Annotated in this window: 240 protein-coding genes, 4 tRNA genes, 1 other RNA gene and 1 riboswitch (1 of these 246 running past the window's edge); of the genes, 95 read left to right on the forward strand and 150 right to left on the reverse strand. The window is 47.4% G+C overall.

The window, feature by feature from the left end; genetic code table 11:
• The first annotated feature begins 61 nt into the window (after window positions 1–61).
• Window positions 62–1384, forward strand: coding sequence for a chromosomal replication initiator protein DnaA (gene dnaA / locus TRQ7_RS00005; RefSeq protein WP_038067925.1), 1323 nt, complete (start codon window positions 62–64; stop codon window positions 1382–1384).
• On the opposite strand, the gene trmB is transcribed toward dnaA, so the two are convergent.
• From trmB to TRQ7_RS00050, 9 genes are read right to left on the reverse strand one after another with little or no spacing between them, the layout of a single operon-like run.
• Window positions 1373–2302 (reverse strand): tRNA (guanosine(46)-N7)-methyltransferase TrmB, encoded by a 930-nt coding sequence (gene trmB, locus TRQ7_RS00010; RefSeq protein WP_038067928.1) that lies wholly within the window; start codon window positions 2300–2302, stop codon window positions 1373–1375. The two genes, dnaA and trmB, sit on opposite strands and share 12 nt — an antisense overlap.
• Entirely contained in the window at window positions 2293–3153 is an 861-nt protein-coding gene (locus TRQ7_RS00015) for a radical SAM protein (protein WP_015920065.1), read from the reverse strand. Before TRQ7_RS00015 ends, trmB begins: the two co-directional genes overlap by 10 nt.
• The gene (locus TRQ7_RS00020; protein WP_015920066.1) at window positions 3150–4289 is read right to left on the reverse strand and encodes a tetratricopeptide repeat protein; all 1140 of its coding nucleotides are present in this window, start codon (window positions 4287–4289) and stop codon (window positions 3150–3152) included. Before TRQ7_RS00020 ends, TRQ7_RS00015 begins: the two co-directional genes overlap by 4 nt.
• Window positions 4286–5758 (reverse strand): NAD(P)H-hydrate dehydratase, encoded by a 1473-nt coding sequence (locus TRQ7_RS00025; protein ID WP_144399141.1) that lies wholly within the window; start codon window positions 5756–5758, stop codon window positions 4286–4288. The genes TRQ7_RS00020 and TRQ7_RS00025 overlap by 4 nt, the downstream gene beginning before the upstream one ends.
• Window positions 5759–5788: 30 nt before the next feature.
• Window positions 5789–6253 (reverse strand): lytic transglycosylase domain-containing protein, encoded by a 465-nt coding sequence (locus TRQ7_RS00030; RefSeq protein ID WP_015920068.1) that lies wholly within the window; start codon window positions 6251–6253, stop codon window positions 5789–5791.
• On the reverse strand, window positions 6250–7329 hold the full coding sequence (locus TRQ7_RS00035; protein ID WP_041843716.1) for an iron-containing alcohol dehydrogenase family protein: 1080 nt from the start codon (window positions 7327–7329) through the stop codon (window positions 6250–6252). The genes TRQ7_RS00030 and TRQ7_RS00035 overlap by 4 nt, the downstream gene beginning before the upstream one ends.
• Before the next feature lie 10 nt (window positions 7330–7339).
• The gene (locus TRQ7_RS00040; RefSeq protein WP_015920070.1) at window positions 7340–7756 is read right to left on the reverse strand and encodes an OsmC family protein; all 417 of its coding nucleotides are present in this window, start codon (window positions 7754–7756) and stop codon (window positions 7340–7342) included.
• Between the two features lie 9 nt (window positions 7757–7765).
• Entirely contained in the window at window positions 7766–9751 is a 1986-nt protein-coding gene (locus tag TRQ7_RS00045) for a methyl-accepting chemotaxis protein (RefSeq protein ID WP_041843717.1), read from the reverse strand.
• A 33-nt stretch (window positions 9752–9784) separates the two neighbouring features.
• Window positions 9785–10717, reverse strand: coding sequence for an inorganic phosphate transporter (locus TRQ7_RS00050; RefSeq protein ID WP_041843718.1), 933 nt, complete (start codon window positions 10715–10717; stop codon window positions 9785–9787).
• Window positions 10718–11032: 315 nt separating this feature from the next.
• Here TRQ7_RS00050 and TRQ7_RS00055 point away from each other — a divergent pair, with 315 nt between their 5' ends.
• Genes TRQ7_RS00055 through TRQ7_RS00140 form a run of 18 tightly spaced genes read left to right on the forward strand, consistent with a single transcriptional unit; the run spans window position 11033 to window position 25616 of the window.
• Window positions 11033–11887 (forward strand): ATP-dependent Clp protease proteolytic subunit, encoded by an 855-nt coding sequence (locus tag TRQ7_RS00055; RefSeq protein WP_041843719.1) that lies wholly within the window; start codon window positions 11033–11035, stop codon window positions 11885–11887.
• Window positions 11874–12608, forward strand: coding sequence for a ribonuclease HII (locus TRQ7_RS00060; protein WP_041844522.1), 735 nt, complete (start codon window positions 11874–11876; stop codon window positions 12606–12608). Before TRQ7_RS00055 ends, TRQ7_RS00060 begins: the two co-directional genes overlap by 14 nt.
• A complete protein-coding gene (locus tag TRQ7_RS00065; protein WP_015920075.1) occupies window positions 12595–13182 on the forward strand; it encodes a TIGR00153 family protein in 588 nt (195 codons plus the stop codon). Before TRQ7_RS00060 ends, TRQ7_RS00065 begins: the two co-directional genes overlap by 14 nt.
• A 1-nt stretch (window position 13183) precedes the next feature.
• Window positions 13184–13951, forward strand: coding sequence for a nucleoside triphosphate pyrophosphohydrolase (mazG, locus tag TRQ7_RS00070; protein ID WP_041843720.1), 768 nt, complete (start codon window positions 13184–13186; stop codon window positions 13949–13951).
• On the forward strand, window positions 13948–14937 hold the full coding sequence (locus tag TRQ7_RS00075) for a peptidyl-prolyl cis-trans isomerase (protein WP_015920077.1): 990 nt from the start codon (window positions 13948–13950) through the stop codon (window positions 14935–14937). The genes mazG and TRQ7_RS00075 overlap by 4 nt, the downstream gene beginning before the upstream one ends.
• The gene (gene mtnA / locus TRQ7_RS00080) at window positions 14934–15965 is read left to right on the forward strand and encodes an S-methyl-5-thioribose-1-phosphate isomerase (protein ID WP_015920078.1); all 1032 of its coding nucleotides are present in this window, start codon (window positions 14934–14936) and stop codon (window positions 15963–15965) included. The genes TRQ7_RS00075 and mtnA overlap by 4 nt, the downstream gene beginning before the upstream one ends.
• Window positions 15966–15967: 2 nt before the next feature.
• Entirely contained in the window at window positions 15968–16738 is a 771-nt protein-coding gene (gene fliR, locus TRQ7_RS00085) for a flagellar biosynthetic protein FliR (protein ID WP_015920079.1), read from the forward strand.
• A complete protein-coding gene (gene flhB / locus TRQ7_RS00090) occupies window positions 16669–17790 on the forward strand; it encodes a flagellar biosynthesis protein FlhB (protein WP_038067995.1) in 1122 nt (373 codons plus the stop codon). Before fliR ends, flhB begins: the two co-directional genes overlap by 70 nt.
• Window positions 17787–19823: a flagellar biosynthesis protein FlhA gene (gene flhA, locus TRQ7_RS00095; protein ID WP_015920081.1), complete on the forward strand. Its 2037-nt coding sequence runs from the start codon at window positions 17787–17789 to the stop codon at window positions 19821–19823. Before flhB ends, flhA begins: the two co-directional genes overlap by 4 nt.
• Window positions 19820–20965 carry a flagellar biosynthesis protein FlhF gene (gene flhF / locus TRQ7_RS00100; protein WP_041843721.1) on the forward strand — a complete coding sequence of 382 codons (1146 nt, stop codon included), beginning with the start codon at window positions 19820–19822 and terminating at the stop codon, window positions 20963–20965. The genes flhA and flhF overlap by 4 nt, the downstream gene beginning before the upstream one ends.
• Window positions 20931–21758, forward strand: coding sequence for a MinD/ParA family protein (locus TRQ7_RS00105; RefSeq protein ID WP_038067997.1), 828 nt, complete (start codon window positions 20931–20933; stop codon window positions 21756–21758). Before flhF ends, TRQ7_RS00105 begins: the two co-directional genes overlap by 35 nt.
• A gap of 4 nt (window positions 21759–21762) precedes the next feature.
• Entirely contained in the window at window positions 21763–22452 is a 690-nt protein-coding gene (locus TRQ7_RS00110) for a flagellar brake domain-containing protein (protein ID WP_015920084.1), read from the forward strand.
• Window positions 22449–23063, forward strand: coding sequence for a CheY-P phosphatase CheC (gene cheC, locus TRQ7_RS00115; RefSeq protein ID WP_041843722.1), 615 nt, complete (start codon window positions 22449–22451; stop codon window positions 23061–23063). The genes TRQ7_RS00110 and cheC overlap by 4 nt, the downstream gene beginning before the upstream one ends.
• Window positions 23060–23533, forward strand: a complete 474-nt coding sequence (gene cheD / locus TRQ7_RS00120) for a chemoreceptor glutamine deamidase/glutamate methylesterase CheD (protein ID WP_041843723.1) — start codon at window positions 23060–23062, stop codon at window positions 23531–23533. Before cheC ends, cheD begins: the two co-directional genes overlap by 4 nt.
• Window positions 23533–24195 (forward strand): FliA/WhiG family RNA polymerase sigma factor, encoded by a 663-nt coding sequence (locus TRQ7_RS00125; RefSeq protein WP_015920087.1) that lies wholly within the window; start codon window positions 23533–23535, stop codon window positions 24193–24195. Before cheD ends, TRQ7_RS00125 begins: the two co-directional genes overlap by 1 nt.
• The gene (locus tag TRQ7_RS00130) at window positions 24179–24487 is read left to right on the forward strand and encodes a hypothetical protein (RefSeq protein ID WP_041843724.1); all 309 of its coding nucleotides are present in this window, start codon (window positions 24179–24181) and stop codon (window positions 24485–24487) included. The genes TRQ7_RS00125 and TRQ7_RS00130 overlap by 17 nt, the downstream gene beginning before the upstream one ends.
• Complete coding sequence (locus TRQ7_RS00135; RefSeq protein WP_041843725.1) at window positions 24484–24966, forward strand: hypothetical protein; 483 nt, start codon at window positions 24484–24486, stop codon at window positions 24964–24966. The genes TRQ7_RS00130 and TRQ7_RS00135 overlap by 4 nt, the downstream gene beginning before the upstream one ends.
• On the forward strand, window positions 24951–25616 hold the full coding sequence (locus tag TRQ7_RS00140) for a hypothetical protein (protein ID WP_041843726.1): 666 nt from the start codon (window positions 24951–24953) through the stop codon (window positions 25614–25616). Before TRQ7_RS00135 ends, TRQ7_RS00140 begins: the two co-directional genes overlap by 16 nt.
• On the opposite strand, the gene TRQ7_RS00145 is transcribed toward TRQ7_RS00140, so the two are convergent.
• The 11 genes from TRQ7_RS00145 to TRQ7_RS00195 form a co-directional block, all read right to left on the reverse strand.
• The gene (locus TRQ7_RS00145; RefSeq protein WP_041843727.1) at window positions 25600–25830 is read right to left on the reverse strand and encodes a hypothetical protein; all 231 of its coding nucleotides are present in this window, start codon (window positions 25828–25830) and stop codon (window positions 25600–25602) included. The two genes, TRQ7_RS00140 and TRQ7_RS00145, sit on opposite strands and share 17 nt — an antisense overlap.
• Entirely contained in the window at window positions 25827–26105 is a 279-nt protein-coding gene (locus TRQ7_RS00150; protein ID WP_015920092.1) for a stage V sporulation protein S, read from the reverse strand. The genes TRQ7_RS00145 and TRQ7_RS00150 overlap by 4 nt, the downstream gene beginning before the upstream one ends.
• A 70-nt stretch (window positions 26106–26175) precedes the next feature.
• Window positions 26176–27180: a galactose-1-phosphate uridylyltransferase gene (gene galT, locus TRQ7_RS00155; RefSeq protein ID WP_015920093.1), complete on the reverse strand. Its 1005-nt coding sequence runs from the start codon at window positions 27178–27180 to the stop codon at window positions 26176–26178.
• A gap of 12 nt (window positions 27181–27192) precedes the next feature.
• Window positions 27193–28653, reverse strand: a complete 1461-nt coding sequence (locus TRQ7_RS00160) for a glycogen/starch synthase (protein WP_041843728.1) — start codon at window positions 28651–28653, stop codon at window positions 27193–27195.
• A complete protein-coding gene (locus TRQ7_RS00165) occupies window positions 28650–29279 on the reverse strand; it encodes an MBL fold metallo-hydrolase (protein WP_041843729.1) in 630 nt (209 codons plus the stop codon). The genes TRQ7_RS00160 and TRQ7_RS00165 overlap by 4 nt, the downstream gene beginning before the upstream one ends.
• 5 nt (window positions 29280–29284) lie before the next feature.
• Window positions 29285–29995, reverse strand: coding sequence for an undecaprenyl-diphosphate phosphatase (locus TRQ7_RS00170; protein WP_041843730.1), 711 nt, complete (start codon window positions 29993–29995; stop codon window positions 29285–29287).
• Window positions 29996–29997: 2 nt separating this feature from the next.
• Entirely contained in the window at window positions 29998–30603 is a 606-nt protein-coding gene (locus TRQ7_RS00175) for a CBS domain-containing protein (protein WP_041843731.1), read from the reverse strand.
• Window positions 30604–31635: a flavodoxin-dependent (E)-4-hydroxy-3-methylbut-2-enyl-diphosphate synthase gene (ispG, locus tag TRQ7_RS00180; protein WP_015920099.1), complete on the reverse strand. Its 1032-nt coding sequence runs from the start codon at window positions 31633–31635 to the stop codon at window positions 30604–30606.
• A complete protein-coding gene (locus TRQ7_RS00185) occupies window positions 31632–33113 on the reverse strand; it encodes a site-2 protease family protein (RefSeq protein ID WP_041843732.1) in 1482 nt (493 codons plus the stop codon). The genes ispG and TRQ7_RS00185 overlap by 4 nt, the downstream gene beginning before the upstream one ends.
• Complete coding sequence (gene dxr, locus TRQ7_RS00190; RefSeq protein ID WP_041843733.1) at window positions 33089–34216, reverse strand: 1-deoxy-D-xylulose-5-phosphate reductoisomerase; 1128 nt, start codon at window positions 34214–34216, stop codon at window positions 33089–33091. Before dxr ends, TRQ7_RS00185 begins: the two co-directional genes overlap by 25 nt.
• The gene (locus TRQ7_RS00195) at window positions 34195–34803 is read right to left on the reverse strand and encodes a thiamine diphosphokinase (RefSeq protein ID WP_015920103.1); all 609 of its coding nucleotides are present in this window, start codon (window positions 34801–34803) and stop codon (window positions 34195–34197) included. The genes dxr and TRQ7_RS00195 overlap by 22 nt, the downstream gene beginning before the upstream one ends.
• Before the next feature lie 59 nt (window positions 34804–34862).
• Here TRQ7_RS00195 and TRQ7_RS00200 point away from each other — a divergent pair, with 59 nt between their 5' ends.
• The 3 genes from TRQ7_RS00200 to TRQ7_RS00210 are packed head-to-tail and all read left to right on the forward strand — an operon-like array spanning window position 34863 to window position 37762.
• Window positions 34863–35276, forward strand: a complete 414-nt coding sequence (locus TRQ7_RS00200) for a methylated-DNA--[protein]-cysteine S-methyltransferase (protein WP_038068001.1) — start codon at window positions 34863–34865, stop codon at window positions 35274–35276.
• The gene (locus TRQ7_RS00205) at window positions 35273–37204 is read left to right on the forward strand and encodes a transglycosylase domain-containing protein (protein WP_015920104.1); all 1932 of its coding nucleotides are present in this window, start codon (window positions 35273–35275) and stop codon (window positions 37202–37204) included. The genes TRQ7_RS00200 and TRQ7_RS00205 overlap by 4 nt, the downstream gene beginning before the upstream one ends.
• A gap of 3 nt (window positions 37205–37207) precedes the next feature.
• A complete protein-coding gene (locus tag TRQ7_RS00210) occupies window positions 37208–37762 on the forward strand; it encodes a pyruvate kinase alpha/beta domain-containing protein (protein WP_015920105.1) in 555 nt (184 codons plus the stop codon).
• On the opposite strand, the gene TRQ7_RS00215 is transcribed toward TRQ7_RS00210, so the two are convergent.
• A complete protein-coding gene (locus TRQ7_RS00215; protein WP_015920106.1) occupies window positions 37707–39077 on the reverse strand; it encodes a radical SAM protein in 1371 nt (456 codons plus the stop codon). The genes TRQ7_RS00210 and TRQ7_RS00215 overlap by 56 nt on opposite strands.
• Window positions 39074–39814, reverse strand: coding sequence for a type III pantothenate kinase (locus TRQ7_RS00220; RefSeq protein ID WP_038068003.1), 741 nt, complete (start codon window positions 39812–39814; stop codon window positions 39074–39076). Before TRQ7_RS00220 ends, TRQ7_RS00215 begins: the two co-directional genes overlap by 4 nt.
• Before the next feature lie 137 nt (window positions 39815–39951).
• Here TRQ7_RS00220 and TRQ7_RS00225 point away from each other — a divergent pair, with 137 nt between their 5' ends.
• The 9 genes from TRQ7_RS00225 to tsaB all read left to right on the forward strand — a co-directional run bounded on the left by TRQ7_RS00225 (window position 39952) and on the right by tsaB (window position 48129).
• On the forward strand, window positions 39952–41244 hold the full coding sequence (locus tag TRQ7_RS00225) for an O-acetyl-L-homoserine sulfhydrylase (protein WP_041843734.1): 1293 nt from the start codon (window positions 39952–39954) through the stop codon (window positions 41242–41244).
• A 3-nt stretch (window positions 41245–41247) separates the two neighbouring features.
• Complete coding sequence (gene metA / locus TRQ7_RS00230) at window positions 41248–42162, forward strand: homoserine O-succinyltransferase (RefSeq protein ID WP_041843735.1); 915 nt, start codon at window positions 41248–41250, stop codon at window positions 42160–42162.
• Window positions 42163–42230: 68 nt separating this feature from the next.
• On the forward strand, window positions 42231–43355 hold the full coding sequence (locus TRQ7_RS00235) for a sodium ion-translocating decarboxylase subunit beta (protein WP_041843736.1): 1125 nt from the start codon (window positions 42231–42233) through the stop codon (window positions 43353–43355).
• 12 nt (window positions 43356–43367) lie between these two features.
• Window positions 43368–43574 carry a 4Fe-4S binding protein gene (locus tag TRQ7_RS00240; protein ID WP_038068008.1) on the forward strand — a complete coding sequence of 69 codons (207 nt, stop codon included), beginning with the start codon at window positions 43368–43370 and terminating at the stop codon, window positions 43572–43574.
• Window positions 43562–44716 carry a 2-oxoacid:acceptor oxidoreductase subunit alpha gene (locus TRQ7_RS00245; RefSeq protein ID WP_015920111.1) on the forward strand — a complete coding sequence of 385 codons (1155 nt, stop codon included), beginning with the start codon at window positions 43562–43564 and terminating at the stop codon, window positions 44714–44716. Before TRQ7_RS00240 ends, TRQ7_RS00245 begins: the two co-directional genes overlap by 13 nt.
• Before the next feature lie 52 nt (window positions 44717–44768).
• Window positions 44769–46058, forward strand: coding sequence for a phosphopyruvate hydratase (eno, locus tag TRQ7_RS00250; protein ID WP_038068011.1), 1290 nt, complete (start codon window positions 44769–44771; stop codon window positions 46056–46058).
• A 46-nt stretch (window positions 46059–46104) separates the two neighbouring features.
• Window positions 46105–47019, forward strand: coding sequence for a cation diffusion facilitator family transporter (locus TRQ7_RS00255; protein ID WP_015920113.1), 915 nt, complete (start codon window positions 46105–46107; stop codon window positions 47017–47019).
• A gap of 12 nt (window positions 47020–47031) precedes the next feature.
• Window positions 47032–47496, forward strand: a complete 465-nt coding sequence (locus tag TRQ7_RS00260; protein ID WP_231556105.1) for a DUF3855 domain-containing protein — start codon at window positions 47032–47034, stop codon at window positions 47494–47496.
• 9 nt (window positions 47497–47505) lie between these two features.
• The gene (gene tsaB / locus TRQ7_RS00265) at window positions 47506–48129 is read left to right on the forward strand and encodes a tRNA (adenosine(37)-N6)-threonylcarbamoyltransferase complex dimerization subunit type 1 TsaB (RefSeq protein ID WP_015920115.1); all 624 of its coding nucleotides are present in this window, start codon (window positions 47506–47508) and stop codon (window positions 48127–48129) included.
• 6 nt (window positions 48130–48135) lie between these two features.
• Here tsaB and TRQ7_RS00270 read toward each other — a convergent pair whose 3' ends face one another.
• The gene (locus TRQ7_RS00270) at window positions 48136–50514 is read right to left on the reverse strand and encodes an AAA family ATPase (RefSeq protein ID WP_041437802.1); all 2379 of its coding nucleotides are present in this window, start codon (window positions 50512–50514) and stop codon (window positions 48136–48138) included.
• 262 nt (window positions 50515–50776) lie between these two features.
• Between TRQ7_RS00270 and rsmH the strand changes: the two genes are divergently transcribed.
• From rsmH to TRQ7_RS00285, 3 genes are read left to right on the forward strand one after another with little or no spacing between them, the layout of a single operon-like run.
• Window positions 50777–51679: a 16S rRNA (cytosine(1402)-N(4))-methyltransferase RsmH gene (gene rsmH, locus TRQ7_RS00275; RefSeq protein WP_015920117.1), complete on the forward strand. Its 903-nt coding sequence runs from the start codon at window positions 50777–50779 to the stop codon at window positions 51677–51679.
• On the forward strand, window positions 51657–51935 hold the full coding sequence (locus tag TRQ7_RS00280) for a hypothetical protein (protein WP_015920118.1): 279 nt from the start codon (window positions 51657–51659) through the stop codon (window positions 51933–51935). Before rsmH ends, TRQ7_RS00280 begins: the two co-directional genes overlap by 23 nt.
• Window positions 51936–51944: 9 nt before the next feature.
• The gene (locus tag TRQ7_RS00285) at window positions 51945–53696 is read left to right on the forward strand and encodes a penicillin-binding transpeptidase domain-containing protein (protein WP_041843737.1); all 1752 of its coding nucleotides are present in this window, start codon (window positions 51945–51947) and stop codon (window positions 53694–53696) included.
• On the opposite strand, the gene trxB is transcribed toward TRQ7_RS00285, so the two are convergent.
• Genes trxB through rplI form a run of 7 tightly spaced genes read right to left on the reverse strand, consistent with a single transcriptional unit; the run spans window position 53687 to window position 58477 of the window.
• Window positions 53687–54640 carry a thioredoxin-disulfide reductase gene (gene trxB, locus TRQ7_RS00290; RefSeq protein ID WP_041843738.1) on the reverse strand — a complete coding sequence of 318 codons (954 nt, stop codon included), beginning with the start codon at window positions 54638–54640 and terminating at the stop codon, window positions 53687–53689. The genes TRQ7_RS00285 and trxB overlap by 10 nt on opposite strands.
• Before the next feature lie 6 nt (window positions 54641–54646).
• Window positions 54647–55312, reverse strand: coding sequence for a thioredoxin family protein (locus TRQ7_RS00295; RefSeq protein WP_015920121.1), 666 nt, complete (start codon window positions 55310–55312; stop codon window positions 54647–54649).
• 29 nt (window positions 55313–55341) lie between these two features.
• Window positions 55342–55824 (reverse strand): hypothetical protein, encoded by a 483-nt coding sequence (locus TRQ7_RS00300; protein ID WP_015920122.1) that lies wholly within the window; start codon window positions 55822–55824, stop codon window positions 55342–55344.
• On the reverse strand, window positions 55821–56741 hold the full coding sequence (locus TRQ7_RS00305) for an SPFH domain-containing protein (protein WP_038068014.1): 921 nt from the start codon (window positions 56739–56741) through the stop codon (window positions 55821–55823). Before TRQ7_RS00305 ends, TRQ7_RS00300 begins: the two co-directional genes overlap by 4 nt.
• Window positions 56742–56754: 13 nt before the next feature.
• A complete protein-coding gene (locus TRQ7_RS00310; protein ID WP_038068016.1) occupies window positions 56755–57177 on the reverse strand; it encodes an NfeD family protein in 423 nt (140 codons plus the stop codon).
• A gap of 11 nt (window positions 57178–57188) precedes the next feature.
• A complete protein-coding gene (rnz, locus tag TRQ7_RS00315; protein ID WP_015920125.1) occupies window positions 57189–58031 on the reverse strand; it encodes a ribonuclease Z in 843 nt (280 codons plus the stop codon).
• A complete protein-coding gene (gene rplI / locus TRQ7_RS00320) occupies window positions 58028–58477 on the reverse strand; it encodes a 50S ribosomal protein L9 (RefSeq protein WP_015920126.1) in 450 nt (149 codons plus the stop codon). Before rplI ends, rnz begins: the two co-directional genes overlap by 4 nt.
• 81 nt (window positions 58478–58558) lie before the next feature.
• On the opposite strand from rplI, the gene TRQ7_RS00325 reads away from it, so the two are divergent.
• On the forward strand, window positions 58559–59623 hold the full coding sequence (locus tag TRQ7_RS00325) for a glucose-1-phosphate thymidylyltransferase (protein ID WP_038068019.1): 1065 nt from the start codon (window positions 58559–58561) through the stop codon (window positions 59621–59623).
• A 20-nt stretch (window positions 59624–59643) separates the two neighbouring features.
• Here TRQ7_RS00325 and secF read toward each other — a convergent pair whose 3' ends face one another.
• The 11 genes from secF to TRQ7_RS00380 form a co-directional block, all read right to left on the reverse strand.
• Entirely contained in the window at window positions 59644–60522 is an 879-nt protein-coding gene (gene secF / locus TRQ7_RS00330; protein WP_015920128.1) for a protein translocase subunit SecF, read from the reverse strand.
• A complete protein-coding gene (gene secD / locus TRQ7_RS00335) occupies window positions 60519–61916 on the reverse strand; it encodes a protein translocase subunit SecD (protein ID WP_041843739.1) in 1398 nt (465 codons plus the stop codon). Before secD ends, secF begins: the two co-directional genes overlap by 4 nt.
• 3 nt (window positions 61917–61919) lie before the next feature.
• Window positions 61920–62261: a preprotein translocase subunit YajC gene (yajC, locus tag TRQ7_RS00340; RefSeq protein ID WP_041437806.1), complete on the reverse strand. Its 342-nt coding sequence runs from the start codon at window positions 62259–62261 to the stop codon at window positions 61920–61922.
• Window positions 62254–62757: an ECF transporter S component gene (locus TRQ7_RS00345; RefSeq protein ID WP_038068022.1), complete on the reverse strand. Its 504-nt coding sequence runs from the start codon at window positions 62755–62757 to the stop codon at window positions 62254–62256. Before TRQ7_RS00345 ends, yajC begins: the two co-directional genes overlap by 8 nt.
• The gene (gene ribF, locus TRQ7_RS00350; protein WP_015920132.1) at window positions 62754–63644 is read right to left on the reverse strand and encodes a riboflavin biosynthesis protein RibF; all 891 of its coding nucleotides are present in this window, start codon (window positions 63642–63644) and stop codon (window positions 62754–62756) included. The genes TRQ7_RS00345 and ribF overlap by 4 nt, the downstream gene beginning before the upstream one ends.
• 4 nt (window positions 63645–63648) lie before the next feature.
• On the reverse strand, window positions 63649–64578 hold the full coding sequence (truB, locus tag TRQ7_RS00355) for a tRNA pseudouridine(55) synthase TruB (protein WP_015920133.1): 930 nt from the start codon (window positions 64576–64578) through the stop codon (window positions 63649–63651).
• Entirely contained in the window at window positions 64575–64964 is a 390-nt protein-coding gene (gene rbfA, locus TRQ7_RS00360; protein ID WP_041437808.1) for a 30S ribosome-binding factor RbfA, read from the reverse strand. Before rbfA ends, truB begins: the two co-directional genes overlap by 4 nt.
• 12 nt (window positions 64965–64976) lie before the next feature.
• On the reverse strand, window positions 64977–65834 hold the full coding sequence (locus TRQ7_RS00365) for an HDOD domain-containing protein (RefSeq protein ID WP_015920135.1): 858 nt from the start codon (window positions 65832–65834) through the stop codon (window positions 64977–64979).
• Complete coding sequence (locus tag TRQ7_RS00370; protein WP_236681722.1) at window positions 65812–67239, reverse strand: GAF domain-containing sensor histidine kinase; 1428 nt, start codon at window positions 67237–67239, stop codon at window positions 65812–65814. Before TRQ7_RS00370 ends, TRQ7_RS00365 begins: the two co-directional genes overlap by 23 nt.
• 39 nt (window positions 67240–67278) lie before the next feature.
• Window positions 67279–68286 carry an L-threonylcarbamoyladenylate synthase gene (locus tag TRQ7_RS00375; protein ID WP_041843741.1) on the reverse strand — a complete coding sequence of 336 codons (1008 nt, stop codon included), beginning with the start codon at window positions 68284–68286 and terminating at the stop codon, window positions 67279–67281.
• Between the two features lie 48 nt (window positions 68287–68334).
• Window positions 68335–68421, reverse strand: a tRNA-Leu gene (locus TRQ7_RS00380).
• A gap of 124 nt (window positions 68422–68545) precedes the next feature.
• Between TRQ7_RS00380 and hrcA the strand changes: the two genes are divergently transcribed.
• The 3 genes from hrcA to dnaJ are packed head-to-tail and all read left to right on the forward strand — an operon-like array spanning window position 68546 to window position 71195.
• Window positions 68546–69565, forward strand: coding sequence for a heat-inducible transcriptional repressor HrcA (hrcA, locus tag TRQ7_RS00385; protein ID WP_041843742.1), 1020 nt, complete (start codon window positions 68546–68548; stop codon window positions 69563–69565).
• Between the two features lie 4 nt (window positions 69566–69569).
• Entirely contained in the window at window positions 69570–70076 is a 507-nt protein-coding gene (locus tag TRQ7_RS00390) for a nucleotide exchange factor GrpE (RefSeq protein ID WP_041843743.1), read from the forward strand.
• A 6-nt stretch (window positions 70077–70082) separates the two neighbouring features.
• On the forward strand, window positions 70083–71195 hold the full coding sequence (dnaJ, locus tag TRQ7_RS00395) for a molecular chaperone DnaJ (protein ID WP_015920140.1): 1113 nt from the start codon (window positions 70083–70085) through the stop codon (window positions 71193–71195).
• Here the strand turns inward: dnaJ and yqeH are convergent.
• The 23 genes from yqeH to TRQ7_RS09700 all read right to left on the reverse strand — a co-directional run bounded on the left by yqeH (window position 71192) and on the right by TRQ7_RS09700 (window position 92600).
• Complete coding sequence (gene yqeH / locus TRQ7_RS00400; RefSeq protein ID WP_041843744.1) at window positions 71192–72283, reverse strand: ribosome biogenesis GTPase YqeH; 1092 nt, start codon at window positions 72281–72283, stop codon at window positions 71192–71194. The genes dnaJ and yqeH overlap by 4 nt on opposite strands.
• A gap of 11 nt (window positions 72284–72294) precedes the next feature.
• A complete protein-coding gene (gene era / locus TRQ7_RS00405) occupies window positions 72295–73191 on the reverse strand; it encodes a GTPase Era (protein ID WP_174872581.1) in 897 nt (298 codons plus the stop codon).
• Entirely contained in the window at window positions 73187–73582 is a 396-nt protein-coding gene (cdd, locus tag TRQ7_RS00410; RefSeq protein WP_038068041.1) for a cytidine deaminase, read from the reverse strand. The genes era and cdd overlap by 5 nt, the downstream gene beginning before the upstream one ends.
• The gene (locus TRQ7_RS00415; protein ID WP_038068043.1) at window positions 73524–74885 is read right to left on the reverse strand and encodes a hemolysin family protein; all 1362 of its coding nucleotides are present in this window, start codon (window positions 74883–74885) and stop codon (window positions 73524–73526) included. Before TRQ7_RS00415 ends, cdd begins: the two co-directional genes overlap by 59 nt.
• Before the next feature lie 16 nt (window positions 74886–74901).
• Complete coding sequence (locus TRQ7_RS00420) at window positions 74902–75357, reverse strand: 23S rRNA (pseudouridine(1915)-N(3))-methyltransferase RlmH (RefSeq protein WP_015920145.1); 456 nt, start codon at window positions 75355–75357, stop codon at window positions 74902–74904.
• Complete coding sequence (ftcD, locus tag TRQ7_RS00425; RefSeq protein WP_041843745.1) at window positions 75354–76268, reverse strand: glutamate formimidoyltransferase; 915 nt, start codon at window positions 76266–76268, stop codon at window positions 75354–75356. Before ftcD ends, TRQ7_RS00420 begins: the two co-directional genes overlap by 4 nt.
• 1 nt (window position 76269) lies before the next feature.
• Window positions 76270–77031 carry a response regulator gene (locus TRQ7_RS00430; RefSeq protein ID WP_015920147.1) on the reverse strand — a complete coding sequence of 254 codons (762 nt, stop codon included), beginning with the start codon at window positions 77029–77031 and terminating at the stop codon, window positions 76270–76272.
• A 34-nt stretch (window positions 77032–77065) separates the two neighbouring features.
• A complete protein-coding gene (locus TRQ7_RS00435) occupies window positions 77066–78436 on the reverse strand; it encodes a PEGA domain-containing protein (protein ID WP_041843746.1) in 1371 nt (456 codons plus the stop codon).
• 70 nt (window positions 78437–78506) lie between these two features.
• Window positions 78507–79124, reverse strand: coding sequence for a hypothetical protein (locus TRQ7_RS00440; RefSeq protein ID WP_236681723.1), 618 nt, complete (start codon window positions 79122–79124; stop codon window positions 78507–78509).
• Window positions 79125–79174: 50 nt separating this feature from the next.
• Complete coding sequence (locus TRQ7_RS00445) at window positions 79175–80242, reverse strand: FtsW/RodA/SpoVE family cell cycle protein (RefSeq protein ID WP_331279459.1); 1068 nt, start codon at window positions 80240–80242, stop codon at window positions 79175–79177.
• A gap of 10 nt (window positions 80243–80252) precedes the next feature.
• A complete protein-coding gene (locus TRQ7_RS00450; RefSeq protein WP_015920152.1) occupies window positions 80253–81461 on the reverse strand; it encodes a hypothetical protein in 1209 nt (402 codons plus the stop codon).
• On the reverse strand, window positions 81458–83161 hold the full coding sequence (locus TRQ7_RS00455; protein WP_041843747.1) for a GspE/PulE family protein: 1704 nt from the start codon (window positions 83159–83161) through the stop codon (window positions 81458–81460). Before TRQ7_RS00455 ends, TRQ7_RS00450 begins: the two co-directional genes overlap by 4 nt.
• The gene (gene ftsZ, locus TRQ7_RS00460) at window positions 83161–84216 is read right to left on the reverse strand and encodes a cell division protein FtsZ (protein ID WP_015920154.1); all 1056 of its coding nucleotides are present in this window, start codon (window positions 84214–84216) and stop codon (window positions 83161–83163) included. Before ftsZ ends, TRQ7_RS00455 begins: the two co-directional genes overlap by 1 nt.
• A gap of 16 nt (window positions 84217–84232) precedes the next feature.
• Window positions 84233–85492: a cell division protein FtsA gene (locus TRQ7_RS00465; protein ID WP_015920155.1), complete on the reverse strand. Its 1260-nt coding sequence runs from the start codon at window positions 85490–85492 to the stop codon at window positions 84233–84235.
• Window positions 85485–86036, reverse strand: coding sequence for a DUF4894 domain-containing protein (locus TRQ7_RS00470; RefSeq protein WP_015920156.1), 552 nt, complete (start codon window positions 86034–86036; stop codon window positions 85485–85487). The genes TRQ7_RS00465 and TRQ7_RS00470 overlap by 8 nt, the downstream gene beginning before the upstream one ends.
• Window positions 86037–86040: 4 nt before the next feature.
• Window positions 86041–87951 carry a DNA topoisomerase (ATP-hydrolyzing) subunit B gene (gene gyrB, locus TRQ7_RS00475; protein WP_015920157.1) on the reverse strand — a complete coding sequence of 637 codons (1911 nt, stop codon included), beginning with the start codon at window positions 87949–87951 and terminating at the stop codon, window positions 86041–86043.
• Complete coding sequence (locus tag TRQ7_RS00480; RefSeq protein ID WP_041843748.1) at window positions 87932–88237, reverse strand: DUF721 domain-containing protein; 306 nt, start codon at window positions 88235–88237, stop codon at window positions 87932–87934. The genes gyrB and TRQ7_RS00480 overlap by 20 nt, the downstream gene beginning before the upstream one ends.
• Window positions 88234–89055 (reverse strand): aminotransferase class IV, encoded by an 822-nt coding sequence (locus TRQ7_RS00485; RefSeq protein WP_041843749.1) that lies wholly within the window; start codon window positions 89053–89055, stop codon window positions 88234–88236. The genes TRQ7_RS00480 and TRQ7_RS00485 overlap by 4 nt, the downstream gene beginning before the upstream one ends.
• Entirely contained in the window at window positions 89015–90319 is a 1305-nt protein-coding gene (gene mtaB / locus TRQ7_RS00490; RefSeq protein WP_015920160.1) for a tRNA (N(6)-L-threonylcarbamoyladenosine(37)-C(2))-methylthiotransferase MtaB, read from the reverse strand. The genes TRQ7_RS00485 and mtaB overlap by 41 nt, the downstream gene beginning before the upstream one ends.
• Window positions 90316–90768, reverse strand: coding sequence for a CBS domain-containing protein (locus TRQ7_RS00495; protein WP_015920161.1), 453 nt, complete (start codon window positions 90766–90768; stop codon window positions 90316–90318). Before TRQ7_RS00495 ends, mtaB begins: the two co-directional genes overlap by 4 nt.
• A complete protein-coding gene (locus TRQ7_RS00500) occupies window positions 90769–91728 on the reverse strand; it encodes a 1-phosphofructokinase family hexose kinase (protein WP_015920162.1) in 960 nt (319 codons plus the stop codon).
• 28 nt (window positions 91729–91756) lie between these two features.
• Window positions 91757–92440, reverse strand: a complete 684-nt coding sequence (locus tag TRQ7_RS00505; protein WP_342279239.1) for an ABC transporter ATP-binding protein — start codon at window positions 92438–92440, stop codon at window positions 91757–91759.
• Entirely contained in the window at window positions 92430–92600 is a 171-nt protein-coding gene (locus tag TRQ7_RS09700; protein ID WP_015920164.1) for a hypothetical protein, read from the reverse strand. The genes TRQ7_RS00505 and TRQ7_RS09700 overlap by 11 nt, the downstream gene beginning before the upstream one ends.
• Before the next feature lie 124 nt (window positions 92601–92724).
• On the opposite strand from TRQ7_RS09700, the gene TRQ7_RS00510 reads away from it, so the two are divergent.
• The 3 genes from TRQ7_RS00510 to TRQ7_RS00520 all read left to right on the forward strand — a co-directional run bounded on the left by TRQ7_RS00510 (window position 92725) and on the right by TRQ7_RS00520 (window position 95816).
• Entirely contained in the window at window positions 92725–93696 is a 972-nt protein-coding gene (locus TRQ7_RS00510) for a radical SAM protein (protein WP_015920165.1), read from the forward strand.
• 80 nt (window positions 93697–93776) lie between these two features.
• Entirely contained in the window at window positions 93777–95225 is a 1449-nt protein-coding gene (locus TRQ7_RS00515) for a radical SAM protein (RefSeq protein WP_015920166.1), read from the forward strand.
• Window positions 95226–95240: 15 nt separating this feature from the next.
• Window positions 95241–95816, forward strand: coding sequence for a TetR/AcrR family transcriptional regulator (locus TRQ7_RS00520; protein ID WP_015920167.1), 576 nt, complete (start codon window positions 95241–95243; stop codon window positions 95814–95816).
• Between the two features lie 16 nt (window positions 95817–95832).
• On the opposite strand, the gene pheT is transcribed toward TRQ7_RS00520, so the two are convergent.
• The 9 genes from pheT to TRQ7_RS00565 all read right to left on the reverse strand — a co-directional run bounded on the left by pheT (window position 95833) and on the right by TRQ7_RS00565 (window position 105190).
• Window positions 95833–98199: a phenylalanine--tRNA ligase subunit beta gene (gene pheT, locus TRQ7_RS00525; RefSeq protein WP_041843750.1), complete on the reverse strand. Its 2367-nt coding sequence runs from the start codon at window positions 98197–98199 to the stop codon at window positions 95833–95835.
• 14 nt (window positions 98200–98213) lie between these two features.
• Window positions 98214–99191, reverse strand: a complete 978-nt coding sequence (gene pheS / locus TRQ7_RS00530) for a phenylalanine--tRNA ligase subunit alpha (RefSeq protein ID WP_041843751.1) — start codon at window positions 99189–99191, stop codon at window positions 98214–98216.
• Window positions 99192–99225: 34 nt separating this feature from the next.
• Window positions 99226–99314 (reverse strand) — tRNA-Ser (locus tag TRQ7_RS00535).
• A gap of 34 nt (window positions 99315–99348) precedes the next feature.
• Window positions 99349–100536 (reverse strand): iron-containing alcohol dehydrogenase, encoded by a 1188-nt coding sequence (locus tag TRQ7_RS00540; protein ID WP_038068062.1) that lies wholly within the window; start codon window positions 100534–100536, stop codon window positions 99349–99351.
• 39 nt (window positions 100537–100575) lie between these two features.
• Window positions 100576–101775: a solute carrier family 23 protein gene (locus TRQ7_RS00545; RefSeq protein WP_041843752.1), complete on the reverse strand. Its 1200-nt coding sequence runs from the start codon at window positions 101773–101775 to the stop codon at window positions 100576–100578.
• A gap of 32 nt (window positions 101776–101807) precedes the next feature.
• On the reverse strand, window positions 101808–102551 hold the full coding sequence (locus tag TRQ7_RS00550) for a WecB/TagA/CpsF family glycosyltransferase (RefSeq protein WP_041844523.1): 744 nt from the start codon (window positions 102549–102551) through the stop codon (window positions 101808–101810).
• A gap of 47 nt (window positions 102552–102598) precedes the next feature.
• Window positions 102599–102685: transfer RNA gene (locus TRQ7_RS00555), tRNA-Leu, on the reverse strand.
• 43 nt (window positions 102686–102728) lie between these two features.
• Window positions 102729–104759: an MMPL family transporter gene (locus TRQ7_RS00560; protein WP_041843753.1), complete on the reverse strand. Its 2031-nt coding sequence runs from the start codon at window positions 104757–104759 to the stop codon at window positions 102729–102731.
• The gene (locus tag TRQ7_RS00565) at window positions 104756–105190 is read right to left on the reverse strand and encodes a MarR family transcriptional regulator (protein ID WP_038068066.1); all 435 of its coding nucleotides are present in this window, start codon (window positions 105188–105190) and stop codon (window positions 104756–104758) included. Before TRQ7_RS00565 ends, TRQ7_RS00560 begins: the two co-directional genes overlap by 4 nt.
• Before the next feature lie 108 nt (window positions 105191–105298).
• Here TRQ7_RS00565 and TRQ7_RS00570 point away from each other — a divergent pair, with 108 nt between their 5' ends.
• Window positions 105299–106693 carry an MATE family efflux transporter gene (locus TRQ7_RS00570; RefSeq protein WP_041437815.1) on the forward strand — a complete coding sequence of 465 codons (1395 nt, stop codon included), beginning with the start codon at window positions 105299–105301 and terminating at the stop codon, window positions 106691–106693.
• On the opposite strand, the gene nagA is transcribed toward TRQ7_RS00570, so the two are convergent.
• The 12 genes from nagA to TRQ7_RS00630 all read right to left on the reverse strand — a co-directional run bounded on the left by nagA (window position 106685) and on the right by TRQ7_RS00630 (window position 121698).
• On the reverse strand, window positions 106685–107776 hold the full coding sequence (gene nagA, locus TRQ7_RS00575; protein WP_041843754.1) for an N-acetylglucosamine-6-phosphate deacetylase: 1092 nt from the start codon (window positions 107774–107776) through the stop codon (window positions 106685–106687). The two genes, TRQ7_RS00570 and nagA, sit on opposite strands and share 9 nt — an antisense overlap.
• 10 nt (window positions 107777–107786) lie before the next feature.
• Window positions 107787–108776 carry an SIS domain-containing protein gene (locus TRQ7_RS00580; protein ID WP_041843755.1) on the reverse strand — a complete coding sequence of 330 codons (990 nt, stop codon included), beginning with the start codon at window positions 108774–108776 and terminating at the stop codon, window positions 107787–107789.
• A 16-nt stretch (window positions 108777–108792) separates the two neighbouring features.
• Window positions 108793–109608: a carbohydrate ABC transporter permease gene (locus tag TRQ7_RS00585; RefSeq protein ID WP_015920179.1), complete on the reverse strand. Its 816-nt coding sequence runs from the start codon at window positions 109606–109608 to the stop codon at window positions 108793–108795.
• The gene (locus TRQ7_RS00590; RefSeq protein ID WP_038068084.1) at window positions 109601–110506 is read right to left on the reverse strand and encodes a sugar ABC transporter permease; all 906 of its coding nucleotides are present in this window, start codon (window positions 110504–110506) and stop codon (window positions 109601–109603) included. The genes TRQ7_RS00585 and TRQ7_RS00590 overlap by 8 nt, the downstream gene beginning before the upstream one ends.
• A 52-nt stretch (window positions 110507–110558) precedes the next feature.
• On the reverse strand, window positions 110559–111818 hold the full coding sequence (locus TRQ7_RS00595) for a sugar ABC transporter substrate-binding protein (protein WP_041437817.1): 1260 nt from the start codon (window positions 111816–111818) through the stop codon (window positions 110559–110561).
• Entirely contained in the window at window positions 111815–113215 is a 1401-nt protein-coding gene (locus tag TRQ7_RS00600) for a glycoside hydrolase family 3 N-terminal domain-containing protein (RefSeq protein ID WP_041843756.1), read from the reverse strand. The genes TRQ7_RS00595 and TRQ7_RS00600 overlap by 4 nt, the downstream gene beginning before the upstream one ends.
• Before the next feature lie 16 nt (window positions 113216–113231).
• Window positions 113232–114281 (reverse strand): ROK family transcriptional regulator, encoded by a 1050-nt coding sequence (locus tag TRQ7_RS00605; RefSeq protein ID WP_015920184.1) that lies wholly within the window; start codon window positions 114279–114281, stop codon window positions 113232–113234.
• Window positions 114282–114446: 165 nt separating this feature from the next.
• The gene (locus tag TRQ7_RS00610) at window positions 114447–115097 is read right to left on the reverse strand and encodes a peroxiredoxin (protein ID WP_038068072.1); all 651 of its coding nucleotides are present in this window, start codon (window positions 115095–115097) and stop codon (window positions 114447–114449) included.
• Window positions 115098–115283: 186 nt separating this feature from the next.
• A complete protein-coding gene (locus TRQ7_RS00615; protein ID WP_041843757.1) occupies window positions 115284–118481 on the reverse strand; it encodes an O-antigen ligase family protein in 3198 nt (1065 codons plus the stop codon).
• A gap of 16 nt (window positions 118482–118497) precedes the next feature.
• Window positions 118498–119421 (reverse strand): MraY family glycosyltransferase, encoded by a 924-nt coding sequence (locus TRQ7_RS00620; protein ID WP_015920187.1) that lies wholly within the window; start codon window positions 119419–119421, stop codon window positions 118498–118500.
• A gap of 4 nt (window positions 119422–119425) precedes the next feature.
• Window positions 119426–120127, reverse strand: a complete 702-nt coding sequence (locus tag TRQ7_RS00625; protein WP_015920188.1) for a PHP domain-containing protein — start codon at window positions 120125–120127, stop codon at window positions 119426–119428.
• Window positions 120124–121698: a CTP synthase gene (locus TRQ7_RS00630; protein ID WP_015920189.1), complete on the reverse strand. Its 1575-nt coding sequence runs from the start codon at window positions 121696–121698 to the stop codon at window positions 120124–120126. The genes TRQ7_RS00625 and TRQ7_RS00630 overlap by 4 nt, the downstream gene beginning before the upstream one ends.
• 139 nt (window positions 121699–121837) lie before the next feature.
• Here TRQ7_RS00630 and fabF point away from each other — a divergent pair, with 139 nt between their 5' ends.
• Genes fabF through fabD form a run of 5 tightly spaced genes read left to right on the forward strand, consistent with a single transcriptional unit; the run spans window position 121838 to window position 125811 of the window.
• On the forward strand, window positions 121838–123076 hold the full coding sequence (gene fabF, locus TRQ7_RS00635; protein ID WP_038068074.1) for a beta-ketoacyl-ACP synthase II: 1239 nt from the start codon (window positions 121838–121840) through the stop codon (window positions 123074–123076).
• Window positions 123073–123486, forward strand: a complete 414-nt coding sequence (gene fabZ / locus TRQ7_RS00640; protein WP_015920191.1) for a 3-hydroxyacyl-ACP dehydratase FabZ — start codon at window positions 123073–123075, stop codon at window positions 123484–123486. The genes fabF and fabZ overlap by 4 nt, the downstream gene beginning before the upstream one ends.
• Window positions 123483–124427, forward strand: coding sequence for an enoyl-[acyl-carrier-protein] reductase FabK (fabK, locus tag TRQ7_RS00645; RefSeq protein WP_041843758.1), 945 nt, complete (start codon window positions 123483–123485; stop codon window positions 124425–124427). Before fabZ ends, fabK begins: the two co-directional genes overlap by 4 nt.
• The gene (locus TRQ7_RS00650) at window positions 124424–124933 is read left to right on the forward strand and encodes a biotin transporter BioY (protein WP_041843759.1); all 510 of its coding nucleotides are present in this window, start codon (window positions 124424–124426) and stop codon (window positions 124931–124933) included. Before fabK ends, TRQ7_RS00650 begins: the two co-directional genes overlap by 4 nt.
• Window positions 124930–125811, forward strand: coding sequence for an ACP S-malonyltransferase (gene fabD / locus TRQ7_RS00655; RefSeq protein ID WP_041843760.1), 882 nt, complete (start codon window positions 124930–124932; stop codon window positions 125809–125811). Before TRQ7_RS00650 ends, fabD begins: the two co-directional genes overlap by 4 nt.
• On the opposite strand, the gene TRQ7_RS00660 is transcribed toward fabD, so the two are convergent.
• Together TRQ7_RS00660 and TRQ7_RS00665 are read right to left on the reverse strand one after the other, a co-directional pair.
• Window positions 125789–126472, reverse strand: coding sequence for a 2-phosphosulfolactate phosphatase family protein (locus TRQ7_RS00660; protein WP_015920195.1), 684 nt, complete (start codon window positions 126470–126472; stop codon window positions 125789–125791). The genes fabD and TRQ7_RS00660 overlap by 23 nt on opposite strands.
• Entirely contained in the window at window positions 126466–127482 is a 1017-nt protein-coding gene (locus tag TRQ7_RS00665) for a DUF1611 domain-containing protein (RefSeq protein WP_041843761.1), read from the reverse strand. The genes TRQ7_RS00660 and TRQ7_RS00665 overlap by 7 nt, the downstream gene beginning before the upstream one ends.
• Window positions 127483–127529: 47 nt before the next feature.
• Between TRQ7_RS00665 and TRQ7_RS00670 the strand changes: the two genes are divergently transcribed.
• Window positions 127530–128345, forward strand: a complete 816-nt coding sequence (locus TRQ7_RS00670; protein WP_041843762.1) for a PfkB family carbohydrate kinase — start codon at window positions 127530–127532, stop codon at window positions 128343–128345.
• On the opposite strand, the gene TRQ7_RS00675 is transcribed toward TRQ7_RS00670, so the two are convergent.
• Genes TRQ7_RS00675 through TRQ7_RS00710 form a run of 8 tightly spaced genes read right to left on the reverse strand, consistent with a single transcriptional unit; the run spans window position 128259 to window position 135434 of the window.
• Window positions 128259–129668 (reverse strand): hypothetical protein, encoded by a 1410-nt coding sequence (locus TRQ7_RS00675; protein WP_041843763.1) that lies wholly within the window; start codon window positions 129666–129668, stop codon window positions 128259–128261. The genes TRQ7_RS00670 and TRQ7_RS00675 overlap by 87 nt on opposite strands.
• A gap of 3 nt (window positions 129669–129671) precedes the next feature.
• A complete protein-coding gene (locus tag TRQ7_RS00680; protein ID WP_038068085.1) occupies window positions 129672–130424 on the reverse strand; it encodes an ABC transporter ATP-binding protein in 753 nt (250 codons plus the stop codon).
• A 5-nt stretch (window positions 130425–130429) separates the two neighbouring features.
• On the reverse strand, window positions 130430–131068 hold the full coding sequence (locus TRQ7_RS00685; RefSeq protein WP_041843764.1) for a queuosine precursor transporter: 639 nt from the start codon (window positions 131066–131068) through the stop codon (window positions 130430–130432).
• On the reverse strand, window positions 131052–131465 hold the full coding sequence (queF, locus tag TRQ7_RS00690; protein WP_015920201.1) for a preQ(1) synthase: 414 nt from the start codon (window positions 131463–131465) through the stop codon (window positions 131052–131054). The genes TRQ7_RS00685 and queF overlap by 17 nt, the downstream gene beginning before the upstream one ends.
• Before the next feature lie 4 nt (window positions 131466–131469).
• A complete protein-coding gene (locus TRQ7_RS00695; RefSeq protein WP_041843765.1) occupies window positions 131470–132666 on the reverse strand; it encodes a thiamine-phosphate synthase family protein in 1197 nt (398 codons plus the stop codon).
• The gene (locus TRQ7_RS00700; RefSeq protein WP_015920203.1) at window positions 132666–133412 is read right to left on the reverse strand and encodes a sugar phosphate isomerase/epimerase; all 747 of its coding nucleotides are present in this window, start codon (window positions 133410–133412) and stop codon (window positions 132666–132668) included. Before TRQ7_RS00700 ends, TRQ7_RS00695 begins: the two co-directional genes overlap by 1 nt.
• Window positions 133409–134683, reverse strand: a complete 1275-nt coding sequence (gene thiC, locus TRQ7_RS00705) for a phosphomethylpyrimidine synthase ThiC (protein ID WP_015920204.1) — start codon at window positions 134681–134683, stop codon at window positions 133409–133411. The genes TRQ7_RS00700 and thiC overlap by 4 nt, the downstream gene beginning before the upstream one ends.
• Before the next feature lie 4 nt (window positions 134684–134687).
• Complete coding sequence (locus tag TRQ7_RS00710; protein WP_015920205.1) at window positions 134688–135434, reverse strand: sulfide-dependent adenosine diphosphate thiazole synthase; 747 nt, start codon at window positions 135432–135434, stop codon at window positions 134688–134690.
• 51 nt (window positions 135435–135485) lie between these two features.
• Window positions 135486–135596, reverse strand: a riboswitch (TPP riboswitch).
• Window positions 135597–135696: 100 nt separating this feature from the next.
• On the opposite strand from TRQ7_RS00710, the gene TRQ7_RS00715 reads away from it, so the two are divergent.
• The 4 genes from TRQ7_RS00715 to TRQ7_RS00725 are packed head-to-tail and all read left to right on the forward strand — an operon-like array spanning window position 135697 to window position 138193.
• On the forward strand, window positions 135697–136041 hold the full coding sequence (locus TRQ7_RS00715) for a ferritin-like domain-containing protein (protein ID WP_041843766.1): 345 nt from the start codon (window positions 135697–135699) through the stop codon (window positions 136039–136041).
• Between the two features lie 14 nt (window positions 136042–136055).
• The gene (locus tag TRQ7_RS00720) at window positions 136056–136853 is read left to right on the forward strand and encodes a family 1 encapsulin nanocompartment shell protein (RefSeq protein ID WP_041843767.1); all 798 of its coding nucleotides are present in this window, start codon (window positions 136056–136058) and stop codon (window positions 136851–136853) included.
• A 21-nt stretch (window positions 136854–136874) separates the two neighbouring features.
• Window positions 136875–137258 (forward strand): hypothetical protein, encoded by a 384-nt coding sequence (locus tag TRQ7_RS09705; protein ID WP_052472213.1) that lies wholly within the window; start codon window positions 136875–136877, stop codon window positions 137256–137258.
• The gene (locus TRQ7_RS00725; protein ID WP_015920209.1) at window positions 137216–138193 is read left to right on the forward strand and encodes a radical SAM protein; all 978 of its coding nucleotides are present in this window, start codon (window positions 137216–137218) and stop codon (window positions 138191–138193) included. Before TRQ7_RS09705 ends, TRQ7_RS00725 begins: the two co-directional genes overlap by 43 nt.
• On the opposite strand, the gene TRQ7_RS00730 is transcribed toward TRQ7_RS00725, so the two are convergent.
• The 4 genes from TRQ7_RS00730 to TRQ7_RS00745 all read right to left on the reverse strand — a co-directional run bounded on the left by TRQ7_RS00730 (window position 138190) and on the right by TRQ7_RS00745 (window position 140685).
• Window positions 138190–138699 (reverse strand): hypothetical protein, encoded by a 510-nt coding sequence (locus tag TRQ7_RS00730; protein WP_015920210.1) that lies wholly within the window; start codon window positions 138697–138699, stop codon window positions 138190–138192. The genes TRQ7_RS00725 and TRQ7_RS00730 overlap by 4 nt on opposite strands.
• Before the next feature lie 214 nt (window positions 138700–138913).
• Entirely contained in the window at window positions 138914–139918 is a 1005-nt protein-coding gene (locus TRQ7_RS00735) for a glycosidase (RefSeq protein ID WP_041843768.1), read from the reverse strand.
• A 38-nt stretch (window positions 139919–139956) separates the two neighbouring features.
• Window positions 139957–140166, reverse strand: coding sequence for a hypothetical protein (locus TRQ7_RS00740; RefSeq protein WP_041843769.1), 210 nt, complete (start codon window positions 140164–140166; stop codon window positions 139957–139959).
• Between the two features lie 45 nt (window positions 140167–140211).
• Entirely contained in the window at window positions 140212–140685 is a 474-nt protein-coding gene (locus TRQ7_RS00745) for a peroxiredoxin (protein ID WP_041843770.1), read from the reverse strand.
• Between the two features lie 62 nt (window positions 140686–140747).
• On the opposite strand from TRQ7_RS00745, the gene TRQ7_RS00750 reads away from it, so the two are divergent.
• Together TRQ7_RS00750 and TRQ7_RS00755 are read left to right on the forward strand one after the other, a co-directional pair.
• Window positions 140748–141485, forward strand: a complete 738-nt coding sequence (locus TRQ7_RS00750) for a Mut7-C RNAse domain-containing protein (RefSeq protein WP_041843771.1) — start codon at window positions 140748–140750, stop codon at window positions 141483–141485.
• Between the two features lie 78 nt (window positions 141486–141563).
• Window positions 141564–142259, forward strand: a complete 696-nt coding sequence (locus tag TRQ7_RS00755; protein ID WP_015920215.1) for a family 16 glycoside hydrolase — start codon at window positions 141564–141566, stop codon at window positions 142257–142259.
• Window positions 142260–142280: 21 nt separating this feature from the next.
• Here TRQ7_RS00755 and infB read toward each other — a convergent pair whose 3' ends face one another.
• Genes infB through TRQ7_RS00780 form a run of 5 tightly spaced genes read right to left on the reverse strand, consistent with a single transcriptional unit; the run spans window position 142281 to window position 146657 of the window.
• Window positions 142281–144350: a translation initiation factor IF-2 gene (gene infB, locus TRQ7_RS00760; RefSeq protein ID WP_041843772.1), complete on the reverse strand. Its 2070-nt coding sequence runs from the start codon at window positions 144348–144350 to the stop codon at window positions 142281–142283.
• 19 nt (window positions 144351–144369) lie between these two features.
• Window positions 144370–144684, reverse strand: a complete 315-nt coding sequence (locus TRQ7_RS00765) for a 50S ribosomal protein L7ae family protein (protein WP_012310349.1) — start codon at window positions 144682–144684, stop codon at window positions 144370–144372.
• A 4-nt stretch (window positions 144685–144688) separates the two neighbouring features.
• Window positions 144689–144910, reverse strand: coding sequence for a DUF2905 domain-containing protein (locus TRQ7_RS00770; protein WP_041843773.1), 222 nt, complete (start codon window positions 144908–144910; stop codon window positions 144689–144691).
• 2 nt (window positions 144911–144912) lie between these two features.
• Window positions 144913–145728, reverse strand: coding sequence for a stage 0 sporulation family protein (locus TRQ7_RS00775; protein ID WP_041843774.1), 816 nt, complete (start codon window positions 145726–145728; stop codon window positions 144913–144915).
• Window positions 145719–146657: a DNA polymerase III subunit delta' gene (locus TRQ7_RS00780; protein WP_041843775.1), complete on the reverse strand. Its 939-nt coding sequence runs from the start codon at window positions 146655–146657 to the stop codon at window positions 145719–145721. Before TRQ7_RS00780 ends, TRQ7_RS00775 begins: the two co-directional genes overlap by 10 nt.
• Window positions 146658–146712: 55 nt before the next feature.
• Between TRQ7_RS00780 and TRQ7_RS00785 the strand changes: the two genes are divergently transcribed.
• Genes TRQ7_RS00785 through ylqF form a run of 3 tightly spaced genes read left to right on the forward strand, consistent with a single transcriptional unit; the run spans window position 146713 to window position 150706 of the window.
• Window positions 146713–148509 (forward strand): TIGR03960 family B12-binding radical SAM protein, encoded by a 1797-nt coding sequence (locus tag TRQ7_RS00785; RefSeq protein WP_041843776.1) that lies wholly within the window; start codon window positions 146713–146715, stop codon window positions 148507–148509.
• Complete coding sequence (locus tag TRQ7_RS00790) at window positions 148506–149921, forward strand: phospho-sugar mutase (RefSeq protein WP_041843777.1); 1416 nt, start codon at window positions 148506–148508, stop codon at window positions 149919–149921. Before TRQ7_RS00785 ends, TRQ7_RS00790 begins: the two co-directional genes overlap by 4 nt.
• On the forward strand, window positions 149918–150706 hold the full coding sequence (gene ylqF, locus TRQ7_RS00795) for a ribosome biogenesis GTPase YlqF (protein WP_015920222.1): 789 nt from the start codon (window positions 149918–149920) through the stop codon (window positions 150704–150706). The genes TRQ7_RS00790 and ylqF overlap by 4 nt, the downstream gene beginning before the upstream one ends.
• Here ylqF and TRQ7_RS00800 read toward each other — a convergent pair.
• Window positions 150669–152585 (reverse strand): DUF1923 family maltosyltransferase, encoded by a 1917-nt coding sequence (locus TRQ7_RS00800; RefSeq protein WP_038068102.1) that lies wholly within the window; start codon window positions 152583–152585, stop codon window positions 150669–150671. The two genes, ylqF and TRQ7_RS00800, sit on opposite strands and share 38 nt — an antisense overlap.
• Before the next feature lie 122 nt (window positions 152586–152707).
• On the opposite strand from TRQ7_RS00800, the gene TRQ7_RS00805 reads away from it, so the two are divergent.
• Genes TRQ7_RS00805 through TRQ7_RS00820 form a run of 4 tightly spaced genes read left to right on the forward strand, consistent with a single transcriptional unit; the run spans window position 152708 to window position 154934 of the window.
• Window positions 152708–153073, forward strand: coding sequence for a GntR family transcriptional regulator (locus TRQ7_RS00805; RefSeq protein ID WP_038068104.1), 366 nt, complete (start codon window positions 152708–152710; stop codon window positions 153071–153073).
• Window positions 153070–153864 carry an ABC transporter ATP-binding protein gene (locus TRQ7_RS00810; RefSeq protein WP_236681725.1) on the forward strand — a complete coding sequence of 265 codons (795 nt, stop codon included), beginning with the start codon at window positions 153070–153072 and terminating at the stop codon, window positions 153862–153864. Before TRQ7_RS00805 ends, TRQ7_RS00810 begins: the two co-directional genes overlap by 4 nt.
• Window positions 153854–154600: an ABC transporter permease subunit gene (locus TRQ7_RS00815; protein ID WP_041843779.1), complete on the forward strand. Its 747-nt coding sequence runs from the start codon at window positions 153854–153856 to the stop codon at window positions 154598–154600. Before TRQ7_RS00810 ends, TRQ7_RS00815 begins: the two co-directional genes overlap by 11 nt.
• 13 nt (window positions 154601–154613) lie before the next feature.
• Window positions 154614–154934: a YbjQ family protein gene (locus TRQ7_RS00820; RefSeq protein ID WP_038068108.1), complete on the forward strand. Its 321-nt coding sequence runs from the start codon at window positions 154614–154616 to the stop codon at window positions 154932–154934.
• Window positions 154935–154953: 19 nt separating this feature from the next.
• On the opposite strand, the gene rpsB is transcribed toward TRQ7_RS00820, so the two are convergent.
• The 3 genes from rpsB to TRQ7_RS00835 form a co-directional block, all read right to left on the reverse strand.
• Window positions 154954–155736, reverse strand: coding sequence for a 30S ribosomal protein S2 (gene rpsB, locus TRQ7_RS00825; RefSeq protein WP_038068110.1), 783 nt, complete (start codon window positions 155734–155736; stop codon window positions 154954–154956).
• Between the two features lie 139 nt (window positions 155737–155875).
• Window positions 155876–157123: an MFS transporter gene (locus TRQ7_RS00830; protein ID WP_041843780.1), complete on the reverse strand. Its 1248-nt coding sequence runs from the start codon at window positions 157121–157123 to the stop codon at window positions 155876–155878.
• A 41-nt stretch (window positions 157124–157164) separates the two neighbouring features.
• Window positions 157165–158379 (reverse strand): glycosyltransferase family 4 protein, encoded by a 1215-nt coding sequence (locus TRQ7_RS00835; RefSeq protein WP_041843781.1) that lies wholly within the window; start codon window positions 158377–158379, stop codon window positions 157165–157167.
• Between the two features lie 93 nt (window positions 158380–158472).
• Here TRQ7_RS00835 and TRQ7_RS00840 point away from each other — a divergent pair, with 93 nt between their 5' ends.
• The 10 genes from TRQ7_RS00840 to aglA all read left to right on the forward strand — a co-directional run bounded on the left by TRQ7_RS00840 (window position 158473) and on the right by aglA (window position 170518).
• A complete protein-coding gene (locus TRQ7_RS00840) occupies window positions 158473–159450 on the forward strand; it encodes an ATP-grasp domain-containing protein (RefSeq protein ID WP_052472214.1) in 978 nt (325 codons plus the stop codon).
• The gene (locus TRQ7_RS00845; protein ID WP_041843782.1) at window positions 159437–160066 is read left to right on the forward strand and encodes an HAD hydrolase-like protein; all 630 of its coding nucleotides are present in this window, start codon (window positions 159437–159439) and stop codon (window positions 160064–160066) included. Before TRQ7_RS00840 ends, TRQ7_RS00845 begins: the two co-directional genes overlap by 14 nt.
• A gap of 113 nt (window positions 160067–160179) precedes the next feature.
• Window positions 160180–161343, forward strand: coding sequence for a flagellin (locus TRQ7_RS00850; RefSeq protein ID WP_041843783.1), 1164 nt, complete (start codon window positions 160180–160182; stop codon window positions 161341–161343).
• A gap of 105 nt (window positions 161344–161448) precedes the next feature.
• The gene (locus tag TRQ7_RS00855) at window positions 161449–164031 is read left to right on the forward strand and encodes a TPR domain-containing glycosyltransferase (protein WP_041843784.1); all 2583 of its coding nucleotides are present in this window, start codon (window positions 161449–161451) and stop codon (window positions 164029–164031) included.
• A 2-nt stretch (window positions 164032–164033) separates the two neighbouring features.
• Entirely contained in the window at window positions 164034–165398 is a 1365-nt protein-coding gene (locus TRQ7_RS00860) for a glycosyltransferase (protein ID WP_041843785.1), read from the forward strand.
• 3 nt (window positions 165399–165401) lie between these two features.
• The gene (locus TRQ7_RS00865) at window positions 165402–166109 is read left to right on the forward strand and encodes a class I SAM-dependent methyltransferase (protein WP_012310363.1); all 708 of its coding nucleotides are present in this window, start codon (window positions 165402–165404) and stop codon (window positions 166107–166109) included.
• A gap of 12 nt (window positions 166110–166121) precedes the next feature.
• Complete coding sequence (locus tag TRQ7_RS00870) at window positions 166122–167318, forward strand: FprA family A-type flavoprotein (protein ID WP_041843786.1); 1197 nt, start codon at window positions 166122–166124, stop codon at window positions 167316–167318.
• A gap of 5 nt (window positions 167319–167323) precedes the next feature.
• A complete protein-coding gene (locus tag TRQ7_RS00875) occupies window positions 167324–168400 on the forward strand; it encodes an FAD-dependent oxidoreductase (protein ID WP_041844525.1) in 1077 nt (358 codons plus the stop codon).
• On the forward strand, window positions 168397–169068 hold the full coding sequence (ubiE, locus tag TRQ7_RS00880) for a bifunctional demethylmenaquinone methyltransferase/2-methoxy-6-polyprenyl-1,4-benzoquinol methylase UbiE (RefSeq protein ID WP_041843787.1): 672 nt from the start codon (window positions 168397–168399) through the stop codon (window positions 169066–169068). Before TRQ7_RS00875 ends, ubiE begins: the two co-directional genes overlap by 4 nt.
• Window positions 169069–169108: 40 nt before the next feature.
• Window positions 169109–170518 (forward strand): alpha-glucosidase AglA, encoded by a 1410-nt coding sequence (gene aglA / locus TRQ7_RS00885; protein ID WP_041843788.1) that lies wholly within the window; start codon window positions 169109–169111, stop codon window positions 170516–170518.
• A gap of 38 nt (window positions 170519–170556) precedes the next feature.
• Here aglA and TRQ7_RS00890 read toward each other — a convergent pair.
• A tRNA-Gln gene (locus TRQ7_RS00890) sits at window positions 170557–170630 on the reverse strand.
• 60 nt (window positions 170631–170690) lie between these two features.
• Between TRQ7_RS00890 and TRQ7_RS00895 the strand changes: the two genes are divergently transcribed.
• The 13 genes from TRQ7_RS00895 to TRQ7_RS00955 are packed head-to-tail and all read left to right on the forward strand — an operon-like array spanning window position 170691 to window position 182220.
• The gene (locus TRQ7_RS00895; protein ID WP_041843789.1) at window positions 170691–172358 is read left to right on the forward strand and encodes a nucleoside kinase; all 1668 of its coding nucleotides are present in this window, start codon (window positions 170691–170693) and stop codon (window positions 172356–172358) included.
• On the forward strand, window positions 172358–173236 hold the full coding sequence (locus TRQ7_RS00900) for a DUF4941 domain-containing protein (protein ID WP_041843790.1): 879 nt from the start codon (window positions 172358–172360) through the stop codon (window positions 173234–173236). Before TRQ7_RS00895 ends, TRQ7_RS00900 begins: the two co-directional genes overlap by 1 nt.
• Complete coding sequence (locus TRQ7_RS00905) at window positions 173233–173679, forward strand: GerMN domain-containing protein (RefSeq protein WP_038068112.1); 447 nt, start codon at window positions 173233–173235, stop codon at window positions 173677–173679. The genes TRQ7_RS00900 and TRQ7_RS00905 overlap by 4 nt, the downstream gene beginning before the upstream one ends.
• The gene (locus tag TRQ7_RS00910) at window positions 173664–174449 is read left to right on the forward strand and encodes a tRNA (adenine-N1)-methyltransferase (RefSeq protein ID WP_041843791.1); all 786 of its coding nucleotides are present in this window, start codon (window positions 173664–173666) and stop codon (window positions 174447–174449) included. The genes TRQ7_RS00905 and TRQ7_RS00910 overlap by 16 nt, the downstream gene beginning before the upstream one ends.
• On the forward strand, window positions 174449–175657 hold the full coding sequence (locus TRQ7_RS00915; protein ID WP_038068116.1) for a S41 family peptidase: 1209 nt from the start codon (window positions 174449–174451) through the stop codon (window positions 175655–175657). Before TRQ7_RS00910 ends, TRQ7_RS00915 begins: the two co-directional genes overlap by 1 nt.
• Window positions 175654–176040: a hypothetical protein gene (locus TRQ7_RS00920; protein ID WP_041843792.1), complete on the forward strand. Its 387-nt coding sequence runs from the start codon at window positions 175654–175656 to the stop codon at window positions 176038–176040. Before TRQ7_RS00915 ends, TRQ7_RS00920 begins: the two co-directional genes overlap by 4 nt.
• Window positions 176040–176456, forward strand: coding sequence for a hypothetical protein (locus TRQ7_RS00925; protein ID WP_231556119.1), 417 nt, complete (start codon window positions 176040–176042; stop codon window positions 176454–176456). The genes TRQ7_RS00920 and TRQ7_RS00925 overlap by 1 nt, the downstream gene beginning before the upstream one ends.
• Window positions 176457–176463: 7 nt before the next feature.
• The gene (locus TRQ7_RS00930) at window positions 176464–177684 is read left to right on the forward strand and encodes a glycosyltransferase family 4 protein (RefSeq protein WP_015920252.1); all 1221 of its coding nucleotides are present in this window, start codon (window positions 176464–176466) and stop codon (window positions 177682–177684) included.
• Between the two features lie 5 nt (window positions 177685–177689).
• Window positions 177690–178334 carry a hypothetical protein gene (locus TRQ7_RS00935; protein ID WP_038068118.1) on the forward strand — a complete coding sequence of 215 codons (645 nt, stop codon included), beginning with the start codon at window positions 177690–177692 and terminating at the stop codon, window positions 178332–178334.
• Entirely contained in the window at window positions 178334–178963 is a 630-nt protein-coding gene (locus TRQ7_RS00940; protein ID WP_015920254.1) for a metallophosphoesterase family protein, read from the forward strand. Before TRQ7_RS00935 ends, TRQ7_RS00940 begins: the two co-directional genes overlap by 1 nt.
• 1 nt (window position 178964) lies before the next feature.
• Window positions 178965–179450, forward strand: a complete 486-nt coding sequence (coaD, locus tag TRQ7_RS00945) for a pantetheine-phosphate adenylyltransferase (RefSeq protein WP_015920255.1) — start codon at window positions 178965–178967, stop codon at window positions 179448–179450.
• Complete coding sequence (gene thrS / locus TRQ7_RS00950) at window positions 179447–181369, forward strand: threonine--tRNA ligase (RefSeq protein ID WP_041843793.1); 1923 nt, start codon at window positions 179447–179449, stop codon at window positions 181367–181369. Before coaD ends, thrS begins: the two co-directional genes overlap by 4 nt.
• Window positions 181370–181371: 2 nt before the next feature.
• Window positions 181372–182220 carry an HD-GYP domain-containing protein gene (locus tag TRQ7_RS00955; protein WP_038068120.1) on the forward strand — a complete coding sequence of 283 codons (849 nt, stop codon included), beginning with the start codon at window positions 181372–181374 and terminating at the stop codon, window positions 182218–182220.
• Here the strand turns inward: TRQ7_RS00955 and TRQ7_RS00960 are convergent.
• The 14 genes from TRQ7_RS00960 to TRQ7_RS01020 form a co-directional block, all read right to left on the reverse strand.
• A complete protein-coding gene (locus TRQ7_RS00960) occupies window positions 182200–182673 on the reverse strand; it encodes a hypothetical protein (protein WP_041843794.1) in 474 nt (157 codons plus the stop codon). The genes TRQ7_RS00955 and TRQ7_RS00960 overlap by 21 nt on opposite strands.
• 10 nt (window positions 182674–182683) lie before the next feature.
• The gene (locus TRQ7_RS00965) at window positions 182684–183865 is read right to left on the reverse strand and encodes a metallophosphoesterase (RefSeq protein WP_038068123.1); all 1182 of its coding nucleotides are present in this window, start codon (window positions 183863–183865) and stop codon (window positions 182684–182686) included.
• The gene (locus TRQ7_RS00970; RefSeq protein WP_015920260.1) at window positions 183862–184698 is read right to left on the reverse strand and encodes a type I phosphomannose isomerase catalytic subunit; all 837 of its coding nucleotides are present in this window, start codon (window positions 184696–184698) and stop codon (window positions 183862–183864) included. The genes TRQ7_RS00965 and TRQ7_RS00970 overlap by 4 nt, the downstream gene beginning before the upstream one ends.
• Window positions 184695–186062, reverse strand: a complete 1368-nt coding sequence (locus TRQ7_RS00975) for a FapA family protein (protein ID WP_015920261.1) — start codon at window positions 186060–186062, stop codon at window positions 184695–184697. The genes TRQ7_RS00970 and TRQ7_RS00975 overlap by 4 nt, the downstream gene beginning before the upstream one ends.
• Before the next feature lie 15 nt (window positions 186063–186077).
• The gene (gene trmFO, locus TRQ7_RS00980; RefSeq protein ID WP_015920262.1) at window positions 186078–187385 is read right to left on the reverse strand and encodes a methylenetetrahydrofolate--tRNA-(uracil(54)-C(5))-methyltransferase (FADH(2)-oxidizing) TrmFO; all 1308 of its coding nucleotides are present in this window, start codon (window positions 187383–187385) and stop codon (window positions 186078–186080) included.
• Between the two features lie 4 nt (window positions 187386–187389).
• Complete coding sequence (locus TRQ7_RS00985) at window positions 187390–187800, reverse strand: anti-sigma regulatory factor (RefSeq protein ID WP_015920263.1); 411 nt, start codon at window positions 187798–187800, stop codon at window positions 187390–187392.
• 2 nt (window positions 187801–187802) lie between these two features.
• Entirely contained in the window at window positions 187803–188576 is a 774-nt protein-coding gene (locus TRQ7_RS00990; protein ID WP_038068125.1) for a DUF4940 domain-containing protein, read from the reverse strand.
• Entirely contained in the window at window positions 188542–189117 is a 576-nt protein-coding gene (locus TRQ7_RS00995) for an epoxyqueuosine reductase QueH (RefSeq protein WP_041843795.1), read from the reverse strand. Before TRQ7_RS00995 ends, TRQ7_RS00990 begins: the two co-directional genes overlap by 35 nt.
• A gap of 9 nt (window positions 189118–189126) precedes the next feature.
• The gene (gene dtd / locus TRQ7_RS01000; RefSeq protein ID WP_015920266.1) at window positions 189127–189576 is read right to left on the reverse strand and encodes a D-aminoacyl-tRNA deacylase; all 450 of its coding nucleotides are present in this window, start codon (window positions 189574–189576) and stop codon (window positions 189127–189129) included.
• On the reverse strand, window positions 189573–191717 hold the full coding sequence (locus TRQ7_RS01005; RefSeq protein WP_041843796.1) for a bifunctional (p)ppGpp synthetase/guanosine-3',5'-bis(diphosphate) 3'-pyrophosphohydrolase: 2145 nt from the start codon (window positions 191715–191717) through the stop codon (window positions 189573–189575). Before TRQ7_RS01005 ends, dtd begins: the two co-directional genes overlap by 4 nt.
• A gap of 39 nt (window positions 191718–191756) precedes the next feature.
• Window positions 191757–192094, reverse strand: an RNA gene (gene rnpB, locus TRQ7_RS09475) — RNase P RNA component class A.
• A gap of 4 nt (window positions 192095–192098) precedes the next feature.
• Complete coding sequence (locus TRQ7_RS01010) at window positions 192099–192926, reverse strand: DMT family transporter (RefSeq protein ID WP_038068127.1); 828 nt, start codon at window positions 192924–192926, stop codon at window positions 192099–192101.
• Window positions 192910–194214 carry a TldD/PmbA family protein gene (locus TRQ7_RS01015; protein ID WP_041843797.1) on the reverse strand — a complete coding sequence of 435 codons (1305 nt, stop codon included), beginning with the start codon at window positions 194212–194214 and terminating at the stop codon, window positions 192910–192912. Before TRQ7_RS01015 ends, TRQ7_RS01010 begins: the two co-directional genes overlap by 17 nt.
• Window positions 194211–195599: a TldD/PmbA family protein gene (locus TRQ7_RS01020; protein ID WP_038068129.1), complete on the reverse strand. Its 1389-nt coding sequence runs from the start codon at window positions 195597–195599 to the stop codon at window positions 194211–194213. The genes TRQ7_RS01015 and TRQ7_RS01020 overlap by 4 nt, the downstream gene beginning before the upstream one ends.
• 106 nt (window positions 195600–195705) lie before the next feature.
• On the opposite strand from TRQ7_RS01020, the gene TRQ7_RS01025 reads away from it, so the two are divergent.
• Window positions 195706–196560 carry a FlgD immunoglobulin-like domain containing protein gene (locus TRQ7_RS01025; protein WP_038068131.1) on the forward strand — a complete coding sequence of 285 codons (855 nt, stop codon included), beginning with the start codon at window positions 195706–195708 and terminating at the stop codon, window positions 196558–196560.
• Here the strand turns inward: TRQ7_RS01025 and TRQ7_RS01030 are convergent.
• Genes TRQ7_RS01030 through rsmG form a run of 19 tightly spaced genes read right to left on the reverse strand, consistent with a single transcriptional unit; the run spans window position 196557 to window position 214583 of the window.
• Window positions 196557–197489, reverse strand: a complete 933-nt coding sequence (locus tag TRQ7_RS01030) for a calcium/sodium antiporter (RefSeq protein ID WP_041843798.1) — start codon at window positions 197487–197489, stop codon at window positions 196557–196559. The genes TRQ7_RS01025 and TRQ7_RS01030 overlap by 4 nt on opposite strands.
• Window positions 197490–197496: 7 nt before the next feature.
• A complete protein-coding gene (locus TRQ7_RS01035; RefSeq protein WP_015920273.1) occupies window positions 197497–197916 on the reverse strand; it encodes a secondary thiamine-phosphate synthase enzyme YjbQ in 420 nt (139 codons plus the stop codon).
• Complete coding sequence (gene rnr / locus TRQ7_RS01040) at window positions 197913–200045, reverse strand: ribonuclease R (RefSeq protein WP_041843799.1); 2133 nt, start codon at window positions 200043–200045, stop codon at window positions 197913–197915. Before rnr ends, TRQ7_RS01035 begins: the two co-directional genes overlap by 4 nt.
• A 16-nt stretch (window positions 200046–200061) precedes the next feature.
• Complete coding sequence (gene upp / locus TRQ7_RS01045; RefSeq protein ID WP_015920275.1) at window positions 200062–200691, reverse strand: uracil phosphoribosyltransferase; 630 nt, start codon at window positions 200689–200691, stop codon at window positions 200062–200064.
• Window positions 200688–201971, reverse strand: a complete 1284-nt coding sequence (gene glyA, locus TRQ7_RS01050; RefSeq protein ID WP_015920276.1) for a serine hydroxymethyltransferase — start codon at window positions 201969–201971, stop codon at window positions 200688–200690. The genes upp and glyA overlap by 4 nt, the downstream gene beginning before the upstream one ends.
• A gap of 11 nt (window positions 201972–201982) precedes the next feature.
• Complete coding sequence (cysS, locus tag TRQ7_RS01055) at window positions 201983–203365, reverse strand: cysteine--tRNA ligase (RefSeq protein ID WP_015920277.1); 1383 nt, start codon at window positions 203363–203365, stop codon at window positions 201983–201985.
• 17 nt (window positions 203366–203382) lie between these two features.
• Window positions 203383–203835, reverse strand: a complete 453-nt coding sequence (locus TRQ7_RS01060) for a chemotaxis protein CheW (RefSeq protein WP_015920278.1) — start codon at window positions 203833–203835, stop codon at window positions 203383–203385.
• Window positions 203836–203848: 13 nt separating this feature from the next.
• Window positions 203849–204262 (reverse strand): biotin/lipoyl-containing protein, encoded by a 414-nt coding sequence (locus tag TRQ7_RS01065; RefSeq protein WP_015920279.1) that lies wholly within the window; start codon window positions 204260–204262, stop codon window positions 203849–203851.
• Window positions 204235–204534, reverse strand: a complete 300-nt coding sequence (locus tag TRQ7_RS01070; RefSeq protein ID WP_015920280.1) for a hypothetical protein — start codon at window positions 204532–204534, stop codon at window positions 204235–204237. The genes TRQ7_RS01065 and TRQ7_RS01070 overlap by 28 nt, the downstream gene beginning before the upstream one ends.
• A gap of 9 nt (window positions 204535–204543) precedes the next feature.
• Window positions 204544–206091 carry a carboxyl transferase domain-containing protein gene (locus TRQ7_RS01075; RefSeq protein ID WP_015920281.1) on the reverse strand — a complete coding sequence of 516 codons (1548 nt, stop codon included), beginning with the start codon at window positions 206089–206091 and terminating at the stop codon, window positions 204544–204546.
• Window position 206092: 1 nt separating this feature from the next.
• On the reverse strand, window positions 206093–208684 hold the full coding sequence (locus tag TRQ7_RS01080; protein WP_041843800.1) for a CBS domain-containing protein: 2592 nt from the start codon (window positions 208682–208684) through the stop codon (window positions 206093–206095).
• On the reverse strand, window positions 208684–209301 hold the full coding sequence (locus TRQ7_RS01085; protein WP_038068135.1) for a hypothetical protein: 618 nt from the start codon (window positions 209299–209301) through the stop codon (window positions 208684–208686). Before TRQ7_RS01085 ends, TRQ7_RS01080 begins: the two co-directional genes overlap by 1 nt.
• 4 nt (window positions 209302–209305) lie before the next feature.
• On the reverse strand, window positions 209306–210055 hold the full coding sequence (locus TRQ7_RS01090; RefSeq protein ID WP_015920284.1) for a hypothetical protein: 750 nt from the start codon (window positions 210053–210055) through the stop codon (window positions 209306–209308).
• Window positions 210043–210801: a patatin-like phospholipase family protein gene (locus tag TRQ7_RS01095; RefSeq protein ID WP_041843801.1), complete on the reverse strand. Its 759-nt coding sequence runs from the start codon at window positions 210799–210801 to the stop codon at window positions 210043–210045. The genes TRQ7_RS01090 and TRQ7_RS01095 overlap by 13 nt, the downstream gene beginning before the upstream one ends.
• Window positions 210802–210805: 4 nt before the next feature.
• Window positions 210806–212023 carry an S-layer homology domain-containing protein gene (locus TRQ7_RS01100; RefSeq protein WP_231556120.1) on the reverse strand — a complete coding sequence of 406 codons (1218 nt, stop codon included), beginning with the start codon at window positions 212021–212023 and terminating at the stop codon, window positions 210806–210808.
• A gap of 57 nt (window positions 212024–212080) precedes the next feature.
• Window positions 212081–212512 (reverse strand): MarR family transcriptional regulator, encoded by a 432-nt coding sequence (locus tag TRQ7_RS01105; RefSeq protein WP_015920287.1) that lies wholly within the window; start codon window positions 212510–212512, stop codon window positions 212081–212083.
• 4 nt (window positions 212513–212516) lie between these two features.
• The gene (gene rsmI, locus TRQ7_RS01110) at window positions 212517–213185 is read right to left on the reverse strand and encodes a 16S rRNA (cytidine(1402)-2'-O)-methyltransferase (RefSeq protein ID WP_015920288.1); all 669 of its coding nucleotides are present in this window, start codon (window positions 213183–213185) and stop codon (window positions 212517–212519) included.
• A gap of 1 nt (window position 213186) precedes the next feature.
• Window positions 213187–213897 carry a biotin/lipoate A/B protein ligase family protein gene (locus TRQ7_RS01115; protein ID WP_041843802.1) on the reverse strand — a complete coding sequence of 237 codons (711 nt, stop codon included), beginning with the start codon at window positions 213895–213897 and terminating at the stop codon, window positions 213187–213189.
• On the reverse strand, window positions 213894–214583 hold the full coding sequence (gene rsmG, locus TRQ7_RS01120; RefSeq protein WP_015920290.1) for a 16S rRNA (guanine(527)-N(7))-methyltransferase RsmG: 690 nt from the start codon (window positions 214581–214583) through the stop codon (window positions 213894–213896). The genes TRQ7_RS01115 and rsmG overlap by 4 nt, the downstream gene beginning before the upstream one ends.
• 51 nt (window positions 214584–214634) lie before the next feature.
• Here rsmG and TRQ7_RS01125 point away from each other — a divergent pair, with 51 nt between their 5' ends.
• Complete coding sequence (locus tag TRQ7_RS01125; RefSeq protein WP_041437840.1) at window positions 214635–217190, forward strand: ABC transporter permease; 2556 nt, start codon at window positions 214635–214637, stop codon at window positions 217188–217190.
• Between the two features lie 6 nt (window positions 217191–217196).
• Entirely contained in the window at window positions 217197–217874 is a 678-nt protein-coding gene (locus TRQ7_RS01130; RefSeq protein WP_015920292.1) for an ABC transporter ATP-binding protein, read from the forward strand.
• On the opposite strand, the gene TRQ7_RS01135 is transcribed toward TRQ7_RS01130, so the two are convergent.
• Complete coding sequence (locus TRQ7_RS01135) at window positions 217838–218791, reverse strand: protein-L-isoaspartate O-methyltransferase (protein WP_038068138.1); 954 nt, start codon at window positions 218789–218791, stop codon at window positions 217838–217840. The genes TRQ7_RS01130 and TRQ7_RS01135 overlap by 37 nt on opposite strands.
• 41 nt (window positions 218792–218832) lie before the next feature.
• Here TRQ7_RS01135 and TRQ7_RS01140 point away from each other — a divergent pair, with 41 nt between their 5' ends.
• The 8 genes from TRQ7_RS01140 to TRQ7_RS01175 are packed head-to-tail and all read left to right on the forward strand — an operon-like array spanning window position 218833 to window position 224883.
• A complete protein-coding gene (locus TRQ7_RS01140) occupies window positions 218833–220059 on the forward strand; it encodes a competence/damage-inducible protein A (RefSeq protein ID WP_015920294.1) in 1227 nt (408 codons plus the stop codon).
• Complete coding sequence (gene cheA, locus TRQ7_RS01145) at window positions 220056–222071, forward strand: chemotaxis protein CheA (RefSeq protein ID WP_041843803.1); 2016 nt, start codon at window positions 220056–220058, stop codon at window positions 222069–222071. Before TRQ7_RS01140 ends, cheA begins: the two co-directional genes overlap by 4 nt.
• A gap of 5 nt (window positions 222072–222076) precedes the next feature.
• Window positions 222077–222529 (forward strand): chemotaxis protein CheW, encoded by a 453-nt coding sequence (gene cheW / locus TRQ7_RS01150; RefSeq protein ID WP_144399147.1) that lies wholly within the window; start codon window positions 222077–222079, stop codon window positions 222527–222529.
• 3 nt (window positions 222530–222532) lie between these two features.
• Window positions 222533–222895: a chemotaxis protein CheY gene (cheY, locus tag TRQ7_RS01155; RefSeq protein ID WP_015920297.1), complete on the forward strand. Its 363-nt coding sequence runs from the start codon at window positions 222533–222535 to the stop codon at window positions 222893–222895.
• Window positions 222896–222901: 6 nt separating this feature from the next.
• Window positions 222902–223198, forward strand: a complete 297-nt coding sequence (fliO, locus tag TRQ7_RS01160) for a flagellar biosynthetic protein FliO (RefSeq protein ID WP_015920298.1) — start codon at window positions 222902–222904, stop codon at window positions 223196–223198.
• The gene (gene fliP, locus TRQ7_RS01165) at window positions 223195–223944 is read left to right on the forward strand and encodes a flagellar type III secretion system pore protein FliP (RefSeq protein ID WP_015920299.1); all 750 of its coding nucleotides are present in this window, start codon (window positions 223195–223197) and stop codon (window positions 223942–223944) included. Before fliO ends, fliP begins: the two co-directional genes overlap by 4 nt.
• A gap of 5 nt (window positions 223945–223949) precedes the next feature.
• Window positions 223950–224216, forward strand: a complete 267-nt coding sequence (gene fliQ / locus TRQ7_RS01170) for a flagellar biosynthesis protein FliQ (RefSeq protein ID WP_038068142.1) — start codon at window positions 223950–223952, stop codon at window positions 224214–224216.
• Window positions 224217–224229: 13 nt separating this feature from the next.
• On the forward strand, window positions 224230–224883 hold the full coding sequence (locus tag TRQ7_RS01175) for a YSC84-related protein (RefSeq protein WP_015920301.1): 654 nt from the start codon (window positions 224230–224232) through the stop codon (window positions 224881–224883).
• A 19-nt stretch (window positions 224884–224902) separates the two neighbouring features.
• Here the strand turns inward: TRQ7_RS01175 and clpP are convergent, their stop codons facing one another.
• The 7 genes in view from clpP to tpiA are tightly spaced (at most 46 nt apart) and all read right to left on the reverse strand, a layout consistent with a single transcriptional unit that may run on beyond the window.
• Window positions 224903–225511 carry an ATP-dependent Clp endopeptidase proteolytic subunit ClpP gene (gene clpP, locus TRQ7_RS01180; protein ID WP_038068144.1) on the reverse strand — a complete coding sequence of 203 codons (609 nt, stop codon included), beginning with the start codon at window positions 225509–225511 and terminating at the stop codon, window positions 224903–224905.
• A complete protein-coding gene (gene tig / locus TRQ7_RS01185; RefSeq protein WP_015920303.1) occupies window positions 225483–226760 on the reverse strand; it encodes a trigger factor in 1278 nt (425 codons plus the stop codon). The genes clpP and tig overlap by 29 nt, the downstream gene beginning before the upstream one ends.
• 27 nt (window positions 226761–226787) lie before the next feature.
• Window positions 226788–227060, reverse strand: a complete 273-nt coding sequence (locus tag TRQ7_RS01190) for a flagellar protein FliT (protein ID WP_038068146.1) — start codon at window positions 227058–227060, stop codon at window positions 226788–226790.
• Window positions 227047–227577 (reverse strand): holo-[acyl-carrier-protein] synthase, encoded by a 531-nt coding sequence (locus TRQ7_RS01195; RefSeq protein WP_041843804.1) that lies wholly within the window; start codon window positions 227575–227577, stop codon window positions 227047–227049. The genes TRQ7_RS01190 and TRQ7_RS01195 overlap by 14 nt, the downstream gene beginning before the upstream one ends.
• Entirely contained in the window at window positions 227574–228224 is a 651-nt protein-coding gene (locus TRQ7_RS01200; protein WP_015920306.1) for a methyltransferase domain-containing protein, read from the reverse strand. Before TRQ7_RS01200 ends, TRQ7_RS01195 begins: the two co-directional genes overlap by 4 nt.
• The gene (locus TRQ7_RS01205; RefSeq protein WP_038068148.1) at window positions 228221–228670 is read right to left on the reverse strand and encodes a GatB/YqeY domain-containing protein; all 450 of its coding nucleotides are present in this window, start codon (window positions 228668–228670) and stop codon (window positions 228221–228223) included. Before TRQ7_RS01205 ends, TRQ7_RS01200 begins: the two co-directional genes overlap by 4 nt.
• Window positions 228671–228716: 46 nt before the next feature.
• Window positions 228717–228860, reverse strand: the 3' portion of a protein-coding gene (tpiA, locus tag TRQ7_RS01210; protein WP_041844526.1) for a triose-phosphate isomerase. It continues 588 nt past the right edge of the window; only the last 144 of its 732 coding nucleotides appear in the window; its start codon lies off the right edge, out of view; the stop codon is at window positions 228717–228719.

A 228860-nucleotide genomic window follows, 5' to 3' on the forward strand; every position in this document is an offset into this window, starting at 1 on the left:
CCCGACAAACCTGTTCGTTGGATAATTATTCTTGGCACACCTTGTGCGGGGGTTTCCCAGAATGAAAGAGCGAATACTCCAGGAAATAAAGACCAGAGTGAACAGAAAAAGTTGGGAACTCTGGTTCAACTCTTTCGAAGTGAAAACGATAGAGGGAAACAAGGTGATCTTCTCCGTGGGGAATCTCTTCATAAAAGAATGGCTGGAGAAGAAGTATCATTCGGTGCTCTCAAGAGCGGTGAAGACGGTTCTTGGACACGACGCTACCTATGAACTGACCTACGAATCGTTTGACTCACACACATCCTACAGTGAGCCTCTTGTGAAGAAAAAGGCGGTTCTTCTCACACCACTGAACCCTGCCTACACTTTCGAGAATTTCGTTGTTGGACCGGGAAATTCCTTTGCCTACCATGCTTCACTGGAGGTTGCCAAGAATCCAGGAAAGTACAACCCGCTTTTCATATACGGAGGAGTGGGACTTGGAAAGACGCATCTTCTTCAGTCGATAGGTAACTACATAGTTCAGAGAGAGCCCGATCTGAGGGTGATGTACATCACCAGCGAGAAATTTCTGAACGATCTTGTTGACAGTATGAAAGAGGGGAAACTTGCTGAGTTCAGAGAAAAGTATAGAAAGAAAGTGGATGTCCTTCTGATAGATGATATTCAGTTTCTCATAGGAAAAACGGGTGTTCAAACAGAACTCTTCCACACCTTCAACGAACTTCACGACTCGGGAAAACAGATAGTCATCTGCTCTGACAGAGAGCCACACATGTTGAAGGAGTTTCAGGACAGGTTGATCTCCAGGTTTCAGATGGGACTCGTTGCAAAGCTGGAGCCACCTGACAGGGAAACAAGGAAGAGCATCGCAAGAAAAATGCTTGAAGTTGAAGAGGGAGAACTTCCGGAAGAGGTTCTGGATTTCGTTGCAGAGAACGTGGATGACAACCTGAGAAGACTCAAAGGTGCGATAATAAAACTTCTCGTTTACAAAGAAACCACGGGAAGAGAGGTCGATCTGAAAGAGGCAATCGCACTTTTGAAAGATTTCATAAAACCCGAAAGAAAGCCGATTCTCGATCCCATCGATGAGTTGATAGAGATCGTCTCGAGGGTGATGGACGTACCGAAGGAAGAAATTCTATCGAGCAGCCGGAACGCAAAGGCACTCATGGCCAGAAGAATAGGAATGTACATTGCGAAGACTTATCTGAAGAGTTCCCTGAGGACGATTGCGGAGAAGTTCAACAGGTCCCATCCTGTGGTCGCCGATAGTGTGAAAAAAGTTAAAAATTCCCTGCTCAAGGGAAACAGGCAGTTGAAGATGTACATCGATGAAATCGTCGGGGAGATATCCCATAGGGCTTCAAGTGGTTAACTCCTCAGCGATCTTTCTGAGAGACCACTTCATGGCAGGAGTTCTGTAAGGATCGGAACCATCGTCCAGTTTCAAGATCCATCTTCCGTTTTTCCCCGAAAGATCCAGATAGTAAATTTGACGAAAATCTCCCTCGTCCGTTGAGATCACCTTCAAAAGGTAGCCGCTGTCTCTGTAGACTCTTTTCACGACAAACACTTTGTTTTTGTTTTTGAACACCTTTCCTTCCAGACTCTTCAGTTTTTCCCAGGAAACCGTACCTTCAAAGGTGACGTGCGCCACGGTGTTTTCCCCCTCCAGCAATCTTTTCACCGCTCCGTGTCTTATTTTGCGTGCAATAATCAGGAAGGTTCTTTTACCCTGAGATTTCCACTTTCTCTCGTAGCGTGTTTCCACTTCCCTTTGAAAGTTTTCCACAAAAGAATCCACCACGAAATATTCGGAGGTATCAAAGGCCTCGCGCACCTCTTTAGCGTACCATTCCTCATCAGTTGCAAACTCAAGAGTACCGTCCATTTCCAGAACAGTGGACAGGGTCTGCATGAAATCGTGGCTGGTGATTCTTCTGTTTTCGTGCCTTTTCTTTGGCCAGGGGCATGGAAAATTCACATAGACCTTTTCTACGCTGTTGTCGGGAAAGAGTTCTCTCAGACCGAATCTGCCGTCCACTTTCACAAGTTTCACGTTCGTCAGACCGTATTTTTTGAATTTCTTCTGCGCCTTGACGAAAGAGGTTATGGAAACCTCAAAACCCACGAAGTCCTTTTCGGGGTGCTTTCTTGCCATCTCCGCAAGGAACTCGCCGTTTCCAAAGCCTATCTCCACGACGATTTTCGACTTTCTACCAAAGATCTGTGACCAGTCAAGAGGAAAGAACGGAAAACTCTGAGGTTTTATTTCGTAATCTACTACAACCACCTGAGCCACCTCTCAGTTTCTATGAGATTCAGGTTCTTTTTTTGCGCGTACTCAATGACCTTCAGGTATTCCTCCCGGGTTATGCCTCTGCTCAGGCCATACTTTCTCGCCAGATATTCCGGGCGAAACTGTGCCATTATGTTCACAAGAGGCTTTGGTTCTATCTTTGAAAGCAGATCGATAACGCCCAGACTGTTCTCGATGTATCCTGGAAGAATCAGGTGTCTTACAAGAACACCCTTCTTCATGATACCATCCTTCAACACAGGTTCTCCAGTTTGTTTCACCATGACTTTCAGGGCTTCGAAGGCAATCTGAGGATAGTCCGCGACCCCTGAAAGTTTCATACCAAGTTCCGGATCACTGTACTTGAAATCGGGCATGTAGATGTCCACAAATCCTGCCAGTTGCTCAATCGTCTCAACGGACTCGTATCCACCACAGTTGTAGACAACGGGTATTTTCCTTTCTATTCTTTCAAGGGCATCAACGATGAAGGGAACCTGATGGGTTGGAGTCACCAGATTGAGGTTTTCCACACCCATGTTCTGAAGTTCCACAAATATCTCTGCCAGCCTTTCGATGGTGATTTCTCTTCCCACACCAAGTTGACTGATTTCGTAATTCTGACAGTAAACACATTTCAAATTACAGAAGGTGAAAAAGACCGTGCCGCTTCCTCTACTCCCGACAAGGATTCTTTCCTCACCGAAATGAGGGCCCCATGAGGAAACGATGGGGCGGTTAGAAACACCGCAGACTCCCTTTTCACCTTTCAGACGATTCACACCACAGGTTCTGGGACAGATATCACACCTTTCCAGCTTTCTGTAGAAAACAGCGCTTTTCATATCCTCTTCAGGAAGTACTCGGCATCGTCCGTGTATTCACTGTCTGGGAACTTCTCTATGAAGTCTTCAAATAGTCTCCTTGCAGTGGAGAGATCTCCTTTGAAATAGTAACTCAGCGCCCTGTAGTAATATACATCGTCTTTGAAGTAAACGTTTTCTTCTCCTATCTCTTCTATGGCAAGATCGAATCTCCTTATAGCTTCATCGTACTCCCTTCTCAGGTAGAACATGTAGCCGAGAAACCAGAGAGATTTTGCCCTCTCTATGCGACTCTCTTTCGATGGAACGTAGACCACAGAAGGAGTGGACTCTCTGGTTGAAATCGTACTCAACGCCGATTCTATTTGAGAAAGTTTCCTGTTGAGGTTTGCCAGGAGATCCTTCAGGCTTTCGAGATCTTCAGAGACAGTTTTCACGTCGCTCTGCACTTCAGTGAACCTTCCCTCAACAAGATCGTTCAGTTTTCCCATGCTTTCACTGAGAACTGCTATGTTTGACAGCACATCTTCAACACGCTGCTCCAGTGGCTTTATATCGACCGTCTGTTCGATCACCGGTGTTTCAGATTCTTTCTTTACACTCGAAGGAACAATGTAGAGAGCAAAAAGGGAAACAAGAAAGATGGCCACAAGGAGAGAAATGGTCAGGATCTCAAAGAGACCTGTCTTTCGGCTGGAAAGACCATTTTCGAGAAGCACAGGATGTGTTCTATCGAGTTCCATTAGAAGCTTTCTATACTTCTCCATAGCCTTTCTGTCGTTACGCTGTCTGGCGAGTTTGTACCTCAACGCAATGACTTCGACCAGCTCAGGATAATCTTTCACGATGGACTCAACGATGGAGATGGCTCCCTGGACGTTTTTTCTTTCGAGTTCTTTCAGGGCTTCCTCTGCCTCTCTCGAATAGTCTATGCTGTACTGACTTGTTGCATGTTCGTAGTGTTCTGCGTACTTTTCTTTCAACTCTTCGGGTAGAGACTCGTAGATTCTCTTTACCGCCTTCCAGTTTCGAGCGGCGTACTCTACCTCCAGTTCAAGGTGAGGAAACTCTCCGGGAAAGAGAGAGAGAAGATTGCGGGCTTCGGTTATCCTTTTTTCGCTCAGAAGGTCCCTGACGATTTTTTCCACAGCGTTCATTCTTTCAGCCCCCTTATGGCTTTCGGGATAAGCCTCAAAAGCTCTGAGGTAGTGAGCCCTCTTTCATCGTCTTCGAAAAGATCCGCCGCCATTCCATGCAGATACACCGCAAGAAAACTTGCCTCAAGAGGAGATAGTTTCTGAGCCATGAAACCTGAGATCATCCCGGTCAGAACGTCCCCACTGCCCCCTTTCGACAGCCCCGTGTTGCCTGTTGTGTTGAAGAACGTATTCTCTCCATCTGTGACGATGGTGGTGGCTGATTTCAAAACAAGAACGCACCGGTGTTTTCTGGCGAACTCTTCCGCGAAAATGTAGTTGTACTTCACCTCATCTATCGTTTTGCCGGAGAGCCTTGCCATTTCCCCAGGATGCGGTGTTATCACCGTTGGTTGATTTCTCTCCGAAAGTACCGACACATCGAGAACGTTCAAACCGTCGGCGTCCAGAACAACAGGTTTTTCCAGTTTTTTCAAAAATTCGTTGACGAATCTTCTCGTGTCATCGTTGTTTCCAAGTCCAGGACCGACAGCCACCACATCGACCTTCTCCGCCATCCTCAAACACTCTTCTACATTTTCAGCGCTGAAGTATCCATTTTTCGTTTCAACGGGAACGGAGATGAGTTCAGGAAAGCTGGATGTTGCAACCAGATTCTGTGGAAAGGGCACCACAAGAGTCACAAGCCCCGCTCCCACCTTCAAGGCTCCCATACCAGTCAGAACAGGTGCTCCAGAGTACAGCTTTGAACCTGCTACAACCAACACCTTTCCGTATGTCCCTTTGTGAGAATCTTTTGGTCTTTCTGGCAGCAGCGAAACTGCCATCTCTCTGGTTATCACATGCCTTTTGAGTGGCTCCAGAAGAGATCGAGGGTGTCCAATGTTTGCGACCTTCAGTCTTCCTGCGTATTCCCTTCCTGGAAAAATGAGGTGTCCCACCTTTGGCGCTCCGAAAGTCACCGTGAGGTTTGCTTTCACGGCGGTTCCAAGAACCTTCCCCGTGTCTGCATCCACACCAGATGGGATATCAACCGATACAACGTAGGTGTTCGCGTTGTTCACAGAATCTATCACTTTTGCGTATTCACCTGTGACTTCTCCCTTCAATCCTGTTCCAAAGATTGCATCCACAACCACATCGTACTCTTTCAGGAGAGAAGCGTCAAAATGCTCGAGGACTTTCCCTCCAAATCTGAGGTAGAGGTTGTAGTTGTAATCACAGTCAGGTGTTCTGCTCTTTCCAAGGAAAACAACGAGAACATCCCTGGCCACATTCAGAAGGTTTCGTGCAACAACGAATCCATCGCCCCCGTTGTTTCCCCCTCCACAGAGAACGAGAAATCTTTGTCCAGAAAGGTTTCCCAGTTCCTCTTCCAAAGCAAGAAGAACCGAGATACCCGCTCGCTCCATAAGGACCTTCGAATCCATACCGTATTCGTTTATTGTGATCTCATCGATTTCTTTCATCTCTCGACCGGTTGTCACTTTCACTTTGTATCACCTCTCGCCATAGAGAAAACGATAGATGAAATATATCCTCTTCACCTTCTTCAGATATCTTTGTGCACTCTCGATGTATCTTCCATCGTTCAAAGCGCTGGGTCCAACGTTGTAAGCCATGATCGCCCTGTCGAGATCACCGTAGATGTCCCTCAAAAAGCGAAGATAGACGATCCCGTAGAGTATGTTTCCCTCCGGGTTTTGATAGTCCTGAGCGAGAGCAAATTTCTCTTTCAACCACATCGCCGTCGATGGCATGATCTGCATCAATCCAAACGCACCCGCTGAGGACACAGCGGTTCTGTCGAAGTTACTTTCTACCCAGATTATACTCTGGATGAGCCTGGGATCTATATCACCGGAATAACTTGAAATGTAATCATAATAGTCGTCTGGAAACAACCTGTACAGGTTCGCAAAGAACAGCAGGGCGAAAAGAAAACACAGAAAAAGGACTCTCACACACTCAGGGCCTCCCTGTAGATCATCAGGATTTTTTCTTTTGTGAAAGTCCCCGGTGTGTTCGACACGTGTTTTGCCCTTGATGCTTTCTCAGACCACCTTTCCAGCTCTTCCTGAGAGACCTCAACCCTTTGATAGAGACCCAGATCTTTCAGAAAATTCAGCAGACTTTTTCCGAATATCCTGTTCACTTCATCGACACGATCGGGAATTTCCTCTCTCATGACGTTCATAACGAACGGCAGGACCATACCAGTTGCCCTTCCGTGTTTTATTCCCTTTTCCGTGGTGAGGGGATACCCCATGGCGTGGGCAAGGGTTGTACTCGTCTGGGCGATCACCATCCCGGCAAGGCAGGAGGCTATCAGCATCTTTCTTCTGGCCTTTTCATCACCACCCATGGCTTTGGAAAGATATTTGTGAATGATTTTCATGGCCTCGAGGGCAAGGGCATCCGATGGAGGAGTCGCCCTTCTGGAAAGGAAACCTTCCACGGCATGGGAGAGGGCATCAACACCCGTTGACAGGACCAGATCCTCCGGCATGGAATAAGTGTACCTGGGATCCAGGAAGGCGTAGACGGGAAACATCAACCTACATCCTCTTTTGTTTCCTTCCTGATCCGTGAGAACAGAATATGGTGTCACCTCGCTGCCGGTTCCCGCTGTTGTTGGGATCTCCACAACTGGAAGCCATCTTCTGATCTTCTCACTGTCATAGAGATCTTCAACATTGAGATCTTTCTCCTTCAAAAGAACCGAAATCGCCTTGGCGAAATCCATGGGGCTTCCACCACCAAGCCCCACCACGAAATCAAAATCTTCGTCTCTGAACCTTTCGGCTGCCCCTTCAACGCTCACAAAGGAAGGATTCTCTTCGACCTCATCGAAGACGACATAGGAAATGTCGAGCTTTTCCAGAAGATCTGTTAGATCATCGAGTGAGCCGTTCTTCTTCGAAGATGTTCTGCCCGTAACGATGAGAGCCCTTTTTCCCAGTATCTTCATCACGGGACCTCTTTTGGAAAGGATATGATCTCCAAAGAACACGTCCGTGGGCATGTAGAACTCCCACATGTTTTCCACCTCAACTTTCGTAGACGATCTCGTAAGTCACCTTCGAGGAGCATTTCAGGATGGCAGAGACGCTGCAATACTTTTCCTGAGAAAGTTGAACAGCTTTTTCGACTTTGTCCTTTGGGGGCTCACCATCGAACTTGAAGATGTACTTCAGGTGAACCCTGGTGAAGATTCTGGGATGATCTTCTGCTCGCTCGTACTCGATCTCTATCCTGAAATCCTTCATCCGGTCGACCACTTTCATTTTCCTCAGGATGGACACCACGTCCATTCCCGTGCACCCCATGAGGCCAGAAAGAACAAGTTCAAGAGGCCGGGGGGCGGCATCCTTTCCCCCGACCTCTTCTTTGGCATCCATTATGACATCGTGATTGGAATCTGTCCTGACATGAAACATCATGTTTCCGATCCAGCGTGCCTGCATTCTTTCACCTCACACTTTGAACTTTTTAACGAGCGAGGAGAGGTGTTCGGAGAGTTCAGAAAGTCTCTCTGCCGCCTCACTCACCCTAGCAGAGGAGGTGGTCTGGTTTTCTATGAGGGACTCCATTCTTGAGAGACTCTCCACGACACCTTCCACCACCTTGGTGACGTTGTCCATCGCACTTGCCATCTCCTCTGCAGCAGCCCCCTGCTCCTGAGCTGTTGCTGCCGTGTTCTCTATCATGCTGTTGATCTCTTCTATCCTTCCAAGGATCTCTTTGAACCTCTTTGTGATCTCTTCCCCCTTCACCGCTATCTCGTCCACACTCTCAAAGACCTCTTTCGACCCTTCTTCCACGTGCCCTATCGTACCCCTCAGACTGCTCAGCATCTTCGCTATGTCTTCTGTTGCTTTCTGACTCTCTTCTGCAAGTTTTCTGATCTCATCCGCAACCACCGCAAAGCCCCTTCCTGCCTCTCCTGCCCTTGCCGCCTCTATCGCTGCGTTCAGTGCAAGTAGATTCGTCTGCTCTGCTATCGAGCTGATCGTGTTCACTATCTCCCCTATGGTCTTGGCTGACTCCACAAGTTCCTTCAGGTAGTTTCTCTGTTTCTCTGTTGACCCTTTCAGTTTCTCTATGACACGGCTTACCCCTTCTACGCTCTCTGTTCCTTCTCTTGCAGCTTTCGTCACCGCTTCTGACCTTTCCGTCAGATCCTGGGTGATCTTCGAGATGTTCTGTGCACTCGCCGCTACTTCTTCTACTCCACTTGTCACTTCTGTGAGTGCACTGCTCATGTTGTTCGCCTCATCCAGTATTCTTTTTGCCTCTTCGTGGAGGTTCTCTGCCGATCTGTGGCTCTCCTCTGAGAGGGCCTTTATCTCTTCTGATGCTTTGCTCAGCTCGTTTGATGCCTCTATGATGTTTTTGATCATCTCTTTCAGTGAGGATACCGCTTCTTTCAGGCTCTGTTCTACCTGTGTCAGCTCGTCTTTTCCTTTCGCCTCAAATTCTACCGTCAGGTCCCCTTCTCCAAATCTCTTCACTCTTTCTACCTGCTCTTTCATCCTTCTCACTACAGGCATCATCGAGAAGAACAACACCCCAAAGATCACGCCTCCAAATACCACGTATGTTACGATCGTCCCAAAGGTCGCTTTCCTTCCTTCTGAAAGTAGTTCGTTGAGGTATCCTGTCGAGAAGATGTAGAAGTCGTATCCTGGCACTTTCGCCCATACGGTGTATTTCTTTTCTCCGTTGTACTCGTACTCTACGTATCTTTCTCCTCCACTCTTTGCTTCACTGAAAGCTTTCTCAAATCCCCCAAGTTCTTTCACGTCTTTCATGAAGTTTTTCATGTCTTTGTGTATCAGTACCTTCCCATCACCGGATACCAGTATGCCGTAGCCGCTTTCTCCAAGTTTTCCGCCGTTGACCACTGTATTCCAGAAATTTTTTCCTTCGGAAAGATCTATCACATAGCCAACACCACCGAGTGTGCCGGCACCGAAGGCACCGAGTGGAGCAAGAACGACAAGTGAGGGTTTATTTTTGAAGGTATCCGCCAGCACAACGTATGGGTCCTTTGAACTCTTCACAAGATTCATGTACTTCTGATAGATGGTTGAAGAGGAATCTATCTGTTCCAGACCGTTTGCGGTGGCGATATAACCAGAACCGGTCATCTCCTCGAAGGTGAGGCCTGCAAGAATCGTACTGGAGGCTTCTTTCACCAGTTTGACCATGTTGGAAGCCATGGAGTAGGTGTCGAGAAGCTGGGCTTCCATCGATTGTGTTAAAGCGCGTGCCCTCTCTACGTACTTGTTCATCTTTTCGGCGAAGTAATTGGAGAGAACATCGATCTGAACCTGCGCGTTCTTTTTGACCGCATCTACAACAGCACCTGAAACACTCTGGTATATGAGGTAAAAACTAACAACAAGCCCCGCCAGAACGACCAGTATGATCACAAAAACCTTCATACGCAATGTCATAGGATCTACCTCCCGGATGTGATTTATCGCCTGTTATTTTATCAGAAATTCGCTCAGAAAAAAAGAAAAAATACCGGAGACAGCGGGAGTGAGAAACCACCCGCTCAGTATCCGGATTAAAACTTTCTTGTTTCCTAACCTCATTCCCCTCGCGTACCCTGCTCCCAGAACGGCTCCCACAATGGCCTGAGAAGAAGAGACAGGAATGCCCACCAGACTGAAAAACCAGACGGTCACGGCCTGAGAAAGAACCGCCACAAGAGATGTAAAGTGATCTAACTCTATTAATTTCTTCCCGACGGTCATCATCACGTTTTTGCTGTAGGTGAGGATACCAAAGGCGATGCTGATCCCACCAAGAAAGGCTGCCTGCTCAACGGTGAGGAGTTTTTCCACGAACACCCCCGTTACATTTGCGACGTTGTTCGCACCAAGTGAGAACGCCCCGTACGCTCCGAAGACCCATGCGAAAACCTTTATGACTCTGTCCTGCATCTGAACGCTTGGGATCTTTCGAAAGATGTACGAAAAAGCCGGATAGAAGACCAGACTCAAAACCAGTGCTCCCGTTGGTGTCAGAAACCACACGATGAATATCTTCGTCAAAGCGGGAAGGTCGAGCCCCTGAATTCCCATCGTGGAGAGGTTTGCTCCCACTATTCCTCCAACCACCGCCTGGGATGTGGAAACCGGTATTCCAAACTTCGTCATGATCGTCACGGTAAGGGCACCGCAGAGGACAGAGATGCTGGAAGCGACAAGGTCAGAGGTGCTGAGCGAACCTATGTTCTGAAGGCCTCTTGCTCCACCCATCACCGCTCCGAGCACAACGAAAACGGATGCCACGATCGTGGCTCTTCTGTAGGGAGTGAGACCAGATCCAACGAAAGGACCGAAAACGTTCGCCGCGTCGTTCGCACCAAGGAACCATCCGAGGAAAAGCGAGGGTAAAAGATAAACCAGCATGGTATCCCTCCACATTGCTTACGATTTTCTATTGTATCATTTTGAACCTCTCTTACGGTACAGCAGTCATACAAACAGAACGTAGAAAGTTCCTGACAGAACTTCACAATATTTTAAAAATACGGTACCCGTTTAGGAAAGAAATTAGAATGTTCTCTTAACCTGTTACATTTACAATGAAGACTGGAAGATGAAAGTTGACCCCCCTATCCCCCTTGAGATACACCCCCCACGGCTTTGGCGGGCTCGAAAGAGCCCGCATTTTTTTATATGTGATAGAATTGTACACGATAAATCTCAGGAGGAGGTGTCACCGTGCTCGACATCGGTACGCTGATTTTCCAGATATTCTGGATGATCTTCATTTTCTCTCTCATCACACCTTTCTTGAAAAACTCTGCTCTCAAATCGGCAAGAGAGGCCATTATAAGGTCCCTCGAGAAGAAAAGAAACAGTCGTGTGATCACACTCATTCACAGAACAGAATCCATCAGTTTCCTTGGTTTTCCGGTGAGGCGCTACATAGATATAGAAGACTCTGAAGAAATTTTGAGAGCGATAAAGTTGACCCCGGAGGATATGCCGATAGATCTGATAATCCACACACCTGGAGGACTGGTCCTGGCAGCAGAACAGATAGCAAGGGCGCTGAAAAAGCACAAGGGAAAGGTCACCGTCTTTGTTCCGCACTACGCTATGTCTGGAGGAACTCTGATAGCGCTTGCAGCGGACGAAGTTGTCATGGATGAAAACGCCGTCCTTGGACCCCTCGATCCCCAGATTGGAAACATGCCGGCACCCTCCATTCTCGCCGCCGTCAAAAAGAAGGACGTGAACGAAGTTGATGATCAGACGCTGATACTGGCCGATATAGCCGAGAAAGCGATAAGGCAGATAAAGGAATTCGTCACAGAAATTCTGAAGGATAAGATGCCAGAGGAGAAAGCAAAGGAAATAGCAGAGAAACTCTGTGAAGGGAACTGGACACACGATTATCCTCTGACCGTTGACAAATTGAGAGAACTCGGTTTGCAGGTGAGCACCGATATGCCACAGGAAGTGTACGATCTGATGGATCTTTACAAACAGTCCGAACCGAAAAGACCCTCTGTCAGTTACGTTCCGGCTCCTTATTACAGGGGAAGGGAAACACGTGGTGAAGGTAGATGATTTCTACAGAAAAGAGTACGGTGTGGTCGCGGGGATAGACGAAGCCGGCAGAGGTTGTCTGGCGGGGCCAGTCGTGGCTGCTGCCGTCATTCTGGAGTACGATATAGAGGAAGTGTGCGACTCCAAACTCCTCACATCGAAAACGAGGGAAAAGCTGTTCGATGAGATAATGGAAAAGGCAGCCGTTGGAATCGGTATGGCCACACCGGAGGAGATAGACCTTCAGAACATATTCAACGCTACAAAGATGGCTATGAACCGAGCGTTGGAGAATCTCCCTGTGAAACCCTCTTTCGTGATCATAGACGGAAAAGGATTAGATTTGGGCGTTCCCGGTACCTGTCTGGTCGGTGGTGACAGGAAAAGCAAACTCATAGGAGCAGCATCCATCATCGCCAAGGTGGTCAGAGACAGATTGATGGAGAAACTACACGATCTGTATCCTGAGTTTTCTTTCCACAAACACAAGGGTTATGCCACGAAGGATCATTTGAACGAAATCCGTCTTCACGGAGTTCTTCCCGTCCACAGAATGAGTTTCAGACCGGTTCTGGAGAATCTTTCCAGAGAAAGGCTTGAGGATTTTCTTGAAAAGAAACTCATCTCAAGGGAGCGTTTTGACAGGATACTGGGTCTTCTGGAGGCGAGAGAAGGTGTGGCTTTCGGGAAAGAAAGAGTCGGACATAATCTCGCTCTTTTTCAAACACGTGGACAAGGTTGAGGAAACACTGGTCTGTGTGTTCGATCTGCTGAAAAATTTCCTGGAAGGATCGGATGAGATCGACATTCTCTATCAGCGTGCCCAAAGACTGGAGAGTGAAGCGGACAGACTCAGAAGAAAGACCGAACTGGAGATGTACAGTGGTGCCTTCCTGCCGAATTTCCGTGGAGACCTCCTCGGCTTGATAGAATCTTTGGACAAGGTTGCAAACAAGGCTGAATACGTGGCGGATATTCTCGCTCTTCAAAAGCCTGAGATTCCTCCAGAGATAAAGGATCTCGTCCTGAAACAGATGGATTACTCTCTGAAGGCTTTTAGATCGTTGAAGATGGCGCTGAAATACCTCTTCGAAGAGATGGACAGAGTAGGAGATTATGTTCTGGAGGTTGAAAGGTACGAGCACGAAGAAGATCTGGTGGAAAGGAACGCACTGAGAAAGCTCTTTGAAATGGAAACCGACAAATGCACAAAACTCGAAGCGAAAGAGCTCATCAGAAGCATAGGAGACATTGCAGACAGAACGGAAGATGTCTCTGATAGAGTAGAAATCGTGCTTTTGAAGAGGAGGTTCTAAAATGGGAAAAACGGGAAAACTCTTCGAAGAACTCGTGTCCATCATGGAGAAGCTTCGCTCCCCGGAGGGTTGCGAGTGGGACAGAAAACAAACTCATGAGAGTTTGAAACCCTATCTCATCGAAGAGTGTTACGAACTGATCGAAGCGATCGATAAAAAAGATGACGAAACGATGAAAGAAGAACTCGGAGATGTTTTGCTCCAGGTGGTGTTCCACTCTCAGATAGCAAAAGAGAGAAATGCCTTCTCCATAGACGACGTGGTTGAACACCTGAATTCCAAGCTCATCAGACGTCATCCCCACGTCTTTGGAGACAGTTCCGGTTATTCCTACAAACAATGGGAGGATATAAAGGCTCAGGAGAAAGGAAAGAAGAAATCATCGAGGGTAGGAGAGATAAACCCTCTCGTTCCTGCCCTCTCCATGGCAAGAAGAATTCAGGAAAACGCTGCACAGGTGGGATTCGACTGGGACAACATCGAGGGGGTGTACGAGAAGATAGAAGAGGAACTTGAAGAACTCAGAAAGGCCAGAAGCACGGATGAAGCAGAGGAAGAACTCGGCGATCTTCTGTTCTCCATAGTCAATCTGTCCAGGTTTCTCGGAATCGATCCCGAATCCGCCCTCAGAAAGGCCACCAGAAAGTTCGTGGAGAGGTTCAGGAGGATGGAGGAGATGATAGAAAGGGATGGACTGGTGCTGGAGGAACTGTCTTTGAGAGAACTGGACGAATACTGGAACAGGGCGAAAGGAGGAGATGAGGAATGAAAAAGGTTTTCCTCGTAATTCTTCTGGTGACAACGGCCACTTTCTTTTCGCAGGCAACGACCACATCGAGCACGGTGGTTGCCATCGTCAACGGCCAGCCGATCACTTCGGATCTTCTCGAACTCGAAGCGGATATAAACGGTATTCTCAAAAGCATCGCACAGATCGATATGAGATTCTTCAACGTTCTCACAGGAACCGAGGAGGGATTGAGACTCCTTTTGAAATACAAAATGGAAGTTTTGAATTCACTGATAGACGATCTCCTCATACAGCAGCTTGCAGAAAAAGAGGGGGTCGGTGTAACAGATGAAGAGGTGAATGCAGAAGTCGAAAAAAGACTGAAAGAAACGGTGGAGTCGATGGGGATAACCCTTGAAGATCTGGATAAGTTCCTTCAGAGTGCAGGTTACGGTGATCTTGAAACGTTCAAAAAGCGCCTCAAATGGCACCTGAAAACCCAGCTTTCGCTTCAGAGACTTCAGGAAAAGATCACCCAGGATGCAACGGTGACGGTTGAGGAAGCCCAGAATTACTACAACCAGAACAAAGAGGCGTACAGAGTGCCGGCTGCCGTTCATCTCTACAGGATCTCCGCCGAAGAAAAAGGAAAAATCGATGAGGCCCTCTCAAGGATCAGAAAGGGAGAGGATTTCCTTGAGGTCGCAACAAAGGTGGCAACAGGAGGAGACCTGGGCTGGATCGAAGAAGGAGAACTTGAAAAGGATTTGGAGAGTGTCATCTTTGAAGCGCCGGAGGGTGCCATACTCGGTCCGTTCGAATCGAAGGGTGGTTTTATGCTCTACAAAGTTGTAGAAAAGAGGGCTTCCTCTTACAAAAAGTTCGAAGAGGTGAAAGAGGAAATCATCAACAAACTGCTCTCGGAGAAAAAAGCACAGATCTGGAACGACTGGTTCAACAAAACGTTCGAAGAGTTCAAGAAGAACAGTCATATAGAAATAAAACTTGGAGGGAGCGGGGAATGAAGTTAAAGACAAAGACGATGGAATGGACAGGAAACTCCTTGAGGCTGCTGGACCAGAGGAAACTTCCCTTCATCGAGGAGTACGTAGAATGCAAAACACACGAAGAGGTCGCACACGCGATAAAGGAGATGATCGTCAGAGGAGCACCTGCCATAGGTGTCACGGCTGCCTTCGGATACGTTCTGGGTTTCAGAGAGTACCGTTCAGGAGATCTGAAGGAATGGATGAAACAGGTCAAGGAAGTTTTATCTCGAACCAGGCCCACGGCCGTGAACCTGTTCTGGGCCCTGAACAGGATGGAAAAAGTCTTTCTTGAAAACCTGAAAAACGAAAACCTTGGTGAAATCCTCGAAGAAGAAGCCATGAAAATGGCACAGGAGGACATAGAGACGAACAGGGCGATCGGCAGAAACGGAGCAGAACTCATAGAGGATGGTTCGACAATTCTCACTCACTGTAACGCAGGTGCGCTTGCGACGGTGGATTACGGCACGGCCCTCGGGGTGATAAGAGCCGCCGTGGAGGCGGGAAAACGTGTGAGGGTGTTCGCCGACGAGACGCGTCCCTACCTTCAGGGGGCAAGGCTCACCGCCTGGGAGCTCATGAAAGACGGTATAGAGGTCTACGTCATAACGGACAACATGGCAGGATGGCTTATGAAAAGAGGAATGATAGACGCTGTGGTCGTGGGAGCCGACAGAATCGCTCTGAACGGAGACACCGCAAACAAGATAGGAACTTACTCCCTTGCCGTTCTGGCGAAAAGAAACAACGTTCCCTTCTACGTGGCGGCTCCGATATCTACGATAGACCCTACGATAAAAAGCGGTGACGAAATACCAATAGAGGAGAGGAGGGCAGAAGAGGTAACCCACTGTGGAGGAAACAGGATCGCTCCTGAAGGGGTGAAGGTTCTGAATCCGGCCTTCGATGTCACAGAAAACTCTCTGATAACAGCGATCATAACGGAAAAGGGTGTCATCAAACCACCTTTTGAGGAGAACATAAAGAAGATCCTCGGGGTGTAACCTTGGATCAGATTTTTGCCTTTTTGGAGGAAAAGTTCCTTGCGTGGATGTGCTTGTTCACAAGATTTACAGGCTTTTTTGTGATCGCCCCTTTCTTTTCTGAAAGGGCATTTCCGGTTGTCGTGAAGGTTTTCCTTGCGCTCTTTACGAGCTGGTTGACCCTTTACTCGTCGAACATGAGTTTGCCACTCGATACGCCCGTTCTCACCTTAACACTGAACCTGTTGTTTAACTTTCTCGTGGGATTCAGCCTTGGGTTCATCGTGTATCTTTTCCTTCAGGCATTCAACGGAGCAGGTTACATCTTTGGTTTTCAGATGGGATTTGGTATGGAGGAAGTGCTCGCGTTCGGAGAAGAGCAGACGAACCCTACAGGGGAATTGATATACCTTCTGGGTCTGACAGTTTTTGTGCTCATAAAAGGACCTCTTCTGATCTTCGAGGGTCTGAAGGATTCTTTAGAAGTGTTTCCCGTGAACCTTGTTAATTTAAAAGAAGATTTTTTCTCCTACATCGTGCAAAGGTCTGATGAATTCTTCGTGATGATCCTGAAGATCGGAATTCCCATCATCGCGTTTATGTTCATCGTCAGCATCGTACTGGGAATCGTCTCCAGACTCATTCCACAGATGAACGTTTTCATGGTTGGACTGCCGTTGAAGGTGATGATAGGTTTCGTTCTGATAGCGGGGATGTTGCCGATATGGGCGGACATGGCTCAGAGTATCTCAAATCTTGTCTGGAACGCTATTCAAGAGCTTCTTGGGAAATAGTTCCTCTACTGTTCGCTGAAGCCGAACGAACAGAGCGCGCCACTCCAAGGAAGAGAAGGAGAGTAAGAGAGGAAGGTCGAGTTCCCGTCTCAAGAGAACTCAACATGGCTATCACCTTCCTCATATTCGCCGTTGTCTTGAAGATATTCGGACCACAGGGGATCGCAAGCATCGCCCGGGATGTCAGTGCCTTTCTTTCCCTCGAAGAAACAGAAGATCTTCTGAGCGCTCTTGGATATTTTAAAGATATTCTTTTGATGATCGGAGCCCTTATGCTCTTCACCATGGCCGCTGGAATTCTGGTGGGGGCGATTCAGACGAGGTTTCTTCTTGCGTTCAAAACCCTCAGACCCGATCTGAACAGGATAAATCCGGTGGAAGGGTTCAAAAGACTGTTTTCTCTGAGATCAGTGGTCGAACTTTTGAAGGCCGTTATGAAAGTGGTGGTCATCGGTGTTGTCGTTTATCAGGTACTGAAAGATCGCTGGTACGAGATGGTTCTTTTGAGTGACATGGAACTGGAAGATGCCTTTCTGAACCTCTGGGATGTGGCATCTGAAGTTTCTCTGAAGAGTGGCATAGCCCTTCTTGCACTGGCCGTGTTCGATTATGCCTATCAGAGATGGGATTACGAAAAAAGCATTCGAATGACAAAACAGGAAGTGAAGGACGAGTTCAAGGAAGTCGAAGGAAACCCTGAGGTGAAGCGAAGGCAAAGGCAGATGATGTATGATATCCTACGAAGGAGAATGATGGAGGAGGTCCCCAAGGCCGACGTTGTGATCACCAACCCAACGCATTTTGCCGTAGCCCTGAAGTACGATCCCGACACGATGAACGCACCAACCGTGGTGGCGAAGGGTGTGGACCATCTGGCCCTGAAGATCATCGAGATCGCAAGGGAAAACGGTGTTGCAATCGTGAGAAACCCTTCTCTTGCCCGAACGCTGTATTACAGGGTGGAGATAGGTGAGGAGATACCGGTGGAATTCTACAGGATAGTGGCAGAAGTACTCGTTTACGTTTACACGAGAAAAGGGGTGAGAATTTGAAAAACGTCGATATCGTGGTCTCTCTGATGATAGTGGCCATCGTGCTTCTGATGGTACTTCCAATTCCAGATAGAATGCTGGATTTCTTTCAGATTCTCAACTTAACCCTCTCGATGATAATACTTTTTTCCACGATGTACATAAGAAGCGCACTGGAACTTTCTTCATTCCCGACTTTGCTTCTTGTGGTAACACTCTTCAGGCTGGGACTCAACGTGGCTTCAACGAGGCTCATCCTTCTGGAAGGTCCACAGTTTCAGGGAAGGGTCATAAGAACCTTTGGGGATTTTGTGGTCAGGGGAGATTACGTTGTGGGATTGATAGTGTTCTTGATACTGGTCATCATCCAGTTTGTGGTCATCACAAGGGGTGCCGAGAGGATAGCGGAAGTAGCGGCAAGGTTTACCCTCGATGCCATGCCAGGAAAACAGATGAGTGTGGACGCGGATCTGAACAGCGGCCTGATCACAGAAGAGGAAGCAAGGAAAAGGCGAGAGGAGATAAGAAGAGAAGCGGATTTCTACGGTGCTATGGATGGTGCCAGTAAGTTCGTGAGAGGGGATGCCATAGCGAGTATCATAATCGTTTTCATCAACATAGTTGGTGGGCTTCTCATCGGTGTTTTGAGGCACGGTATGAGTCTTGGGGAAGCGGCACAGGAATACGTGATCCTCACGGTGGGAGACGGACTTTCCGCCCAGATACCCGCTTTGCTGGTTTCCACTGCAACCGGTATCATCGTGTCCAGGGCAGCATCGAAGGAGAATCTCGGAAAAGACCTGGTGTCGGAACTTTCTCGCGAAACGAAGGTCATCATCCTCACAGGCGGTGTTTTGATCTTTCTGGGACTTTTCACTCCCATTCCGTTTTTCAGTGCTCTTCTGGGAGGGGCTTTGATCCTGCTTGCGGTCTATGCCTCAAGGGCCGTTCCTCAGGAAGAACTCGCAGGTCCATCGCCCGCGGAAAGACCGAGTGGTCCTGTACTGTCAACCCCTGAAGAGGTGGCTGAGGTGATACAGAGCGACACCGTTGAGGTGGAGATCGGATACGGTCTGATTCCCCTCGCCGATCCATCCCAGGGCGGTGACCTCCTCGACAGGATCACATCCATAAGAAAACAGCTTGCCTTCGAATTGGGTCTTGTGGTATCTCCCATCCGGGTGAGAGACAGTGTCCTTCTGAAACCAAACGAGTATTCCATAAAGATAAGGGGAAGTGAGGTTGCTCGTTATGAGCTGATTCCAAACAGGCTCCTCGCAATAAATCCTGGAACCGCTGAGGAGAAAATACCCGGCATACCAACCAGGGAACCCGCCTTCAACCTTGAGGCGTACTGGATAGAAGAGTGGAGAAAAGAAGAAGCCCAGCAGAAGGGTTACACCGTGGTGGATCCTCCCACCGTCTTCGCCACACACCTTTCTGAAGTGCTGAGAAGACACGCCGATGAACTGCTCGGAGTCAAGGAGTTCGAACTCCTTGTTGAAGGTCTGAAAGAGAAGTTCCCGAAACTGGTTGAAGATCTCATACCGGACGTTATGAAACCAGCTGAGGTGAAAAAGGTTTTGCAGAGACTCCTGAAGGAAGGTGTTTCCATCCGGAACCTTCCGACCATTTTCGAAACACTTTTGGAAAGCGCAGAAAAGAGCAAGGACATAGATTTCCTGGTGGAAAGTGTGAGAAAGGCTCTGAAAAGGCAGATCGCTTCTCAGGTGCGCTCCGATGACGGTAAAATACACGCGGTAGTCCTCGAAAGGGAACTGGAGCAGAAACTCGCCGAATCGATAAAGGAAGTGGGGGAAGAAAGAGAACTCCTTCTGAATCCAGAAGTGTCACGAGAACTCATGAACAGGATATCTGCTGCCCTGAGTGATCTGATGAAAAAGGGGTATCAGCCGGTTGTAGTCTGTTCTTCCAGCATCAGGTCGTACCTTTCCAGATACATAGCAAGGAGTGTCCCAGGTGTTTTTGTGATCTCCTACGATGAAATACCGGACGATTACACCCTCCAGATTGAAGGCGTGGTGAAACTGTGAAAATAAAAAAATACCTCGCCGAGAGCATCAGAGAAGCGATGATGATGATAAAAAGAGAACTTGGGGATAACGCCGTTATCCTGAGCTCTCGTAGGATAAAAAAAGGTGGATTCTTCGGAATAGGAGGAAAGACGTACTTCGAGATAACCGCCGCCGTGGAAGAAAAAGAAGAGGAAAAGAAGGTAGAAAACGCTTCTACTTACAGACTTCAGGAGATCCTGATAAAGAACAGACGAAGCCTGGACGATAATATTAAGGACGAGTTCGACGAGATAAAGAGAACCATAAGTGAAATCAAACAAATCCTTGTGAAAGAGAAGAGCCAGACCCTTCCAGAAGGGCTGTCGAAGATCTCCTACGGTATGGAAAAACAGGAGATAATACCGGAAATCAGATACAAAATAGTGGAGTTTTTGAAGATGAAGTACGGTGATCTGGATCCCGGCTCAAAAGAAGCCTTCAAAATTCTCTCTGAGCAGTTTTCCAACATCATAAGAACGAAAGTACCGGACTTTGAGAATGTAAAGGTTCTCTTTGTTGGAACAACTGGAGTTGGTAAGACAACAACACTTGCAAAGCTTGCTGCAAGGTTCAAGATAGAAGAGAAAAAGCGTGTGGCGATACTCACACTGGACACCTACAGAATAGCCGCAGCCGAACAGTTGAAGACGTACGCGGAGATAATGGATATTCCCATGAAGATCGCATACACACCAAAGGAAGCAGAATACGAAATGATGGCACTGAAGGATTACGACGTTCTTCTCATCGACACCGCGGGAAGGAGCCATCAGAACGATCTTCAAATGAGCGAGGTCAAAGCTCTGGCAGAGGCTGTGAAACCAAACATCACGTTTCTGGTCGTCGCCATGAACTACAAACTGGACGACATGAAGAAAATTCTGGAGAAATTCTCTGTGGTGAGACCCACACATCTCATCCTCACGAAGATGGACGAAACATCCGTTTATGGTACTTTTGTGAACATCTCAGAAATCACAGACATTCCAATCGCCTTTGTAACAAACGGCCAGAGAGTGCCAGACGACATCTTCGAAGCAAATTCCGTGGAACTTGCAAGGATCGTGACCAGTGAGGTGTTAAGCTGTGCCGGATCAGGCGGAACATCTCAGGAAAAGTGAACCGAAGATAGTGAGTGTTCTCAGCGGAAAAGGCGGTGTGGGGAAATCCGTAATAGCGGTCAACCTTGCCCTGGCGCTGAAAGAAACAGGAGCGAATGTGCTTTTGCTGGACGCAGATGTGGGATTTGGAAGCGTTGAAATTCTTCTTGGTTTCATGGCGCCCAAGACACTGAAAGATTTTTTCAAATCCGATATGAAGATCGAGGACATCGTTTTCAGCACAAAATACGGTGTGGATGTTCTCAGTTTTGGAATCGACATGGAGGACCTTCTCCTTTTCAATCTGAGCGATCGGAGGCGTTTCTTCGATTGCTTCTCCAGACTTCTCAAAAAATACGATTATCTGATAGTAGATTTTCCACCGGGGTACAACGAGAACCTGGACAGTTTCTACCTTCAGTCTGACTTCCTCATCCTTGTGACAACACCGGAGCCAACTTCCATCATAAACACTTACACACTGATGAAAATTCTGTCCGTCAAGGGAGTCTCTCCAGAAGAAGTTTTCCTTGTCATGAACATGGCAAAGAACATGAGAGAAGGAAGAATCGCTGTGGACAGACTGAAAAGGGTGATCGAAAGATTCGTTGGCTTCACGATAAAACACTCCTTTGTGGTGAAAGAAGATCCCGTGGTTCACAAGAGTGTGGTCTCGCAGGAACCGTTCGTTCAGCGTCACCGGAAGTCCCAGCCGTCTTTTGCGATATATGGGCTCAGAGAAAAGATCCTGAGAGAGCCTGTTCGGAAAGAGGGTTTCCTGACCAAAATAAGACAGATGCTTGGGATAGGGTGATACGATGCAGTATTACACCGAACTTGTGAAGGCTTCTGATGTGATAAGGCCCGGACAGAGTGTCATTGTGGAAGTTTCCTATCCGGAGGATCTCGAAGGTGAGTACAAAAGTAGCGTTCACGACGTTGATTTCGAAAGAAACCTTCTGGTACTCTCCATGCCGAGTTTCAAGGGAAGACTGGTTCCTCTTCCGCGAGGAACGCGATGTACAGTGAAGATCGTGGACAGTTCTGCGATATACACGTTCAGAACGGCTGTACTGGAAAGTGGTAGGGACGAAGATGGTTTTCCCATCACCAAAGTGTTGTTTCCAAACAGGTTGAGAAAGGTACAGAGAAGAAGATTCAAAAGGATAAAGATCTTTCTAGAGGGATTCTACAGGGTCTCCTCCAAAGATGAACCACTGAAGAGGTTTGTGACGAGAGATTTCAGCGCAGGTGGTATGCTGATGGTGGTGAACGACATCTTAACGGTGGGACAGATCATATACGTTACGATGGATCTGGATGAAAACCTGAAACTGGTGGATCAGCCTGCCCGGATCGTAAGAGAAGCAGGAATTCTTGAAACGGGTGAGAGAATGTACGGAGTGGAATTTTTGAACGTTTCTCCCTCTCTGGAAAAGAAACTGGTGACTTTCGTTTTCAGAAAGGAAATTGAAATGAGAAACAAGGAAAGGGGAGATATCGAGTGAACATCTCCGAAAGACAAAAGGACCTTCTGAAAGAAATCGGAAACATAGGAGCCGGAAACGCTGCAACGGCGATATCTTACATGGTGAACAAGAAGGTGGAGATTTCCGTTCCAACGGTGGAGATAATCCCCCTCAGCGACGTGATATTCGTGGCGAAAGATCCAGAAGAAATCGTTGCGGGTGTGAAGATGCCCGTGACAGGAGAGATAGAAGGTAACGTCCTCCTCATAATGGGAACGCAGGTGGTGAAAAAGATCCTGGAGATACTCATAGGACACGCACCTGAAAATTTACTACAGCTCGATGAGTTTGCTGCTTCGGCGCTTCAGGAAGTGGGAAACATCATGTGTGGTACCTACGTTTCGGCTCTTGCAGACTTTTTGGGATTCAAGATAGACACGCTTCCACCTCAACTTGTGGTGGACATGATTTCTGCGATATTTGCAGAAGTTTCGATCGAGGAGCTAGGAGAGAGCGTCGATGATCAGGTGGTGTTCGTCGAGACATCTCTCACCGTGGAGGGAGAGGAACCGCTGACCTCATATCTGATGCTGGTGCCGAAGCCAGGATACCTGAAAAAGATCTTCGAAAGGATGGGTGTTCAGGAATGAAAAAGGTAATAGGTATTGGAGAATACGCCGTTATGAAAAACCCGGGGGTGATCGTGACCCTGGGACTGGGATCGTGTGTTGCCGTGTGCATGAGAGATCCCGTTGCAGGTGTTGGTGGTATGGCCCATGTAATGCTTCCGGACAGCGGAGGAAAGACCGACAAACCCGGAAAGTACGCAGACACGGCAATTGAAACGCTGGTGAAAGAGCTTGAGGCACTTGGGGCAAAGAGAGAAAGAATGGAGGCAAAAATTGCCGGTGGAGCCAGCATGTTCGAATCCAAAGGAATGAACATAGGTCAGCGAAACGTAGAAGCGGTGAAAAGACACCTGAAAGAACACGGAATAAAACTTGTGGCAGAAGACACCGGTGGTAACAGGGCAAGGAGTGTCGAGTACAACATAGCCACTGGAAAGCTTCTTGTGAGGAAGGTGGGTGGTGGTGAACGATTAGAAATAAAGGAAATCTAGTGTGGGATAAAGAAAGGGCAATAAAGAGTTTGCTTCCTGTTATAAAACGAATAGCCGAAGATCTGGTGCAGACCCTTCCACCGAACGTGGAGGTAGAAGACCTCATTCAGGAAGGAATCCTTGCAGCACTCTCTGCTTTTGAAAGGTACGATCCGTCCAAAGCGAGTTTTACAACATTCGTAATAAAAAGAGTGAAGGGGGCAATGTATGACTACCTGAGAAGGATAGACTGGATGCCAAGAAATCTGAGAAAAAATGTGAAACTTGTGGAGAAAGCGATACACGAGAGTGAAGAGTTCCCTTCGGACGAGGAACTGGCCAGGAAAACCGGGTTGGAACTGAAAGAAGTGATTCGCGCCAAAAACGAGATGATGAGAAGACAGATTCTCATGATAGATGCCTTCGATGAAGAGTTAGCGTTGAAAACAGAAGGACCAGATGAAACAGCGTACCGGGAGATCTTAAAAGAGAAAATAAAAAAAGCGATTGAGAAGTTGTCCGAGAAAGAAAAACTCGTCCTCTCACTGAGGTTTGAAAAAGAGCTTTCCCTGAAAGAAATAGCACGCGTTCTGGGTGTTTCCGAGTCCAGGGTTTCTCAGATCGTGAGCCTTGCCCTCTTGAAAATAAAAAGGGAAGTGATGGGCGATGATCAGACCAGTTGACTTCCAGGGTTTTGTTGTCAAAGGTGTAGAGTCCACCCAGAGCATCTCTCAGACTTTGAATCAGCAGGCACTGACACAACAAATAGCTGGACAGCATCTGGTGCAGCAGTTCAACAGAGAACAAAGCATGGTGAAAAGAAGTGTTTTCGCAGAAGGTGTCGAAGTGAGAACTTCGACGGAGGGAAAAGGAAGGAATGAAAATCGTTCTTCTTACAATCTCAGGATCCAGAGAAAAAAACAGGTCAGTCTAAGAGAAGAAAACAAGGGACTGTTCATGGATGTGAGAACATGACGACCGCTTATCTGGATTCAAAGAAACTGGGTGGAAAATTCGTGGGAGGGCTCCTTGTTGTCGACGAACGGGGTATTCCACAGGAGTTCAAGTACACCGAACCTGTGGTTCCAAACGAACTCCAAAGGATACTGTACGGTGGCTCTCTCGAGGTCTATTTGAAGACAGAACTCATAGCCAGAACATTGCTGAAAAAGATGGAGAAAAATCCAGATTTCATATTCGTTCGCGATCCCGAACTTCTGGAGGCGGATGAGAGACTGGTGCTCCTTGTTGAGAGAAACGAAAGAGTGGAAGAGCCAGTTCGAGCTTCTGAGGAGGAGGCGATTCTTCCATTCAAAGGGAAGGCACTCAAAGTCATAGGGAAACTCTCGGACGATCGTCTGGAAAAACTGCTGAAACTTTTGGAAGCTTTCGATGTTCTTGAACCATTTCAAAGACTGGACAGGGCGCTGGAGTACGTATGTTCAGGCGAGTGATCTACTTTTTCAAAAGATGGCTGGAAGGGTTCATTCTAGAACTGAAAGGTCCAAAGGTGAGCGGTATAGAGGTGGATCTTTTTCCTCCTTCTGTGATCGAAGAAATCTTCCAGAGTCAAGTGAACGTTTTTTCGCTGAAAAGAGAACCACAGGTTCACGAGGAAAAGCTTGAAAACGAGATGATACGGGTCGAAAACTGTTTCCCAACTGCTGAGATCTCTCTTCGATCTGGAAACTTGGAAATTTCAACCATTGGTGCACAGCTTTTCGATGAAATATCACTGAAAACCTCAGTTCACTCAGAAAGCCTCTCTTTCCATGCCCGGGTTCATTCGGTTTCTTCTAACACACCGCCTGTTTTCTCAAAGCCAGACCTGTCTGTTCTGAGGAGAATGACATTAAAGAGAGAAACACGTGTTGACAGGAAAAAAATAGAAGGAGCACTGAAAGTGCTCCTGATGGAATTGAAAGGAAAGCAATTCAAACGCATCGGTTTTGTTGGATACTACAGGAACGTTCCGTCTGGGAAATTGTTCGTCGTGAACAGAGAACTTTTCGTCGACGTAGAAGAAGGTTCTTCGAAAGATCTCATGGTGTTCGAAGTTGAAACAGAAAGATCGAAACGCTACATATTCATTCCTGTTCAATAGCTTCAGAAAGTTCTTCGATGTTTTCCAGAACTACTTTGAAGAACTTAAAGGCTTCGATATCGACTTCCGAGTTTTTGTTCATGAAGTAGTAAGTGACCTTTTTCCTGAAGCTTTCTCTTTCTTCAGAAGACATTCTGATGATTTGAAGAACGATGGCTTTGATCCTTGGATCATCCTTCATGGCATTCAGAATTTGCTGGACCTCGGGTTTCATCCCTCATTCTTGCTGTTCTCTAAAAAGACCTTGAAAGATATACCCGTTCTCACATCGTCCCCTATCTTGATTTCGATGAACCCCGGCACGACGAAGAGGTCCTTACCAGACTCCTCCAGGAACCTTCTGGCAACTGCCAGTGCCTTCACTGCCTGGTTCACAGCCCCCGCGCCAATCGCCTGAATCTCAACCCTGTCGCTCTTGGAAAGAGAACCAGCGATCGCACCAGCCACTTTGTTCGGATTCGAGTTTGAACTGACTTTCAAAACTTCCATTCTACCATTCCTCCTTACTCACGGGTTCTCTAACTTGCATTTTATCACAAAGGTTCCGAACATTTCAAACTTACTCTATTGTTACTTCTCTCAGATATTTTGCGGCATCTTCCGGTGGAACGGTGTTTATGTAGAAACCTGTTCCCCATTCGAATCCTGCCACTTTCGTCAGCCTTGGAAATATCTCGATGTGCCAGTGGTAATAGTCCTTTCCCTCCAGGTTCGTTGGAGCCGTGTGTATGAGGAGATTGTACGGAGGATTGTCCAAAGCCGAGTAGATTCGATACAGGACGTTTTTCAGAATCTTTGAAAGAGAGGTTACTTCCTCTTCCGATATCATGTGGAAGCTGTTCATGTGTCGTTTGGGAAGGATCCATGTTTCAAACGGAAACCTTGAAGCGAACGGTTCTATAGCTATGAAGTGGTCATTCTCCTCAACGATCCTTTCTCTTTCCTTTTTCTCCTCATCGATGATGTCACAGAAAGGACACCTTTCCTTGTACTCGAAGTACTCTTTGGATCCTTCAAGTTCTTCCTGAACCCTCTTTGGCATGATGGGAAGGGCAATTATCTGACTGTGGGGATGGCTGAGAGAGGCTCCTGCATCTTTTCCGTGGTTTTTGAAGATCAGAATGTATCTTATCCTCTCGTCCTTCATGAGCTGTTCGTATCTTATCTTGTAGGCCCAGATCACTTCCTCCACGTTCTTGTACTCCATGACGGCCAGGTGAGAGTTGTGATCGGGTGTTTCCACAACAACATCGTGGTATCCAAAACCCATAGCGGCGTCGTACATGCCTCTTCCATACTTTCTCAGGGGGGTGTTTGGGTCCACTGCCGGAAACTTGTTTGGAACGACCCGAACCCACCATCCGGGCGTGTTCGGTTCTGTGTCGGCCGGTCTGAAAGCGAAGATCTCGGGAGGCGTGGTGTGCTCGTTTCCATAGTCGAACGGACAGAATCCTTCCTGAACCTCTTCAACCTTTGTTCTCACAAAATCGTTGGGCCTTTTTGCCCTCTCGGTGGCTATTATGACCCATCTCTTTATTATGGGATCCTTTCTGAACTCAGCCATCTCTTCTCCCCCTCACTTTCCAACTTTGGCAAGGGCTTTTTTGTAAAGTTCCACGTACTCCTTTGCTGATCTGTCCCATGAGAGATCTGTGTTCATAGCGTTCGTCATGATCCTCTTCCAGTGTTCTTTCTCTCTGTAGTAAAAATGCAGCGCTCGAGAGATGGCCTTCAAAAAATATGAAGAATCAAAGGGTTTGAAACCAAACCCGGTTCCTTCCATGGTTTGAGGATCGTATTCCTTCACCGTATCCGCAAGCCCACCGGTGTACCTTACAACGGGAACTGTTCCGTATCTCATGCTGAACATCTGTCCAAGGCCACACGGTTCGTACTTGCTGGGCATGAGGAATATATCAGAGCCGGCGTATATCTTCTGTGCCAAATCCACGTCGAACTTTATGTTCACTGAAACCTTATCTGGATACTTTTCCTGGAACTTTCTCAGAGCGCTTTCGTAGTATTCATCACCCGTTCCCAGAACAACGATCTGAAGATCAAAGAGCGTGAGATAGTCCATGATGTCGAGCAGAAGGTCGAGCCCCTTCTGTGGGACGAGTCTGCTGATGAGACCTGCCACGGCAGTTTCTTTTTTCACAGGAAGTTTCAGTTCTTCCTGAAGTTTCACCTTGTTTTCCCATTTGAGTTCCAGGTGATTCACATCGTAGTTGACGTAGATTCGCCTATCTGTTGCGGGATTGTAGAGTTCGTAATCTATCCCGTTCAGGATTCCATATAGATCTTTTGATCGCATCCTCAGAACTCCATCCAGTTTTTCACCGTACTCTTCCGTTTGAATCTCCTCAGCGTAGGTTGGGCTCACCGTGTTTATCACATCGCTGAATACAATCCCGCCCTTCAGGAAGTTCAGCTGACCATAAAACTCAAGACCATCGATGGAAAATACGTAATCTGGGAGACCAGAGAAAGAAAGGTACTTTGGATCGAATACACCCTGATAACCAAGGTTGTGTATGGTGAGAACTGTTGCGGTTTTGGAGAAGTACGGATCGTCCCTGTAAAGGGTCTTCAGGTAAACGGGGATGAGCGCTGTCTGCCAGTCGTTCACGTGGATGACATCGGGCTTGAGGTCGAGGTGTTTCACCAGATCCAGCGTGGCAGCAGAGAAGAATATCGACTGCTCTCCGAGATCAGGACCAGCGTAAACATCGTCGGCCGAAAAGTAGTACTCGTTCGCCACGAAGTAGGTCTTCACGTTGCTTCCAGGAAGTGTGGACTCATATATATCGAATTTTTCGCTTGTTTTCACATAGGAGGCGGAAATATCACTGGCCACCTTTTTGAGATCGTAGTCGAATTTTTCCGCGTTCTTTTCAACCAATCTGTGCTTTGGCATCACTATAAAAACCTCTACTCCCTGCTTTTCCAGGTACTTTGGGAGCGTTCCGGCAACGTCTGCCAGACCTCCCACCTTTGCAAACGGAAACACCTCGTATGAAACAAAGACCACTCTCATCTTTTCACCTCCGGTTTCAGTGGTGCATCGTGTGGAAACACCAGAAGATCAACGTCTCCCACATCGGAGAGGAACCTCTTCGCATGACCTTCTTCGTACCCTTTGATTATATCATAGTAACTAAGCCTGTTAGGTATCACATCTCCCGTCACAAGTACCCTCCCCATGTTTTCCGTGTAAAGAAGGAAAGAGAGGTGTTCTCTGGCGTGCCAGGGAGTGTGAAAAACCTTCATCTTTCCATCCATGAGAACTTCGCTCCCTTTCAACGGAACGATCCTCTTCCAGGAAGATATCACCTGAGAGTAAAGTCTTCCAAGAAGAGGACCAAAGGATCGATAATTCTTTGTTGCGTAGCTTTCGTGTACATAGAAAGTCGCGTTTTCGAAAAAGATGGAGTTGAAAATGTGATCCAGGTGCAAATGAGTGAAAAAAATGTCTGTAATTTCTTCGGGTGAAACACCGATTTCTGAAAACCTCTTTTCCAGTTCATCTATCGAAGGAAGGTTTCCCGGATCTATCAGGATCTTTCTGCTTTCGTGTTCCAGATAGACTACGGTGGAGAAATGAGCGTTCAGTCTCTCCGGCACAAAGACACTACCGCCTGTGAGAAGGATTTCCATCTTCATTCACATCACCCCACAAAATAGCTCACGATCGCCACAAAAAGACAGTAGTAAGCGAACTGCCACATCTTACCGGACCTGACACTTCTTGAGAGTATGTAGAGCGCTAAAATTCCAGATAAGAAAGCAAAAAAAGGTGCTGTCAGTGAGATGTTTTCTTTCTCCATTCCCAGGATACCCGCCCCCAGGACAACCGGTATGGACATCAAAAAAGAGTACTGGAGGGCATCTTCTCTTCTGTACTTCAAAAAGAGGAGCGTCGCTATGGTGATTCCACTCCTCGAGACACCGGGAAAAAGAGCCAGTACCTGTGCCAGGCCCACCAGCGTGGCATCCAGTATGGTCATCTCTTCCATCCTCTTCTCACCGGAGAACGATCTGGTGAACAAAAGTACGAGCGCCGTGAAGGAAAAGAAGAGTGGAAGAACAGCAGGGGAAGAAAATGCTTCGTCAACACGACTTTCGAAAAGAACACCGAAGACACCGGCCGGTATCGTGGAGATCACAAGGTTGAGAATCACCCTCCAGTTTCTCAAACTCCTTCTTATACCTTCAAGGGCGAAAACGACAACGGCAGCGAGCGTTCCAAGATGCAATATCGCTGTTTGATAAGCGTTGAGATCCATCTTGAAAACGTGGGAAAAGAGAACCAAATGGCCCGAACTCGAAACTGGTAAAAATTCGGTCAGTCCCTGAACGATTCCAAGTAGCATCTCCATTCTCAGAATCCCTCTTCTTTCTCCATGCTTTCCACTTCTATTCCGACCATTCTCAGAAGATCACGAAGCAGTTTTTCATCCTCCGTATCTACTTTCACAACGACCTCTCTTTTTCCGTCGAGCTCTCTGGCTGTGAGAATCGACAGGATGTTTATTTTACCGCTTGAGAGTGCGTCTACGAGTTTTTTCAACTCACCGGGTCTGTCCTCCAGAGTCACAGAAAAACGGATTCCGGGCACATCCATGGCGAGCGCTTCCACCAGTGCTTCGAGAAAATCGTGAAGACTCACCGCTCCCACAACCCTGAGCTCCTCATCGACCACAGGAAGATATGGCTCCTGATGTTCCAGAAACAGAAGAAGGGCGTGGGTGATGCTATCGTTCTCGTGGATGAAGAACTCCGGAAGAGAGATCCTATCAGAAATGGGAGAGTCCATTTCCAGATCTATCAAATCTTCTCTGTTCACAACTCCCTTGAGATGTCCTTCACTGTCTTTTACCACACACTCGTTCGTCTGGTACTGTCTCATCTTGCGAAGACACTCACCGACGGTTGCCGTCTCTTCCACAACGGGAAAGTCGTGTGTGATCCATTTTTTGATGTTCATTCAATCCACCTCCTTCAAGAGTTCATCTATGTAAAACCTCAGGCGATCGATGACCCTCTCCTTCGGAACTTTTTCCATTATCTTCCCTTTCACGAATATCACCGCACCATCCTTCAAACCCGCCACACCCAGATCGGCATCCTTTCCCTCACCGATACCGTTCACAACACATCCCATAACCGCCACCTTCAGGTTCCTGTTGATGTGAAAAAGGCTGCTTTCAACTTTTTGTGCCAGTTCTTCAACGTCTATCTCGGCCCTTCCACATGTGGGACACGCTATCACTTCCAGGCCCTCTCTCAGTCCGAGGGATATCAGGATTTTCTTCCCCACGATCACCTCTCGGACGGGATCTCCGGCTATCGATACCCTTATCGTGTCTCCGATTCCCTTCAGCAGAAGATAACCAATGGCAATCGAAGACTTCACAACAGCGGTTTCCGCAACCCCCGCTTCCGTCACACCGAGGTGTATGGGATAATCCACTCTTTCGGCAATATACTCGTTTGCTCTTATCGTCTCAAGAACGTTCGAACTCTTCACGGACACGACGATATCGTAGAAACCTTCCATTTCGAGGGCCCTCACTTCTTCGAGAGCAGACTCTGCCAGGTCCTTCCATCTTTCTGATGTCCTGTGTTTCAGTGACCCAACGTTCGCCCCAACGCGGATGGGTACACCGTACTCCTTCGCTACACTGACCACATCCCTCAAACGTTCTTTGCTCATGTTCCCCGGATTTATTCTTATTTTGTCCGCACCGTTTTTCACGGAAAGGATCGCAAGCTTGTAATCAAACTGTATATCCGCCACCACGGGAATGGAAACTTTCTCTTTTATTTTCCTGATCGCCTTTGCATCCTCTTCATCCTGGACGGCCACGCGCACGATTTCGCATCCCGCTTCTTCGAGTCGCTTTATCTGAAGCACGGTTCTTTCCACATCCGATGTCTTCGTTGTGGTCATCGACTGTACACTCACCGGGGCTCCTCCACCTATCGTCACCCTTCCAACCCTGACGGACCTTCTCATATTCCCATCAACCTTCCTATGTCGAGGAACGTGATGTAAAGGAAAAGAACCATGAGGAGTATGAAACCAATAAAGTGAATGATGTTTTCAATCTGTGGATCCAGTCTCTTTCTGGTCACCATCTCCACGAGTGAGAAAACGATCCTGCCACCATCGAGTGCGGGAAGCGGAAGAAGATTCAGAACTCCCAGGCTGATCGTTATGATGGCTACAACGGTGAGTATGGCCTCCATACCGCTCTTAGAAGCCTGTCCGATCACTCCCGCAAGCCCCACCACACCGACTATCTGACCCGTCTGAACGTTTCGGAAAAAGTTCTTCAAAGAAGAGGCCGTTGCCCAGAGTACGTAGTTACATGCTTTCACCGAAAGGCTCACAGTTTCCACAAAATTTTCAGGTCTGTAGCGCGGCACCTCGTTTTCTAGAACACCGGGGGTTTCCAAAACCGTCTTCAAAGAACTAGTGTCGATCTGCACTTTGATCAACTTTCCTGCCCTTTCCACCGTCACATCTACCGTACCTGAAAGCCCTCTCCACCACTCAACATTTTCTCCCTGAACACTCAGCATCAAAACCCTATCACCAAGGGTCAACCTCTGATAGAGTACTATCAAATCCTGCCAGTTGTCTATCTTTTGGCCCTCGACCTCAACGATTCTGTCTCCCCGCTGGAAAACAGAGAAATCTTCCTTGAAGATGGGAGCAAGACCCGCAAAGGAGATACCGATCATGTATCGCTTTGGTATCTCGTTGAACTGTTTCAGGATGCCTTTGACCGTGCCACCTTCGAACCCCAAAGTGACGTACTCGTTCACGTAGTCCTTCAGGATGGAGATGTCCGGATTTCCGTTGACTGAAACGAGTTTCCCTTCTGGTCTTCCCTCGGCACTTTCCAGAACGATTTCGTAGGTTTCAGGGTACATCCTGGGCACGATTCGAATCGGCACTTTCTTTCCGTCTCTGACGACCACCAGTTCCACGGGAAGTCCTTTCTGGATCTCCTCGGATATGATAGCGGTATCGAAGGCGATCCTTCCGTTCACAGAGTATATGATATCTCCTCCCAAGAGCCCTGCCTCTTCTGCGGGGCTGTTCGGAAGGACCTCTCCCACACCCGGTAGGGCAATTCCCCAGTGGAGCGTTATGGGAAGAAAAAGAACATATCCTGCAACGATGGAAAAAAGAGGACCTGCCAGGGTTATCAGAAGTCTCTGCCACGCTGGTTTGGCGTAGAAACTCTTTTCTCTTTCTTCCACTACCTCCTCTCCTTCTTCGCCCAGCATCCTCACGTATCCACCTATCGGGAAGACGTTGAACCTGAAGGTGGTTTCCTTTCCTTTCACAGAGAAAACTCTGGGTCCAAATCCCAGAGCAAACTCCAGGACCTTCACTTTGAAAATTCTTGCAAAAAGGTAGTGTCCAAGTTCGTGAACCATGATCACACCGGTGAGTATCAGGATGAAATAGATGACAACCATTCTGTCACCCTTTCTGCGATTTTTCGCGCTTCATCGTGGATCTGTTCCACTTCTTCCAGGTTCTCCGGCTCCGGATATCCGTCGATCCTCTCAAGAGTTCTTTCTATGACCCTGTGTATTCCTCCAAACTTTATTTTACCCTTCAAGAACGCGTCAACTGCCACTTCGTCTGCTGCATTGAAGGCCGTTCTGAGGGCGTAGGAGTCTTTTATCTGATTCAGTAAAAAGAAAGCCGGGTATCTTTCCGGGTTTACTGGATCGAAAGAGATTTTCATCGTCTCGAGGGAAAAAGATCCAAGGGCAGCACGCTCTGGATAGAGAAGAGAATAACTTATGGGAATCCTCATGTCAGGCGGAAAGATCACCATCTTCACATTCCCATCGGGCAGTATAACGACTCCATGAACCAGTCCCTCTCTGTGTATTTTCACATCTATCTTCTCGAAGGGAAGATCGAAGAGTTCCATCGCTTCCAGAACTTCAAAAGCCTTGTTCACCATAGTGGCGGAATCCACCGTGATGCGTGCCCCCATGCTCCAGACGGGATGTTTCAGCACGTCGTTTGGTGTTGCAGTCTCTATCTTTTCCAGATCCCAATCCCTGAGCGCACCACCCGATGCCGTCAGAACGATTTTCTGAACATCCGGTTCGATTACCTGGAATATCGCACTATGTTCGCTATCCACGGGAATCAGTTCGACACCTTTTTCCTTCAACTTCCTCTTCACAAGGAACCCCCCACATACGAGAGATTCCTTGTTCGCAAGACAGACCCTTCTTGAGTGCTCCAGAGCGGCCAGAACGGCCCTCAACCCGCTGAAACCAGAAACCGCCACCATCGTGATATCTGGCTTCAGCGCTTCCATCATATCCTCCAGCGCATGAGGCCCCTTCCAGACCTTCGCACTGCACTCAAAAGAAACATCACCGGTAACTACCACGTTTTCCACTTGAAATTCTTTCACAATCTTTTTTGCCAGTTCCACGTTCGTGTGAAAGGAGATCCCCACGAGTCGAATGCCCTCTATCTTTCTCAAAACATCAAGCGTCTGTGTTCCTATGGAGCCCGTTACTCCCAGTATCACAAGGGTTCTCTCTTCCATCTGAAGAAGATCACACCTCCTTTTTTAACCTCTATCTCAACCTCACTGGACACCGCTTCGTTGCTCACGCCGTACGGCTTTACAACAGGCATTTTTGCATCTTCCAGGGTATATTTGAATCCCCTGAGACTCACCCCTTCCGCATCAGCACCGAGTGGGAGTATGGACCACTTTTCTCCTGGCCTGGCGAAAAGAACCTTTTTTCCCTCCACGTAGCCAATCGTTAGATTTTCCGACTCAAGCACGGTGTTTTTGAAACGTTTCAGCAAATAGAAGAGGGCAAGGATCATATCCAGGCGGTCACCCTGCCATCCGAAGACAATCTTTTCTTCACTTTCAAACTGTTGAAGTGCAAGTTCCAGGTCTATTTCGTCCTTTTCTTCTGGAAACAGTTTCATCATCACACCGTGTTTTTTCAGCCACTCCATCGTTTCTTCTGATACCGAATCGGCATCCCCGACGAAAACGTCGGGAACGATGTTTTTCGATCTCAAAAAGTTCGCCCCACCATCCACGGCTACAATCCTGTCACATTTCGAGAGATCGATTCTTTCATCGTAGCGACCGTTCGCAAATATACACACCATTCATGGAGTCCTCCTCGAACGAGCCTGTTATAATTCTATCAGGAGGTGGTGATTTTTTCATGAAAGATCTTCCCGGAAACATCTCCGTTCGTGTTGAGAACGGAAAGGTGGTCGAAATAAAACTGGGAAGCGATGAATCAAACTGCCCACCGAAAGTGAAGAAAGAACTGGAAGAGTACTTTTCTGGCAAAAGAAAAGAGTTTTCTTTCCCGGTTGAAATCAGGGGAACTTCCTTTCAAAAGAAGGTTTGGGAAGAAGTGAGAAAGATTCCATACGGTGAGACACGAACCTACAGAGAGATCGCAGAAAAACTCAACACCTCTCCACGAGCCGTTGGACAGGCCCTTGCGAAAAATCCTCTTCCCCTCTACATACCGTGTCACCGGGTAGTTTCAAAACGAGGGTTAGGAGGGTTCAGTGCCGGTCTTGAATGGAAGAGATTTCTGATCGATCTGGAGCGAGGTAGTCGATGAGGAAGTTCTTTGTGTCTTTTTTGATCTCTGCCGCTTTTGTCTTCTCAACACTCTGGGGGCTTTACTTCCTTTTCACGAAAGATCTACCACCGCCTGAAAGCAGGCTTGTTCCGACTTTCAGGGTATTCTACAGTGACGGAACACCACTTTTCATTTCCAGAAACGTCTGGATAGATCTTTCGAACGTGCCGGAGAGTTTCGTAAACCTTCTTTTGACTTCTGAGGACGAAGATTTCTACAGGCATCCCGGGTTCGATTTGAAGGGTTTCATAAGGGCAATTCTGGTGGATATAAAGACCCTGAGTTTTTCACAGGGAGGAAGCACTCTCACCCAGCAACTTGCAAGGACTCTTTATCTTTCCACGGACAAATCCATCGTCAGAAAACTGAAGGAGATTTTCATCTCGTTCTGGCTCGAACGAACGAGAACAAAAGATGAAATCCTGGAGATGTACATAAACTCTGTTTACATGGGAAACGGAATCTACGGATTTCAAACAGCAGCACTCTATTACTTCGGGAAGAACCTGTGGGAACTCTCCGAACCAGAAATGGCCGTCCTTGTTGCTCTGATCAAGTCTCCTGAAAACTTCAACCCCGAAAAGAACCCAGAAGTTTCCAAAAAAAGAGCAAAGATCGTACTTGAAAGGATGCTTTCGGAGGGAAAGATCGATCAACAAACGTACCAGAGATATGTCGAAGAGCTCTCAGAACTGAAATTCCAGGTGCACTGGCTCACAGTGGATGAGGAGCTTTTCTGGAGGATCGTGAGGGAAGCCCAGAGGGCAGGTTTTGATCTGAACGAACTGAGGCACGGCTACAAGGTGTTTCTCACGCTGGACAGAGATTTGCAGGAACGGGTCTTCAACATCATCCAGGACGAAAAGACAGCCTTCGTTGCCGTGAAGACGAAGACGGGCGAGATAGTGGCCTATCGGGGAATCGGTATCGAATATGGAACGGGCTGGAGACAGGTGGGATCCGCCATAAAACCACTGTATTACTACTACGCCCTCCTGAAAGGAATGAATCCTTCGAATCTTTTGATCGACCTTCCTGTCAGGGTGGGAAACTGGGAACCGGAGAATTTCGATGAAAAATACAGGGGGATGGTCAGTCTCGAGGAGGCCATCGTGGAGTCCAGAAACATCCCTTCCGTGCTGCTGTACTCTCATATTCAACCGGAGAACGCGAAAACTTTCATCACAGAAACGTTGAAACTGAGATCCAGATATCCGGACGACCTCACCGCCGCCCTGGGAACCGTTGAAACGTCCCCAGAAGAACTGGTGAAAGCGTATTCGGCAGTGTTCAACGGAGGTGTTGTCCTTCAGCCCTACATCATAGATAGAGTAGTGGACCGAAACGGGAGAGTCGTTTACAGGGGGTATCCAAAGGTCGTATCGATCGTACCATCTTTCGTGAGAACACCACAGGAAGCGAGCGAGATCATGAAGTGGATCATGAAAGAAGTCGTGGAAAGAGGGACGGGTGTTCGAGCAAGAATCCCGGGAAAGACAGTGGCAGGAAAGACGGGAACGGCAGAAAACAACGCCTGGTTCATAGGAGGAGATGATGAGTACGTAGCTGCCCTGGTGAAGGATGGAAAGGATCTTCTTGGCGGAAGAGACAGTGCCCCCGTCTGGAAAGAGATCGTGTCAGACTGGAAGAACTTCAAAGGCCTTCTCACGTACAGAGAAGTGCACGGTGAAAAGAAACTTGTGATCGACGATCAAATCGTAAGTTACATCAATTACAACAGGCTTGTTGAACTTTTGAACGAAGGAAGTGTTGGACTGGAAAGGATCGTGGAAATCCTCAAATTTATGGACTACAATCATCAAATAGAGTTTCTTTCAAAAGTAAACGCAGTAGATCCGGTTCTATCCCTCGAAATCTGGAAGAAATTTCTGAAGGAAGGGGGATGAAACATGATACTGTTCAGAGAACCAGGAAGGACAAACACGAAGAAGACCCTGGAGATAGCAATCGAAAAGGCTCGAAGTCTTCCTTCCAGAAAGCTTCTGATAGCTTCTGCCACGGGGTACAGTGCGAAGATGGCACTGGAAATGGCGAAGGATTTGAAACTCATCGTGGTGACACATCACACCGGTTTCGAAGAGCCGGACACACAGGAGTTCGATGAAAACACAAGAAGACTTTTGAAAGAAAAAGGACATGAAGTTCTCACCGCCACCCACGCCCTCTCCGCTGGAGAGAGGTGTCTCAGAAAAAAGTTCGGAGGCATCTATCCTCTGGAAATCATAGCGAACACCCTGAGGATGTTCAGCGAAGGTGTGAAGGTGGCTGTGGAGATATCTCTGATGGCGGCCGATGCAGGACTTGTGAGAACAACGGAACTCGTCGTGGCCTGCGGGGGAACTGAAAGTGGCCTCGACTCTGCCGTCGTTATAAAACCGGCGAACTCTTCTAATCTTTTCGATCTGAGGATCGTCGAGATCCTGTGTATGCCTTCGAATATCTGATCTTCAGATCCTGAACGAGCTGTTTTATCTCCTGTATCTCTTCCGGGCTCATTCCGTACTTCCACCAGAATGGAAGAACGGTGTTGTTCAAAAGAACAGGATCAACGTCTGGATCCAGTTTTTTCTCTCTGACAAGTTTTTTCCAGTCCTCTGTGCCTGGGATAGGGGTGTACTCGTTCACCGACACACCGATCCCTTCGTTCAAACAAACCCTTACGGCCTCCAGCACATCCTCTTTTGTCTGACCGGGCATGTTCACCATAATGTACGCTGAGACTTCCTCCTCTGTGAAACCAACTTTTCTTAGAATCCGAGCGGCGCGCACAAGATCTTCATCGTACACCTTTCCTCCCGTTTCTTTCTGGAGCTTCCCGGCGGTTTCGTATCCCAGTTTTATGGTTTTGAAGTTCGCTTCTTTCATCAAAAGAGCGGTTTCTTCATCGAGGAGTCTTGCGTGTATTCCGTTTGGAAGATGAAAGCGCACCTTCCAGTTCTTTTCGACGATGAGTTTCAATACTTCTTTGAATCGTCCAGATGCCAGTATCGCATCGTCGAAGAAAACAACGTCCTCAACCTGAAACATGTCCAGGTACTTCTCGACAGTCTCTACCACTCTCTCCGGGCTTCTCACTCTGAGGCCTTTCCATAGTCTGTGAACTGCGCAATAGGAACAGTGAAAGGGACAACCAAGCGTTGTGGTGAAAACAAGATACCCTACCCTCTCGTAGAGTTCGTACATTGGATCAAAAATTTCGAACCAGTTCTCCGGTATCTCCTTCGAGGGGAATCCGAGTTTTTCCAGAAAAGATGGAAGGAAAACAAGATCACCGAAAGGAAACACCAGTGCTCCACTTCTGGACGCATGTTCTGGAAAGAGTCTTGGGTATATTCCCCCCAGAACGATCGGAACATCGTAGCGTTTTTTCAGAAAACGGATTGTCTCCCAGACACCGGGATACCAGTAACTCAGGGTAGAGGTGACCATCACAAGTTCTACCTCTCCTATCTCCCTGAGTCTCCACTCCAGAAATTCCGGGGGTGCTCCGTATCTTTTGTATTTTCTTGGAACAAAGCGAAGGATCTCTGGTTTCTCTATCACTCTGCTCGGGAACTTTCCGGTAGCGTACTTTTTGTCTTTTGGGACTTTCACAAAGCGTGGAAGATAGGGATCGTGTCTGTTGAGAAGATCCACAAGGTGAACCTCGTATCCCATCCATTCCATTGCGCGGGCAACGTAAAGAAGACCAAGGGGTTTCAACCAGAAGTCGTACGCTGCAAAGTCGTGGATCCACGGATTCACAAGGAGCACTCTCATCTTCCGAAGCAGAAATGGAACACCCCCTTTATGGTCAGGTCTTCGTCGAAGATCTCGTGTTCGAAAATCTCCTTCACGATCTTCGACTGTCCACCCGTCAGGACTACCGGCAGATTACCGTACACTCCTTTTATTCGCTTCACTATTCCTTCGAGGGCATAGACCGTTCCATTCACAACGCCGAGTTGTATGTTCTCTTCCGTATCCTTGCCCACCACGAAATCCGCCGGTTTCACCTCAACGAGTGGGAGTTTCGCTGTCCCTCGAAAGAGCGAGTGAACCATCATGAAGAGCCCAGGAAGTATGGCTCCACCTTCGTAAGAACCCTCCACCACAAGATCCACCGTGGTGGCGGTTCCCATATCAATGATGATACCGCTGCTACCGTACTCTTTCACAAAAGCCACGACGTTCGCTACCCTGTCTGCTCCGATCTCCCCCGGGTTTTTTACGTTCCATTTCACACAGCCGTTCTTCGCTTTCACCCAGATGGGATCCATGTTGAAATACTTTCTTGAGAATCGTTCTATAACGATGTTCTGTGTAGGAACAACGGAAGCCACTCCGATACCTTCTATCTTATGCATAGCGTCACCCAGAAGGGGATACAGATGCGAAAAGAGTTCGTCCTCTGTCTGGAAAATTCCTGTGGACAAGCGCCATCTTTTAAAAACTTTGCCATCTTCCGTTGTGGAGAAAACGGAGTGGGTGTTTCCAACATCGATCAGAAGGTACACAGGTACCACCTCCGGTTTTAAGATGGTGTAAAATACATTTTACGTTCAATACCCACAATTTGACACGAAGATTCAGTAAGGTAGTACTAAATTCTTGATAGAGCACACCAGAAATTCTATCATGGGAGGTGAATACATTGGACTGGAGGAAGTACGGATTCAACACGAGGGCACTCCACGCGGGCTATGAACCTCCTGAACCGACAACAGGTTCTAGAGCCGTTCCCATTTACCAGACGACCTCTTATGTCTTCAAAGATTCCGATCACGCAGCAAGACTGTTTGCCCTGGAGGAGCCCGGGTTCATCTACACGAGGATCGGAAATCCAACGGTGAGTGTTCTTGAAGAGAGAATAGCGGCACTGGAAGGTGGTGTTGGTGCCCTCGCTGTTTCCAGCGGACAGGCAGCCATCACGTACGCCATCCTGAACATAGCAGGGCCCGGTGATGAGATCGTCAGTGGAAGCGCCCTGTACGGTGGAACTTACAATCTCTTCAAACACACGCTGTACAGGAAGTCCGGTATTGTGGTGAAGTTTGTGGATGAGACAGATCCAAAGAACGTAGAAGAAGCTATCACGGAGAAAACAAAAGCAGTGTACCTTGAAACCATTGGGAATCCGGGTCTTACGGTACCGGATTTTGAGGCAATAGCAGAAATCGCTCACAGGCATGGAATACCTCTCATCGTGGACAACACAGTGGCACCGTACATCTTCAGGCCATTTGAACACGGAGCAGACATCATCGTGTACTCTGCTACGAAGTTCATAGGAGGGCACGGCACATCGATCGGTGGACTGATAGTGGACAGTGGAAAGTTCGACTGGAAGAACGGGAAATTTCCAGAACTCGTGGAGCCGGATCCCAGTTATCACGGTGTGAGTTACGTGGAAACGTTCAAAGAAGCCGCTTACATAGTGAAATGCAGAACGCAGCTTCTGAGAGACCTTGGAAGTTGTATGAGTCCGTTTAACGCGTTCCTGTTCATTCTGGGGCTTGAAACCCTAAGTCTGAGAATGAAAAAGCACTGTGAGAATGCACTCAAAGTCGTTGAATTCTTGAAGACACACCCTGCGGTGAGCTGGGTCAACTATCCGATCGTTGAAAGCAACAAAACCAGAGAAAATGCTCTGAAATATCTTAAAGAGGGATACGGTGCCATAGTGACCTTCGGTATAAAAGGAGGAAAAGAGGCTGGAAAGAAGTTCATCGACAGTCTCACACTCATCTCCCACCTTGCCAACATCGGAGATGCAAGAACACTGGCCATCCATCCTGCTTCCACCACCCACCAGCAACTCACCGAAGAGGAACAGTTGAAAACAGGAGTCACTCCAGATATGATAAGATTGTCTGTTGGAATAGAGGACGTGGAGGACATAATAGAAGATCTCGATCAGGCTCTCAGAAGATCTCAGGAGGGATGAAGATTGCCAATAAACGTTCCAAGTGGTCTTCCTGCTGTCAAGATTCTGGCAAAAGAAGGAATCTTTGTGATGACGGAAAAGAGGGCGATACACCAGGATATCCGCCCTCTCGAAATACTCATATTGAACCTGATGCCAGACAAGATAAAGACGGAGATACAGCTTCTCAGACTCCTTGGAAACACTCCTCTTCAGGTGAACGTGACATTGCTCTATACGGAATCGCACACACCGAAACACACTCCCATCGAGCACATCCTGAGGTTCTACACTACGTTTTCTGCTGTGAAGGACAGAAAGTTCGACGGATTCATCATCACAGGAGCCCCTGTGGAACTTTTGCCTTTTGAAGAAGTGGATTACTGGGATGAACTCACGGAGATCATGGAGTGGAGTCGTCACAACGTGTATTCGACCATGTTCATCTGCTGGGCGGCTCAGGCGGGGCTGTACTACTTCTACGGTGTACCGAAGTACGAACTACCCCAGAAGCTCTCCGGTGTTTACAGGCACAGAGTTACGAAGGAAACGGTCCTCTTCAGGGGGCACGATGACTTCTTTTGGGCACCGCACTCCAGATACACGGAGGTCAGAAAAGAAGACATAGAGAAAATCCCAGAACTGGAAATCCTCGCAGAATCGGACGAGGCCGGGGTTTATGTGGTTGCAAACAAAAGCGAAAGGCAGATATTCGTGACAGGACATCCAGAGTACGACAGATACACCCTGAGAGATGAATACTACAGGGATATAAACCGAAATTTGAAGGTACCCATTCCGGCTAACTATTTCCCAGACAACGATCCGACGAAAACACCTGTTCTCACCTGGTGGAGCCATGCCCATCTTTTCTTCAGCAACTGGCTGAACTACTGTATCTATCAGAAAACACCTTACAGACTGGAAGACATTCACTGAGAAGAACCCCGCAGGGGGTTCTTCTTTTGTGCTAGAATATCTCTGGCTGCACAAAGGGAGGGAAAGAGTTGTCCGTCTTATCAACACTGGAGAACTTCTTCAATCAAACCGCCTTTCCTCATCTCACAATTGGAAACGTTATCATGTTTGCAGTAGCGATCTCCCTGCTCTACGTGGCGATAGTGAAACACTCAGAACCCCTTCTGCTGATACCGATCGCCTTCGGCATCATCCTCGCGAACATTCCACCTGAGGCTTCAGGAATTCTGAACGAAGGAGGTTTTCTCTATTACATAAAGAAGGGTCTCGACCTGGGAATCTATCCCCCTCTCATCTTTCTTGGAATCGGTGCTCTCACAGATTTCTCTTTCATGCTCTCTTACCCGATAACCATTTTCCTCGGTGCCGCTGCCCAGATGGGGATATTCTTCACACTCTTTGTTGCAAAAATGATCGGTTTTTCATTGAAACAGGCAGCATCGATCGCTATCATCGGTGGGGCAGATGGACCCACCGCCATCTACATCACCAACACGCTGTCTCCTGAACTCATCGCTCCCATTGCCATCTCTGCGTACTCTTACATCGCCCTCATACCGATATTACAGCCTGTTGTTTCAAAAATGCTGACCAGTAGGGAAGAAAGGAAAATACGCATGAAACCTCCCAGAAAGGTGAGCAGGTTCGAAAGACTCTCGTTTCCCCTCATCATAACCATCGCCACCGCCCTTCTGATACCAAAGTCACTGCCACTCGTTGGTTCACTCATGCTTGGAAACCTCCTCAGGGAGGCCGGGGTGGTAAAGAGACTGGTGGAAGCAGCTAGCAGATACATTCTCGACACGGTGACCATACTTCTCATGCTTTCCGTTGGAGCGTCTGCAAGGGCGGACGTATTCTTACAACCTCAAAGCCTGAAAATATTCTTCCTGGGAGCCACCGCTTTCATCGTGTCTATGAGTTCGGGTATTCTGTTTGCAAAACTCATGAACCTCCTCTTGAAAGACAAGATAAATCCTCTCATAGGTGCCGCTGGTGTTTCCGCCGTTCCAGACTCTGCCAGAGTCGCTCAGAAACTTGCTCAGGAAGAAGATCCGAGCAATCACATACTCATGCACGCAATGGGACCGAATGTGGCGGGTGTGATCGGATCCGCAACGGTAGCCGGTGTGTTTTTAATGTTCCTCAGCTGAGAAGGTGAGGTTATGGGATATAGAATCGAGGTAAACTACGATTGGTGCAAGGCCTGCAAACTGTGTTCCTGGATCTGTCCCACAAAAGCCATCACAAGCGATGAACTGGGAAGACCCGTGATACGCGAAGAAAAATGCGTCGGGTGTCTGAGATGCGAGAAAATTTGTCCTGAGATGGCAATAGAGGTACTGGGAAGTGAAGAAAGATGCCAGAGATGATGTTTTTGCAGGGAAACGAAGCGTGTGCCCTGGGAGCCATAAGAGCGGGATGCAGGTTCTTCGCTGGCTATCCCATCACACCTTCCACAGAGATAGCCGAAGTCATGGCAAGGGAGTTACCAAAGGTCGGAGGCGTGTTCATCCAGATGGAAGACGAAATAGCCAGTGCTGCAGCCGTCGTTGGGGCCTCTCTTGCCGGTGTGAAGGCCATGACCGCAACGAGTGGCCCCGGATTCAGCCTCATGCAGGAAGTGATCGGATACGCGATAATGACAGAGACTCCGTGCGTTTTTGTCAACGTCATGAGGCTGGGACCGTCCACGGGTCTTCCCACAAAACCGGCTCAGGGAGACATAATGCAGGCAAGATGGGGAACACATGGTGATCACGCCATAATTGCCCTCTACCCTTCCACGGTGGAAGAAGTGTATCGTCACATAATCACCGCTTTCAACATGGCAGAAGAATACAGAACACCGGTTATCTTTCTGATGGATGAGACCCTGGGGCACATGAGGGAAAGCTTCTATCCTCCAAAAGACGAAGATCTTTTCGTCATAGAACGACTGAAAGACACATCTTTCGGTGAAGAAGAGTTGTTCGTTCCGTTTTCCGAGAGCGAGTACGCAGAACCCACACCGCTACCAATGGCAGAGATGGGAAGGACCAAGTTCCACGTTTCCGGTCTTGTACACGATGAATCTGGTTTTCCTCTCAGCTCTCCTAATGTGGCGGAGAAACTGATAAGACGGCTCACCAACAAGATAAGGCTTCACTCGGACGAACTCGCCCTGTACGAAGAGTACGAAGTGGAAGATGCAGAGATTTTGGTGGTGGCGTACGGTATTGTCGCAAGAAGTGCTCTGAAGGCTGTGAAAATAGCAAGACGCGACCGGATCAAAGTGGGACTGTTCAAACCCATTACGATCTGGCCAGCTCCCATTTCGAGATTCAGAAAGCTGGTGGAGAAGGTGAACACAATTATCATCGCCGAGATGAATCTGGGGCAGTACGCAAAGGAACTGATCAGTGCCATCGACAGAAAGTCGAAGGTCATAAGAACGATAAACAAAGTGAACGGAGAACTCATAAAACCGGAAGAGATACTCGATGTTATAACCGAAACTCAAATAGAGATTTAATCAGGATGGGGTACAATATTGATGGAATCAAAAAAGCGAGGAGGTGGAGATTGTGTACGTGGAAATCGTTGATGTGAGGGCAAGAGAAGTTCTCGATTCTCGAGGAAATCCCACCGTTGAAGCCGAAGTCGTTCTGGAAGATGGTACTGTGGGAAGGGCGATCGTTCCCTCTGGAGCATCCACCGGAAAGTTCGAAGCTCTGGAGATAAGGGACAAAGACAAGAAAAGGTACCACGGAAAAGGCGTACTGAAAGCCGTAGAAAACGTCAACGAGACAATCGCACCTGCTCTGATCGGCATGAACGCCTTCGATCAGCCCCTTGTGGACAAAACCCTGATCGAACTCGACGGCACAGAAAACAAATCGAAACTCGGTGCCAACGCTATTCTCGCTGTTTCCATGGCAGTGGCAAGAGCGGCAGCGAATTACCTTGGACTTCCGATGTACAAATATCTCGGTGGAGTCAACGCGAAGGTACTTCCCGTTCCTCTTATGAACGTAATAAACGGTGGTCAGCACGCAGATAACAACCTCGACCTCCAGGAATTCATGATCGTTCCGGCAGGATTTGACAGTTTCAAGGAAGCCCTGAGAGCAGGAGCAGAGATCTTCCACACCCTCAAGAAGATTCTTCACGATTCTGGGCATGTGACGGCGGTCGGTGACGAAGGTGGATTCGCACCGAACCTCTCATCCAACGAAGAGGCGATAAAGATACTGATTGAAGCCATAGAGGAAGCTGGTTACAAACCCAGCGAACAGGTGTTCATCGCCCTCGACTGTGCCGCATCCTCTTTCTACGACGAAGAAAAAGGAGTCTACTTCGTTGATGGCGAGGAAAAGTCCAGCGAGGTGCTCATGGGATACTACGAGGAACTGATAGCAAAGTATCCAATCATATCCATCGAAGATCCGTTCGCGGAAGAAGATTGGGATGCGTTCGTTGAATTCACCAAGAGGGTAGGAAACAAGGTTCAGATCGTGGGAGACGACCTCTACGTGACCAACGTTAAGAGACTCTCCAAGGGAATCGAACTCAAAGCGACGAACTCCATTCTCATAAAGCTCAACCAGATAGGAACCGTCACGGAAACACTCGATGCCGTAGAACTCGCTCAGAAGAACAACATGACGGCCATCATCTCCCACAGATCCGGAGAGAGCGAAGATACCTTCATAGCAGATCTTGCTGTGGCCACCAACGCCGGATTCATCAAGACGGGATCCCTGTCCAGGAGTGAAAGAATCGCCAAGTACAATCAGCTTCTGAGAATTGAGGAAGAACTTGGAAAAGTGGCAGAGTTCAGAGGGCTTTCTTCCTTCTATTCCATAAAGAGATGAAAAAGGCCCACCCCCGGTGGGCCTTTACCCATTGAGGTGAGGTTCGTTGGAAAGACACGATGAGATAAAAAAAGGTGCATGGGTTGGAATCGTTGGAAACACCATCCTTGCGTTGTTGAAGGTGATCACAGGACTCTTCACAGGAAGTTATGCGATACTTGCGGATGGAATAGATACGTCAACTGACATATTCACATCTTTTGTCATCCTCCTGTCGGCGCGCATCTCAGGAAAACCCCCCGACAGAACACATCCTTATGGTCACGGAAGGGCGGAAACTGTGGCTTCAAAGATCATCTCGTTCATCATGTTCTATGCAGGAGCTTCCCTGTTGATAGAGTCCGTAAAAAGACTGATCACCGGCGAGATCTCTCTGGAGCTGTCTTTTCCTGCCTTCTTCGTGGTTGGAGCTTCCGCTGCAGGAAAGACTTTCCTCTTCCTGTACAAACTGTCGCTTGGAAGACGTCTCAACAGTCTCGCTACGATCAGTGACGCTCTGAACATGAGAAACGACATCATGATCTCCGGCACCGTGCTGGCTGGAATGATAGCGATGAAGACGCTTGGCTGGTGGTGGTTGGACAGTGCTCTTGCGATATTCGTTTCGATAATGATCCTCAGAACTTCTTTCCAGATCTTCTACGAGGCTGCCTTCGAGTTGATGGATGGAATGAAAGAATCGGAATTAGATATATACACGGACATTTTCAGGGTTTTAGAAAAGTTTCCAGATGTACACAACCCCCATAGGGTCAGGGTGAGAAAAGTAGGAACAAAATATTACATAGAGATGGATATAGAAGTTGATGGATCGATGACCGTGGAAGACGCCCACGACCTGACCGTGAAAATAAGAGAAGAGATAATGAGCAAAAGAGACGATATAGAAGACTTGACGATACACGTGGAACCTCTTGGTAATGTGGAGAAAGAGGGTTTTGGCGTGAGGAAAGGGGTGTAGGCGTTGAAACTGATGGACAGTCTGGAGATCTTCTACCGGAGAAAGGACAAAGATACCAGAGACCTCGAGAGGAAAATCAGGGAGATCTTGCGAGAAACTGGTATCACTCTAGATGTTGTGAACTCGGAGTCGGCAGGAAGGATATTTCTCAGGATCAACGTTCTGGAAGATCAGGAACAAATTCCGAGTTTTATTTTGAAGGCCTTAATCCCGGAAACCGATGCCACCAGGCTTCCCCTCGGAGAGTGGGCAACCCTGAACGTCTTTGTGGAAGAAGCCTCTTATCTGGAAGATTACGATTATATGAAGATACACTCAGATGGTAACAGATACACACTCTACGTACCGTACTCCGCTGTGAAAAGCAAAAACAGAGATGAAGTGGTGGCAGACTTCATGAAGTACTTTTTTGAAACAAAAGGCTGGGATCCAGGAAACTATGAGTTCTTCGTTCAGGAAGTGGACAGCATAATATGAGGTGAAAAAATGATCGTGCTGGCGCTGGATACCTCTCAAAGAATAAGGGTTGGTCTGAAAAGAGATGAAGATGTAATCGAAGTCTCCTACACAGGGCAGAGAAAACACGCAGAGGTGCTGCCTGTTCTGATAGAGAGACTTTTGAGTGAAAATGGTATCTCTGTAAAAGATCTGAGCGCTGTGGGAGTGGGTATCGGTCCTGGAACACTGACCGGACTCAGGGTTGGAATCGCAACCATTATAGGGATGGCGGCTCCTTTCGATATTCCCGTTGTTCCTTTGAACTCTTTCGAAATGGCCGTGAAGAGTCTTCCTATCGATGGCACGGTCCTTGTTTCCAAAAGGGCACGTAAGGGCTATCGTTACCTTGCAGTCTACTCGAAACAGAAAGACCTCTTGAACACCATCAAAGAACCTGCTGTTCTCTCAGACGAGGAGGTTCAGAAGATCCTGCGTGAGACAAAACCCTCCACCGTTCTGGAAGAAGAAATCTTCATATCACCGAAAGTGCTCGTTGAGGAAACAGAAAAGGCGTTTAAAGAAGGAAAATTTGTGCATTACTACGAAATAGAACCCCTCTACCTCCAAAAGTCCATAGCGGAGTTGAACTGGGAAAGAAAAAGAGGGGGATAGTCCCCCTCAATTTACTTTCTCAACTTCTCTTGCAACCTCGAGTATCAGTTTTTCACCGTCGAAGTCCACCCTTACCGTCTGACCTTCTTTGACCTCGCCTGCTATGATCATCCTGGCCAGAGGTGTCTCTATCTCCCTTTCAATGAGCCTTCTCAGCGGTCTTGCTCCGAACGTTGGATCGTACCCTTTCTCTGCGAGGTACTCTTTTGCTGCATCGGTGATGGTCAGTCTTATGTTTCTGTCCTTCAAACGACCTTCGAGTCTCTTCAACATGATCTCCACTATCTGTTTCATGTGTTCCTTGGTGAGTGGTTTGAACACGACCACGTGGTCTATCCTGTTTATGAACTCCGGTCTGAAGTAGTGTTTCAACTCCTCCCTCACTTTTTCCTCGATCTCCTCAAAGCTTTTACCTTCTCTGACGAAGTTCAGGATGAGATCGCTTGCTATGTTGCTCGTCATTATTATGATCGTGTTTTTGAAATCCACGACGTTTCCTTTGGCATCGGTCAGTCTGCCATCATCCATGATCTGAAGCAGTATGTTGAACACGTCCGGATGAGCCTTTTCTATTTCGTCAAGCAGGATCACACTGTACGGCCTTCTTCTCACAGCCTCTGTGAGCTGACCACCTTCTTCGTATCCTACGTAACCCGGTGGTGCTCCAATCAGTTTGGAAACGGCATGCTTTTCCATGTATTCACTCATGTCGATTCGAATGAGGGCGTTTTCACTTCCAAAGAGCACCTCAGCGAGTGTTTTTGCGAGTTCTGTTTTTCCAACCCCTGTTGGTCCCAAAAAGAGGAACGTTCCAACAGGCCTGTTTGGATCTTTTATCCCCGCGCGTGCTTTCCTTATGGCATCTGCCACAACCCTGACGGCCTCTTCCTGATCCACCAGTCTCTGATGTATGATCTCTTCAAGTTTGAGCAACTTCTCCTTCTCCGACTCCACTATCCTGGACACGGGCACACCAGACCAGGATTCCACAACTTCCGCTATTTTCTCCGCTGTGACGACCGGTCTTCCACTCTTCAAGGACTCGTATTCGCTCTTCAGTCTGAAAAGTTCTTTCTTGAGATCCGCAGCTTCTTTGTACTGGGACCTCACGGTGAGCTCGTCGATTCTGTTCTCGAGCTCTTTTATCTTTCTTTCGAGTTCCTGAAGCCTTGCCTCATCCTTTTCCTGTTTTGAGAAGCCCAGTTTCACCCTCGCAGCCGCTTCATCCAGCAGGTCGATCGCCTTGTCCGGGAGGAATCTGTCTGTTATGTATCTTGCAGAAAGCTTTGCAGCGGCCTCTATTGCTTCGTCTTCTATTTTGACCTTGTGATGTTCTTCATAAACCCTCTTGAGACCTTTCAGGATCTCTATTGTTTCTTCCACACTGGGTTCTTTCACCAGAACCGGCTGAAATCTTCTTGCGAGCGCTTTGTCCTTTTCTATGTGTTTTCTGTATTCATCCAGCGTGGTCGCTCCTATGACCCTGATCTCACCTCGGGCAAGGGCAGGTTTCAACATGTTGGCAGCATCCATTGCCCCTTCAGCTGCTCCCGCTCCAACTATGGTATGGATTTCGTCGATGAACAGAATGGTTTTTTCTTTCTGTTTCATCACTTCGTCGAGGAAGGATTTCAGCCTTTCTTCGAACTCACCTCTGTACTTGGTACCAGCTATCATCCTGCCAAGGTCGACCATCAACACACGCACATCTTTCAAAGGATCGGGCACTTTTCCTTCCACGATCCTCTGCGCAAGTCCCTCCACGATGGCTGTCTTTCCAACTCCAGGATCTCCGATGAGTATCGGGTTGTTTTTCGTTCGCCTCATCAAAATCTCGATCACGCGCTCGATCTCTTTTTCCCTTCCTATAATGGGACCAATCTTTCCTTCCCTGGCAAGCTTCGTCAGATCTGTGGCAAACGCCGTGATCGGTGATTGCTTATCCATAAACTCATCTTCGTGCTCTTTCACTTTCTGAAGCACCCTTTCGTAGTCCACTCCGTACTTTTTGAGAACGCGCGCTGCATGCGTTGAACCGTCCCTCAGGAGTCCCAGAAGGAAGTGAAGAGGCCCCACGTCTTTCTGCTTGAAGAGCCTGGCTTCCTTTCTTGCCAGTTCCAGGATGTACGAAAGTTCCCTGGAAACGTACACCTGATCGGAGAATCCATAGAATATTCCGTACTGGGAATCGATGTAGCTCTCCAGTTCGTCGGCGATCTCTTCCGTGTTCACATTGAGTTCTTCCAGTATCTTTGTGACCTCGTTTTCGTCGTACAGGAGCTGAAGGAGAATGTGCTCAGGTCTGAGTAAATTCTGGTTCCTGTCCTTAAGATCCTCTACACTCTTTTCAAAGATATCCTTCATCTTGTCGTTCAGGTTTCTCATACGTCTCACCTCCGGTGAAATATATTAGCACTTAATTATTAAGAATGATAAACAAAAAAGTAACAATAAGCAACGACGCCGTCTTCTTCCTCCAACACAACAGGTATACACCTGTGTATCAAACTATTCATACCGATAATTCCCACCAGAAGACCGTTTTGGATACTTCGAATTATGTTCGTCATTTTTTGACTTTTATGTAAAAACACGTTATAATTTCCTGCAAGCGAAGTCCAATCCCACCATCCAGAGGTGTAAGAAGATGAGAAAATACACCCACTACCATATTCCAGTAATGGTTCGAGAAGTGATCGAATATCTGAAACCTGAGGATGAAAAGATCATTCTGGATTGTACGGTGGGAGAAGGAGGACACGCACGGGCGATTCTGGAACACTGTCCTGGTTGCAAACTTATCGGGATAGACGTTGATTCAGAGGTTCTTCAAATCGCTGAGAAGAAGCTAAAGGATTTTTCCGATCGAGTGAGTCTTTTCAAAGCCTCTTACAGAGATGCAGATTTCTTACTCAAAACTCTTGAAATTGAAAAAGTGGACGGAATACTGCTGGATCTTGGTGTTTCAACCTATCAATTGAAGGGAGAGAACAGAGGTTTCACCTTCGAAAGAGAAGAGCCACTCGACATGCGTATGGATCTGGAAAGCGAGATAACAGCCCAGAAGGTACTGAATGAACTGAGCGAAGAGGAACTGGCCCGTATCATCTTCGAGTATGGAGAAGAGAAAAGATACGCAAGGAGAATAGCAAGAAAGATCGTAGAAAACAGGCCCCTCAATACCACTCTCGATCTTGTAAAAGCTGTAAGCGAAGCTCTTCCCTCCCATGAGATAAGGCGTCGAAAGAGACATTTCGCCACCAGAACGTTCCAGGCAATAAGGATATACGTCAACAGAGAACTTGAGAATTTGAGGGAATTCCTCCTGAACAAGGCAGAGAAGCTTTTGAGGGTCGGTGGCAGGATAGTGGTGATCTCTTTTCATTCTCTGGAAGACAGGATAGTAAAGGAGGCTTTCAGAAATTCCAGAAAACTCCGTATTCTGACGGAAAAACCAGTGCGTCCTTCTGAAGAAGAAGTGAGAGAGAATCCTCGTTCCAGAAGTGCTCGTTTGCGTGCAGCGGAGCTTGTGGAGGAAGGAGGAGATTGAACTGCCAGCGAAGGTAAACCAGAAGTCAAGGGTTCTTGTATTCTCTCATCAACTCGTCTTTACGATCATCATGGTCGTCATGTTGATATTCATGGGAATAACAGCGTTGAGAATGGGGGTTCTGACGTTTCAACTGACACAGGCCAACAGACAGCTGGAGATCAAGATAGAAGAGATGAAAACAACGTATCAAACTCTGAGAGAAGAATTCAACCACATTTCCTCCTATTTCGATGTTGTGCATCCTGCGGAGTGAAAGAATTAGATGGAGAAAAGGCTGACTCTGCTTCTGGCAGTGTTTGCGTTGTTTCTGGCGGTCTCGTTCATAAACCTTTTCTTCTTTCCCCCTGCAGGACAGAAGTCCCACTGGTATGTTTCAATCCCTCCAAAGCGCGGTAGTATTCTGGACGCGAAAGGAAGAAAGATCGCTTACGATTCCCCGGTGTACGTTGCATATCTGGATGTTGAATTCTTCAAAAGACAACATGGTAGCAAAAGTGCTCTTGAAAGGACTCTGAAGGCCTGTGGTATCGAAAAAGATCCGGAAGAAGTCCTGAAGTACAGATTCTACAGACTAACAGAGGCAGAGGATAAAGAAAGCGTCCTGAAAAGGCTTGATCCCGACATCCTACCTTTTGTCAGCCTGGAAGTGGAGTACAGAAGAAAAAAGTTTCAAGACTACAGCACAGGTGTGTTGATAGGTGCGGTTTTGAACGGTCAAGGAAAAGGTGGCGTTGAAGGTTTCTTCGACGACGCTTTAAAAGGCAAGAGAAAGGGCACCTTGGAGTTTCTCTACAAAGGTGCAAGGCTCTCTCCAGTGCTCACCGATTACGTCCTTCCAGAGGATGGCCAGGATGTCCATCTATCCATAGACCTGGATCTTCAAAGGCATGTCTACAGAATAATTTCCGATGCGGTGAAAGAATTCTCCGCGGAAGCAGGACACGCCATTGTCATGGAATCTAAGACAGGAAAGATTCTATCGATGGTGACCACAAGAGACTGGAACGACCTAATCGGCGGTTACATCGAACCCGGCTCCACCATAAAACCTGTGGTTTATGCCATCGCTCTTGAGACAAAGTCTGCTTCGCCGTCCTTCTCCGTAGAATGTGAAGGGATGATAAAACCGGTTGAGAACCTGAACATCATCATAAGAGACATAGAAGAACATGGAAAAGTGGACTTTCTCACGGGAATCGTAAAGTCCTGTAACGTTATGAGTGTGAGGGTGGGAGATCTGATCGTAAGGCACATAGGAGTTGAAGGATTCTACGAGTGGCTGAAAAAAGCAGGTTTTGGTGAAAAAACAGGAATGGAAATGGAAGGGGAAATCGATGGGGTACTGAGAAATCCAAAAGAGTGGTCACTCATAGATCCAGCGGAGATCTCCATAGGCCAGGGAATCGGGGTCACACCCGTTCAACTTGTGGCTTCCCTCAACGTGTTTGCCAACGGTGGATACTGGATAAAACCATCCATTTTGAAAGAAAGCCCCGTTCAGAAGAGGAAAGTCTTTTCTGAAACAACAGCAGAGACGATCAAGAAAGCCATGATAGAAGTCGTTGAAGAAGGCACGGGAAAACTCGCACAGGTCAGAGGATTGGAAATCGCTGGCAAAACCGGAACGGCCCAGAAAGCCGTTGGAGGAAAATACCAGAATCTCTACCACTCACTCTTTGTAGGTTTCTTCCCTGCAGATGATCCCAAATACACAATAATGGTGCATCTGGACAGTCCCTCCGAAGCGTTCTATGGGGGTGATGTTGCCGCTCCTGTGTTTAGAAAGATAGTGGAACTTCTAACGGAAAAAGAGAAGAAAAAAATAACCCTCATAAGAGGTCTAATGCCCGATCTAGTGGGCCTGCCGGTGAGAGATGCCCTCCTTGTGCTGGAAGAGCTCGGTATCGAGGATGTAGAACTGAAAGGTAAAGGGTGGATGGTGTCCGATCAGACACCCCCACCCGATCATCCACTGGAAGGAAAGGTTGTTTTGATCCTGGGTAATCAGAAGTAATGCTTTGCGGCATGTTCCACCGCTATGGCCCCGTCTGCAACGGCTGTTACGATCTGTCTGAGGTTTTTCTTCCTCACGTCCCCAACAGCGTACAGACCTTTGATACTTGTTTCCATGTTTTCGTCCGTTATGACGTAACCGTAAGGATCCAGTTCCACGAGTCCTTCGAGCAGTTTGGAGTTGGGATCCAGTCCTATGAATATGAACACCCCATCTGCTTTCAGCACCTTCGTTTCGCCGGTTTTCACGTTCTCTATGACGACCTCTTCAACCTTGTCCTTTCCCCGGATCTCCTTCACCGTGGAATTGTAAATCACCTCTATCTTCGGATTGCTCAACACCCTTTCCTGGAGAACCTTCGCCGCAGTGAGGGTCTCCAGAAGCTGGACCATGGTGATCTTGTTTACAATATTGGAGAGAAAGATCGATTCATCGCACGCGCTGTCTCCTCCTCCAACAACCACAATGTCCTTTCCTGCAAACAGATACCCATCACACGTTGCACAGTAAGAGACTCCCCTTCCGAAAAACTCCTTTTCTCCGGGAACGTTCAGCCTCTTTGGATTGGCACCCGTTGCAACGATCACCACAGGTGCCTCTATCCTCTTACCGTCATCCAGTTCGACCACTTTTTTATCCTCTTTGACTTCCAGTTTTACAACTTCTGCGTTGTAAATTTCTGCCCCAAAGCTTTCCGCGTGTTCCTTGAACTTCGATGCGAGTTCCTCACCGGATATCTTTGGAAAGCCCGGGTAGTTTTCAACCAGGTGGGTGAGATTCACGTACCCACCCTCAATTGCTTTTTCAACAACAAGAACAGACAGTCCCGCCCTTCTTGCATATATGGCAGAAGCAAGACCTGCTGGTCCGGCACCGACAACCACTATGTCGTATTTATCCTTGATCTCTTTTTTCTTCACAGAACCCGTGTCAAAGAAGACCACATTTCATCACCCCTTTGCAAGCCTCAAAACCTCATTTATGAACTCCTTCTCAGGATAGGCTCCTACGAAGAACTTTGAAGGATCTCTGTTCACCACGATGTGCGGGACAGAGGAAACACCGAATTTCTCACTCAATTCCCAGTATTCGTTCGCCTCGATCATCTCTCCAATGATCTTGTCGCTTGCCATAGCCATGTTGTGGGCCATCAGAACCGCCCTTGGACAGTAAGGACACGTCGGGGTGACGAACACGCTTATCCTTATCGGCTCTTCAAGATTCTGGAGTTTCTGGATGCTTTCCTCAGAAAGCTGTGGTTTTCCCTTTGAAACGGTGATGATATCCTGTATGAGCGTGCCAAATTCATGGCCCGAAGGAACACCGTAGAACCTTATGCCGTAGTCTTTTTCCTCTTCGGAGAGCAGAATTGTGGCAGGGACCAGTTCCACCTGGTACTTCTCGACAACTTCTTTTTCGGTGTCAAAATCGTGAACTTCGAGTTCAATCCTTGGATCGATGGAAACCAGCTCGTTGAGCACCTGTTCCGTGATTTCACAGTACTGACAGCGTGCTTTGTCATCGGTTTTGAAGAACAGCACCTTCACCTTTTTCTCCAGTTCTTTGTTGAAAAGATCCTTGAGATACGCCACGTCCTTTTCAGACAGAATACCCATTTTTTCACCTCCATTATTATTCTACCAAATTAGTCGAATTTATTTATTCCGTTCAGTAAACCGATTGTTACACCAAGGAGCAATATCGCTGGAACTATCAGAGGACTCTTCAGATCAACGTTCGAGAAGACGGCGTACAAACCAAAGAATTTCAGGGCAGGTTTCACGAAAGATCTGAACAGTCTCTTTCTGATCTGGTACAGGCTGAATTCCCTGTCGTTGTATTCGAAGGACAGAAACATGATGCGATACTGCTTGTCTATACCCATCAAAAAATGAGCGGATTCTCCAAGAAAAAAGAGTACAGCAAGAACGGCAACCAGAAATCGAAAAACCATGGAGTTGAAGACCCAGGAAAACAGGAAGATGAGTCCCAGAACAGTGAACTCGTTGAAAATCCTGAAAGCACTTAAGTCCAGTTTTTCCCTCTCTTTGAGGTAAAAGTAAGAGAAGAGAATGGAAGTGGCAAGTCCCACTCCACAGAACAGAAGTCCTTCAAAAAACCACGTCATTTCTCATCCCTCTTGTCCTCGCCCTTTTCTTTGAACATCTCCGAGATGACCCCCAGACTTGCAAGTATGGAACTTGCTTCGAACGGAAGGAATATTTTTGTCGCCTGGCCGTTCGCCATCTCTTTGAGGGTCTCCAGATACCTGACGGTGAGAAGATCCTTTGTTGGTCTGCCTTCGTGTATGGCACCAAAGACGAGTTTTATTGCCTCGGCCTGCCCACGCGCCTCGAGTATGAGTTTTTGCATGTTCGCTTCAGCAACTCGTTTTATCGCTTCGGCTTCTCCTTCTGCCCTCAGTATTGCTGCGTTCTTTTCACCTTCTGCCCTCAGGATCTGAGCCTGTTTGTAACCTTCAGCCTCTAGTATAGCCGCCCTTTTTGTTCTTTCAGCTTTCATCTGCTTACTCATGGCGTCTGTGATATCCTGAGGAGGATCTATCTTTTTGATCTCAACACGGGTGATCCTTACACCCCACTTGTCGGTAGCCTCATCGAGGACCGTTCTGAGCTTCATGTTTATCCTCTCTCTGGAAGTGAGTGTCTGATCCAGTTCCAGCTCTCCTATAACGTTTCTTAGATTGGTCTGAGCGAGTTTTATGGTGGCCATTTCAAAGTTACTCACGTTGTACACCACCTTGTAGGCATCCGTGATCTCGTAGTAGATGACAGCGTCGACGGTTACAACCACGTTGTCCCTCGTTATCACTTCCTGTGGTGGAACATCGATCACTTTCTCCCTCATATCGACTTTTATCATGCGTTCGAAGAACGGAATGATGAAGTGTATACCCGCTCCAACTTCCCTTTTGAACTTTCCAAGCCTTTCCACCAGACCACGTTCGTAAGGTCTCACTATTCTCAGAGAACTGGCGGCAACGATCACCAGAAACAGAACGATAACAACAAGGGCTATCAACATACCCCTCACCTCCTCAAACTTTTTTCACAACAACGTGGGCTCCTTCCACCTTCAGTATTTTCACGTGTTCGCCCTTTTCGATGACTTCCTCATCGTCTTCTGCAAATGCCCTCCACACGTCTCCGTTGATCTTCACAAGACCGGTTCCCTCTTTGTTGTTTATCGTTTCGATAACGAGCGCCACCTTACCAACGATCTCTTCAACGTGGATCTTCCTGGGAGATTCCCAGCTCTGAACCAGTCTCCTGGTAAAAAGAACCAGAACTATTGAAACAACGGCAAAGACGATTATCTGAATGTAAACACCCAGGTACAGGGATACCAGTGAAGCTGCGAGTGCTCCCACCCCGAACCAGAAAATGAAAAAGGTGGGTGTGAGGATCTCCGCTACCATGAGTATGACACCAAGAACAAGCCAGAATACCCACGCCTCCATATTATCCCCCCTCACATTTCGAACACTCTCCTCGGATCCATATAGGTGATTTCCACGTCAGGCAACATCTCCCTGTACTTTTTTATGACACTCCTGATACTTCTTATGTAGCGTGTTGAAATGTGGTAAAGGATCACCCTTTTCACACCCGCTTTCTTCACCGTTTCCATGACCTCGTCGATCGAAGCGTGGTTCTTGTACCTCCGGTCACGGGGATCGAGAAAGGTGCACTCGTGGATCAGAAGCTCTGTTCCCTCTACCTCTTCTGGATCGAGCGCCAGAGAATCACCGCTGATGGTGAGGATTTTCTTGTGATACTCCCTGGTTACAAAGTCCCGCCCCTTCTCCTTCACCAGTCTGGCGATCACTTTGCTGTCCAGTCCCTGAAATTCCTCCTTCAGTTTCCTTCTAACCTCGAAGATGTGATACCCGAAACTCACCTCGGTCGCCACATGTTTTGTTCTGAAAGGCTGAACGTACCGTTTGAAACCACCTGCATCCCGGAGAAACACCCTATCTCCTTCCTCCAGGGGATGAACGTTGAAGGAGAATCGAAGTTCGGGGTTTGCCTTTTTTATGAAACTGGTGTACTCCTCAACTGCTCTGTTTCCTTTGGGGTAAAAAACATCGAGCGGTTTTTCCCTGTCACCCATCCCGTTGTTTCTTATGTTCACAACACCCCACAATCCTGCTATGTGATCCACGTGACCGTGTGTGAGAAAGACGTACTTGAAGGCGTAAACCTTACTTCCAAGAGTGGTGGAAACTCCCTCTCCCGCATCGAAGAGAATCCGCTCCGGAGAGTAATAGATCCAGGTGGAAAAAAGAGCCTTTGAAAACCCTATTATGTTCATTCCTCTCTCTCCACCCTGATCTCTATTGTGTCCCTGACACCACCAGGCAGAATTACTTCCACCGAGTACTTTCCGATTTCTTTTATGGGTTTGTCCAGTTTGAACCATTTTTTGTCGAGGCTCAGACCGGTGAGTTTTGAAATCTCTTCCGCAAGAGTCGCTGCCGTAACGGCCCCGAAGATTTTCCCGGCTTCACCTGCCTTTGCTTTGATGACATGAGTCCTCTTTTTGAGCTCTTTCAGTATTCTTTCGCTTTCTTCCTTCTCACGCTCTTTCTTTCTTCTTTCCATCTCCTTTTCATGTTCTATTGCCTTTTCAAGACCTTTGGTGTACTCTCTGGCAAGGCCACGGGGAATGAGGTAGTTCCTCGCGTACCCATCGGAAACCTCCTTGATCTCACCCTTTTTCCCGATCTTTGGAACATCTTTCAGGAGTATCACTTTCAAGTTCGTTCACCTCCCAATAGTTTTTCCTTACTTATTCTATCATGGTCGATTGATATAATTTTTGAGAAAGGAGGTGTAATGGTGAAAAAAGCGATTGTGCTCTGTGCGGGAAAAGGTACCAGACTCAGGCCCCTGACGTTCACCACCGCAAAACATCTCATACCCATCGCAAACAGGCCCATCCTTTTCTACAGTCTGGAAAACATTGCACGGGCTGGAATCGAAGAAGTAGGAATCGTCGTGAGTCCTTACAACGCGGAGGAATTCAGAAAGGTTGTGGGGGACAACCCCTTCGGTCTGAAAATCACCTACATCGTTCAGGAAGAACCAAAAGGACTTGCCCACGCCGTCTGGGTCTCCAGGGACTTCCTCGGTGATGAAGACTTCATGATGTACCTTGGAGACAACCTTATCCTCGAAGATCTCAGAAAGTTCGTTGAAGATTTCGAGAGGTCAGACTATGCTGCCTCCATCCTGCTCTCACCGGTTAAAGACCCAACCCGTTTCGGTGTAGCCGTGATGGAAGGAGACAGGGTCGTAAAGGTCGTTGAAAAACCAAAGGTTCCTCCAAGTAACCTCGCCATCGTGGGGCTGTACCTTTTCAGAAACAGGATCTTCGAGGGTATAGAGAACATAAAACCCTCCTGGAGGGGTGAACTTGAGATAACCGACGCCATAGAGTATCTCATAGAAAAAGGTGAGAAGGTAAAAGGATACATCATCTACGGCTGGTGGAAGGATACGGGAAAACCCGATGATCTGCTGGAGGCCAACAGAAAAATCCTCATGGGAACAAACGAGGAGATCCTCGGTGAGGTGGACGACAAAACCACCATTCAGGGAGCAGTGATGATCGGAAAAAATTCCAGGGTTGTTAACTCACTGATCAGAGGCCCCGTGGTCATAGGTGAAAACTGCCTCATAAAGGATACTTACGTGGGACCTTACACATCCATCGGAAACAACGTGATCCTGGAAAGCTGTGAGATCGAAAACAGCATAGTGATGGACAGTTGCTCTATAGTGGGCATAGAAAAAAGGATAGACTCCTCCATTCTGGGAAAGGGAGTTTCGGTCAGAAGTTCTGCAAGAAGACCTGCAACTTTGAGTCTCATTCTGGGAGACATGAGCAGGGTGGAATTTTAAAAGAGGGGCTTTCGCCCCTCTCACTTTGACCATTTCACAACGATGGGGGAGACCACGTACAGAGAAGAGTAGGTTCCTATCACCGTCCCTATCGTCATTCCAAAGGCGAAAGGTTTTACGGCGTTTCCCGCAAACAGCAGCAAGACGAAGACGACGAAGAACGTGGTAAGAGAGGTGTTGATCGTTCTGGCAAGTACCTGGTTTATGCTCATGTTCACGATGTTAGCCATATTCCTTCCACGGTATCTCCTCATGTTCTCTCTGATCCTGTCCGAAAGAACGATGGTGTCGTTCAACGAATAGCCAAGCAGCGTCAGAAAGGCTGCAACGGCAGCCACGTTGATCTCGTACCCGAAGAGCGAGAAAAAGCCCATTGTGATGAGAACATCGTGAACGAGAGCAACGATCGCTGCCACACCGAACACGAATCTGAACCGTATGGTGATGTAGATGAGGAGAACCACCAGCGCCACCAAAATGGCTGTCCATGTACCCCTCCTGATCTCCTCTGCTGCTGTCCCACTGATTTCGTTGAAAGAAACAACCTTCCCCGGAAGAAGACTTTCGAGTTCTTTTTGAATTCTCTCCTTTTCATCTGGTTCGTAGGTTTTGGGAACGACTATCGAATACTTCAGAACGCTTGCAGGATCTCCCGCGGAGCGCACCTGAACGATCCTGGCCGTTGCGAATTCATCGGAGATCCGAGAGATCGCGTTTCTTATATCGGACTCTGTGATCTCCACGTTTTCAAAGCGCACGATGATTTCGGAGCCACCTGTGAACTCCACTCCGAAGTTGAAGCCTTTTGTGAATATCGAGACGAGAGAAACCACTATCAGTATCAGTGAAACCGTTATGAAGAACTTCGATTTTCCCATGAAATCGATCTCTCTTCTCATTGTTTGCTCCCTCCCTGAGCTTCTTCAACCCGGGGCGGTTTTATGAGAGGAGCGAGGCTGTCGAGGAGAAGTCTGCTGAACACGAGGTTCACAAAGATACTGCCGAGAACACCGATTATCAACGTGATGGCAAACCCCTTGATGGTTCCCGTTCCGAAATAGTAGAGTATGAGTCCGGTGAGGATGGTTGTGATGTTCGCATCCAGAATCGTCGAAAGCGATCTGTCGAAACCTGCCGCTATGGATGTCTTAACGGGTTTTCCTGATCTCATTTCTTCCTTTATTCTTTCGTATATGATCACATTCCCGTCCACCGTCGTTCCGATGGTGAGGATGATACCCGCTATACCGGGAAGGGTGAGTATGAACTTACCGGCTGCCATCACACCAAGAAGAAGTATCGTGTTGTAGATGAGGGCAAGGTCTGCAACAAGCCCCATCGTTCTGTAATAAACCAGCATGTACACAAGGACAAGGATAAGTCCCATTATTCCTGCTTTCAGAGAAGCATCGATCACGTCACGACCAAGAAGCGGCGCCACCCATCCAGAGGAGGTCTTCACAAGTCTTGCAGGTAAAGCACCACTTCTCAAAATGGCGGCAAGCTGTTTTGCCTCTTCGAGGGAGAAGTTTCCTGTTATCTCGGCCTTTCCATCCGGTATGATGGCAACAACCTGCCCTGCAAACTGCACAACGTCATCCAGAACGATCGCAAGCCTTTTCTTTGGATCGTAAGTACCTTCGGGAACGTAAAGGGCCTGTGTGATCTTTTTGAATTCGTCCACGTATTCTTTGGCAAGTTCAAACGAAACTTTGTAACCGTATCTTCCCGCTCTCGTTTCTACCTCTGGCCTGGCGTAGACGATCCGTGGTGCTTCAAGAACCAGGTCTTTCCTTCCCATTATCTCCTTCTTCACAAGGTACCATTTTCCGTCTCTTCCTTTGAGCCAGGTCGCCTTTTCTCTTTTAGCTTCAAGAGAGAGCTCTGGTACCTTGTAAGGATCTTCACCGTCGTATTCGTCCAGCACCTGGGCAAAATAGAGCACACCCGTTGAACCTATGAGTTTTTCTGCCTGAACGGTATCGGTTGCACCGGGTATTTCCACGACTATGTAGGATCTGTTCTCGCGGAACACTTTCTTCACGGACGCTTCAGTGTAGCCGGCCGCATCGAGCCTGTTTCTCAGAACCGTCCACACGTCGTCGACCACATCGGAAGGGGTCTCCGTTCCCTCTTCCACTTCAACGAGATACTCTATCCTCGCACCACCTTTTATATCCAGTCCAAGGCGAATGTTGGATGTCCATCCTCCCTTACTGGGCCAGAAGAGGGCCAGTAGAGCACCGACCAGTACGATCAGCACTACCACAAGCCTTACCCTGTCTCCCCTCATCGGTTATCCCTCCTGATTCTTCTCCTTTATGACGGTGGATATGGCCCTTTTTGTGATTTCAAGTTCTGTGGCGTTGGCAGTTTTGATCTTTACGGTGTCTTTCTTGATATCGATGACCTTTCCAACGATACCACCTATCGTGACAACTGTGTCTCCCCGTTTCAGCTGACTCAGCATCTGCTGAAACTGCTTTTCTCTTCTTCTCTGTGGAAGGATGATCAGAAAGTAGAAGATCGCTATGAAGAAGATCAGCATGAAGAGGAGACTTCCCCAGCCACTGCTTGCCGGGGCTGTGGCACTGCCGTTTGAAGCACCTGGAGCTGCTGCGTAGATGATCTCAGGCATTCTCCTTTCCTCCCTTCTCAAGTATCAATTGAAGTCTTCTATAGACGAGTGGAACAAGAACAAATTGAAGCACAATACCGGGAATCCCCGTGGTGAAGCTCAGAAGAATCGAGGTGAGCGGCTGAAGTTTTATTCCAATGAGTGCTCCTAAAGCGTAATAAGATACCGAGTAAACCAGTCTGCCAAGAAGAACCGCAACGGCGAGTCTGAGGAATATATTTTTCTTCTCCATCACCCCCAGAATGAAACCGTACACGAAGACTTCAGGAATCATGAACAGAAACATCGGAAAGGGTGGCATACCCATGGTCAGAAAAGACAGAACCGGAAGAAGCCCTCCAACAATCCCTCCCACAAAAGCACCGGAAACCGCTCCGGCGAGCATGGCGACCAGATGAAGCGGCAGAAACATCCTGCCAAGGTTCACCAGATGCAGAAGGTAGGCGAGGGCAACTCCAACGGCCAGCCACATGGCTGTGTAGGTCAACTTTTTCATTCACCATCACCCCTTCTGGATAACTTCGAATTGATTATATCATCCATCAATCGTTTTGCAGTCTCGACGTCCTGAGTGATCGTATTTTTCAACTCCTCAATTGAGTTGAACTTCTTTTCTGGTCTTATGAACTTCAGAACCTCCACCTTCAGGTGGGCACCGTACAGATCTCCCTCGAAATCCAGTATGTAGACCTCGTACTTCACGTGCGTGGAATCGCTCACGGTGGGTCTGAACCCCACGTTCATGACACCGAATTTCTCTTCCTGATTCGGCAAATTCACTTTCACAAGATATACTCCGTTTTTCAAATTCACGAGTTTTTCTCTTCCCCTGTCGATGTTGGCCGTTGGAAACCCAAGTTTTCTTCCGAACTGCCTGTCTCTGTAGACAATCCCTGATATCTCATAGTACCTGCCAAGATAGGGTGGTATCTCTTCCACCCTTCCCTCCTGGACGAGTTTTCTGATCAGAGAACTGCTCACTTTCTTTCCGTTAACGATTGTGTCGGGCACTTCGTACACTTCCAGTCCGTTTTTTCTCAAAAAAGAAGTATCCCCTTCGGCGTTCTTTCCGAACCTGAAGTCCCTTCCAACGACCACTCCGAAGACACCTGGCAAATACTTTTCGACAAATTCTTTCGGCGACAGGTCTTTGATCTGAAAAAAATCCAGTACGACCACTTCCGAAAATCTTGAAAGAATCGCCACTCTCTCTTCTACAGACAACAAAAGTCCTGGAAAATCGGGTGAGAGATATTCAGGGGGATGAGAAATGGTGAACACAAGAGCGGGCATCTTCTTTGAAGAGGCCACTTCCCTGAGTTTCTCAAGAACCCTGCGATGCCCGATGTGTACTCCGTCGAAAACACCGATGCTGACAACCATTCTTTCACCTCATGTTGAAAACCTTCTTCAATTTCAAAACACGTTCGTTCCTGCCCTGTCTTTTCAATGTACGAAGAAAAGAAGCGTTTCTTTCTGCCTCCGCAAGTGCAAGAAGGTTTCCTTCTTCATCGAAAACTCTCACCGTGTCTTCCTTCCTGAACTCATCCCATTCTTTCAGCATCTCCAGAAACACCTGAGATCCGTTGAGGATCCTTTCGGAAAAATCCTGAAATATCACCACGCGCGGGAGCCACTCCAGGCACCTCTCCATCGGTATCACTCTGTTTTCTATTTCCTCCGGCGATGCTTCGAAGACGTTGAGACTTTCTTCGAGGGTGTGCGGCCCCACGCTCTCTCTCACAAGCTCCACAGCGGTCGCTCCACAACCCAGCCTGTATCCGATGTCCATGCAGAGAGACCTCACATAGGTTCCGGGTGAGACTTCCACCCTGAAAGAGACGGTCTTTCCCTCTATCACTACATCCCAGATTTTGAAGATCTTCACCCTCTTTGGAGGAAGTCTTATGATTTTACCCTCTCTTGCCAGTTTGTAGAGCCGCTCACCCCTGTATTTCTTTGCAGAGTAAGCCGGCGGCACCTGATCGTACTCTCCAACGAAAGAAAAGATGGCCTCTTTTATCTCCTCTTCCGTGACGTTGCATTCTCTTTCCTCAACGACTTCTCCAGTTATGTCGAAGGTCTCTGTAATCAATCCGAGTTTCATCTTCACCCAGTAGACCTTGTTCAGGTTCTTGTAGAACTCAAGAAGACGCGTTCCCTGGTTCACCCCTAGAATGAGCACACCGCAGGCAAAAGGATCCAGGGTTCCACCGTGTCCCACTTTACGTGTTTTCAGTTTCTTCCGTACCTCATCCACCACATCGTGTGAGGTTGGACCTTTTGGTTTGTACGCTACAAGGATTCCGTGTTTCATTCTTTGTCTTCACCTTCCTCTTCTTCGCGTTTAAACGGATCGAATCCCAGTTGATTCAGCAGCTGATGTACCCTGACGCTCGCTTCTATTCCCTTGTCTTCGTAGAAGCGAATCTCTGGAGCAACGTAGAGTTTCAGATTCTTTGCCACATAGGTTCTGAAGAATCCCTTTGCCCTGTTCAGTATCTCCACTGCTTCCCTTCGCTCCTCAGGGCTTCCCAGAAAACTCACATAGACGTCAGCGTATCTCTTGTCTTTTGAAAGTTCGACGCGAGAGAAGGTCACAAATTCTTTCTTCAAACGCGGGTCCCTCAACTGTTGAAGTGCCTCGGTCAGAAGTTTTTGTATCTCCGATTCCAGCATCGCCTTTCTATAGAGAGGATGCATTCTTTTCACCTCCTAATCCAGGCTCAGAAACTCCTTTGCCTTCTCGTATTTTTCTCTGGTTCTCTCAAAAACTCTTAAAACAACACGTGGCTTCAGCCTGAGAGTGTTCAGAGCAAAAGGAGAAAGAACAGGATCGCCCCACGAGAGGGACGCACCTTTCATCATGAGATTCGCCAGGACATCTCCAACATGGACCATCGACACCTGATTGATGAACAGTTCGTTCGGATTTGCTTCAACTCGATGATGATAGTCCGCGGTGAAAACGAGAAGATCCGGAAAATTCCAGTTTTTCAGAAGTTTTGCTCCAACTTCGGTGTGAGGGGGCACCTCCAGTTCCTCTTCGACTTCGATCAGGTTCTTCTTCAACTTCTGAGCGATTTTTACCTCCATTTCCAGAACGTCGGAGAGAAGAAAGTCGTAAACCACTTTTCCTATGTCGTGAAGCAGGCCCGCTATGAAGATCTCTTCCTTCAGCGGATAACCAACTGTTTCTGCAATGGTCTCCGAGGCAACAGCCGTTGCTATGAAATGCGCCCAGAGTTTTTCTCTGTCGATGCTGGAAGATCCGTTCTTGAAGATCATATCGTAGGTGAAAACGCTCAAAGCGAGGTTCCTGACGGTCTTGAATCCCAGTATCATGACTGCTTCACTCAGGGTTGTTATTTTCCGGGGAATCCCGTAATAAGCAGAATTTGCAAGCTTCAAGACCCTGGCACTGAGACTCGCATCCATCATGAGGGTGCTGGCAACTTCCGAGGAAGAAGCATCTGGTTTTGAACACACTGCCACTATCCTTTGAACAACAATGTTTGGAGATGGAAGTTTGTCGATACCCTCGAGTATCTTATCGATTATCTTCAGTGCCATGATCATACGGGATCCACACGAAAAACCTGGATCCCTTCCCCTCCTCACTCTCAACCCATATTCTTCCGCCGTGGAGTTCCACGATCTCCTTTGTGATGGCAAGTCCCAGACCCGTTCCAGAAACTTCGTAAGTTAAGGAAGAGTCGACTCTGTAGAACTGTTCGAAGATCTTTTCTCTGGCGTGTTCCGGTATCCCTATACCGTTGTCTTCCACAACGATGAGGATTCCATTTTCATCTTTGTCCAGAACCACCTTCACGTATTTTTCTGGTTCATCCTTCTTCGAGTACTTCACGCCGTTGCTCAGAAGGTTCAAAAGAACCTGTTTCATCCTCGTTGGATCGACTTCCGCCTCGAAACAGGGAACCTTCTTTTCCAGAAAGACTTTTACACCCTGAGAAGCTGCGAACTCCTTGATGGCACCGACGGCACTTTCCAACAACTCACAAATGTTGGTTTTTTCCTTTTTTATCTGCAGTGCTTTTCTTTCGAGTCTGGAGAAATCTAGCAGTTCGTTGAGGAGATTTTCAAGGTGATTACTCTGATCGAGTACAACTTCCAAGAATTCCTTCAGGGTATCCGTGTCGAGTTCCTCCAGACTGTTATACATGGTCTCCGTGTAGGCTTTTATGGCAGTTAAAGGAGTTCTGAGCTCATGGGATATGTTCGCAACGAACTCTGTCTTCATCCTGTCTATGCGTTTTAGCCTTTCCAGTTCCTTCGATGCCGTGATGTTTTCCACGATCGTCAGAGCCTGTGTTTCACCGTTGTAGAGCAAAGGAATGGAAGTGATGGAAAAGAACTTATCCTCAGATTCGATCTCTCCAGTTCTCTGAACCCCAAGCGAGATCGCCTCTTCTGAAATTTCCATCGCCTTCTTCATAACTTCTTCCGGGAAATTTTCCCTTGCGAATCTCTCGTTCTGAAAACGTATTTCTCCGTTTGAATAAACGAAGATACCTTCCGGAAGGTTGTTGAGGATGGTGTTCACGTAATCATAAGTTTCTTCAAGTTCTCTGTAGAGCCTGACGTTTTCCAGTACGATGGAAGAAAGAAACGAAAAAATTCTGAAGATCTCCGTCTCTTCCATCGAAGGCTGATGATCCATGAAGACAATCAGACTCCCGAAGGACCTTCCGAGTTTGACCAGGGGTATGATTCCGACGTATCCTCCTGCTTCTTCCACAAAAGCCGGGGATGCCTGTTTCGTAGCCCATTCTATGAACTCCTCGAATCTTGAAACATCGAGTTCTCTTCCCAGCACAACCCGCTTGTTTTCGTCGATCAGAACCAGATCGTTCACATCGACGACCTTCTTCACAAGGTTCAACAAACTGAGAAGGACATCCCTCTCTTCCTTTACGTTGGAAAACTCCATTATCAAAATAGAAAGAAGCAAGAGCAACTTATCGGTTCGTTCCTGGGTTTTATCCATCTAGATCGTTCACCTCACGATCCTGGAGGCAGCCTTTCTCAATCGATTCATCACCGCAAAGAGTATGCCCCTTTCCTCCAGCCCCTCAACAATTATATACTCTTTTTCTCTCTTTTCCGCTTCTCTGAGTGCTGCAAACAGATTTTGTGCTATGCTGTAGGGATTTTTCAAAGAACCTATGACGATTCTGTCTCTGTACAACTCCTTCCTTTCTTCGACACATATCACAACGTGATTGGGAAACTCTCTCAAAACGTCCTTCATCTTCTCGAGGTTTTCCACGAGTATCAACGGCTTTGAGGGAGCGTAGTGACGGTATTTCATGCCCGGTGCCAGCGGTTTTCCTCTGAACTCACCCTTTTTGACGAAATCAGGTACAACAAGATCGGGGAAGAACTCTTTCAATTTTTCAACCTCTACAGGGCCTGGCCTCAAAAGGACAGGCTTTTCCCTTGACAGGTCTATTATGGTGGATTCCAGACCAAACGGTGTGTTCCCTGCGTCCAGTATCAGGCTCACCCGTCCCATGAAGTCCTCCACAACGTGTTCCACGCTCGTCGCGCTGGGTCTTCCAGACAGGTTCGCACTCGGAGCGGCTATGGGATCTTCCAGCATTTCTATCAGTTTCAGGGCCACCGGGTGAGCCGGCATTCTCACAGCCACCGTGGGAAGTCCCGCAGTGACCACATCGGAAATTCGCTGGGATTTCTTTGGGAGTATGACCGTTAAAGGACCAGGCCAGAATCTCTCCAGAAAGTCCCTGAAAGACTCATACCCATCTGCCACCTCTTCGAGTTGAGAAAACGAACATATGTGGACTATCAGGGGGTTGTCTGCGGGTCTTCCTTTGATTTCGAATATCTTTCTGCACGCTTCCTCGTTGTAAGCATCCGCACCTATTCCGTAGACCGTCTCTGTCGGAAAGACAACAACCTCTCCTTTTTTCAGAAGATCGGCAGCTTCTCTCAGGGATCTTTCATCGGGAAAAAGAGGATCCACTTTTACGACCCTGGTCATCGATCAGCCTCCTTCATTAAAAACAAATGGGGCTCCCAGAGCCCCTCCTGGTGCCGAGGGCGGGACTTGAACCCGCACGGGGTCATCCCCCAGCTGATTTTGAGTCAGCCGCGTCTGCCATTCCGCCACCTCGGCCCCTGTATAATATGGTAGCAATTTTCCATTCGTAAATCAAGTCCTTCGTTTCCTCTTCTGACCTTGAATTCTTTCAAGATGTATGCTAAACTATTATTAGCACTCAAAAGAAAGGAGTGCTAAAATGAGAAGGCTCTCAAATAAGGGTGAACACCAGAGAAACCTGAACGATCGCCAGAGAAAGGTACTTTACTGCATTGTGAAAGAGTACATAGAAAACAAAAAACCCGTCAGCTCACAGAGGGTTCTCGAAGTGAGCAATATAAATTTTAGCAGTGCCACCATAAGAAACGATATGAAGAAACTGGAATACCTTGGTTACATATACCAGCCCCATACCTCGGCTGGCCGGGTCCCAACGGACAAGGGACTCAGATTCTACTACGAAGAAATGGTAAAGCTCTCCAAAGAAACCGAAGAACTGAACCTGGAGGTGGACACCTTCAGGTCCATTCCGCTCGCAGATCCAGAAAAGGTCCTGCTTCTGGCTGGAAATCTTCTTGCCCGGCTGGCTGAAGGGTACGTCCTCATAGAAAGACCAAATCCCAGAGATTTGAAAATACTCAGGGTGATGCTCATACCGGTATCCGAGGATTACCTGATTTTCTCAATACTGACAGAATTCGGCATTTCGAAGATCACTCCCATCAGAATCCATGAGGATTTGAATTGGGAGGAAATAGAAAGACAGCTGAACTTCCTTTTGAGGGGAAGAACAGTTGAAGACGTGCTAACAGGAAAGGTGGAAACTCTTAGAGGAAGCGGTATTCTCAAACTTATAGAATCCGTGATGAACGAAAAACTGGAAAGGTACATAGACGTTGGTTTTGAAAATCTCCTGAAGGATGACACACTCTCTCTGGAAGATATAAAGCACCTTCTGGAAGAGATAAGGGACCATCGTTTCCTGGAGAGTCTCATAGAAAACGACAAAGACGTCACAGTGAAGATCGGAAAAGAGATCGGGAGTAAAAAACTGGAAAGATTCGCCGTTTTTTCCGGTAGATACTACAAAGGATCATCGCCGATTGGAAGTGTTCATCTTTTCACCTCAAAAATCACCAGGTACGACAGAAACCACAGGGTTTTCAACTACGTACTCAACAGACTTTCGGAGTACTTCACATCGGCCGCCAGGAGGTGATAGAATGTCTGAAAAAGAAAAGAAGGATCTCTCTCAGGAATGTGAGGAATTGAAGGAAAAATACAGGGAACTCGAAGAATACGCCAAAAGACTCAAGGCCGAATACGAAAATTACCGTGAGGAGGTCGCCAGGGAAAAAAGAGAACTCATAAAGAACGCAAACGAATACCTCATCTCAAGACTGATTCCCATACTCGACGATTTCGAAAGGGCCTTGAACCAGAAGGATCATGAGGAATCCTTTTACAAGGGTGTGAAGTTGATATACAAAAAGCTTCTAAACACACTGGAAAAGGAAGGTCTCTCTAAGATCCAGGTGGGAGAGACTTTTGATCCGTTCGAACATGAGGCGGTTGAGAGAGTCGAAACGGACGACGTGGAGGAATACACTGTACTCGAAGTACTGGAAAGTGGCTACAAATTCCACGGGAAAGTACTGAAGCCAGCGAAGGTGAAGGTGGCCGTGAGACCAAGAAAGAAAGATGAGGAATCTCCCGATAAAAAGGAGTGATTCTCCATGAAAAGAGAAAAAAAGGATTACTACGAAATCCTCGGTGTTCCGAGAAATGCCACGCAGGAAGAGATAAGAAAAGCGTACAAAAGGCTGGTAAAGGAATGGCATCCAGATAGACATCCAGAAAACAGAAAAGAAGCCGAGCAGCGCTTCAAAGAGATTCAGGAAGCCTATGAGGTCCTCAGCGATCCTCAGAAGAGGGCCATGTACGATCGTTTTGGATACGTTGGGGAACAACCCGTCTATCAAGAAGCAGAAACCGGTGGCAGTTTTTTCGAAGACGTTTTCAGAGAGTTCGAAAACATCTTCAACAGGGATATATTCGACGTGTTCTTCGGTGAAGAGTCTGGACGAAGGGAGAGAAGGGAATACGCTCGAAGGGGAGAGGACATACGCTACACCATAGAAGTGAACCTTTCTGACCTGATCAACGGTACGGAGATTCCCATCGAATACGAAAGGTACGAAACGTGTCCAAGATGCGGAGGAACCGGTGTGGAACCAGATTCGGGATACATCAGTTGTCCACGCTGTGGTGGAACGGGAAGGATCAGAGAGGAAAAAAGGTCGTTCTTTGGATACTTCGTCAGTGAAAGAACCTGTGACGAATGCGGCGGAACAGGAAGAGTTCCTCAAGAGTTGTGTCACGAGTGCGGAGGAAGTGGAAGAGTTCTCAGAAGAGTGCGAAGAACGATAAAAATACCTCCAAACATCGAAGACGGAGGGCATTTGAGAATACCCGGCGGCGGTAACGCGGGTTATTACGGTGGACCCTACGGTGATCTGATAATCACCGTTCGAGTGAGATCGGATAGCAGGTTCAAGAGATCTGGAAAAGATCTGATATACGATATCACGATAGATTACCTCCAGGCGATACTGGGAACAACCGTCGAGATCCCTCTTCCAGAAGGTGGCACAACCATGCTGAAGATACCACCTGGCACACAGCCCGAGACGGTCTTCCGTCTGAAAGGGAAAGGACTGCCGGGTGAGTACGGTAGAAGGGGCGATCTCCTCGTCAACGTACACGTTGAAATTCCAAAGAACCTTTCGAGAGAAGAAAGAAAAGTACTGGAGGATCTGGCAAAGAAAAGAGGCATTCCCGTTGCCTAACGGTTGGGGTTCACCAGGGCTTCTCTCACAACGAGTTTCACATTTTCCGGGACGGTAACTTCGACCGTCAATGGTCCTCTTCTGACGCTCATCCATCCCAGTCCTGCCACCGCCAGTTCTTCTCCTTCGTTCAGAACGAACTTTTCCTTTTTCCACGTGAAATCTTCGTACCTCGCTTTCGAACAGGGTGGTTTTAGAAGATCTCCCAGTCTGTTTTTCATCAACTCGTCTGCTCTTTCTCTCCTTGTCTCATGAAAGGTAACCTCTCTGGAGGAAAAGAGTAAGAATATGGGGCTTTTCTCCGTTTCGTAATCTACGTCGAAACGGCACAATCCTCCCATGAAGATCGTTCTGTTCCTCTCTGGTTTGAAGGTTTTTCTGGAGAGCTCTTCTTTCGGAAGGATCGTCTTCTGACATTCCGGATCCAGAAGATCAAGGATTCTGTCTTTCGTCATAATACCGGGAGTGTCGTAAAGGTAGAGATTTTCACCTTTTACCTTCCTCCTCAGTATTCCAAGGGTCGTTCCTGGAAACGAACTGATGGTATTTTCGTGAGTGCATATCCTGTTTAAAAGGGAGGATTTTCCAACGTTTGTCACCCCTATCACCAGTGCTTTATCGGTCAATCGTGCAAGCAGTTTTACCAGGGACTTCAGACCGTAATTCTTCTCGGCACTCACTATTCTTATTCTTTCGGGGTCTTTCGCCTTTATTCTCTTTTTCACCCATTCTTTCACTTCCTTGACGGTAACTGCCCTGGGAAGAAGGTCGAGCTTGTTGATCACATACACAACGTCCTTTCCTTCCAGCAGGTTTGCTATGTCTTCTCTGTACGTGCCCTCAAAATCGAAGATGTCGATCACCCACAGAACCACCTCGAAACCACCAAGATAAGATTTCAACTGATTCCTGAAATCCCAATCGTACTCTATAGGTTCCAGTTTTCCATAGTGCTTTATTCGAAAACATCTCTGGCACAGAACTTCTTTCCCTTCCTCCAGCCTTTTTTCAAAAGCTTCTCTTGGAATGTATCCCGGTTTCTTTGGATCTTCGAACTGTATGTTGGCACCGCATCCTGGACACTTCACCGAACATCACCTCATTCTATATCGTGTTTCAGGCCGATCTCCTGAAGGATTATGAAGTCTTTTTCCCTCCACTTTTCTTTCACCTTGACATTGAGATCGAGAAACACTTTCCTTCCAACAAGGAATTCTATCTCTTCACGTGCAAGGGTTCCTATTTTCTTTATCATGCTTCCGTTTTTCCCTATCAATATCCCCTTCTGTGAATCACGTTCTACGTATATGTTGGCCCGTATGTAAAGGACGCCGTTCGGTCGGTCTTTTATCTCCTCGATGACAACGGCGGTGGAATGCGGTACCTCTTGACGAGTCAGGTGGAAGATCTTCTCCCTTATGATTTCAGCCGCCATGAAAGAGAGTGGGCGATCCGTGATCATGTCCTCAGGATAGTACTGCGGACCTTCTGGAAGTTCTTCCTTTATCCTGTCAAGCAACTCGAAAACACCGATTCCTTTCAGGGCAGATATGTAATGAACAGAAACAGCGTTTTCAACCATACTTTTCGCGAGTTCTCCTACCGACTTTGCTTTTTCTTCTCCTGCTACATCTATCTTGTTCACGGCGATGATGGTTTTTGTTCTGGATTCGTTCACGATCTTTGCGACCTGTTCATCTGTTTTGGTGAAACCATCGGCGGCATCCAGCATGAAGAGGACAATATCAACTCCCTTCAGAGCCTGAACGGCAGCCCTCACCATGTATTCTCCCAGACGATGAAGTGGTTTGTGTATGCCCGGGGTGTCCACGAATACGATCTGTGCGTCTTTGTCGGTGTAGATACAGTTTATCCTGTTTCTGGTGGTCTGGGGTTTATCGGAGACGATCACAACCTTTCTACCCAGAACAGTGTTTATGAAAGTGGACTTTCCAACGTTCGGCTTCCCAGCCAGCGCAACAAAACCCGACTTAATGTTCATCACCTCCCAGTCTGAAACCTCTTGGTAGAAGATCTTTCAACCTCGCCACCTCGTAATCTCCGTCTCTGTTTGCCATGATCACATCCATGTCCTCAGAGAATTCGTAGAGCACCTGCCTGCAGGCACCACAGGGAACAGTTTTTTCAGGGGAATCCGAAGCTATTGCGATCGCAACAAATTCTCTTTCTCCTTCAGAAACCGCTTTGAACACGGCCACCCTTTCTGCACACACGGTGAGGCCGTAGGAAGCGTTCTCCACGTTCACTCCCGTGAACACCTTTCCGCTCTTTGTGAGAAGAGCAGCCCCTACTCTGAATCCAGAGTATCTAGCGTAAGCCTTTTCCCGAACCTCCAGAGCCATTTCCACCAGTTTCTCCGGTTTCATCTCTTCCCCCCTCCAGGACTTTTATCATGATCTTCTCTATCCTGTTTTTACCGACTGCCAGCACTTTGAAGTACAGGTTACCGATGACAGCCTCCTCACCAACGTTCGGTATCCTCTTGAAGTGTTCCAGAAGGTATCCTGCTATCGTTTCGTACTCTGTCTGCGGAAACTGGATTCTCAACTCTATCTCCAGATCGTTTATGGGAGTACTACCATCGACAATGTAAGTCTTCTCCCCGATTTTCTTTATACCGGACACTTCGTCGTAGTCGTATTCGTCCATGATATCACCGAAGAGTTCCTCTATTATGTCTTCGAGGGTCACAATCCCGGCCGTTCCACCGTACTCGTCCACAACTATAGCTATATGGATCTTTTTCGACTTGAGGATTTTCAGGAGTTCATCTATGTTCATGGTCTCCGGCACGTAGAGGGCGTCTCTCATTATGTCCTTCACCTTCATGTTCTTTACCTCTTCACAATCCTTCTCCGCCAGAATTGAAAGGACGTCTTTGGCGTAACAGACCCCCACGATGTTGTCTATGGTCTCCCTGTAGACAGGAATCCTGGAATAGCCTTCATCTTCTATCAGTTCAATGAGATCCCTCACCGTCTGGTTCTCCTCTATCGCTACGATGTCAACGCGGGGCGTCATTATCTCCTTGACGGCTATCTGTTTCATTTCGAAGGCACGTTTCACTATTCTTTCCTCTTCCTGCTCTATGACTCCCATTTCGCCTCCAACCTGAACGATGGAGACGATGTCTTCCTCGGTGATGAACAGATCTTCGGATATTTTCTTTCCATGCCTCAAAGCGATGATACCGTCGGAGATCTTCACCAGAAGTCTTCCGACAGGATCGAAAACCCTGGTGAGAAACCTGACCACACCTATCGATCTCTGGAAGATACGGTCTGGCTCGGCCCTTGCCATAACTTTTGGGGTGATTTCTCCGAATATGAGAAGAACGGCGGTAATGAAGAGGGTGGAAACCACTGCCACAAGTTCTTCGCTCACTCCTCTGAGAAGATTCAGGAAGATCAGAGTGGAGATGGATGAGGCAAATAAATTGACGAGGTTGTTGCTTATCAGGATCGTCGTGAGGTACTTGTTGAAGAGATGGATGTAACTTTCCCTTTCTGATTCTTCCTCTTTCTTTTCCAGAAATTCCTTGATCTTCACCTTGCTCATCAGGGTCAGGGCGGTTTCTGAAGAGGAAAAGAAGTTAGAAAGATAGATCAAGACAACAAGCAGCAAACCTTCAAGACCGAGTGTCAACATGCTACTGACAGGATCTTCCACTTCCGTTCCACCTCCATCAGTAATGGTAATTTTCTCCACGTATTATTTTAAACGCCCTGAACACCTGCTCCAAAACTATGAGAACGCTCATCCCGTGGGTGAAGGTCATCCTGGACAGAGAAAAAACACGGTGGGCCTCGGAGAGTATCTCCTCACTCAGTCCATAAGGCCCACCGATCAGGAACGTGATATCTTTTCCCTTCATCTCCACCTCTTTGAGGAACCCGGCAAATTCCTCTGAAGAGAGGTTCTCACCCCTTCTGTCCATAACCACCATCAAACTGCCGGGTAAGACCCTCTTTTTCAGTTCCTCTGTCTCTCTTTTTACAATTTCTTCGACGCTTCCTCCATGGGTGCGTTTCAACTCGATGATCTCGGTTTTGCAAAACCTCCTGAGAAATTTTTTGTAATGGTCCACCCCCATCTTTATGAAATTATCCAGCTTTCCACCCACAACGATTCTTATCCTCATTTCCCGGCTTCCTTGACCAGTATGTCGAGCAAATTCGATTCTATGACCTTTTTACTGTTGAGGTTCGTTCTCAGATAATACGAAACCGTCTGTATCAGGGAATCCAGTGGAAAGAGCCCCACTATTTCAGAGCTCAAAACGGGAACACCGTAGCGTTCGGCCTCCATCTTTATCATCTCAAAGACGCGATACAGGGGTGTTTTTTTGTGATTGGTGATGTTGATCGATACCTGTACGATTCCCTTTTCCTTCAACTCGATGCCTATTGCCTTGACGTACCTGAGACCACCACTCGAAAACCTGATCGCCCTCGCTATCTTTTCCGCTATCCTCACATCCCCTGTTCCAAGGTTCACGTTGAAGGCTATGAGAAATTCTCTGGCACCGACTGCCGTCACTCCGGCGGAAGGATGAACACGATCGGGCCCAAAGTCAGGCTTCCACATGGGATCCTTTATCTTTTCGAAGAACCCTTCGAACTCACCTCGCCTGATGTTTGCGAGATTTTCCCTTTCAGGGTGTGTGGCGGATTTCTCGTAGAGATAAACCGGCACACCTAGTTCTTCGCCAATCCTTTTTCCCAGGATTTTCGAATACTGGACACACTCGTCCATCGTCACGTTGTAGAGAGGAACAAGAGGAATGACGTCTGCTGCTCCCATTCTCGGATGCTGCCCTGTGTGGTTTCTAAGATCGATCAATTCCACCGCTTTCTTGGTCATGTCAAAGAGGGCATTTATGAGGTTTTCAGGTTCTCCCACAAGGGTCACAACCGATCTGTTGTGATCTGCGTCCATGGACCAGTCGAGAACCCAGACCCTGTCGTATTTTTTGGCCTCGGCTACGATCTTTTCAACCACTTCTTTCCTTCTTCCTTCGCTGAAGTTTGGAACGGATTCCACCAGCTTCAACTCACTTCCCCCCTAGCTCTGCCAGTCTGTTCTTCAGCGAGAGGATGAACTCTTCGTAGGTCTTTCCATCATCTGGATAACACACGTAGACGTATTCGAAACTCTGTGAAAGTTTTTCCTTCATCCTTCCTGTAACAGCAGTGATCCCATGCTTTCCCGTAAGTGTTAGAACGAAGACGTATTCGCTGGCAGAAATCGGCAGAATGTAATCCGTCTCTCTGAAGAACTTTTTGATTGCCTCGTAATTCCTCATCACACCGTTGAATCTAACGTACATGACACAGAAATGTCCTCCGGCTCTGCTGCAGCGCTTTATCTCTTTTCTCACGATCTCTTCGAACTTCAAAGTTATCTCCATATCTTCGATGTTCTTTCTGACAGAAACAGACACCCTTGATGTTTCAGGAGAAGACAGTATCTTCTTCACCCTGCCAAGAAGGTAATCCTGCTTGAAGGGTTTCAGGATGTAGTCGATCGCTCCCGCTTTCACCGAATTGATAACAAGGTCTTTGTCGACATAGGCACTCAGAACGGCCACTTTTGTATCGGGAAAACTCTCACGTATCTCTCTTATCAGGTTGAGACTCTCTTCACCCTCGAAGATGTCCACAAAGACAAGATCCACATGTTCTCTACGAAGGGTTGAGATGGCTTCCTGTCTGTCTCTTGCCCACAGAACCCTGTATCCTTCCTTTTCGAGGGCGTTTTTCACAGCCAGAAATGTGATCTTTGATTCGTCAATTACCATGATCGTTGCTTCCATTCCTCTACCCTCCTCAAGATCATTTTATCATCGTTCACTCGATTCTGCTCAGGATGAACTTGAAATATTCTTCCTTTTCGTCGAAGGTCACCGTTTTGACGATCGTTCTGTATCCAGGTTTGACGATCGTGATCTCGTACGTTCCAGTTTGAACGTAGATGGTAATGGGTGTTTCGCCGTGGTAGTATCCGTTGAGATACACCGTGGCCCCGGATGGCTGGGTCTCTATCCTGACCTCAGAGAAGACCACCTTTTCCTCAAGACGTCTGAACACTTCCTTTTCTTCACCGGCTTTCAGATTCACCGTGAAACTGTCCGTTTCGTATCCTTCCTTTTCGAGCCTTATACTGTAGGTTCCAGGATCAAGAACGATGGTCAACCCACTCTCAGAGGTTGTTCCAGCGTACCTTCCATCCATGTAGACGTCCACACCGACAGGATCCGTTCTCAACCTCAAAGTTGCCCGAAGCGGTTTCAGATCGATGTGAATGGATCGGGACTCTCCCTCACCGAGGGTGATGTACCGTGTCTCCTCACGGTAACCTTCTTTTCTGAAGGTCAGGCTGTAGTTTCCGGGCGAAAGATTCAGTGTCAGAGGAGTTTTCCCCCTGTAGTCTCCGTTTATGTACACATCTGCCCCACTCGGTGAAGAGCTGAGCGAAAGCTTTGCAAAGGGAAGTCTGGCTACCACACGTACGGTCTGATTTTCCCCCACGTACACTTCCTTATAGAAAGTGTAGTTCTCAAAGTACACCGTCACGTAATGTGTTCCTTCGTCCACTGTCATCGTGATGGGTGTTTTTCCCCTGTAAGATCCGTCCACGTAAACTGTCATCCCGGGAGGATCTGAGTCCACGATCAGAGTACCAAAGGCAGGTGCCCTTCCCACGTAGAAATACGTGATGTCCGAGACCCACTCTCCTGTGAGATAGGGTTTCAGCCTCTTTTGAACGTACTCTTCGACGTTGTCAGACAGGGTGGGAAACATCTGCGTTGTGCCGAGTTCTTTCAACTCTTTGAAGATGGGAATAGGAGTTGTACTGGCGATTACCTGAATGTACTCTTTGCCGTATGGAGGAGAAACCCTGAGAGAGTAAGTTGATCTGGATGGGATCTTCTTGATCTCGTTTGCACGAACGAAGTTATCGCTCTCGTACTTGTTCGGAAAAATGAGCGTTACCTTCCCCTGGGCGTTTATATCGTAGACCAGTATGTAGGCATCCCTTGAAGACTTCACGAAGATCTCAATCCTCTCTCCCACGTTGTAGACAGATCCCTCCGGTTTGTCGAGCCACACGTCCACCGTGAAGTACGGCTTTTCGGGAAAGATGATGATGCTTTTCACGTTGAACGAGAAGGAAAGAATCGAAACAAGAACAAGCAAAATAAACAGATACCTTCTCATCGCTCACACCTCCCTGGTTATTCTGGCCACACAACTTCCGCACCGAGGATTTTCCTCTCTGATTCAGGAGTTACCGAGTTACCGTTTTGCTCGATAGAACTTCCTGAACGAAGACTGCAAAGCCGTGTGTGCTGTCTCTATCAACCTGTCCGAGATGATACACATCGTTGGCTTGATCATAACTCGGCTCCGTTATAGATAGAACACGAAAGTATTCACCGTCTTTTACGAATTTCACCAGAAACACCCTGTTTCCAACAAGTTCAAGACGTGAAAGAGGTCTTACGCGAGCCTGCCATTCGTCTTCATCGTACTGGTACCACACGTCCACATCGTAAATCGGTGTGTAATTCTGCCAGATACTGGTCAGCCTTTCTGTATCTACAATCTCTCCAGCTGTACCCACAATCACTCCAGCCGCGGCGACGAAATCACCATTTTTCTCGTAAAAAATCTGTCTTTGGGAGTAAGGAGAGTTAGGATCTGTGCCACTTTCATAATAGAGCAACAGCACGGGATGTTCCTGAATCAAGTAGTCACTGTAAGATGGCTGGTACCAATTCTTGACATCGTTCAAATACGCATTTCCCACTACCTCCACTATGAACTCGTGTTTTTCTTCAAGAATTGGCAGGCAGGATGTCAGAAGCAAAAAAGCCACCACCGAAAGAAGAAAAAAACGCTTCATGGTGTTCACCCCCTTCGGTTTTAAGACTTGCGGAAGAAAAAAGAGGTTCTCTACATCTTCCTTTCAACCCTTGCAATCGCTATTCCTTTCAAGATGAGGCCGGCGATAAGAGAAAACACGAGGGTGGACGTTCCACCGTAGCTGATGAAGGGAAGAGGAACACCCGTGACGGGAAGAAGACCCAGGTTCATCGAAACGTTCTCGAAGACATGAAACCAGAGAAGGCCACACGAAGAAACCATGAGGATCTCCCAGTATTCGTCCTTCACGTTCAGGATCCACCTTGAAACTTCGAAAAAGAAAAGACCAAAGAGCGAAAGAAGAGACACGATACCAAGAAAACCAAATTCCTCTCCAATGACGGACACGATGAAATCCGTGTACGAGACGGGAACGTATCCCATCAGATTCGCTTTTCCTTTCATGTAACCTGTTCCGAAAAATCCCCCGGCACCGATCGCATGTATGGACTGAAGCACGTTGTAGGAATAGCTCTTTCCGTACTCCTCGGGGTTGAGGAAGGAAAGAATTCTTGCCCTCTGGTAATCCTTCAGACCAAAAAAGAAGAACACGGGAAGCAGGATCAGAGCAACCACCAGGAGAACAAGAAGGGGCTTCTTATCGACCTTGGAAGACAGAACGGCAAAGAGCCAGATCAATCCCATGGAGAAAGCGGTCCCGAGGTCCGGTTCCAGAAAAACGAGTATTCCGGGAACGAGAGTGAGAAAAAGGCTCTTCCAGAACCACCTTCTTTCCAGAAGATACGGAAGCAAAACGATGAGGGAAAGTTTTGCCAGGTCTGAAGGTTGAAAACTGATTCCCGCTATTTTGAACCATCTTCTGGAACCACCGATCGGCGTTCCCTTTAAAAGGAGTGCTATCAGCAAAACAACAGAGATCACGTACAGGACCACGGAAAATCTTCTTATGGTGCTGTCCTTTACGAAAAGAATCGAGATCATCAGTGAAAAACCAAGAACATCCCAGATCACCTGTTTCGAAAACAGCGTTTCGTTCTCTCCGTAGGTGGCACTCCTCAAAGTGAACAATCCAAATACCATCAACGCGCCAACAACGACCACGATGAGCCAGTCTATCCTCTTGTTCTCATGCGGAATAACTCTCACCTCACTCAGAGGCGATTATCTCCATTTCTTTTACGAGTCTGTCATCCTCGCTTTCCACCACCACAACCATTCTGTAGGTTCCAGGTTCGTCGAATTTTATAAGATCGTACGTCGTTGTTTTGAAGATCTCTCTGGAGGAAAATTCATCCAGAACGATTCTGAATTCATCCGACCTGGAGTAAGAAAAAACGGGTTCCTTTCTGGTGATGACGATCAGAACGCTTTTTAGGACAAAGTACTTTCTCTTTTTCTCTTCGTTCAAAAGTTTCACAGAAAAGTCGTACCTTTCACCAACGCTCACGAATTTCGCTCCTTCAACCACCAAGGTTGTTCCCCTCAGATTTTTCTGGTATTCTTCGGTCACGATTAAGGGCAAAACGCGTTTCAGGGTGCCTTCTTCGGTCTCAAGTTCTAAAACGATGAGGTAATCCCCCGGCCTTTCAGGAGCGGAAAGGCTTTCTCTGTGAACTTCTACCGTTCCCATGGGAGCCGCTCTGAAGGCACTTCCCAACGTTGTCTTCTTCTCGACAATCGTTCTTTCATCTTCTTCCAGAATCTTCAAAGTCACACTCTTCACTGTTATATCCCTTTGTCTGGAACTGATGTTTTCAAGATAGGTCGAAAAATCGATTTCCTCGTATGGAAAGTAAAAGTCCTTCAGGTTATCGACCTCGACCCTCCACTCTTCGATGACCGTCACGATCTTTCCTATTGTCACTCTTTGGCCGTTCACTCTCATGGAAACTGTCACCAGGTAATCCCCACCGTCCAGATCAATCAGCTCCACTTCTCTTTCCAGATCAAAGACCAGAACACTTTCAAAGGCATCGAGTTCTTTCTCAACCCGCTGTGGATAGTGAAATTCGTATACTACGTTTTCTTTCTTCTTTACAGAGAATAGAAAATCTTCGAGGACAAGTTTTCCCTTTCTCCTTTCTCTGTTGTAGATCTTCACCCTGATACCAAGAGGTTCGTCTGGAAGGTACGACTCCTTCGAGTCAATCACTATCTGGAACTGTCCAACAACACCTTCCGGTCTGTTGGGAAAGAAGGCTTTCGTGAAGAAGAAGAGGAAAACCACAATGGCGAGGTTCAAAACAACAATAAAGTTCGCCCTTCGGCGAATTCTGTTTCTCCTCTCTCTTTCTTTCCGCTCTTTTTCCTCGTCCGATTTTTTCCAGTCTTCCGGGCTTCTGGAAAAGTACTTCATGGCAGGGTGGTCACCCTGAAGACTTCCTCAAGGCTCGTCAGGCCCTGCGCTACCTTCTCAAGGGCATCCACAAACATGGGACGCATGCCCTTTTCCATGGCGCGTCTTGCGATTTCCATCTCACTGGCCCTCGAGGATATCAGCGCCCTCATCTCTTCATCGACTATCAAAACCTCTCCGATGGCCATTCTTCCCCTGTACCTCATTCCCCTGCAGACAGGACATCCCTCTTCAGAAGGGTAATAGATCTGGTCAGGCACTCTTCCAAAAAAGCGCTCGAAATAGGATTTTGCGTTCTCATCTTTCACTTCTCCTGGAATTTTGCACTCGTCACACAATTTCCTCACGAGCCTCTGTCCTATAACTCCTATCAAGGAGGTGCCCAGAAGGTGTGGATCTATACCCATCTCCATGAGCCTTGACACGGCTCCCGCCGCTGTGTTGGTGTGGAGCGTGCTCAAAACTAGGTGTCCTGTGAGAGAGGCCTCGACGGCAAGCTGGGCTGTCTCCCTGTCTCTGATCTCACCAACCATGATGATATCTGGATCCTGTCTCAGAAACGCCCTCAGGTATCGCGCAAAGGTGAGCCCTATCTCCGGGAAAACCTGACATTGAGTGACACCATCGATGGTGTACTCCACGGGATCTTCAGCGGTGACGATGTTCACACTTTCACTCTTCAGGTGATTTATCATGGCGACGAGTGTTGTGGATTTTCCACTGCCTGTCGGGCCGGTAACTAGGATGATTCCATAGGGTTTTTCAAGAATCGACAGAATCCTTTTGTAGTTGTACTCGCTGTATCCGAGTTCCTCTAAACGTTTGTTTGCGGCAGAAACTTTCAGGATCCTCATCACAACCTTCTCGCCGAACGTAGAGGGCATGGTCGATACACGAAAGTCGTACTGCTCTCCACCCTTTATCGTGTAGAATTTACCATCCTGGGGCAGTCTTCTCTCCGAAACATCGAGACCACTCATGATCTTGATACGTGCCACAACGGAGTTATGCTGTCCTTTCTGATACTCCAGAACCCTTCTCAAAACACCATCTATCCTGAACCTCACCCTCACGGTTCTTTTCATCGGTTCTATGTGGATGTCGCTCGCTCCCATTTCTATGGCGCGGTTTATGATGTTGTTTACGAGCCGAACGATCGGTGCCTCTTCCACTGCCGCCTCTTCAGACTCTTCTGCCTCTTCTACCTGTTCTTCCGTTTCTTCTATGGCAACATAAGGTTCTTCGAAGAGCTCAAGGGGTACACCCAGCACGTAAGTCTGGTACAGCATGGAAAAATCTCTGCTTGCAACCAGGTAGATCTCTGGATCCTTTCCGGTGAGAAAACGTATTTCCTGCCTTATTCTGGGAATGTTCGTTCCGTTATCTGTGACGACAACGAGAGTACCGTCTTCTTTCTTATCGATGGGAATCACGTGGAGAGATTCTATGATGTTCTTCGGAAGAGAACCAACCACGTTGAGCGGAATGTTCTTGGGAAGGTCCTTCAAAATCGGTGCGTTGTACTGCTCACTGAGGGCGTCCAGGAGCTGATCCTCTGTGATGTAACCCAGTTCCACAAGAACTTCTCCCAGGGGCTTTTTCAGTTGCTTTTGTATCTCAAGAGCCCTTTCCAGTTCTTCTCTGGTTATGAATCCCCTCTCGACCAGTATCTCCCCCAGTTTTCTGTACCTTCTGAGCATTAAAGGAGTCCCTCCAGACCGTATCTGTATATGGCGGGAATGTCACCTTCCGGGAAGAGTATTTTGTCTTCGTCCGGGAATCTTGTTGCAATGAAAATCACGCGGATCTCATCTTCGGGTATCTCATCGTCGAAGATGAGTCCGAATTTCACATCCGCATCCTCGCTGCTGTTTTGCCTTATGATCATGGCGGCTTCGTGTACCTCTTCCATTCTGATGTTGCTGGGGGCCGTTATGTTGAAGACGATGGAACTGGCGTTCTCAACGGGATGCTCTATCAATTTGCTCTCCATGGCCTTCTTCGCCGCTTCTCTGGCCCTCTGTTCACCTTTTCCGACTCCTATTCCGAGGATCGCCGCTCCTGCGTCTTTCATCACAGACTCTATGTCCGCAAAGTCGAGGTTTATGTATCCTCTCTTCGTTATGAGCTCTGAGATACCCTTCACTCCCTGGTGAAGAGTTTCGTCTGCCTTCAGGAAGGCATCCTTTATCTTCACGTCCCTCGGGAGTTCTTCCATGAGTTTGTTGTTGGAGATCTTTATCAGAGTATCGACATGTTCTCTGAGTTTCTTCAGGCCCTTTATCGCTTTGTTGAGTCTTTCAGGACCTTCGAAGTAAAAAGGAGTGGTAACGATTGCCACCGTCAGAATCCCCATCTCCTTGGCTATCCTGGCTATGACAGGTGAGGCTCCCGTTCCCGTTCCACCACCGAGCCCTGCCGTTATGAAGACCATGTGGGTATCTTCGAGGACCTCACGAATCTTCTCCTCGCTTTCCATGGCTGCTTCCTCGCCTATTTCCGGTCTTCCACCGGCACCAAGACCACGCGTGATGTTTTCTCCTATCTGTATCTTGACATCGGCGTTGGAGGCCTCCAGTACCTGTAGATCCGTATTCACGGCAACGAACTCAACGCCGTGTATTCCTATCTCTATCATTCTGTTTATGGCGTTGTTCCCCGCACCTCCGACTCCTATGACCTTTATCTTGAGGTTGTTCGCCTGGGGTATGTTTCTGCTTTCCTTCTTTTTCTCAACGTCAAGATCAAAGCCCATACTCTTAACCTCCCGATCACTCCATCAATTCCCTGAACAATCTGAAAATCCTTTTAAAAGGATTCTCCCGTTTCACCGGTGCTTCCTCGTATGGATTCTCCATCGATGAAAAGACGTTCCCAAAGGCAGCAGCAAACGAAGGATCGTAGGCAGCCTCGTCCGAGTTGACGATCAACGGTTTGTCCGAATTTGCATAGCATCCTGTTCGCACGGGAACCCTGAACACCTCCGTCGCCAGATCGTTTATCCTGGGAATTTTGGCACCCCCACCCGATAGGACGACTCCACCGGGTATTCCTATCTCTCCCTCTTCCATTATCTTTGCCTCTACTTCCCTGAAGACTTTCTTCGACTTACTCATTATCTCTCTGAGGCGGGCGTGTATGATGACGGCGAGTTTCTTCACATTTGTGGTCTTCACCGTGTTCCCATCCAGTCCCCTGTACTGTATCTCCTCTTCTTTGATGTCGCTGTAAACCGCGTTGCCGTAGGTGATGATCAACCTTTCCGCTTCTTCGAAGGAAGTATCCAGAACAGCGGAAACATCCTTGATCACGTGTTTCATACCGACGGGAACGTAGGCGATCTTTATGGGAACACCGTTCTTGTAGGCTATAAGACCCGTGAAGTTGTATCCCAGATTCAAAACCACCACACCGCGGTCCTTTTCCGACGAAGTAAGAACCCCCTCTGCCGTGGATACAAGAGAAGATCTCAGCTGAAAGGGACTCTTCACTATATCCTGCAGGAAATTGTAAAACATCTCGTAAATTCTCACAGGGATTACTATGGAGGTATACTCAACCGTGATCTTCGATGCTTTCATGTCGAGGGGATTGAAAACGATCCTCTCACCATCAAGAAGGTACCTCTTGGAGAAGAGATGAAGGGGTTTTTTTCCATCTTCCTCCAGTTTTCCCAGGGCCTCTGACTGCATCTCTCCGAGGATGTCCAGGTTTATCACTCGCCTGTCTTCTCCGAAATCTTTCTCCGACACAACGTCTCTTCTTTCGAAATTCACATTACTGAAAGATATGATGAAATCGCTTCTTAAAGATCTTTGAATCTGCTCCTCCAGTTCTTTCAAAAGTGTGTTCACAGATTCCTTGAAGGCTATGGCATCCTTTATCTCTCCCTCATCCAGCCCTCTAGACTTCACACTCGAATAAGCGAGCGCTTCCCACTCCTGATCGTGTTTTCTCAGAACCAGGCCCTTTATGTATCTGGAACCTATATCTATGGAGGTGAAGAAGGACGCCTTTGGCAAATCAATCACCCCTTATTTTTATCAGAATACCACTCTCGGTCAGAAAATACTCACTCCTTGGTTCGAGAAAGTCTATCTGCGACTTCAACATCTCAAAATTATTCACAAAATCCCGCCAGTCTCTGAAAGAAAGTGTAACACCTTTGATGAGAATCACCTTTTTTGACTCAAAGAAAACGGTCGAGACAAAACCACTGTTCAGAACGGGTTCCAGAAGACTCAGGATCTTTTTTCCTTCCTCTGAAAGTTGCAACCCCTCCAGTTTCACTTCCAGAAACAAAGGGTAAAGCCTGAAAAGCTCTTCGCTCAAAACAGAAGAAACCAGATTGCCATCGTCAGAACACAGGTAGTAATTCCCCTCGCTGAAGACTATTCCAGCAACTTTTCTCGAATCTATTATAATACTTTTTCTGGAAATGTTAAAATTTTCTATCAAATTGTGTGCGATCTTTTCTGGAACGGCCACTGCTTCTCCAGGATTTGAAAAAGTCTTCATAAAAAATAGAGCATACATCGCAACAAGTATCATCAAAACGATTCTCAAAGACCTCATGGCCTCAGATGTCGAGTTCTTTTACCTTCAGTGCGTGCCTTTCTATGAATTCTCTTCTGCTTGATGGATCGTTTCCCATGAGGATTTCAAAGAGCCTGTCGGCCTCTTCAGCATCCTCTATGGTCACTCTTATTATCTTTCTGGTCTCAGGGTTCATGGTCGTCTCCCACAACTGCTCCGGATTCATCTCTCCAAGTCCCTTGTACCTTTGTATCTCCATCTTTTTTCCCTCAAACATCTTCCTGTACTCCATCAGCTCCGCATCACTGTACACGTAGAAATCCTCTTTTCCGACCCTTATCCTGTACAGCGGAGGAAGCGCTATGTAGATCCTTCCATCCTCTATCAATGGTTTCATGTACCTGTAAAAGAGTGTCAGAAGGAGTGTTCTGATGTGAGCCCCATCGATATCGGCATCCGTCATGATGATTATCTTCCCATATCGCAGTTTGTTTATGTCGAAATCGTCTCCTATTCCGGTCCCAACCGCAACGATTATGTCACTGATCTGCTCGTTCTTCAGCAGACGATCCAGGGAGGATTTTTCAACGTTCAGGATCTTTCCCCTGATCGGAAGAACTGCCTGGAACACCCTGTCACGTGCCTGTTTGGCGGATCCTCCAGCAGAATCACCCTCTACGATGAAGAGTTCGGTGTTTTCACGGTCGGTAGAACTGCAATCTGCCAGCTTTCCGGGGAGGGTGGTGCTCTGAAGTACGTTCTTTCTTCTCACCATCTCCCTTGCCCTTCTTGCTGCTTCTCTTGCCTGTTTTGTGCTCATTATCTTTGACAGTATTGTCCTGACAAGATCGGGACTGGCGTCGAAAATTTTCTTCAACTCCTCCCTCATCGCTCTGTTCACCGCTTCTTTCACTTCTTCGTTGCCGAGTTTTGACTTGGTCTGTCCCTCAAACTCCGGATTCTTCACATACACACTTATAACAGCGGTGAGTCCCTCCCGTACGTCATCTCCCTGGAAGGAGTCTCCGTTCTTCAAAAAGTTGTGTTTTCTTCCATATTCGTTCATCAGCCTCGTGAGGGTTGTTTTGAAGGCTGTAACGTGTGTACCTCCATCGACAGTCTTTATGGTGTTCGCAAAGGAAAGAATCTCTTCCGAATAAGAATCGGTGTACTGAAAGGCGATTTCCACGATTACCTCGTCTTCTTTGTCTTTGACCTTGACTTTCTCCGTTCTCTTCAGATATATCACGTCATGAAGCACTTTTTTTCCACGATTCAAGTACTTCACGAATTCTTTCAAACCACCATCGAATTTGAACGTCTTCTTCTCGTTGTTTATTCTGTCTTCGAATTCTATTTTCAATCCCGGCACGAGGAAGGCGATTTCTCTCAACCTGTGTTCGAGTATGTCAGGATCGAATTCGGTCTCAGAGAATATGAGAGGATCCGGTTTGAACCGGACGACCGTACCGTGTTTGTCAGTTTCGCCGATCACCTCAACAAGTGTAACTGGCTTTCCCCTTTCGTACCTCTGCCTGTAGATCTTACCGTCTCGATAAACTCTCACCTCGAGCCATTCAGAAAGTGCGTTCACCACAGAAACTCCCACACCATGAAGTCCACCGCTTATTTTGTAGGAATCCTTGGAGAACTTTCCTCCCGCGTGAAGAACGGTGAAAACCACTTCAAGGGCACTTCTTCCTTCTTCCGGATGAACGTCAACAGGAATACCCCTTCCGTTATCTTCAACCTCAACACTGCCATCTTCATGCAGTGTTACTTTGATCCAGTCGCAGTAGCCCGCAAGCGACTCATCGACACTGTTGTCGACCACCTCGTACACGAGGTGATGCAACCCACGCTTTCCTGTAGAACCGATGTACATTCCAGGGCGCATTCGAACGGGTTCCAGCCCTTTCAAAACCTTTATGCTCTCAGCCGAGTACTTTTCCATTGATCTTTCCCCTCCTGAACACCATGTCTCTGAATATCTTCCTTCCTGCTTTCTCGTTGAGTATTTGAAGAATTCTGTCCTTCTGAAGAGAAAGTTCGGTCAGCCACAACGAATCATCACAAACGACATGAACGATACCATTTTCAACCTTCTCCACTGCCGTATGTCCGGCAATGACAGGCCCTACAAGGCCTATCCAATCCATCAATAGCATCCTAGTTTTCAACTCAGAAAACAGAGGGTTTTCACCCGCAAGTTCCTCGAACAATTTCCCAATAGGCTTCACGTTCCCACCCAGTTTTCCTCCAGATTCAAAACGAAGGGTTCGAAGTTTTCCATCAACGTCGACGTTATTGGTCCTGGTTCTTCCTCGAAGAACAGGTGATCGTTGAGCCTCCTCACAGGAACGATTCCTGCACTCGTGTGGGTCAAAAACATCTCGTCTGCCTCAAACAGTTCCCAGACCCACACAAATCTTTCTTCCAGTGGAATTTCCAATCTGTTCGCAAGTTTTATCACGTTTTCACGGGTTATTCCATCAAGGATGCCAGATTCGATAGAGGGGGTGATCAGCCTTCCTTCTTTCACCAGAAAAACGTTGCTGAAACTTCCTTCACAGACCTGACCGTTCACACCCGTCAGAATCACATCGTAACATTCCCCAATCTCCCTCCGAGCAAGCAGAATGTCCGTTCTTCCGGTTATCTTTAAACTCGGCGGTGTAGAAAGATCGGGAATCCTTCTGATCTTCGATATCTTCACATTCACTCCCTCTTCGACGTTTGGAATGTTCAGTGGCGAAAAAACAAAGAACAGCTCAGCAGTTTTCACAGAGAGAAGCACTTTTATTCTGCTTTCACGATCGATCTGCCGGGTACCCTTTTTCAGTATGTCGACGAACTCTTCAAATGTCATGGAAAAGGGGATATCAAAAAAAGAAACAGACCTCATCAGTCTATTGTAGTGTTTGTAAGCGGCAAAGGGAACTCTGTTGTACGTTCGCAGAGTTTCATAAACGAGTCCCTGAGAAACCTCCTCAAACATCTCGTAGTTCAGAAAGAACTCATCCGCGTGAATGAACCGCCCTTTCTGCCAGATCAACACGACAGGAAATCACTCCTTCTTCCGAAAGAGACTTCACCCTCACATTGTGGAACACCCCTATACCATCACCCACGAATTCGTGTTTAACGTAGTATTCGTCGTATCCTGAAAGCACACCCTTTGCGATGTACCATTCCGCGAGAACTCTCCTCTTCTTGTTCACCATCCGCCTTTTGTATCTGTGAGACACTTCTTTTGCCTTTTCCTTTAAAATGTTCAAGCGTTCTTTCTTCTTGTGTTCCGGAACAGCATCGGAAAAGGTACTCGCAGGAGTCCCTGGCCTGGGAGAGTACCTGAATATGTGAACCCTGCTGAATTCGACCTCTTCCAGGAGTTTCACTGTCTTCAGGAAATCCTCGTCCGTCTCCCCTGGAAAACCAACGATGATATCCGTCGTTATGGAAAAGTCTGGATTGATACTTCTCAGTTTTTCCACCACTTTCAGAAAGTCGGAGGAACTGTACCGCCTTCCCATTCTCTTCAGAACTCTGTCTGAACCACTCTGAACAGATATGTGGAGATGCGGACACAGTCTGGGGTTGTCCCGGAAAACTTCCACGAGTTCGTCCGTTATGTCCTCTACGTTCAGAGAACTGAGACGCACCCTGTAATCGCCAGGAACATGTTCTACGATCTTCAAAAGATCGACCAGGGTGGTCCCGATATCCTTTCCGTACTTTCCAAGGTTGACTCCCGTGATGACGATTTCCTTGTATCCCTTTATCACCATTTTCTCGAATTCTTCTTTGAACAACTCCAGTGGTTTGCTTCTCACCTTCGTTCCACGTGCAAACCTTATAGCACAATAAGTGCAGCCGTTGTCACATCCGTCCTCCACCTTTATGTAGGCTCTTGTTCTATCCTCAAAACTTCCCTTCACCTTTTCGTAAACGGGGCTATCAGGAGCCGACACTACCAGTTTCTGTTCTCCGTTCAGAGAGAGAAGATGATCGACTATGTTCTTCTTCTCCGAGATTCCAAGGACCATGTTCACGGGAAGCTTCTTTGCCTCTTCAGGAAAGAGCTGTGCAAAACATCCTGTGAGGATGATTTTTGCATCCCTGTTCTTCCTTCGTATGCTTTTAACCAACCTTTTTACCTTTTTCTCCACTTCTTGGGTGACCACACAGGAGTTTATTATGTAATAAGAAGCCTCGCCGGCTGGCAGAACGGTATAGCCGGCCTTTTCGAGCTGTTCGGCCATGTATTCACTTTCGTACTGGTTCACCTTACATCCAAAGGTCTCGATTCTCACCGTTCTCATATCTCCAGTTTCCCCTCCGAAACCACTCTCAGAACATCTATCCTTCTGACGATTCCAACAAGTTGCATACTATCATCGACCACAGGTAGTGATTTGAAACCATGCCTTATGAGATAATCCGCCGCCACTATGAGAGGATCGTCCTCCTTCACCACAACAGGTGGTTTGCTCATGTAATTCGATATGGGTTTGTCCTTTATTTTGACTATATTTCTGATCAACTGGTTGGTGTCCGGGATGAAAGAAGCGGATCTGAGAAGAGAAAAATAACTGGGAACCAGGGCCTTTATCAGGTCACTTTCACTGACAAACCCCACAACTCGCATGTCGTGGTCGACAACAGGTATTCCAGAGAGATTCTGCCTTGACAGAAGTTTTATGACCGTTTCCACAGTTTCATCTTCGAATACGGCTGATATATCATAAATGACGGCATCCTTCACTCTCATTTACTTCACCCTCTCCACGGTGAAGTGATCGTATTCCTTCTTTATCGCCTCGAGATCTGGCATGTATTTTTCTTTTCTTCTTGTTGCAGCGAGTGCAGAAGCAAAACCAAATTTTGCCATCTCCAGGAAATTCGCTCCGTGGGTGACAAAATAGTAAACCATTCCCGCCACGTAAGCATCTCCCGCACCGAGCAGATGGGACGCATCTATCTCCTCTTTCGATTTTATGATCCACACACCGTCCTTTGTGGCAACTATGTCGTTCTTCACCTCGTAGGAGACAACTGCGACCTGAGATTTCTCTGCTATCTTCTCTGCAAGCCGAACGTAATCTTCAAAGGTTTTGAGCTCCATACCGAAAGGTGCCAGATGGTTTCCTCTCAAGTCCGGTTTCACCACGTTTGGATATTCCGGACCTGCCAGTGTTCTTTCGAGCAATCTGGGGGTCTGTTCTACAAAGACGAAGATTCCCTTCTCACGCGCAAGTCTCACCAGTTCGTAACAGACGTCTTCACTTACTCCAAGCGGTATGCTTCCAGAGATGACCACACAATCGACCTTCGAGAGTGTCATCCTGTACCTTCTCAGAAAATGATTCAGATCGTCTTCACCGATTTCTGGACCGGGAAAATTTATGGCCGTTATGGTTTGATTCTTTTCATCTATGATCTCTATGTTCTCTCTCGTTTCCCCATCCACATAAACAAAATTCGTTGTGATCAGATTCGAGATCTTTCGCAGTTCCTCTACAAGAATTCGTCCTATGTGACCTCCCACGAATCCGGTGGCTACTGAAGGAACCCCGAGCTTTGAGAGAGCTATAGAGACGTTTATCCCTTTTCCGCCAGGCGTCATCTGAGACCTGCTCAGATCCCTCAACCTGTATAATTTGTTCACCTGGAAATCGTCTATGAAGATCTCCCGGTCCAGCGCGGGATTCAACGTGACGGTCAGTACCATAGGATCACCTCGTTCGTGAAACGGTTCTTCACATCTTCAAAACAAAATCTCTGGGAGTTCCCGCATAATTGATTCTACCATCATTCAGTATTACCAACAAATCCGCAATGTAGAGAAACCTCTGGAGGATGCGGGTGGAGATTATGAAGGTCCTATCTTTTTTCATCTCGAAGAACGTACCGATGATTCTTTCAAGATTTTCATCGTCGAGGTGATCCAGCAGACAATCCATCAGTATAATCTCAGGTTGCTTCTGCTCCAGTATGAAAAAGAGGAGGGAAATCTTTTCGGCAGGCGAAAAAACAGAAAGGGGGGTTTTGCGTCCCAGCGTCAACATTTTCAGTATTCCCAGATCATCCAATCTTTCGGAGATTTTTTCAAGATCCACCTTCTTCTTCAGACTCAATCCCAAAAACTCTTCGAAACTGTAACGGTTCATAGCATCGATGAAACTTGTATCGAGGTAAAGAGCCTTCTTTCTTACATAGGTGTCATCGAGCTCTCTCACATCCTGTCCGAAGAGATAAACTGTTCCGCCTTCCGTCACATCTTCCAGTATTTCATCATTCAACTTGACAACCGCTCGAAGAAGGGTGGATTTACCTGAACCCCGGGGCCCGTATAAAACATTTATTCCCTTAACAAAGGAAATGGTGATATCTTCTAAAATTTGCTCTCCGCTTACAGAAACAGAGAAATGATCAAACGTTATCGGAGATCTTTCGTCTTTCATCGTTCTCTCTTTCTTTCTTTTCATCAAAACCCAGCCTTCTCTTTATTTCCCTGAGGGCATTCTCATCTCCACCGGCCATCATTCTGAGGAGTTCTATCTGTGAGAGTACTCTGGGATTCTTGGACACTTTTTTTCCCAAGTGGCATCACCTCACGATAGATTTTATTCCCAAACCTTTAATTGGACTTGTAAGGATCATTACAATTAGAGTCCTCCCCTTTTGAATCAATCTCAGGAGTTAAAATCTATCTGGAGGTGATTGAATGCGAAAACCACCACTCATAGTAGAGTACGAGTTGACAACAAGATGCAACTTCAGATGCAAGCACTGTTACTGCGAAGCGGGAGAGCCTCATCCGAATGAGTTGAGTTTCGAGGAGATAAAAGAACTGATGATCGACTTGAGGGAACTTGGCGTGTGGGCCCTGGATCTTGTGGGAGGTGAGCCTCTTCTCCATCCACACCTTCTCGACATACTCGCTTTCGGCAGAGAGATAGGTCAGAGACTCATGATAAACACGAACGGATCCCTTGCTACCAGAGAAATGGTTCGGAAAATAAAAAGAGCCAATCCAGATGTGCTGATTGGTGTATCGCTGGAGGGACCAGATCCTGAGACGAACGATTATGTGAGAGGAAATGGCAACTTCGAAAGAGCGATCGAGGGCATCAAAAATTTCATAAGCGAGGGTTTTCAGGTCACGATACTCAACGTGATAAACAGAATGAACTGGAGAAAGTTCGAAGATATGGTAAAACTATCCCTGAAACTGGGAGTCAGAGCTCTGTACGTGGACAGGTTCATCCCAGTTGGAAGAGGAAAGATCCACGCAAAAGAACTGGACATGAATCCTGACGAATGGAAAGAGGCCATAAGATACGTTCTCGAAGTTGTAAATACTTACAGAGACCGGCTGACGTTCTACGTGGAAGAATCCATATCCGGTGCCCCTTGCTCCGCCGGTATCACCCACGCCTCGATACTCGTTGAAGGAACCGTTGTACCATGTGGGCATTTCAGATACAACAAAGAGTACTACATGGGAAACGTACGAGAAAAGAAGTTTTCCGAGATATGGAACGAATACAAACCCTTGCCCTCTCCCGAATCATGTTCAACGTGTCCAGTTTTGAAAGAATGCGGAGGAGGATGTAAGGCGTATTATCTGTTGAAAGGTTACGAGAAAGATGAAGCCATCTGTGCGATAAATCTCTCAAGGTACAACATAAAGTAACAAATATGCAACGTATATTTCACCTTATGGGCATAGAATCTTTTACCGACCGGTAAGTAAAAAAAGACGGAGGTGGTTCAATGCCAGTAGGCGGAATTAAAGGAATGATCTATCGACAGGCAGGAAAACTCGTCGGATCTTTTGTGAGAAACGCCGATGTGGAAACCCTGGGAAAGATATTCGGTACCCTCAGCATGTTCACGAAAGAGCCTTCGAAGAGTGGCCTTCGAAAACTTGCAGATCTCGCCAAAGAAAGACATCCCATGGTGATGTCATGGGTCAATGTTTTTAAAAAGGCAAGTCCAAAATGTGTGGAAGGGGTCATAAACAACCTCATCATCAACGAATTCGCACTCGGAGAACCCATAAGGCAGGAGAAGATGCACGAGTACAAAACCGTTCTTCCGAAACTTCTCGTTCTGAGTCCCACCTACGCGTGTAACTTGAACTGTGTTGGGTGCTATGCAGGACTTTACGGCAGAAAGTACGAACTTTCCCACGACGAAGTCAGGGACATTTTGAAACAGGCCAACGACCTTGGAATATACTTCTTCATCATCACCGGAGGAGAACCCTTCTTCTGGCCGCACCTGATGGACATCTTTGAAGAGTTCAAGGATAGTTATTTCCTTGTCTACACGAATGGAACGTTGATAAAGGAAGAAACTGCAAAGAGACTGGCTGAACTTGGAAACGTGACGCTCTCCATTTCAGTGGAAGGTTTCGAAACGGACACCGACTGGAGAAGAGGAAGGGGCATCTTCAAGAGGATTCTCGAAGCGTGGGAAAGATTGAGAAGGCATGGTGTGATCTTTGGAGCCTCAGTGACGGCAACCAGAATGAACCATGATACCCTTATGAAAGATGAGTTCTGGGACTTCCTGGAAGAGCAAGGTGTCTCCTACGTCTGGGTGTACCAGTTCATGCCCGTTGGAATGAATCCATCCATGGACCTTGTCCCCACTCCCAAACAGAGGTATGAGAGATTCCACAAACTCGAACAGATCAGACTCAGCGGAAGATTCGCCTTCGTTGCGGACTTTTGGAACCACGGATTCCTCACCAACGGTTGTCTCGCAGCGGGTGCCAAATACCTCCACATAAACGCAAAAGGATACGTGGAACCCTGTGTCTTTCAGCAGTTTGCCGTTGACAGCATCCGCGAGAAGAAACTCATCGATATTCTGAGATCACCGTTCTTCGAAGCTTACAAACGAATGATTCCTTACAGCGACAACCTCTTCAGGCCGTGCCCAATAATAGACAACCCGAAGGTGTTCAGAGCCATGGTGAAAGCGTTCAACGCAAAGCCTCAGCACGAAGGTTCTGAGAGGATCATCACCGAACTTGCACCTGAGATCGACAAACTCGCTGCCGAATGGAAGAAGTACGCAGACAAGCTCTGGTACGAAGAAGGATACTCAGAGATCTACCCGGCAAACAGAGGCGTTTATAACTACGAAGTGAGAATGAGAAGGTACGCGGACAAGGAAAAGCTCCTCGCGGTGGACAAACGCTACAGGGATTGATGTGGAGGGGTCAAATTGGGCTCTGAAACAAGAAGAAAGATAGTGGAGGCAGCGAAGAGGGCCTTTTCGAAATATGGATACGACGGTGTCAGCATGGAAGATATCGCACGGGAAGCAGGTGTGAAAAAGGCTCTCATATACTACTACTTCCCGAGCAAGGACAAGCTCTTCGAAGAGGTCTGGAGAGAAGCACTCGAGGAACTGGAAAACCATCTCTTCACAGTCACAAAGGAGACGAACTCTTACTTTGCCAAGATCAAAAAGTTCTTGAAGTCGTACGTTGATTTCGTGCTGAACAAGTCAGTGCTGAACGAAATAATAGAGAAGGAGAAAACAACGATCCGTTTCGAGGAGAAAGAAAAGTGGTCGGTTCTGAGAGAAAGATACGAAAACTTCATAAAACGTGTTGAGAAACTGATAGAGGAAGGAAAAGAGCAAAATTACGTACCAAAGGATCTGAACTCACGAGCCGCTGCGGAACTCATTGTCAATTCGATGGGAGACGTTCCGAAAGACCAGAAGCTGCTTCAGAGTATACAGGAAATGATTCTCAAGGGACTCCTGAACACAAAAACGGAAGAGGGGCGATAGCCCCTCTTTTTTTTTTTTAGAATCTTCTTTTCACACCGAATTTCTCTTCTACACGCTGAACCATTCTTTCGAAGATCTGATTCACCTCTTCATCCGTCAGTGTTCTTTCTGGATGTCTGAATATCACATAGAAGGTAACACTCACCATACCCTCTGGAACACCCTTTCCCTCGTAAACATCGAACACTCCCACCTCTTCCACGAGAGATTCACCCATTTTTCTGAATAGGTCCAGTATTTCGAGGGATTTGAATCCTCTTGGAAGCAGGAAGGAAACGTCCCTTCGAACAGCCGGAAACTTCGGTGTGGGTTTGTAAACCGGCCTCTCTGAAACAAGTTCGGCGAGCGATTCCAGATCGATTTCGAAAAAGTATGTCTCCTCTTTGACATCGTACTCGTCGAGAAGTTTTGGATCGACCATTCCTAGAAATCCAAGTTCTTTTCCCTCAGAAAAGATACGAGCGGTTCTCGTCGGGAAAAATCCTGTCAGTTCTGCTTCTCTGTACTCGGCACGTACTCCGTATCTTTGAAACAGCTCGTCAAGAACCCCTTTCATAGTGTAGAAAGATACCTTCCTTTTGTCGGTGTAGTCGTCTGGATTTTCCAGTCCACAGGCCACAGCAGACAACGTTTCAACTTCTCTGTACTCACCGTTCTCTCTATAGTAGATCTTACCGATCTCAAAGAGTTTGAGATTTCTGTTCTGTCTCTTGAAGTTCTCAGACAGCACCTGAATCATACTGTGAAACAGCGTGTAGCGCATCACATCCATATCCGAAGAGATGGGATTCGTGAGGAAGATTGGCTCTTTTCTTACAACAGGCCACTTTTTCACTTTTTCAGAGTTCACAAAGGAAAAGCTCACGATTTCATCGAATCCCATTCCTTTCATGAAGTGAGAAATCTCTTTCCTGAAGATCTGTTTTCTGTTCCATCCGATGTTCACAGCGGGCAGGCTTATGATCCTGGGTTCTATCTTTTCATAACCGTTTATCCTTCCTATCTCTTCGATCAGGTCTATCTCCCTTTCCACGTCGGGTCTGAAGGTGGGAACCACGACCTCGTATCCATTCTCCACACTCTTCACCTGAAACTCCAGACGTTCGAGTATTCTATCGGGCTCTTCGACCTCTATCCCCAGGATCTTCTTGACTCTTTCCTTTCTGAGAAACACCCTCTTTGGTTCTATCTTCTTTGGATACACATCCCAGAATTTTCTGAGAACGACTCCCCCGGCGAGTTTTTGAATCATCTCTGCAAGTCTCAAAGATACCAGGTCTGCATCGTTGGGGTCGACACCACGTTCGAACCTGTAAGAGGATTCGGAACTGATACCGAGTGATTTGGAAGTTTTTCTTATCCTGACAGGATCGAAATAAGCCACTTCGAGCACCAGATCCCTTGTATTCTCACTCACACCGGATTCCATTCCACCCATGATACCACCGAGCGCCAGGATGTTCTCACCATCGGTTATCAGAACTTCTCCGCCTTTCATCTCGTATTCCTTCTCGTCGAGCAGAAGAACCCTTTCTCCTCCACTTGCTGTTTTTACAACTATTCTGGCGTTACCAAGACGCGCCAGATCGAACGCGTGAACAGGATGTCCAAGTTCAAGCATCACGTAGTTGGTCGCATCGACCACGTTGTTCAGGGATCTCATTCCTGAGGCAACGAGCCTTGCTTTCAACCAGAGAGGGGAATCTTTCACTGTAACTCCTTTCATTATGCGGGCGGTGTACCTTGGACAGCCTTCAACATCCTCCACGATCACATCGAAAGGAACATCTTCATCCACGAACGAAACCCTGGGAGAAGGTTTCTTCAGAGGCCTTCTGCTCAGGGCAGAAAGTTCCCTGGCCACCCCCAGAATGGAAAGGCAATCCGGCCTGTTCGGTGTAATTTCAAGATCGAGCACCCTCTCGTCCAGACCGAACTCTTCTATCACGTTCACACCTGGAGTCACCGGTTCTGGAAAACGGTACACACGGTCGGACTTTTCCTCCAGCCCGAGTTCTTCAAGAGAACACAGCATACCCTCGGATACGATCCCACTGAACTCGCGCGGTGCGATCTTCACTCCATTGTTCAGTGTGGCACCCTCAAGAGCCAGGATCACGTAGTCTTCTTCCTTCACCGTTCTGTCGGCTGTAACAACGGTGTAGAGTTTCTCTCCGGCATCCACTCTACACACCAGGAGTTTGTCAGATTTGGGATGCTGGAAAGTTTCAACTACCCTGGCTGTAACGATTTTGCCGGATACGTTGAAGGGTTTCAGGATGTCTTCCACGCTCGTTCCTGAGAAAGTGAGTCTTTCTGCTATTTCTTCTATGTCCCAGTCCAGATCTATGAATTCTCTGAGCCATGACTCCGGTACCCGCACTCGTCACACCCCCGTCAGTAACTGCTGAGGAACCTCACATCGTTTCTCACGAATTCTCTGATGTCCGTGATACCGTACTTCAACATGGCAATCCTTTCAACACCCATTCCAAATGCATACCCCGTCCATTCCTCCGGATCGTATCCCACGTTCAGAAACACGTTTGGATCCACCATTCCCGCACCGAGTATCTCGAGCCATCCATAGCCAGAGAGGTACACATCCACCTCAAAACTCGGCTCTGTGAAAGGAAAGTAACTTGGTCGAAGACGAATCCTGGCGTTTTTCCCGAACATCCTCCTGGCAAACTCCTCAAGGGTGAACTTCAGATGTGCCACGCTGAGATCTCTATCAACATGCAGGCCTTCAACCTGATGGAACATGGGAAGGTGTGTTGCGTCATAATCTCGCCTGTAGACTTTCCCCGGTGATATGATGGCAATTGGAGGTTTTCTCTCCAGCATGGTCCTTATCTGAACGGGAGAGGTGTGGGTGCGCAGAAGAAGTTCATCTGTGATGTAGAACGAATCGTGTTCGTCACGAGCCGGATGCCATTCTGGAGTGTTCAAAGCATCGAAATTGTGCCAGGTTGTTTCTATCTCGGGTCCTTCCACCACATCGAACCCCATGGAAACGAAGATCCTCTCGATCTCTTCCATCACTTTGAGTACAGGGTGAGAATGTCCCACTTTCCTTCTGGCTCCCGGCAGCGTAACGTCCACTCGCATCTTCTCCATTCTCTCTCTTTCAAGAAGTTCCTCTATTTGTTTCTTCTTTTCGGAGAAAAGCCTTTCCACTTTCTCTCTGAGTTCGTTAACTCTCTTTCCATAGGCGGGCCTTTCCTCAGGAGGGAGATTCTTGAGATTTTTCATCAAACTGGTGATCTTTCCCTTTTTTCCAAGAAATTCCACTCTGAACTGTTCCAGTTCTTGAGCGTTTGACACCTTTTCCAACTTCTCAATCGCTTCCTTTTCGACGGTTTCGACATCCATTTCTCATACCCCCTGGCTTTCATTATACAAAAAATGGCGGAGGCGGTGGGACTCGAACCCACAAGGGCCTTGCGGCCCACCGGTTTTCGAGACCGGCTCCTTAGCCAGTTCGGACACGCCTCCGCGTCGTACTTATTATATCATCAAGTATTTTATTTCATTTTGCGGCTATTTTCAATATCTCTTGAACGTCTTCTCTTTCCAGAACCTTCACCCTACCCAGTGTGGCTCCCTTTGGTTTCAGATTTTTCTCCACAAGGAGCATCACGTTGTCCACTATCTTCTCGATGTCTTTCTCCGGAATACCGGCATCTTTGAGAGTTACAGGAGCTCCCACCTTCCTGAGCCAGTTCTTGAACGAATCTATACCCCTCAGGATGAGATCCTCACCCTCTCCTTCGAGGTTGAATATTTTCCTCGCGAATCTTTCAAACTGGGCAGGATTTTCTCTGTACACGTACCTCATCCACGCGGGAAAAACGATCGCCAGACCTGCACCGTGAGCGATGTCGTAGAGGGCACTCAGAGAATGCTCTATTCTATGACAGGCCCATTCTCCACCTCTTCTTCCAACGGCCATCGTTCCGTTCAGGGCTATGGTCGCACTCCAGGCAAGATTGGCCCTTGCTTCGTAATCATCCGGTTTTTCAAGGAGCCTTTCTGTCATCTTCATGATGGTTCTGATGGTGCCCTCTGCTATTTCGTTCGAGATCTCCGGGCTGCTTCCATCGAAGTAATACTCGAGGATGTGAGCAATGGCATCCACCGCTCCGTACACCGTTTGCTCTTTTGGAAGTGTGGCCTGAACGGAAGGATCGATGATTGAAACTCTGGGATAGAGGGCTTTTGAACTCACACCATATTTTTCTTTCGTTTTTTCATTCGTTATGACGGCGTTTCCGTTCATCTCTGTTCCTGTGGCAGAGATCGTCAGCACATCGAAGACAGGAAGAGCCTCTTTTATCACGTATTTCCCAACGAAGGCATCCCAGATATCACCTTCGTACAGAATACCAGCTGCCACCGTTTTTGCCGAATCTATCACACTTCCGCCACCAACACCGAGCACAGCCTCTACCTTCTCTTTTCTTCCAACCTCTATCGCCTCATGAACTTTGGAAAGAACAGGATTCGGCTTGACACCGGAGACCTCCACCCACTCTATTCCATGCTTTTTCAGAGATTCGACCACCTGATCGTAAACTCCATTCCTTTTTATGGATCCTCCACCGTAGAGAAAGAGCACTTTCTTTATTCCAGCATTCTTTATCTCCTCACCTATCTTTGGTATCGTTCCCCTTCCGAAGATGATCTTTGTTGGGTTGTGAAAGACGAAATTCTCCATCAATTATCACCTCCTTATTTTTATTGTATCACGTCTCTTTCAGTCTCTTTTTGGAAGAATCAGATTCAGAACGATTCCAACGAGTGCGGCAAGTCCGATTCCTTTGAGTTCGACCCTTCCCACCTTCAAAACCGCTCCTCCTATACCGGTCGTGAGCATCAGAGCAGCTATCATGAGGTTTCTGGGTTTGGAGAAATCTACTCGTTCGTTCACCATCGTTCTCACACCAACCGAGGTGATCATTCCAAAGAGAACAAGACTCACACCACCCATCACAGCCTGAGGAATCGTCTGAAGGATTGCACCGAACTTTGAAACGAACGCGGCGAATATGGCAACAAGAGCTGCTCCCCTCAGAACGGACGGATCGTAGACCCTTGTGAGAGCCAGAACCCCTGTGTTTTCGCTGTAGGTGGTGTTCGCGGGACCACCGAGCAAACCGGCAACTGCAGTGGCCAGACCATCTCCAAGAAGAGTCCTGTGAAGACCCGGTTTGTCAAAGAAATTCTTCCCCACGACTGCTCCGTTCGTGGTGATGTCTCCAAGGTGCTCCATGAAGGTGGCAAGAGTCACAGGAACGATCATGAAAATCGCACCGTAATCGAACCTGGGAAGCATGATCTTTGGCACGCTGAAGAAAGGCGTGTTCAAAATGGCGGTGGTGTCTATCTTTCCCATGAGAAGTCCTGCGACGTAACCAACGAAGACTCCCGTGATCACAGGTATCATGCTGAAGAAACCTCTGATCACCGTTGAGACGAAGACAACGGTTGCTATCACGATTAGAGCGAGAGGCCAATCGCTGGAGGCCATTTGGATGGCAACGGGACTGAGTGTGAGTCCTATCACCATGATCATGCTACCGGTGACGACTGGCGGGAGGAGTTTCTTTATCTTCTCGGGTCCCACGATCTTCACGATCACTGCGTAGAGCACATAGAAGAGCCCCGCAACGAATATTCCACCGGTTGCGTAGGAGAGGTCCCCGTAAAGTTCCTTCACCGCAAGGACAGGAGCGATGAAGGCAAAACTCGATCCAAGAAAAACGGGGACAATTCCACCGGTTACAAAGTGGAATATGAGGGTACCGATTCCCGCGGTGAGGAGTGCCACAAGAGGATCCAGACCGGTGATCAGTGGCACCAGCACGGTGGCTCCAAACATGGCAACGAAGTGCTGAAGTGCCAGAAGAAACCACCGCCAACCGCTGACCCTGGTAACCGCTCCTTCAAACTCCATGAAGACACCTCCCGTTTAAAAATAAAGGCTCTTCAAAAGAGCCTTCGATTTCTGTTTTTCAATTTTTCTCTTAAAACAAGAAAGACGAATTTCAGAACCTGAAGGGGAACTTTTCTTTTGCTGACAGGAGACTGAAAGAACCGATAAAGCCACTCAAGGTTCATCTTCTGAATCCATTCTGGAGCCCTTTTCTTTTTTCCAGAAATGACATCAATGGATCCCCCAACACCCATGGCGAGTCTCACGTTCAGTTGAGGGAAATTCCTGTGTATCCACTTCTCCTGCCGAGGAACTCCCATTCCCACGAACAGAAGGTCGATGGATCTTTCGTTTATATCCCTCACCACCCTCTCTGACTCTTCCTCCCGAAAAAAGCCGTGGTGGTATCCCACAACGTTCACGCCGGATCTTTTCAGTGAATCGGCGGCCTTTTTGACGATCTCTTCTTTTGAGCCGAGAAGGTAAACCCTCCAGCCAGTTTCCCTCGATCTGTCGCAGAGATACTTCATTATCTCGATGCCAGGAAGCCTTTCCGTGTGATCACCTGTGAGGGACCTCATCGCCCAGACCACACCGGATCCATCGGGCACGATCAGATCAGCGGAGTTGATGACATCACGGTACTCTTTGTCTTCCACAGCCTTCAGAAGGATGGAAGCGTTCATGGTGACCACGAAGGTTTTCTTCTTCTCTTTCAACCTTTTTTCGATTTCGTTCAGAAATTCCTCCCTCTTCCCAGAGAGGACCCTCGTTCCAAAGAGTTCGACTTCTTTCACCCTGCTTTCCTCCAAAAAAAAGCGGAGGAAAAACCTCCGCTTTCCTCTGGTGCCGAGGGCGGGACTTGAACCCGCACGGGGAAACCCCCACATGATCCTGAGTCATGCGCGTCTGCCAGTTCCGCCACCTCGGCACACCACTCCGTTTGAATAGTTTAGCATCTTGAGGCTTTCACGTCAAGAGGTCCCCGTTTTCTTTCCCTGGAGAATCAGCGGCTGAACGATCAGAGTGAAGGTGGCTCCCACACCGATACCGAGCATCATGAGAATCGAGATGTTCTTGAAGAGTGCAAGTTCAGAAAAGAGCAAAACGGCGAATCCGGCGATCAAACCGAGCGCGTTTGTGAGAACAGATGGCCCTACGTTTTCGATGACCAGGTAAGGATCTTTCAATCTCTGTTCCTCGGAGGCGATGTGTATCGAATAATCTATCACAAGCCCCATGAGGATACCGGAGGTGATCGAGGTGGAAACATCGAGGTTGATACCGAAAAACACCATGAAAATGAAATTGAACACCGTTGTGAAGGCAATTGGAGCCATCACACTGAGTGCAGAGAGAAGTTTTCGAAAGATGGCAAACACCATGCCAAAGATCATGATGGAGGCAAGAGCGATGCTCTGCACCTGCGATCTGAGGATACTGTCGTTTATGTCGTTCCATATCAGCACAGAGCCTGCAACGTAGTGATTCCAGCCTGTTCCTTCAACGATCTCGTTGATCTGCTTCACAACCTCTTTTGCGTGCTCGTATCCCTCCGGAGTGAGATTGACGATGAGTCTTATCCTGTTTCTGTCTCCAACGAAGGTTTTCAAAAAAGGATTGGCCCTGGAAAGAGCGTACATTATCGGAACGGGTATATCGACCGGGAAGACAACGCTGGACACATAACCGCTCTGCTCTATCTTTTCAACCAGCTCCCTTATTGTTTTGGAATCCGTTCCAACGAAGGAAGAGTCCTTTTCCAGCACCAGATAGAGCGGTTCCCTCATATTGAATTTGTCCACGATGAGATCGTAAGCCTTCACCAGTTCGGAGTTTTTGCTGAAGTAGGATACCATGTCCGAGCCCACCGGAACCCTTGGGAGCAAAAACGGTGACAGACCGGCCACGATCAAAAAGACGATGAGTGCTACCGTTGCCGCCTTTCTTCCCACGTACTTCATCCCAAAGTTTCTGGGAAGCCTCTTTGGAGAGTAATCTCTGAAGAGTTCCACGCCCGAGGTGAAGATCACAAGTACCACAACAGCAAGACCGGAGGAAACCAGGATTCCAAGTTCTCTGAAAGCCCTTATGTCTATGAATATGAAGGACATGAAGCCCGCCGCGGTGGTGAGCATCGAAAAGAGGATAGGCTTGAAGATATGCCTGATCGCCTCTTTTCTGTCTTCGAACCTGAAAAGAGCGTTGTAAAAGTGTAGCCCGTAGGCAGAACCGATGATCAAAAGAAAGGAGATGGTCATCACGGTCATGGTGTTCAGGGTCTTTCCCACTGCAAAGAACACGGCAAAGACGAAGAAGGTGGACAGAACAGGAACGATCAGAGAAAACAGCGCTGCTCTGAACGACCTGAGCTGATAGTAGAAAAGAAGAAAGATGACAAGGAACATGAATACAGGATAGACGAGGGTCTGCTTCACAAGTTCCTTGAAAAGTGCACTGTCCAGAACCGGCTCTCCAAAGAGGTAGTTTTTCTCAAAATACCTGGACACAACCGATTTTATCTCTGGAATTTTCTCCCTCGCGTTCACATCTTTTTTGAATATCACGTTCAAAAGAGCGTACTTTCCATCTTTCGTTATGAAACTCTCCGAACTGGGATCCTTTAAGATATCTTCTGAAACGGCTCCGTTTTCGAAATAACTTTCTACTCTGAAACCAGAAAACCTCGGAAGGTTCACAGGACTCATCACACTGGAGATGTAACTTTTCCTTGCCAGCTCTTCGTGAAGATCGTAAAGCGCCTGTGCATCTTTGAAGAAGCTCTCAGAACTTTCGACCACGATCACGATGGAGGAACTTCCACCGAAATCCCGGTTCAACCTGAAAAGGTTCTTCACGTTCTCGTTGGTGGTCTTTTCTGGGTCTCCGTTGTAGCCGGGAAGGAAAACCTCAGGGCCGGTCTCTATCTTTCCCAGAGAGAAAACCACAACGAAAGAAGCGATGACGAGCACCACGTACACGATCGTGAACACGTACTTCTTCATTCGCCTGATCCCTCCTTCGACAAGGCTTCAACCATCCTCCTGAACCCTTCGCTCACAACCTGAAGATCTTCTTCCGAGAACTTCTCAAGGACCGATCTCACAAGACCGTCAAAATTCTGAAGGATCTTTCCGTACGTTCTTTCTCCCTTCTCAGTCAGTATCACCCTGAAGGTTCTTCTGTCGTCTGGGTCCATCTCCCTCATCACAAGTCCCTTTTCTTCCAGAAAATCCACCACGTTCGTAACGTTGCTCTTCGTGGTAGAAAGAAACTCCGCTATCTCCTTCATCTTCTTCGGACCAAAGAGCGCTATGTACAAAAAAGCGTAGAGTTCAGTTGTTTTCATGTTCGATATCTCTTCATCCGGTGGGAGAAACCTCGAAAACTTCATCACCAGGGAAAAGAGTGTTCGCAGAATTTCCTGTGAGTTCACGTTTTCACCTCCATTATCTGGACTGTCCATTCAGGAAATAGTTCAATTATTTTACTAAATGGTTCACTTTCCGAACCAAATGATGTAGAATCGTAGTCGGTGGTGAAAATGAGATACTCGCTTTTGAAGAATTATCTTTCAAAAGAAGAGGCACCAAAAATCAGAAAGGAACTGATAAAACTCGCCCTGCCAGCAATGGGCGAGAACGTTCTTCAAATGCTCTTCGGCATGGCGGACACAGCCTTTCTAGGCCACTATTCCTGGAAAGCAATGAGCGGTGTGGGACTTTCCAATCAAATCTTCTGGGTGGTTCAGGTAGTTCTCATAGCTGCAAGCATGGGGGTCACCGTCACAGTGGCGAACGCTCTCGGTGCTGGTAACAGACGGGCATTGAGAACACTGGCGTGGAACGGTATCTTTCTGGCTCTTTTCACCGGGCTCCTTCTCACCGCGCTCACGATGTTTTCCGATGGTTTGCTGAACATCTTTCCGAATCTGGAAGATGAAATAAGAGACGCAGCAAAAGAGTATTTGAAGATCATCCTCTCTGGTTCAATGGGATTTTCCATCATGGCGGTGTTTTCGGCCATGTTGAGAGGTCTGAGTGACACGAGAACCCCCATGATCGTCACGGGTGTTACGAACCTTCTGAACATCTTTCTGGATTACGCTATGATCTTCGGTAAATTTGGTTTTCCTATGTGGGGTGTTCGCGGAGCTGCGATCGCGACTGTTCTTTCGAGATTCGTGGGAAGTGCCATTCTCACGTTCGTGATTTTCAAAAAAGAGGAGTTCCAGCTCAAAAGAGGCTATGTTTTTCCCACCTGGAGCGTTCAAAAGGAAATTCTCCGTGTTGGTTTCCCTACCGCCATCGAAAATTTCGTTTTTTCCACAGGTGTTCTTCTCTTTGCAAACGTTCTCTTGATGGCAGGAGCAGAGGCCTACGCAGGACACAGAATAGGTATAAACGTGGAGTCGCTTTCCTTCATGCCCGCTTTTGGTATCTCAGTTGCCATCACCACCCTGGCTGGAAGATACAACGGGATGGGAAACCGGGATCATGTTCTTGGAGTCATCCGCCAGGGATGGATTCTGAGTCTTCTCTTTCAGGTGACTGTGGGTGTTATCATATTTCTTTTTCCGGAACCGCTGATACGGATCTTCACCAGCGATCCTCAAATAGTAGAGATCGCAAAGCTTCCGGTGAAGATAATAGGACTCTTCCAGTTTTTTCTGGCGACGGAATTCACCATGAACGGAGCGTTGAGGGGAACGGGAAACACACTCCCACCCATGATCATCACCTTCATCTCCATCTGGGCCGTGAGACTTCCCGTTGCCTACGTAATGGTGAAGTACTTCGACCTGGGACTCCTCGGTGCATGGATCGGTATGATCTCAGACATCGTCTTCAGAAGCACGCTGAAACTTGCCTTTTTCCTTTCAGGAAAATGGGAAAAGAGGGCAGCCCTCACAAGAGAGAGGGTGAAAGAGTTAGGCTGAAAAGACCGTGTCTCCGCTTTTCACCGTCATGAGGACGTTAAGATCCTCATCAAGAAGAACAAGGTCCGCCTTCATTCCCTCTTTTATCCTTCCTCTGTCAGCAAGGCCAAACTCCAGACAAGCGTTGTAAGAGGACACGATGGCAAGTTCCTTGAGTGAAGCACCTGTGAACCTCTGAAAGTTCTTCACAGCATTTGAAAAGAAAAGGGTGCTTCCAGCGAGCGTGCCGTCTTCCAGACGTGGAACATCCTCCTTCACCTTCACAACAAGATCACCCAGAGTGGTTGTTCCCTCTTTGAAACCTGCTGTGGATATGGAATCGGTGATCAGAATAATTCCTCCTGCTCCTTTTACCCTGTAGACGAGCTTCACCATCTCTTTTGAAAGGTGTACTCCATCGCAGATGAGTTCGACTTTTACATCGTCCAGTAGAAGTCCCGCACCCATGATACCAACCTCTCTGTGATGCAAGGTCCTCAGTGCGTTGGGAAAGTGGGTGATTCTCTTCACTCCCTCTCTGTAGAACTTCATGAACTCTTCGAACGTGGCGTTCGAATGTCCTGCTGACAGAACGATGGCTTTTTCTGCAAGTCCCAACAGGAGCTCGGACTTTCTTATCTCGGGTGCGAAGGTGAGCATTCTTGCGGGAAAGTCGATCTCCTTCAGTTCCTCTTCTGAGGGAGCTCTTATGTACTTTTCTGAGTGGGCTCCTTTCTTTTCCCTAGAAATGTACGGTCCTTCCAGATGGACACCGAAAAGTGAAGTCTCCGGATTTTTGAAGATGTAATCTCTTGCCTTCCCCAGAATCTCCTTCATCTTCTCAAGCGAGGTAGAGACGGTAGTGGCAAGAAACGTAGTGACTCCCTGGGAGTAGAGAAACTCTTCCATTCTTTCAAAATCACAGTTCATAGTATCGGCTCCCATCACACCGTGGATGTGAGGGTCGACAAATCCCGGCATGAGAATACTCCTGGGAGTGCATTCTCTCTTTCTTATACGACAAATCTTTCCGTCGTCCACCTCCACATCACCCGTGAACTCTCCATCAACAGGATCCACGATCAGAACACGCTCTATCACCATGGAAAACACCTCACAGCGTTACCGTCTTTTCCAGATGAGGTGGTCTGTCCGGAGAAACACCCCTGGAAGATGCCTTCTGATATCCCAGAATCTGAGCGGGTATCGTCCTCAAAAAGGTAGATCTCCAGTCGTTGCTGAGAGGAATGTCCCCATCTTCTCCTATCTCTAAAACTGTGGCACCGAGTGATTCCAGTTCTCTTTTCAGGCGTTTCTCCTGTTCATCCATTCCAACGACCTTTTGAACAAAAACGAGAGTTTTTTCGTCGACCAGTGCCTTTGGACCATGTCTGTATTCAAGGGTTGAGTAGGCCTCTGAAAAGGTGAGTGACATTTCTATGCATTTCAGAGCAGATTCCAGGCTGATTCCATAGAACTCGGCCATCCCGAGAAAGACGAAGTGTTCATATCTTTTCAGATCGATACCTTCAACAGCCCTCCAGGAAAGATCGAAGAACCTCTCGGAGTACTCAACAAGTTCCCTGTATGGACCGATGGGCGAACCGGATATCGTATCCGCCATGAACATCAAGGAAAGCAGGATCATGTTGAAGGACTTCGTCATCACAACGGCTTCTTCTTTTATTGGAAAAACAAGTGGAATGTCGCTTTCTTTTGAGAGTTTCGAGTTTTCCTCTATTGTGATCCCCACGGTCTTGAAACCCTTCCTTCCCAAAACCTCGTTTGCCAGAAGAACCTCCGTGGTGTTTCCCGTTCTTGAGAAAAGAAAGGCGAGTTTTCCTTCAAGTTTTGGTGTCTTCTCAAAAGCCACCTCTCCTGCGGGGAAAACCCTTGTTCTCACCTTCAGAACTCTTTCGAAGTATCTAGAGGCCGTGAGGGCAAGGTTGTAGGAACTTCCACAACCGACGAAGAGAATCTCCTCCGTAAGACTGCTCTCTATCTCCCTGAGAATATTCCTGTCAGAAAAATTCACTACGAAGTTCTCAAAGAAGTTTTTCAACTCGTGCTTTTGATCGGTAATTTCTCTCAGAGTAACGCTCATTTTCCTCCCTCCTTCGTCAGTATTTCACACCACCAGCAATAGCGTTTATTATGTACCTCTGTGCGACTAGGAACAGTATTATAACAGGCAGAATAGAGAGAACTATACCAGCTGCTGTGTATCTGAAGTTCACCTGGAAAGTGCTGTTCAAATACACCAGAGCCACAGCAAGTGGATATTTGTTCGAATCAGAAAGTACGATGAGGGGCCACAGAAAGTTGTCCCACCAGGTTATGACCTGAAACACAACTAGCGTGGCTATATCAGGTTTTATCAAAGGAGTTATTATTCGCCACCAAATGTAAAGTTCTCCCGCGCCATCTATTCTTGCAGCATCTTCAAAGCTTTTGGGAATGTTTAGATATGCCTGTCTCATCATGAAGATTCCAAAAATAGTGACGGCCTGGGGAAGAACAACTCCGAGATAGGTGTTCAGCATGCCAAGCTTTCTCAAGGTGAGGTAGTTGACTATCAGCGTGTTCTGAACAGGAATCATCATCGGTAAAAGTACCAGGAAGAGGACAAACTGCTTTCCTTTGAAATCGATTCTTGCAAGGGGATAAGCTACCATCAGGGAAAAGAGCACGTTCAGGAAGGTTCCAAGACCTGCTATTATCAAGGTATTCAGATAATAACCACCCAGATTCACCGTCTTCCAGGCTCCGACATAATTTGAGAAGGTTATCGGGTGTGGAAAAAGATTGGGTGGATACTTATAGACATTACCCCCTGCTTCCAGAGAAGTCTTCGTTATCCAGTAGAAAGGCCAAACAGATAGTAATGCAAAAAACACAAGAATCACGTAAGTTAAAAACTTTCTAAATTCAAGCATAATAGCTTTTAAGACCTCCTTCCCTGAAAATGTAGAAATTCAGAAGTGAGAAGGCGATAACAACAAAACTGAACAGTATCGCCGCCGCGTTTGAATACCCGAACTGAAGGTAACCAAATGCCTTGTTGTATATGAAAAGCCCCATCGTTTCCGTTGCGTGAGCTGGTCCTCCCTTTGTCATCGCATATATCTCACCGAATACGTTCAAAGCCGCTATAGAAGACATCGTTGAACAAAACAGTATGTACGGTTTCAGAAGGGGCATGGTCACTTTGAAAAACACCTGAGATGGCCGGGCTCCATCCACTTTTGCTGCTTCCAGCAACTCCCTGGGTATGCTCTGGAGCCCCGCCAGATATATCACCATGTAGTATCCAAATCCTTTCCACATGGTGACGAACATTATCGCAAAGAGCGCTATATTGGGATCTGAAAGAAAAGAGATTGACTTGTCAGTGATATGCAGGGATCGAAGCAAAAAGTTGATGAACCCTTTTTCTCTGTACATCCACTGCCAAGTGATGGCTGCAATGGTTATAGGCGTAACAACAGGAAGAAATATGAGCGTTCTGAACAGATTCCTTCCTTTTATGGCCTTATCCACCAGAACGGCAAGCAGCATCGAGATGATTTGAAGAGGCGGGACAACCAGTAGATACAATAGACTGTTTTTAAAAGCATTCCAGAAGAGGGGATCTTTCAAAAGTTCAATGTAGTTTCTCAGCCCGATGAATATGGACTCTCCCACCATGTCGTACTGGTAAAAGGATATCTTCACACCGAATATCAACGGGTAATATATAAATAGGATCATGAGAAACGTTGGGATGGTGATGAAGAAGAAAGCCAGAGTCAATTGTCTTTTTCTCAAACTCAGATGGTACTTCCTTCTGGACATCTTCTCTCTCCTTTCGAGATAGGGGGAGGGGGATTTTCCCCTCCCCACATTTTTATTTCGACTGCTGAGACTTCATAAGGTATCTCCAGTATTTTGCTGTTTGTTTCAAGGCTTCTTCAGGTGTTTTCTGGCCCAGGAACACCTGAACAATGGCATCCTTAAGTTTGTCAAAGGCCTCTTTTCTGAACGGTATATCATCGTTGTAGAACGTGATGTACTTGAGATACTTGGCTCCCATGATTCTTGCTTTGGCAGCCAGTGTTCCATCGTCCTCAGAGAACCAGGGATCGTTAACTGCTGCCTTGAGTGTCGGGAATATGGTCACGAGTTTACAGAAAGCGATCTGGTTCTCAAGGTTTGCAACAAAGGCGGCAAATTCCGCTGCTTCTTTCGGATTCTTGGAACCTCTGACAATGTTCAGCGTGGAATACCAGCCACTCATTCTCACACCTGGTTTTGGAGCTGGTACCGGTGCAACGTCGGATTTCTTGTATATCTCGGGAGCGTTCCATTTAACCCTGTCTGCAAACTGAGGCCCTGTGATCAGCATAGCAAGTTCGCCAGCCTGATAGAGTTCTGTTGCCCTGGTCCATTCTCCTCCCTGAACCAGTTCGCTCGGGATGTACTTCATTTTGTAGAGAGTCGCCCATTTGTTCAGAGTGTGTGCATACTCTGGCCTGTCGAAGAGGACTTCCTTTATTCTGTTGTTCTCATCCACGGTGTAGAGGTTCAGCCCGTCCCAGTTGAATATCGCCGATGGATCTTGGAGAATTGTCGGGAGCACACCGTACTTTCCAGTTTTTTCCTTTATCAGCACAGAGTAAAGAAGAATTTCATCCCAGGTCTTCGGTGGGTACTTGGGGTCAAGACCAGCTTTTTCGAATATCTCCTTGTTGTAAAGGATAACATCAACTGCTGTGTACCAGGGTATTCCGTAGATGTGTCCTTTCCACGTAAGACCCTTCATCATGTCGTCGAAGTACTGACTAAGAACTTCTTCAGGAAGCAGTTCGTCGATGGGGAACAGGACTCTTTTCTGGGCAAATTCGATTGTCCACTGGGCGTTCAGGTTAACAACGTCAGGTGGATTTCCGGAGGAGAAAGCCGCCAAGAGCTTCTGCTGTAGAACATCCCATGGAACATCTTCCCACACGATCTCAACATCAGGATGAAGCGCCTCGTACTTGTCAATGATCCCCTGAATGAAGTCTGTGAAGGTTGGCTTCAGTGACATGGTCCAGAAGACGATCTTCGTTTTCGGCAGAGCAATGGTTACAAGAAGGATGAGCAGAACAACCAGAAGCTTCCTCATGAAGAACACCTCCCCAAAAGATGTTGAAAGGATTTATAAACAGAGATGGGTTTTGTCGAATGGGTGATGACAACACTCCTTCCAGGGAAGAATTTCGCATCAAAGGGATTTCTGATGATGAAATAGATGGTTCTATCCGAAGGTAAGCTGAGATGAGCCTGCAACACCTGCTCATTTTTTGAAGCGTTCACCACAAAATCGAAGATCAGTTCCCCATCAACATCGTCAGGACCTGCTTCTATATCGTATCTGATGACGTCTCTCACCTTGAAAAACCTTTTCGCCACCTCCGGTATCAGATCGTAATCGTCACCGGTGGTATCGGCCGGGCTCAGATTTTTGTTCGATGGGACCAGGAGAACAACTTCTCTGCCAAGAAGTTCTTTTCTCATCCGTGTGCACTCTATGGCTCTTTCTGCAACTTCGGCGATCAGTCCAGAGTTGAATTTGTTTTCCAGCGCGCTCAAATACTCGTCAACGATCTTTATGGAGCGCTCCACTTTTTCCCTTTCGATACTTCCGTCCTCGATGAGTTTCTTCAGAGATTCGTAATAAACGGGAAGATCCCTGAAGTTGTCAAGGAGTATCATGTTCCCTCCTGCTTCAATGAAAAACCTCACTGCCTCTTCGACGGAGAAGTTTTCAGATATCGCCTTCATCTCCATCGCATCACTGAGAACAAGGCCCTTGAAGTTCAACTTTTCTCGAAGCACTTCTGTTATCAGTTTTTTCGAAAGAGTCGCTGGAAGATCATCCACAGCAGGATACTTCACATGTGCCGTCATGACAGCCGTTTTCACTCTACTCTGGAAAATCCTTCTGAATGGCAAAAGATCTTCTCTCCACAGCTCCTCGAAAGATGCATTGACGGTCGGAAGAAGATAATGCGAATCATCCGCGGTTTTTCCGTGCCCTGGAAAATGCTTGATACAGGGAATCACTCCTCCTTTGAAATATCCCATGCATGCTTCCATTCCATGGGAAGCTACTACTTCCGGATCTGATCCAAAGCTTCTCAAGTCCACTACAGCAGAGCCTTTTTCTGAAAGCAGATCCAGAACCGGTGCAAAAACCATGTTGAAACCCAGCGTGTTCATAATCCTCCCGGCCATCTCACAGTATCTGCCTGTAAAGACTGGATCAACCTTTCCAGCTGCAAGATTCCCAGGAAAAGAGGGAACGTACTTCAAAACTTCAAGTTGTCCACCTTCGTGATCCGAACTCACGATGAATCTTCCATTTCTGGACAGAAAGTTCATGAAATCAAGGAACAGATACTCCTTTGAAAGAACTCCAGGGTAGATCAGAACGCCGGCCGGTCTGTATTTTTGTATTACCTCCCTTGCTTCCTCGTTGAAGTCATCAAAACCACAGAAAAACAGCTTTCCAAGATCCACATCGATCACTCCCTGTTTACAGTATTTTCCGGGCGAATTCATAGTCTTCCAGTATCTTCTTCCAGAAAGCCCTCGCCGCTCCGACCGCGATTGTCCAGAGCCCTCTGTCATCGAAGAGAATCTCAACGTTGGGAACGTGCCTTTTCTCCAGCCGATTTAGAAGTTTCCCCTTCAGTTCTTCACGAAAAACCGGGGAAAAAAGAACGATGTCTCCCCCGAAAACAACTGTTTCTGGATCGATCAGATATATCACAAAAGAAGCGACTTCTGAAAGCCGAAGGATGAGATGTGAAAGCGATTCGAGAGACATCGTTTCGAGATTGACTTCATCGAGAGTTGAAGAATCGTTCAGAATAGATGGAAGAGTGTTCATTTCAAACTCTCCAGAGGCGCCAGTGCCCCCCTGGTACAATCTTCCTTCCAACCACAGCCCCGCTCCCACACCCACAGATAAATTCAGATAGTATGGAACGGAGAGCAGAAAATAAACCACATTCCTTCTCTGGAGTCCATATCCAACCACCGCCGCATTGGCATCGTTCAAAATGAGAACTTCCAGATTCAGTCTTCTGGAGAGTTCCTCTCCCAGATCGAAGTTTTCTATGTCGAGTGCTGAAGAGAAAATCACCCTGTTGTCTTTTATAATTCCCGGCATTCCAACCGAAACACCAACGACGTTTGAGAATTTCTTTTGAAGAGGCTTCACACAGTTGATCAGAACCGAAGCGATCTCTTCACCACGAAATTCCTCGTGCTTCTCTATCTCCTCAACGACGTTCCCCCTGGCATCCAGCACTGTCACGATCAGCCTGTTCTGTTCCATTCCCACACCGAGGATGAAGAACTTGTTTGGATTTACCGTGTACAGCGTTGTTTTTCTTCCACCCTGAATTCCCGGAGAGACTTCTTCTTTTTTCAGGGCAAAGCCCGACTTCAAAAGGGGTCTGAAGTTTCTGGATACGGTAGAGAGATTGACGGAGAGCTCTTTACTCATTTCTTTCATGGAGATTTTTTCGTTTTCTATCAAAAGTCTGAGGATTCTGTGCTGGGTTGGAGATAGGTTCAAAGATGATCCCTCCCGTAATGCTAGTTGCGTGTTGCAAGCAACTACATAATGTATTTTTAAACAAAACGATATCTTGTGTCAAGTTCCAATTCCATTTTTTTAATATCAGAAAGAAATAACAGGCGGGAAAAACAAAAAAGTGGCTCCCGAAGGAGCCACGCTATTTTATTGAACTTTCCTGTAGCAGAACCACCAATCGTAACACTCGTATTCCTTCGATTCCAGTCTTTTTCTTGCCTCTTCCACACTGGTGGCGGGTGGTACTATCACCGCGTCCTTTATGATGTCGTTCTCTGGCCAGTTGGCAGGTATGGCGACCTTTTTCTCATCAGACACCTGGAATGCCCTTATCACCCTCAGGATCTCGTCGATGTTTCTTCCAACCTCGGGAGGATAGTAAATGATGGCCCTTATGACTCCGTTCGGGTCCACCACGAAGACAGCGCGCACGGTGTTCGTTCCCTTCTTGGGATGGATCAGACCGAGTTTTCTAGAGAGCTCTCCGAGATCGTCTGCTATGATCGGGAACTCGATCTCAACTCCGAGTTTCTCCTTTATCCACTCGACCCACTTGATGTGTGAGAACACCTGATCGATACTCAGTCCTATGAGTTCCGTGTTCAACTTTCTGAACTCGTTGTACCTCTTCTGGAACGCAAAGAACTCAGTGGTACAAACCGGTGTGAAATCCGCTGGATGGCTGAAGAGAACGAACCACTTTCCCCTGTAATCGTCTGGAAGGGTCTTCTTTCCGTGTGTGGTCCTCACTTCCACTCTGGGAAACTCCTCACCGAGCAAAGGAATCCTGCCTTCCATGTTAAGCACCTCCCTGTAAATTTTTAAAATGATTTCAAATTGTCATCCAGATAGTATAATAACCGATCCGTGTTTCCAATAAATTGCGAAAATGTATCAAAAAAGAATGAGTATCAATAAGGTGTGGTGTGAACTTCTTCATTACAGGAGGGCTTTAAAAAAACGAGGAGGTTTCCCTCCCCGGTTTCAGATGGTGTTTTCCAGATCCTTGAGATACTCTTTGAACCTCTCCAGCCATTCAAGGATTTGCTCTTTCGTTTCGAATTTTTCGTCGCTCAAAAGGTTCACACTCCAGTCCTCCAGTATCATCTTCCACTGTTCATCACTAGTTGCACTGTACGCCTTTTCGATGCTTTCAAGGAAGTTTTTCGCATCGTTCAGGATCAGCCTGTAGTGTGCAAGAAATCTCAGGTATCTTTCAAGAACAAGAACCTCCTTGAGACCAATTAGATCGTTGTAGATTCTTGAGATGACTTCATTGATTCTGGAAGATTCCAGATTTCTCTGTTTTAAGTAGTCTCCAAATTCATTCAGCCGTTTCAAAAGGAGTTCTCGCCATGGATTCAGTTTGTAAGTGTAGTTTTTCTCGGTTATGAATTTTCTCATCTCCTCTGCGTTTATAGAGAGCCAGTTCTGGTTCTTGAAGTCTTCGAACAGGTCTTTGAAGATTTCTTCGAAACGAGATGAATACTCCTCTCCAAAGTCGCTTCTGAGGTATTCCTTCAGATCGTTCAATACGCTTTCAAACCTTCTTTCAGCGGCCTTTTCGTACTCTGGAAGTGATTCTTTTGTCCTTCTGTAACTTTCTTCGTAGAGTCTCAGGACATCTTCAAAGACAAAGAGGGCTTCCTGGTGTTCTTTTGAAGACATGTATTCAAACGGCATCGCATGGAGAAAATCCAGCACTCCATCGGGCACTCCCCAGACACCAACTCGGTTCATGTTTTCAACGGCCCAGATCTCTTTTCTTGCAAGGTAAAATAGAAACTCTCTGTTCTTTTCTACGGTCAGAGGCTGCGCTTCAGCGGCCTTCATGGCGAAATACCTGTAGATATCCTGCCCCGCAACGGCCTGTCTGAGATCGTAATGCTTCCAGTCGGAGAACCTGTTCCATGCACCGGGAAGATAATGAATGGTGATCCTGGCGTAGTTTATGAACTCATCGAAGTATCTTACAGCCAATTCGGAAAAGGCTTTTTTCATCAGATCATCCTGAGCCTTTGTAAGTAGAATCTTCATGACCTGATGAAGTCCCACATACCTTGTCGCAAGACCCCTGTAAGTATTTCTTTCGTTGAAGGATTTCAGTGAGGAAAGATACAGAGAAACAGAATCGAGGAAAGCCTGGGCGGTGATCAGGTTGTCTTTTCCCAGAGAATCGATCACGGAAAGATCTTGATCCTTCAGGAACGAAAGATCAGTTTTCCGAGAATCAGAAAAAATCACCTTCTGGTACTCATCGAAGTTCTGGTTGAAAAACCTTTCATAATCTTCCTTTGTGTTCAGCTGGTTTTTCAACTCATCGACTCTGAATTCACCCACCGCAAGGGCAGCAAGATAAAAATAGGACCTTCCGTAAGCCCTGTTGATGTGAACAGACCTCAGAAAGTTCTCCTTCGCCTTTCTATAAAGTTCCACTCTCTGGTTCAGAAGCTGAGTTCGATAGGATGCGATCTTCTGGATGGTGCTCTGTATGTTCTGTCTTTCCTTCTGTATGGTTTCGAGTCTGAGTTTTTCTATCTCCATGTCAGATGGTATCACTGGAAGGTTTTGTTTCATCACGAACTTTTTGAACTCGTCGGGCCTCAGGTAACTGTAGCGGCCCGTGAGTGAATTCAGTTCCTCCAGAGCGTTCTTTGCCTGTTGCTCGTAGCTGTCCAATCTGGAGAGGTCTTCTTCGATTTTTCTGATGGCAAGGTATGCAGCGTTTCCCTGTTTGAAGTACACTTCAGATACGAAGTAGTTCCACTTCAGATACGAAGAAACCACACCGATCAGGATCACAATAGTTCCCAGTGCAACCGCCCATCTTCTCTCAAATCTCATGACCCTTCCACCGTAGAAATAACCACCAACTGCCATTGAGGCTGCAGCGACCACGAGAAATCCGTTCGGGAGAAGATGTGCTGGAAAACTGAAAGCACTGTGCATCATGAAGGTGATAAAAGAACTGGAGAGGGCGAGAAAGAGAAAAAGATCGTCCCTCGTTTCAACTCTCCTCAGTATCCTGAAGAACAGAACACCAAGTGAGAGCGCCAGAAAGACCAGAGAAGCAATTCCCACGATCCCCATCTCTCCTAGAACCTGAAGGTAGTCGTTGTGTGTTCTTTTGAAATTGTTCCAGCCGTACATCAGTTCTGGATGATCCTCTATCACGTCACCCATGTAGTTTATCGTGAGAAGCTGGTACGTTCCGATCCCACTGCCGAATATCCTGTGATCCTTCCACTGATACACGGAAGAAAGCCAGGAAAGAAGACGCTCGTGCCAGGAACTCACTTCCGCTACAGCCTGTATCCTCTCGGCAGGAGAAACCCTTCCGTAGCCGTTCAGAGGAGTCGGTACGTTGTAGAGAACAACAAGAGCGATCACGGCGATCACAACGAACACCGTAAGGGTTCGACTCATATCGGCAACTTCCCTGTCTGCTTTTTCCTGACTCTTTTTTCTTCTAAAAACCATATAGAAGGAAAGGAAGATACCAAAAGACACGATGTTCGCAACATAGAGAGAACGTGTCTGCCCGACAAGAATACCAGAGACCATGAGAAGCGCAGAAACAGAAGCGATCACCTTCACAGCGGATGCTTCTTTCTTTCTGAAATCGTTCGACGCTATGAGGTACAGGGCGAGCGGGAGGTTCAGAGAAAGAAAGTTCGAAACGAAGTTCACGTTTCCTATGGTTGCCTTCACACTCGCCCTTGAAAAGGGATCACCGATCTTTCCAAGGAAGATATCAACGCCACCGTAGAAATTCAAAAGAGCGTCGAAGGCAACAAAACCAGCCAGAGCCACGCTGACTGTGAGAAACCTTTTTATCCTCTCTTTTGTGACGAAGAAGTTCGAAATGAAAATGGAAGTGAAGAACATGAGAAGAACATAAATCGCTATATCGAAGGAATAACGGAAGTAGACAGGATTTTCACGATAGACGTTTATCGTGGAAAGAAGGGCTGAAACCGAGAAGGCAAAGAAAGCCACATGAGCCATATTGAACCTGATCTCCAGTTTCTCTCTTCTCAGGATCTTCAGAAGGCTCATGAAAAAGATGACACTCAAAAACACCGTGATGATGGCGTATTTTGGAACACTGAATTCGTACGTCAACTTTTTCGAAGAAAAAAGAGCCACAACGATGTACATTATGTAGAACAGCACTTCCATGCGCTTTCCCTCCCAATCAGTCGTAATCGAACAGTCTCAAACCCTTTATGATGAGGTAAGAGAAAACACCGGCAATGACAAGAGTCAAGACTCCTGTGAATGCGTTTCCCATCGCCCCAAAACTGAACCCGCACAACAGAGAGTGTATCAAACACATGACAAGCAGTGCTTTTCTGACTCCCAGTCTCCGTGAAAGTTTGTCGTACATGTGGTCTCTGTCTCCGGAAACGATCGATCTTCTGTTTCTGAACCGTCTTATCACACTGGCGAAAAAATCAAGCAGAAATATCCAGAGAGGAAACACGAGTGGTACAAAAGAGTTGAACGAGACGACACGGTTTTGAGAGATGATCATCGTGGAGAGTAGAACGGCCAGGAGATAACTTCCAGCATCTCCCATGAAGACCCTTGCCGGTGGAAAGTTGAAGACAAGATATCCCAGCGAAACACCAAGAAGCGCCAGCGAGAGATCCTGAAAGAAAGTCCCCTTGACCAGAAAGAAGAAAAAGAGAGAAGAAATGGCCACAAGACTTCCACAGAGCCCATCCATTCCATCCATCATGTTCACAGCGTTCATCAGGATCACAACGAAAAAAACCCAGAGGATCGGATACCAGACGTTGTGGAATCCCACGTACCTCCAGACCAGAATCAGAGAAATTCCAAACTCCACAACGAGTCTGAAAAAAGGAGACAGCGAAAACAGGTCATCCAGCAAACCAAGTGTGAGAGCAAGAGACGATGTTAAAAGAACAGCCGTATCTTTCCACAAAAACGGCAGAACACCGGCGAATATACCGAGCCCCCCAAGATAGGGAATCTCTCTTCCGTGGGGTTTCAACAACCCATCTGGTCTGTCCACGATGTTGAGTTTCTTTGCGAGTTTTCCGAAAAACCAGACCCCAAACATCCCCAGAAGAAAACTCAGAACAAAGGGCATTCCTTCACCTCAGTTTTTTGGTGAAAAGTTTTTTCCCTTCAACGACAACGTATTCGAAGTTGAACCTTCTCAATTTTGACATGACCTCCTCGATTCCCCGGCCTATGTGCTGTACTTCATGGGCATCCGAACCGATCGTGATGAATCTTCCCCCAAGATCCCAGTACATCTCCAGTATCCAGTAGTCAGGATTGGGCTTTCCGTGTTTGAAAAGCCCCGCGGTGTTCACCTCGAGGATCTTTTCACGGGCTACAAGAAACCTCAGGATCTTCTCTATCAGATCTCTGTTTGCTTTGAAATCGGCATTTGCATACCTTGCAGGATAGTCAAGGTGTGCCAGCGTGTGAAATTCCACCCTTTCCATAACGTAAAGCGTTCTTTCGAGGTAGTCCCTTGCCAGTTCATCTGGCGGAAGGTTCTCATCGTACCTGTGCACTCCAAGAAGCAGGTAATCGAATCCTTCCGGAAAGATTGCTTCTTTCACACCGTCCCAGCTGATCTCTGCTCCTCTTGGAAGATCGAATTTGTCCATGGTGAGGAAGTACTCTTCCACGTTGAAATCGTGAACGAGTTTTCCGTTTTCGTACTCGTAGTGATCTGTGATGCAGAAATGATTTATTCCGAGCTTTTGCACCTGAGCGATGATGTCTTCCACTTCTGCCTTTCCATCGTAGGAGAACGTGGAGTGAAGGTGCATATCTATCATTGCAATCCCTCCAGGACCTTCTTAAGGTGAACAAAGATCGGATGAGGTGCTCCCACCTTGCTCTTGTACTCCGGATGGTACTGAACACCTATGAAGAAGGGGTGATCCTCTATTTCCACGGCTTCGATGAACTCCGACTTTGCAGAAACAACGAGTCTGTATCCCTCCTCACCGGGTTTCTTGAAGATTTCTGGAAAGGCCTCTTCGTTTGCTTCGTATCTGTGTCTGTGCCTTTCGTAAACTTCTTCTGCTCCACCGTATATCTCATGCAGTTTTGTACCTGGAAAGATCTTCACCTTCTGTGCGCCAAGCCTCATCGTACCACCGAGTTTCAGAATTCTTTTTTGTTCCTCCATCAAGTCCACGACAGGATATGGGGTTTTTGGATCGAACTCTGTGGAATTCGCCTCTTTGTATCCGAGAACGTTTCTTGCGAACTCAATGATCATGAGTTGCATGCCAAGGCATATGCCGAGGATGGGTTTCTTATTTTCTCTGGCGTACTTTATGGCCTTTATCTTCCCCTCGATTCCTCTTCTCCCAAACCCTCCTGGAATGATCAGGGCATCGTACTCGTCCAGAACTTTTGCTACCTCTTCTTCACTCATCTCCTCCAGCATCTGACTGTCCACCACGGTTGGCTTTTCCACACCCGTCAAGAACACAGATTCTATGATGCTCTTGTAGGCATCGTCTGTTCCAAGGTATTTCCCCACCAGTGCTATCCTGTAAGGTTTGAAAGCCTTCGGATAGGACCAGTTGAACCCAGTGTCCTTCAGATCGAGTTTCAACTTGGAAGAGATCTTTTCATGCAGTCCCATGTCTCTCAGTATCTCCGGGACTTCGTAAACGTTCTTCGTGTCGGGAAGGTTTATCACGAATTCTCTGGGAACACCCGAAAAGAGGGCAACCTTGTTCATACTGGGAACGTCGAGGGGGAACTCACTCCTCACGATGATCATGTCAGGAGTGATTCCGATCCTTCTGAGAAGTTGAACCGACTGCTGCGTTGGTTTGGTTTTGAACTCGTTCGTGGTTCGAAGGTAAGGAACGTACGTAACATGGGCAAAGAGGAAGTTTTCTCTTCCTTCTTCCATCTGCAGCTCTCTGACTGCTTCCAGAAAGACCTCACCTTCGATGTCACCGACGGTACCTCCGATCTCAACCACAAGGAGTTCTGCCTCGAGAGACCTTATTCTGTCCTTTATCTCCTCTGTGAGATGGGGAACGATCTGGACGGTGTTTCCGAGGTATTTTCCCTGCCTTTCCTTTTCTATAACCCGAAGGTAGACCTGACCTGCCGTCATGTTGTTGTGGCGGGTCATGTCTCTTCCGAGGAAACGCTCGTAGTGACCGAGATCCAGATCCGCTTCGTAACCGTCTTCGGTGACGAAGACCTCACCATGCTGGTTCGGGTTCATGGTTCCTGCGTCCACGTTCAGGTATGGATCGATTTTCAGCACGTTCACATCGACACCGTATTCTTTCATGAGTCTTGCCAGAGAAGCGGAGAATATACCCTTTCCTATACCACTGAGAACTCCTCCGGTCACAATAACGTACTTCTTCATCCCATTCCCTCCTTCTTCAGATATGTTATCACCTGAGAAGTAAATTTATTGTTTCTTTCTCATGATCGAGGCCAGAGATTGAAACTTCCTGTGAGATTATGATATAATCATGCCAGATTTTTTGTCGGGAGGTGGTATTTTGAGACGGGTGGTCATAACGGGAATGGGCATCGTAAGTCCTTTTGGTGTTGGGAAAGAAAAGAATCTGGAAGGTCTTAGAGAAACCAAAGTAACGATAGATCGAATATCTTCTTTTGATGCTTCTAACTTACCTGTTCAAATCGCAGCAGAGGTTAGAGATTTCAAACCGGAAGAGTACATAAATCCAAAACTCGTGAAGAGAACAGATCGGTTCGTTCACTTCGCTCTCGTCAGCACCAAAGAAGCGGTGGAAGAGGCAGGGATAAATTTCGAGCAGTTTTCGGAAAGAACAGCAACGATCATAGGATCCGGAATGGGAGGATTCCTGACACTCGACAGCGAAAACAACAAGTTCCTCTCTCAGGGGCCCAACAGGGTGAGTCCGTTCCTGATACCGATGATTCTCATCGATATGGCGTCCGGTGTCGTTGCAATGGAGTACGGTCTGAAAGGACCGAACTTTTCTTCTGTGAGTGCCTGTGCTTCTTCTCTGCACGCGGTGGCACTCGGTACTCTTCTGATAAGGCATGGATACGCAGACGTGGCCGTTGTTGGAGGAACGGAAGCAACGATAGCACCCCTGCCGATCACCGGGTTTGCGAACATGAGGGCGCTCTCAAGAAGAAATGACGACCCCAAACGAGCTTCCCGTCCGTTCGACAGAGACAGAGACGGCTTTGTCATGGGAGAGGGTGGAGCGATCCTCGTTCTTGAAGCGGAAGAGGTCGCAAAATCAAGGGGTGCGAAGATCATAGCGGAGATAAAGGGAGTTGGCATGACGGACGATGCATACCACTTCAGCGCACCGGATCCAGAGGGCAGAGGAGCGGCAGAAGCGATGAAACTGGCTCTGAAAGAATCTGGCCTCTCTGTTGAGGACATAGATTACGTGAACTGCCACGCCACAAGCACACCCGCCGGCGATGAGGCAGAACTCAAGGCTATAAAGAAGGTGCTGGGAGAACACGCAAAGAACGTGGCCATAAACTCCTCTAAGGCCCTGATAGGACATCTTCTCGGTGCCGCTGGTGCCGCAGAACTCGTCCTTTCGATTCTTCAGATGCAGCATTCCTTTGTGCACGGAATGCCAAACCTCGACAACCCAACGGAAGAGGCAGAAGGAACAGGTCTTGTTGGAAAAGAGCCGATCCAGAAAGAGATCAGAAACTTCATTAAGAACTCCTTCGGATTCGGTGGGCACAACGTTTCGGTCGTTGTGGGGAGGTATGAACCATGAACATAGATTACGTGAGGTCGATCCTTCCACACAGGTATCCTTTCCTTCTGGTGGACGGTGTGATAGAAGAATCCGAAGACAGGATCGTCGCTTTCAAGAACATCAGCATTTCTGATCCCGTCTTTCAGGGTCATTTCCCGGAGTATCCCATATACCCGGGTGTGCTCATCATCGAGGGGCTCGCCCAGACTGCCGGTATTCTTCTTTTGAAAGATCTTGAGGGAATACCTCTCTTTCTCGGAATAGACGAGGCACGTTTTAAAAAGGAAGTGCGACCAGGAGACAAATTGATCTACGAGGTGAAAAAGATAGGTGAAAAACTCGGCACGGTTCAGGTGGAAGGTGTGGCAAAGGTTGAAAACACCATCGTGGCGAAAGCCAAACTTCTACTGGGGGTGAAGAAGAAATGAATCTGAAAACCAGGGTCACAGAACTTCTCGGAATAGAGTATCCCATACTCATGGGGGGAATGGCCTGGGCGGGAACCCCTGTTCTCGCCGCCGCTGTCTCCGAAGCGGGGGGACTTGGAATCATCGGATCCGGTGCCATGAAACCTGACGATCTGAGGAGAGCCATTTCTGACCTCAGAAAGAGAACGAGCAGACCGTTCGGTGTGAACGTGATCCTTGTTTCACCCTGGGCAGACGATCTCGTCAGGGTCTGTGTGGAAGAGAAGGTGCCTGTGATCACCTTCGGGGCAGGAAATCCCACAAAGTACATAAAAGAATTGAAAGAAAATGGTATAAAAGTCATTCCCGTTGTGGCTTCAGATTCCCTCGCGAGAATGGTTGAAAGGGCAGGAGCAGACGCCGTGATAGCAGAGGGAATGGAATCCGGTGGCCACATAGGAGAGGTCACCACCTTCGTTCTCGTGAACAAGGTCTCAAGAAGTGTGGATATTCCCGTGATCGCTGCGGGTGGAATAGCAGACGGCAGGGGTATGGCTGCTGCCTTTGCCCTCGGAGCAGAAGCGATACAGATGGGAACAAGGTTCGTGGCGAGTGTGGAAAGCGATGTTCACCCCGTCTACAAAGAAAAGATCGTCAAGGCCTCTATAAGAGACACCATTGTGACCGGTGCCAAACTTGGGCATCCCGCACGCGTTCTCAGAACGCCATTTGCAAGGAAGATTCAGGAAATGGAGTTCGAAAATCCGATGCAGGCAGAAGAGATGCTGGTGGGGAGTCTGAGGAGAGCCGTTGTGGAGGGAGACCTTGAGAGAGGTTCTTTCATGATGGGACAGAGTGCCGGACTGATCGACGAAATAAAACCTGTGAAGCAGATCATAGAAGACATCATGAACGAGTTCGTGGAGACGGTGAAGAAACTGAGGAGGTACGTCGAAGAATGAAACAGCTTGTGAAGGCCGGTACTTTCACAGCCCTCATCGTGGTGGGAGCATGGATTTCGATTCCGATCGGTCCTGTTCCCTTCACTCTTCAGGTGTTCTTCGTTTTCCTAGCCGCTTACATGCTCGGGAAAAAATACGGTACACTATCGATTGCAACGTATGTGTTACTCGGTGCCATTGGCCTTCCTGTCTTTGCGAACTTCAAAGGTGGAGCGCATGTTCTCATCGGTCCCACCGGTGGGTACCTCTTCGGTTTCATTCTAGGAGGATTTGTGATCGGACTTCTTTCTGAGAAGAGAGAAAACTTCGTGTGGTATCTCGTTTCTGGTCTTTCGGGTCTTGGAATCATATACTTGCTTGGTGTGTTCGTTTTGAACTTTTACGTTCACGATATCAAAAAAGCAGTGGCACTCGGCTTTGCTCCGTTCGTCTGGTTCGATCTGATAAAACTGATCGTTGCCGCCGCCATAGCCCTCAGGTTGAAAAAACTGGAGGTGAAACGGTGAGGGCGTTCGTCTTTCCCGGACAGGGATCTCAATACTCCGGAATGGCGAAGGATTTCTCCGTGTACGAATCTTCAAAGGACATATTCGAAAGGGCGAGAAAGGTTCTGGGATTCGACATCACAGAGATCATGAACGGTGATGAAGAGACCCTGAAACTCACGGAGAACGCTCAACCCTCCATCTACATAACGAGTTACATCGCTTACCTCGAACTGGAAAAAAAGGGTATCCTTCCGGACGTTGTAGCAGGTCACAGCCTTGGGGAGTACACCGCGCTGGCTGTGGCTGGTGTGTACGATTTCGAGACAGGGCTTTACCTTGTGAGAAAAAGAGGAGAGTACATGTCGAAAGCCCTCGAACCTGGGAAGGGGACCATGGCAGCCGTTATAGGACTCGACATCGAACAGATAGAGGAAGTGGTAAATTCGATAGATGGAGTGTACATAGCAAACTACAACTCGCACGATCAAGTGGTGATCAGCGGTCTGAAAGAATCCGTTGAAAAGGCAATGGACATCCTGAAAGAAAAGGGTGCGCGCCGCGTTGTGGAACTGATGGTTTCAAGTCCTTTCCACACACCGTTTCTGGAGTACGCCAGAGAGAAAATGAAGGAAGAGGTGGAAAAGATAGAATTCAAAAAACCGAAATGGCCCATAGTGATGAACTCCACTGCAAAACCGACAGAAAACCCGGAAGAGATAAAAAAGAACGTGATCGAGCAGATCACAGGGCCTGTCCTCTGGAAACAATCGGTGGACACGATGAAAAAAATGGGTGTGGAAGAATTCGTGGAAGTGGGTCCAAAGACCGTTCTGAAAAACCTCTGCAGGAAGATGGGAGTGAAAGCGCTCCACTTCACCGAGCTTCTTTCAGAGTAAAAGCACCGTTTACAAGAACGGGAACTTCATGGAAAAGGTCTTCTGTCGTGCAGAAATCAACATCCTTTTCAAATCCAAGAGATATCAACCTTTTCGCATGGGAGGAGAATCTCTTGATCTCCTCCCTTATGTTCTGCACAGATTCGAAGTATCTCATCACCACGAGTGCACCGTCCAGAAGATCTTCCCTTTTCATTCTTTTCACGATCATTCCAGCAAGTAAAAAGTCTTCCAGGGAAAAATCTCCACTGGTTCCGGCACAGACGATGGTGATGTTCTCTTTCTCCTTCAGATATTCAACGACCGCAGAAACGTTCAGAAAAGAGGCTGCGATGACGCTGTCACCCTCTACCCTCTCGATCACCTGAGTGCCGTTCGTCGTTGTGAGAACGATCGTTTTCCCAAGGACCAGTTCGCTTTTGTACTCAAGAGGAGAGTTTCCAAGGTCGAAACCTTCTATCTTCTTCGCATTTCTTTCTCCACACACAAGAACATCCCTTTCTTTCCTCTTCAGCGCTTCCTCCACTGTTTTTACAGGGATAACTTCCTTTGCACCGTTCGCAAGCGCTGTGACAATGGTACTGGTGGCCCTCAGAACGTCCACAACGACCACCGTTTCATCTTTCACTACAGAGCATGGAACCATTACAACGTTCACCATTCGACCACCCTCTTCAACATCTCGTCGAGATCTTCCGGATAGAACGGGTTGTAGACTGGAAGGCTTGTTTCGAAGGTCCCGTTCAGGCACACTCCACCGATCACCTTTGCATCTGAGAGTGTTTCGATGAGTCTTCTTTCCTCTTCAAAATCGGGTTTCTTTGGTATCTTCGGGAAAGATTCAAAGTGTTTTCTGGATGGATCGTGCACCAGAAAGACAACATCGGGGTTGCAACCATACAGGAGTCCCAGGGTGACCTGACCGTACGCGGGATGCCTCAGTGCTCCCTGCCCTTCAACAAACACAATCTCCTTCCCAATCTTTTCGAGCTCCAGGATGGTCTTCTCCACCACACCAGAGACAAAATCGGCGGGAATAGCGTCTACAACGTACCCCGCGTCCGCGCCTATCAAAATACCGGTCTGACCTGTGGCCATGAAGGCCGCTTTTATTCCTTTCTGAAGCGCCCTCTCCCACAGCTGAACGGCAGTTGTCCTCTTCCCTACAACACAATCCGTTCCGAAGACACCGGCGACCTTTATTCCCTTCCGATATACGTCACCGGAGAAGACTCTCAGATCTGCCGGTGGAACACGAACGTCCACGATTTTCGCTCCGCTTTCCTGGGCCAGTTTCAGAAACTCTGTTTGCTGGGAGATCTTGAAATGAAGCCCGGATATAACGTCAAAACCGTTCGATAGAGCATCTTTCACAAGCTGGGCTATCTTTTCTTCAAGGTAACCTCCCGGGTTGGACACTCCGACGATCACAACCTTTGCACCGAACTCTTTGATCTTTTCTATCGAAGAAACCACGGGAACATCGAAGCGAACTGGCTGAACAAAGTCGCTTGCCTTCTTTCCTTCGTGCTCTGCGACGACACACACCGGTTTGAAGAGCTTGCTGTGTCTGAGAAGGCCATACGTGGTTTTTGCATGGGGTGTTCCCAGCTGTCCCCAAGCTATTATCGCGGCGGGTGTTCCCGGCTGATATAATTTCCAGAGATTCATCGTTTTCCCTCCGTTTTTTTGAAATTCTATCACGGGAGGGGTCTTCGTTGAAGATAGCGATCTTCGGTGGCACTTTCTGGGACATCTTCCTGTTCGGAGAAGATCCACACAAGACAATCATCAGGGAATCTCCAGGTGGGTCAGGCCTTAACGTGGCGTACGGCCTTTTTCTTCTTGGATACAAAGTCGATTTCTACTCCAACGTTGGAGAGGACTTTCGAGGAAAACACCTGATGGACGAACTTAAAAGATCGGACTTCGATGTTTCCCATATGTCGATTCTTCATGGAAAAACAGGACTGTTCATAGCCCGCAATGGAAGACCTCTTGCCGTTGAGATCGGTGTGAACAGAGAAAACATCGCCGTTCCACCTGTGATGAACGATTATGACCTCGTTTTTGCAACGGGGGAGGTTCCGGAAAAGACCTTGAAAGTCGTGTGTGAAAGATCACAAAATGTGGTGATCGACATCGGTCCCAGAGCAAAGATCGACACCAGTGGTTTGAAGGCACTCATCATAGGAAACGAGAAAGAATGTTCAAGAACCAGATGTGATGTGGTGAAAATGGGGCCAGAGGGTGCAAGATGGGGCGATATCCATGTTCCAGGAAACGGGAAGTCGTTTTTTTATCCGATCGGTCTTGGAGATCTGTTCGATGTTGTGCTGATTCACGAGCTTCTGAAAGGAAGATCTCGCAGAGAAGCCCTAGAAAAAGCGGTGGAATGTTCACAGATTCTTGGTCAGGAAGGTCCGGTGACACCTTTTGAAAGGATCTCACGTCTCAAATCTTTCTACACGAGCCACAAAACGCTTGAAAATTGCGGCAAATCCACCGATACTTCCCACAACAACGGATATTAAAGCCAGTGCGAAGAGAAGATGCGACCCGAGTGAAAGAACGTATCCGAGAGCGGCCACCACCCCGAGGGCAAGAAGCTGTACCAGAAGAACCACCGGCGTGGAAAAGACCTTCGCAGGGTTTGCAAGTTGGTCCGCTTTCTCCCACTTTGAGAGAAAAAGCCCAACTACTGAGACAAAAAAGTAAAGACTCAAACACACGGGAATGAAAGAAAGGTAGAGAAATTGCCTCTGGTAGAAGACCAGAAAGATCACGTAACCTGAAACAACCGCGGTGTTCAGAAAGGATGGAACGAGCACCTTTGAAAGAACGACATCTTTCAACCTGACGGGAAAGATCCTGGGAAGTGGCCAGACTTCCAGTTCTTTCCTCCAGAGCATCGCCGTCATCGTCGCGTTGTAGAGAGCAGAGATACCAACTGCAAAGATCAATCCGAAATCTGCACTTCCCACGATCGTCATCAGAACTCCAAAGCCCACCGGATAGAAAAGAAAATAAACCATCCTTTCTTCACGAAAAAGGGTGATGAAGTCCTTCTTGAAGAATCCCTTTCCCAGGAACCTTTTCTTTCCCAGTTCTTCTTTTTTCTCGTGTACAACGGGCTCAAAGGCAGCCTTCCGTGATGCCAGATAGAAGAGCAAAAAGGAAAGGACCGCAAGCAGAGTCTCGTGGATCAGGAAGATGGGCCTGACATGTGAAAGAACAGGATAAGAAAGAACGTTCCACTTTGAAACGAAAAATCTTCCTGCCACGATGGCAAAGTCTGGAACGTTCACGATCACAAGAAACCCGAAGACGGCAAGAAGCTGTACCACAGAAGAGAGCCGGCGTGCTGCCGACCGATTCAGTACCCTCCCAAAAGCTATCGACAGAGCAGATCCCAGAAAAACAAGGAAGAAAAGATGCAAAATCCCAGACAGTACCGGAACGGGATCTCTGGTGAGAAAAGAGAGCATCAGAAGGTTCAGAAACATCGTTATCAAAACAAAGGCCTGGTAAAAGAGAGACATCAACATCTGATAGATGACCACCGTACTTCTTCTGATCGGCAGGGTGAGGAGAAATTCGATCTCTTCCTCCAGAACAAGAGAATGAGAAAGATAGAAAGAAATCCCAAGTAGAAACATCATAGAAAACAGGGTGGTCGAAAACGTCAGAGAAGCAACAAAAACTTCCTCTCCGAACCTGTTCAGCAGTTCTTCAAAGGTCTTTCCCATGAGAGAGTAAAAGAGCACACCCATCATCAGTGCGGTGAAGAGCACCGCGTACAGTCCTTTCTTTCCCTGTGGATTTGCGTACTTCATGAGCACAAAGAGTTCTCTCATACCTCACAACTCCCTGATGATCTCTTCTATTTCCTCGTTTTCCGCCGTGAGTTGAAGGAAGAGGTCCTCCAGTGAAGCTTTCTCCTGACCGGAGAGTTTTCTGAGCTCTTCCATGGTTCCCTCCGCTATGAGTCTTCCTTTATTTATGATGCCGATCCTGTCGCACATCTTCTCCGCGATCTCCAGGATGTGCGTGGTGAGGAATATCGTGGCACCTTCGTCTGCGTACTTTCTCAGGAGAAGTTTCAGAATTTTGGCACTCTTTGCATCGAGACCCACCGTGGGTTCATCCAGAAAGATCACCCTGGGCCTTCTCATGAAGACACTGACCAGCATGAGCTTCTGTTTCATTCCGTGCGACATCTCACCCACTCTCTTTCCCAGGTAATCCACCTTGAAAGCCTCGCAGAGCTCCGCTATCCTTTTGCTCACCTCTTTTTCGTTGAGGCCGTATATTTCCACGATGAAATCCAGAAATTCCTTCCCCGTCAGGTGAGTGTAGATCTTCGGCTCATCCGGAACGACTCCGATGTTCTTTTTTATCTCCATCTCGTGTGTCTTCATGTTCATTCCGAGGATTTCTATCTCACCCTCAGTTGGCTTCAAAACACCTGTGAGCATCCTTATGGTGGTCGTTTTCCCGGCACCGTTTGGTCCCAGAAAGCCGTATATCTCACCAGGTCTCACCACAAGATCAACATGATCGACAGCGACAAAATCTCCGAACTTTCTCGTTAGTCCCCTCGCGACTATCAAAGGTATCAGCTCCCTTCTTTCACAACCCATCTACCGCTCACGAGTTTCACTCCCAGATAGACGAAGGGAGTGTCGATCGCGGCGATGATCAGTTTCACTGCGTACTGAGAGAAGACCATCTGGGAGAGTGCAGTTCCAGGAACCGTTCCAGCAAAGGCCACGGTGATGAACACGAGGGTATCTATGAACTGGGAGACCATCGTGGAAAGATTGTTTCTGAGCCACAGATGTGATCCCCCTGTGATCCTCTTCCAAAAGTGAAAGGCCCAGACATCGTGGGACTGAGAGAGAACGTACGCGAGGATACTCGCAAGAACAATCCTTGGTGTGGCACCGAACACTTTCACGAACGCTTCGTTCCCTTCGAAGATGGAGGCGGGAGGATAGAGAGCGGCGATCTGCGAGTAGATTACGAGTATGAGAGAGGTGAAAAAGCCGGTCCACACCACCTTCTGCGCGGTTCTTTTCCCGTAAACCTCCGACACGATGTCCGTTACAGCAAACGTGATGGGATAACACAGAACCGCCACAGGAACAAGGAATGGACCTATGTTCACAAGTTTTCCCGCGATCACGTTCGAAATGGTCAGAGCAGAAACGAATATTCCTGTCAGGAGTATTAGTCTCTCATTCAGCTTTTCCATTTTCTCTTCCCTCCAGTGAACCTATCTGCGTTGTTGTCTTTATCCCGCCTCTTATGTTGTATATCACGGTGACTCTCAGACGGTCCGTTTTCAAGAGGTTCTTCAGGTCTTCGTATATTCTCTTCGTTGCCTCTTCCTGGTATATTCCTACGTTTCTGAAACTGACAAAATAGTACTTCAGGGACTTGAGTTCAACGATCTTCCCGCCGTCGGGATAGTATTCTATGATCACTTTGCCTATGTCTGGAAGTCCAGAAAAAGGACACACGGCGGAGAACTCTTCGGTTTCGATTCTGATGTACTCTTCTTTCCCATCGAAATCTATGGCCTCCAGAAAGTCCGTTCTTATCGCATCGTGCCCTTTGAAGTCGAAGATTCTGCCTTCTGCCTTTGGCATGCTCTCACTCCTCCAGCATGAGTTTTATCTTCTCCAGAACCTCCTTTGGATTTCTCCCAAACACCCTTATCATCGCTTCTTTCCCCCACCACCCTTCATCATATATCAAATCTGGAGGCGATTTCAACTCCGAGATCGCCCGCTCTATCATCCACACCATGGACTGGCCCTCCTTTTCTCTGATCTCCTCTGGTTCTTTCGATCTGTCGTAATGATAGACTTTCAATCCCTTTTTCCTTGCCCTCTCCACGTACTCTTTTCTGTATCTCACGTTCACCGTGCATCTCATGTACGGATAAAAACGCATCATGGTGATCGTCATCCGTGCGGTGTGGGATCTGTCTCTGAAGGAAGCGCAGGATACAGCCACCGCCTTTCCCTCTTTGAGCCTGATCCTTCCTGGAAACTTTCCCACCTCGTACTCACTCTGTGCCCAGGGCAAAGCGTAAGAAACGTTCTGTCCAACCTCCGGCACCGTGAGGGGTCCTATCTCAAGAAACTCCGGGAGGATCTCGTCCAGTGTGTTGAGGACGTCGTACTTGTGCCAGTCACGAAGAAGTTTTTCTGTCTCCACCACACTCGAGGACCTTTCGAGGATCTTTCTGAGAAGTTCCATGGCGGCTCTGATCGCCTCCTCCACAGGGTAATTCAGCGCCAGAAAACCAGCAATTGCACTGGAGAAGGCGCACCCTGTTCCGTGAAACTCTCCGGGCACCCTAGAGATTTCGATGACGAGTTCCCTGTACCTCACCCTTATCCTGTCATCTTTTTCATGTCCGCCGGTGACGATGAAATTTTCATGTTCTCCCACCCTTTTTGCTTCCTCGTTGTTCAGTACAACGTAGTCGGCGTAACTGGTGAACTCTCTCACTTCGCCCAGATCCTGAAACCTGAAACCCGAAGAAGACTCAAGCACAACGTTCCACACGATCGTTGAATCTGGAAACATCTCTCTCAAATTCTTCACCACTTCGGGACGGGCAAGACCCACCTTTATCACACGTGGCGGAGTGAGCACCTCGATCTCCCTTTTCATTTCTTCCCAGTCTCTGAAACTCACAGAGAAAACCTTTTCCTCGTTCTGAACGGTCAGGGCAGATATCACACCGTGGGCCCTTATCCCGAGTGCAGACAGAATTTTCACGTCCTGAAGCATTCCCGCCCCTCCAGAAGGGTCAAAGCCCGATAACACAAGTACCATCACAGATCCCTCCAGTACTCGAGGAGTTTTTCCAGGCCCTCACTACACTCTGGAGTTGGTTCTATAACGAAATCCACATCCATACCTCTTATGAACTCCAGAATCTCGAAGAAGTCCTTCAACTCACCCCAGGGAGCATGGTGACACCTTCTGTAAGTTTCAAAGTCAGCGTAGTATACGTGGAACTCTTCGATCAGGTCTGAAAGCTCTTCGATGAACTTCACAGGAGAAAGGTGGTAGATCTCAGCGTCGAGAAGAAGGTGCCCTACATCAACACACATCTTGCAACCTGTGTTCTCAAGGAAGATTCTGTAGTCCTTCGCAGAGTGAAAATGATCGTTTCCGTAGACGTTCTCCACCCGGACCCTGGCGAGGGTGGCAAGTTCGGAGAATTCTCTTTCCACTTCTTCGTAAATGAAAAGCCAGTTTTCCTTCTGAACGGCGTTTGGAAAATGGACAACAACGTAATCTGCTCCGATCTTTTTTGAGAGATCAGCACACCTTCTGTTCACGGAGAACGTGTCCCATCTTTTTTCTTCGTTCAACGAGGTGGGGTTTGGGTGGCGATCGACGTATCTGTAAACGAAAGGAGCATGAACCCCAAAGTGTCTGCCTGAAAAGAAGTGGAGGACGCGTTCCAGGTCCTCCATTTTGAAAAAACCCAGTTCGTACACATCGGCCTGTGGAAGTGTTTCAAGGAGATCTGGCCTGCTTCTTATGATGCTTGTGGAAACGCCTTTCCTCAAGAGAACTCCTCCGCTATCTTTATTGCACAGAAGGGTCCACACATGGAACAACCCTTGTCGGGATATGGCCTTTCCTCGTACTTTTTCTTTGCAATGTCTCTTCCCAGTGAAAGATCGAACATCGTTTCCCAGTCGAAGTTCTTCCGGGCGAGAGCCATGCGTTTTTCCAGTTCCCAGGCTTTTCTGTTTCCACGTGCAACATCCGCCACAACCGCCGCTATTTTAGATGCTATCACACCTTCTCTCACATCCTCAACATCTGGAAGGGAAATGTGTTCCGATGGTGTCACATAACAGAGAAAGTCCGCACCGTAGTAGCCGGCAAGAGCCCCTCCGATCGCACAGGCTATGTGGTCGTATCCCATTGCTCTGTCGGTGGGAAGAGGACCCAGTAGAAAGATGGGAACACCTTTTCCTACCTTCTTCATGAGTTTCACGTTCATCTCCACTTCGTTCAGTGGAACGTGGCCGGGTCCTTCCAGCATCACCTGGACTTCCTTTTCTCTTGCTCTCTCCACGAGTTCTCCCATCACGAAGAGCTCTTCAAACTGCTGGGAGTCACTCGCATCCACTACCGCTCCCGGTCTCATTCCATCTCCAAGGCTCAGGGTGATATCGTACTCCTTTGCTATGTCCAGAAGTTCATCGAAGTGTTCGTAGAACGGGTTTTCTCTATTGTTCTTTATCATCCAGCCGGCGATGATCGCTCCTCCCCTGCTCACGATCTTCAGAATTCTCTTTGAGTTCTTCACTCTTTCGAGAACCCTTCTTGTCACACCCACGTGTATCGTCATAAAATCGATGCCGTCTTCGGCGTGTGCGATCACCATGTCGAAAAAGTCCTTCTCCGAGAAATCCACCACGTTCTTTTTCATCTGATAACTTTTCACGGCAGAATCGTAGATGGGTACAGAACCAACGGGGACGGGAGACATTTCCACGATCGTCCTTCTGATCTCTCTCAGGTCCCCCCATGTGGAGAGAACCATGAGGGAATCCGCTCCGTACTCTATCGCTACTCTGGCTTTCTCCTTTTCCTCTTCGATCGAGGAGAACCCCTGAGATGTTCCTATGTTGGCGTTCACCTTCACACTGAAGCCTTCACCAACGATCATGGGTTTACTCACTCTGTGGAGTTTGTTCTTTGGAAGAACGGCTCTTCCCTCTGCTATCTTTTGCCGAACCTCTTCCACATCCACACCTTCGTACTCGGCAACCTTTTTCATCTCTTCGGAAACGATACCTTTCCGTGCCATCTCCATCTGAGTCATGATCTCACCCCAGCTTTTCACTTATCAACTTCGCAACCTTCTGACCGGACAGAACCATGCCTCCGAAGATCGGACCCATTCTGGGGCCACCGTGGACGGCACACACAGCCATTCCGGAAACGAGAAGTCCCGGGAAGATCTCACCGGTGTTTTCCACAACGAACTTCTCCGCTTCATCGGCATCCATGGGAAATTCCGTTTTCATCTCAACGAGTCCACGCTTTGCAAGAAGCGATACCACGTTCGCAGGATGCCCCGTTCCATCCACGGTGAAGGAAGCCTTTATCGTGATGGGATCAACGTGGAGTCCCAGCCTCACCGTGGGTCCCCAGTTCACCACAACGCCGCACACCCTTCCGTTCTGGACGGCAACATCCTCTACAGAGACGTTGTTGAAGAGTAAGGCCCCTACCTTCGTTGCCCTGTAAAGGAGTCCGGAAGCAAAGTGCACGGAATCCACCACGATGTGATCTTCTCTAAGAGTGTATTCGATCTCCAGTTCTTTCAGAAAGTCTTCCAGTTCCTTCTCCAGCACGATCTCGTTGAACATCATTCCGCCGCCCCATATACCACCACCAGGCACGTTTCTTTCTTCAAAAACTGCTACTCTGAAACCCTTCTTCGCCAGCTCGTACGCCGCTGTGAGTCCACTTGGCCCTGCTCCAACGATCGCAACATCCAGTTCCAGACTGTCTCTGAGTTTTTCGAAGTACCTCTCGACGATGAGTCTGGAGATCAGAACATCCCTCATGAAAGCACCTCCCTATAAAAATAAATTCCTCCGCACAGGGCGGAGGGTTTTTTCTTTTCCCTTCCCCATTCCCTCCGCCGGTATTACCCGGATCAGGTTCTAGGGGTCGAGGACTTCCGTCCTCCTCTCAGCCCCGGAATAGGAGCTCCCCCTGGGGAAGGGTTGTATCTGGATTTCCACAGTGAGATTCTAATACATACTTTTGTGGTAAAATTTAAATGGATGTTTCATTTTCAAAAGAATTCAATGGAGGTGAGAGAAAATGGCAGATCAGTACCATGAACCGGTTTCTGAACTCACAGGAAAGGACAGAGATTTCGTCAGGGCCCTCAACAGTCTGAAGGAAGAGATAGAAGCGGTTGCCTGGTATCACCAGAGGGTTGCAACCACCCAGGATGAAACCGTAAGGAAGATCCTGGAGCACAACAGAAACGAGGAGATGGAACACGCTGCGATGCTTCTTGAGTGGTTGAGAAGGAACATGCCGGGCTGGGACGAAGCCCTCAGAACATATCTGTTCACAGACAGGCCGATCACAGAGATAGAAGAGGAAGAGACCTCCGGTGATTCCTCCACAGGTGGAGACCTCGGTATAAGGAAGATCTGAAAGGGGTGAAAAACATGGAATTTCTGAAAAGATCGTTTGCTCCTTTGACGGAGAAACAGTGGCAGGAGATAGACAACAGGGCAAGGGAGATATTCAAAACACAACTTTATGGAAGAAGGTTCGTAGACGTGGTAGGCCCCTACGGCTGGGAATACGCCGCCCATCCACTTGGAGAAGTCGAGGTGCTCTCGGATGAGAATGAAACTGTGAAATGGGGATTGAGAAAATCCCTTCCTTTGATCGAACTGAGAGCGACGTTCACACTTGGACTGTGGGAACTCGACAACCTCGAAAGGGGAAAAGAAAACGTGGATCTTTCCAGTCTTGAAGAGACCGTGAGAAAAGTGGCTGAATTCGAGGATGAAGTGATATTCGAAGGGTGCGAAAAATCTGGTGTGAAGGGACTTCTTTCTTTCAAAGAAGAGCGAAAGATCCAGTGTGGAAACTCTCCAGGAGATCTTCTCGAGTCTCTGATGAGGGCTCTTTCGACGTTCTCAAAAGAGGGTATAGATGGTCCCTACACCCTCGTCATAAACACGGACAGATGGATCAACCTCCTGAAAGAAGGGACCGGGCATTATCCCCTCGAAAAAAGGGTGACGGAACTTCTTGGAGGTAGAGTCATCACCACACCCAGAATTGAAGACGCTCTTGTTGTGTCCGAGCGAGGAGGAGACTTCAAACTGATCCTTGGACAGGATCTTTCGATAGGCTACGAAGACAGGGAAAAAGACAGTGTGAGGCTCTTTGTGACGGAGACGTTCACCTTCTATGTCGTTAACCCAGAAGCGATGGTGTATCTGGCATTCTGAACTGAAAGATCGGTGGGGAAAATGCCGGACGTTTTGCTGGTGTATCCCCCCATGAAAAAGGTGGGGATAGCGGATCATCTGGGACTACCTTATATCGCTGCCTACCTGAGAGAGAAAGGAATGAGTGTCCAGATTGTGGACACGAAACTCGAGGGCTGGTCTCCAAGACGGGCCGTCGAAGAGATCTCAAAAATACCAGCAAAGGTGATAGGAGTAACTCTTCCCTTTCAGATTTACGCTGTGGAGGTGTTGAACTTCATCTCAGCTCTGAGAAAAAAACCGATGCGCACATATCTGTGGGTGGCATTTTCCCCACCTTTGCTTATCGTGAGATACTGGAAAAGTACCACTGCATCGATTCTGTGGTTCTCGGTGAAGGAGAGATCACTTTCTACGAACTGGTGAAAGCCATCTTTGGAGATAAAGACTGGAGGAGGATCCATGGCGTTGCCTACAGAGAGGAAGGAGAAATAAAAACCACTCCCTCGCGCTCTCTCGTGAAAGATCTGAACAGTCTGCCCTTTCCTGTACGGGACAACCTCCCAAGGATATACGAAAAGACGGGAGCAGCGTCGGTGATAACTTCCCGTGGGTGTTACGCTTCGTGCTCTTTTTGCAGCGTTGTTCCGTTCTACGAAAAGTTCGGGCCGAAGATTCGTCTGAGAGATCCAGAAAACGTGGTGGATGAACTGGAAGTGCTGGTGAAGGAGTACAAAATCGAAAACGTCATCTTCTGCGATGCGAACTTTACGATCTCTAAAGAGAGAGCAGCAAAGATAGCAACCGAAATAATCAGAAGAAAGCTGAAACTGAGGTACGCAATAGAAAGCAGAGTTACAGAGGTAGATGAAAGGTTGTTCAGGCTGTTGAAAGAAAGTGGTCTGAGAAGAGTCTTCCTCGGGCTGGAGTCGGGATCTCAATCCATGCTGGACAGGTTCAGAAAAGGAGTCACAGTTGAACAGAATCTGAAAGCTCTGGAGATTCTCTCTAAACTCGATCTTTACGTTTCTCCGGGTTTCATTATGTTCGACGATCGCACAAGTCTTGAAGAACTGCAGGAGAATGCAAAGTTTCTGAAAATTGTTCGCCGGATCATGAGAGATAAGATCCGCCCGATCGATATCACCACAAAACTTCTGCCCCTTTCTGGTACAGAGTTCGAAAGATACCTTAAGGAAAGAGGAAAATATCGTGGAGACGTGTTTCGTTTCAACTACAAAATCGAAGATCCATCGGTACGTTTCATCTACTACTTTCTGAAAGTCTCTGGAACCATCGTTTCATCCCTGAAAAAACTCTTTCCCCGAAAAGATTGGGACAGAAAGTGGCTGGAGAGCTAGATTACCACGATGCTTCCTCTCGTCCATATTCCCGTCACCTTTCCAACGTTTCCCACCACTCCAAGTACCTGATCGTTTTTCTTCACTGTCTTCAGAAAGCCTGGAAAGTCTTCTGGCCATTTCACCGTTTCGTCGAATTTTTTGATCAAGTCTTCTGCCGTCTCTTCGGTTCTTGCCATCACAACGCATCCTCTGCCATCTTCAAAATCTTCGAAGATGAGGAAGGCAGGTGTCAGGAACGGATCTATCCTGATCGTCAGATCCCTCGAGTAACGAAGTGTGAGAGGTCTGGCCAGTTTCAAAAACACCTTTCCGTCTCTTTCTAGAATGAATTCGTCCAGAGCGTTCATCAGGTCTTTTCCGATTTCCTGAACGCTCTTTGCGGAGAAATCAATATCTGGTAGTTTTCCCGTGTGTTTCCTTCCGATCATCAGGGAGCATCCTCCAAGATCGTACCTTCTGAATCGTGACGTTCCCAGGATGGGTCCTCCGATCTGAACTCTCATTCTTTCACCTCCTTCTGAAAAACAAAAGGGGCCGACCTTTCGGCCGGCCCCTCGATTTTCTGCTCAGCGGTCACGCAAAAACCCCCGGTCCGCTGAGGGGCCGGCTCTTCGATGTAGTGCACATTATCATATCGCTGAGAATTCCCTGTTCAAAAAGTACGAAACTGCACACGCTCTCACCTCATGAGAAAACCATACCACTCTGTTGTTAAAATCATGTTGCTTCTTTCATTAAATTCATGATCTCACCTTCGTCAGCCTCGAACACACCTATAGCCCAGTCGGAGACACCACCTATCCATATCACCTTTCCTTCGTATACCACAAGTCCACAACCAAAGATCACTCTGATCCTGTCACCGTACTCTTCGATCACGCCCTTTGGTGAGAGAACGTAGTTTGTCGTTCCAAGAAGTTTTCCTCTACCATCCACGAGCGCCAGACCGTTTTTGTAGGTGAGATCCTTGAGAACCGCGTGCCAACCTATGAGGTACCCTCTCTTAACCCTGACGGCGTTGGTGGACCATCCAACTTTTGTTTCCCATTTTTCCGGGAAGAAAACCGGATCTAGGCTGTAGAGATCTATAGAGTCTCCTTCCATTCTTCCACGCCAGCAGACTTTGGTATCTCCCACCGTTATCCTGGTCAGTATCACGTTCGATTCTACAAAAGAGCTATCCTTCATCGAAACGGGGATGAAATCACCGAGCGTGCTCTTTATGGAGACGTATTTCTTTTCCAGAAGATTCAGGTCTTCGTCCAGAACAGCGTAAGCAAGAAAGTCCGTGTGCGGCTTTCCTTCCTGTGACCAGTCTTTGTACCCTTTTGCTGTGTACAGTATCTCGAACCGAGAGTCTCTGAAAAAGACCCTTGGATCTTCGCACCCGAGGAACTCCTGGATGTCGCGTGGCCAGAAGACGATTTCCATTTCTATGGGTTTTTTCACTTTCCCATTGAACAGATCATCGATGTCCACCACGAAGTGACCTATCGACGACACGTACTTGTAGTAATCGAATATCACCCTTGGAAACACGTGAAGACTCTTTCCCACAAGGACCGCTCCCGGGTTGAAAACGGCAACGGGTTGTCTGGGATAGTTCGTGAGAACGAAATCTTTGGGAAAGAAGTAGGTTACCCTTCTGAAAATGTCGGTCGTTTCGTCCTTTCTTAGCGATCTTTTATGGAAAAGGAGTTTTCTCAGAATTTCCTCTGCCATGCCCCACTCCCCCATGAGTGAAGGGGCATCTCGCCCCTTCACACAAGTTGATCCATTGTCTTTCCAGAATAAAGCTCTCCTGCGATCCTCACCAGTTTCAAGTCCAGGCCTGTTTGCTGATAGAGGGAGAAGAAAAGGATCTGCTCCATCTGTTCCTTGCTCATAACGGGAGTGTTACCAGTGGACAGAGAGCGCTGTACTGCATAGTTCGGATATACTGGATTGTATCCGACACTCTCTACTCTCAAACTATCACCTCCCCTGTTCTTTTATCGGAAGAATCGTCCGGTCTTTTACCCTGAAAGACGTTCAAGTTCCATCTCTATCTCTTCGTAGACGGGCTCTTTCCCTGGATCATCGGACACCCAAGAGTAGACAATCGTTCCGTTACTGTCCACGATGAAGACAGCCCTCTTTGCAGCTGTGTAGCCAGGAATACCCAGGAAGTTCTCGTGCACTCCTCCGTACTGGGATGCCACTTTTCCAGCGAAGTCAGAGAGAAGGTCGAACGTGATGTGATTCTTCTCTGCAAACGCTTTGTTCGCAAAGGGACTATCCACACTGATACCAAGAACAACTGCGTTGAATCTGTTAAACTTGGAGAGGGAATCTCTGAACGTGCACAGTTCCTTTTCACAGACACTCGTGAACGCACCAGGATAGAAAACGAGAACCACGTTTTTTCCTGAATAGTCCGAAAGTTTCACTCTTTTCAGTTCTGTGTTCACCAGTTCAAAATCGATCGCCTTATCGCCAGATTTCAACATGAAGATCACCTCCACTTAGGTAAAACTTATACACTGATATTCTATCACAAGAGGGATACAGAATGAAATATGAAAAAGTCATCTTTTTCAGATTCTTCGGCAGGTTGAACGATTTTTTCAAGGACAACGAAAGGGTGAAAGTCCATCGCTTCACAGGCTTTCAGACGGTGAAGGACAGAATAGAGGCACTTGGAGTGCCACACGTTGAAGTGAGTTTTATCATACTGAATGGAAAACCTGTGAGTTTCGATCACATGGTGAACGATGGTGAATTTTTCTGCGTTTATCCTGAGTTTCAGACAATAGAGATACCCTCAGAATGGCTCGTCACCCCCAGATACGAAGGTGAGCCCCGGTTCGTACTCGACATCCATCTTGGAAAACTCGCCAGGTTTCTCAGAATGCTTGGCTTTTACGCCTTCTTCGGCGAAGAAGAAGACGAAAAACTCTGCAGGATGGCAGTTAAAGAAAATGCCATACTCCTGTCCCGCGATGTGGGTCTGTTGAAGAGAAAAGAGCTTGTCTTCGGCTACTACGTGAGAAACACCGCCCCGAAAAAACAGCTGGTGGAAGTGGTGGAAAGATACGATTTGAAAAGGTGGATGAAGCCGTTCACAAGATGCATCGAGTGCAACACAGAATTCGAAGAAGTACCTAAAGAAAGTGTGAAAGACAGAGTTCCTCCAAAAGTTTACAGAATCTTCAATGAGTTTGTACGCTGCCCGAGCTGTGGGAGAGTCTACTGGAAAGGTTCACACTACGATCACATGGTGGAGTTCATAGAGAAAAATTTGAACTGATACTCAATTTGTTACAAATTCTTGCTTTAAAGAAAATGTGATACAATCTTACTTAAGATTTTTCAAGGGGGTGTTTTTATGAAAAGATTGCTTTTACTCCTTGTGGCTCTGGGTTCACTGATTCTTTTTGTGGGAACAAGCTGTGAATCGAGAGTACAGGTTCCCGTTCCTCTTCCCGAAGTGAATGTGGAAGTACCGAAGGTGGATCTCGGTTTCAAGGTGGTAAAGCCAACTGGAACAGAAGATTTCTTCGAAGATTTCGAATCGTACGGTCAGGGAGAAGTGGCACCCTTTGGACCATGGAGGGTGCTTGGGAGAGCTCCCCACGTCGAAGAGGGAGTCCAGGCAGACAAAACCATCGGAAAGATTCTCAGAATGGACATAGACCGGGGAATTTTCACTCCGGGTGAGTGGACAAACTTCACACTCGAGTGCAACTTGAAAAGAGAAGGCTCAGCAGAAGGAAGAGTATACTTCAGACTCTCCGAAGATGGAAAGAAAGGATTCTACGTATCTTTCTCAGAGTACGGTGTGGCCCTTCACAAGTTCGCCGGGAGCATAGATATGAAAATAGCAGAGAACAAAAGTTTCAAACTGAGCGACGACTGGATGTACTTGAAGGTCATTGCAGACGGAGAGAAGATTCAGATCTTTATGAACGGAAGAAAGGTCATCGATGTCACTGACTCCGACGTGTTCTCAGGAGGAATAGGAATGGCAACAACCTTCCAGACTGTTTTCTTCGACAACGTGAGGGTCGAAACGATCGAATAAAAAAGAAGGGGCTCTGCCCCTTCATTTCTGTTCCTGAGCCATCTGCTCCTCTACAAAGGTGGGCTTCCTCTTCACTTTCTTTATCACGTAGAACTCGAGTTCATCCCCTTCCTGTATGTCATCGAAACCTGCAAATTTTATACCGCATTCCTGTGGTGCCTCGACGACTTTCACGTCTTCTTTGTAATGCTTCAGACTCTCTATTTTTCCTTCAAAGATGAGCTGGCCGTTCCTGTAGATTCTCACAAAACCATCTTTGTCTGCCTTTCCATCCAGCATCTGCACGCCGGCAACTTTTCCAACCTTTGAGATCTTGAAGACCTTCTTTATCTCTCCATGTCCGATCACTTCCTCCACTTCTTCGGGCTCCAGCATTCCCTCCAGGGCGAGTTTCAGATCGTCAACGAGTTTGTAGATGATGGAGTACGTCCTCACGTCGACCCCTTCCTGTTCTGCGAGTTTTCTGGCTTTGTTGTTCACCTTCACCCTGAAACCAAGTATCACACCGTCCACGGCTGCAGCCAGCATGACGTCACTGGTGCTGATCTCACCAACTCCGGCGTGGACGATGTTCAGCTCTATTTCCTTGGACTGGAGTTTGTTTATGGCGTTTCTCAGTGCCGCAACCGAACCGTAGGTGTCTGCCTTCAGAATGAGGTTCAGGATCTTTTTGTCTTTTTCCTGCATCATCTTCATGAGTTCTTCCAGGTTCACGTGCTTTTTCGTCTGTTTTTGGGACTCCAGCCTTTCCAGTCTTTTTTCAACGATGTTTCTTGCCTTCTCCACGCTTTCCACCGCGTAGACGTTCGAGTGAACGTCCGGCACATCCTCGAACCCGAGAATCATAACGGGTTGAGACGGAAGTGCCTCCTTTATAGGTCTCATCCTGTCATCGAACAGGTTCCTCACCTTTCCATAAGTGTTGGCGGCCACGACGGCGTCTCCTACTCTCAGAACACCGTCTTTCACTATCACACTCGCGACGGGTCCCATCTTTTTGTCCAGTTTGGACTCTATGATCACGGCTCTAGCGGGTCCTTCAGGATAACACTTGATCTCGTTCATTTCTGCAACGAGGAGAATCATCTCGAGGAGCTCATCCACTCCCTGTCCGGTCCTCGCTGAAATGGGAACAACGATCGTATCGCCACCCCATTCTTCCGGGATGAGACCGAGTTTCTCCACGAGTTCCTGTTTCGTCTTCTCCACGTTCGCATTCGGCTTGTCTATCTTGTTTATCGCGACTATGATGGGAACGTTCGCCGCCTTTGCGTGGTTGTACGCCTCTATCGTCTGGGGCATCACCCCGTCGTCTGCAGCGACAACGAGAACAACGATATCCGTCGCCTGGGCACCCCTTGCTCTCATCTCCGTAAAGAGTTCGTGCCCCGGTGTATCTATGAACGTGATCTTCTTTCCGTTCACCTCCACCTGATATGCACCTATGGACTGGGTTATACCACCTTCCTCTTTTTCGGCAACCCTTGTAGATCTGATCCTGTCAAGGAGCGTTGTCTTTCCATGATCGACGTGTCCCATCACCGTCACAACAGGAGGTCTTGGCACCAATTTGTCCTTCTCTTTCTCATAGAGCTCCTGGTATTTCTTCTCCAGAAGCTCAAATTCATCGATCTCCTCTTCGGGTGCCTGTTCTTCTTCCAGTTTCACTTCCACTTTGTATTCTTTCAGGATCTGATCTACTTCTTCGAGTTTCAGGATCTGCCCCGGCCTCAGTGCGATGCCTCTTTTCACGAACATATCCTGTATGATCTTGTTCTGAGGTATTCCCAGTTTTTCAGCAATTATGTCCAGCTTCAACTCGTCTGGTTTCAAGGTGATTCTTCTTCTCTTTTTCTTCTCGACAACTTCCTTTTCTATCTCTTCGTCGCTTTCTTTCTTCGGTTTCGATAACTGCTCTGGTTTCTTCCTTCTGTCTTCTTCCAGTAGATCTATGATGATGTTCGCAATCTCTTCGTCCACGAAACTCATGTGGCTTTTCACACTGACGCCGAGTTCTTCCAGTTCCTGAAGGAGTTCCTTTGGAGACATGTTGAGTTTTTTTGCCAGCTCGTAGACTCTCAATCTGGCCACCTCTATCACCTCGCCTCGTCTATTTTACCACCTTTTCTATAGCCTCAATCAGACTGTCCTCCTCCAGACCTACCACAGAAACACCGGGTTTGTCCAGAAGCCTCCCTAACTCTTCCTTGGTGAACATGACAATGTACGGAACGTTCTTGTTTTCACACCGTATTATAGTGTCCCTCTTTGTCCTCTCGCTGGCATCTTTTGCTATGATGATGAGTTTCTTCTTTCTCGGGGCCCTTATATACGCCCTGATACGTTCTTTTCCGAATACGATCTTTCTTGCCTTAACAGCGAATCCAATGTAACTGTAAACTTTCCTTTTTATCTGATCGTCCATACCATCACCTCATTCGGGATATCAGGTACAGAATGAGAGATATCACCACGCTGATGATCAAGCTCGTCATCAAAGGAAAGTAAAAAACGAAGTTTTTTCGCCTTATCACTATATCTCCGGGAAGTTTCCCAAGAAACGGGATCTTTTCGAACAGCACAAGCAGAACACCGAAAACCACAAGGATGAGTCCCATGAGGATCAGTATCTTTCCAATCCCCTGGAACATTCTCACTCCTCCTTCCTGAAACGATCGAACGGGACCTTTATCATCTCTCCCTCCTGATCCGAGAAAAGGGTCACTGTTTTCAGAAACACGTTCACGTTGACCACCCTGTAACGTTTCCCTTCGTACGTTATGGTGCTTCCCTCGTCGGGAATTCCCTTCAGCTCTTTTTCGTAGAAGTCGTACTCATAAGTGAGGCAACAGAGAAGTCTTCGACAGGGCCCGGATATCTTGGCCGGATTGATCATCATCTGCTGTTTTTTGGCGTGTTTCAGCGTGACACTGGAAAACTCCCTGAGGAAAGTGGAACAACACGTTGGAAGCCCGCACAATCCAAGTCCTCCGAAGAACTTCATCTCGTCTCTTACACCAACCTGGCGCAGTTCTATCCTGGTTTTGAATATTTTCGCAAGGTCCCTCACGAGTTCTCTGAAGTCGACCCTTCCTTCCGCACTGAAGAAGAATATGAGTCTTGATCTGTCGAAGGTGTACCTCGCATGGAGGAGCTTCATCGGAAGACCGTGTTCCTTTATCTTCTGTTTACAGATCTGAAAGGCCTTCCATGCGTCTTCCACGTTCTTTTTGTACTGCTCCATATCTTCCTCCGTCAGTTTTCTGATCACAGCTTTCAACTCGTAGCCGACCTCGTCTATGCTCACCTCACGAACGGGTATGAGGACCCTACCGACTTCAAGACCGAAGTCTCCCATCACAAGGACCAGATCTCCTTTTGAGTAGTCCTCACCGTTTGGAACAGAGTAGTATATTATCTTACCCTTTGGGATTATCTCCACACCCACTACCTTTGCTTTCAGCTCCAAGCGTGAACACCTCTCTTCCTTTTCCTGTGTATGATCAAGACGTTCATCAAGGTGATTTTGGTGTTCAGGTTTGCCGTCTTCACTCTGAGAATGGAATCAAGGAAAGACACGTTCTTCTGGTCATCCGCTCCCTCCCAAACATTTTCGTGAAGCACGATTCTCACCACTTTCTGAATCAAAAGGAACGCATCCCTTCCTGTGATGTTATTCACCACCTGATCGAAAAGATCAAAGAATCCCTTTGGTTCTGCTCTTGAAAGCCTTTCCAGAAGCTCTCTACAGGCAAGATAACCCTCCAGACCGTTTGCCAGCGCCTTCTTCAGAAGTTGCTCGGCTCCCAGAGATTTCACGTTTTCCAGGAGGGAAATGATCTTTTCCCGACCAGATCTGTAAGATTCCAGAGCCATCGAAAAGTCCCTTTCAAGAAGCGGAAGTTCCTCCCACAGGTTTCCGAGTTTCTCCTTCACCGCTTCCCAGAATTCTCTGGGAACCCTCACACTCACCCTGAAGACCCTACTCCTTATCGTGGGAAGCAAATAATGCCAGTGTCTGGTGTTCAAAACGATCACAGCGTACTCGGGAGGTTCCTCAAGGGTCTTCAAGAAAGCGTTTGCCGCCTGCTGAGTCATCCTCTCACAATCGTGGACAATCACGTACTTTCTGCTGTAAAGTTCCGGACTGTAATTCAAAAAGTCCTTTATCGATCGAATCTCGTCTATTCCGATGTTTTCACCCTTTGGATCGATCTCCAGCACGTCCGATGCCTTCGGTGGAAACTTCTCCACGTACTCGGGCAGTGCCAGGGAGATTTCTCTCTGATAAGAGAGATCCTCACCATCTATGAGGAGAGAGGCACCTTCTGATCTTTCCACGATTCTCTTCAAAAGTTCCAGTTGGTCTTTTGCATATTTCACGATCAATTCATCCATTTTCCCACCTCGCCATTCAATTATATAATGATAAAATCGAAACTGAGGTGAAAGAATGATCCTGAAATTCCTGAACGAAACTCTACCATGGGTCAAAAAACCGAGCAGGTACATAGGTAAAGAAATAAACAGCGTTGTAAAAGATCCGAAAGAAGTTTCACTTCGGATCGCCCTGGTTTTCCCCGACACTTACGAAATAGGTACATCTAACTACGGCCTCGAAATACTCTACCACATCCTGAACAGCCAGCCCGATATCTGGGCAGAAAGAAGTTATCTTCCATGGGTTGATATGATAGAGAAGATGAAGGAAAGGGATATCCCACTCTACACGATGGAGTCCTACACACCGCTCTATCAGATGGACGCAGTTGGAATCTCTCTGGAGTACGAACTTTCCTACACCAACGTCGTCGAAGTTTTGAAACTCTCGAAGATCCCACTGTTCTTCTGGGAAAGAAAGAAGGATCCCATCGTCCTTGGGGGAGGACCCTGTTCTTCCAATCCAGAGCCCGTTTACGGGTTTTTCGATGCGATCCTCGTGGGTGACGGAGAAGAAGCCATCCTGGAGATCGCAAAAGTGTTGAAAGAAACAAAGGGGGAAAACAGGGAAACCATCTGGAGAGAACTCTCAAAGATCGAAGGAGTGTACGTTCCCGCCTTTTATGAACAGCGAGGAAAAAAGGTCGTTCCCGTATCAGGTGAGTTTCCAGCATCGATAAAAAGAAGGATCGTGAAGGATCTGAACGCCCAGCCGGTTCCTGTAAAAAAGATACTTCCAAACACAGAATCCGTCCACGATAGGGCGGTAGTTGAAGTTGCGCGCGGGTGCACAAGGGGATGCAGGTTCTGTCATGCGAGTATTTACTACCGACCAGTGAGGGAAAGATCGCTCGAAAACATCATCGAAAACGCTGAAAAAATGCTGAAAAACACCGGATACGAAGAGATCTCGCTTCTTTCGCTCTCAACGATGGATCACACACAGATCGAAAAAGTTGTGGAAGAACTGCTGAGGAGATTTTCCGAAAGAAAGATCGCCATTTCCATTCCATCAACGAGAATGGACAGGTTCGGTGTGGAGATCGCTTCCAGGATCGCGTCGGTCAGAAAAACAGGGCTCACGTTCGCCCCCGAAGCCGCCACACAGCGCCTGAGAAACATTATAAACAAGAACATAGAAGAGCAGAACATCTTCTCGACACTGGAGGCGGCAAGGAAATCTGGATGGAGAAGGGTAAAACTCTACTTCATGGTTGGTCTTCCCGGCGAAACGGAAGAAGATCTGAAGGCACTGGTCGACCTTCTGAGAAAGGTCAAGGATATCGGTTTCAAAGAGGTTTCAGCGTCTGTGGCCGTTTTCGTTCCAAAACCGCACACACCGTTTCAGTTTGCCCGACAGATCACTCCAGAGGAAGCAAACGAAAAATTCAAAATCCTCACCAGAGCAAAAAGAGTTGCAAAGGTCTCGTACCACAATCCAGAGATGAGCCTTCTGGAGGGGATCTTCTCGAGGGGTGATAGAAAACTTCTGGATCTCATAGTGAAGGCAAAGGAACTTGGAGCGCTTTTTGACGAGTGGAGCGAGATGTTTGACTTCAACGTATGGAAAAAGGCCTTCGACCTGACAGGAATAGATCCAGAGGAGCACCTGAGAGAAAGAAAAACGGAAGAGGAATTTCCTTGGGATCACATAGACATGGGTGTCACGAAGGAGTTTTTGGTGAGAGAATACCAGAGGGCACTCGAGGGGAAAACCACAGAGGATTGCAGATGGAAGGGTTGCTATCTCTGTGGTGTCTGTCCCAGATTCAAGGTGCAGAATATTCTCTCCGGAGGTGAAAAGGGATGATCCTGTTTGGAACGGGTGGAATTCGAGGTGTGATGAGAAAGGGAGAGTTCGATGAGGACACGGTGAAGAGGGCTTCACTGAGCGTCGCCTTCTGGATGAAACAGAGAAAACTGAAAAGCGTTGTGATCGCCTACGACACGAGAAAAAACTCCAGAGAGTTCGCAGAGCTTGCCGGAAGGGTCTTCGCAGGTGAAGGAATAGAAGCCTACGTGTTTCCAGAACCAACGCCAACACCGGTTCTCTCTTTCGCAGTGAGGCACATGAAGGCCGGTGCCGGTGTTGTCATAACAGCGAGTCACAATCCTCCAGAATACAACGGATACAAGGTTTACACCTGGGATGGCGTTCAGGCAATACCAGAGTACACGGACGAGATCACCGAAATATACAAAAAGGTCGATATCTCCGGAGTGAGGGAGGGAGGTTTCAAACACGTACCTTCCGAGGTGAAGGAGAGTTACATAGAGAAAGTGGTTGAGATAGTCTCGAACCTTCCAAGAAGAACGGACCTTGACGTTGCCTACTCTCCACTCCATGGAACGGGAGCAAACTATGTTCCGGAGGTTTTGAGAAGACTCGGTTTCAAAGTGAGACCTGTGGAAGAACAGATGAAACCCGATCCAAACTTCTCCACAGTCCCAACTCCAAATCCCGAAGAAGATGAAGCGCTCGTTTTGCTGAACAAAAAGGAAGCGACCCTTGGACTTGCAACCGACCCGGACTGCGACAGGGTGGGAGTGGTGTACAGAGGAAGAAGGCTCACAGGAAACCAGGTTGGAGTGCTCCTTACGGACTTTCTCCTCGAACACGTGAAGGTAGAAAACCCTCTCGTGATAAAAACGATCGTCACCACGGACATGGTGAGGCCCATCTGTGAGGAAAAAGGTGCCTATCTCGAAGAAACACCAACAGGTTTCAAATTCATCGGTCATTTGATAGAAGAACACACAAAGAAAGGTGACAGAAACTTCGTCTTTGGTTTCGAGGAAAGCTGTGGATACCTCGCAGGAGACCACGCAAGGGACAAAGATGGTGTTGTGGGAAGTGTCCTCTCTGCGATAGCCTTCAGCAACTACGACCCGTACGAAAAACTCGAAGAACTCTACAGAAAGTACGGTTACTACATGGAAAAACTCATCAACTTCAAGTTCGAAGACGTCAGCAAAGCGATAGAAATATACAACTCCCTGAAAGAGTACGATGGAATAATCGATTACTCCAGAGGTTACAAAGGAATAATTCCAAACGAAACCATAGCCTTCGTGTTCGAAAAATCCAGAATCTTCGTCAGACCATCTGGAACAGAACCGAAGCTCAAGGTGTACATCCACGTGAGAGGGGACACAAGGGAAGAGTCAGAGAATCTGATGAAGGAAAGTGAAAGAAAGATCAGGGAGATCCTGAAACTGTGAACTGGTATCCTGGTCACATAGAAAAGACAAAGCGTCAGATCAGAGATCTTCTGAAACTGGTCAACACGGTTCTGGAGGTCCGGGACGCCCGGGCCCCTTTTGCCACATCGGCGTACGGAATGGATTTTTCATCGAAAAACACGATCATCGTTCTGAACAAAGTGGACATAGCGGACGAAAAGACAACGAAGGAGTGGGTGGAATACTTCAGAGAACAGGGAAAAAGGGTGATCACCACCTTCAAAGATGAACCGAGGAAGACGTTTTTGAAGAAACTGTCCTTCGACAGACTTGCCCGTGTGCTGGTTGTGGGTGTTCCAAATACGGGCAAATCAACGATCATAAACAAACTGAAAGGAAAAAGAGCAAGTTCGGTAGGGGCTCAACCCGGTATAACAAGGGGCATACAGTGGTTTTCTCTGGAAAACGGCGTAAAGATCCTCGACACGCCGGGCATCCTCTACAAAAACATCTTCAGCAAAGACCTCGCCGCAAAGCTTCTTCTGGTTGGTAGCCTTCCCGTGGAGAAAATTGACGATCACGAGGTTTTCGAGAAAGCGTTCGAGATCTTCAAACGCCATCAGGAAATCGAAGAAGATTTCACCACGTTCTTCGAAAACTTTGCAAAAAGAAGGGGACTCCTCAAAAAAGGCGGAGTCCCGGATCTGGATCGTGCCATCAGAGTGTTTTTCACAGAACTGTCTCAGGGAAAACTGGGACGTGTTTCTTTCGAGCGCCCCGACGAGATCAATCCTGAAGAACAAGGGCAAACTCGAACGGTTTGAGAATCACCCTTTCTTTCTCTTCCCACTCTCTTCCGTCCCAGACCCTGCCACCGGAAAGTTCTTTCGTCTCTTTTCCAACGTTTGCAGCAATGACAAGTTTTTTCCCGTCTTTTTCGTAAGAGTACAGAACCAGATCCTCATTCGAGAGGTTTTTGAAGGTTCCTTCGAGGATGAAACCGAGGAACTCCTCTCTTATCTTCAACAACCTTCGTATGAAGGAAAGAACTCCCCTGTCAGGCCTGTCCCAGTGGAGAGCGTAGTGGTCGAAGAAAGCGAGTTTGCCAAAAAATTCATCCGTTGGTGGTAACACTTTTCTCAGATTCGGATCCGTGTCCAGACCCAAGTTCATTGGTTGTTTCTCGCCTATCTCCTGTCCCGTGTTCACGTACGGGATCGCATTCGGCAGAAAGTAGGTCACAAAAGGTGCCAGTTTTTTCATTCTGGAAGCGTGCTTTCTTGTGGCTATACGGGGTGTGTCCGGTGTTTCAACGGATGCCAGAAATGGAAGAACGAGTTTTTCTGCAATTTCTGGTAGTTTTCCTATTTCTTCTGTTCTTCCCGCGAAATACCAGCTGCTCCCAAGTATCACGTCGTAGCCTGCCTCTTTTGCCGCCCTGTCCCTGTTCATGTCGAGTTCTTCGGCTATAATCACAAAGGCCGGATCGTACTCTTTCACGTTCCTTATTATGAGATCGAGGAGTTCCTTTGGAAGGGCGTGCCCCATGTCGAGCCTTGCCCCATCGATTCCGTACTTCTTCTGATAGTGTGGTATCACGTTTGCAAGGTATTCCCAGAGTTCCCTGTTGGGCACTCTTCCCGGGAACTTGCTCGCCTTTATCACGTCGTAGAGAACGTAGGGAGGTTGATCTGGTTCGAGGAACCTTTTCGATGCCTCCGGATGGTCAAGGTACAGTCTCAAGAACGTGACATCGTCCCAAGTAGGCTGAGGATCGTTTATCAGATCGGAAAAACCAGGAGGTGTGATGACTCCAAATTCTTTCACGATAAGCTCCAGGATATTGCCCTCTTCTTTCTTTATCCTTTCCCACTTTTCTGAATCGATCCGATCCGGGGAGAGAGTGAACTTCTTGAGGTGTCTTTTCACGCTTTCTTTTCCGTAAATGATCTCCAGTTCATCCTCATCGGGCACTTTGAAGGGAATCTCCTCTGCCCTCGGTGGAGTGTAGTCTGCAAGTTCTTCAACCTTTATCCAGTAGAACCAGTCCGGGTGTTCTTTTATGAGATCCGAGTCCCTCGAGGCCGTTCTCGGTATGAAATCGAGTATCACCCTGATCCCGAGGATGTGACACGCTTCAACGAAGGCTTTGAACTCTTCTTCCACGTTGAAGGACTCAAGAAGTGGATCGTGGTATCTTTCATCGAGCATCATGGGATTCTTCACAGAGTACGGAGACGGTGCCCCACCCTTTTTGAAAAGATCGCTCATCTTGCTCACAGGAAGAAGGTAGATGGCATCCACCCCGAGCGATTTGATGAACGGAAGAAGAAGGATCATCTTGAAGAACGTTCCCGCCTCACGAAAGCCGAGGGCATCGTCCTCCTCGAAGTAGCCAGAACCCTTGTGATTGTACGAAGTTGTTGTTCTCGGAAGAGAACCGTAGACGACAGAGCGTTTTATCCAGTCAGGAGAACTTTCACCCTTCAGGAACGAAAGAGGCTGTGAATAATCGAGATCCCTTGAGTGCTTTAAGACCCAGTCCGTAACGGCCGCAGCGAATTCGTACGGATCGACGAAGTACTTTCCAGACTTCTCCTCGAAGTTCTTGAAAAACCTTGGTATCCAGAGCTTTGGAACTGCGTACAACTTTTTTCCGGTGATTTTCTCTCTGCAGAAACGGTTTATCTCTTTGAGGATCAACGCCATCCCTCCTGATTTAATTGATGTCATCATCTATTTTAACAAAACGAAACAAAGAACGCAAGATGAAAATTGACAGGAATCATTGTGTAATAGTACAATATTACAGTGAGGTGATAGCGTTGTGGTTCAGGATCGATTTCCACTCTTCAAAACCGATCTACGAGCAGATAAAAGAGAAGATCAAACTGCTCATTCTGTCCGGAAAGTTGAAGGAAGGTGATTTCGTGCCCTCCATACGATCGCTCGCAGAGGACCTTGGGGTGAACCTGAACACCGTTGCCCGTGCGTACAGAGAACTCGTCCAGGAAGGCGTTCTGGAGGTGAAAAGAGGAGAAGGCTACATCGTATCGAGGGTGAACAGAGGAAAGTTCCAAGCGCAACTTGAGGAGAAACTCAAAAAGATGCTGGAAGACTGCAAAAAAGCGAAAATTCCTTTAGAGAGGGTGTTGAAACTGGCAGAAGAGGTTTACAGGGGTGATGAGTGATGTTGAAGGTGGAGAACCTGAAAAAGTTCTATGGAGAAAAACCGGCGGTGGACGGTATCAGTTTCGAGGTAGAAAAAGGAGAAGTTTTCGCCATTCTTGGTCCCAACGGTGCAGGAAAGACCACCACTTTGAAATGCATAGTCGGCCTCAGGAAGATATCCTCTGGAAAGATCGAACTGGAAGGTACGTTCACATATCTTCCAGAAGAAAAGAAACTCTACCCTTATCTTAAAGTTAGAGAGATCGTATCTCTCTTCAAAAGAATCGGAAAGAACTTCCATGAGGAAAGATCCCTCAAGATGCTCGAAAGATACGGTATAGACCCCAACGAAAAGATCGTAAACCTTTCACACGGTATGAGAACGATCCTTTACCTTTCGCTTGTCCTTGCAGAGGACGTGGACCTCTACATACTCGATGAACCTACATGGGGACTCGATCCCATCGTGAGAAGTGAGATCCTCGAGCACATAAGATCCCTCACTTACGACGGAAAATCCGTACTTTACACCAGCCATGTGCTCGCGGAGGTGGAAAAGATAGCAGACAGGGTCGTCATCATGAAAGAAGGAAAGGTGGTTCTTTCAGGGAATCTGGACGATATAAAGTCTTCCTATAAACTCGTCGTTTCAAAGGATGAACTGCGTGGCTATCTTCTGAAAACACTCAGAAGTGGAGAAAGGATCTATCTGATGAAAAAAGAAGAGATACCAGAGAACGTTCAGGTGGAAGATGCTTCGTTCGAGGACATCTTTGAGGCGATCGTCAGGGGTGAGAGAGATGTTCAATAAAGAGTTCAGGGATATGAGGGTGCGCTTTCTTGTGATGTTCTTCATCCTTCTTGGAACGTTCGTTCTACTTGTGGTGGTGAAGGACTACACGCAAAATCTCTCTGAGATCATCAGAAGTGCACCGAAGAACATTCTGGAAAAGTTCGGTGTCACAGATGAGTTCATGAAGAAACTCTCCAGATGGGACTTTTACATCATCACACAGTGGTACGGAAAAAATCTTGGTCAGTTCGTTCCAATACTCGCGATTATAATGGCTTTTCCAGTTTTTGCAAGAGAGATAGAAGACGAAACGATGGAACTTTTACTTGTGAGAGTCAAAAGAAGAAGGCTCTTCATGGTGAAGTTTTTCATTCCCCTTGTTTTCACCCTTCTGGCCCTTGTGGTGCTCGCCGTTCTTCCACTGCCCGTCAGCTGGATCATCGGTGAGTCACTGGATGCGAGTTCTGTGTTTCGCTATCTTCTGGTGGAAACGATAGGGATCTTTCTGTGGTTTTCCATCACCATCTTCTTTTCCTTGCTGTTTTCCGATCAGGTCAAGCCCCTCATCGTTTCGATCGCTCTTCTTGCAGGAACAACGGCACTTGGAAGTTTTATCAAACTCCTTTCCATTTTGAACACCTACCTTTACATACTGAAGGGAGATCTTGTCTTGTGGCCGTCTCTGGCTTACACCCTGGCTGGTGTGGTGTTTACTTATCTTTCCTATAAAGTTCTTGAAACAAAAGACTTCTGAGGAGGTGTGGAGTGTGATCGTCACCACCGTTGAGCAGATACCGGGATACAGGGTGAAAGAGATCCTTGGGGTGGTTTCAGGAAATGTGGTGATGTCGAAACATCTGGGAAGGGACATAGCCGCCGCATTGAAAACCCTTGCTGGAGGGGAAATCAAAGGCTATACGGAGATGCTTACGGAGGCAAGAAACATCGCTTTCGAAAGGATGGTGAAAGAGGCAGAAAAACTCGGTGCAGACGCAGTGATAGGATTCAGGTACTCTTCTTCCATGATCATGAGCGGTGCGGCAGAGATCCTCGCGTACGGAACAGCGGTGAAACTGGAAAAAATTTGAAGGGGCGAGATCGCCCCTTTCACACCTCTTCCTCTTCTTCAAGTTCTTCCAGGTCGACCTCTTCAATCGTCCCCTCAACGGTTTCTTCTACCTTCGATTCTTCCTCCGTCGTAAGAGGAGCTCCCTCTCTTCCTTCAAGGTACGCATCCGCTATAACGGAAGTGATGAGTTTTATAGATCTGATCGCATCGTCGTTTCCGGGTATCACGTAATCGATCGGATCAGGATCGCAGTTCGTATCAACTATGGCCACGATGGGAATACCCAGTTTGTTCGCCTCGGCAACGGCTATCTTTTCTTTTCTCGGATCCACTATGTAGACGATGTCAGGGAGTTTCCTCATCTCCTTGAGCCCACCAAGGTTCTTTCTGAGTTTTTCCAGCACTCTTCTTATTCTGCTCTGCTCTTTCTTTGGTAGTTCATCGAGTTTTCCGCTCTGTTCCATTTCCTCGAGTTCGATGAGTTTGTCTATTCTTGATCTGATCGTCTTGAAATTCGTGAGGAGTCCACCGAGCCATCTGTTGTTCACGTAGAAAGCACCACATCTTTCCGCTTCAGCCTTTATAACACCCTGGGCCTGTTTCTTCGTTCCTACAAAGAGGATCGTCGCACCTTCACTGGCCTTTTCCCTCACAAAATAGTAGGCTTCTTCTAGAAGTTGCTGGGTCTTTTGAAGGTCGATGATGTAGATGCCCTTTCTTTCCGTGTAGATGTAGGGGGCCATCTTCGGGTTCCATCTTCTCGTTCTGTGTCCAAAGTGCACTCCCGCTTCCAGAAGCTGTTTCATGGTGACAACCGCCACAGACAACACCTCCATCCTTTTGGTTTTAAACCTCCGCTCCCTTCACACCCACGCCGGCCTTTTCACAGGCACCGAGGGTGGGATCCAGGAGCGTGCGTGATATACACCTTGAGAATTCTACCATTGAAGAGAGGAAATTTCAATTGTTCTTGTTTGAAACCCTCGGGTCCACGATAAACTTCACAACGTAGAAAATCCCGAATACACCGATCAACCCCGTGAGAACCATGAGAACACCGTATCCAGAAAGATCTGCTATTTTACCTCCGATGAGGGGAGCAACGAAGGAAAAAGGAGCGATTGAAAAGTACAGAGACCCCATGTAGAGTTCTTTTCTCTTCCCAGACACGAAATCCAGTGTGATCGCCATGTTTCCAACGTTGTTCGTGGTGTTCACAAGGCCCATCAGAGCAAAGACGGGATAGGCGTGCACCGGTGATGTGGAAAGAAACGCCAGCATGACAGCCCCAGAATAAAAGATCTTGCTGAGAAGGAGATTCAGTTTGTGTCCCTTTCTGTCACCGAGGGGACCGAACAGGAAAGAAGACAGTCCTTGGGAAACGAGAACGATCGCCGTGAAAACCGCCGCTGTCTCATCTGGAAGTGAGAACTTCTCCAGCAAATACACCGTGATGAAACCGCTGGACGCAAACATGAAACTCGTGATGATCCTCTCTATCAAAAAGTTCCGGAAATGTCTGTCCAGAAAGACATTCTTCATGTTTTTTATGTAGTTCCATATAGGTTCATCGTCTGGTAGTGTGTGATCCGGCACTTCCCTTGTGAGAGCCAAAAACACGAAGGACACCATGAAGAAGACAAACGCTGTGAGAAAGACGTAACCGAAGTTCACAGGAAACGGGTAGCTCGAGAGAAGCTCTCTGGCGATGACAGAACCACCAACTCCCAGTATCGCTCCAAGACCGTTTCCCATGGCAAAAAAGGTGCCTCTTCTTCGTGGATCGATCACCTTCTCTATCATACTCATCCACGGAGGACCCAGAAAGCCCATTGAGAATGTAGCGATCCCAACCATCAGAATGGAAAGGTAAAGAGCCAGCCTCGGAGAAGGAACAGCGAGGTAGAAACTGATCAGAGCCATGAACAGGTAAGGGAGTCTCTCTCCCAGAGTTACCTTGAGGACGAGATTCAATTTCTTTGGCGATCTCTCCGCGTGCTTTGCGCCCCATATGGCTGGAATACCCCAGCCCAGGTTCGCAATGGCCGGGATGAGACCCAGCTCCAGATTGGAAGCACCAAGATTTCTGGCAAAAACAGGAAAGAGCGTAAAAATGGATCCAAGGGTCATTCCAAGACTGAAGAACGCGTAATCCAGTGAATTCACGATGAAATTCCACCGATAGTCCTTCTCCGTCAAACGTTCCATCTTCTTCTCTCCCGGCTCTGAAGTATGCAGCATAAGATATTCTATCCTAATTTTTCGTTTCGGGAGAATACGAAACTCCTTAACTTTTCGTAAAGTCGATCCCAGTCTCTTTCTCTCTCCACATACTCTCTGTTTCTTCTGCCGAGTTCTGAAAGATCCTCCTCGAGGATCTTCCTCAGCGCCTCTTCGAGATTATCCTCCCTGAAAAAGACAGCACCCTTTGTTTTCTTGAAAGGGAGATTTTCGATATCGACACAGAGAACTGGTTTTCCAGAGGCCATGTAGTCTACCACTTTGTAGGAACTCACGGCGGGGTGATCCATCACGGTTTGAGAGAGAGTGAAGAGGAGGACATCTGCTCTTTGAAGAAGGTAGGAAACACACCTTTTTGGAACAGGATCAAAAAAGAACACGTTCTGCAGATCTTTCGCCGTTTCTTTCACAGAAACAAGATAATCCGCATGAGACGGTCCGACAAAGAGGAACACAAAACGATCTCTCAGGTTTTTGTTCACTTTTGAGAGTGTTTCTATGAACTCTTTTATTCCCTTATGTTCGACGATGGATCCTGCGTAGACAACCTTTATCTTGCCATCAGGCACCTTTGAGAAGACTTCATCCACCACCGGGCACGGTTCTGGATCTTCGAAAATCTTCAGATCAACACCGTTGGGAATGTAGATGAAATTTTTTGGTCGAACCTTCAGTCTGTTGAAGTGCTTGGAAAGATCTGGAACAAGGGAAATGATTCCATCTGCTTTCGGATAATACTTTTTGCACATGTGGTCGAAGAGCTTTGAAACTGGATGACGGTAGCTCAGAGAACCAAGTTCTACAAGATCGTCCGGCCAGACGTCTCTGATCTCGATGAAGAACCTTCCACCTTTTTTCTTCACGTAATACCAACCAAGGCTCCAGGAAAACGGGTGCGGAGAAGACGCGATGATGACGTCGTATCTCTTCTGAATGATCTTCTTCCTTCCGTTTCTGTAATAATCTATCGAGGAGAGAAGCCTTGAGAGAGAATTTCCGATGTACTCTCTTGTTTCAACGACGATGAAGTCCGCACCGTCTTTAGAAAAGCTCCATCCAAACGTTTCGCTCCATCTTTTGCCAGTGAGGTGCGAAAAATCACCGATGTAGATATCCACCTTGTGACCTTCCTTTACGAATCTTTTCGCGAGTTCGAAATGTCTCGTTTCAGCGCTTCCCATCTCTGGTGTGCTCGCGTAGTGATTGAGTACGGCTATGTTCAAGAGGATTCCTCCTTTTGTTTTTTCTCAATTACATTATAACTTTTGTGATTAAATATTCTCCTGGAGATGGGCATTACGTTGAGAGGAGGATCGATGGTGAAAATTTTAATAGGTTCGTGTGGAGGGCTTACGGGGCTTTATTTAGCCAAAACTCTTCGGAAAATGGCCATTGAAGAAAAAATCGAAATATACGGTTTCGATGTAACAACGAAGATTCCTACCAAATTTTTCCTGGATAAACTCTTCGTGTTAAGTAGGGCAACAGAAGAAGAGAATTTTATAGATCAGCTCATTAAAATTTTGAACAGAGAAAAAATAGACATTTACATTCCCGTCCACTCTGATGAGTGTAGAATCGTTTCCAAGCACCAGGGGGAAATTTCAAAGAGGAGTCATGCAAAGTTCATGATATCACCTTATGAAACTTTCAAAGAACTTGACAACAAAGCGAATGCCTACAGGGCTTTAAAAGAAATTGGGCTTAAAACACCAAAAGTGTATGAATCACCCAGCGATGTGACCGAGTTTCCTGTAGCTGTTAAACCAGCTGTGGGAAGCGGAAGTAAGAAATTCTTTGTCTGTAAGACCAAGGAAGAACTGGAGTTTGTCAACAAAGCCTATAAAGATGTTCTTATAATGGAGTATCTTGAAGGAAAAGAGTACACTGTCGATACCTTTTTCAACAGAGAAGGAAAGTTGATCACCTACAATCAAAGAACAAGAATTAAAACACTGGGAGGTGCGGCTATCATCTCAGAAAACGACTTTTCAGTGGATGTACGTGAACAAATTGAAAAAATCGCATCGAGATACAAAATAATAGGTCCCGCAAATTTCCAGTTCTTTTTAACACCGAATAACGATGTAGTGTTTACTGATATAAATCTGAGATTTGCTTCAGGAGGTCTTCCTCTGAGTGTAGTCTCGGGAGCTGACATCGTGAAATTGTTGATACTCGAGCTTTTGGAAAAACCTTATGATCCAACCGAATTTCAGAGCGATAGAAAGAAAAGGGTCATGTACAGGTACTTTGAAGAAATATTCGAGGTGAGCGAAAGTGATAGTCTTTGATCTTGATGGAACTTTAATCGACGTTTGGAAAAGATACTTTTTCGTATTCAATTCGTGGTGGAAGATTGAAAATCTCAACCTCGAAAAATTTAAGACTCTAAAGAAAGAGTTTGAACAAGACTCGTTGATAGTCAGCCTCTTTCGATCTTTCACCACGCAAGAATACACAGCCTACAAAGAATACAAAGAAAAGAAATTGGAAGAACAAGACATCTTGGAATTAGACGAAGATATCGTTGATTGGAGTCTTCTAAAGCAATTGAAAGAAAGATACATCATATTGACCCTGAGACGAAATCAACAGACACTTTTTGAAGATCTCAAAAAGCGAAATAAAGATGTGCTAGATAACGTTGTGGTTTTGCAACCAGATGGTAGTCCGCTTGTTAAGTACAACTGGGTGAAAAACAACATACCTCCCGATGAAAAAGTTTTCGTGGTTGGCGACTCTGAAACAGATCTTCTTGTGGGAAATCTGGATAACGTACATGTTTTTCTCGTGAAAACAGGTCTTCGAGATCCCGATAGGCTGATAAGAAAATACAATGAACTGAAGGAGAAAGTCACCATTGTGGATTCTGTAAATGATTTTTTGTGCTTTCGCATTAAAGCATAAAATGTTACCAAAATTTAACATTAAAATCCCTAAAGCCTCTTCCGATTAAAAATAATGGAAAGCCCGGCGCCGGGACAGGGAAGTAAGAATACTCACACGGAGGTGAGTAGGTTATGAGGATCAATCACAACATCAGTGCGTTGAACGCTTGGAGAAACATCGACCAGACTCAATACAGCATGAGTAAGACGCTTGAGAGACTCTCCTCTGGTCTGAGGATCAACAGGGCAGGAGACGACGCAGCGGGACTTGCCATCAGCGAAAAGATGAGAGGCCAGATCAAAGGTCTCAACATGGCGATCAAGAACGCTCAGGATGCCATCTCTCTGATCCAGACAGCAGAAGGAGCTCTCACTGAGGTTCACTCGATCCTTCAGAGAATGAGGGAACTCGCAGTTCAGGCAGCGTCTGATACAAACACAGACGTCGATAGAGAACAGATTCAGAAGGAAATCGATCAGCTCAGAGAAGAAATCGACAGAATTGCAAGAACAACAGAGTTCAACACCAAAAAGCTTCTCGATGGAAAACTTGAAAGCTTCAGAAGCCAGGTTGATGCAAAAGTTGTTACCGGTGGAAATATCAATGTCCAACTTGGATCGGTTTCAAGTGCAGCGGTTGAGGGAACATACGTCATCGAAGTAGGACAGTTTAGTGGAACTGAAACTTCACAACTTGATGTCAAGATAACCCTGTTCACCGCTGGTGGTTATTCTAGCACAGTTGTAACCATAACTGCGGGTTCAGCAACACTTGGAGGTATCACCTTCAAATGGGATACGAATGTTCTCAGCATTAACGACTTTGGTGGAGCCCTACCGAAAAACGAAGTAGTCGACAGCGCAGTTGTCAGAGTAGAAGCTATCTACACAGCTGCTTCACAGCTCATTTTCCAGATCGGAGCAAACGAAGGGCACAACATGGTTGCAGGAATCGACGACATGAGCGCAGCAGCACTCGGATTGACAACAGTTTCTCTTGACGTAACCACTCAAGACGCAGCAGAAAGAGCGATCATGGTTGTGGACGCTGCGATTCACAGGGTGAGCACGGCAAGAGCAGCGCTTGGTGCCGTCCAGAACAGGCTCGAACACACCATCTCCAACCTCGGAGTTGCAGCGGAAAACCTCACAGCGGCCGAATCCAGAATCAGAGACGCAGACATGGCAAAAGAGATGATGGAATTCACCAAACAACAGATCCTGCTTCAGTCCAGTATGGCTATGCTCGCTCAGTCCAACACACTTCCACAGAACGTCCTCCAGCTGATGAGATAAAAATAAACACCGTCAATTCGGGGGCGCAAGCCCCCTTTGTTTTTGTGCAAAAATATATGAGGAAAGAAAGAGCAGGACATAGAAATATACAACCGAGGTGAGAAGATGAGAAAATGTCTGCTTTCTGTAGCCATGATAGTGAAAGACGAAGAACACAACATAAGAAGAGCGCTTGAAAGCATAAAAGACGTCGTAGATGAAATCGTGGTGGTCGACACGGGATCCACAGACAGAACACCAGAGATCGTGAGAGAATACACAGACAAGCTTTACTTCCACGAATGGAAAAACGATTTCTCTGAAGCGAGGAACTTTTCTTTGAAATTTCCCACCTGCGAGTGGATTCTCATTCTGGACGCTGACGAAGAAGCTTCAGAAGAGTTCAGACAAAACATCAGAAGTTTTCTGGAAAGCCTATCGGAAGATGTGAACACCGTGTATCTTCCCACAATAAATTATCTGGATTGGGACTTCAAAAAAACTGAAATAGCATCAACCCCGAGGATCTTCAGAAACGGGACTGTTTATTACAAGAACATCGTTCACAATCAAGCGATTTATAAACCGAAGGTGGTGCACGCCCCGTTCAAGATTTATCATTACGGCTACATTTGGACAAGAAAGCTCAAAAAGAAAAAGTATGAACGAACAGGGACATTAATAAGAGAACATCTAAAGAACGTGAAAGATCCTGTAGAAAAAATATACTACCTCGTCCAGCTTTACAAAACAGAGAAAATAGGTGGTCAGAAACACGAGGAGAACAAAATCGCTTGGGAAACTCTGCAGGAAATAATGAAGGTTGGAAAAATACCTCCAATAGGTCTGGAGTTTTTTTATATATTCGGAATGGAACTGATTTTGAACGGGTTCCTTGAAAAAGGAGAAGAATTCATAGACTCCGCTATTAAGGCTTTCCCAGAAAATCCAGATCCATATTTCGCAAAGCTTGTAATTTACGAACGAAAAAAAGACTGGGAGAATCTTTATCAGTGGGGGAAAAAGTTTTTCGAAGTTTTAGAGAGGGCCCTATCTCAAGCAGAAAAATATGATTTTACAATCATGACTATCAAAGAAACAGGAATGGCTCATCTTCTCATGTGTCATGCTTGTATAAAACTTAAAAAATGGGATGAAGCCTACGCGAATCTTTTGAAAGCGATTGAAAACGGCGTAGATAAATCCAAAATTGCTCTCACGCTTCGGATTATATCAGAAATAGACAACAGAGAAGATTTCCAGAAAGCACTCACGTTAATTGAGAAAATAGCAGAACACTCTGAAAGCTTGTTTTTCGATGAAATAGTTGAGAAAATAGTGGAATTCGAGATTGAAGCATCCGAAAAGCTTTTGAACAAACTCCCTGTTTCAAGGAGAATCTCCAAATTCATTTTGAAGAGATTAGTAGAAAAGAAGGATTTCCTGTTCGAATACCTGACAGACGGTGACATTAACTCCTTCGTGGGAAAAACAGGTATCCCCGGACTTCTTTTCATCTTCGATCTTTTGAGAGAGAAAGAAACAGAAGGAAGACTCATCAGAGTTCTCTCAAAGATCGAAGGTGATGAAAAACTTAACGGCATTATCCAGGCTCTCATCGGCGATCTGTATCTGAAACTTGGGAATTTCTCGGAAGCCATCTCAAGGTACAGAAAAACACTGGAACTGGCTCCGGAGATAGCAAGCTTCATAAAACCTGTGATAGAAGATCTGAAAACAAGACTCGACCCGGATATAGAAGGAGTCTACGAGGAATTGTACAGATACTTCTCCGGCTACAGAGAGTTTCCGTTCAACATCCTCGAATTCGCAAAAGAAGACGCGGAAAAACTGTATCTCATCTCCGATCACCCACTCGCCATCTACACCTCAGCAGTGGCTGTGTTCCAAAAAAGCAAAGAAAAAGCAAGAACGCTTCTTGAAAGAATAAAAGACATCTCAAAACTTCCATTCTACTATTACCGTCTCGCAAAAACCTGGGAAGAAGAGAATCCATTGAAAGCCTTCGAACTTAACATAAAAGCAGTGGAAGAAAACGAAAATCTGGGAGACATAGCACTTGGAAGATACAAATACAACGGGCTTTATCCGAATCAGACATTTCCGTTCATGAAAAAAGAGGATGAAATCATCTGGGTGGGAAACATAACAGAGAGATTCTCTGGTTTTGGTGCGATTCACCCTGTCAGAGCGTGGAAGAGAAAAGAAAACTTCTACTACGCGCTTCCATATCCATCAGATGAAGCCTTGAAGCTTTACAAAGAAAGAGAAAAGGAAATCATGAAAGAACCTCCATTCAAAGTGAAAGAAGAACACATAATAGAAGTTCTTCTGGAGAGCGATACAAGGGACCTGAGAATCAAAGGAGAAGCTCCTGGGATTGAATTCGTCCTGAAAGATCTGGAAATAGAGTTGAAAGAAAACTCGAAGAACCTTCTTGTTGTTTCTGGTGTGGAAGAGACACTCGACCTGAATAAACTTGTTGAAAATGCTGAAAGAGTGCTTCTTTTCTTCTTTGTGCCTGATATGAATGATAGAAACAACCCCGTGTGGTATTATCCTGGCTTCAGAGTATTGAGAACCACTCATCAAATGAGGAAAACTCTGGAAAATCTGAGATTCTCCGTTGTTAAAGTGAGAGCAGTTGATAAAAACCTCAGGTTCATTGAAGCCTTCAGGAGGGTCTGATTATGGACATCTTTGAAGAGATAAGAAAAAGGATAGAACAAAAAGAATTCTCGAAAGCAAAAGAACTGATTGAAAAGATAGAAGATGAAGTGGAAAGATACAACTCACTCGGAATCATACACTACTACGAAGGCAAAATCAACGAAGCACTCGAGTTCTTCAAGAAAGCCCTCGACACCAATCCAGTTCACGATGATGTTCTTTTCAACTACTCAAAGGTACTCTTTGAAAAGGAAGAGTACTTCGAATCCTGGAGGTATCTGACAAGGATCAACAGCAAAACGTGGGAAGTCTACGACATGCTTGGAGACACACAGTTGAAGCAAAACAATCCAGCGATGGCTCTTCATTACTATAAGAAGGCAATGGAACTTTCCAATATACCGGAAATGAAAGAGAAATATCAGATATTGAGAGACCAGTTCAAAAAAGACATAAAGCTTGCCATATTTTGCCTTCCTGGTCTGGACAACTTCATAAAAGACATAGCTCAGATTTTGTCGAACATCTACGATGTGAAACTCGTAGTTACAACAGATGGCAGGCAGATTAAGGAAGCGTACGATTGGGCAGATATCGTCTGGCTCGAATGGGCGAACGAAATGGCAGTGGAGATAACGAATAAACTGCCGAAGGATGAGAAAAAGATCATATGTAGATTGCACAGATATGAAGCCTTTACTCCGTTTGTGCAGAAGATCAATTGGAATAACATTGATAAGCTTATTCTTGTAGCCGATCATATGAAAGAAGTCCTCGAAAAATACCAATCAAATATTTATAAACTCATAGAAGATAGAATTGAAGTTGTTCCTAACGGTTTGGATCTTAACAGGTTTCAATTCAGAGTACGACGTCCCGGTTTTAATATTGCTGTTGTTGCTCATATAAATCATCGCAAGGAACCCGCTATGTGGCTTCAGGTTATAGGTATGCTAAAAAAAGTAGATGAAAAATACACTTTACACATAGCTGGAGATTTCCAAGATCCAACATATGCACACTATTTCTACTATTTTATCAAAAACGCAGGCCTTGAAAAGAACGTAAAACTCTACGGCTGGGTTGATGACGTGAACGCTTTTCTTGAAGATAAAAATTATCTGCTTTCAACCAGCATTCATGAGGGGCATCCTTACAATATAGCAGAAGCCATGGCGAGGGGCATAAAACCTATTATACATAACTACGCTGGGGCAAAAACGCAGTGGCCTGAAAAACTAGTTTATAACTTTATCTTTGAGATTCCAAACTTGCTTTCAGAAGAATACAACAGCTTGTCTTACAGGACGTATATTGAAGACTCTTGGGCCATGGAACGACAGATTCTCAATATCTCGCAACTTCTGAAAAATAAAGGGGGATGAACCATGTCTAATAAAAAAAATTCTCTTGTTGATTTTCTGAAAGGTAATTTGTTTTCAAACAACTTAGAGATAACTGTACAATCAATGCCTTATATATTGAGAATAGAATTAATCGAGAAATTGTGTGAAGAAAAAAAGGTTGTCCATATTGGTTTCGCTGATCATAAAGATTTAATTGTTAAGAAAATACAAAACAACATCTGGCTTCATGGTAGAATTCTTAAGAAGGCCCAAAAGTGCGTAGGTATCGACATTGATAGAGAGATGGTAGAGTTTATTCGAAAAGAATTTTCTATAGAAAATTTGTATTGTTTAGATGTGGAAAAGGACGAACTACCACCAGAGATAAAAGCAGAAAAATGGGATTATATTCTCATTCCGGAGGTACTTGAACATGTAGATAATCCTGTTAATTTCTTAAAAAATATTAAAGCAAAATTTGCTTCCATTTCAGATAGAATCATAGTTACTGTTCCAAATGCATTCAAACTTGAGAATTTCCTCAGCGCCATGAAAGACAAAGAAGTTATCAATAGTGATCACAGATATTGGTTCACAGTCTACACAATTTCTAAAGTACTAACCGTTGCTGGTATAAGTGTTGAAAATTTCTTTTTGGTTGATAGTTACTATAATCCAATCTATTACGAAATAAAACAAAAATCTCCTTTGTTCAGAGAAAACATAGTTGTCATTGGAAAATTTACTTAGGAGGTGTCCTGCATGTCCAAAATCTGGACTGAAAAGATCTTCGACGATCCGGAAATCTTCATTTTGAGAGTAGACGACGATCAGATAAAGTACTTCGAGGCTGTTTGGGAAATAACTGAAGGCATCAGCTACAACGCGTACCTTGTGAAACTGGGCAGTGCAAACGTTCTGATAGACGGCTGGAAGAGAAACTACACAAAGGAGTTCATAGAGACCCTCTCCAGTCTCATCGATCCGAAAAAGATCACCCACATCGTAGTCAACCACACCGAGCCAGATCACAGCGGAACACTGCCCGAAACACTGAAAGTTGTTGGACACGATGTGGAGATCCTCGCATCGAACTTTGGAAAAAGACTCCTTGAAGGTTTCTACGGGATAAAGGATGTGACGGTGGTATCGGACGGCGAAGAAAGAGAAATAGGCGGAAAGACGTTCAAATTTGTCATGACTCCCTGGCTTCACTGGCCAGACACAATGGTGACGTATCTCGACGGAGTTCTCTTCGGCTGTGATGTGGGCGGCGGATACCTACTCCCAGAGACTCTGGACGACTCAGACGAGAGCGTTGTGGAAGAGTACCTTCCCTACGTCACAAAATACATCGTCACTGTAATAGGACACTACAAAAACTACATTCTGGAGGGAGCAGAGAAACTCTCCGCACTCGACATAAAAGCGATACTTCCGGGACACGGGCTGATATGGAAAAAGGATCCGGGAAAACTTCTTGAGCACTACGTGAACGTTGCGAAGGGTGTTCCAGAGAAAGGAAAAATCACGGTGATCTACGACTCCATGTACGGCTTCGTCGAGAACGTGATGAAAAAGGTGATCGATTCTCTCAAAGAGAAAGGATTCATACCGGTTGTGTACAGATTCTCCGACGAGGAAAGACCCGCGATCAGCGAGATCCTGAAAGACGTTCCAGACAGCGAGGCGCTGATCTTTGGTATCTCCACCTATGAGGCGGATCTTCATCCACTCATGAGGTATGTCATCTACGAGATCACCGACAAAGCAAATTATGAAAAACCCGTTCTTGTCTTTGGTGTGCACGGCTGGGCTCCGTCTGTCGAGAGAAAGTCAGGAGAATTTCTGAAGGAGTCGAAGTACAGAGTGCTTTCTTTCACAGAGGTGAGGGGTGCTGGCGTGGACGAGAAGAAGGTCGAAGAGGCGATAGATCTTCTCATGAAAGAACTGGAGTGATGAACGTGAAGGTGCTGATAGTCGGAAATGGTCCCGGTGGGGTGGAACTGGCAAAACAACTCTCGGAAGATCACGAAGTCACCATCGTCGAAAAGGAAACGGTTCCCTATTACACAAAACCCATGCTCAGCCATTATGTTGCAGGACTGGCGGAGGAAAAAAGTCTCTTTCCCTATCCGATCGACTGGTACGAAAAAAAGGGTATAAGACTCCTTCTTGGTACAAATGCAAAAAGGATAGACTCGGAAAAGAAAATTCTCGAAACAGACAGAGGAACCCTTGAATACGACGTTCTCGTTCTCGCAACGGGTGCAAAGCCGAGAACACTCAAAATACCCGGCTGGGAGAGAATGTACACTCTGAGGACGATAGAGGATGCGAAGAGATTGAAAGAGGCGGTGGAAAGAGAAAAGGATCTTCTCATCATCGGCGGAGGGTTCATCGGCCTTGAAATCGCAGGGAATCTGTCGAAACAGGGAATCAAGGTGAAAGTGGTTGAGAAGATGACCCGTCTCATGGGACTGGACGAAGAACTGACAGAGAGAATAAAAAAAGAGCTCGAAAAACACAAAGTGGAGTTTTACCTTGGCAGGGACGTGGAGAGGATAGAAAACGACGTTCTCGTTACAGACAAAGAGGAGATCCCTTCAAAGGTTATTCTATGCTCCATAGGGATAGTACCGGAGACAACTCTTGCAGAAGAGAGCGGTCTTGCAGTGAACAGGGGTGTCCTGGTGGATAAGACATTCAAAACATCAGAGCCGAACGTCTACGCCATAGGGGACTGCGCAGAGCACAACGGTATCATCTGTGGAACGGCAAAGGCTGCCATGGCACATGCGAAAGTTCTGGCGAACAACCTGAGAGGCATCCCTGATGAGTACGACTTCCAGTTCAGGTCTTCCTACTTCAAGTTCGGCGACTTTCCCATCGCCGTCCTGGGAACCCTCACGAAGGATGGAAACTGGCTGGACAGTGAAACCAAAGCCTTCTACAGGGATGGGAAGATCGTTGGAGTTGTGGTCTTCGAAGACATGAAAAAGGCAAGGGATTGGGAGGAAAGGCTCAGAAGTTCTCGATGAGACTCTTCGATGAAATAGCAGAAAGGTACGACCTTCTAAACAGGATCATCTCCTTTGGAATGGATCTGAAATGGAGAGAACAGATGGTGACCCTTGTCCTGGAAAAGCATCCGAACAAGGTCCTCGACCTTGCCACGGGAACAGGAGACATCATCAGACTTTTGAAGAAAAAAGCATCACATCTTGAAGTTACAGGGCTTGATCTTTCGCTGGAGATGATGGAGATAGCAAAAAAGAAAGTGAAAGGTGCAGAGTTCATCACAGGAGACGCCCACGATCTTCCTTTCGAAGATGAAGAGTTCGATGTCATCACAGTGGCGTTTGGATTCAGGAACTTCTCCGACAGAAGAAGAGTTCTGAAAGAATGCCGCAGGGTGCTCAAAAAAGGTGGAAGACTTGTGATTCTTGAACTTCTTCCTCCAAACACCAGAAGGTTCACCGGGAAACTCTACTCTCTCTACCTGAAACTCTTTGTTCCTCTCCTTGGAGGAGTCTTCAGTGGGGATTTTCGTGCCTACAGGTACCTCTCCAGATCCGTTCTCAACTTTCTGACACCTGATCGGATAGTGAAGATGATGGAAGAAGAAGGCTTTGAGGTGAGTTTCAAGCCTCTTCTTTTTTCTGTGGCGGGGATCTTCGCTGGTGATAAAATTTCCTCAGGTAATTAATTCGTCTCAGAAACGAATTTAAAAAGAAGGGGGTAAAAACATGAAGATCTCCATCGTCGGAGCGGGCAGTGTGAGGTTTGCCCTCCAGCTTGTGGAAGACATCGCCCAGACAGATGAACTCTCAAGAGAAGACACACACATCTACCTGATGGACGTTCACGAAAGAAGACTCAACGCTTCCTACATCCTGGCAAGAAAGTACGTGGAAGAACTGAACTCACCCGTGAAAGTGGTGAAAACGGAAAGTCTCGATGAAGCGATAGAGGGTGCGGACTTCATCATAAACACCGCCTACCCTTATGATCCGAGGTATCACGACAGCGGATCTCAAAGGTGGGACGAGGTCACAAAGGTAGGAGAAAAACACGGCTACTACAGAGGAATAGACAGTCAAGAATTGAACATGGTTTCCACCTACACCTACGTTCTTTCTTCTTATCCCGACATGAAGCTCGCCCTCGAGATAGCGGAGAAGATGAAGAAGATGGCACCCAAAGCGTACTTGATGCAGACGGCAAATCCCGTCTTCGAAATCACGCAGGCGGTGAGAAGGTGGACCGGTGCGAACATAGTGGGGTTCTGCCACGGTGTTGCCGGAGTTTATGAAGTCTTCGAAAGACTCGGCCTCGATCCGAAAGAAGTGGACTGGCAGGTCGCCGGGGTGAACCACGGGATCTGGCTGAACAGGTTCAGATACAGAGGAGAAGATGCATACCCGCTTCTCGACGAGTGGATAGAGAAGAAGCTACCAGAGTGGGAGCCGAAGAATCCGTGGGACACACAGATGTCACCCGCTGCGATGGATATGTACAGATTCTACGGTATGCTCCCGATAGGGGACACGGTGAGGAACGGCACCTGGAAGTACCACTACAACCTGGAGACGAAGAAGAAGTGGTTTGGAAAGTTCGGCGGAATAGACAACGAGGTGGAAAGACCGAAGTTCCATGAACACCTCAGAAGGGCAAGAGAGCGCCTCATAAAACTCGCAGAGGAAGTCCAGGAAAATCCACACCTGAAGATCACAGAGAAACACCCCGAGATCTTTCCAAAGGGAAGACTCAGCGGAGAACAGCACATCCCTTTCATCAACGCGATAGCGAACAACAAACGTGTGAGGCTCTTTCTGAACGTGGAGAACCAGGGAACACTCAAAGACTTTCCCGATGATCTTGTGATGGAACTTCCCGTCTGGGTGGACAGCAGTGGGATACACAGAGAGAAGGTAGAACCCGATCTCACACACCGAATCAAGATCTTCTATCTCTGGCCAAGGATCTTGAGGATGGAATGGAATCTGGAGGCGTTCATCTCAAGAGACAGAAAGGTACTGGAGGAGATCCTCATCAGAGATCCGAGGACGAAATCTTACGAACAGGTTGTGAAGGTGCTGGACGAGATACTCAGCCTTCCTTTCAACGAAGAGATAAGAAGATACTATGAAAATTGATGATTCAAAACAAGCCCCCTCTTCGGGGGCTTTTTCTCTGGCTGGGGCGGGTGGATTCGAACCACCGATCGCGGATCCAAAGTCCGCCGCCTTACCGCTTGGCCACGCCCCAACCTTTTCCATGCTATAATTTTACCACTGTAGGAAAGCTCCTTCAAGGGAGGAAAACAGCATGCGAAAGATCACACTTCGTTCAAAACTGGACGGGAGAGAGATCGTTCTCGAGGAAAATCAGAATCTCTTCGATATAGCCAGAGAGTACCAGAAGTACTACAGGTACAAAATACTGGCTGCGAGGGTGAACAACAGGATAATAGAACTCTTCAGAACACCCGATAGAAGCGGAGAACTCGAATTTTTAGACCTCACAGATCCCGACGGACTCAGAATATACCAGAGAGGACTCGTCTTCCTCGCAAGTCTTGCCGTTAGAAAACTGAATCCGGAATGGCGATTGAAAGTCCTTCACTCACTCGGGAAGGGGATATACTGCGAAATCTATAAGGGAAATGAATTAATCGTTCCCGACCAGAATCAGGTGTTCGCCATAAAAGATAAGATGAGAGAACTCGTCGAGAAAGATCTACCTATTGAGAAGAGAACGTTCTACAAAGACGAAGCAAGGGAGATATTAATGAAGGAAGGGCTTGTGAAAACGGTCAATCTCTTCAAGTACAGAAAAAAGAGAACCGTGAAGCTTTACCACTGCGATGGTTTCTGGGCGTACTTCTACGGATATCTTCCACCGAGCACCGGCAGGATTGACGTTTTCGATGTTCAAGCTTACAATCAGGGGCTCGTTCTTGTCCATCCGGATCCAAAAACAGGAGAGCTTCCCGTCATCCACATGCCCAAACTCTCCCAGGTGTTTCTCGAATACGCCCGATGGCTGAACGTTCTGGAACTCGAGTACGTATCCGATCTCAACGATATCATAGCCCGTGGGGAAAGGCACGTGGCTGACCTTATGCTTCTTTCTGAAGCACTTCATGAAAAGAAGATCTCAGACATAGCGGATGAAATCGCAAAAGACAAAAGAAAACGGCTCATTCTGATTGCGGGTCCTTCCTCTTCGGGAAAGACCACCTTCGCCAAGAGACTCTCACTCCAGCTCAGAGTGAACGGTCTAAAACCAGTTGCTATTTCCCTCGACGACTACTTTGTGGACAGAGAAAAAACACCGCGTGACGAAAACGGAAACTACGATTTCGACTCGATAGAGGCCCTCGACATAGAACTCTTCAACAGGAACCTTCAGGATCTTTTGGCTGGAAAAGAGGTGGTCCTGCCGAAGTTCAACTTCAAGACCGGAAAGAGGATGAGAGGTCCCACCCTCAAATTGGAGAAGGACAACATCATCATCGTCGAAGGAATACACGGTCTGAACGAACGCCTGACGGCCTCAATACCGAAAGAGCAAAAGTTCAAGATATACGTGAGTGCATTGACTCAGCTGAACATAGACGATCACAACAGAGTCACAACAACGGACACGCGGCTCATCAGAAGAATCGTGAGGGACTACAAGTTCCGGGGACACACCGCGTACGATACATTGAAGATGTGGCCAAACGTCAGAAAGGGTGAAGAAAGAAACATCTTCCCGTTCCAGGAAGAGGCTGATGTGATGTTCAACTCGGCCCTGGTTTACGAAATACCAGTGCTCAGGATTTTCGCCGAACCCCTTCTCGTTCAGGTTCCGGAGGACACCCCAGAGTACTCGGAGGCACTGAGACTTTTGAAACTTCTGGACTTCTTCTTGCCGATCACGAACATAGAGGATATTCCTGACAAATCGATCTTGAGAGAGTTCATAGGAAGGAGTATCTTCAAATACTGATGATGAGGGTGCTCTGGTTGATATCAATCCTTTTTGTCACCGTTTCTCTGGCGGATACTTTAACGCTGGATGCAACCCTGCTGAACTTTGATGAGACTCTGCAGATCCTTCTGGAACACTCAAAGATCTTCGAAATCACACCACCGTCCACGGGAACGGTGGGAAGTCTCAAGTACCTGGAGTACAACGGCCACGTTCTTGCCAATGTGGAAGACCTCTACATCCTCGACAACAACAAGTTGCCAAATCCAGGCGTTCCAGTGGAGACCCTGAAACTGTTCGGTGTGGATTATGTTCAGGCAGATGGAAACATCAAGATAATCACATGCAGAGTGAACTCCATAGAGGAGATCGGAAGAACAATCGTTGTAAACTACGAAGGTGAGAGAAACTTCGATATCGAACAGGCGGAAGACTCTATGAAGATTGTCGCAAAAGACTGGCTCGTCTTCAGGGGAAAACCGGCCGCACCCGGAGATGTGCTCTTTGAAAAAAGAGAAGTTGTGGTAGAAAAAACTGCAGAGAGCGATGGTCAGTTCAGAGTCTTGCTGAAACTCAAAGAATCGGCTGGTTACATCGTGAAACCACTGGGAGAGCGGATCGATCCCTTCGAAAAAGATGCGGTTTTCCTGGTGGGATACGGTGACGGAAGGGTGATCGTGAGGAGTTTCTCCAAGGACCTGAACGGGCTCGATCTTCCCGCTTACTCGAATTCTTTGAAGATCGCAAAAAAGATTGCAGATGAGATGAACTACAGAATCGAGATATGTCCCATATACGATATTCCCGTTGGGGTCACGGGGGTTGTGGTTCTTCTGAGAGAAGAGGAAGATATGCCAGAACTTCTGGATGTCATTGAGAGGTTGATGAAGGAATGAAAAGATACGCTTCTTTTATAATCCTTCTGGTGACAGTTGCTGTCTTTTCAACGGAGTTGAAGATATGCTATCTGAGCGAAGACCTTTTGCCCGTTGTCAAGGTGATAGAGGCAAAGGAAAATCCTGTCCTTGAGATCTTCGAGGCACTCTCATCCCCTCCTTCGGGGTTGAAGAGTTTTGTGCCTCAGGATGTGCTCAGAGCATATTTTTTCGTTGGAGACTATTTGATTCTTGACCTCTACAGTGAAAGGCTGAAGGGAATGGACTTTGAAGCGGAAAGATACTTTCTACACCAGATGCTCTACACGGTCTTTTTGAACGTGAAGGGCGTGAACAACGTGTACATTCTTGTGGATGGAAAAAGGCGAAACGTGCTCGTCAAGCACGTGGACATCAGATTCAGTTTTCCAAGAGAGGTGTGGGAGAAGTGGCCGATACACTGAAACCAGGAGACAGAGTACTTCTTTCGTTCGAGGACGGGAGTGAATTTCTGATCGATCTGGAAAAAGACAAAAAACTGCATACACACCTTGGTGTGATCGATCTCAACGAGGTCCTTGAAAAAGAAACTGGGGACATCATAAGAACGTCATCTGGAAAAAAGGGCTACATCCTGAAACCCCGGCTGATCGATGAAATCATGAACATGAAACGAAGAACTCAGATCGTCTATCCAAAGGATTCTTCCTTCATCGTTATGATGCTCGATGTGAAGGAAGGTGACAGGGTCATCGATACGGGTGTGGGAAGTGGGGCAATGTGTGCGGTTCTCGCACGGGCCGCTGGAAGCTCTGGAAAGGTCTTCGCCTACGAAAGAAGAGAAGAGTTCGCAAAACTTGCACAGAGCAACCTGACGAAGTGGGGACTGGTTGAAAGAGTTACAATAAAGGTGAGGGATATATCCGAAGGGTTCGACGAGAAAGATGTGGATGCGCTGTTTCTGGACGTGCCCGATCCCTGGAACTACCTGGATCGATGCTGGGAAGCCCTGAAAGGTGGTGGAAGGTTCGCAACCGTCTGTCCAACTACGAATCAAGTTCAAGAGACACTGAAGAGATTATACGAACTTCCCTTCGTGAAGGTGGAGGTATGGGAAAGTCTCTTCAGACCTTACAAGCCCGTTCCAGAGAGACTGAGACCGGTGGATAGAATGGTTGCTCACACAACTTACATGATATTCGCCACAAAAGTCTGTAGAAAGGAGGAAATATGATGAAACTCAATCAACTCTCCAGGTTTGTCATCATCAGCGTTCTGGTGCTGGTTTTAACTCTCATCCTCGGTGGTTCATCAAGGACAGACCTCACCATAGAAGAAGTGAACAAGGCGCTGGAGCCGTTCTTCGATTCTCTCTCTTACATACTGAATTACTACTACGAGGCAGACAAACTGGACATCAACAAGCTCATAGATCATGCCATAGATGGACTTGTGAAGGGAACAGGGGATGACTTTTCCTACTATCAGGATCCAGAAACCTACCGTGAAAACCAGATAGAAATGAAGGGAGAGTACGGCGGTCTTGGAATAGAAGTGACTTACGATACAGAACACAGTGCCATAAAGGTGGTAGCACCCATGTATGGAACACCGGCATGGCGAGCTGGATTGAAGGCGGGAGATCTCATCATAACAATAGACGGAACACCGGTCTCCAAGATGACGTACATGGAGGCGGTGAACAATCTGAGAGGTGAGCCGGGAACGTCTGTGACGATAGAGGTTTTGAGAGATGGAGAAAAACTCACTTTCACCATCGTCAGAGAAAAGATAGAGATAAAGATGGTACTCTACTCGTTCATAGAGACGGAGAAGGGAAGAATCGGATACGTGAGAATAACCCGATTCGGTGAGAAGGCCGACTCGGATATGAAGAACGCGCTGGACAAGATCTTCGAAAAGGGTGTCAAGGGATTGATCATCGACGTGAGGGACAACCCCGGAGGATACCTCGATGTTGCGCTGAAGATCGTCAGTATGTTCGTCGACAAGGGCGTGATCCTGAAGGTGAGAAACGGCTTTGGAGAAGAGGACGTTTACGAGTCTTACGGAAACAACTATCCAAACGTTCCGATAGTCGTTCTGGCGAACGAAGGCTCGGCCTCTGCATCCGAGATCCTAACGGGTGCTTTGAAAGACCTCGGCATCGCCACCGTGGTCGGCAGAAAAACCTTCGGCAAAGGTTCTGTCCAGACAGGATTTCCTCTGAGCAACGGCGGAGTACTCTTTTTGACCACGGCACACTATCTCACACCTTCAGGAAAGGACATACACAGAATAGGCATAGAACCAGACGTTGTGGTTGAAGAAGAGGTGGAAGAAGAACTACACGCAGAGACAAGAGAACAGATAGAGATAGACCCGGAAAAGGATCCGTTCATAAAGAAAGGTCTGGAAGTTCTGCTCGAGAAGATAAAATGACGAGAAACGGCTTTCTTCTGATCCTTCTGGTGGTGGCGCTTTTCTTGTTTCTGACAGATCTGTCCTTCAAATCAGAGAGGAGGGAGTTCACACGGCTTCCTTCCTTTGGTGTTAGCGTGCACACCCCCTGGAAAACCACTGTTGAGCGTATCAAAAATGAACTCAATGGATCTATTCTGGTGAACGAAATCCTAAAGGAAGTGACGGATGTCGATTATTACCCGGAATGGAAGTCGTTCGTCTTCAAAGATCGAGAAAGTTTTGAGAAAGCAATGAAGGTGGTGAAGAGAGAAACAGGAAGGAGCGTATCCGTTGAAAAGACGGAAGAGAACGTTGAGTACTTCTCCGAAGAGGGTATGTACTTCATTCTGAAGGTGAAATGATGTCTGTGAAGCTGGATGAGTCCATGAAGAAGTTCTCCTTTGTGGTACCGATCACGGTGTTCTTTGTGAACGTTCTTGGTTTCTGGAACGAAATAGTGGTGGTGTACAACTCTTTGAGAGTTCCGTTAAAGGTGGCAGAGCTTTTTCTCTGTTTCATGATCTACTCTCTGGTTGTGTCTGGTGTCTACAAAATGACGACCGGCAGATCTCCGGATGAGATGATGGTTTCGTTTTCCCCCTACATATTCTTGCCCCTTCTTTCTGTGTTTTTTGACCCAAGAAAGGCCGTTTTGATACTGTTTCTTGTCTCTGTTTTTTTCTTTCATAGAATGGATAAAAAAACGATCTTCGTCGTTCTGATCAGGGTTTCTGCTCTTTTCTTCTTCATATGGAAGATTTCTTCGTGGATGAGGTGAATGGAGTATGAACATCGGGATGTTCAGCGATACCTACGCACCTCAGGTGAACGGAGTGGCAACGTCCATAAGACTTTACAAGAAAAAGCTCACAGAGCGGGGACACAGGGTGTTTGTGGTTGCACCCTCTGCACCGGAAAATGAAAAAGATGTCCTTGTAGTGAAAAGCATCCCCTTTCCCTCAGAAAGACAGCACAGAATCTCCATTGCCTCAACCAGAAAGATTCTGGATTTTGTGAGAAAAGAAGAAATTCAGGTGGTGCACAGTCATTCACCTTTTTTCATGGGATTCAAAGCGCTCAAGGTTCAGGAGGAACTGAAACTTCCACATGTTCACACGTACCACACGCTTCTTCCTGAGTACAGGCACTACATCCCCAAGCCTTTCACACCCTCGAAAAGGATGGTTGAACACTTCAGTGCGTGGTTCTGCAATCTGGTGAACGTGGTGATTGCACCGACAGAGGACATAAAGGCAGAACTGGAAAGTTACGGGGTGAAGAGGCCCATCAGGGTCCTTCCAACGGGGATAGAGGTCGAAAGGTTCGAATCGGCTGAGGCTGGAGATCTCAGGAAAAAACTGGGACTGGAAGGAAAAAAGGTGCTGCTGTACGTCGGAAGGATAGCGAAGGAAAAGAACGTGGATTTCCTTCTGAGAATCTTCGAGAAATTGAACTCCCCGGATCTGTTTTTCGTGATGGTGGGGGATGGTCCCGAGAGAAAAGAGGTCGAAGAGATCGCAAAAGAAAAAAAACTGAACCTCATCGTGACCGGATACGTTGACCACGAGGAAATACCAGAGTATTACAAACTGGGAGATGTCTTTGTGTTCGCTTCGAAGACGGAAACACAGGGGCTGGTGCTTCTGGAGGCCCTGGCTTCCGGCCTTCCGGTTGTGGCCTTGAAGTGGAAGGGTGTGAAAGATGTCCTCAAGGGTTGCGAGGGAGCGATACTTCTGGACGAAGAGAATGAAGAAGTCTTTGCTAAAACCCTGAGAGAGATCCTCACGAACACCCGCCTCAAAAACGAACTTTCCAGAAAAGGAAGAGAGTTCGTGAAAAGAGAATGGTCTGTGGAGCGCTTTGTAGGAAAACTGGAGGAGATATACATGGAGGCGATAGAAGAGGGACCTCTTGAGATCAACGCCTCCCTTATGATAAAGGAATTTGTGAAGTTCGAGAAGTTGAAAAACTTCTTCTCCAAACTGGAAGAGAGGATCTGGAGGTGATCTGGTTGTTTCCGTTTCATCTTTTTCTCGGTCACGTCGTGGCAGATCATGGTTTCACGAACAACGCGAAGATAAGAGAGTACACTGGTTGGAAATTGATAGGTCATATGATCTGGTCTGTCTTTGCGATTCTGGCTTTCACCTTCGACGTTGTGTTCGAGTCAGTGAGCGGTACGGTTGTCTTCTTTGTGGCAGTGGCGGTTCATCTGATGGGGGATGTCCTCAGGGTGTATCTGCACAGAAGAGGAAAGAAACGGGCGATAGATCTGCTGGAGATTTCTCTTCTTGCCGTGTTTCTGATCCTGAATCTTTACATCAAGGATCTCTTCGCAAACTCCTATCTCACGTCGGAGTTCGTTTTCTATCTTCTCGGGATGAACGCTGTTTCTGTGGCTATAACGTATCTTTTCCGCAACTTCGTGCCCGGTGATCCAAAGATCTCCGATATAGAGGGAATCTCTGAAAGACTTGCTTTCTTCGTTTTTCTCCTTGCTGGAAAGGAGGTTTTCGCTTTTCTTTCTCTTGCCCTCGGTTTTCTCTATAGACTCTGGAAATTCAGAAAACCCGACGTGAGGTGGTGGTTGAGTCCTGCTCTTGGTGTGGCCGTGTCTTTCATCTGGAACTGGATGATGTACGGGAGGATCATCTGATGACGTACGCTGTGGGCGACATACATGGTTGCTTCTTCGCTTTAAAGGCTCTCCTTGAAAAACTCCCACTGGGAAAGGAAGACGAACTCGTTTTCCTCGGAGACTACGTGGACAGAGGACCGAACTCGAAAGAAGTGGTGGAATTCTTGATGGAACTTTCCAAACACCACAGATGTATCTTTTTGAGGGGAAATCATGAGGAGATGCTCCTGAACTGTGTGAAAAATCACTCCGGATGCGATCTATGGTATTTCAACGGAGCAAGAAGCACGGTGGAAAGTTTTGGAGGCATTGATGAGATCAGAAAGTACCTGGATTTTTTCGAAAGCACCGTTTACTATTACGAAAAGGGAAATTTCGTATTCGTCCACGGTGGTGTGAAGCCGGGAATTCCTCTTGAGGAGCAGGATCCTTTCGATCTTGTGTGGATAAGGGAAGAGTTCATCTACAGCGAAAACCCCCTCCCCGGGAAAACGGTGGTGTTCGGCCATACTCCCCTTGAGAAGCCTTACGTTTCGTCGGATAAAATAGGTATAGACACAGGATGCGTCTATGGAGGAAAACTCACAGCCTTCAGGGTAGAGGACAGAACGTTCTTTCAGGTGGAATGCATAGGCAGGAGATGGTAGGATGGTAGCCGTGTATCCCGGTTCCTTCGATCCCATAACACTGGGGCATGTGGACATAATAAAGAGGGCACTGAGCATATTCGACGAACTGGTGGTTCTCATAACCGAAAACCCGCGAAAGAGATGCCTCTTCAGTCTTGAGGAGAGAAGAAAACTTGTAGAATCCGCATTGAAAAACGTGGACAGGGTGAGAATAGACGTTCACAGAGGTTTGCTCGTGAATTATTTGAAGGAACATGGTATAAAAGTTCTGGTGAGGGGCCTCAGGGCTGTGACAGATTACGAGTACGAACTTCAGATGGCCCTTGCCAACAAGAAACTGTACGGTGAACTGGAAACGGTTTTTCTGACGGCGAGTGAAGAGTTCTCCTTCGTTTCATCGAGCCTTGTTAAAGAAGTGGCCATGTACGGAGGCGATGTGACGGAGTGGGTAACCCCCGAAGTCGCCAGGGCACTGTACGAAAAATTGAAGGAGGGAAAGCGATGAAGATAAAAGTGGTCCTTCCGGATGGAAGTGAAAGGGAATACGAAAAGGGAACAAAACCGATGGAAATCGCTCGGGAAGTCGGTATCAAAAAGGTGATAGGTGCTGTCGTGGACGAAGAACTCTGGGATCTCAAAAGGCCCCTGGAGAGGGATTGCAGAATACGTTTTGTAACACTCGAAGACCCCGAAGCACCCGAGTTCTACAGACACACGATGGCACACATCCTCGCCCAGGCCGTCATGAGACTGTACGGAAAAGAAAACGTGAAACTGGGCATAGGTCCCACCATAGAGAACGGTTTCTACTACGACTTCGACATCAGAAACGGAAAGCTCACAGAGGAAGATCTTCCAAGGATAGAACAGGAGATGAAAAAGATAATCAAGGAAAATCTTCCCATAGAGAGAGAAGAGATCAGCAAAGACGAGGCAAAAGAAATCTTCAAAGATCAGCCGTACAAGTTAGAACTGATAGAGGAAATAGAAGGAGACACGGTGACGATCTATCGTCAAGGGGAATTCGTGGACCTGTGTAGAGGACCACATCTTCCTTCGACCGGTGTTGTGAAACACTTCAAGTTGCTTTCGGTGTCCGGAGCTTACTGGAGAGGCAGTGAGAAAAACCCCATGCTCACAAGGGTTTATGGAACCGCTTTTGCGAAAAAAGAAGATCTCGAAAATTATCTGAAGTTCCTCGAAGAGGCCCAGAAAAGAGATCACAGAAAACTGGGACCTCAGCTGGAGCTCTTCATGCTGAACACCGACTACGCTCCCGGAATGCCGTTCTTCCTCCCCAGGGGAGTCATCGTGCTCAACGAACTGATGAACTTTTCAAGGGAACTGCACCGGGAGAGGGGTTACCAGGAGATATTCACCCCGCTCATAATGAATGAACAACTCTGGAGAATCTCAGGACACTGGGATCACTACGCCGAGAACATGTATTTCATTGAAAAAGGTGAGGAAAGGTACGCTGTAAAGCCCATGAACTGTCCCGGACACATCCTCGTGTACAAAAGCAGAGCCGTGTCCTACAGGGATCTTCCTCTGAGATTCTTCGAGTTTGGCCGGGTGCACAGATACGAAAGGAGCGGGGTTCTCCATGGCCTCATGAGGGTGAGATCCTTCACTCAGGATGACGCACACATATTCTGCACACCGGATCAGATCGAAGACGAGATACTCGGTGTTCTGGAACTGATAAACACCATATACAGCCAGTTCGGTTTCACCTACAGGGTCGAACTCAGTACGATGCCAGAAGACCACATGGGCGATGAAGCGATCTGGGAAAAAGCCACGAACGCATTGAAAAAAGCATTGGACAGGGCTGGCCTTCCCTACAGGGTGAACGAGGGAGAGGGTGCTTTCTACGGTCCAAAGATAGACTTTCACATAAAGGACTCTCTGGGAAGAGAATGGCAGTGCGCAACAATACAACTTGACTTCATGATGCCAGAAAAGTTCAACGTAACGTACATCGGACCCGACAACAGAGAACATACAGCGGTGATGATACACAGGGCGATATACGGCTCTTTAGAGAGATTCTTTGGGATCCTCATAGAACATTTCGCAGGGGCATTTCCAACCTGGATCGCACCGGTCCAGGTGGCGGTGATTCCGATTTCGGACAAACACAGCGAAGGAGCAAAGAAAGTAGCAATGACGCTTTCCAGGGAGGGATTCAGGGTCTTCCTGGACGACCGAAGAGAAACGCTGGGATACCGAATAAGACAGGCACAGATTCAGAAGATACCCTACATGGTCGTGCTGGGAGACAGAGAGCTGGAAAGCGGAAAACTCTCTGTGAGAACACGCTCAGGAAAAGAGATAAAGGACGTGGAAATGGATCATTTCATAGACACGCTGAAAAAAGAAGTGAGGGATAGAAAGCTGGAGCTCACACTGGAGGGATGAGAATGAAGTGCTTTTTCGAGGAAGAAGACTTTGAAAAAATCGTGGAGAAGATAGACAGGCTTTACACGAGAGTGGATGATCTGGAGGAATCAGATATAGCCTTCTTAAAGAAGAAGATTCCCTTCTCCGGTGTTTCGGTTGTGAGAGAAAAAGATGGTTACGCAATCTACAGGGGAGAGGAAAAACTTCTGGAGACTCCTGGAGACAACAGAGAACTCCCGGCTGTCGTGGCTTATGTTCTTTCAGGTGAGAAAATGCTCGCTGGAAGCTGGGTTCGGAGAATGGTGAGTGGTCTTCTTCAGGCGATGGTGGTTCTGATGGAGATAGAGGATGAGAACGGCTGGAGTCATTCTCAGAGGGTGGCAAGGCTTGCTGAACGCGTTGGGAAAAAACTGGGACTCTCCGAAGAGCGGCTTTCTCTTTTGAAGGAATACGCCATGCTCCACGACGTTGGAAAGATAGGTATCGAACAACTAATGCTCTACACACCAACGAGGATCCGGATATTCGAGCAATATCCTCAGGATCACACGATCATGGGTTCTGTTTTTCTGGCGTCTCTTGAAGTACTCTGGGATGCCGTTCCCATCGTAAGACACCACCACGAAAACTGGGATGGAACGGGTTATCCGGATGGTCTCAAGGGTGAGGAGATACCTCTTGAAGCACGCATCATAGCCGTTTGTGACTATTACGATGTTCTCACCAATTTCGTCTCGTCCGAGTGGGAAGGACGCGCGAAAACCCACGACGAGGCCGTAGAGATCATCAAAAAGGAATCGGGGAAAAAATTCGATCCGTCGGTGGTGGATGCTTTCCTGAAGGTATTCTCAGACGAGGCTGTCGAGTAACACTCCTACAAGAAGTTCCGGTGTCCTGAGACCTGCTTTCAACACGCTGAGTGCCAGTTTCAGCCTTTCTATATCTTCTTTCAATCTTTCTCTTTCAACTGGATCGGTTTCTTGACTGAGACGCCTTTGAAGTTCCAGGATCTTTCTTTCTATTTCATCCTGTCTGTCCTGAAAATCATTCACTTTCTCTCCATTCTGGGACACCGGAGTGTATATGTAAACCTGCGTTCGCCCTGCGATCGCCGCAAGGAAGGATCCACGCTTTCTCATATCGAGGGCTATGTTGCTGTATATAACGTACCCGCCCTCTCTGAAGGCTTCCTTCTTGAACGCCAGCAGATTCGATATCTCCTGGGAAAGTACCCTGAGCACACTACGACTTGCGGGAGCCGAATACGGAATTCCCGGTTCTCCCGGATCCAGCCTGTAACCAAGAACAGGGTTAGAGATCATGGTCTCCCCCTCAAATCTTTCCAATCATGTTCGTAATCGACGCCTTCACCTCAACCCTGCCGTTCGAAAAGTCCATCGTTATCTTCGGAAGCTCTGCCTTTTTGTGAAAGCCGTGTTTTCTCTTCATCCCGATCTTTTCCAGAACGGGCCTCCAGCTACCACAGTTCACGTACAGTTTTTTTCCATCAGGTGCTGGAACTATCCTGTAGGTGAAGTGGTGAACGTGTCCCATTACAAGTATATCGACTCTGTCAATTTTGTCCAAATCTTCGGCGTAGCCCACCATGAATCTCTTCCACTTTTGACTTCCCTTCAGTACAATCCTGGCCCACTTCTGAAGGTAGTCCACCCTGCGAAGTTTTCTGAACGTGTAGACCGTCCTCACAAGAATTCTGCCCATTTCCAGACCACCGAACCTGTTCACGAACAACCTGGAGATCCAGTGAGTCCTTGGAAAGTTGTTTCTCATCCATCTCTTTGCTTCACTCGTTTTCAACATGGTGAGAAAGCTTTTCAACCAGAGTTCCACCAGGTCGACACCGATGTCGTAGATCTCCGTTACATACTCGAACCAGTGAAAAACATCGAGAAGAGGTCTCACGTTGTCATAGTCTCGTACCACCTCTTCTGGAGCAAAGTTTATGACGTTTTCGTCGAAGTTCACCATCATGTACCTCGCTATGAAATCGCCAAGCGGTGGTATTACTTTTCCGCTTTTTCTGTCCAGTGAGAAGCGATTTATAACGTCGAACTGGTTACCGTGAAGAACTAGGAGCTTTGTTTTTTCATCGTAGTAGTAGGGCAGGATCTCAAGGTGCTCGAATCTTTCCTTCAAAGCCTTTTGCAGGTTTTTGTTTTTGAGAATATGATAATCGTGATTTCCCACCACGTAGTAGATGGTGTGTCTTTTTGCGAACTTCTTGAGTGTTTCGAAGATCTTTTCATGCTTTTTCTCTATCTCGTTTATTACGGTGTCATCGAGGCTCTTCAGTACTTCATCGAAGGAGACAAGCCCCAGTTCTTTCACAACACGGCTTTCGAGAATCTCAAAGCCGTCTCCTACGATGAAGAGTTCCACTTCTTTTTCATTCAGTATGTCTTCCAGAAAATCTGAAAGTTCGCTATCGAAAAAGAAATCATCCTTGGCGGACCCATCTCCTATGTGAAGATCGCTTATGAAGACTCTCTTTATGTTCTCTCACCCCATCCTTCGAAGAAACTGCCAAGTTTTATTTCAAGAGCGAGTGCGTTCAAATAGGCACTCTCTCCCTCTGGAACGATGAACGTTTCAAAGGGTTCTACCCTTCTTCCATCGAGCTCTCCTCTTTCAAGAACAACGATTGCACAAAACCCCTTCAGAGTTTCCTCGCGCGTCTTTCTGATCCTGAAGTATTCACACTCGAACTTTTCGAAGTTCTTTATCAGAAGATCTTCAATCTTTCTTTTTTTCATCACCTTGAAAGCCTTTTCCACGTGGAGCTCTCTGCCCCGGTCCCAGTCGTAGACTCTGTAGGTGAGATCTGAAGACTGCTGAACTTCCACAAGAAAGCCGCTGGGCCCCAGTGCGTGCACCGTTCCTGCGGGAAGAAAGACAAAAGTTCCGGGCTGGACATTCACCTTTTTCAACGCTTCATCCCAGTTTCCACTCGAAAATGCTTCTTTGATTTTTTCAGGATCTTCCCCAATGGCTATCTGTCCGTTTTCCACGAAGTACCATGCTTCCGTCTTCCCCCAGGGTTCCTTTTCCAGTTTCTGTGCTTCTTCGTCGTCTGGATGCACCTGTACCGAGAGCCAGTCTTCGGCGGAGATGAGTTTCACAAGGAGTGGAAAGCGAGGAAAGACCTTCCCCAAGATCTTCTCCATGTCTTTGTTGAGATCCAGGCCTTCCGATGTTTCGGTGATGAACAGAGGATGTCCTGAGAGAAGCCAAACCTCACCTATCTTCTCTTCCGATCCAAACATTCTTCCAAGGCGATGGCTGCCCCAGATCTGTTTCCTCAATTTTGGAAGAACCTTGATCGTCATTCCGAATAACCTCCCACCCTTATTTCGCCGTCTCTGTAGTAGAAAACCGCTTTTGTGAGTTCTTTCTCCACACGAAACACTTTGTTGAACATGACGACCTCAACACCCGGATAAACGACTTCCTTCACAATGACCGCGGCGTTCTTTGCCATCTCCTCAGCTATCTCGTTCAACCTTTTTAGCTCCTGCTCGTTCTTCTGTATGGAATCTCTGAGATTTATCAGTGTGTTGCTCACCTTGTTCAGGAGAGCTTCCTTGTCGGGGGGAAATTTGTCCTTGAGAGTGCTCTGCATCTTTCTGAGCTCAACCAGAACCTTGGTGAGTTTTTGAACGTTTGCCTTATCGAGCGAAACCTGAGCAGAGATGATCTTTATCTTCTCGTTCACTTCCGGATCGACACCCACTTCCACTCTCGTTTTGACTCCTATGGGAGAGCCAAGCTGAAAGGTTTCAACCCTGACTCGAGCGATTGTCACACCACCCCTTATGCTGCCTTTACTTCCCGTCACCGTTACACTACTGGCTTTGACAGTGGAATTTTCTATGTTCTTTTCCACCACCACTTCCTCGGCTTCCACCTCTGCGTTCTCTACGAAGACCGTTTTGATCGTTTTCTTTGCCTTCACGAAAGCCTTTCCTCTTCCCTTTATACCACCTGCTGTGATGCTGCCGTTGAAGGAAACGACCGTTGCCGCTTCTATGACCCCCTTCACTTCGATGTCTTCCTGGGCCCTCACAACGAAATCCGGCTTCACATCACCCTTCACGATCACCCTGCCCGGAAAATCTATGTTCCCGGTGGAATAGTCAACTGATTCCACTTCCAGAGTATCGTTCACATGTATCGTTCCGTTCGGTTCGATGATCAGTATGCCGCTCTTTGTGGCGATGATCTCGTTGTCCTTCATCGTCACGTTGTATCCAAGGTGGTACTCTGGCATCCTTCCCGGTTTTGGTTTTACGGGATTTCCAAAAACATCCCTTCCCTCTTTGCCGGAAGTGGGTGGTATGATGCGAGCAATGGTCTCTCCCCTTTTAACGATGACCCTTTGCTTTGCAGGGATTTCCCTGAGATCGACTCTACCGTCACTCTGAGAAACGCCCTCCACTTTCTTCAGAAGCTCCACTCTTCCATCTTCGCCATCGACGGGTGGAGTGCCCTCTGCGATCAGAACGGGTGTGTTGTAAACTGGAGATTTTATAAGATCATCAATCATCTCCTCCTTTATTCCGTACTTTATCCTGGCAGACTGCAGAGCACTCATGAACTCTTCCTTCGACAGGGGAGGTTCGTCAGGTCTTTCTTTCCTCACGATAGCGTAAGCCTGCATTCTGTCTTCCGATACAGTGAACTCCACCTTCACCCCTACCCCCTCGCTTCACCAGGGATTTTTCTCCAGAAACTCTCTCATCGCCTTCATAGCCCGTTCTGCGAGGCGTTTTCTGCGCTCGAACTTGTTTCGAACCCGGACAGAAAGAGGAGGAAGCAGTCCAAAGTTTGCGTACATCGGCTTCAGATCTCCTTCGACCTTTTCTATTATATAACTGAAGAGCGCTCCCATCATGGTTTCCTCAGGAAGACGAAGCGGAGAAAGACCCCTCAGGATCCTGTACACGTTGTACGCCACGTAGATCCCGGACGCTGCCGATTCCATGTAACCTTCCACACCGGTGATCTGGCCGGCGAAGAAAACGCTGGGATGTTTCTTCAAACGAAAGAAGGGATCGAGAACCCTGGGAGAATTGATGTATATGTTTCTGTGCATCACACCGTAGCGGACGATCTCCGCGTTTCTCAAGCAGGGAATCTTCTGGATGACCTTCTTCTGTTCTCCCCATTTTAACCTGGTCTGAAATCCAACGAGGCTGTAAAATTTTCCTTCTTTGTCTTCACGACGAAGTTGAACCACGGCGTACGGTTCTTTACCGGTTCGAGGATCCACCAGCCCTGTCGGTCTCAAAGGACCGTATCTCAGAGCGTCTTTTCCGCTTCGAGCGATCTCCTCAACGGGCTGGCATCGTTCGAAGAGAAGACTCCTGTCGAAATCCTCCATTTCAATGACCTCTGCCTCAACGAGTGCTTTCCAGAGTTCCTCGTACTCTTCCTGGGTGAGAGGACAGTTTATGTAATCGTTTCCCTTTCCGAATCTATCTCCCCAGAAAGCCCGACTCATGTCTATGGACTCAAAGCTCACAATCGGAGAGACAGCATCGAAGAAGAACAGAAAGTCTTCTCCCAGAAGCTCCTTCAGAAAAGAAAGAAGCCCTTCCGAGGTAGCCGGTCCCGTTGCCACTATCCAGATACCCTCATCGGGATTGAAACTGGTCACTTCCTCCCTCACGATTTCAACGTTTTCCATATCCTCTATGATTTCTGTAACCTTCCTTGCGAAGGCGTTTCTATCCACAGCCAGCGCTTTTCCTGAAGGAACGCGCGTTCTTTCTGCCACTTCGAGCACCACAGATCCCATCATCTTCATCTCGGCCTTCAGAAGACCCTCGGCGTTTGTGACCTCTTCTGATTTGAAAGAATTGCTACAGACAAGTTCTGCAAAGTACCCGGTTTTGTGTACTTCTGTCATCTTTTTTGGACGCATTTCGTAGAGGCGTACCTTCACTCCGCGTTTTCCGAGGTTGTAAACAACTTCCGACCCTGCAAGCCCTGCTCCGATGACGTTCACAACCATCGTGTCACCTCAAATCTTTCCTGACCACGGTGAGATTTCCCCGTTTCAGGGGTCGTATTCTGAACTCGTCAGCGACCTGATGGATTATGTAAAGACCGTACCCTCCCTCTCTGGGGTTTTTCAAATCGGGAGGAATGGGTTTCAACCTGGAGGGATCCACAGGCTCACCAAAATCCCTCACAAGTATGTAGAAGGTTTTATCTTTCACCACATAACTTACAACGATCTTTTTCGTCTCATCCTTCTTGTAGGTGTGCTTGATCACATTGGCGAGGATCTCTCCAAGGACGATCTCCATGTCCACAACCACGCTGTTTGGAAAGTCGTTGAGCAACAAAAAATCACGCATGGCAGAGCGTGCAATCTTTATGTATGAACGCCTGGAAGGAACAATGAGAAACATCAGGTTCTGCAACTTCAGCCCTCCCTTAGCAATAAGAAGGCTTCCAGGGGAATCCTTGGAGAAATGAGAAAATTTCGTTCGAACTCGAGAATTTCCCTGAACACCTCTTCTTCACTTTTTTTCATCGTGTCGGCTGTCTTCGAAACGTCTCCCGTCATCAGGAAAATTCTCACAGCGTCCGAGACGGGTACCTTCATCGTGAAGGTGTACTCGTAGAGTCTCTCGTAAAAGGACACGCTCTGTTCAACATATCTGATCATCATCAGGGCCTTTCTTACTGCTTCCCGGAGTTCTTTTTCCGGATCTGAAAATGCGATCTTTCCCCCCGAAATTGCCTCATGAAAAGAAACGTTCGAAGGAGAAATTCCAGCGTCGAAATCTCCAGCGTTGTAAACAGCATCCACAAACGAAGAAATCTCTTCTCTGAGATGAAGGCGCTTTTCAAAACTTTCTGCCTGTGCCACAAAGACCCTTTTTCCAGGGCGCCAGTTTTCAGAAAGGACCTCCACCACCTTCTCCACTTCTTCATTGTACCACCTTGTTTTGAGGAATTCATGGTTCAAAAGATCGACGATCAGATCACGGGGCTCGATTCTTGTTTCAACAAAAACTGCCATTTTCCCAAGAACCGTCTTTGCAGGAAAACAGTAGACCTTCCCTTTCACGGGAACATTCGACTCCAGAACGGTCTTTGCGGTCTCGAGGATGGAGGAGTCGGAGAGTCCAAGACCGTTCCACAGGATTTTTTCACCGTCACAAACTGTTATTCTCTCTGGAAGCTTCAACATGTAGCTTCCTCCTTCTTCTCTCCAGAAGACTGAACACACACCCACAGTAGTTCTGTCTGTAAATCCCCAGTTCTCTGGAAAGTCTCACGCCTTCCTGATAGGCTCCTCCCTTTCTGAAATTCTTAAAATAGAACACCACACCGTACTTTTTCTCCAGAACCCTTCCTATCTCCTCGATCATAGAAAGGTCCTTTTTTGGACTCGCAAGGAGGGTGGTGGAAAAGAAATTGTATCCTCTCTTCAAAGCCTCCTGAGCGGTTCGTTCCAGAAGGAAACTGATACATCTTCTGCATCTTTCACTGCCTTCGCCGAGATCTCTGTAATCTCGAACGATGGAATACCATCTTTTCACCTCGTCCACTGAACGCTCTCCAAAGATCACCTTCAAGGAAAAATGAGACGCCACATTCTTCACGGCGTCTTCTCTCTTTCTGTACTCTAGAGGAGGCTGGATGTTCGGATTGTAAAAGAAGAACTCCGCATCTTTCACATGAAAAAGCGTTGTGAGAAGATCCGGTGCACAGCAAACGTGTATCAGCACCCTCTCACCTCAAAAGAGCCTGGAGGAATCCAGAAGGAGTGTGACGGGTCCATCGTTTACCAGATGAACATGCATGTGTGCTCTGAAGATACCCTTTTCCACTTTCAACCCTTTCTTTTCCAGAAGGTCTACGAACTTCTCGTAAAGTTCCTTTCCTTTCTCGGGAGGAGCGGCTTCTGTGAATGAAGGCCTCTTCCCTCTTCGGCAGTCTCCGTAGAGTGTGAACTGAGAGACGACGAGCACTTCTCCCCCAACATCCATGATCGAGAGGTTCATCTTTCCTTCTTCATCTTCGAATATCCGAAGTCCAGATACCTTCTCGGCGAGCCATTCACAGTCTTTCTCCGTATCGTCCTTTCCAACACCGACAAAAACAAGGAGCCCCTTCCCAATGGCTCCCACCACCTTTTCATCTACGATCACCTTCGCCTCGTTCACTCTCTGAACAACTGCTCTCACTGTATCACCCTTTCTGCGTCCAGAACGTACCTGTAAGCCTTCAACCTGCTCAAAAATTCGTTCAATTCACCGGTGTTGGAGATCCTTATATGGAGCTGGACGAGGATGGGATTTCTGTCTTTCAAAGTCTTCACACCGACAAACTCGGCTCCGAGGTTTGTCACACGGTCTATAAGACTGGGAAGGCTTTTTTCAGAATCGAGAACAACCCTTACATAGGCATCGAACATCTCCGACGCTTCAAGATTCCATTCCGCCGGGAATATCTTCTCCTGAGAAATACCCTTCAGGTTTTTGCAATCACTTCTGTGAATGCTCATTCCCCTTTTGCTCACAACAGCCACAATCGGATCTCCCTTTATTGGATGGCAGCACCTGGCTATATGAAACTCTATGCTTTCTATTCCGTCGACTGTCACGATATTCTGAGATTGCGCCTTTTTCTTCTTTGTTTTTCTCTTTACGACAATTTTCTTTCCCAGGATGGCCTCTATCAGATCCTGCGTCGTGATACTGCCTTCTCCAATTTTCATGAAGAAGTCTCTCTCTGGGTAAGAGTTCAGGTACTTTTTTATTCCATCTGACTGCATCACTTCCTCAAAGGATTTTCCCAGTTTTCTGCATATCCTTCTGAGGGTTTCCTTTCCCTTTTCAACAAGTTCTGGAGCGAGTTTTTCTTTCAGAAACCTTCTGATCTTTGCCCGTGCGTTGTGCGTTCTGGCGTATTTCAACCAGTCGACGCTGGGACCGGAAGAATTCTTGTTCACGATGATCTCCACAACGTCTCCGTTCTTCAACTGATAGTCGATGGGAACGATCTTTCCGTTCACCTTTGCACCGCTGTAGTGATGCCCTACTTCCGTGTGTATAGCGTAAGCAAAGTCAATGGGGGTGGCACCTTTGGGAAGGTGGATGATATCACCCTTGGGTGTGAAGACGAAAACCTCGTCCATTTGGAGTTCCTTCTTTATGTCCTCAAACTCTGTAAACCCCTGAGCGAGTTCTTTTCTCCAGTCAAGGAGCCTTTCTATCCATTCTTTTGCCGTCTTCACGTCGGGCTTTTCTTTGTATATCCAGTGAGCAATGAGACCGTACTCAGCCTCTCTGTGCATCTCCTCGTCTCTGATCTGTATCTCCAGAGGTTCACCATATCCAGTGATGACCGTTGTGTGGAGAGACCTGTAACCGTTCGATTTTGGAGCAGCGATGTAGTCTTTGAACCTACCAGGAAGGGGTTTCCAGATGTTGTGTACTATTCCAAGTACAGTGTAACAGGTGGTAACATCCTTCACCACCACTCTGAGGGCTATGAGATCGTAGATCTCCTCGAACTTTTTTCCCTTTTCTTTCATCTTCCTCCAGATGCTGTAGTAGTGCTTGTACCTTCCTTCAACGGTGGCCTTTATTCTGTGTTCCTCGAGGGCGCTTTTCAGGATTGAGATGTACTCGTTCGTTCTCTTTTCCCTTTCTTTCTTTTTCTCTGCAACGAGTTCTTTTATCCTGTAGTACTCCTCTGGATACAGAACCTTGAAAGCAAGATCCTCGAGTTCCGATTTTATGGAATATATGCCCAGTTTGTGAGCCAGTGGTGCGTACACCTCTAGGGTCTCATAGGCCTTGTATTTTTTCTTCTCCGGGTCCTGAACGTACTGTATGGTGCGCATGTTGTGGAGTCTGTCGGCGAGTTTCACGAAGATCACACGCATATCCTCGGCCATCGCGAGAAACATCTTCTGTATGGTCTCCATTCTTTTTCTGGAATCCTGATCCGGTCCGACGGGAGCGTTTATGCTGCTCACCTTGGTGACCCCATCCACTATCCTTGCGATCTCATTTCCAAAGAGTTCCTTTATTTGATCGAGACTGACACCTTCACCGTCCTCGATCGTATCGTGAAGAAGGGCCGCAGCCAGCGTGGTGGAGTCGACCCCAAGTTCGGCCAGGATCTTTGCAACCTCCACAGGATGTGAAATGAACGGATCTCCAGAGAACCTTTTCTGTCCCTCATGAACGATCCATGCGAACTCGTAGGCTTTCATAAGAAGCCTTTTTTCTTCCCTGGAAAAGTTCTTTTTTCTCAGCGATTCCAGTTCTCTGACCACCGCTCTGGCTTCCGATTCGAGTTCAATTCTGTTCAGCATCGTTTCACCACCGATTGAGACCTTGTGAAAAAATTATAGCACGGGAGAGGGGTATAAGCCGGATTCTGTCGTGGGTGGTCATCAATCTGGGGTGTGCGTTACCGCACACCTCAAGCGGCCAACCCGGGGGAATAGGGGGAGCAACCCAACCCCCTGCTTGGCCTTGCTCCAGGTGGGGGTTGCCAAGCCGCCGGGTTGCCCCGACGCTGGTGGGCTCTTACCCCACCGTTCCACCCTTGCCCTCATCGGGCGGTCTTCTTCTCTATGGCCCTGTCCGAGGGTCACCCCTCCCGGGCGTTACCCGGCACCCCGCTCCAGAGTCCGGACTTTCCTCGGGGAACGCGAGTGTGCGTCCCCGCGACCACCTACCCCTCTCCCTATTTATGTAGACCTTTTCTTCCTCACACATGTTCCGGTGAAAAAAGCAAAAGCTGTGATCAGTCCTCCCACAAACTGCAAGACACTCATTTTCTCCCCAAGCAGCAAAATCGAAAGCACCAGGGAGATGAAGGGTTGAGTCATGTAAACCAGGGCAGTTGTGTTGCTTCCAACCTCTTTTTGATAGCGCATCTGCCAGAGTATCCCAAAAGCCGTGGCGAAGACACCACTGTACAGACCAACAGCCAGAGCATCGACTGGAAGATGAAAACTGCCTGCTCCAAATACAAAGTTGATCATCGCAACGACCAGAAACTGCCAGAACATCATATCCTTTTCTCTTTCCACTTTTGAAAATCTGGTGATCAACACCACGTGGAGCGCAAAAAGCACAGCACAGATCAACTGGAAAAGATCTCCGGAGGAAAAACTCCCCATTCCTCCTGTGAGCAGGTAGATTCCGAAAAAACCGAGTGCAAAAGAAAGAAGGTGCATCTTTCTGAGTCTTTCACCTTCCAGAAGGAAAGAAAAGATCGGAACGAAGAAGACAAAACTTGAGACGATGAAGCCACTCTTTGCTGCACTGGTGAACCTCAGTCCCCATATCTGGAAAATGTACGCCCCACAGAGTACAAGTCCCAGCAGAAATCCCCTCTTGAACCTTCCTGGACCGAACATCCACAGAGAAAGCAGTGCGGCGATCCCAAACCTGACCGCGTTGTAGACGAAGGGTGAAATATCACTCACCACGAGTTTTTGCAGTGGAAACGTTGAGCCCTGCAGAGTGGCGGTCAAAAGAAGAAAGATGAGAGCTTTACTTTCCCGCCACATCCAGTACCTCCACCAGGACACTGGGCGCTATCGTGCGGTAGGACACCTTCACGTCGTTTCCAATCAGAACAATCTTCTTCAAAAAGTCAAGGAAGTTCCCTGAAATGGTGAACTCCTCCAGGCCGTGCATGATCTCTCCGTTTTCTGCCCAGTATCCCTTTGCAAAAAGGGAAAATTCACCGGATATGGAGTTTGCACCTGCGTGCATTCCTTCAACTTCCGTTATGACCACGCCCTTTCCCATCTCTTTCAAAAGATCGTTGAAGGATGAATTTCCCGGAACCATCATCAGGTTGACGGGCTGTATTCCGTTTTCAAAACCGTTTCCAGTTGGGTTCACACCCTCTTTCTTCGCTGTCTTCAGGTTGTGAAGGAAGGTTTTCAATACACCGCTTTCCAGAACGTACTTTTCGGTCGTAGGAACTCCCTCATCATCGAAGGGAGTACTCGCAAGTCCTCTGGAATGGTAAGGAAGATCCTTTATGGACACAACAGCGTTTCCCACCTGGTTTCCAAGTTTGCCTTTCAAGGGTGACAGGTTTTTCTGCACGTTCTCTGCCGAAATCATCGGAATGAACATCTCCATGAGATCAAGAAGGGCCGTGTTTCTCACAACAGCAGGGTATTTCCCGGATTCTATCGGTTTTGACCCTATCAGGGAAATGGCCTCCTTTGACGCCCGGTTTCCTACCTCTTCGGGGTTGAGATCTTCCGGAACTCTTGCAATTTCGAACCAGAAACCCGATCTTGGGTTTTGGTCCTTTGCAACCGCCATCACGAAGATGTACCCTCCATCTGCCATCCCGTCCGCGTTGAGACCCAGGGTGTTCGAAAGATGCTTTCTTGTGACAAAGTCCCGATACATCACTGTCGGAACCATGATGATCCTCTCATCACTTGAGGCACTTTCATGGGCCCGTTTTGCCATTTCCATCTTTTCTTTCACAGAGAGCCTTTCAAACTTGCCGGCATAGGTTTCCATGGGCTTGTACTCGCCGCCTTCGAAGAAGAACTCTTCTTCCTCACTGTCTTTGACCCGAAGGTTGCCCAGGGCTTCCTCGAGGCAGCGTTCGGGATCTTCGAGAACCTGCGTTCGAAACACACCGGTTTTTCCTTCTTTCAGAACCTTTACCTCGATGCTGGACTTTCCGGCGTCCGTGTACTGATCGAGTTCACCGTTTGCAAGCCGAAGTGAAAATTCCCTTGTTTCCACAAAACTTACCTGTGCCTCCACTCCTTTTCTCTTTGCGATCGCAAACAGTTTATCTTTGAACTCTTCGAGTGTCATCTGTTTCGCCCCCCTACCACTATCTCTTTGACTCTTATGGTGGGTTGTCCCACATCGGCAGGAATCGACCCGGAGAACGAACCGCACATTCCCTGATCGCGTGCCAGATCGTTCCCCACCATGTCTATCTTCTGTATAATCTCATGACCCTTTCCTATCAACGTGGCTCCGCGCACGGGTTTTGTGATCCTTCCTTTTTCTATGAGATAGGCTTCAGAGACAGCGAAATTGAACTCTCCCGTTGCGGGATTCACGGAACCTCCACCCATCGTCTTGGCGTAGAGTCCATATTCTGTGGCGGAGATGATTTCCTCTGGATGGTAATCACCGGGAAGGATGAAGGTGTTACTCATTCTTGAAGTGGGCGGGAAGGTGTAATCCTGTCTTCTACCACTTCCCGTGCTTTTCATCCCCATTCTCCTTGCACCGAGTCTGTCCACGAGGTATCCTACGAGAATCCCTTTGTCTATCAGTAAGGTTCTCTGTGTGGGAGTTCCCTCATCGTCCACGTTCGCAGAACCCCATCCGTTTGGAATAGTGGCATCGTCCACTGCAGAAACACATTCTGCCGCCACTTTCTGACCAAGTTTTCCAGCAAAAACAGAGGCCCCTTTGGCCACAGATGTTGCTTCCAGGCCGTGTCCCACCGCCTCGTGGAAGATCACTCCACCGAACCCGTTTGCTATCACGACCGTCATCTTCCCGGCAGGAGCAGGTTCTGCCTCAACCATCCTAGCAGCGATCCTTGCAGCCTTTCTTGCAGCCTCTTCCACGTCTATTCGTTCGAAGAACTCAAAACCCATCCCGGCCCCAGGACCGTAGAAACCTCTTTCGAGAACCCCATCTTTCTCGGCAACGGCGTTTATCATAAGGCGTGTCCTCACACGCCTGTCTTCGGCCCACACTCCCTCGGAGTTTGCCACCAAGATCTCCTGATCGTAGTCCCAGTACCAGACGACCACCTGCTTTATGAGACTCGAATAGTCTTTCGCCGCCTGGTAGGCCCTTTTCATGACAGCAACTTTCTCTGTTTTTTCCACCCGATCAGGAGGTACGATCACAACGTGCCTTTCCTTTCTCTTTGTCCTGTTGAAGTTGAAGGTGAGATCCTCGATTTTCGTCTCTTCCAGGGCTTCTCCTACTTTCTTTGCCACGTTCAGCAGGTTGTCTCTTGAGAGATCGTTCGTGTAAGCGTAGACAGCCTTTGTTCCCAGAAATCCCCTGATTCCCACACCGACGATCTCCCCGCTCGTTGCACGCTCCACCTTTCCATCCTTCAGCTCAAAGCGGTTTTCGTATTTTCTCTCGAAAAACACCTCGGCAAAATCTCCTCCGTTTTTCAAAACGGCCGAAAGAACATCTCTGACGACACTTTCACTGAGCACTTTGATCCCTCCTTCCCTGGTTTCCATTATACTACGCTCCAAGTTCGTTTTCCGAACCACATTTGTCTTTTATTTTCAGTGTAAAATAGAGACAGGAGGTGAAATTATGAGAAAACTCCTGCCGATCTTTCTTGTTCTGGCGGCCACCGTGATGGCGGGCAATTACGTTCTCGTAGTGTACTCAGAACCCCTTTCACAGGTCTTCATAAACGGAAACTACGTGGGAACGGTGGACGTGACCGGTCAGATGGTTTTGACGTTGAATTCTTCAGGAAAGTTCGTCATAACTGTGAAGAAGGCCTGGTACGTTCCCTTCGAAGGTGAAGTCATCATCACAAGTCCAGGAGAGTTCGTGGTCTTTGCCAATCTGAGAGAGGCCGGTGCACTGAGGGTCTTTTCGAACGTCTATCCTGTGGAAGTTTTCGCAGAGGGAAGGTACATTGGAAAGGTCTACAGTGTGAAAGACGTCCTTTACGTACCAGCCGGGACGGTGACACTCACCTTTAAAGCAGAGGGATACAGAGAAAAAACTGTGACGGTCCAGATATCTCCACGTGGAGAGAGAACCCTGAATATATATCTGGAAGAGAAGGTGCTTGAGTTGAACCTGAAGATAGAACCACAGAAGTTCTCTCCAAACGGTGACTGGTACGAAGATCAGACGACCTTTTACGTGTACCTGTCCAAACCAGCGAACCTGAGTATAGAGGTACTGGATGATCAGGGAAGAGTTGTCTGGTCGAAAAGACTGATGGGCTCTGAAGGAACAAACAAAATCATCTGGAACGGGAAAGGGGTTCCAGACGGAAGGTACAGGGTCAGAGTCACCGCAACGACGGAAAGCGAAGTTCAGTCTGTGGAACAGGAAGTGATCATCGACAGAAGCGAGTACACCTACTTCAAAGAACTCTTCATAGGTTCCACTCTGCTGGTGGTGCTACTGCTGCTGCTTGTTCACTAACCTCTGCTTACAACAAGGTAGATGTAAAAGGAATAAACGAGCAGAAGAGATACTCCTTCAAGACGAGATATCCTTTTCCTTGAAACCGAAAACACGAACACAAGAATTGATGTGACGAGCAGAAACACCAGGTCCATGGTGTAGTTTGACACGTCCACAGTCAGTCTGTTAAAGAAAGAACTCACACCGAGTATGAGCAGGATGTTGAAGATGTTGCTTCCCACTATGTTGCCAACGAGTATGTCGCTCTCTTTCTTCACCGTCGAAACTACGCTGACCACAAGTTCTGGAAGAGAAGTTCCCACGGCGACGATGGTGAGTCCAACGAACGCCTGAGAAAGGCCGAAATTTCTTGCTATCTTAACGGCGTTTTCAATGGCAAGGTTTCCACCGAACCAGAGTGCCAGAATGCCTCCCGATATCATCGCAACACTCAAAGGAACACTCTTTTGTTCCTTTATCTTTTCCATTTCCTCTTCCACCACATCCCTTGCAGAGGTGACCAGATAGTACATGAAGATCGCCATGAAAGAGAGGAAAACCACTCCATCGTTCCATGAGAGGTAGTTGTTTTTCAAAAAAAGACTGATGAAAGAGAGCGTCGAAAGGATCATGAAAGGTATCTCCGATCTGATCGTGCTTTTCTTGACAGGAATTGCCCTGAAGAGGGCTGCAAGACCAAGACAAAGTCCCACGTTCGCTATGTTGCTTCCGACCACGTTCGAGATGGCGATGCTCGTGTAACCCTTTGAGGCGGAAACGATCGAGGAAACAAGTTCTGGAAGAGAGGTCCCGAAGGCCACAACCGAAAGACCGACTACCAGTTTGGAAATTCCAAGTCTCAAAGCGAGCGAAGATGCGCCCTCTATGAGCCAGTTTGCACCAAGAACCAGTATGGTGATTCCAAGGCCGGTCAGCAAAAATTCCACGATTCCATCACTCTCCGATGATCTTGACCAGAACTCTTTTCGGCCTCATTCCGTCGAATTCTCCGTAGAAGACCTGTTCCCATGGCCCCAGATCCAGTTTCCCATCCGTGATCGCTATGACCACTTCTCTTCCCATGATCGTTCGTTTCAGATGGGCGTCTGCGTTGTCTTCACCGGTGTCGTTGTGCCTGTACTGGGAATAGGGTTTCTCCGGTGCGAGCTTTTCAAGCCATACCTCGAAATCATGGTGAAGACCCGGTTCATCGTCGTTTATGAAAACGCTTGCCGTGATGTGCATGGCGTTGCACAGAAGAAGACCTTCCTTTATACCACTCTCCTTCACGCACTCTTCCAGAAGGGGTGTTATGTTGATGAATTCTCTCCTCTTCTTCGTGTGAAACCAGAGCTCTTTCCTGTAGGATTTCATCCTTCTTTCTCCTCCTTCTCTACGAGTTCGAAGTCTATTTCCCCTCTGATCTTGTCTGCCCTCACAACCTTTGCTTTGAGGACATCTCCAAGTCTGAAGATGCGCCCTTTCCTTCTTCCGATCAGCATGTTCTTCGATTCATCGTAGTAATAGTAGTCGTCGAGCGTCGATATGTGTACGAGACCTGAGATGCTCTTTTCTGGAATCTCCACGAAAAGACCGAATTTTGTGATGTTTGTCACCACCACATCGAACACTTCACCTATGTGGCGGGAGATGTACTCGACTTTCTTCATGGCGATGAGGTCCCATTCTGCTTCATCCGCTACTCTTTCTCTCCTACTGCAGTGTTTTGCGATCTTTGGAAGCACTTTGGAGAACTTGTCGATCTGTTCAGGTGTGAAGTATCCATTTTGCTCAAGATACAGTTTCAAAAGCCGGTGAACAACAAGGTCTGGATACCTTCTTATGGGAGAGGTGAAGTGTGTGTAAGCGTAAGAGGCAAGCCCAAAGTGTCCGATGTTCACAGCGGAATACATTGCCCTCTTCATCGATCGGACAAGGAGTCTCTCCACACTGCTTCTTAGGGGATGGTCCTTCACCTTCTCGAGGAGTTTCTGAAGCATGCCGGGATGTATGTTGTGTGAGAACTTTGCCCTTATTCCCATCGCTTCGAGGTAGTTCTTCAACTGAAAGATCGTCTCGGGATCGGGTTCTTCGTGGACCCGGTACATGAAGGGAAGTCCGGCGTGGTCGAAGATCTCCGCGATCGTTTCGTTTGCCCTTATCATGAACTCCTCTATCAACCTCTCTGCGATGCCTCTTTTTCTGGGAACGATGTCCACCACCTGGCCGTTTTCGTCGAGTACAACCTTCACTTCGTCGCTTTCTATGTCTATTATGGCACCTCTTTTCCTCCTTGCCTCTCTCAGGATCTCGGCAAGTTCCACGGCGTTGTGTATCAGTTCACTGAAGGGTTCGTATTCCTTCACCGAGGAGGGATTCTCCAGGAACTCGTTAACCCTTTCGTAGATCATTCTCTTTTTGCTTCTTATCACGCTGGGAAAGACATCGTACTTCACAACGCGGCCTTCCCGGTCTATCTCCATCTCCACACTCATCGTGAGCCTGTCTTTTCCCTCTACAAGGCTGCATATTCCATTGGAGAGTCTGAACGGAAGCATCGGTATGACGGTGTCTATGAGGTAGACACTCGTTCCTCTTCTGAAAGCCTCCTGATCCAGAGCGGATCCTTCTTTCACGTAGTGGGAAACGTCCGCTATGTGAACACCGAGAAGGTAATTCCCGTTCGGTAGTTTTTCCACCGAGATGGCATCGTCGAAATCTTTGGCGTCCTCTCCGTCTATGGTGACGATGACCCTGTCCCTCATGTCTTTTCTTCCCACAAGATCTTTTTTTCTCACCCTTGATGGTATCGCATTTGCCTCCTTCAGCACTTCTTCGGGAAACTCTCCTGGTTCTGGAAGGTCGTGCTTCACTATCACACTGGGCAGGTCAATGGATGGGTCGTCCAGATCTCCAAGAACTTTCACAACCCTTGCTTCCGGATTTCTTCCCGGAGAGGGGTACTTCAATATCTCTGCTATCACCTTCTGATTCGGCTTTGCTCCGTCGATGTTTTCAGGGGCAACGTAGAAGTCGTAGGCGATCTTTGGATCGTCAGGCACGACAAATCCGAAGGTCCCCTTGTGATCGAAGACACCAACAACTCTCTTCAAGCCTCTCTCGAGGACCCTCACAACACGTCCCCTTGGAAGTCCTCGCCAGGTACCCACTATTTCGACTACCACTCTGTCCTTGTGCATGGCATATTTTGTATCCTCAACGGGTACTGCTATCTCTTCGAATTCGTCCGTGATGACGAAGGCAACGTATCCACTGCGGGTGAATTCTATGGTCCCAACCTTCAGATCTTCCCCGAGCTTTCTGTACCTTCCCTTGCTGTCCCTGAATATCTTTCCTTCTTTCTCAAGTTTCTTCACAACTTCTCTGATTTTCCTTCTTTTCTCCCTCGTCTTTGCTTTGAATCTTTTGTAGATCTCCTTCAAAACCATCGGTTTGTAATCCTCTGACAAAATGAACCTTTCCACTTCTTTCTTCAAACTCATGCGTTCACCTTCTCCTTCATTTTGTTCTGAAAAGTCTGTCCCCCGCATCCCCAAGCCCCGGTATGATGTAACCATGGTCGTTCAGTCTTTCGTCCAGAGCAGCAACGTATATCTTAACATCACTGTGTTTTTCTTCCACCGCTTCCACTCCCTCCGGTGCAGCGATCAGGGCAACCAGGGTGATCTTCCTGGCACCGTTTTCCTTCAGGATATCGAGTGCTTTTACAGAGGAAACACCGGTTGCAAGCATCGGGTCCAGAAGGAAGACTTCCTTATCACCGTCTAGAGGAGGCAACTTGGCGTAATACTCCACAGCACGAAGCGTCTCAGGATCTCTGTATATTCCGATATGCCCCACCGAAGCGTTCGGAAGCAGTTCCAGTATACCATCTGCCATCACAAGTCCTGCCCTGAGTATGGGAACCACCACGATGTCCTTGTCGTTTATGCGGTATCCTGTGGTCTTTGTGATAGGAGTTTCCACCTCAACCTCTTCGCACTTCAGATGCCTTGTTGCCTCGTAAGCGAGAAGGAGTGTGATCTCCTTCAAAAGCTCTCTGAATTCTTTCGGACCGGTGTTTTTGTCCCTCATGATCGTCAGTTTGTGTTTTATGAGCGGATGGTCCACCACGACCAGGTTCTTCATATTTCCACCCCTTCGATCTTGTCCCTATAGAGCGGGAACATCTCACAAAGCTTTCTCACTCTCCTCGTTACCTCTTCCCGGACCTCTGGTCTCACCGTTCCTTTTTCGTCTGTGATGCTGGAAAGAACATAATCTATCAGTTCCACTATTTCTTCCATCTCTTTTTCCTTCATACCACGTGTGGTGACGGCAGGAGTTCCGATCCTTATACCGCTCGCAACGAAGGGAGATCTCTTCTCGTTCGGAATGGTGTTCTTGTTCACTGTGATGCCGCAGCTTTCGAGGGCCTTTTCTGCGGCTTTTCCTGTTATGTCTTTCGGGGTGAGATCCACGAGGAACAGGTGTGTATCGGTTCCACCGGAGACGATTCTGTATCCTCTTTTCTTCATCTCCTCCGCCATCTTCTTCGCGTTCTTCACGACCTGTTTCTGGTACTCTCTGAACTCTTCGCTCATCGCTTCTTTAAAACACACAGCCTTGGCCGCTATAACGTGCATGAGAGGCCCACCCTGAATTCCAGGAAAGATTGTTTTGTCCACAGCCTTGGCGATCTCCGGATCGTTGGTGAGGATCAGACCTCCCCTTGGCCCCCTGAGGGTTTTGTGTGTGGTGGAAGTCACCACGTGAGCGTACTCAACGGGATTAGGATGAATCCCTGCCGCAACCAGCCCTGCAAAGTGCGCCATATCCACCATCAGGTAGGCTCCCACCTCGTCGGCAATCTCTCTAAACCTTTTGAAATCAATCGTTCGGGCATAAGCACTACCACCCGCGACGATGATCTTTGGTCTGTGTTCCAGGGCCAGTTTTCTCACCTCATCGTAATCTATCGTTTCTGTTTCCAGATTGACTCCGTAGTGGACCACTTTGAAGATCCTGCCGGAGAAGTTCACGGGTGCTCCATGTGTTAAATGACCTCCGTGCGACAGAGACATTCCCATGATCGTATCCCCAGGCTGTGCGAGAGCCAGATAGACCGCCATGTTTGCCTGTGAACCGGAGTGAGGTTGAACGTTTGCAAACTCTGCACCGAACAGTTTCTTTGCCCTCTCTATGGCAAGTTCTTCTGCTCTGTCCACCCATTCACATCCGCCGTAGTATCTCCTTCCAGGGTATCCCTCTGCGTACTTGTTGGTGAGCACACTTCCCATGGTTTCTATGACGGCAAGGGATGCGAAGTTCTCTGAGGCGATCAGCTCAAGACCGTACTCCTGTCTTCTGAGTTCGTTCACCAGTACCTCGTAGATTTCTGGATCCACCTTCTTTACGTGTTCCCACACAGAAGATCACCTCACTCGACACTGTATTCGGTTCCCGAAGGGGTATCCCTCAGGATGATTCCATTCTCTCTCAGACGATCTCTGATCCAGTCGGAAAGGTCGTACCTTTTCTCTTTTCTCAAAGTCTCTCTCACTTCTATCAATATTCCAAGGAGAGACTCACCTGCAACTTCTCTTCTTTCTTCGTTCAGATCGAACAGACCAAGAACGGGACCAAACTCTCTTCTGATGAGGTGATAGAAGAGGAGGGCATTTTCCTGATCGCCTTCTTCCATGGATTTGCTAAGATTTTTTGCAAGTTCAAAGAGAATGGACACGGCCACCGGCGTGTTGAAGTCATCGTCGAGTGCCTCCACAAATCTGTTCACGTACTCTTCATAAACGGTGTTTCTCTTTGGAATGCCGGTCACGCCGTTGCTTTCGTATCTTCTGAGAATCTCCCAGACACGGCGAACTGCCTTCGAGTAATCACTCAGAAGATCCTCCGAGAAATCCATCGGAGAGCGATAGTGTTTTGAGAGGATCATGTACCTCAGACCGTCTCTTCCGTACTTTTTCACAGCCTCACGAACGGTGAATATATTCCCCGTCGACTTGCTCATCTTGTCACCGAGGAATCTCACCATTCCGTTGTGCATCCAGTACTTCGCAAAAATTTTCCCCGTCAGAGCCTCAGCCTGGGCCTTTTCATTCTCGTGGTGGGGAAATACCAGGTCCTCTCCTCCTGCGTGGATGTCGAAACTTTCACCCAGAATTTTCACCGACATGACGGTACACTCTATGTGCCAGCCCGGCCTTCCCTCACCCCATGGAGAATTCCAGCACGGTTCTCCCGGTTTGGCCCTCTTCCACAGCGAAAAGTCGAGTGGAAAATTCTTCGTCTCGTCCACCTCAACCCTGGCACCGGCGATGAGGTCTTCGATCCTCTTCTTTGAGAGTTCGCCGTACTTTTTGAATTTTCTCACGTCGAAGTAAACACCTGTTTTTGTCTGATAGGCGTATCCTCTTTCGACGAGTTTTTCTATGATTTCAACGATGTCATCGACAAAATCGGTGGTTCTGGGGTGAAAGTTCGCAGGTCTTATTCCAAGTGCGTGGGCATCCCTCCAGTACTCCGCTATGAACGTATCTGCCACCATCTTTGGATCAACGCCGAGTTGATTTGCCTTGTTTATGATCTTGTCGTCTATGTCCGTGAAGTTCTGAACCATGATCACCCTGTAACCTCTGTATTCGAGGTACCTTCTGAACACGTCGAATACGACTGCAGGTCGTGCGTTTCCCACGTGTATCAGATCGTAAACGGTGGGACCACACACATACATCCTTACAACACCGGGTTGTAACGGTACAAACTCCTCCTTCTTCCCGGTCAGAGTATTCGTTATCCTCATTCACACACCTCCGGGTTTCACACGTTGATGTTGCTGATCTCCACCAGTTCTTCCGATGTGAGAACCTCCTCTATGTTCAGAATGATCACAATATCGTCTCTCACCTTTGCAAGACCGAGGATATACTCTCTTCCCCTTCCGGCAAGGTTCTGGGGAGGCTGCTCTACATCTTCCTCCGTGAGGGTCAAAACCTCACTCACGTCATCCACCAGAAATCCAACCTGCGTGTCCTTCACCATGGCAACGATGATCTTCGCCCTGGTCTTGTCTTCCATATCCGGCATTTTGAATTTCTTCCTGAGGTTCACCACCGGAATGATCTTTCCTCTCAAGTTCATCACACCTTCAATGAACTCTGCTGTCTCGGGAACAGGCACGATCTTTTCCACCTCAACGATGCTTTCGACCTTCATGATGTCCACACCGAACACCTGATTCCCCAGCTTGAAGGTCACTACCTTCAGCTCCATTTCCTTCCCCCCTTCACACTATCTTCATGAGTACCTGACCGGTTTCTATGTTCTCTCCTTCCTTCACGAGTATCTCCTTCACCGTCCCGGAGAACTCCGACTGGAGTTCGTTTTCCATCTTCATGGCCTCAAAGACGAGCAGTTTGTCTCCCACCTTCACTTGCTGTCCTTCTTTCACCAGGATTTTCAGGACGATTCCCGCCATCGGTGCCTTAACGAGCTTTTCTTCACCACCCGGAATTTCTTCTCTTTCAACGATTTCTGGTTTTGGTTCCTGTACCTGTTTTTTCTCTTCCACTGCAGTGGAAGGAACGGAACTTACAGGATTTGTTTTCGGCTTTTCTTGAACTTTCTGGGGGTTTCCGATCTCTTCTACTTCAACTACGTATTCTTTTCCATTCACCACCACCCGGAATTTTCTGACCATCTTCTCCTCCTCCATCCGCTCTTTTTCCACACCTCAAATCCGCGTTCGTTCGTTTTTCGCTTTATGGAAACGATTCTGTACTCTCCTTCGAGAACCTGCGCGATGACCGCCGATATCACCGCAACGACCTCTTCCTCTACCCCACGGGGCCTTTCTTCCACAACAGCGGGGCGATCACGTTTTGAGAAGTATCTCAAAAGCACAGAGAAGAAAAACAGTATCAGAAAGATCAGAAAAACTGCTGTGATGCCGAAAACGAATATCTGAACCATCGGTTCACCTCACAATGGGATGTTCCCGTGCTTTTTTTTCGGTCTGTACTCAACCTTTGTTTCACACACTTCGAGGGCTTTTGCTATGTACTTTCTCGTATCCCGCGGATCTATCACCATGTCCACGTATCCTCTGCTCGCCGCTATGTAGGGATTTGCAAACTGCCCTTTGTACTCCTCGATGAGTTTCCTCCTTGTTTCTTCTGGATTCGAAGAGGACTCGATTTCTTTCTTGAAAATGATGTTCGCCGCTCCCTCTGGCCCCATGACGGCAATCTCGGCGGTGGGCCAGGCGAGTACCATATCGGCTCCGAGGTGTTTGCTACCCATGGCGATGTATGCTCCACCGTAGGCCTTCCTCAGGATCAACGTGATCTTTGGAGACGTTGCCTCACTGTAGGCATAAAGCAGTTTTGCTCCATGTCTGATGATTCCACCGTGTTCCTGTGCAACACCGGGAAGGTACCCGGGTGTATCCACGAAGGTCAATATCGGAATGTTGAAGGCATCGAGAAACCTTATGAAACGTGCAGCCTTATCCGAAGAATCTATGTCCAGAACACCGGCAAGGACCGAAGGCTGATTTGCCACTATCCCCACCACTCTCCCCTGGACTCTTCCAAAACCGATCACGATGTTTCTTGCAAAGTACGGCTGGACCTCGAAGAATTCACCGTGATCGACCACCCTCCTGATGATCTCCCTTACGTCGTAGCCCTTGTTCGGGTTGTCGGGTAGAACATCCAGAATATCATCGGACATGTCGAGTTCTGGATCGGGGTTTTCAATGGGAGGCTCCTCTGCGTTGTTGGAGGGAAGATAAGAAAGGAGCTTTCTTACAAGTTCCATTGCCCTCTCGTCGTCGTTTGCCAGAAAGTGGGCGTTCCCGCTCTTCTGGTTGTGAACCATGGCACCTCCGAGGTCTTCCTGGGAGATCTCTTCACCTGTCACTGCCTTTATCACGTTTGGGCCCGTTATGAACATCCTCGCTGTCTGATCAACCATCACGATGAAATCGGTGAGTGCGGGAGAGTAGACGGCACCTCCGGCACAGGGTCCTGCTATCACGGTGATCTGCGGGATCACTCCCGAGGCGAGGGTGTTCCTGAAGAATATCTCACCGTATCCGGCGAGTGCGTCCACACCTTCCTGTATACGGGCACCACCCGAATCGTTTATTCCCACAACGGGAATTCCCATCTTCAAAGCAAGATCTAGCAGTTTCACTATCTTCTTCGCGTGCATCTCTCCCAGAGATCCACCCATCACGGTGAAGTCCTGTGAGAAAACGGCCACCTTTCTCCCGTTTATTTCTCCTATCCCTGTTATAACCCCGTCCCTTGGAAGTTTCATCTTATCCAGGCCGAAGTAGGTGTTTCTGTGCTCGACGAATTTGTCCATCTCCACGAAGGTTCCAGGATCAAGGAGTAATTCCAGTCTCTCCCACGCGGTGAGTTTTCCCGCTCGATGCTGTTTTTCGACCTTCTCTGGTCCTCCACCCTGTTCTATCTCTTTTTCTCTTCTCTTCAGATCTTCCAGTTTCTCCTTCAAACCCATTCTATCCCTCCGTTTCCAGTGATGCGAGGATTTCTTCCAGTATCTCTTCCTCGTCTCTTGTGTCACCATCGAGTTTTTTCATGAGAATTTTCTCAAGCACCTCTCCAATTATTTTACCGGATTTGATACCCTTTTCGATGAGATAGTTCCCATCTATCTTCTCGAGTTTTGTGTCTCTGATCTTGAGCAGGTGGGCCTTGAATTTCTCTTCTTCCTCACCCTCAAGATAAGCCAGAAAATGGCATATCGTCTCGTTGCTGACGCCTTTCACAAGAGGATATATAAAAGACGTCGGTACACCCTCTTTGAGCATTTCCAAAAGGGCTTGAGCGCTCTTTTCCACATGTTTCACTTCGTTTATCAGGTTTTTCTTGAGAGAGTACCTCTTTTTCACACCCTCCCAACTTTCCTCATCGTAGAACTCAAGAAAAACATGAAGAACCGCATAGAATTTGTTGACTTCACCGAAGTTTTCTTCCACCCAGGGTATGTTCCTGAAGAGGTTTTCCATCTTCCTGTCCATGACGGGTGTGTAGTAGGTTTTCGGAAAAAGGTGCTTTATTACGTCAAATTCAGCCATTCTTCTGATGGATTTCAACGGATTTTTCTCCTCTAGTATCTTCTCTATCTCCTGTCTTATGCGGGCACCCGTTGTCTTTTCGAGGTATCCTTCTTCGACCGCCTGTCTTAACAACCTTTCCGTTGTCTCCTCTATGTGAAAATCGAATCTCTGTTCGAACCTGATGGCACGGAGGATCCTCGTGGGATCATCCACAAAACTGAGGGTGTGCAGAACTCTTATGATGCCTTCTTTCAGATCCCTGTATCCGCCGAAGAAGTCCACGAGCAAACCGAAGTCACCGGGATTGAGTTTTATGGCCATAGCGTTTATCGTAAAATCACGCCTGTAGAGATCTTTTTTTATCGTGCTCATCTCAACGTCCGGCAGTCTGGCGGGAGATTCGTAGTACTCCATTCTGGCGGTGGCGATGTCTATTCTCAGGCCTCCTTTCAAAAAGAGGGAGGCGGTCATGAATTTTTCGTGTTTCACCAGTTTTGCAGGCAAAAACTTTTTTGCGTACTCTGCAAATTCCATGGCGTTTCCTTCCACCACGATGTCTATGTCCAGGTTCTCTATCCCAAGGAGCAGATCCCTCACAAATCCTCCTACGACGTAAACCGGCATGTTCACCTCGTCCCCGAACTTTCCCAGGAGCCTGAAGAGATTGAGCAGCCGTGGCTTTACATGTTTAATCAGAAGATCTGTTACGTTTCTGAAGATCTGACCGTTTTCCCTGAAGACGGGTTTCACGTACTTCTTGAAGGGTTTTCCGAATATTGCTCTCAACACATCACTTCTGGTCACGATACCAACGAGGATCCCATTTTCCAGTATTGGTATTCTGCCTATGGCGTTCTCCACCATGAGTTCTCTCAATTTCGTCACAGGGGTGTCGGGTGTTGCCACCACGAGGTTCGGCGTCATGATGGATTTCACGGGTCTGTCTCCCAGGTTGTGGTTCATCGCCTTGTCAACCGCTTTTTTCGTCACGATTCCCACCAGTTTGTTTCCTTCCACAACGGGAAAACCGTTGTGACCTGTCTGCTCCATCAATTTGTTCACTTCTTTGATTGTCATGTCCGCAAGGACAACCTTCACAGGAGATGACATGATGTCCCTCGCTCTGAGAACGGGCACTACATGATCGTGCAATCTGTTCAAAATTTCACTGAGGACCTCTTCTGGTTCTCTTCCTACGATCGTCGCCGACGCGGCCCTTGTATGACCTCCTCCCCCAAGGCTTCTCATCAACGAACCAAGGTCTACGTCCGGAGAGGACGTCCTTCCAACAACGTACACCTTTTTCCCCATCTTCACTATCGCAATGAACGTCTCGCTACCGCTCATTTCCCAGGCCTTGCTCACAACCAGCCCCAGTCCACCAACGAAACCTTCGTATTCGGCCATCGAGATGGTCACGGGAACACCGTTCACTTCATACTCCCGTGCGTTTTCGAGCAACCTGTCCAGTATCTCCATCTGTTGAGGTGTGAGTTCTTCTTTCGTGTAGAGTGCCACCTCATCAAGTTTTGCTCCGCTTTCCAGCAAAAACTTTGCAACTTCAAGATCGCGAGGAGTGGTCGAGGAAAAAAGGAGGTTTCCTGTGTCATCATAGAGAGCTATCATGAAAAGGGTGGCCTCGGTGGCATCTATGGAGATTCCCTCTTTTCTGAGGCGCTCGACTAGAAGAGTGATGGTGGCACCAACTCTGTCCACCACGCCGTCGAGAGATTTTTCATCGACGTGATGATCGAAGACCGTTATCTTCGCATCCCGGATTCTCTCTCTGATCCTTTCTGGAATTCGATCGAGGGAGGAAGTATCAACGATGACAAGATCCGAAACCTCACCATCGAACTCGTGTTCCCAGAGAAATTCAAATCTATCTGAGTAGATCTTCAGAAACTCGGAAAGGTTCCTTGCGGGATTTCCCGGCAACACGATGAGGTGTTCGGGAAAAAGTTTCTTCGCCGCCACACATGAGGCAAAGGCGTCGAAGTCGGGTGATCTGTGCGTGGTGATGACCTTCATCATTCCACCTCTAGAGTAACGGCAACGGAACTCGCTTCCATCGTGTCGGCTTCAAGGTCCATAACTACCCTGTCAGCCTTCATCTTGAGGTTCTTTTCGGTGTCGTTCAGATCGACGTCTTCGGCAAGTTCTATGATTCCATCACCTCTTCTGTAAACGAACTTTCCACAGGATGCCTCCACCGCTCCCTTTTTTATCTGAACGCTTCCAGAGCCGATGAAGGTGTCCTCTTCCAGGTCGAATACGATCTCATCACAACTGACGAGGATGGTTTCCGTACTGGATCTGTCCAGAAAGTCACCTGTCACGTTTCCAGTGATGGTCCCCTCTCTTGTCTCCACGTCGTACACGAGATGGTCTCCAGAGATTTCACCATTTTCAAGTGTTACAGTCACGGAAGAACTCGCCTCTGTGATTCTCCATTTTCCAGAAAGTTTCCTCACAACAAGACTTTCCGCCTTCAACGTGAATTTTTCCTCTTCTATCTCTAAAAAAACGTTTCCGGAGTACTCTATCTTTTCCTCAAAAGGTCTCACAAAATCTGCCTTTATGTGTATCGTTTTCGAAAACACAAAAAGCCCCACAAAGACCAGAAGCATCACCATAACCTTCTTCATTTCTTCACCCCCCAAAGAGTTCCAGGGCTCTCTCGTAGGCTCGCCGTGCGGTGAACGCAGGTGAGTGAGAAGAACACTCCACTCTCAGAACCTGTTTTGCCCTTTCCATCCTTGTCTTTTCGATCTTCTTTGTTCGTGCAATCGTTGAAAGAAAGAGATAATCAAGGGCGTTCCGGGGAGACTGTGCTTCTTCTTTCAGTTCAAAAGACACGATCACGTCTCCCTCCGGCACACCGGTGACCCATGAGAGTGGAACGTACCTGTCCCTGTATGGTCTATAGAGAATGGGAAAAGAAAGAGATGCCTTCACCGCCTCTCTCAGGTCGTTTCCTTCCCCAAATACTACTTCTTTCCCCTCCAGAAGATCGAAAACCCAGATTTCAAGACCAGCCGGAATCTTCTGTGCAGGAAAGAGTCTGTCCACGTACCTGTAGAGGCGTTCGTGGTTTCGTACCCCGTTCAGACTGTCTCCTACCCTCATCAGAATCCTGAGGGCATCGAACATGGAGAACCTGTCGATTCCCCTTGAGAAGAACGGGTTCAGAAGCTTTTCCAGATTCCTCCACTCCCTCACCAGAATGGAGTATGTCCTGTTGGGAGAGCGAGTGAGAAAAAACAGCCCACATGGAACTGCGGATAAACCACAGCATCTCACCATCACGTCGTCTTTTCCCATCTCTTTCAGGGCCTTCAACACACCGATGCTTCCAAGGTACGCTCCGTTCTCTCCACCGAAAGAGATCACCAGGGCCATTTCACTCCTTTCAAATCTTCGAGGGCTTTTCTGTAGATCTCGTGGTACTTTTCGAACTCGTTCCACGACTCGCTCACGTTGTGAACCACCACAAAGTCTGCTTGAGAGAGTTCCTCCTGTTCCAGTATGATCTCCTTCCACCTGTCCATCACAAAGAACATTTCGAAGTGATTTTTGAACTTTCCATTCCTTCTCCTGTTGAAGGTAGATGCAACGACGAAGTCTGCTCCCAGTTCTCTGGCCTGCGACACGGGAGTTGGAGAAAGCACTCCTCCATCCAGGACGGGATTTCCTCCCAACCAGATCGGCTCGAAGTACCCCGGAACGGAACTGCTTGCAACAATTGCGTCTATAAGAAAACCCTCCGTCACCAGAAGAGATTCCATGTTCTCCGTGTCGAAGACCACAACCCCTAGTTTTTTCCTGCAATCGGAGAATTTCTTTTTGCCAAACACCTCTTTGAGGACAGAGAACAGAAGATCCGCTTTGAAAAGCGACCGTTGAAACATTCCTCTCCACGTACCTTCGCTTTCGGTCTTTTTCAAATCTTGAAGGTGCCTTTTCATGATGGAGAAGGTGATCTCCCTGACCATGCGAGGATCGCTGTACAGGGCGTACAGGGCTCCAACGATCGAGCCGATGGAAGACCCTGTCACCACATCGAAGACGTCCCCTGTTTTTTCAAGGAGCGCAAGATGAGCCGCCCCTTTGACACCTCCAGCAGCAAGGGCAATTCCCCTCATCATCCTCTCACCTTGACAGCAGTAAAATTCCCAGCACGATCGCAAGTGCTCCCACACCGATCATCAGCAGCAAGTTTGTGTCGACAGGAATTTTCTGGACTTCCTCCTTTTCTGCGAGTTTCTGAGCCAGCGCCTTCACATCAGACGAAACACTCTGCAATCTGTCCGAAAGAGCGGCAACCTGCCGTTTGAGATCCTTCACTTCTCTTTCCAGATTGGATTCCGCCGACTGGTAGTCTATCTGTGCCCTTTCCAGGTTTGAGGTGCGAGAAGACAGCGTTTCCAGATCTTTTTCAACCTCTGTTATTTTGCCTTCAAGATCGAGTATTTTCCCAGAAACTTGAGAGATCTTGTTTTCAAGATCGGTCAATTTTGTTTCCAGACTGGATGCTTTGCCAGAAACATTTGAGATGTCTTGAAGAAGTTCCTCTCTCAGTTTCACAAGATCAGAGGAAAGTGATTTCACATTCTCTGTAGTCTCGTTAAGGCGCTCCGTCAGGCTTTCTACCTTTCCTTTCAGAAGAAGAATGTCACCACCTGCGTCCTTCTTCCAAGCAAGAAGATTCTGCGTTTCAGTCCCGAGTTTTGTGACCGTCTCTTCCAGATTCGAGAGTCTGTCCTCTGCGTTTTTCAGATTGCTTTCCACAACTTCCAGTCTGGAAGAATGTTCACCGGTGATTTTCTCCAGTTCCTGCAACTTCTTTTCGACGGTGTCTATCCTCCTCAATATCTCCGTGTCGAATCCTCCCGTTTCCTGCTTGAAACTGGCAAAAGCAAGAGAAAGGTTCCTGTAGGCATCTTCGAGGGAACTGACCTTTGTTCCAAGTTCAGAAATGTCACTTGCCGCAGATGTTAACTTCGATATCACATCTTCAATTCTGGAGTTCAGCGATTTATGATCTTCTTCCAGTTTCGTTGTTCTTTCGTCCAGCGCGATGGTCGCCGCCTTGATGATGTCGAGTTCGTCTAGAAGGGAGATCTTTTCTCTGATCTTTTCCAGTTCAAACCTCATCACGAGTCTGTATATGTACTGTGCTATATCGTACCTTGTGACCAGAAGAGCCCCCCGAAAGTTCCCGTTTTCATCGAGTTCCATGAGTTTTGAATCCACAACGTATTTCACGGCTTCAAAAAACGGTGAGTCTGGTTCCACATCTTTTATGTTCTGTCCAATTAAGGAAAGGGCGATGATCAACAACCCTGCAAAAAAGATCCTTTTCAACATCTTCACCTCCCTCTTCAACCTTAAAGCATCCTTGAAAACACCGCATGAAGATAGAGTTTACTGTTTGGAAAAATTCTTTTCCATGATGTCTTTCAGTTCTTTGAGAATCTTCAGAATGTTTTCAGCTTTTTCCTGGCCGAGTTCACTCGTGATCTTTTCTATGAAGCTTTCTCTTCTTTCTATGACCTTTTCTATGACACTTTCTCCTTTTCTGGTTATGGCAAGAAGGTAAGCCCTTCCATCCGCAGCATCCGGTCTTCTCGTGAGATAGCCATCCGTTTCCAGTCTTTTGACAAGACCGCTTATGGTGCTTTTTGCAACTCCCAGAAGGAGGCTGAGTTCTCCCGGCCTTTTCGGGCCTTCGAAGTATATCTTCTGTAAGATGTCAAACTGTGCAGGGGTGATTCCAAAATCCCTCAGCACCTTTCTTCCTTCCACCTTCACCATAAAACAGATCTCCCTCAGCACTCTCTCGAACGGTTGTTTCATTCTTTCACCTCTTTCCAGAGAGTATCACCGTGATCTCCCCGAGGATTTCCTTCTTTCCAAAGTGCTCGAGTGCCTCGCTCACTTTCCCCCTGAAAAACTCCTGGTGCATCTTGGTCATTTCCCTGGCGATGAATACTTCTCTGTCTCCCAGTATCTCCAGAATATCCTTCAGGGTAGAGATGAGTCTTTCTGGAGATTCAAAAAAGACGATGGGTCTTTTCTCCTCCTTCAGCGCTCTGAGAAGTCTCCTTCGGTTCTTCCCGCGTGGAAGAAAACCCTCAAAGATGAATTTGGATCCGGGAAAACCACTCACGGCAACGGCACTGGTCAGCGCACTGGGACCCGGCACCACGTCCACTTCTATCCCGTTTTTCCAGCACTCCTCTATGAGATTGTACCCGGGATCCGAGATCACCGGCATACCTGCATCACTCACAAGTGCCACGATCTTTCCTTCTTTCAGAAGTGGAAGGACTTCTTTTATCCTTCTTTTCGAGTTCTTCTCTGTGAAGGAAAGAAGGGGTTTTTTTATTCGATACTTGTTCAAAAGAACCATTGTTCTTCTGGTATCTTCTGCGAGTATCAGATCCACACTCCTGAGTGTTTTCAAAGCCCTGATGGTGATGTCCTCCAGATTCCCTATGGGTGTTCCCACAACGATGAGTTTTCCCAAACTATCTCCTCCTCAACTCGAAGAATCTGGAAAGATCTTTTGCTTCTTTCAGCATATCATCATTCAACTGTGTTCGAACGAAAGAACCAAACACTTTCTCGAATCTTCTCAGCAGTGTTTCTTCCAGAAGTTTCACGTCCACGTCGTAGAGTTCCAGAAGCCCTCTCACCTGGGGAACGTCCTCTCCAAAGATCTCTCTCAAAAGTTCTCTGTTTTGTCTCAGAACGATCGAGCCGTGTTCAACGATGGCACCCTTTGTTCTGAACTGGGCACTTCCCACGATCTTCATCCCATCGACCACAACCTCGTACTTCGAAGACGCATCGAAACAGAAGGCGGTGTTTCCACGTCTTCCATCCGAAAGCTCGGCGGGAACGCCCACCTCACACAGAGCCTCCTTTATCACGTTGTGAACCAGTCTGTGAAACTCAAGAACGGATAGGTCACCAAAAGAACTTTCTCTTGGAACGGCAAGACAGTAGGTGATTTCCATATGGTGAAGTACTGCACGACCACCAGATGGCCTCCTCACAAAATCCACACCTTTTGGTATCTTCAAGTTGTTTTCTTTCTGAAACCTTCCCAGAGAGACCGTCGGATTTTCCCAGCCATACAGTCTGAAAAACGACTTTTTCTCAAGCCAGGCCCACTTTGCCATCAAACTGTCTATGGCCATGTTCAGAGAACCGGGAAAAACTTCCTTTTCGATCACAACAAGGGCCTCTTGAATGGTATCCCCACCCTCCTCGGGTACTTCTCAGGTGATCGATCCGTCTTTCTGAGTACTAGAAGACACCTCTGTTCACCCGTTTTCAGGGTGTACCTTCTCACCTCCTCCAGTTCGACCTTCAGTTCATCGAGGGCTTTTCTTGCTTCCTTCAGTTCCTCTTCAAAAGAAGGCCCTTTGTAAAAGAGCAGTTTCCCCCCTATCCTGACGGCCGGTGCGCATATTTCCACGAGAGTGTTCAAGCGTGCTACCGCTCTTGCCGTTGCGTAGTCGTATTCTTCCCGGTGCTCTCTTGAGAAGTTTTCGGCTCTTTCTTTTACCACTGCAGCGTTTTCGAGATTGAGTTTCCTGACAACATGTTCCAGAAATTGCACAGCCTTTTCCTTGGAATCCAGAAGTGTCACCTTGAGTTCCGGGAAAAATATCGCTAAAATAAGCCCTGGGACACCGTTACCCGATCCTACATCGAGGAGTGATCCCCTCAGGTTTTCATGCTTCAAAGGAATGAGTATCTCTGCAACGTTTTTGTGAACAGCGGAGTCTAATGACCTGAGGGCAGTGAGGTTGTGTGGTGAATTCAGGAGTTCGTTGAGGTAACGAAAGGTTTTTTCTATTTGTGATTCTTCAAAGCGAACGCCGTACTCCTGAAGTACATCTCTCAGAAAGTCCATTCAGAGCACCTCCGAAAAGAATTCTAACATTTCATGCTGGAGGGAACGTGTGTGGTTCTCAAGATCGCCCTGAGAAACTTCACAAAAAATCTGAAGACCTCACTTGTCGTTGTTCTGGGATTGGCCATCAGTCTTTCACTGGTGATTGGATCGCTCACTCTTTCTGACTCCATAAGTGCATGGAAACGTGAAAGAATAGAGGAAAATTTCGGAGTAGCAGATGCTGTTGCAGAACCGAAAAGTCCTTCATTTCTCTTCTTCAACTTTTTGACAACCAAAATTGAAGATCAGGAGATAGAACTTCTGAGAGAACAGGTGAAAGGAGTCCTTCCCGTCTCAGAGGGATCCGCCAGGCTGGATGGACTGGACGTCCTTGTGATCGGGGTGAAACCCGATGAACTTGGCCGTTTTGTGGGAAAGGACATACAGCTGAACCCCGGTGAGGCGATAGTTGGTAAATCAGTGGCAGATGCTCTGAACATAAAAGAAGGAGACAGAATCACCCTCATCTTCTCCGCAGGTAGCAAAGAATTCATCGTAAAAGAAATAGGAGAGAAGGGTTTTTTGAATTTCAAAGGAGAGATGGCAAGTCTTCCAGGGACCGTTTTTATCCACTTGAAAGATTTCCCGGACAATAATTATCCCACCAGATGCTATCTTCACTACGGACTTCCTCCAGAGGAGCACGAAAAGATATCCCTTGAAACCAGTCTGAGGGTGAGAAACATAAAGTACAGCTTTCTGAAATCGCCCGTCAACAGATCCCTCGCCTACGTGACGCTTGCGTTTTCTGGAATGTCCATATTCGTCGGTTTTCTGGTTTTTTACATGTTCTGTGAGGATGTGATGAGGGACAGAAACTTCACCCTTGTTACGCTGAGGAAGATAGGTATTCAAAAGAAGAAAGAGTGGGGTATATTGCTTCTGGAGGGTCTCCTGTACTCGTCCCTGGCGGCTTTCTTTGGTCTGATCTTCGGAGTCTTCGTGGGAAAGTTCCTTTTGAATCGGTTTCAGACGGTGATCGAGGCGGTGTCCACCACGTTTCTTCACATCGACAGGGTGAAGTTCCACATTTCTTTAGAGACGGTACTGCTCGGTCTTGGACTGGGCGTGGTCTTTCCAATGATCCTTTTTGCCCTCAAAGCAAGAGAGATCACCAGAAAGCCTCCCGTCTACCACGAACTTGAGGATCGGCTGGACGTATCCACAAAGAAATTTGCCCTGATGATAATCATCAGTCTGCTATTTCTTCCCTTTTCGGATCTTCGTATTTTCTCTTTGATACTTCTTTCCCTTTCATTCTCTCTGAAATTCAAAAACGCTTTTCTGATGATGATAATGGGCGCTCTGAACCTTGCCACCGGTGTTCTGGTGAACGTAAATTCCCAGTCGGAAAGGCTCTTTCTTCTTTCTTCGATGAGTAAGGGAGCCTCCATTTTCGCTGGAGTTTCACTTCTGGTATTTTCACTGGTTCTTCTTGCAAAAAGCGTTCTGGATCACATGGTATCGGAAGGCACCCTTCCTTTTCTAATCGGTGTGTCCTACGTTCAGCGATTTCCAAAAAAGGGCATGGTGATCTCTCTGACCTTTGCCCTTCTGATATTCACCTCGACCGTGTTCAACATCCTTTCTGCCAGCGCGGACAGATTCGTCGAGGATAAAGTGCGAAACGGTCTTTTTGGGTACAATTTCCTCGTTCTGGAAAACCCGTTCAGATCTTTTCTTTCCAGGTCCTCCATACCTGTTCATGAGAAACTCGAATTTCCCTCTCGAGCGTATCTCTACACTCTAAAAGCAGAAGGAACAGACAGGTTCATAGCCTACGTCGATGAGTCTTTTCTGGAACATTCGACCCTGAAGGTGACGGACGTGGAGGATCTCAAAGCGCCCGGTGCTGCGCTGGTTGGTTATGAAACAGATTCTGAAACCATCATGGGAACCCTGAAATCCATTCTTCCCTTTGGGGGAAGGGAGGATGTGAGTTTCAAAGTGGTTGGTAGATACAATAAAAACGATTATCTGGTTCCCATCGATGTGATCACACTAAAGGAAAACAGAGCAGAAAATGTGAAAGGCTTCGAGGTTTTACTGGGAAAGACCGATGAAGAAAACGCCAGCGAAATAAAGCAGTTCTACCTTTCCAGATTCCTCTATCCGTTCTTCCTGGACGAGGAACTCGGGAAACTGTACAGTGGAATAGATGGGCTCGTCAGCGTGATAAAGTTCATCTTTCTTTTCGGATTTCTGTCGGCCACGTCCGGTCTTGTTCTCTTCGTTTTGAAATCGTACTTTTCCAGGTTGAGAATTCTGGGAACACTCCGGGCGGTCGGATTGAAATCGACACAGTTGATCCTTGCCTTCCTTGTGGAACACTTCTCCTTCCTCGGCGGAGGAATAATCATAGGAATCACCTCTGGCATCATTATGGGACTTTCCATAGCGAAAACGATGGCGGAAAATCTGGGCACCTTCGTGGCCTTTCTGCCGATAAAGTCCATCGTTCTTTCCATACTGTTCGTCGTTGTGCTCGCGGCGATCGCCATGGTCGTTCCGAGCTACATGATATCCAGGGTGTCACCACTTGAAGCCATGAGGGAAGGAGAGTGAACGGCGTTGATCGAGGTACGAAACCTCTGGAAAGAGTACAACGGAAGAGACAGAGTAACCGCCCTCAAGGGAATAAATCTGAAGATAAACAGCGGAGAGTTCGTTGTGATACTGGGACCTTCTGGATCTGGAAAGACCACCCTTCTGAACTGTCTTTCCGGTGTAGATCGCCCAACGAAGGGAACTGTGATCATCGATGGAACAGATCTTTACGCCCTCTCCGAGGAAGAGAGAACAGGATTTAGAGCAAAGAACATGGGATTCGTCTTTCAGTTCTTCAACCTTGTACCCGTTCTCACCGCACTCGAAAACGTAGAACTTCCTCTTCTGATCTTAGGTGTGAACAGACGAGAAGCGAAAGAACGCGCGTTCGACATGCTGAGAAGAGTGGGACTTGCTCACAAGTGGAACAGGTTCCCAGAAGAACTCTCCGGTGGTGAAAAACAGCGCGTTGCCATAGCGAGGGCCCTCGTCCACAATCCGAAAGTGGTATGGGCAGACGAGCCCACCGGTGCCCTCGACAGCGAAACAGGAGGTATGATCATAGATCTACTCATGGAGATGAAAAAGAACTCCACTCTGGTGATCGTGACACACGATGAAAGGATAGCAGAGAAGGCAGATCGGGTCATCAAAATAAGGGACGGTCAGATCGTACAGGATATATACGAAACGGCGTTGTAGCCGATGTGAAGCATCAGGTGTTCAAAACTTCTGTATCCACACTCTTCCCACTGAGAAAGGAGACTTTCGATTTCTGGCGCTCTTCCATAAATTCTCATTTCGCCGTTTAAAAACTCGACCGTTCCTTCTGGTCCTGCGTAGTAGAAGATCCCGTTCATTTCTGCGAGCCTTCTTGTGAGAAGATCCACCAGCTCCACAAACACCTGAAGTCGGGGAACCCGGATCGCTTTCTGAAAGGGAAAATCTCTCAGAAGCCTTCTGTTTCTTTCCAGCAAATTTCCAAGATTTCCTCCCGCTTTTATGAACCTCGTTTCCAGTTTGTAACCACCTTCAAGGTGACTGCCATTTTTCACGAACAGGAAAGCGGGCTGTCTTGCCGAAATCTTCATGTTGATGGGAACTATCACCCTTCCTCCATCCTTCAGCTGACAAAACCAGTGTTCTGGTACCTCGTCCACTCCAACGGTGACGAAGATCACATCGTACGGTGCAAAATCCGAAACACCATAATAACCATCTCCACAAACAACGACAACGTTTTCTATTCCAAGGCGTCTCATGTTTTCTCGGGCAATTCTGCAAACCTCTTCGAAATACTCCACGGTCACAACGAGTCCTTTCTTTCCAACAACCCTGCTCATCACGGCTGCGTTGTACCCCGTTCCGCCTCCTATTTCCAGAACCCTCATTCCCTCATCCAGATCCACCCACTCCATGAACATCGCCATCAGCGAAGGCTGACTGGAAGTGCTGAAGACTTCCCCGTCCTCGTAAGAAACGAGCACCGTGTCCTCATAGACATAGGAGAGTGGATAGTGCCTTGTCAGGAATTCTTCCCGTGGTACCTCCAGAAAGGCCTTTGCGATACGATCACTTATTCCGTGGTTTTTCAAAATCCAGAAGAGCCTTTCTCTCATAACATCCCCCTGTGTTATCATATCACTGAGGGAGGGATCGGATGAAAAAAGCAGCGATAATCACAGTCGGAAGTGAACTTTTAGAAGGCCTTATACTGAACAGAAACGCTCAGTTTCTCTGCCAGGAATTGAAGAATCTTGGATACAGGGTGATAAAAGTCTCAACGGTGGGTGACCACCTCGAAGATATAGCCGAAGAGGTCAGATCACTCCTTCCAGAGGTTCACCTTCTGATACTGACAGGAGGCCTTGGCCCAACAAAGGATGATCTCACACGAGAGGCGGTGGCAAAAGCCCTGAACAGAAAACTCCTCCTCGATTACAATCTCAAAACGAAAATCGAAGAAAAGGTGAAAAAATACCATTCTAAAATACCATCTAACATCGAAAAGCAGGCACTCGTCATCGAAGGAGCAAAAGTGATCGACAACCCTGTTGGAAGTGCGCCGGGTCAACTTCTGGAAGTGGATGGAAAAAAGGTGATTTTGCTTCCTGGACCACCGAAAGAGTTGATTCCCATGTTCGAATCATTGAAAGAACTTTTGAAAACTCCCCATGCCTTTTATCAGGTCGTCCTGAAATACTACAGCATACCCGAAGCAGTACTGGAAGACCTCCTGAAAGAGATACTGTACTCTCAGGACAGAGTGGAAGTGGCTACGATGGCAGATCACGTCGAAGGTGTAAGATTGAGACTGACAACGAGTGCAGAACACAGAGAGTTCCTGGACGAACTCGTGGAAAAGATCCTCGAAAAGACGGGAGAGTACCTTTACGGAATGAACGACGAGAAGATGGAAGAGGTGGTCGTCAGGCTTTTGAAAGAGAACAAAAAAACACTTGCCGTTGCCGAATCCTGCACGGGTGGTATGCTCTCTTCACTCGTGGTGAATGTTCCGGGAGCGTCAGACGTCTTCATAGGAGGTGTGGTGGCCTACAGCAACGAGTTGAAAAAAAGCATCCTTGGGGTGAAAGAAGACACCCTGAGAAAATACGGAGCCGTGAGTGAACAGTGTGTTCAGGAAATGACTGAAGGGTTGAAAAAACTCACAGAAGCCGACATCTGTGTGGCCATTTCTGGAATAGCAGGACCATCGGGTGGTACTCCCACCAAACCCGTTGGAACCGTTTTCATAGATCTTTTTGAACAGAATCATTCTACAGTGCGTTATAATTTCTCTGGGGATCGGAACACCATAAGAACCCGATCAGCGATGATGGCTCTTGAGAACCTGAGAAAACATCTGAAGGAGCGTGGAAGATCATGATGGAAGAATATCTGGGAGTGTTTGTCGATGAGACAAGAGAATACCTTCAGAATCTGAACGATACCCTGCTGAAACTGGAAGAAACCCCCGAGGACATGGAATTGATAAACGATGCCTTTCGGGCGCTTCACACCCTGAAGGGTATGGCAGGAACCATGGGGTTCAACAGCATGGCAAAACTCTGCCATTCCCTTGAAAATGTTCTCGACAAGGCCAGAAACGGTGAAATAAAGATAACATCGGATCTTCTCGACAAGATCTTCGCGGGAGTCGACATGATCGCCAGGATGGTCGACAAGATCGTATCTGAAGGAACCGATGAGATCGGAGAAGATATTGAAGTGTTCACCGATACAATAAGAAGCTTTGTTCCTTCAGAAGGAAAACCAGAGAAAGAAAAAGCACCAGCGAAAAACTCTAAAGTCGACGATGAAAAGAACCCTCCACAGGCTTCAAACGAAGCGGAAGAATCGATGGTCCTTCCAGAAGAGGTGGTTCATGTCCTCCAGGAAGCAAAAAACAAAGGGTACAGGACTTTCTATGTAAAGGTTGTCCTCAAAGAAGGCACACAGCTCAAATCCGCCAGGATCTACCTTGTCTTCCACAAACTGGAAGAGCTGAAGTGTGAGGTTGTAAAGACCGTTCCTCCAGTGGAAGACATCGAGGAAGAAAAGTTCGAGAACGAAGTGGAACTGTTTGTCATCTCTCCCGTCGATCAGGAAAAACTCTCTGAAGCCCTGAGTAGCATCGCCGATATAGAAAAAGTCATCGTGAAGAGTATCATCCCCGTTACGGAGAAAAAGGCTACTTACGAAGAAAAAGAAGAAAAAACAGAGGAGAAAAAAGAGGAAGTTACCAGAAAGAAGATCGTCTCTCAGACCGTCAGGGTGGACATAGAAAAACTGGATACCCTGATGGATCTCATGGGAGAACTCGTCATAGCCAGAAGCAGAATTCTGGAGACTCTCAAAAAATACAACATAAAGGAAATAGACGAAAGCCTAACTCAACTGAGCAGGATCACTCTAGACCTTCAGAACGTCGTGATGAAGATCAGGATGGTTCCCATCGCCTTCGTGTTCAACAGATTCCCTCGAATGGTCAGAGATCTGGCGAAGAAGATGAACAAAGAGATCAACTTCATCATGAGAGGAGAAGACACAGAACTCGACAGAACCTTCGTTGAGGAAATAGGAGAACCTCTTCTTCACCTTCTGAGGAACGCTATAGACCACGGTATAGAACCAAAAGAAGAGAGGATAGCCAAAGGAAAACCTCCTGTGGGAACCCTCATCCTCTCCGCCCGACATGAAGGAAACAACGTGGTGATAGAGGTCGAAGACGACGGAAGGGGAATAGACAAAGAAAAAATTCTCAGAAAAGCGATAGAGAGAGGGCTGGTGGACGAATCGAAAGCTACCAGTTTGTCCGATCAGGAGATACTCAACTTCCTTTTCGTGCCGGGGTTCTCCACGAAGGAGAAGGTTTCGGAAGTGTCTGGAAGAGGAGTTGGAATGGACGTTGTCAAGAATGTTGTTGAATCCTTGAACGGAAGCATAAGTATAGAGAGTGAGAAAGACAGGGGAACAAAGGTCACCATAAGACTGCCACTCACCCTCGCCATCATTCAGGCTCTCCTTGTGAAGGTCAACAACCTCGTCTACGCCATTCCAATAGCAAATATCGACACAACCCTCAGGATATCCAGAGGCGATCTACAAAGGGTGCAGGACAAGAATGTCATAGTGATAAGGGGCGAAGTGATACCGGTCTACAAACTCTGGGAGGTTCTTCAGATAGAACACGAGAGGGAAGAGGAGGAAATGGAAGCGGTCATCGTGAGAATAGGAAACAGGAAGTACGGAATAATAGTCGACGAGCTTCTCGGTCAGGACGACATCGTTATAAAATCTCTTGGAAAGGTGTTCTCCGATGTCAGAGAGTTCAGTGGAGCGGCGATCCTTGGTGATGGAAGCATCGCTCTCATCATAAACGTCTCCGGTATTGTATAATGGAGGTGAAGAAGTTGCCCGATATGAGAGAGTTCGAAGTGCTCTCCTTTGAAGTGGAAGATCAGGCTCTGGCCTTCGATGTGGATAACATCGAGATGGTGATAGAAAAACCAGAAATAACCCCTGTCCCCAAATCCAAACACTTCGTGGAAGGTGTTATCAATCTGAGGGGTAGAATCATTCCCGTGGTGAACCTTGCAAAGGTTCTCGACATTTCCTTCGATGACTCGAAGATGAAGAGCATAATCGTGGCGAAGACAAAAGATGTGGAAGTGGGTTTTCTGGTTGACAGGGTGCTCGGGGTATTGAGGATAACGGAAGAACACGTTGAAATGGTGGACGTGTCTGACAAGTTCGGAAAGAAATCCAAGGGATTGATAAAAACGGATGGAAGGCTCATAATTTATCTGAACATCGACGAAATAATTGAAGAAATAACAGTTAAGGAGGGAGTGTAAAAGATGGCGAAGAGAGTTTTGATAGTTGATGACGCAGCGTTCATGAGGATGATGCTGAAAGACATCATCACCAAAGCAGGATACGAGGTGGTAGGAGAAGCCACAAACGGGCGTGAAGCCGTCGAAAAATACAAGGAACTCAAACCAGATATCGTCACGATGGACATCACGATGCCCGAGATGAACGGTATCGATGCGATCAAGGAGATCATGAAGATCGATCCGAACGCCAAGATAATCGTGTGCAGCGCCATGGGACAGCAGGCAATGGTCATCGAAGCCATAAAGGCCGGTGCAAAGGACTTCATCGTGAAACCGTTCCAGCCTTCTAGAGTGGTAGAGGCGCTCAACAAGGTCTCGAAGTGATGTACCATGAGTGCCATTTTGCAGTTTCTTCTAGCCTTTGGAATCGTCCTCTTTTTTCTTCTTATCGTTTATTACTTCGTAAGAAGAGGGTTCTTCTCTCAAAAAGGTTCCAGTATCTCGATAGTTGAAAGGCATTACCTCGATAGGAAGAGTTTCATAGCGATCGTCAGGGTGGTGGACGAGTATTTTGTCATACTGGTGACGGATTCGGGGGCCACAGTCCTTAAAAAACTTGAAGATTACAGAGAAAGTGATTCCTTTTCCTCGATTCTCTTCAGAAAAATAGGGAGAAGGAATAAATGAGGAAAATTCTTGTTTTTTTGCTGATACTTCTCTCGCTGATCTCTTTTTCCCAAGAGGTGCCCTTTCCCTCCATTTCTATAGGCGTCAGACCCGCTGAAGAGCCAGAGGACCTTGTGGTCACCCTAGAAATTCTTCTCATACTGACGGTACTGACGCTGGCGCCTTCCATTCTTGTTCTCTTCACCTCGTTCACCCGAATCATCGTCGTTTTTTCTCTCTTCAGAAATGCTCTTGGAACAAGGCAAACTCCTCCAAACCAGGTTATGATAGGCCTTGCACTCTTTCTTACATTCCTCATCATGCAACCTGTCTGGAACGATATCTACAACAACGCCATAACGCCGTATCTGGAAAGGGAGATAGGATACCAGGAAATGTTTCAGAGAATCAACAACAGAATCAGGGAGTTCATGATAAAGGAGCTGAAGAACCACCACAACGAAGACAACGTCTTCATGCTCGCCCAAAATGCAAACCTCGAGATCACCAGAGTAGAAGAAGCACCAAATTCTGTGTTGATACCTGCCTTCGTCTTGGGCGAACTTGAGATCGCCTTCAAGATGGGAGTGGTACTGTACGTTCCCTTCATAGTCATCGACATGATCGTGGCGAGCATTCTGCTCTCCATGGGCATGATCATGATACCACCCGTGTTCGTTTCTCTTCCGTTTAAAATACTGATCTTTGTGATGGCAAACGGATGGGATCTTCTCGTTGAGGGACTGATAAAGAGTTTTGCGAGGTGATACCCTTGACCATCGAGGTGTTTCTGGATATCATGAAGAGCGGAATAGGTCTCATACTGGAGATAATAGTTCCCCCACTCGTTGTGAGTCTGATCGTGGGATTGATAATAAGTATCTTCCAGGCCGTCACCCAGATACACGAGCAAACACTGATGTTCGCCCCCAGGGTCATCGTCATGTTCCTCACTCTACTATTTCTGAGTGGCTGGATGGCACAGAAGATCCTGGACTTCTTCACAGAACTTTTGCAAAGGTACTTTCAGATGATCTGAAGGAGGTGTCGATATGAAACGATTATTTGTTGTTTCATTGATATTGACTTCATCTTTGCTCTCTTTTTCCAGTGTGTTCGATATAATCGACGACGCGTACCTTTCTCTTAAAGAGTTTCTCGATCAACCAGACAGCGGTGCCTTTCTTTCTCTTCTGGAGAGAGCAAGAGGCATCCTCATCGTTCCAAAGTATCTGAAACTCGGATGGGTGGTGGGTGGTCAGTACGGCCAGGGAATTTTGCTGAGAAGAGATCCTCTGACGAATACCTGGTACGGGCCACTCTTTGTTAAAATCTACGGTCTGAGCGTGGGACCACAGATAGGGTTCCAATCCGTGTCCCTCATCGCAGTCATCATGGAGAATGTGGAAACCTTCGCCAAAGGAAACATCACACTCGGTGGATCTCTCAGTGTTGCAGCGGGGCCCCTTGGAAGAAGACTCAGTGCGGACTACAACCTTGATGCCTCTGTCTATTCCTACTCGATCGCTCGTGGGTTTTACGCAGGCTTTTCTCTGGAAGGGGCAAAAATAGACGTTGATCTGGACCTCACACGGGAATACTACAACGTGTACAGGGTGGATCCACACGAGATTCTTTCGAAAGAAGTAGAAGGAAGAGCGGAGAAAATAATCGTTCTTTTGAACGAGAAACTCAAAGAAGAATAGGGCACCTCGGGGGTGCCCTTCATCTTGAACTCACCACTTTGTCCACTATACCGTATTCTTTTGCCTCTTCAGCACTCATGAAGAAGTCTCTGTCCGTGTCCTTTTCTATCTTCTCTATCGGCTGGCCCGTGTGTTTGCTGAGAATCCTGTTGAGAAGATCCTTTATCCTCAAAAGCTCTCTTGTGATGATCTCAACGTCTTTTGCAGGACCCTCTGCCCCACCAAGTGGCTGGTGGATCATGATCCTGGCGTTCGGAAGAGCGTACCTCTTTCCCTTTGTACCGGCTGCAAGGAGAACGGCAGCCATCGACGCGGCCTGCCCCACACAGATGGTGGAAACGTCACACTTTATGTACTGCATCGTGTCGTAGATGGCAAGACCGGCCGTCACAGACCCTCCGGGCGAGTTTATGTAGAGGTAGACGTCTTTGTCTGGATCTTCTGCTTCCAGAAACAGAAGCTGTGCTATGACGAGGTTTGCCACGTGGTCGTCTATGGGAGATCCAAGAAAGACGATCCTGTCTTTCAAAAGTCTGGAGAATATGTCGTACGCTCTTTCGTACCTTCCTGTGCTCTCAACAACTATGGGAACGTACTGATCAATTATCTCCTTTTCTTTCATCACCATCACCCTCTCCTCTTGGTTCAACCACCTTCACCGTCACCTCTTCGAGCAAAAGATCGAGTACCTTCCTCTTCAGTATGGCCCATCTCAGATCCTCTCTGAGATCTCTTCTCGACTTCACGAGTGACTTTGCGCGCTCAGGAGAGATTCCCCAGAACGGTGCGAGTTCTTCCGCCTCTTTCTCAAGTTCTTCATCGCTCACATCTACGTTTCTTTCTTTTGCAATTACCTCTATTGCCCTGTCTCTTTTGATATCGTCCAGGATTCTTTTTTTCAACTCTTCTTTCAGTTTTTCTTCACTCTCGTAGGAACTCACAATCTGATCGTACCTTCCTTCCCTCTTCAACCTGTTTATCGTTTCCTGTACGAGAAGATCGAGCGTTCTTTCGGAGATCTCTATCTCCACCACTTCTGGGAGCTTCTCCAGAAGTTGCTCTCGCATGCTTTCCTTCATCTCCACGTCGTATATGTCTTTCCCCTCTTTCTTCAACTCCTCCTTCAACTGCTCCAGCGTCTCGAACTCGTTGTTCACTGTCCTGGCAAGTTCATCCCCGATCTCTGGGAGGGTTCGTCTGTACACCTCCTGTACTTTTAGCCTGTAGGTGTATTTTTTTCCCTCGTACTCTCTTTCTATTTCAACCACATCGTCTTTCTTTTTCCCTATGAGGTCTTTCACGAACGGTCTGTCTTCCCCTTCTTTTATTACGTACTCGTACTCTCTGGTGGTGAGATTCTTTCCTTCTTCGTTGTACACCTCCATGCTTATCCTGACAAGATCTCCTACCTCGGCGGGACCCTCCTTGGGTTCGAGAAGTGCGTGTTTTTCCCTCAGGTCTTCGAGCCTTCTTTCAACGTACTTTTCCAGCACCTTTTCCTCGTCAACCTTCTCCACTTCTATCTTCGAGACGTCTCCTATCTTCACCTCGGGTTCCTCGTGAACCTCCACCACGAACCTTGCCGTATCCTCTTTTATTTCTCTTTCGGTGACCACAGGAGACATGATGAGGTTTCTGTCCTTCAGGGTATCCGGTATAAGGTCCATGAGGAAGTCAAGGGTATACTCCTGAAAGTCCTCACCGAGTCTCATCTTCAGGATGTTCTTTGGTACCCTTCCCTTCCTGAAACCGGGTATCTCTACTCTTTGATTCAGGTACCTGGCCGCTTTATCCTCCGCTTCAAGCACCTCTTCCCTGTTGAAAACGTACTCCAGTACGACCCGGTTCTTGTCTCTTTCGAGTTCTTTCACTTCCATCCTTAGACATCCCTCCTGTTGTGTTTTTTAACCTTTTCCGATGGTATCTCCTCTTGTCCAGATGTTCTTCTGAAGAGAACCCTTGATATTTCTGAGACCGGAAAGTTCCCGAAACAAACTGCTTTTCCTCTCTTCGATGATCCGAAGCCTTTCCCTGTCCTTTTCAAGGATCTCAGATAGTTTTTCCGCAGAAAGATCCTTCAGGAGCTTTTCTCTTTCTTTCAAAAGCACCCGAAGATGTTCATAATCTTCCCTTTCTATGGCCTCATCTATCTTCCTTTCTATTTCATCCACGTTCATCACTTTCACACTCCGAAAGCAAGATGTTCCCATACCTCACCAGTCTACAGTGAATTTCTGAAAGCCTTTTTTTCAAAGAAAAAGGTGGAATCGAGGTGTCTATCTCCCATCCTTTGCCGGATCTTCCCAGAACACAAAAGTTCTCTCTGAGCACCTTCTCGTCGCCCTCTACAATGATACCACCCTTTCTTCTTTCAAGCACGACAACTGCCACCACGAACCTGTCGTGTGAAAGTGAGACGTGTACAAAATTGAACACACCGAAGTCACGATGTATCTTTACAACAGGTCTTCCACCTGCCTCCAGAAATTCCACATCTGTGAAACGATAACCGTTCAACCCCGTCCCCAGAGCCTTGAAGAACGCTTCCTTGAGTGCAAACCTTCCTGCCACGAACTCTTTTTTGTTTTTCCTGACTCGGAGAATCTCCTTTTCCTCTTCTCCCAGTACTCTTTCAGCGATCCTTTCGGGAACTCTTTCGATCTCAAGAAGATCCACACCAACACCCACGATCATGAGAGAACCACCGGAGGATCCACCACCAGTCCTCTTTTACCGTTCTTCTTCAACCTCAAAAGGACAAGGGTAGCCGTCCTATCAATTTTACCATGAACAAAGCACATTCTCTTCGGTTCGAGACGGTACGAGATAAACCTCTCCAGCCAGTCCATGAGGTTTTCAGGAGAGAGAACGTAAACCGCCATTCCACCGTTCTTTAGGAAACGAAACGTTGTCTTCACAAAAGATTCGATGTCCGATTTTTCCAGGCTCCTCGTTGATGACCTCAGGGGATAGGGACTTTTGACCTTCGTGTAGTGGGGTGGATTGGAGACCACCATGTCAAAGGACTCAGGAGGAAACGAGCAGTCCTCCACAGAGGCGTTCACAAAAGAAACCTTTCCTTCCAGACCGTTCAGAGAGATTCCCTGAACAGCCTTTTCGTACAACTCTTTTTCCTTTTCCACTCCAACCACTTCCACACCGTAAAGCCTTGCAAGAGCAAATCCCACCGTTCCCACACCACTTCCAAGTTCCAGAACTCTTTTCACACCCTTACTGGGTTTTGCGTACCAGACAAGAAGAGAGGAAGCGTGGGTGGGACGGTGGTGGGGACCCGCATCGACTATCTCCACACACCTGATGATGTCAGGATCGAACCTCATAGGGATTCCAGAATTTCCCTCACCATCTTGTTCACGAGTTTTCCGTCTGCCCTTCCTTTCACCTTCGGCATGACAAACTGCATGACCTTTCCGAGGTCCTTTGGAGAAGTGGCTCCTACTTCTTTTATCGCCTCCATAACGATCTTTCTTATCTCCTCTTCCGAAAGTTGCTTTGGAAGGTAAGATTCTATGATTTCCAGTTCTTTCTTTTCTTTTTCAGCGAGCTCAATTCTGCCGTGCTTTTCGTACTCTTCGATTGCCTCTTTTCTTTTCTTTGCCTCTTTCATGAGGGCTTCCATCACTTCCTCATCGCTGGCTTCTTTCATCTTCTCCACTTCGAGATTCTTCAGCGTTGTGAGTATCATGCGAAGCGTGTTCACTTTTATCGTGTCTTTACTCTTCATCGCTTTCTTCAAGTCTGCCATCAGTTTCTCTTTCAGGGACATGACGAATACCTCCTCTCCAAAAGATGAGACCCCGCAGGGCGGGGCCTCAGGAAATCACTCCCTTCATTATTCTTGCAAGTTCCACAAAGGATTCTTTCAGACTGGCTCCTCCAACCAGACCACCATCGATGTCTTTCTGAACGATGAGGCCGAGGAAGTTGTCTGGTTTTATGCTACCACCGTAGAGTAT

The organism is Thermotoga sp. RQ7 (assembly GCF_000832145.1).
In the GTDB taxonomy this organism is placed as follows: domain Bacteria; phylum Thermotogota; class Thermotogae; order Thermotogales; family Thermotogaceae; genus Thermotoga; species Thermotoga neapolitana.

What these genes read in the sequence shown, in the direction of transcription:
- rsmG (WP_015920290.1), bottom strand. Translation starts at nt 214,583, where the DNA reads ATGGACTTTCTGAGAGATGTACTTCAGGAGTACGGCGTTCGCTTTGAA.
- TRQ7_RS00695 (WP_041843765.1), bottom strand. Translation starts at nt 132,666, where the DNA reads ATGGTACTTGTGTTATCGGGCTTTGACCCTTCTGGAGGGGCGGGAATG.
- ftsZ (WP_015920154.1), bottom strand. Translation starts at nt 84,216, where the DNA reads ATGGGCTTTGATCTTGACGTTGAGAAAAAGAAGGAAAGCAGAAACATA.
- TRQ7_RS00015 (WP_015920065.1), bottom strand. Translation starts at nt 3,153, where the DNA reads ATGAAAAGCGCTGTTTTCTACAGAAAGCTGGAAAGGTGTGATATCTGT.
- TRQ7_RS00035 (WP_041843716.1), bottom strand. Translation starts at nt 7,329, where the DNA reads ATGTGGGAGTTCTACATGCCCACGGACGTGTTCTTTGGAGATCATATC.
- TRQ7_RS00270 (WP_041437802.1), bottom strand. Translation starts at nt 50,514, where the DNA reads ATGAGAAACCTGAACGACAAGATGAAGGATATCTTTGAAAAGAGTGTA.
- TRQ7_RS00960 (WP_041843794.1), bottom strand. Translation starts at nt 182,673, where the DNA reads ATGATCTCTAACCCTGTTCTTGGTTACAGGCTGGATCCGGGAGAACCG.
- TRQ7_RS00165 (WP_041843729.1), bottom strand. Translation starts at nt 29,279, where the DNA reads ATGAAGATGGAAATCCTTCTCACAGGCGGTAGTGTCTTTGTGCCGGAG.
- TRQ7_RS00665 (WP_041843761.1), bottom strand. Translation starts at nt 127,482, where the DNA reads ATGAATCTCTGGAAATTATATCAGCCGGGAACACCCGCCGCGATAATA.
- TRQ7_RS00020 (WP_015920066.1), bottom strand. Translation starts at nt 4,289, where the DNA reads ATGAACGCTGTGGAAAAAATCGTCAGGGACCTTCTGAGCGAAAAAAGG.
- TRQ7_RS01205 (WP_038068148.1), bottom strand. Translation starts at nt 228,670, where the DNA reads ATGTCCCTGAAAGAGAAACTGATGGCAGACTTGAAGAAAGCGATGAAG.
- secD (WP_041843739.1), bottom strand. Translation starts at nt 61,916, where the DNA reads ATGAGGGGAGACAGGGTAAGGCTTGTGGTAGTGCTGATCGTACTGGTC.
- TRQ7_RS00750 (WP_041843771.1), top strand. Translation starts at nt 140,748, where the DNA reads ATGAAATATGAAAAAGTCATCTTTTTCAGATTCTTCGGCAGGTTGAAC.
- gyrB (WP_015920157.1), bottom strand. Translation starts at nt 87,951, where the DNA reads ATGGAAAAGTACTCGGCTGAGAGCATAAAGGTTTTGAAAGGGCTGGAA.
- TRQ7_RS00755 (WP_015920215.1), top strand. Translation starts at nt 141,564, where the DNA reads ATGAAAAGATTGCTTTTACTCCTTGTGGCTCTGGGTTCACTGATTCTT.
- TRQ7_RS00870 (WP_041843786.1), top strand. Translation starts at nt 166,122, where the DNA reads ATGTCCAAAATCTGGACTGAAAAGATCTTCGACGATCCGGAAATCTTC.
- fliO (WP_015920298.1), top strand. Translation starts at nt 222,902, where the DNA reads ATGAGTGCCATTTTGCAGTTTCTTCTAGCCTTTGGAATCGTCCTCTTT.
- TRQ7_RS00730 (WP_015920210.1), bottom strand. Translation starts at nt 138,699, where the DNA reads ATGAGAGTTCAGATCGGAGGACCCATCCTGGGAACGTCACGATTCAGA.
- TRQ7_RS01065 (WP_015920279.1), bottom strand. Translation starts at nt 204,262, where the DNA reads ATGGTCAGAAAATTCCGGGTGGTGGTGAATGGAAAAGAATACGTAGTT.
- TRQ7_RS01190 (WP_038068146.1), bottom strand. Translation starts at nt 227,060, where the DNA reads ATGAACGTGGATGAAATAGAAAGGAAGATAGATGAGGCCATAGAAAGG.
- tsaB (WP_015920115.1), top strand. Translation starts at nt 47,506, where the DNA reads ATGATCGTGCTGGCGCTGGATACCTCTCAAAGAATAAGGGTTGGTCTG.
- TRQ7_RS01015 (WP_041843797.1), bottom strand. Translation starts at nt 194,214, where the DNA reads ATGACACTCGAAGAGTTCAAAGATAAACTGTTTGCGATCGCAAAGAGA.
- TRQ7_RS00245 (WP_015920111.1), top strand. Translation starts at nt 43,562, where the DNA reads ATGCCAGAGATGATGTTTTTGCAGGGAAACGAAGCGTGTGCCCTGGGA.
- TRQ7_RS01075 (WP_015920281.1), bottom strand. Translation starts at nt 206,091, where the DNA reads ATGGGTTTGAAGGAGAAACTGGAAGATCTGAAGAGAAGAGAAAAAGAG.
- trmFO (WP_015920262.1), bottom strand. Translation starts at nt 187,385, where the DNA reads ATGGTTGTGAACGTCATCGGAGCAGGGCTTGCAGGGTCGGAAGTTGTT.
- TRQ7_RS00150 (WP_015920092.1), bottom strand. Translation starts at nt 26,105, where the DNA reads ATGGAAGTTTTGAAAGTCAGTTCAAACTCGAATCCGAACAAAGTGGCT.
- TRQ7_RS00905 (WP_038068112.1), top strand. Translation starts at nt 173,233, where the DNA reads ATGAAAAGATACGCTTCTTTTATAATCCTTCTGGTGACAGTTGCTGTC.
- dnaA (WP_038067925.1), top strand. Translation starts at nt 62, where the DNA reads ATGAAAGAGCGAATACTCCAGGAAATAAAGACCAGAGTGAACAGAAAA.
- TRQ7_RS00390 (WP_041843743.1), top strand. Translation starts at nt 69,570, where the DNA reads ATGTCTGAAAAAGAAAAGAAGGATCTCTCTCAGGAATGTGAGGAATTG.
- thiC (WP_015920204.1), bottom strand. Translation starts at nt 134,683, where the DNA reads ATGACTCAGATGGAGATGGCACGGAAAGGTATCGTTTCCGAAGAGATG.
- TRQ7_RS00050 (WP_041843718.1), bottom strand. Translation starts at nt 10,717, where the DNA reads ATGCTGGTTTATCTTTTACCCTCGCTTTTCCTCGGATGGTTCCTTGGT.
- TRQ7_RS00045 (WP_041843717.1), bottom strand. Translation starts at nt 9,751, where the DNA reads ATGACATTGCGTATGAAGGTTTTTGTGATCATACTGGTCGTTCTGGCG.
- TRQ7_RS00205 (WP_015920104.1), top strand. Translation starts at nt 35,273, where the DNA reads ATGAGGAAGTTCTTTGTGTCTTTTTTGATCTCTGCCGCTTTTGTCTTC.
- TRQ7_RS00435 (WP_041843746.1), bottom strand. Translation starts at nt 78,436, where the DNA reads ATGAGAAGGTATCTGTTTATTTTGCTTGTTCTTGTTTCGATTCTTTCC.
- TRQ7_RS00260 (WP_231556105.1), top strand. Translation starts at nt 47,032, where the DNA reads ATGGACAGTCTGGAGATCTTCTACCGGAGAAAGGACAAAGATACCAGA.
- TRQ7_RS00840 (WP_052472214.1), top strand. Translation starts at nt 158,473, where the DNA reads ATGGTGAAAATTTTAATAGGTTCGTGTGGAGGGCTTACGGGGCTTTAT.
- TRQ7_RS00790 (WP_041843777.1), top strand. Translation starts at nt 148,506, where the DNA reads ATGATCCTGTTTGGAACGGGTGGAATTCGAGGTGTGATGAGAAAGGGA.
- rsmH (WP_015920117.1), top strand. Translation starts at nt 50,777, where the DNA reads ATGAGAAAATACACCCACTACCATATTCCAGTAATGGTTCGAGAAGTG.
- TRQ7_RS00710 (WP_015920205.1), bottom strand. Translation starts at nt 135,434, where the DNA reads ATGAGGGATGTTCTGATCTCCAGACTCATCGTCGAGAGGTACTTCGAA.
- ubiE (WP_041843787.1), top strand. Translation starts at nt 168,397, where the DNA reads ATGAGACTCTTCGATGAAATAGCAGAAAGGTACGACCTTCTAAACAGG.
- TRQ7_RS00815 (WP_041843779.1), top strand. Translation starts at nt 153,854, where the DNA reads ATGTTCAATAAAGAGTTCAGGGATATGAGGGTGCGCTTTCTTGTGATG.
- hrcA (WP_041843742.1), top strand. Translation starts at nt 68,546, where the DNA reads ATGAGAAGGCTCTCAAATAAGGGTGAACACCAGAGAAACCTGAACGAT.
- TRQ7_RS00610 (WP_038068072.1), bottom strand. Translation starts at nt 115,097, where the DNA reads ATGGAAGGCAGGATTCCTTTGCTCGGTGAGGAGTTTCCCAGAGTGGAA.
- TRQ7_RS00440 (WP_236681723.1), bottom strand. Translation starts at nt 79,124, where the DNA reads ATGAAGCGTTTTTTTCTTCTTTCGGTGGTGGCTTTTTTGCTTCTGACA.
- thrS (WP_041843793.1), top strand. Translation starts at nt 179,447, where the DNA reads ATGAAGATAAAAGTGGTCCTTCCGGATGGAAGTGAAAGGGAATACGAA.
- cysS (WP_015920277.1), bottom strand. Translation starts at nt 203,365, where the DNA reads ATGAGGATAACGAATACTCTGACCGGGAAGAAGGAGGAGTTTGTACCG.
- TRQ7_RS00580 (WP_041843755.1), bottom strand. Translation starts at nt 108,776, where the DNA reads ATGAGCGTTACTCTGAGAGAAATTACCGATCAAAAGCACGAGTTGAAA.
- dnaJ (WP_015920140.1), top strand. Translation starts at nt 70,083, where the DNA reads ATGAAAAGAGAAAAAAAGGATTACTACGAAATCCTCGGTGTTCCGAGA.
- TRQ7_RS00685 (WP_041843764.1), bottom strand. Translation starts at nt 131,068, where the DNA reads ATGGAAAAGCTGAATGAGAGACTAATACTCCTGACAGGAATATTCGTT.
- TRQ7_RS00615 (WP_041843757.1), bottom strand. Translation starts at nt 118,481, where the DNA reads ATGGAAGTGCTGTTCTACATAATGTACATCGTTGTGGCTCTTTTTTCT.
- tig (WP_015920303.1), bottom strand. Translation starts at nt 226,760, where the DNA reads ATGGAAGTGAAAGAACTCGAAAGAGACAAGAACCGGGTCGTACTGGAG.
- TRQ7_RS00770 (WP_041843773.1), bottom strand. Translation starts at nt 144,910, where the DNA reads ATGTTCCAGGGGATTGGAAAGATACTGATCCTCATGGGACTCATCCTT.
- galT (WP_015920093.1), bottom strand. Translation starts at nt 27,180, where the DNA reads ATGGCTGAGTTCAGAAAGGATCCCATAATAAAGAGATGGGTCATAATA.
- TRQ7_RS00240 (WP_038068008.1), top strand. Translation starts at nt 43,368, where the DNA reads ATGGGATATAGAATCGAGGTAAACTACGATTGGTGCAAGGCCTGCAAA.
- TRQ7_RS01005 (WP_041843796.1), bottom strand. Translation starts at nt 191,717, where the DNA reads ATGCTGAACAGAATTGAACTCGAATCGGAAGCCAGAGCGGTGGTCAGA.
- nagA (WP_041843754.1), bottom strand. Translation starts at nt 107,776, where the DNA reads ATGGTGATAGAGCGTGTTCTGATCGTGGATCCTGTTGATGGAGAGTTC.
- TRQ7_RS00560 (WP_041843753.1), bottom strand. Translation starts at nt 104,759, where the DNA reads ATGAAGAAGTACGTGTTCACGATCGTGTACGTGGTGCTCGTCATCGCT.
- TRQ7_RS00595 (WP_041437817.1), bottom strand. Translation starts at nt 111,818, where the DNA reads ATGAGGAAGCTTCTGGTTGTTCTGCTCATCCTTCTTGTAACCATTGCT.
- TRQ7_RS00540 (WP_038068062.1), bottom strand. Translation starts at nt 100,536, where the DNA reads ATGGAGAATTTCGTCTTTCACAACCCAACAAAGATCATCTTCGGAAGG.
- queF (WP_015920201.1), bottom strand. Translation starts at nt 131,465, where the DNA reads ATGCCAAAGGCAGAAGGCAGAATCTTCGACTTCAAAGGGCACGATGCG.
- TRQ7_RS00195 (WP_015920103.1), bottom strand. Translation starts at nt 34,803, where the DNA reads ATGGTGTGTATATTTGCGAACGGTCGCTACGATGAAAGAATCGATCTC.
- TRQ7_RS00970 (WP_015920260.1), bottom strand. Translation starts at nt 184,698, where the DNA reads ATGACGATCAAGGTTCTTCCAAAATTGAGGAAACAGATCTGGGGCAGC.
- TRQ7_RS00895 (WP_041843789.1), top strand. Translation starts at nt 170,691, where the DNA reads ATGCGAAAGATCACACTTCGTTCAAAACTGGACGGGAGAGAGATCGTT.
- TRQ7_RS00590 (WP_038068084.1), bottom strand. Translation starts at nt 110,506, where the DNA reads ATGTCCAGAAGGAAGTACCATCTGAGTTTGAGAAAAAGACAATTGACT.
- truB (WP_015920133.1), bottom strand. Translation starts at nt 64,578, where the DNA reads ATGAAACACGGAATCCTTGTAGCGTACAAACCAAAAGGTCCAACCTCA.
- TRQ7_RS00515 (WP_015920166.1), top strand. Translation starts at nt 93,777, where the DNA reads ATGCCAGTAGGCGGAATTAAAGGAATGATCTATCGACAGGCAGGAAAA.
- TRQ7_RS00925 (WP_231556119.1), top strand. Translation starts at nt 176,040, where the DNA reads ATGTCTGTGAAGCTGGATGAGTCCATGAAGAAGTTCTCCTTTGTGGTA.
- TRQ7_RS00345 (WP_038068022.1), bottom strand. Translation starts at nt 62,757, where the DNA reads ATGAAAAAGTTGACCTACACAGCCATGTGGCTGGCCGTTGGAGTTGCC.
- TRQ7_RS00865 (WP_012310363.1), top strand. Translation starts at nt 165,402, where the DNA reads ATGTCTAATAAAAAAAATTCTCTTGTTGATTTTCTGAAAGGTAATTTG.
- yajC (WP_041437806.1), bottom strand. Translation starts at nt 62,261, where the DNA reads ATGCCTGAGATCATCTACGCAGCAGCTCCAGGTGCTTCAAACGGCAGT.
- coaD (WP_015920255.1), top strand. Translation starts at nt 178,965, where the DNA reads ATGGTAGCCGTGTATCCCGGTTCCTTCGATCCCATAACACTGGGGCAT.
- TRQ7_RS00625 (WP_015920188.1), bottom strand. Translation starts at nt 120,127, where the DNA reads ATGATAGATATGCACCTTCACTCCACGTTCTCCTACGATGGAAAGGCA.
- TRQ7_RS00310 (WP_038068016.1), bottom strand. Translation starts at nt 57,177, where the DNA reads ATGGAGGCGTGGGTATTCTGGCTTGTTCTTGGTGTCATACTCATGGTA.
- secF (WP_015920128.1), bottom strand. Translation starts at nt 60,522, where the DNA reads ATGAGAAGAGAGATCGATTTCATGGGAAAATCGAAGTTCTTCATAACG.
- TRQ7_RS00745 (WP_041843770.1), bottom strand. Translation starts at nt 140,685, where the DNA reads ATGTTGAAATCTGGCGATAAGGCGATCGATTTTGAACTGGTGAACACA.
- TRQ7_RS00375 (WP_041843741.1), bottom strand. Translation starts at nt 68,286, where the DNA reads ATGACCAGGGTCGTAAAAGTGGATCCTCTTTTTCCCGATGAAAGATCC.
- TRQ7_RS00210 (WP_015920105.1), top strand. Translation starts at nt 37,208, where the DNA reads ATGATACTGTTCAGAGAACCAGGAAGGACAAACACGAAGAAGACCCTG.
- mazG (WP_041843720.1), top strand. Translation starts at nt 13,184, where the DNA reads ATGGGAAAAACGGGAAAACTCTTCGAAGAACTCGTGTCCATCATGGAG.
- TRQ7_RS01100 (WP_231556120.1), bottom strand. Translation starts at nt 212,023, where the DNA reads ATGTTGAAAAGGATCTTTTTTGCAGGGTTGTTGATCATCGCCCTTTCC.
- cheY (WP_015920297.1), top strand. Translation starts at nt 222,533, where the DNA reads ATGGCGAAGAGAGTTTTGATAGTTGATGACGCAGCGTTCATGAGGATG.
- TRQ7_RS00620 (WP_015920187.1), bottom strand. Translation starts at nt 119,421, where the DNA reads ATGCCCTTTGTTCTGAGTTTTCTTCTGGGGATGTTTGGGGTCTGGTTT.
- TRQ7_RS01060 (WP_015920278.1), bottom strand. Translation starts at nt 203,835, where the DNA reads ATGGAGCTGAAGGTAGTGACCTTCAAGCTGGGGAATCAGGTGTTCGGT.
- TRQ7_RS00570 (WP_041437815.1), top strand. Translation starts at nt 105,299, where the DNA reads ATGAGATACTCGCTTTTGAAGAATTATCTTTCAAAAGAAGAGGCACCA.
- TRQ7_RS00860 (WP_041843785.1), top strand. Translation starts at nt 164,034, where the DNA reads ATGGACATCTTTGAAGAGATAAGAAAAAGGATAGAACAAAAAGAATTC.
- TRQ7_RS00765 (WP_012310349.1), bottom strand. Translation starts at nt 144,684, where the DNA reads ATGGACGATCAGATAAAAAGGAAAGTTTACAGTTACATTGGATTCGCT.
- TRQ7_RS00850 (WP_041843783.1), top strand. Translation starts at nt 160,180, where the DNA reads ATGAGGATCAATCACAACATCAGTGCGTTGAACGCTTGGAGAAACATC.
- TRQ7_RS00940 (WP_015920254.1), top strand. Translation starts at nt 178,334, where the DNA reads ATGACGTACGCTGTGGGCGACATACATGGTTGCTTCTTCGCTTTAAAG.
- cheD (WP_041843723.1), top strand. Translation starts at nt 23,060, where the DNA reads ATGAAAAAGGTAATAGGTATTGGAGAATACGCCGTTATGAAAAACCCG.
- TRQ7_RS01200 (WP_015920306.1), bottom strand. Translation starts at nt 228,224, where the DNA reads ATGAGGTTCGATCCTGACATCATCAGGTGTGTGGAGATAGTCGATGCG.
- TRQ7_RS01080 (WP_041843800.1), bottom strand. Translation starts at nt 208,684, where the DNA reads ATGAAGGTCATCACCACGCACAGATCACCCGACTTCGACGCCTTTGCC.
- TRQ7_RS00930 (WP_015920252.1), top strand. Translation starts at nt 176,464, where the DNA reads ATGAACATCGGGATGTTCAGCGATACCTACGCACCTCAGGTGAACGGA.
- TRQ7_RS00285 (WP_041843737.1), top strand. Translation starts at nt 51,945, where the DNA reads ATGGAGAAAAGGCTGACTCTGCTTCTGGCAGTGTTTGCGTTGTTTCTG.
- TRQ7_RS00720 (WP_041843767.1), top strand. Translation starts at nt 136,056, where the DNA reads ATGGAATTTCTGAAAAGATCGTTTGCTCCTTTGACGGAGAAACAGTGG.
- TRQ7_RS00715 (WP_041843766.1), top strand. Translation starts at nt 135,697, where the DNA reads ATGGCAGATCAGTACCATGAACCGGTTTCTGAACTCACAGGAAAGGAC.
- TRQ7_RS00660 (WP_015920195.1), bottom strand. Translation starts at nt 126,472, where the DNA reads ATGGTGAACGTTGTAATGGTTCCATGCTCTGTAGTGAAAGATGAAACG.
- TRQ7_RS00075 (WP_015920077.1), top strand. Translation starts at nt 13,948, where the DNA reads ATGAAAAAGGTTTTCCTCGTAATTCTTCTGGTGACAACGGCCACTTTC.
- TRQ7_RS00300 (WP_015920122.1), bottom strand. Translation starts at nt 55,824, where the DNA reads ATGACGTGGTTTTTTGAAGGACTTCTGTTCTGTGGAGTGGGACTTGCC.
- aglA (WP_041843788.1), top strand. Translation starts at nt 169,109, where the DNA reads ATGAAGATCTCCATCGTCGGAGCGGGCAGTGTGAGGTTTGCCCTCCAG.
- TRQ7_RS00470 (WP_015920156.1), bottom strand. Translation starts at nt 86,036, where the DNA reads ATGAGGTCTTTGAGAATCGTTTTGATGATACTTGTTGCGATGTATGCT.
- rnr (WP_041843799.1), bottom strand. Translation starts at nt 200,045, where the DNA reads ATGAGTTTGAAGAAAGAAGTGGAAAGGTTCATTTTGTCAGAGGATTAC.
- TRQ7_RS00160 (WP_041843728.1), bottom strand. Translation starts at nt 28,653, where the DNA reads ATGAGAGTGGTCTTTGTTTCATACGAGGTGTTTCCGTTTGCAAAGGTG.
- rbfA (WP_041437808.1), bottom strand. Translation starts at nt 64,964, where the DNA reads ATGCATCCTCTCTATAGAAAGGCGATGCTGGAATCGGAGATACAAAAA.
- TRQ7_RS00650 (WP_041843759.1), top strand. Translation starts at nt 124,424, where the DNA reads ATGAAACAGCTTGTGAAGGCCGGTACTTTCACAGCCCTCATCGTGGTG.
- TRQ7_RS00175 (WP_041843731.1), bottom strand. Translation starts at nt 30,603, where the DNA reads ATGAACATCAAAAAATGGATCACACACGACTTTCCCGTTGTGGAAGAG.
- TRQ7_RS00025 (WP_144399141.1), bottom strand. Translation starts at nt 5,758, where the DNA reads ATGAAAGAAATCGATGAGATCACAATAAACGAATACGGTATGGATTCG.
- TRQ7_RS00295 (WP_015920121.1), bottom strand. Translation starts at nt 55,312, where the DNA reads ATGGGTATTCTGTCTGAAAAGGACGTGGCGTATCTCAAGGATCTTTTC.
- TRQ7_RS00200 (WP_038068001.1), top strand. Translation starts at nt 34,863, where the DNA reads ATGAAAGATCTTCCCGGAAACATCTCCGTTCGTGTTGAGAACGGAAAG.
- mtnA (WP_015920078.1), top strand. Translation starts at nt 14,934, where the DNA reads ATGAAGTTAAAGACAAAGACGATGGAATGGACAGGAAACTCCTTGAGG.
- TRQ7_RS00140 (WP_041843726.1), top strand. Translation starts at nt 24,951, where the DNA reads ATGTTCAGGCGAGTGATCTACTTTTTCAAAAGATGGCTGGAAGGGTTC.
- TRQ7_RS01090 (WP_015920284.1), bottom strand. Translation starts at nt 210,055, where the DNA reads ATGGCCCTGGTGATCTCTTTCGGTGGAGAGAACGGAGCGTACCTTGGA.
- TRQ7_RS00500 (WP_015920162.1), bottom strand. Translation starts at nt 91,728, where the DNA reads ATGGTACTGACCGTCACGTTGAATCCCGCGCTGGACCGGGAGATCTTC.
- TRQ7_RS00305 (WP_038068014.1), bottom strand. Translation starts at nt 56,741, where the DNA reads ATGTTGATAGCCCTTGTTGTTATCGTTCTGTTTCTGGTGATCGTTGCC.
- flhB (WP_038067995.1), top strand. Translation starts at nt 16,669, where the DNA reads ATGGGCGGACATGGCTCAGAGTATCTCAAATCTTGTCTGGAACGCTAT.
- TRQ7_RS00450 (WP_015920152.1), bottom strand. Translation starts at nt 81,461, where the DNA reads ATGAAGTACTTTTCCAGAAGCCCGGAAGACTGGAAAAAATCGGACGAG.
- TRQ7_RS00545 (WP_041843752.1), bottom strand. Translation starts at nt 101,775, where the DNA reads ATGGAGTTTGAAGGAGCGGTTACCAGGGTCAGCGGTTGGCGGTGGTTT.
- TRQ7_RS00040 (WP_015920070.1), bottom strand. Translation starts at nt 7,756, where the DNA reads ATGCAGGCACGCTGGATCGGAAACATGATGTTTCATGTCAGGACAGAT.
- mtaB (WP_015920160.1), bottom strand. Translation starts at nt 90,319, where the DNA reads ATGAGAACGGTGAGAATCGAGACCTTTGGATGTAAGGTGAACCAGTAC.
- TRQ7_RS00420 (WP_015920145.1), bottom strand. Translation starts at nt 75,357, where the DNA reads ATGAGGATAAGAATCGTTGTGGGTGGAAAGCTGGATAATTTCATAAAG.
- TRQ7_RS00915 (WP_038068116.1), top strand. Translation starts at nt 174,449, where the DNA reads ATGAAACTCAATCAACTCTCCAGGTTTGTCATCATCAGCGTTCTGGTG.
- cheA (WP_041843803.1), top strand. Translation starts at nt 220,056, where the DNA reads ATGATGGAAGAATATCTGGGAGTGTTTGTCGATGAGACAAGAGAATAC.
- TRQ7_RS00145 (WP_041843727.1), bottom strand. Translation starts at nt 25,830, where the DNA reads ATGAAACCCGAGGTCCAGCAAATTCTGAATGCCATGAAGGATGATCCA.
- clpP (WP_038068144.1), bottom strand. Translation starts at nt 225,511, where the DNA reads ATGGTGATGAAAGAAAAGGAGATAATTGATCAGTACGTTCCCATAGTT.
- TRQ7_RS01140 (WP_015920294.1), top strand. Translation starts at nt 218,833, where the DNA reads ATGAAAAAAGCAGCGATAATCACAGTCGGAAGTGAACTTTTAGAAGGC.
- TRQ7_RS01105 (WP_015920287.1), bottom strand. Translation starts at nt 212,512, where the DNA reads ATGAAACAACCGTTCGAGAGAGTGCTGAGGGAGATCTGTTTTATGGTG.
- TRQ7_RS00830 (WP_041843780.1), bottom strand. Translation starts at nt 157,123, where the DNA reads ATGGAACGTTTGACGGAGAAGGACTATCGGTGGAATTTCATCGTGAAT.
- ispG (WP_015920099.1), bottom strand. Translation starts at nt 31,635, where the DNA reads ATGAGAAGGTCCGTCAGGGTTGGAAGGGTGACGATAGGTGGAGGAGCC.
- cdd (WP_038068041.1), bottom strand. Translation starts at nt 73,582, where the DNA reads ATGAAACCGGAGAAACTGGTGGAAATGGCTCTGGAGGTTCGGGAAAAG.
- TRQ7_RS00735 (WP_041843768.1), bottom strand. Translation starts at nt 139,918, where the DNA reads ATGGCAGAGGAAATTCTGAGAAAACTCCTTTTCCATAAAAGATCGCTA.
- TRQ7_RS01035 (WP_015920273.1), bottom strand. Translation starts at nt 197,916, where the DNA reads ATGAAATCCTACAGGAAAGAGCTCTGGTTTCACACGAAGAAGAGGAGA.
- dxr (WP_041843733.1), bottom strand. Translation starts at nt 34,216, where the DNA reads ATGGAAGAGAGAACCCTTGTGATACTGGGAGTAACGGGCTCCATAGGA.
- TRQ7_RS01085 (WP_038068135.1), bottom strand. Translation starts at nt 209,301, where the DNA reads ATGAAGAAGGTTATGGTGATGCTTCTGGTCTTTGTGGGGCTTTTTGTG.
- TRQ7_RS00170 (WP_041843730.1), bottom strand. Translation starts at nt 29,995, where the DNA reads ATGGAGATGCTACTTGGAATCGTTCAGGGACTGACCGAATTTTTACCA.
- TRQ7_RS00630 (WP_015920189.1), bottom strand. Translation starts at nt 121,698, where the DNA reads ATGAAGAAGTACGTTATTGTGACCGGAGGAGTTCTCAGTGGTATAGGA.
- TRQ7_RS00135 (WP_041843725.1), top strand. Translation starts at nt 24,484, where the DNA reads ATGACGACCGCTTATCTGGATTCAAAGAAACTGGGTGGAAAATTCGTG.
- rnz (WP_015920125.1), bottom strand. Translation starts at nt 58,031, where the DNA reads ATGAACATAATAGGGTTTTCAAAGGCTCTTTTTTCCACCTGGATCTAT.
- fliP (WP_015920299.1), top strand. Translation starts at nt 223,195, where the DNA reads ATGAGGAAAATTCTTGTTTTTTTGCTGATACTTCTCTCGCTGATCTCT.
- ribF (WP_015920132.1), bottom strand. Translation starts at nt 63,644, where the DNA reads ATGGTTGTCAGCATCGGTGTTTTCGACGGAGTACACATCGGGCATCGC.
- TRQ7_RS00365 (WP_015920135.1), bottom strand. Translation starts at nt 65,834, where the DNA reads ATGGCACTGAAGATAATCGATAAGATACTCGAGGGTATCGACAAACTT.
- TRQ7_RS00900 (WP_041843790.1), top strand. Translation starts at nt 172,358, where the DNA reads ATGATGAGGGTGCTCTGGTTGATATCAATCCTTTTTGTCACCGTTTCT.
- TRQ7_RS00785 (WP_041843776.1), top strand. Translation starts at nt 146,713, where the DNA reads ATGATCCTGAAATTCCTGAACGAAACTCTACCATGGGTCAAAAAACCG.
- TRQ7_RS00510 (WP_015920165.1), top strand. Translation starts at nt 92,725, where the DNA reads ATGCGAAAACCACCACTCATAGTAGAGTACGAGTTGACAACAAGATGC.
- TRQ7_RS00920 (WP_041843792.1), top strand. Translation starts at nt 175,654, where the DNA reads ATGACGAGAAACGGCTTTCTTCTGATCCTTCTGGTGGTGGCGCTTTTC.
- TRQ7_RS01095 (WP_041843801.1), bottom strand. Translation starts at nt 210,801, where the DNA reads ATGATGAGGGGAATTGCCCTTGCTGCTGGAGGTGTCAAAGGGGCGGCT.
- TRQ7_RS00780 (WP_041843775.1), bottom strand. Translation starts at nt 146,657, where the DNA reads ATGGATGAATTGATCGTGAAATATGCAAAAGACCAACTGGAACTTTTG.
- TRQ7_RS01195 (WP_041843804.1), bottom strand. Translation starts at nt 227,577, where the DNA reads ATGATCGTGGGTGTTGGTGTGGATCTTCTTGAGATCGAAAGAGTTCCC.
- TRQ7_RS00185 (WP_041843732.1), bottom strand. Translation starts at nt 33,113, where the DNA reads ATGGTTGTCATCTATTTCATCCTGATACTCACCGGTGTGATCATGGTT.
- TRQ7_RS00130 (WP_041843724.1), top strand. Translation starts at nt 24,179, where the DNA reads ATGATCAGACCAGTTGACTTCCAGGGTTTTGTTGTCAAAGGTGTAGAG.
- TRQ7_RS00990 (WP_038068125.1), bottom strand. Translation starts at nt 188,576, where the DNA reads ATGTTGAAGCTTCCAGAGAGAATAACAGTTTGTGACGGTGAAAAAATC.
- TRQ7_RS00675 (WP_041843763.1), bottom strand. Translation starts at nt 129,668, where the DNA reads ATGAGAGAACTCTTTGTGCTCATGAAGTACGCAAATCCACAGGGAAAG.
- TRQ7_RS00495 (WP_015920161.1), bottom strand. Translation starts at nt 90,768, where the DNA reads ATGAGAGTGAAGGATGCCGTCATTTATGATATATCAGCCGTATTCGAA.
- TRQ7_RS01025 (WP_038068131.1), top strand. Translation starts at nt 195,706, where the DNA reads ATGAGAAAACTCCTGCCGATCTTTCTTGTTCTGGCGGCCACCGTGATG.
- TRQ7_RS00855 (WP_041843784.1), top strand. Translation starts at nt 161,449, where the DNA reads ATGAGAAAATGTCTGCTTTCTGTAGCCATGATAGTGAAAGACGAAGAA.
- TRQ7_RS00110 (WP_015920084.1), top strand. Translation starts at nt 21,763, where the DNA reads ATGCAGTATTACACCGAACTTGTGAAGGCTTCTGATGTGATAAGGCCC.
- TRQ7_RS00215 (WP_015920106.1), bottom strand. Translation starts at nt 39,077, where the DNA reads ATGAGAGTGCTCCTTGTGAATCCGTGGATCCACGACTTTGCAGCGTAC.
- TRQ7_RS00955 (WP_038068120.1), top strand. Translation starts at nt 181,372, where the DNA reads ATGAAGTGCTTTTTCGAGGAAGAAGACTTTGAAAAAATCGTGGAGAAG.
- fabK (WP_041843758.1), top strand. Translation starts at nt 123,483, where the DNA reads ATGAATCTGAAAACCAGGGTCACAGAACTTCTCGGAATAGAGTATCCC.
- TRQ7_RS01175 (WP_015920301.1), top strand. Translation starts at nt 224,230, where the DNA reads ATGAAACGATTATTTGTTGTTTCATTGATATTGACTTCATCTTTGCTC.
- TRQ7_RS01135 (WP_038068138.1), bottom strand. Translation starts at nt 218,791, where the DNA reads ATGAGAGAAAGGCTCTTCTGGATTTTGAAAAACCACGGAATAAGTGAT.
- TRQ7_RS00585 (WP_015920179.1), bottom strand. Translation starts at nt 109,608, where the DNA reads ATGCTTGAATTTAGAAAGTTTTTAACTTACGTGATTCTTGTGTTTTTT.
- pheS (WP_041843751.1), bottom strand. Translation starts at nt 99,191, where the DNA reads ATGGATGTCGAAACCGTCGAAAAGGAAGCGATTGAGAAGTTGGAAAAG.
- TRQ7_RS09705 (WP_052472213.1), top strand. Translation starts at nt 136,875, where the DNA reads ATGCCGGACGTTTTGCTGGTGTATCCCCCCATGAAAAAGGTGGGGATA.
- TRQ7_RS01070 (WP_015920280.1), bottom strand. Translation starts at nt 204,534, where the DNA reads ATGGTTCAGATATTCGTTTTCGGCATCACAGCAGTTTTTCTGATCTTT.
- upp (WP_015920275.1), bottom strand. Translation starts at nt 200,691, where the DNA reads ATGAAGAACCTGGTCGTGGTGGACCATCCGCTCATAAAACACAAACTG.
- fabZ (WP_015920191.1), top strand. Translation starts at nt 123,073, where the DNA reads ATGAACATAGATTACGTGAGGTCGATCCTTCCACACAGGTATCCTTTC.
- TRQ7_RS00455 (WP_041843747.1), bottom strand. Translation starts at nt 83,161, where the DNA reads ATGCTCAGAAGGTACAGAAAACTGGGGGAGATACTGGTCGAGAGGGGA.
- TRQ7_RS01010 (WP_038068127.1), bottom strand. Translation starts at nt 192,926, where the DNA reads ATGTGGCGGGAAAGTAAAGCTCTCATCTTTCTTCTTTTGACCGCCACT.
- TRQ7_RS00430 (WP_015920147.1), bottom strand. Translation starts at nt 77,031, where the DNA reads ATGGAAGCAACGATCATGGTAATTGACGAATCAAAGATCACATTTCTG.